The sequence below is a fragment of the Streptomyces sp. SDr-06 genome, from assembly GCF_003324565.1.
Lineage (GTDB): Bacteria > Actinomycetota > Actinomycetes > Streptomycetales > Streptomycetaceae > Streptomyces.
In genome coordinates this window covers 1-229,283 of the sequence record NZ_QOLA01000002.1, presented here as the reverse complement: position 1 = coordinate 229,283, position 229,283 = coordinate 1, and the positions used below count along the sequence as shown (strand labels likewise).

Annotated in this window: 203 protein-coding genes and 3 tRNA genes (1 of these 206 running past the window's edge); 107 read left to right on the top strand and 99 right to left on the bottom strand. The window is 72.1% G+C overall.

Features of this window, described 5'->3' with window-relative positions:
- Positions 1-30: the 5' end (the start) of a small hydrophobic protein gene (locus DT019_RS05405; RefSeq protein ID WP_114035475.1), read on the bottom strand. Its footprint begins 285 nt before the window's first position; only the first 30 of its 315 coding nucleotides appear in the window; its start codon is at positions 28-30; its stop codon lies off the left edge, out of view.
- A 174-nt stretch (positions 31-204) separates the two neighbouring features.
- A complete protein-coding gene (locus tag DT019_RS05400; RefSeq protein ID WP_114035474.1) occupies positions 205-1,803 on the bottom strand; it encodes an MFS transporter in 1,599 nt (532 codons plus the stop codon).
- Positions 1,804-1,940: 137 nt separating this feature from the next.
- On the opposite strand from DT019_RS05400, the gene DT019_RS05395 reads away from it, so the two are divergent.
- The 7 genes from DT019_RS05395 to DT019_RS05365 all read left to right on the top strand — a co-directional run bounded on the left by DT019_RS05395 (position 1,941) and on the right by DT019_RS05365 (position 9,778).
- Positions 1,941-2,573: a TetR family transcriptional regulator gene (locus DT019_RS05395; RefSeq protein WP_114036019.1), complete on the top strand. Its 633-nt coding sequence runs from the start codon at positions 1,941-1,943 to the stop codon at positions 2,571-2,573.
- Positions 2,574-2,789: 216 nt separating this feature from the next.
- Complete coding sequence (locus tag DT019_RS05390) at positions 2,790-4,001, top strand: alpha/beta hydrolase (RefSeq protein ID WP_114035473.1); 1,212 nt, start codon at positions 2,790-2,792, stop codon at positions 3,999-4,001.
- A 117-nt stretch (positions 4,002-4,118) separates the two neighbouring features.
- Complete coding sequence (locus tag DT019_RS05385) at positions 4,119-4,982, top strand: DUF4429 domain-containing protein (RefSeq protein WP_114035472.1); 864 nt, start codon at positions 4,119-4,121, stop codon at positions 4,980-4,982.
- A gap of 98 nt (positions 4,983-5,080) precedes the next feature.
- Positions 5,081-6,358, top strand: coding sequence for a sensor histidine kinase (locus DT019_RS05380; RefSeq protein WP_114035471.1), 1,278 nt, complete (start codon positions 5,081-5,083; stop codon positions 6,356-6,358).
- A gap of 9 nt (positions 6,359-6,367) precedes the next feature.
- Positions 6,368-7,051: a response regulator gene (locus tag DT019_RS05375; RefSeq protein WP_114035470.1), complete on the top strand. Its 684-nt coding sequence runs from the start codon at positions 6,368-6,370 to the stop codon at positions 7,049-7,051.
- Positions 7,052-7,526: 475 nt separating this feature from the next.
- A complete protein-coding gene (locus DT019_RS05370) occupies positions 7,527-8,579 on the top strand; it encodes an alpha/beta hydrolase (RefSeq protein WP_114035469.1) in 1,053 nt (350 codons plus the stop codon).
- Entirely contained in the window at positions 8,576-9,778 is a 1,203-nt protein-coding gene (locus tag DT019_RS05365) for an acyltransferase family protein (RefSeq protein WP_114035468.1), read from the top strand. Before DT019_RS05370 ends, DT019_RS05365 begins: the two co-directional genes overlap by 4 nt.
- 17 nt (positions 9,779-9,795) lie before the next feature.
- Here DT019_RS05365 and DT019_RS05360 read toward each other — a convergent pair whose 3' ends face one another.
- Entirely contained in the window at positions 9,796-10,824 is a 1,029-nt protein-coding gene (locus DT019_RS05360; protein ID WP_114035467.1) for an aldo/keto reductase, read from the bottom strand.
- Between the two features lie 6 nt (positions 10,825-10,830).
- A complete protein-coding gene (locus tag DT019_RS05355) occupies positions 10,831-11,325 on the bottom strand; it encodes a MerR family transcriptional regulator (RefSeq protein ID WP_114035466.1) in 495 nt (164 codons plus the stop codon).
- A gap of 190 nt (positions 11,326-11,515) precedes the next feature.
- Between DT019_RS05355 and DT019_RS05350 the strand changes: the two genes are divergently transcribed.
- The gene (locus DT019_RS05350) at positions 11,516-12,334 is read left to right on the top strand and encodes a serine hydrolase domain-containing protein (protein ID WP_114035465.1); all 819 of its coding nucleotides are present in this window, start codon (positions 11,516-11,518) and stop codon (positions 12,332-12,334) included.
- Here DT019_RS05350 and DT019_RS05345 read toward each other — a convergent pair.
- Positions 12,321-12,980 (bottom strand): pirin family protein, encoded by a 660-nt coding sequence (locus tag DT019_RS05345; RefSeq protein WP_223279314.1) that lies wholly within the window; start codon positions 12,978-12,980, stop codon positions 12,321-12,323. The genes DT019_RS05350 and DT019_RS05345 overlap by 14 nt on opposite strands.
- 219 nt (positions 12,981-13,199) lie before the next feature.
- Between DT019_RS05345 and DT019_RS05340 the strand changes: the two genes are divergently transcribed.
- The 5 genes from DT019_RS05340 to fabF all read left to right on the top strand — a co-directional run bounded on the left by DT019_RS05340 (position 13,200) and on the right by fabF (position 18,061).
- Positions 13,200-14,396: a PucR family transcriptional regulator gene (locus tag DT019_RS05340; protein WP_114035463.1), complete on the top strand. Its 1,197-nt coding sequence runs from the start codon at positions 13,200-13,202 to the stop codon at positions 14,394-14,396.
- Positions 14,397-14,485: 89 nt separating this feature from the next.
- Complete coding sequence (locus DT019_RS05335; protein ID WP_114035462.1) at positions 14,486-15,403, top strand: ACP S-malonyltransferase; 918 nt, start codon at positions 14,486-14,488, stop codon at positions 15,401-15,403.
- A gap of 13 nt (positions 15,404-15,416) precedes the next feature.
- Entirely contained in the window at positions 15,417-16,412 is a 996-nt protein-coding gene (locus tag DT019_RS05330; RefSeq protein ID WP_114035461.1) for a ketoacyl-ACP synthase III, read from the top strand.
- A gap of 59 nt (positions 16,413-16,471) precedes the next feature.
- Positions 16,472-16,720 (top strand): acyl carrier protein, encoded by a 249-nt coding sequence (locus DT019_RS05325; protein WP_053730594.1) that lies wholly within the window; start codon positions 16,472-16,474, stop codon positions 16,718-16,720.
- A 78-nt stretch (positions 16,721-16,798) separates the two neighbouring features.
- Positions 16,799-18,061: a beta-ketoacyl-ACP synthase II gene (fabF, locus tag DT019_RS05320; protein WP_114035460.1), complete on the top strand. Its 1,263-nt coding sequence runs from the start codon at positions 16,799-16,801 to the stop codon at positions 18,059-18,061.
- A gap of 76 nt (positions 18,062-18,137) precedes the next feature.
- Here fabF and DT019_RS05315 read toward each other — a convergent pair whose 3' ends face one another.
- Positions 18,138-18,632: a DUF3145 domain-containing protein gene (locus DT019_RS05315; RefSeq protein WP_053730596.1), complete on the bottom strand. Its 495-nt coding sequence runs from the start codon at positions 18,630-18,632 to the stop codon at positions 18,138-18,140.
- A gap of 335 nt (positions 18,633-18,967) precedes the next feature.
- Here DT019_RS05315 and DT019_RS05310 point away from each other — a divergent pair, with 335 nt between their 5' ends.
- Positions 18,968-19,861: an SGNH/GDSL hydrolase family protein gene (locus DT019_RS05310; RefSeq protein ID WP_114035459.1), complete on the top strand. Its 894-nt coding sequence runs from the start codon at positions 18,968-18,970 to the stop codon at positions 19,859-19,861.
- Positions 19,862-20,235: 374 nt separating this feature from the next.
- On the opposite strand, the gene DT019_RS05305 is transcribed toward DT019_RS05310, so the two are convergent.
- Positions 20,236-22,683 carry a beta-glucosidase gene (locus tag DT019_RS05305; RefSeq protein WP_223279313.1) on the bottom strand — a complete coding sequence of 816 codons (2,448 nt, stop codon included), beginning with the start codon at positions 22,681-22,683 and terminating at the stop codon, positions 20,236-20,238.
- Positions 22,684-22,830: 147 nt separating this feature from the next.
- Here DT019_RS05305 and DT019_RS05300 point away from each other — a divergent pair, with 147 nt between their 5' ends.
- Both DT019_RS05300 and DT019_RS05295 read left to right on the top strand, forming a co-directional pair.
- Positions 22,831-23,424 (top strand): TetR/AcrR family transcriptional regulator, encoded by a 594-nt coding sequence (locus tag DT019_RS05300; protein ID WP_114035458.1) that lies wholly within the window; start codon positions 22,831-22,833, stop codon positions 23,422-23,424.
- 66 nt (positions 23,425-23,490) lie between these two features.
- Positions 23,491-24,738, top strand: a complete 1,248-nt coding sequence (locus tag DT019_RS05295; RefSeq protein WP_223279312.1) for a pyroglutamyl peptidase — start codon at positions 23,491-23,493, stop codon at positions 24,736-24,738.
- A gap of 46 nt (positions 24,739-24,784) precedes the next feature.
- On the opposite strand, the gene DT019_RS05290 is transcribed toward DT019_RS05295, so the two are convergent.
- The 4 genes from DT019_RS05290 to DT019_RS05275 form a co-directional block, all read right to left on the bottom strand.
- A complete protein-coding gene (locus tag DT019_RS05290; RefSeq protein ID WP_411292686.1) occupies positions 24,785-26,215 on the bottom strand; it encodes a PepSY-associated TM helix domain-containing protein in 1,431 nt (476 codons plus the stop codon).
- A 34-nt stretch (positions 26,216-26,249) separates the two neighbouring features.
- Positions 26,250-27,056, bottom strand: a complete 807-nt coding sequence (locus DT019_RS05285; RefSeq protein WP_223279311.1) for a hypothetical protein — start codon at positions 27,054-27,056, stop codon at positions 26,250-26,252.
- An 83-nt stretch (positions 27,057-27,139) separates the two neighbouring features.
- Positions 27,140-27,478 (bottom strand): YrdB family protein, encoded by a 339-nt coding sequence (locus tag DT019_RS05280; RefSeq protein WP_114035457.1) that lies wholly within the window; start codon positions 27,476-27,478, stop codon positions 27,140-27,142.
- Between the two features lie 57 nt (positions 27,479-27,535).
- Complete coding sequence (locus DT019_RS05275) at positions 27,536-28,366, bottom strand: EI24 domain-containing protein (RefSeq protein WP_114035456.1); 831 nt, start codon at positions 28,364-28,366, stop codon at positions 27,536-27,538.
- A 129-nt stretch (positions 28,367-28,495) separates the two neighbouring features.
- On the opposite strand from DT019_RS05275, the gene DT019_RS05270 reads away from it, so the two are divergent.
- A complete protein-coding gene (locus DT019_RS05270) occupies positions 28,496-29,665 on the top strand; it encodes a serine hydrolase domain-containing protein (protein ID WP_114035455.1) in 1,170 nt (389 codons plus the stop codon).
- Here DT019_RS05270 and pip read toward each other — a convergent pair.
- From pip to DT019_RS05255, 3 genes are all read right to left on the bottom strand, one after another.
- Positions 29,641-30,621, bottom strand: a complete 981-nt coding sequence (pip, locus tag DT019_RS05265; RefSeq protein ID WP_114036014.1) for a prolyl aminopeptidase — start codon at positions 30,619-30,621, stop codon at positions 29,641-29,643. The genes DT019_RS05270 and pip overlap by 25 nt on opposite strands.
- Before the next feature lie 59 nt (positions 30,622-30,680).
- On the bottom strand, positions 30,681-31,106 hold the full coding sequence (locus DT019_RS05260; RefSeq protein ID WP_114035454.1) for an organic hydroperoxide resistance protein: 426 nt from the start codon (positions 31,104-31,106) through the stop codon (positions 30,681-30,683).
- Positions 31,107-31,261: 155 nt separating this feature from the next.
- Positions 31,262-32,290, bottom strand: a complete 1,029-nt coding sequence (locus DT019_RS05255) for an NADP-dependent oxidoreductase (RefSeq protein WP_114035453.1) — start codon at positions 32,288-32,290, stop codon at positions 31,262-31,264.
- A gap of 174 nt (positions 32,291-32,464) precedes the next feature.
- On the opposite strand from DT019_RS05255, the gene DT019_RS05250 reads away from it, so the two are divergent.
- The gene (locus DT019_RS05250; RefSeq protein ID WP_114035452.1) at positions 32,465-32,884 is read left to right on the top strand and encodes a MarR family winged helix-turn-helix transcriptional regulator; all 420 of its coding nucleotides are present in this window, start codon (positions 32,465-32,467) and stop codon (positions 32,882-32,884) included.
- A 30-nt stretch (positions 32,885-32,914) separates the two neighbouring features.
- On the opposite strand, the gene DT019_RS05245 is transcribed toward DT019_RS05250, so the two are convergent.
- Complete coding sequence (locus DT019_RS05245) at positions 32,915-33,604, bottom strand: hypothetical protein (RefSeq protein WP_147267278.1); 690 nt, start codon at positions 33,602-33,604, stop codon at positions 32,915-32,917.
- 147 nt (positions 33,605-33,751) lie between these two features.
- Between DT019_RS05245 and DT019_RS05240 the strand changes: the two genes are divergently transcribed.
- The 5 genes from DT019_RS05240 (at position 33,752) to DT019_RS05220 (ending at position 40,366) form a co-directional block, all read left to right on the top strand.
- A complete protein-coding gene (locus DT019_RS05240) occupies positions 33,752-34,318 on the top strand; it encodes a hypothetical protein (RefSeq protein WP_114036013.1) in 567 nt (188 codons plus the stop codon).
- 381 nt (positions 34,319-34,699) lie between these two features.
- Positions 34,700-35,737: a rod shape-determining protein gene (locus DT019_RS05235; protein ID WP_114035450.1), complete on the top strand. Its 1,038-nt coding sequence runs from the start codon at positions 34,700-34,702 to the stop codon at positions 35,735-35,737.
- A gap of 57 nt (positions 35,738-35,794) precedes the next feature.
- Complete coding sequence (locus DT019_RS05230; protein WP_114035449.1) at positions 35,795-37,372, top strand: GAF domain-containing protein; 1,578 nt, start codon at positions 35,795-35,797, stop codon at positions 37,370-37,372.
- 221 nt (positions 37,373-37,593) lie between these two features.
- Complete coding sequence (locus tag DT019_RS05225; RefSeq protein ID WP_114035448.1) at positions 37,594-39,006, top strand: acyl-CoA synthetase; 1,413 nt, start codon at positions 37,594-37,596, stop codon at positions 39,004-39,006.
- Positions 38,999-40,366 (top strand): carboxyl transferase domain-containing protein, encoded by a 1,368-nt coding sequence (locus DT019_RS05220; protein ID WP_223279310.1) that lies wholly within the window; start codon positions 38,999-39,001, stop codon positions 40,364-40,366. Before DT019_RS05225 ends, DT019_RS05220 begins: the two co-directional genes overlap by 8 nt.
- Before the next feature lie 64 nt (positions 40,367-40,430).
- Here the strand turns inward: DT019_RS05220 and DT019_RS05215 are convergent, their stop codons facing one another.
- Together DT019_RS05215 and DT019_RS05210 are read right to left on the bottom strand one after the other, a co-directional pair.
- Positions 40,431-40,637 carry a DUF397 domain-containing protein gene (locus tag DT019_RS05215; RefSeq protein ID WP_114035447.1) on the bottom strand — a complete coding sequence of 69 codons (207 nt, stop codon included), beginning with the start codon at positions 40,635-40,637 and terminating at the stop codon, positions 40,431-40,433.
- Complete coding sequence (locus DT019_RS05210; protein WP_114035446.1) at positions 40,634-41,470, bottom strand: helix-turn-helix domain-containing protein; 837 nt, start codon at positions 41,468-41,470, stop codon at positions 40,634-40,636. The genes DT019_RS05215 and DT019_RS05210 overlap by 4 nt, the downstream gene beginning before the upstream one ends.
- Before the next feature lie 299 nt (positions 41,471-41,769).
- Between DT019_RS05210 and DT019_RS05205 the strand changes: the two genes are divergently transcribed.
- Together DT019_RS05205 and DT019_RS05200 are read left to right on the top strand one after the other, a co-directional pair.
- Positions 41,770-42,252: a hypothetical protein gene (locus tag DT019_RS05205; RefSeq protein WP_147267277.1), complete on the top strand. Its 483-nt coding sequence runs from the start codon at positions 41,770-41,772 to the stop codon at positions 42,250-42,252.
- 3 nt (positions 42,253-42,255) lie between these two features.
- Positions 42,256-43,443 (top strand): methyltransferase domain-containing protein, encoded by a 1,188-nt coding sequence (locus DT019_RS05200; protein WP_114035444.1) that lies wholly within the window; start codon positions 42,256-42,258, stop codon positions 43,441-43,443.
- Positions 43,444-43,495: 52 nt separating this feature from the next.
- Here the strand turns inward: DT019_RS05200 and DT019_RS05195 are convergent, their stop codons facing one another.
- Together DT019_RS05195 and DT019_RS39410 are read right to left on the bottom strand one after the other, a co-directional pair.
- On the bottom strand, positions 43,496-44,734 hold the full coding sequence (locus tag DT019_RS05195) for an MFS transporter (RefSeq protein WP_114036011.1): 1,239 nt from the start codon (positions 44,732-44,734) through the stop codon (positions 43,496-43,498).
- Positions 44,735-44,883: 149 nt separating this feature from the next.
- Complete coding sequence (locus DT019_RS39410; protein ID WP_189389189.1) at positions 44,884-45,021, bottom strand: hypothetical protein; 138 nt, start codon at positions 45,019-45,021, stop codon at positions 44,884-44,886.
- 252 nt (positions 45,022-45,273) lie between these two features.
- Here DT019_RS39410 and DT019_RS05190 point away from each other — a divergent pair, with 252 nt between their 5' ends.
- The 4 genes from DT019_RS05190 (at position 45,274) to DT019_RS05175 (ending at position 49,847) form a co-directional block, all read left to right on the top strand.
- Entirely contained in the window at positions 45,274-45,453 is a 180-nt protein-coding gene (locus DT019_RS05190; protein ID WP_114035443.1) for a hypothetical protein, read from the top strand.
- A 530-nt stretch (positions 45,454-45,983) separates the two neighbouring features.
- Positions 45,984-46,415: a hypothetical protein gene (locus DT019_RS05185; protein WP_223279309.1), complete on the top strand. Its 432-nt coding sequence runs from the start codon at positions 45,984-45,986 to the stop codon at positions 46,413-46,415.
- A 59-nt stretch (positions 46,416-46,474) separates the two neighbouring features.
- Positions 46,475-48,703, top strand: coding sequence for a hypothetical protein (locus DT019_RS05180; RefSeq protein WP_147267276.1), 2,229 nt, complete (start codon positions 46,475-46,477; stop codon positions 48,701-48,703).
- Between the two features lie 34 nt (positions 48,704-48,737).
- On the top strand, positions 48,738-49,847 hold the full coding sequence (locus tag DT019_RS05175) for a hypothetical protein (protein ID WP_147267275.1): 1,110 nt from the start codon (positions 48,738-48,740) through the stop codon (positions 49,845-49,847).
- Between the two features lie 210 nt (positions 49,848-50,057).
- On the opposite strand, the gene DT019_RS05170 is transcribed toward DT019_RS05175, so the two are convergent.
- The 3 genes from DT019_RS05170 to DT019_RS05160 form a co-directional block, all read right to left on the bottom strand.
- A tRNA-Ile gene (locus tag DT019_RS05170) sits at positions 50,058-50,134 on the bottom strand.
- 165 nt (positions 50,135-50,299) lie between these two features.
- A tRNA-Asn gene (locus DT019_RS05165) sits at positions 50,300-50,372 on the bottom strand.
- Positions 50,373-50,377: 5 nt separating this feature from the next.
- A tRNA-Asn gene (locus tag DT019_RS05160) sits at positions 50,378-50,450 on the bottom strand.
- A gap of 171 nt (positions 50,451-50,621) precedes the next feature.
- Here DT019_RS05160 and DT019_RS05155 point away from each other — a divergent pair.
- The 4 genes from DT019_RS05155 (at position 50,622) to DT019_RS05140 (ending at position 56,243) form a co-directional block, all read left to right on the top strand.
- Positions 50,622-50,921, top strand: a complete 300-nt coding sequence (locus DT019_RS05155) for a YtxH domain-containing protein (protein WP_114036009.1) — start codon at positions 50,622-50,624, stop codon at positions 50,919-50,921.
- 88 nt (positions 50,922-51,009) lie between these two features.
- A complete protein-coding gene (locus DT019_RS05150; RefSeq protein WP_114035440.1) occupies positions 51,010-52,455 on the top strand; it encodes an FGGY family carbohydrate kinase in 1,446 nt (481 codons plus the stop codon).
- Between the two features lie 129 nt (positions 52,456-52,584).
- Positions 52,585-54,318, top strand: coding sequence for an ABC transporter ATP-binding protein (locus DT019_RS05145; RefSeq protein WP_114035439.1), 1,734 nt, complete (start codon positions 52,585-52,587; stop codon positions 54,316-54,318).
- On the top strand, positions 54,315-56,243 hold the full coding sequence (locus DT019_RS05140; protein ID WP_114035438.1) for an ABC transporter ATP-binding protein: 1,929 nt from the start codon (positions 54,315-54,317) through the stop codon (positions 56,241-56,243). The genes DT019_RS05145 and DT019_RS05140 overlap by 4 nt, the downstream gene beginning before the upstream one ends.
- Before the next feature lie 60 nt (positions 56,244-56,303).
- On the opposite strand, the gene DT019_RS05135 is transcribed toward DT019_RS05140, so the two are convergent.
- The 5 genes from DT019_RS05135 to DT019_RS05115 all read right to left on the bottom strand — a co-directional run bounded on the left by DT019_RS05135 (position 56,304) and on the right by DT019_RS05115 (position 63,508).
- On the bottom strand, positions 56,304-57,554 hold the full coding sequence (locus DT019_RS05135; RefSeq protein ID WP_114035437.1) for an RNA polymerase sigma factor: 1,251 nt from the start codon (positions 57,552-57,554) through the stop codon (positions 56,304-56,306).
- A 280-nt stretch (positions 57,555-57,834) separates the two neighbouring features.
- Complete coding sequence (gene dnaG, locus DT019_RS05130; protein WP_114035436.1) at positions 57,835-59,730, bottom strand: DNA primase; 1,896 nt, start codon at positions 59,728-59,730, stop codon at positions 57,835-57,837.
- Between the two features lie 29 nt (positions 59,731-59,759).
- Positions 59,760-61,022 carry an NAD(P)/FAD-dependent oxidoreductase gene (locus DT019_RS05125; protein WP_114035435.1) on the bottom strand — a complete coding sequence of 421 codons (1,263 nt, stop codon included), beginning with the start codon at positions 61,020-61,022 and terminating at the stop codon, positions 59,760-59,762.
- A gap of 109 nt (positions 61,023-61,131) precedes the next feature.
- Positions 61,132-62,451 carry a deoxyguanosinetriphosphate triphosphohydrolase gene (locus DT019_RS05120; protein WP_114035434.1) on the bottom strand — a complete coding sequence of 440 codons (1,320 nt, stop codon included), beginning with the start codon at positions 62,449-62,451 and terminating at the stop codon, positions 61,132-61,134.
- A 100-nt stretch (positions 62,452-62,551) separates the two neighbouring features.
- Positions 62,552-63,508 (bottom strand): sirohydrochlorin chelatase, encoded by a 957-nt coding sequence (locus tag DT019_RS05115; RefSeq protein WP_114035433.1) that lies wholly within the window; start codon positions 63,506-63,508, stop codon positions 62,552-62,554.
- Between the two features lie 221 nt (positions 63,509-63,729).
- Here DT019_RS05115 and DT019_RS05110 point away from each other — a divergent pair, with 221 nt between their 5' ends.
- Together DT019_RS05110 and DT019_RS05105 are read left to right on the top strand one after the other, a co-directional pair.
- Positions 63,730-64,455, top strand: coding sequence for a vancomycin high temperature exclusion protein (locus DT019_RS05110; protein WP_114035432.1), 726 nt, complete (start codon positions 63,730-63,732; stop codon positions 64,453-64,455).
- Positions 64,456-64,523: 68 nt separating this feature from the next.
- Positions 64,524-66,629: a molybdopterin oxidoreductase family protein gene (locus tag DT019_RS05105; protein ID WP_114035431.1), complete on the top strand. Its 2,106-nt coding sequence runs from the start codon at positions 64,524-64,526 to the stop codon at positions 66,627-66,629.
- Here the strand turns inward: DT019_RS05105 and DT019_RS05100 are convergent.
- Positions 66,583-67,038: a gamma-glutamylcyclotransferase family protein gene (locus DT019_RS05100; RefSeq protein WP_114035430.1), complete on the bottom strand. Its 456-nt coding sequence runs from the start codon at positions 67,036-67,038 to the stop codon at positions 66,583-66,585. The genes DT019_RS05105 and DT019_RS05100 overlap by 47 nt on opposite strands.
- Positions 67,035-67,364 carry a divalent-cation tolerance protein CutA gene (gene cutA, locus DT019_RS05095; RefSeq protein ID WP_114035429.1) on the bottom strand — a complete coding sequence of 110 codons (330 nt, stop codon included), beginning with the start codon at positions 67,362-67,364 and terminating at the stop codon, positions 67,035-67,037. The genes DT019_RS05100 and cutA overlap by 4 nt, the downstream gene beginning before the upstream one ends.
- 200 nt (positions 67,365-67,564) lie before the next feature.
- Here cutA and DT019_RS05090 point away from each other — a divergent pair, with 200 nt between their 5' ends.
- Together DT019_RS05090 and DT019_RS05085 are read left to right on the top strand one after the other, a co-directional pair.
- The gene (locus DT019_RS05090) at positions 67,565-68,302 is read left to right on the top strand and encodes a hypothetical protein (protein WP_114035428.1); all 738 of its coding nucleotides are present in this window, start codon (positions 67,565-67,567) and stop codon (positions 68,300-68,302) included.
- Positions 68,299-69,609 carry a sensor histidine kinase gene (locus tag DT019_RS05085; RefSeq protein WP_114035427.1) on the top strand — a complete coding sequence of 437 codons (1,311 nt, stop codon included), beginning with the start codon at positions 68,299-68,301 and terminating at the stop codon, positions 69,607-69,609. Before DT019_RS05090 ends, DT019_RS05085 begins: the two co-directional genes overlap by 4 nt.
- Before the next feature lie 20 nt (positions 69,610-69,629).
- Here the strand turns inward: DT019_RS05085 and DT019_RS05080 are convergent, their stop codons facing one another.
- Positions 69,630-70,229: an NADPH-dependent FMN reductase gene (locus DT019_RS05080; protein WP_114035426.1), complete on the bottom strand. Its 600-nt coding sequence runs from the start codon at positions 70,227-70,229 to the stop codon at positions 69,630-69,632.
- 63 nt (positions 70,230-70,292) lie between these two features.
- Here DT019_RS05080 and DT019_RS05075 point away from each other — a divergent pair, with 63 nt between their 5' ends.
- From DT019_RS05075 to DT019_RS05065, 3 genes are all read left to right on the top strand, one after another.
- Positions 70,293-71,087, top strand: coding sequence for an aminotransferase class IV (locus DT019_RS05075; RefSeq protein WP_114035425.1), 795 nt, complete (start codon positions 70,293-70,295; stop codon positions 71,085-71,087).
- 115 nt (positions 71,088-71,202) lie between these two features.
- Positions 71,203-71,901, top strand: a complete 699-nt coding sequence (locus DT019_RS05070) for a hypothetical protein (protein ID WP_114035424.1) — start codon at positions 71,203-71,205, stop codon at positions 71,899-71,901.
- Between the two features lie 45 nt (positions 71,902-71,946).
- Positions 71,947-72,627 (top strand): class F sortase, encoded by a 681-nt coding sequence (locus DT019_RS05065; RefSeq protein ID WP_114036008.1) that lies wholly within the window; start codon positions 71,947-71,949, stop codon positions 72,625-72,627.
- Positions 72,628-72,721: 94 nt separating this feature from the next.
- On the opposite strand, the gene DT019_RS05060 is transcribed toward DT019_RS05065, so the two are convergent.
- The 6 genes from DT019_RS05060 to DT019_RS05040 all read right to left on the bottom strand — a co-directional run bounded on the left by DT019_RS05060 (position 72,722) and on the right by DT019_RS05040 (position 78,251).
- The gene (locus tag DT019_RS05060) at positions 72,722-73,501 is read right to left on the bottom strand and encodes a sulfite exporter TauE/SafE family protein (protein ID WP_114035423.1); all 780 of its coding nucleotides are present in this window, start codon (positions 73,499-73,501) and stop codon (positions 72,722-72,724) included.
- A 37-nt stretch (positions 73,502-73,538) separates the two neighbouring features.
- Complete coding sequence (locus DT019_RS39085) at positions 73,539-73,733, bottom strand: hypothetical protein (RefSeq protein ID WP_147267274.1); 195 nt, start codon at positions 73,731-73,733, stop codon at positions 73,539-73,541.
- 102 nt (positions 73,734-73,835) lie between these two features.
- The gene (locus DT019_RS05055; protein WP_223279308.1) at positions 73,836-75,311 is read right to left on the bottom strand and encodes a ferric reductase-like transmembrane domain-containing protein; all 1,476 of its coding nucleotides are present in this window, start codon (positions 75,309-75,311) and stop codon (positions 73,836-73,838) included.
- Positions 75,312-75,536: 225 nt separating this feature from the next.
- Complete coding sequence (locus DT019_RS05050; RefSeq protein WP_114035421.1) at positions 75,537-76,190, bottom strand: response regulator; 654 nt, start codon at positions 76,188-76,190, stop codon at positions 75,537-75,539.
- A gap of 177 nt (positions 76,191-76,367) precedes the next feature.
- Positions 76,368-77,666, bottom strand: coding sequence for a sensor histidine kinase (locus DT019_RS05045; RefSeq protein WP_114036007.1), 1,299 nt, complete (start codon positions 77,664-77,666; stop codon positions 76,368-76,370).
- 24 nt (positions 77,667-77,690) lie between these two features.
- Positions 77,691-78,251, bottom strand: coding sequence for a hypothetical protein (locus DT019_RS05040; RefSeq protein ID WP_114035420.1), 561 nt, complete (start codon positions 78,249-78,251; stop codon positions 77,691-77,693).
- Between the two features lie 384 nt (positions 78,252-78,635).
- On the opposite strand from DT019_RS05040, the gene DT019_RS05035 reads away from it, so the two are divergent.
- The 6 genes from DT019_RS05035 (at position 78,636) to DT019_RS05010 (ending at position 85,105) form a co-directional block, all read left to right on the top strand.
- The gene (locus DT019_RS05035; RefSeq protein ID WP_114035419.1) at positions 78,636-79,808 is read left to right on the top strand and encodes an NAD(P)/FAD-dependent oxidoreductase; all 1,173 of its coding nucleotides are present in this window, start codon (positions 78,636-78,638) and stop codon (positions 79,806-79,808) included.
- Positions 79,809-79,854: 46 nt separating this feature from the next.
- Positions 79,855-82,323: a nitrite reductase large subunit NirB gene (gene nirB, locus DT019_RS05030; protein WP_262985315.1), complete on the top strand. Its 2,469-nt coding sequence runs from the start codon at positions 79,855-79,857 to the stop codon at positions 82,321-82,323.
- A 2-nt stretch (positions 82,324-82,325) separates the two neighbouring features.
- On the top strand, positions 82,326-82,652 hold the full coding sequence (gene nirD / locus DT019_RS05025) for a nitrite reductase small subunit NirD (RefSeq protein WP_114036006.1): 327 nt from the start codon (positions 82,326-82,328) through the stop codon (positions 82,650-82,652).
- A 15-nt stretch (positions 82,653-82,667) separates the two neighbouring features.
- Complete coding sequence (locus DT019_RS05020) at positions 82,668-83,252, top strand: TetR/AcrR family transcriptional regulator (RefSeq protein ID WP_114035417.1); 585 nt, start codon at positions 82,668-82,670, stop codon at positions 83,250-83,252.
- 107 nt (positions 83,253-83,359) lie between these two features.
- Entirely contained in the window at positions 83,360-84,124 is a 765-nt protein-coding gene (locus tag DT019_RS05015; protein ID WP_114035416.1) for an SDR family NAD(P)-dependent oxidoreductase, read from the top strand.
- Positions 84,125-84,181: 57 nt separating this feature from the next.
- Positions 84,182-85,105: an oxidoreductase gene (locus tag DT019_RS05010; protein ID WP_114035415.1), complete on the top strand. Its 924-nt coding sequence runs from the start codon at positions 84,182-84,184 to the stop codon at positions 85,103-85,105.
- A 19-nt stretch (positions 85,106-85,124) separates the two neighbouring features.
- Here DT019_RS05010 and DT019_RS05005 read toward each other — a convergent pair whose 3' ends face one another.
- Positions 85,125-85,529 (bottom strand): VOC family protein, encoded by a 405-nt coding sequence (locus DT019_RS05005; protein WP_114035414.1) that lies wholly within the window; start codon positions 85,527-85,529, stop codon positions 85,125-85,127.
- 133 nt (positions 85,530-85,662) lie between these two features.
- A complete protein-coding gene (locus tag DT019_RS40125; protein ID WP_223279307.1) occupies positions 85,663-86,502 on the bottom strand; it encodes a group III truncated hemoglobin in 840 nt (279 codons plus the stop codon).
- 201 nt (positions 86,503-86,703) lie between these two features.
- Between DT019_RS40125 and DT019_RS04995 the strand changes: the two genes are divergently transcribed.
- From DT019_RS04995 to DT019_RS04980, 4 genes are all read left to right on the top strand, one after another.
- Entirely contained in the window at positions 86,704-88,569 is a 1,866-nt protein-coding gene (locus tag DT019_RS04995; protein ID WP_189389186.1) for an APC family permease, read from the top strand.
- Between the two features lie 147 nt (positions 88,570-88,716).
- A complete protein-coding gene (locus tag DT019_RS04990; protein WP_189389183.1) occupies positions 88,717-89,970 on the top strand; it encodes an ABC transporter substrate-binding protein in 1,254 nt (417 codons plus the stop codon).
- Between the two features lie 5 nt (positions 89,971-89,975).
- Positions 89,976-90,884: a carbohydrate ABC transporter permease gene (locus DT019_RS04985; protein ID WP_114035412.1), complete on the top strand. Its 909-nt coding sequence runs from the start codon at positions 89,976-89,978 to the stop codon at positions 90,882-90,884.
- A complete protein-coding gene (locus tag DT019_RS04980) occupies positions 90,884-91,777 on the top strand; it encodes a carbohydrate ABC transporter permease (protein WP_114035411.1) in 894 nt (297 codons plus the stop codon). Before DT019_RS04985 ends, DT019_RS04980 begins: the two co-directional genes overlap by 1 nt.
- Here the strand turns inward: DT019_RS04980 and DT019_RS04975 are convergent.
- The 3 genes from DT019_RS04975 to dusB all read right to left on the bottom strand — a co-directional run bounded on the left by DT019_RS04975 (position 91,735) and on the right by dusB (position 97,628).
- The gene (locus DT019_RS04975; RefSeq protein ID WP_114035410.1) at positions 91,735-92,766 is read right to left on the bottom strand and encodes an ArsR/SmtB family transcription factor; all 1,032 of its coding nucleotides are present in this window, start codon (positions 92,764-92,766) and stop codon (positions 91,735-91,737) included. The two genes, DT019_RS04980 and DT019_RS04975, sit on opposite strands and share 43 nt — an antisense overlap.
- A gap of 555 nt (positions 92,767-93,321) precedes the next feature.
- Positions 93,322-96,072 carry a pyruvate, phosphate dikinase gene (ppdK, locus tag DT019_RS04970; protein ID WP_114036003.1) on the bottom strand — a complete coding sequence of 917 codons (2,751 nt, stop codon included), beginning with the start codon at positions 96,070-96,072 and terminating at the stop codon, positions 93,322-93,324.
- A gap of 410 nt (positions 96,073-96,482) precedes the next feature.
- On the bottom strand, positions 96,483-97,628 hold the full coding sequence (gene dusB, locus DT019_RS04965) for a tRNA dihydrouridine synthase DusB (RefSeq protein WP_114035409.1): 1,146 nt from the start codon (positions 97,626-97,628) through the stop codon (positions 96,483-96,485).
- 123 nt (positions 97,629-97,751) lie between these two features.
- Between dusB and DT019_RS04960 the strand changes: the two genes are divergently transcribed.
- On the top strand, positions 97,752-99,212 hold the full coding sequence (locus DT019_RS04960; RefSeq protein WP_114035408.1) for an MFS transporter: 1,461 nt from the start codon (positions 97,752-97,754) through the stop codon (positions 99,210-99,212).
- Here the strand turns inward: DT019_RS04960 and DT019_RS04955 are convergent.
- A complete protein-coding gene (locus tag DT019_RS04955; protein WP_114035407.1) occupies positions 99,185-100,060 on the bottom strand; it encodes a helix-turn-helix domain-containing protein in 876 nt (291 codons plus the stop codon). The two genes, DT019_RS04960 and DT019_RS04955, sit on opposite strands and share 28 nt — an antisense overlap.
- 111 nt (positions 100,061-100,171) lie before the next feature.
- On the opposite strand from DT019_RS04955, the gene DT019_RS04950 reads away from it, so the two are divergent.
- From DT019_RS04950 to DT019_RS04940, 3 genes are all read left to right on the top strand, one after another.
- On the top strand, positions 100,172-101,626 hold the full coding sequence (locus DT019_RS04950; RefSeq protein WP_189389179.1) for an MFS transporter: 1,455 nt from the start codon (positions 100,172-100,174) through the stop codon (positions 101,624-101,626).
- A gap of 127 nt (positions 101,627-101,753) precedes the next feature.
- On the top strand, positions 101,754-102,770 hold the full coding sequence (locus DT019_RS04945; RefSeq protein ID WP_114035406.1) for an aldo/keto reductase: 1,017 nt from the start codon (positions 101,754-101,756) through the stop codon (positions 102,768-102,770).
- 113 nt (positions 102,771-102,883) lie between these two features.
- Complete coding sequence (locus DT019_RS04940; RefSeq protein WP_114035405.1) at positions 102,884-103,480, top strand: TetR/AcrR family transcriptional regulator; 597 nt, start codon at positions 102,884-102,886, stop codon at positions 103,478-103,480.
- 189 nt (positions 103,481-103,669) lie between these two features.
- Here the strand turns inward: DT019_RS04940 and DT019_RS04935 are convergent, their stop codons facing one another.
- The 3 genes from DT019_RS04935 to DT019_RS04925 are packed head-to-tail and all read right to left on the bottom strand — an operon-like array spanning position 103,670 to position 106,412.
- On the bottom strand, positions 103,670-104,524 hold the full coding sequence (locus DT019_RS04935; protein ID WP_114035404.1) for a DUF4097 family beta strand repeat-containing protein: 855 nt from the start codon (positions 104,522-104,524) through the stop codon (positions 103,670-103,672).
- Positions 104,521-105,177, bottom strand: coding sequence for a response regulator (locus DT019_RS04930; RefSeq protein ID WP_114035403.1), 657 nt, complete (start codon positions 105,175-105,177; stop codon positions 104,521-104,523). Before DT019_RS04930 ends, DT019_RS04935 begins: the two co-directional genes overlap by 4 nt.
- Positions 105,165-106,412: a sensor histidine kinase gene (locus DT019_RS04925; RefSeq protein WP_114036001.1), complete on the bottom strand. Its 1,248-nt coding sequence runs from the start codon at positions 106,410-106,412 to the stop codon at positions 105,165-105,167. The genes DT019_RS04930 and DT019_RS04925 overlap by 13 nt, the downstream gene beginning before the upstream one ends.
- Positions 106,413-106,589: 177 nt before the next feature.
- Between DT019_RS04925 and DT019_RS04920 the strand changes: the two genes are divergently transcribed.
- Positions 106,590-107,021, top strand: coding sequence for a hypothetical protein (locus tag DT019_RS04920; RefSeq protein ID WP_223279306.1), 432 nt, complete (start codon positions 106,590-106,592; stop codon positions 107,019-107,021).
- A gap of 120 nt (positions 107,022-107,141) precedes the next feature.
- Here DT019_RS04920 and DT019_RS04915 read toward each other — a convergent pair whose 3' ends face one another.
- Positions 107,142-108,524 (bottom strand): glycine--tRNA ligase, encoded by a 1,383-nt coding sequence (locus DT019_RS04915; protein WP_114035402.1) that lies wholly within the window; start codon positions 108,522-108,524, stop codon positions 107,142-107,144.
- Between the two features lie 167 nt (positions 108,525-108,691).
- Between DT019_RS04915 and DT019_RS04910 the strand changes: the two genes are divergently transcribed.
- The 4 genes from DT019_RS04910 to DT019_RS04895 are packed head-to-tail and all read left to right on the top strand — an operon-like array spanning position 108,692 to position 111,886.
- A complete protein-coding gene (locus DT019_RS04910; RefSeq protein WP_114035401.1) occupies positions 108,692-109,690 on the top strand; it encodes a metal ABC transporter substrate-binding protein in 999 nt (332 codons plus the stop codon).
- Between the two features lie 32 nt (positions 109,691-109,722).
- Entirely contained in the window at positions 109,723-110,481 is a 759-nt protein-coding gene (locus DT019_RS04905; protein WP_114035400.1) for a metal ABC transporter ATP-binding protein, read from the top strand.
- Positions 110,482-110,486: 5 nt separating this feature from the next.
- Positions 110,487-111,389, top strand: a complete 903-nt coding sequence (locus tag DT019_RS04900; protein ID WP_114035999.1) for a metal ABC transporter permease — start codon at positions 110,487-110,489, stop codon at positions 111,387-111,389.
- 59 nt (positions 111,390-111,448) lie between these two features.
- The gene (locus DT019_RS04895; RefSeq protein ID WP_114035399.1) at positions 111,449-111,886 is read left to right on the top strand and encodes a Fur family transcriptional regulator; all 438 of its coding nucleotides are present in this window, start codon (positions 111,449-111,451) and stop codon (positions 111,884-111,886) included.
- A 93-nt stretch (positions 111,887-111,979) separates the two neighbouring features.
- Here DT019_RS04895 and DT019_RS04890 read toward each other — a convergent pair whose 3' ends face one another.
- The 3 genes from DT019_RS04890 to DT019_RS41010 are packed head-to-tail and all read right to left on the bottom strand — an operon-like array spanning position 111,980 to position 113,728.
- Positions 111,980-112,828, bottom strand: coding sequence for an isoprenyl transferase (locus tag DT019_RS04890; protein WP_114035398.1), 849 nt, complete (start codon positions 112,826-112,828; stop codon positions 111,980-111,982).
- Between the two features lie 22 nt (positions 112,829-112,850).
- On the bottom strand, positions 112,851-113,600 hold the full coding sequence (gene recO, locus DT019_RS04885) for a DNA repair protein RecO (protein WP_114035397.1): 750 nt from the start codon (positions 113,598-113,600) through the stop codon (positions 112,851-112,853).
- Positions 113,597-113,728, bottom strand: a complete 132-nt coding sequence (locus tag DT019_RS41010; RefSeq protein WP_388978110.1) for a hypothetical protein — start codon at positions 113,726-113,728, stop codon at positions 113,597-113,599. The genes recO and DT019_RS41010 overlap by 4 nt, the downstream gene beginning before the upstream one ends.
- 242 nt (positions 113,729-113,970) lie before the next feature.
- Here DT019_RS41010 and DT019_RS04875 point away from each other — a divergent pair, with 242 nt between their 5' ends.
- Positions 113,971-114,678, top strand: coding sequence for a hypothetical protein (locus DT019_RS04875; protein ID WP_114035396.1), 708 nt, complete (start codon positions 113,971-113,973; stop codon positions 114,676-114,678).
- Positions 114,679-114,690: 12 nt separating this feature from the next.
- On the opposite strand, the gene DT019_RS04870 is transcribed toward DT019_RS04875, so the two are convergent.
- The 4 genes from DT019_RS04870 to DT019_RS04855 all read right to left on the bottom strand — a co-directional run bounded on the left by DT019_RS04870 (position 114,691) and on the right by DT019_RS04855 (position 119,169).
- Positions 114,691-115,386, bottom strand: coding sequence for a response regulator (locus tag DT019_RS04870; protein ID WP_114035395.1), 696 nt, complete (start codon positions 115,384-115,386; stop codon positions 114,691-114,693).
- Entirely contained in the window at positions 115,383-116,570 is a 1,188-nt protein-coding gene (locus tag DT019_RS04865) for a sensor histidine kinase (RefSeq protein WP_411292685.1), read from the bottom strand. Before DT019_RS04865 ends, DT019_RS04870 begins: the two co-directional genes overlap by 4 nt.
- Before the next feature lie 16 nt (positions 116,571-116,586).
- Entirely contained in the window at positions 116,587-118,764 is a 2,178-nt protein-coding gene (locus DT019_RS04860; RefSeq protein ID WP_114035393.1) for an MMPL family transporter, read from the bottom strand.
- Positions 118,765-118,947: 183 nt separating this feature from the next.
- Positions 118,948-119,169 (bottom strand): hypothetical protein, encoded by a 222-nt coding sequence (locus DT019_RS04855; RefSeq protein ID WP_114035392.1) that lies wholly within the window; start codon positions 119,167-119,169, stop codon positions 118,948-118,950.
- Positions 119,170-119,755: 586 nt separating this feature from the next.
- Here DT019_RS04855 and DT019_RS04850 point away from each other — a divergent pair.
- Positions 119,756-120,211 (top strand): hypothetical protein, encoded by a 456-nt coding sequence (locus DT019_RS04850; protein ID WP_114035391.1) that lies wholly within the window; start codon positions 119,756-119,758, stop codon positions 120,209-120,211.
- Positions 120,212-120,227: 16 nt separating this feature from the next.
- Here DT019_RS04850 and DT019_RS04845 read toward each other — a convergent pair whose 3' ends face one another.
- Positions 120,228-120,965 carry a TerB family tellurite resistance protein gene (locus tag DT019_RS04845; RefSeq protein ID WP_114035390.1) on the bottom strand — a complete coding sequence of 246 codons (738 nt, stop codon included), beginning with the start codon at positions 120,963-120,965 and terminating at the stop codon, positions 120,228-120,230.
- A 576-nt stretch (positions 120,966-121,541) separates the two neighbouring features.
- Entirely contained in the window at positions 121,542-123,299 is a 1,758-nt protein-coding gene (gene leuA / locus DT019_RS04840; RefSeq protein ID WP_114035389.1) for a 2-isopropylmalate synthase, read from the bottom strand.
- A gap of 365 nt (positions 123,300-123,664) precedes the next feature.
- On the opposite strand from leuA, the gene DT019_RS04835 reads away from it, so the two are divergent.
- Genes DT019_RS04835 through DT019_RS04825 form a run of 3 tightly spaced genes read left to right on the top strand, consistent with a single transcriptional unit; the run spans position 123,665 to position 125,913 of the window.
- Positions 123,665-124,729, top strand: a complete 1,065-nt coding sequence (locus tag DT019_RS04835) for a M4 family metallopeptidase (RefSeq protein WP_114035388.1) — start codon at positions 123,665-123,667, stop codon at positions 124,727-124,729.
- A 45-nt stretch (positions 124,730-124,774) separates the two neighbouring features.
- Positions 124,775-125,041, top strand: a complete 267-nt coding sequence (locus tag DT019_RS04830) for a protealysin inhibitor emfourin (protein WP_114035387.1) — start codon at positions 124,775-124,777, stop codon at positions 125,039-125,041.
- Positions 125,042-125,094: 53 nt separating this feature from the next.
- Positions 125,095-125,913: a GNAT family N-acetyltransferase gene (locus DT019_RS04825; RefSeq protein WP_114035998.1), complete on the top strand. Its 819-nt coding sequence runs from the start codon at positions 125,095-125,097 to the stop codon at positions 125,911-125,913.
- 48 nt (positions 125,914-125,961) lie between these two features.
- Here DT019_RS04825 and era read toward each other — a convergent pair whose 3' ends face one another.
- The 8 genes from era to DT019_RS04785 all read right to left on the bottom strand — a co-directional run bounded on the left by era (position 125,962) and on the right by DT019_RS04785 (position 133,506).
- Complete coding sequence (gene era, locus DT019_RS04820) at positions 125,962-126,915, bottom strand: GTPase Era (RefSeq protein ID WP_114035386.1); 954 nt, start codon at positions 126,913-126,915, stop codon at positions 125,962-125,964.
- A 97-nt stretch (positions 126,916-127,012) separates the two neighbouring features.
- Positions 127,013-127,798 carry a hypothetical protein gene (locus tag DT019_RS04815; protein WP_114035385.1) on the bottom strand — a complete coding sequence of 262 codons (786 nt, stop codon included), beginning with the start codon at positions 127,796-127,798 and terminating at the stop codon, positions 127,013-127,015.
- 28 nt (positions 127,799-127,826) lie between these two features.
- Positions 127,827-128,774, bottom strand: a complete 948-nt coding sequence (locus DT019_RS04810; RefSeq protein WP_114035384.1) for a WxL protein peptidoglycan domain-containing protein — start codon at positions 128,772-128,774, stop codon at positions 127,827-127,829.
- Between the two features lie 62 nt (positions 128,775-128,836).
- Positions 128,837-130,156, bottom strand: coding sequence for a beta-xylosidase (locus DT019_RS04805; protein ID WP_114035383.1), 1,320 nt, complete (start codon positions 130,154-130,156; stop codon positions 128,837-128,839).
- Positions 130,157-130,448: 292 nt separating this feature from the next.
- Positions 130,449-130,934 carry a hypothetical protein gene (locus DT019_RS04800; protein WP_114035382.1) on the bottom strand — a complete coding sequence of 162 codons (486 nt, stop codon included), beginning with the start codon at positions 130,932-130,934 and terminating at the stop codon, positions 130,449-130,451.
- Between the two features lie 575 nt (positions 130,935-131,509).
- Positions 131,510-131,854: a cytidine deaminase gene (locus tag DT019_RS04795; RefSeq protein WP_114035381.1), complete on the bottom strand. Its 345-nt coding sequence runs from the start codon at positions 131,852-131,854 to the stop codon at positions 131,510-131,512.
- 42 nt (positions 131,855-131,896) lie between these two features.
- Positions 131,897-132,607, bottom strand: a complete 711-nt coding sequence (locus DT019_RS04790) for a hypothetical protein (RefSeq protein ID WP_114035380.1) — start codon at positions 132,605-132,607, stop codon at positions 131,897-131,899.
- A 77-nt stretch (positions 132,608-132,684) separates the two neighbouring features.
- Positions 132,685-133,506 (bottom strand): helix-turn-helix transcriptional regulator, encoded by an 822-nt coding sequence (locus DT019_RS04785; protein WP_223279348.1) that lies wholly within the window; start codon positions 133,504-133,506, stop codon positions 132,685-132,687.
- Between the two features lie 138 nt (positions 133,507-133,644).
- Between DT019_RS04785 and DT019_RS04780 the strand changes: the two genes are divergently transcribed.
- On the top strand, positions 133,645-135,066 hold the full coding sequence (locus DT019_RS04780) for an MFS transporter (RefSeq protein ID WP_114035378.1): 1,422 nt from the start codon (positions 133,645-133,647) through the stop codon (positions 135,064-135,066).
- 4 nt (positions 135,067-135,070) lie between these two features.
- On the opposite strand, the gene DT019_RS04775 is transcribed toward DT019_RS04780, so the two are convergent.
- The 6 genes from DT019_RS04775 to DT019_RS04750 form a co-directional block, all read right to left on the bottom strand.
- Positions 135,071-135,424: an MmcQ/YjbR family DNA-binding protein gene (locus DT019_RS04775; RefSeq protein ID WP_114035377.1), complete on the bottom strand. Its 354-nt coding sequence runs from the start codon at positions 135,422-135,424 to the stop codon at positions 135,071-135,073.
- A complete protein-coding gene (locus DT019_RS04770; protein ID WP_114035376.1) occupies positions 135,421-136,719 on the bottom strand; it encodes a hemolysin family protein in 1,299 nt (432 codons plus the stop codon). The genes DT019_RS04775 and DT019_RS04770 overlap by 4 nt, the downstream gene beginning before the upstream one ends.
- Entirely contained in the window at positions 136,716-137,213 is a 498-nt protein-coding gene (gene ybeY, locus DT019_RS04765) for an rRNA maturation RNase YbeY (protein WP_114035375.1), read from the bottom strand. Before ybeY ends, DT019_RS04770 begins: the two co-directional genes overlap by 4 nt.
- 13 nt (positions 137,214-137,226) lie before the next feature.
- Positions 137,227-138,276, bottom strand: coding sequence for a PhoH family protein (locus DT019_RS04760; RefSeq protein WP_114035374.1), 1,050 nt, complete (start codon positions 138,274-138,276; stop codon positions 137,227-137,229).
- Positions 138,277-138,574: 298 nt separating this feature from the next.
- Positions 138,575-139,690, bottom strand: a complete 1,116-nt coding sequence (locus DT019_RS04755; protein ID WP_114035997.1) for a PfkB family carbohydrate kinase — start codon at positions 139,688-139,690, stop codon at positions 138,575-138,577.
- A 216-nt stretch (positions 139,691-139,906) separates the two neighbouring features.
- Positions 139,907-141,202 carry an enolase C-terminal domain-like protein gene (locus DT019_RS04750; RefSeq protein ID WP_223279303.1) on the bottom strand — a complete coding sequence of 432 codons (1,296 nt, stop codon included), beginning with the start codon at positions 141,200-141,202 and terminating at the stop codon, positions 139,907-139,909.
- A gap of 352 nt (positions 141,203-141,554) precedes the next feature.
- On the opposite strand from DT019_RS04750, the gene DT019_RS04745 reads away from it, so the two are divergent.
- Positions 141,555-142,862 carry an MFS transporter gene (locus DT019_RS04745; protein WP_114035373.1) on the top strand — a complete coding sequence of 436 codons (1,308 nt, stop codon included), beginning with the start codon at positions 141,555-141,557 and terminating at the stop codon, positions 142,860-142,862.
- 450 nt (positions 142,863-143,312) lie between these two features.
- Here the strand turns inward: DT019_RS04745 and DT019_RS04740 are convergent, their stop codons facing one another.
- The 8 genes from DT019_RS04740 to hrcA form a co-directional block, all read right to left on the bottom strand.
- Positions 143,313-144,326: an adenosine deaminase gene (locus DT019_RS04740; RefSeq protein ID WP_114035372.1), complete on the bottom strand. Its 1,014-nt coding sequence runs from the start codon at positions 144,324-144,326 to the stop codon at positions 143,313-143,315.
- Between the two features lie 23 nt (positions 144,327-144,349).
- The gene (locus tag DT019_RS04735; protein WP_114035371.1) at positions 144,350-145,261 is read right to left on the bottom strand and encodes a ribonuclease Z; all 912 of its coding nucleotides are present in this window, start codon (positions 145,259-145,261) and stop codon (positions 144,350-144,352) included.
- Between the two features lie 24 nt (positions 145,262-145,285).
- Complete coding sequence (locus DT019_RS04730; RefSeq protein WP_114035370.1) at positions 145,286-145,645, bottom strand: histidine triad nucleotide-binding protein; 360 nt, start codon at positions 145,643-145,645, stop codon at positions 145,286-145,288.
- Positions 145,646-145,748: 103 nt separating this feature from the next.
- Positions 145,749-146,288 (bottom strand): hypothetical protein, encoded by a 540-nt coding sequence (locus DT019_RS04725; RefSeq protein WP_223279302.1) that lies wholly within the window; start codon positions 146,286-146,288, stop codon positions 145,749-145,751.
- Positions 146,289-146,363: 75 nt separating this feature from the next.
- Entirely contained in the window at positions 146,364-147,107 is a 744-nt protein-coding gene (locus DT019_RS04720; protein ID WP_114035369.1) for a 16S rRNA (uracil(1498)-N(3))-methyltransferase, read from the bottom strand.
- A complete protein-coding gene (locus tag DT019_RS04715; RefSeq protein WP_114035368.1) occupies positions 147,104-148,195 on the bottom strand; it encodes a nitronate monooxygenase in 1,092 nt (363 codons plus the stop codon). Before DT019_RS04715 ends, DT019_RS04720 begins: the two co-directional genes overlap by 4 nt.
- Positions 148,196-148,428: 233 nt before the next feature.
- Positions 148,429-149,565, bottom strand: a complete 1,137-nt coding sequence (gene dnaJ / locus DT019_RS04710) for a molecular chaperone DnaJ (RefSeq protein ID WP_114035367.1) — start codon at positions 149,563-149,565, stop codon at positions 148,429-148,431.
- Positions 149,566-150,585, bottom strand: a complete 1,020-nt coding sequence (gene hrcA, locus DT019_RS04705; RefSeq protein WP_114035366.1) for a heat-inducible transcriptional repressor HrcA — start codon at positions 150,583-150,585, stop codon at positions 149,566-149,568.
- Between the two features lie 155 nt (positions 150,586-150,740).
- On the opposite strand from hrcA, the gene DT019_RS04700 reads away from it, so the two are divergent.
- The gene (locus DT019_RS04700) at positions 150,741-151,463 is read left to right on the top strand and encodes an MBL fold metallo-hydrolase (RefSeq protein ID WP_114035365.1); all 723 of its coding nucleotides are present in this window, start codon (positions 150,741-150,743) and stop codon (positions 151,461-151,463) included.
- Between the two features lie 151 nt (positions 151,464-151,614).
- Positions 151,615-152,433: a DUF3097 domain-containing protein gene (locus tag DT019_RS04695; protein WP_114035364.1), complete on the top strand. Its 819-nt coding sequence runs from the start codon at positions 151,615-151,617 to the stop codon at positions 152,431-152,433.
- A gap of 564 nt (positions 152,434-152,997) precedes the next feature.
- Here DT019_RS04695 and hemW read toward each other — a convergent pair.
- Entirely contained in the window at positions 152,998-154,230 is a 1,233-nt protein-coding gene (gene hemW / locus DT019_RS04690; RefSeq protein WP_114035363.1) for a radical SAM family heme chaperone HemW, read from the bottom strand.
- A gap of 52 nt (positions 154,231-154,282) precedes the next feature.
- Positions 154,283-156,241: an ATP-binding SpoIIE family protein phosphatase gene (locus DT019_RS04685; protein ID WP_114035362.1), complete on the bottom strand. Its 1,959-nt coding sequence runs from the start codon at positions 156,239-156,241 to the stop codon at positions 154,283-154,285.
- A gap of 210 nt (positions 156,242-156,451) precedes the next feature.
- Between DT019_RS04685 and DT019_RS04680 the strand changes: the two genes are divergently transcribed.
- Together DT019_RS04680 and DT019_RS04675 are read left to right on the top strand one after the other, a co-directional pair.
- Positions 156,452-160,534, top strand: a complete 4,083-nt coding sequence (locus DT019_RS04680) for a HAMP domain-containing protein (protein ID WP_223279347.1) — start codon at positions 156,452-156,454, stop codon at positions 160,532-160,534.
- A gap of 11 nt (positions 160,535-160,545) precedes the next feature.
- Positions 160,546-161,133, top strand: a complete 588-nt coding sequence (locus DT019_RS04675) for a two-component system response regulator (RefSeq protein WP_114035361.1) — start codon at positions 160,546-160,548, stop codon at positions 161,131-161,133.
- 7 nt (positions 161,134-161,140) lie between these two features.
- Here DT019_RS04675 and DT019_RS04670 read toward each other — a convergent pair whose 3' ends face one another.
- Complete coding sequence (locus DT019_RS04670; RefSeq protein ID WP_189389176.1) at positions 161,141-163,024, bottom strand: AMP-dependent synthetase/ligase; 1,884 nt, start codon at positions 163,022-163,024, stop codon at positions 161,141-161,143.
- 236 nt (positions 163,025-163,260) lie between these two features.
- The gene (gene lepA / locus DT019_RS04665) at positions 163,261-165,126 is read right to left on the bottom strand and encodes a translation elongation factor 4 (RefSeq protein ID WP_114035359.1); all 1,866 of its coding nucleotides are present in this window, start codon (positions 165,124-165,126) and stop codon (positions 163,261-163,263) included.
- A gap of 226 nt (positions 165,127-165,352) precedes the next feature.
- On the opposite strand from lepA, the gene rpsT reads away from it, so the two are divergent.
- Positions 165,353-165,619 (top strand): 30S ribosomal protein S20, encoded by a 267-nt coding sequence (rpsT, locus tag DT019_RS04660; protein WP_114035358.1) that lies wholly within the window; start codon positions 165,353-165,355, stop codon positions 165,617-165,619.
- Between the two features lie 191 nt (positions 165,620-165,810).
- Here rpsT and DT019_RS04655 read toward each other — a convergent pair whose 3' ends face one another.
- From DT019_RS04655 to DT019_RS04640, 4 genes are all read right to left on the bottom strand, one after another.
- A complete protein-coding gene (locus tag DT019_RS04655; protein WP_114035357.1) occupies positions 165,811-166,647 on the bottom strand; it encodes a 4'-phosphopantetheinyl transferase family protein in 837 nt (278 codons plus the stop codon).
- Positions 166,644-168,377: an acyl-CoA dehydrogenase gene (locus DT019_RS04650; RefSeq protein WP_114035356.1), complete on the bottom strand. Its 1,734-nt coding sequence runs from the start codon at positions 168,375-168,377 to the stop codon at positions 166,644-166,646. The genes DT019_RS04655 and DT019_RS04650 overlap by 4 nt, the downstream gene beginning before the upstream one ends.
- A 4-nt stretch (positions 168,378-168,381) precedes the next feature.
- Complete coding sequence (locus DT019_RS04645; RefSeq protein WP_114035355.1) at positions 168,382-170,097, bottom strand: AMP-binding protein; 1,716 nt, start codon at positions 170,095-170,097, stop codon at positions 168,382-168,384.
- 101 nt (positions 170,098-170,198) lie between these two features.
- Positions 170,199-170,537, bottom strand: a complete 339-nt coding sequence (locus DT019_RS04640) for a DUF6059 family protein (RefSeq protein ID WP_114035354.1) — start codon at positions 170,535-170,537, stop codon at positions 170,199-170,201.
- A gap of 351 nt (positions 170,538-170,888) precedes the next feature.
- Here DT019_RS04640 and DT019_RS04635 point away from each other — a divergent pair, with 351 nt between their 5' ends.
- Positions 170,889-171,503 (top strand): DNA-binding response regulator, encoded by a 615-nt coding sequence (locus DT019_RS04635; RefSeq protein WP_114035353.1) that lies wholly within the window; start codon positions 170,889-170,891, stop codon positions 171,501-171,503.
- On the opposite strand, the gene DT019_RS04630 is transcribed toward DT019_RS04635, so the two are convergent.
- From DT019_RS04630 to DT019_RS39405, 5 genes are all read right to left on the bottom strand, one after another.
- A complete protein-coding gene (locus DT019_RS04630; RefSeq protein WP_114035352.1) occupies positions 171,436-173,919 on the bottom strand; it encodes a sensor histidine kinase in 2,484 nt (827 codons plus the stop codon). The two genes, DT019_RS04635 and DT019_RS04630, sit on opposite strands and share 68 nt — an antisense overlap.
- Before the next feature lie 83 nt (positions 173,920-174,002).
- Complete coding sequence (locus DT019_RS04625) at positions 174,003-176,249, bottom strand: sensor histidine kinase (protein ID WP_147267273.1); 2,247 nt, start codon at positions 176,247-176,249, stop codon at positions 174,003-174,005.
- 209 nt (positions 176,250-176,458) lie between these two features.
- Positions 176,459-177,103: a hypothetical protein gene (locus DT019_RS04620; RefSeq protein WP_114035350.1), complete on the bottom strand. Its 645-nt coding sequence runs from the start codon at positions 177,101-177,103 to the stop codon at positions 176,459-176,461.
- Positions 177,104-177,162: 59 nt separating this feature from the next.
- The gene (locus DT019_RS04615; protein WP_114035349.1) at positions 177,163-179,445 is read right to left on the bottom strand and encodes a TOMM precursor leader peptide-binding protein; all 2,283 of its coding nucleotides are present in this window, start codon (positions 179,443-179,445) and stop codon (positions 177,163-177,165) included.
- Complete coding sequence (locus DT019_RS39405; RefSeq protein WP_189389173.1) at positions 179,445-179,609, bottom strand: hypothetical protein; 165 nt, start codon at positions 179,607-179,609, stop codon at positions 179,445-179,447. Before DT019_RS39405 ends, DT019_RS04615 begins: the two co-directional genes overlap by 1 nt.
- A gap of 297 nt (positions 179,610-179,906) precedes the next feature.
- Here DT019_RS39405 and DT019_RS04610 point away from each other — a divergent pair, with 297 nt between their 5' ends.
- The 6 genes from DT019_RS04610 to DT019_RS04585 all read left to right on the top strand — a co-directional run bounded on the left by DT019_RS04610 (position 179,907) and on the right by DT019_RS04585 (position 185,375).
- Complete coding sequence (locus DT019_RS04610; protein ID WP_114035348.1) at positions 179,907-180,725, top strand: AfsR/SARP family transcriptional regulator; 819 nt, start codon at positions 179,907-179,909, stop codon at positions 180,723-180,725.
- A 160-nt stretch (positions 180,726-180,885) separates the two neighbouring features.
- The gene (locus DT019_RS04605) at positions 180,886-181,656 is read left to right on the top strand and encodes a cyclase family protein (protein WP_114035347.1); all 771 of its coding nucleotides are present in this window, start codon (positions 180,886-180,888) and stop codon (positions 181,654-181,656) included.
- On the top strand, positions 181,653-182,501 hold the full coding sequence (locus tag DT019_RS04600) for a thioesterase II family protein (protein ID WP_114035346.1): 849 nt from the start codon (positions 181,653-181,655) through the stop codon (positions 182,499-182,501). The genes DT019_RS04605 and DT019_RS04600 overlap by 4 nt, the downstream gene beginning before the upstream one ends.
- A gap of 60 nt (positions 182,502-182,561) precedes the next feature.
- A complete protein-coding gene (locus DT019_RS04595) occupies positions 182,562-183,833 on the top strand; it encodes a beta-ketoacyl-[acyl-carrier-protein] synthase family protein (protein WP_114035345.1) in 1,272 nt (423 codons plus the stop codon).
- A complete protein-coding gene (locus tag DT019_RS04590) occupies positions 183,830-185,077 on the top strand; it encodes a ketosynthase chain-length factor (protein ID WP_114035344.1) in 1,248 nt (415 codons plus the stop codon). The genes DT019_RS04595 and DT019_RS04590 overlap by 4 nt, the downstream gene beginning before the upstream one ends.
- A 40-nt stretch (positions 185,078-185,117) precedes the next feature.
- A complete protein-coding gene (locus DT019_RS04585) occupies positions 185,118-185,375 on the top strand; it encodes an acyl carrier protein (RefSeq protein WP_114035343.1) in 258 nt (85 codons plus the stop codon).
- A 406-nt stretch (positions 185,376-185,781) separates the two neighbouring features.
- Here the strand turns inward: DT019_RS04585 and DT019_RS04580 are convergent, their stop codons facing one another.
- Positions 185,782-186,225, bottom strand: coding sequence for a nuclear transport factor 2 family protein (locus DT019_RS04580; RefSeq protein ID WP_114035342.1), 444 nt, complete (start codon positions 186,223-186,225; stop codon positions 185,782-185,784).
- A 166-nt stretch (positions 186,226-186,391) separates the two neighbouring features.
- On the opposite strand from DT019_RS04580, the gene fabG reads away from it, so the two are divergent.
- The 7 genes from fabG to DT019_RS04545 all read left to right on the top strand — a co-directional run bounded on the left by fabG (position 186,392) and on the right by DT019_RS04545 (position 193,545).
- Positions 186,392-187,189, top strand: coding sequence for a 3-oxoacyl-ACP reductase FabG (fabG, locus tag DT019_RS04575; protein WP_114035341.1), 798 nt, complete (start codon positions 186,392-186,394; stop codon positions 187,187-187,189).
- A 75-nt stretch (positions 187,190-187,264) separates the two neighbouring features.
- Entirely contained in the window at positions 187,265-188,215 is a 951-nt protein-coding gene (locus DT019_RS04570; RefSeq protein WP_114035340.1) for an aromatase/cyclase, read from the top strand.
- The gene (locus DT019_RS04565) at positions 188,208-189,731 is read left to right on the top strand and encodes a class I adenylate-forming enzyme family protein (RefSeq protein ID WP_223279300.1); all 1,524 of its coding nucleotides are present in this window, start codon (positions 188,208-188,210) and stop codon (positions 189,729-189,731) included. The genes DT019_RS04570 and DT019_RS04565 overlap by 8 nt, the downstream gene beginning before the upstream one ends.
- A 16-nt stretch (positions 189,732-189,747) precedes the next feature.
- A complete protein-coding gene (locus DT019_RS04560) occupies positions 189,748-190,365 on the top strand; it encodes an antibiotic biosynthesis monooxygenase family protein (protein ID WP_114035339.1) in 618 nt (205 codons plus the stop codon).
- A 44-nt stretch (positions 190,366-190,409) separates the two neighbouring features.
- Entirely contained in the window at positions 190,410-191,441 is a 1,032-nt protein-coding gene (locus DT019_RS04555) for an aldo/keto reductase (protein ID WP_114035338.1), read from the top strand.
- 11 nt (positions 191,442-191,452) lie between these two features.
- Positions 191,453-192,283 carry an aromatase/cyclase gene (locus tag DT019_RS04550; protein WP_189389170.1) on the top strand — a complete coding sequence of 277 codons (831 nt, stop codon included), beginning with the start codon at positions 191,453-191,455 and terminating at the stop codon, positions 192,281-192,283.
- Entirely contained in the window at positions 192,280-193,545 is a 1,266-nt protein-coding gene (locus DT019_RS04545) for an FAD-dependent oxidoreductase (RefSeq protein WP_114035337.1), read from the top strand. The genes DT019_RS04550 and DT019_RS04545 overlap by 4 nt, the downstream gene beginning before the upstream one ends.
- Positions 193,546-193,607: 62 nt before the next feature.
- On the opposite strand, the gene DT019_RS04540 is transcribed toward DT019_RS04545, so the two are convergent.
- From DT019_RS04540 to DT019_RS04530, 3 genes are read right to left on the bottom strand one after another with little or no spacing between them, the layout of a single operon-like run.
- On the bottom strand, positions 193,608-194,276 hold the full coding sequence (locus DT019_RS04540) for an antibiotic biosynthesis monooxygenase family protein (RefSeq protein WP_114035336.1): 669 nt from the start codon (positions 194,274-194,276) through the stop codon (positions 193,608-193,610).
- Positions 194,277-194,309: 33 nt separating this feature from the next.
- On the bottom strand, positions 194,310-195,071 hold the full coding sequence (locus tag DT019_RS04535) for an NAD-dependent epimerase/dehydratase family protein (protein WP_114035335.1): 762 nt from the start codon (positions 195,069-195,071) through the stop codon (positions 194,310-194,312).
- Positions 195,072-195,105: 34 nt separating this feature from the next.
- The gene (locus DT019_RS04530; RefSeq protein ID WP_114035334.1) at positions 195,106-196,173 is read right to left on the bottom strand and encodes a ketoacyl-ACP synthase III family protein; all 1,068 of its coding nucleotides are present in this window, start codon (positions 196,171-196,173) and stop codon (positions 195,106-195,108) included.
- Between the two features lie 216 nt (positions 196,174-196,389).
- On the opposite strand from DT019_RS04530, the gene DT019_RS04525 reads away from it, so the two are divergent.
- The 10 genes from DT019_RS04525 (at position 196,390) to DT019_RS04480 (ending at position 210,054) form a co-directional block, all read left to right on the top strand.
- Positions 196,390-197,592: a glycosyltransferase gene (locus tag DT019_RS04525; protein ID WP_114035333.1), complete on the top strand. Its 1,203-nt coding sequence runs from the start codon at positions 196,390-196,392 to the stop codon at positions 197,590-197,592.
- Positions 197,577-198,743 carry a nucleotide disphospho-sugar-binding domain-containing protein gene (locus DT019_RS04520; RefSeq protein ID WP_114035332.1) on the top strand — a complete coding sequence of 389 codons (1,167 nt, stop codon included), beginning with the start codon at positions 197,577-197,579 and terminating at the stop codon, positions 198,741-198,743. The genes DT019_RS04525 and DT019_RS04520 overlap by 16 nt, the downstream gene beginning before the upstream one ends.
- 43 nt (positions 198,744-198,786) lie before the next feature.
- Complete coding sequence (locus DT019_RS04515) at positions 198,787-199,713, top strand: ABC transporter ATP-binding protein (RefSeq protein WP_114035331.1); 927 nt, start codon at positions 198,787-198,789, stop codon at positions 199,711-199,713.
- Entirely contained in the window at positions 199,713-200,426 is a 714-nt protein-coding gene (locus DT019_RS04510; protein WP_114035330.1) for an ABC transporter permease, read from the top strand. The genes DT019_RS04515 and DT019_RS04510 overlap by 1 nt, the downstream gene beginning before the upstream one ends.
- A 136-nt stretch (positions 200,427-200,562) precedes the next feature.
- Positions 200,563-201,765 (top strand): nucleotide disphospho-sugar-binding domain-containing protein, encoded by a 1,203-nt coding sequence (locus tag DT019_RS04505; protein ID WP_114035329.1) that lies wholly within the window; start codon positions 200,563-200,565, stop codon positions 201,763-201,765.
- Positions 201,762-204,920, top strand: coding sequence for a non-ribosomal peptide synthetase (locus DT019_RS04500; protein ID WP_114035328.1), 3,159 nt, complete (start codon positions 201,762-201,764; stop codon positions 204,918-204,920). Before DT019_RS04505 ends, DT019_RS04500 begins: the two co-directional genes overlap by 4 nt.
- A complete protein-coding gene (locus DT019_RS04495; RefSeq protein ID WP_114035327.1) occupies positions 204,908-206,074 on the top strand; it encodes a nucleotide disphospho-sugar-binding domain-containing protein in 1,167 nt (388 codons plus the stop codon). Before DT019_RS04500 ends, DT019_RS04495 begins: the two co-directional genes overlap by 13 nt.
- A complete protein-coding gene (locus DT019_RS04490) occupies positions 206,062-207,231 on the top strand; it encodes a nucleotide disphospho-sugar-binding domain-containing protein (RefSeq protein WP_114035326.1) in 1,170 nt (389 codons plus the stop codon). The genes DT019_RS04495 and DT019_RS04490 overlap by 13 nt, the downstream gene beginning before the upstream one ends.
- Positions 207,228-209,000, top strand: a complete 1,773-nt coding sequence (locus DT019_RS04485) for an MFS transporter (RefSeq protein ID WP_114035325.1) — start codon at positions 207,228-207,230, stop codon at positions 208,998-209,000. Before DT019_RS04490 ends, DT019_RS04485 begins: the two co-directional genes overlap by 4 nt.
- A complete protein-coding gene (locus DT019_RS04480) occupies positions 208,888-210,054 on the top strand; it encodes a nucleotide disphospho-sugar-binding domain-containing protein (RefSeq protein ID WP_114035324.1) in 1,167 nt (388 codons plus the stop codon). The genes DT019_RS04485 and DT019_RS04480 overlap by 113 nt, the downstream gene beginning before the upstream one ends.
- A gap of 725 nt (positions 210,055-210,779) precedes the next feature.
- Here DT019_RS04480 and DT019_RS04475 read toward each other — a convergent pair.
- Positions 210,780-211,037, bottom strand: coding sequence for a phosphopantetheine-binding protein (locus DT019_RS04475; RefSeq protein WP_114035323.1), 258 nt, complete (start codon positions 211,035-211,037; stop codon positions 210,780-210,782).
- Between the two features lie 40 nt (positions 211,038-211,077).
- A complete protein-coding gene (locus tag DT019_RS04470) occupies positions 211,078-212,601 on the bottom strand; it encodes a class I adenylate-forming enzyme family protein (RefSeq protein WP_114035322.1) in 1,524 nt (507 codons plus the stop codon).
- 402 nt (positions 212,602-213,003) lie between these two features.
- Here DT019_RS04470 and DT019_RS04465 point away from each other — a divergent pair, with 402 nt between their 5' ends.
- From DT019_RS04465 to DT019_RS04445, 5 genes are all read left to right on the top strand, one after another.
- A complete protein-coding gene (locus tag DT019_RS04465) occupies positions 213,004-214,146 on the top strand; it encodes a MupA/Atu3671 family FMN-dependent luciferase-like monooxygenase (protein ID WP_114035321.1) in 1,143 nt (380 codons plus the stop codon).
- Between the two features lie 78 nt (positions 214,147-214,224).
- Positions 214,225-214,800, top strand: coding sequence for an NADPH-dependent FMN reductase (gene ssuE / locus DT019_RS04460; protein ID WP_114035320.1), 576 nt, complete (start codon positions 214,225-214,227; stop codon positions 214,798-214,800).
- A gap of 81 nt (positions 214,801-214,881) precedes the next feature.
- Positions 214,882-215,949, top strand: coding sequence for a glucose-1-phosphate thymidylyltransferase (locus DT019_RS04455; protein ID WP_114035319.1), 1,068 nt, complete (start codon positions 214,882-214,884; stop codon positions 215,947-215,949).
- Positions 215,946-216,962, top strand: coding sequence for a dTDP-glucose 4,6-dehydratase (gene rfbB, locus DT019_RS04450; protein ID WP_223279299.1), 1,017 nt, complete (start codon positions 215,946-215,948; stop codon positions 216,960-216,962). Before DT019_RS04455 ends, rfbB begins: the two co-directional genes overlap by 4 nt.
- Positions 216,959-218,563, top strand: a complete 1,605-nt coding sequence (locus DT019_RS04445) for an FAD-dependent oxidoreductase (RefSeq protein WP_223279298.1) — start codon at positions 216,959-216,961, stop codon at positions 218,561-218,563. Before rfbB ends, DT019_RS04445 begins: the two co-directional genes overlap by 4 nt.
- A gap of 352 nt (positions 218,564-218,915) precedes the next feature.
- Here DT019_RS04445 and DT019_RS04440 read toward each other — a convergent pair whose 3' ends face one another.
- Complete coding sequence (locus DT019_RS04440; RefSeq protein WP_114035318.1) at positions 218,916-219,539, bottom strand: dTDP-4-dehydrorhamnose 3,5-epimerase family protein; 624 nt, start codon at positions 219,537-219,539, stop codon at positions 218,916-218,918.
- Positions 219,540-219,661: 122 nt separating this feature from the next.
- Here DT019_RS04440 and DT019_RS04435 point away from each other — a divergent pair, with 122 nt between their 5' ends.
- Genes DT019_RS04435 through DT019_RS04410 form a run of 6 tightly spaced genes read left to right on the top strand, consistent with a single transcriptional unit; the run spans position 219,662 to position 226,343 of the window.
- Entirely contained in the window at positions 219,662-220,687 is a 1,026-nt protein-coding gene (locus tag DT019_RS04435) for an NAD-dependent epimerase/dehydratase family protein (RefSeq protein ID WP_223279297.1), read from the top strand.
- A 39-nt stretch (positions 220,688-220,726) separates the two neighbouring features.
- Positions 220,727-222,028 carry a lipopolysaccharide biosynthesis protein RfbH gene (gene rfbH, locus DT019_RS04430; RefSeq protein WP_114035317.1) on the top strand — a complete coding sequence of 434 codons (1,302 nt, stop codon included), beginning with the start codon at positions 220,727-220,729 and terminating at the stop codon, positions 222,026-222,028.
- Positions 222,029-222,078: 50 nt separating this feature from the next.
- Positions 222,079-223,536 carry an NDP-hexose 2,3-dehydratase family protein gene (locus tag DT019_RS04425; protein ID WP_114035316.1) on the top strand — a complete coding sequence of 486 codons (1,458 nt, stop codon included), beginning with the start codon at positions 222,079-222,081 and terminating at the stop codon, positions 223,534-223,536.
- Entirely contained in the window at positions 223,529-224,581 is a 1,053-nt protein-coding gene (locus DT019_RS04420) for a Gfo/Idh/MocA family protein (protein ID WP_114035315.1), read from the top strand. Before DT019_RS04425 ends, DT019_RS04420 begins: the two co-directional genes overlap by 8 nt.
- Complete coding sequence (locus DT019_RS04415) at positions 224,574-226,148, top strand: acyl-CoA carboxylase subunit beta (RefSeq protein ID WP_411292691.1); 1,575 nt, start codon at positions 224,574-224,576, stop codon at positions 226,146-226,148. The genes DT019_RS04420 and DT019_RS04415 overlap by 8 nt, the downstream gene beginning before the upstream one ends.
- 9 nt (positions 226,149-226,157) lie before the next feature.
- A complete protein-coding gene (locus tag DT019_RS04410; RefSeq protein WP_114035313.1) occupies positions 226,158-226,343 on the top strand; it encodes an acyl-CoA carboxylase subunit epsilon in 186 nt (61 codons plus the stop codon).
- A gap of 167 nt (positions 226,344-226,510) precedes the next feature.
- Here the strand turns inward: DT019_RS04410 and holA are convergent, their stop codons facing one another.
- Positions 226,511-227,497 carry a DNA polymerase III subunit delta gene (gene holA / locus DT019_RS04405; protein WP_114035312.1) on the bottom strand — a complete coding sequence of 329 codons (987 nt, stop codon included), beginning with the start codon at positions 227,495-227,497 and terminating at the stop codon, positions 226,511-226,513.
- A gap of 79 nt (positions 227,498-227,576) precedes the next feature.
- On the opposite strand from holA, the gene DT019_RS04400 reads away from it, so the two are divergent.
- Entirely contained in the window at positions 227,577-227,825 is a 249-nt protein-coding gene (locus DT019_RS04400; protein ID WP_114035311.1) for a hypothetical protein, read from the top strand.
- Between the two features lie 188 nt (positions 227,826-228,013).
- On the opposite strand, the gene DT019_RS04395 is transcribed toward DT019_RS04400, so the two are convergent.
- Entirely contained in the window at positions 228,014-228,901 is an 888-nt protein-coding gene (locus DT019_RS04395; protein WP_114035310.1) for a YceI family protein, read from the bottom strand.
- Positions 228,902-229,283: the final 382 nt, after the last annotated feature.

The following is a 229,283-nucleotide window of genomic DNA, read 5'->3' as shown; positions in this document are numbered from 1 at the left end:
ACGCGTGCTGTGTCCGAAGCCCGCCATCATCACTCCCTGGGGTTGGTCGGCTCGGCCTCAAGAAGTCGGGTACCACGCATTCGCTCCTCCACACCCTGAACGTCCCTGCCCCCCGCGGAACTTGGGGCGAGCGGCGTCGCCCGGGGTACGCGAAAGCCCTGCCGGTGGGCCCGACAGGGCTGTCGCGTACGGGAGTTGGCGGGATCAGATGTGGCCCGCGCCCGCGCCCGCCGGTGCGTTCTCGCCGCGCTTGGTGAACAGGGCGACCGCGGCGGCCAGCACCGCGACGATCCCGGCGACGGTGAAGGCGGTGCTCATGCCCGAGACGAACGTGTCGTGGGCGACCGAGGCGACCTTGGCCGCGATCTCCGGCGGCGTGCCCGGCTGGACCGGACCCATGCCGACCTCGACCGCCTTGGACAGCCCCGAGGACTGCTCGGGCGACAGCGGCGGCAGCTTGGCGGCGGCCCAGTTGTCCGGGAGCTCGGAGGTGACCCGCGAGGACATCACGGCGCCGAGCACCGCGGTGCCGAGCGAGCCGCCGACCTGCATGCCCGCCTGCTGGAGCCCGCCCGCGACACCGGACAGCTCGATGGGGGCGTTGCCCACGATGACCTCGGTGGCGCCGACCATGACCGGCGCGAGACCCAGGCCGAGGAGGGCGAACCAGATCGACATCGTCAGCGTGCCGGTGCCGATGGTCAGCCGGGACATGCCGAACATGGCGACGGCCGTGCAGACCATGCCGCCGACCAGCGGGACCCGCGGGCCGAGCTTGGTGATCAGTACGCCCGCGAGCGGCGAGGCCACGATCATCATGCCGGTGAGCGGCAGCAGGTGCAGGCCGCTGTCGACGGCCGACATGCCGTGCACGTTCTGCAGGTAGAAGGTGACGAAGAAGAGCCCGCCCATGAAGGCGAACGCCATCAGGATCATGAGGATCGTGCCCGCCGACAGCGGTACGGAGCGGAACAGGTTGAGCGGGATGAGCGGTTCCCTGACCTTCGTCTCCCAGAAGGCGAAGAGGACGAAGCCGATCACCGCGGCCGCGATGAACCCGAGGGTCCTGCCGCTGCCCCAGCCGTACTCCGAGCCCTTGATCAGCGCCCAGATCATGCAGAACATCGCGCCCGACAGCAGCACGATGCCGAGGATGTCGAACGACCTCGGCGCGTTCTCCGCGCGGTGGTCGAGCAGGATCAGCAGGCCGAGGACGAGCGCGATGGCACCGACCGGCACGTTGATGAAGAAGACGGACTGCCAGCTGACGTGCTCGACGAGCACACCGCCCAGGATCGGGCCGCCCGCGGTGGAGGCGCCGATGACCATGCCCCAGATGCCGATCGCCATGTTCAGCTTCTCGGCCGGGAAGGTGGCGCGCAGCAGGCCGAGCGCGGCCGGCATCAGCAGCGCGCCGAACAGACCCTGCAGCACACGGAAGGCGATGACGAAGGTGACGCTGTGGGAGAGGCCGATGGCCCCCGAGGCGGCGCCGAAGCCGACGACGCCGATGAGGAAGGTCTGGCGGTGCCCGAACCGGTCACCGAGCTTGCCCGCGGTGATCAGGGAGACCGCCAGGGCCAGCATGTAACCGTTGGTGATCCATTGGACGTCCTGGAGCGAGGCTCCGAGGTCCTTCTGGATGGCGGGGTTGGCGATCGCCACGATGGTGCCGTCGAGCGCCACCATCATGACGCCGATGGCCACGGCGAAGAGCGTCAGCCAGGGGTGGCCGCGCAGCCCCCTGGCCGGCGGCGGTATCTCGTCCTGTGGCGCCTTCTCGACGGTGGTCTGACTAGTCATGCCATCGAGGCTAATGTCAGCCGCTGACAGTTGACAAACCATTTCACAAGTCGGCGGCTGTCACGTCGCTCACAGCTAAGCTGAACACGCCAGATTGACTGAAAGAGGACCTTGAAGTGACGGTGGAGCAGCACCCGATGGCGCCGGTCGGCGGACTGCGCGAGCGGAAGAAACAGCGCACCCGCGACGCGCTGCTGCGGGTGGCCCTGGAGCTGTTCACCACCAAGGGGTACGAGCGGACGACCGTGGACGAGATCGCGGACGCGGTCGACGTCTCGCAGCGCACCTTCTTCCGCTATTTCGCCAACAAGGAGGCCGTGGTCTTCGCGGCCCAGGACACGATCGAGTCGCACTTCGTGAACGCGCTGCGCGAACGGCCGCCCGCCGAGGGCCCGTTCACCGCCATGCGCCGGGCCGCGCTGTCGGCCTGGGACACCATCGAGGAGCTCCTGTCCCCCGTGGTGCCGGTCGCCCTCTACATGCGGACGTACCAGGTGATCGAGTCGACTCCGGCGCTGCTCGCCGTCCACCTGCGCCGCTCGGCGGAGCTGGAGGAGCAGGTCGCGCGGCTCATCGCCGAGCGCGAGGGCCTCGACGTGGACGCCGACCCGCGCCCCCGGGTGGCCGTGGCCGCCTTCACCGGCGTGATGCGGGTGGCGGGCGGCCAGTGGGGGCAGCGCAAGGACCCGAGCGTGGCCGCGATCCGCGACCTGACCGCGAACTACCTGGACCACCTCGTCCCCGCCCTGGCCGACGACTGGCGCGACTGAGCCACGCCGAGGACGCGGGGCCCCGGCGAGGCCGCGCCGGGCGAAGGACGCACACCGGAACCTCCTCCGGATGCGTGTCCGAGCCGCGCCCGAACGTGGCCGAGCCGTACGGAGCGTGCGCCCGCGCGCGCTCTTCGTGAGACCACTCCCCGCTCAAACGTGATCTGAGTCACTGTCAGCCCAGTGGACCTCCAGGGTCTCCTACTGTGGTCCGCAGTGACTTCCTTCGACTCCTCCCCCACGCTCAACGTCTGGCGCGCGCTGCTCGCGCTCGCCGTCGTGTTCGTCATGCTCGCGACCTCCGGCTGGACGGCGATCCGCGGCCACGCGGCCGACTCCGAGCCGCGCGCGACCTCCCTGGCCGCCTGGGCCCGGGGCACCATAGACGGCCACAAGCTGCCCAAGGCGGACTCCACCGCCCAGCAGCTCGCGCACTTCTTCGGCTCGCTCACCGCCACCGAGCGGGGAGAACTCGCCGACCGCTACCCGCTGGTCGTGGGCAACATGAACGGCGCCCCCGTGCCCCTGCGCTACCGGGCCAACCGGGTGGCGCTCGGCGAGGCCCGCGCGGTCGAGCAGAAACGCATGGTCGACACCCGGCTCACCGCCGACGGCCGCCTGGACGCGAGCCGCCGGATGCACCGGTTCGAGTCCCTGCTCGACGACGGCCGCCAGATCCTCGCCTTCGACCCCTCCGACACCGGCCGGGTCGCGGAGGTCTTCGGTGACCTGGACCACGCCCAGCGGGTGTCGGTGATCGTGCCCGGAGTCGACACCGACGTCCTGACCTTCGAGAAGTCCAACCGCAGGAACACCGCCCCGGTCGGCATGGCCGAGTCGCTGTACGCGGCCGAGCGGGCAGCCGCCCCGGACACCCGGACCGCCGTCATCGCCTGGGCCGACTACACCGCGCCCGCCGGACTCGGCATGGATGCGGCCATCGGCAAACTGGCCGAGGACGGTGCCGTACGGCTGTCCGCGATGGTGCGCGCGCTGCCCGGCAGTTCCTCGGTCGAGCTGTTCTGCCACAGCTATGGCTCGGTGGTGTGCGGGGTCTCCACACGCGGACTGCCGCCCCGGGTCAGCGACATCGCGGTGGCCGGCAGCCCGGGCATGCGGGTGCGCAACGCCGCCCAGCTGGACACCTCGGCGCGGGTCTGGGCCATGCGCGACAAGGACGACTGGATCCAGGACGTGCCGTACCTCGACGTCGCGGGCCTCGGCCACGGCGCCGACCCGGTCTCGGCGGCCTTCGGCGCCCGGGTCCTCTCGGCGGCCGGAGCCATCGGCCACACCGGTTATTTCGAGCCGGGCACCAAGAGCCTCGCCAACTTCGCGGCCATCGGAGTTGGCGCATACCAGACGGTCGGCTGTGCCGACGGCGGCGCCGTGTGCGGCAGCGGGATTTCCGACCGGTCGGCGGCTTGACGGAGGCTCCGGCGGGCTGACACGCGTAGACACCGTGTGATCGCCGGAGCACCCGCTCCCGGACGGGGTTTTCTCCGAGGGGGGACGCGCGGGCGCGCGCCGCCTACGATGAGGCGCATGGGTGATGTGCTGGCCGGAATTCATGCCACCTGGGAGTTCGAGTCCGACTCCGTGCTCATCCGCTTCGAACGGGGGATCCGCGCGCCGAAGCTGTTCCAGGCGCTGCGCGAACGACGCATCCCCTACGAGGCGTTGGAGTCGGTGACGCTGTCCCAGGGCAAACGCGGCACGGTGGTGCTGCACGCGGTGCCGAGACCGGGCGCCGATCCACTGATGGACGCCGCGGCGGGTCAGCTGAAGGAGTCCTGCGATCCCTACCGCCTGGTGCTTCCGGCCGAGCGCGAGACGCTCGCCGAGTACTACGCGGACGAACTGCGCGACGCTCTGGTGCCGCTCGCCTCGCAACCCGCCGACCGCCATCTGGTGGCGGCCCCCGAGGCCCCGCTGAACTTCAAGGCGTACGACGCCAAGGCCGCCTTCGACGGGCACCAGGTCACCTTCCGCTGGTTCTGGACGGGCGCGTCCTCGGAGAAGTGGAAGGCCGGCGACCAGACCTTTCCGCTGGCCGCGCTGAGCGGCGTCGAGTGGCGCTCCCCCGAGGTCTTCGACGGCTACCTGCGGCTGCTGCGCCGCGAGGGCGACGACGCCGCCCCGGCCGACCTCGACCCGGCGGCCGTGGTCTTCGGCCTCGGTTACGGCCCGGTGCACGAGTCGCTGCCGTTCGCGGCGGCGGTCCTCGCGGCGGTACGGAACGGGGGCGGCGTCTCCATCCCGCACCAGCCGGTCCCGGTCGCGGCGGGGCGGCGCGATCCCGCCGACATCGCGGAAAGGATCCGCCACCTCGGCGACCTGCACCAGGCGGGACTGGTCACCGACGACGAGTTCAGCGCCAAGAAGGCGGAGCTGCTTGCCGAGCTGTAGCGGGTGCGGCGCCGCCCGGCGTGATACCCGGGTGCGAGACCCGGGTGGCACCCCGGTATGACGCGTGGCGGGCCGATCCTGCCTACGCTGGCCGGGCCATGAAGATCGCACCCGCCTCCCGAAGAGCCCTCGCCCTGCTGCGGCCCCCCGCCGAAGCCACCCGGCCCCTGTTCTGGCAGGCGCCCAGGCGCTGGCAGCGGTGGAGTCCGTACGTCGTCGCCGGTGTCTTCGTGCTGGTGCTGCTGCCGGTCACCATCACCGTGCTCGCCAACGACTACCGGCTGGACGGCGGCTGGGCCGGGGCGCTCGGCGTGGCCCAGACCGTGCCGCTGCTGCTCGCCGTGACCCGGCCGCTTCCGGCCTGGCTGATCGTCTTCGGCGCCGACGTGCTCGGCGCGCTGGTGCTCCTCCACGGCGAGACGGCGGGGCGCTCCTGGCCGTGGACGCCGACGGTGATCATCGGCTACCTGGTCCTCATGGTCTGTCTCGGACTGCGCGAGACGACCCGCACCCTCGTCGTGCTGTGGCTGGTGACGGGTGCGGCCAGTGTGGCGCTGGGCGCCTTCGCGCCCCGCGGCTCCAGCAGCACCTACGTCCTGCTGTTCGTGCTCTCGGGCGTGGTGCTGGCCTTCGCGGGCGCGGTACGCACCCGCGCGGAGGCCGAACGGCGGGTCGCCGAGCAGGAGACCATCAGCGAGGCCGAACGCGCCCAGCGCACCCTCCTGGAGGAACGCGCCCGGATCGCGCGCGAGCTGCACGACGTGGTGGCCCACCACATGTCGGTGATCACCGTGCAGGCCGACTCGGCGCCCTACCGGCTGGCCGGGCTCGACGAGGCGGCCCGCGGGGAGTTCGAGTCCATCGCGTCCAGCGCCCGGGAGTCGCTCGGCGAGATGCGCCGGCTGCTCGCGGTGCTGCGCAGCGACGGCAGCGGCGGGGGCGGCGGCGAGCGCGCGCCCCAGCCCGGCGTGGACCGCCTCCAGCAGCTCGTCGAGGCGACCGTACGCGCGGGACTGCCGGTCGGGCTCTCGCTCTCCGGTGAGCTGCCCGCGCTGCCGCCCGCGGTCGACCTGTCGGCGTACCGGATCGTGCAAGAGGCGCTCGCCAACGTCGTACGGCACGCGCCGGGCGCCACGACCCGCGTCTCCGTCACGGCCGACGGCCGGCATCTGACGGTGGTCGTCGTCAACGGCCCGGCGGCCGACCGCACTTCGCCGCTGGAGGGCTCCGGTACCGGCCACGGCCTCGTCGGCATGCGCGAACGCGTACGGTTGACCGGCGGGTCGCTGGACACCGGGCCGCTGCCGGACGGCGGCTTCCGGGTGGCGGCGCGGCTGCCCCTCGACCCCACCTCCGCACCCGAACTCCCCCTCTAAGGACGCCAGTTGACCATCCGCGTGATCATCGTCGACGACCAGGCCATGGTGCGGGCGGGGTTCGCAGCGCTGCTCTCGGCGCAGGCCGACATCGACGTGGTGGGCGAGGCGCCCGACGGCCGCGAGGGAGTGCGGGTGGCCCGCTCGACCCATCCGGACGTGGTCCTCATGGACGTCCGCATCCCCGAGATGGACGGGCTCGCCGCGGCCCGCGAGATCCTGGACCCGCCGACGGGCGTCGTGCACCGCCCGAAGGTGCTCATGCTGACCACCTTCGACGTCGACGACTACGTGTACGAGGCGCTGCGCGCCGGGGCGTCCGGGTTCCTGCTCAAGGACGCGCCCCCGGCCGACCTCATCGGGGCGGTGCGGGTCGTCGCGGCGGGTGAGGCGCTGCTCGCCCCCTCCGTGACGCGCCGCCTCATCGCGGACTTCGCCGCGCAGCGGCCGGCTCCGCGGCGGGGGGCGGAGGCGCTGCGTCTGCAGGGGCTCACGCCCCGGGAGACGGAGGTGCTCGAACTCATCGCGCGGGGGTTGTCGAACCAGGAGATCGCGGGGCGGCTCGTGCTGGCCGAGCAGACGGTGAAGACGCATATCGGGCGGGTGCTGGCGAAGCTCGGGCTTCGGGACCGGGCCCAGGCGGTGATCTTCGCCTACGAATCCGGCGTGGTCCGCCCGGGCGACCCCGGCTAGCCCCAGGGCCCTGGGCGACCGCCTCCTGGGGCTCCGCCCCAGACCCCGGAGGCCCCCACCCCACCCCTTCCCGAAACCCTCCGGGGGTGAAAGTGCCCCTGGGGCTCCGCCCCAGACCCCGTTCGCGCCTTAAGGGCGCTCGTCCTCAAACGCCGGACGGGCTGAGGATGCCAGCGTGACCCAGCACCCGTACCGCCAAGGGGCGCGGGGAACTGCGCGAGAAGCGAGCACGGTCCGCAGATCGAAGGGGGTTCAAGGGGCGCGGGGAACTGCGCGATCAGCCACGCACGGTCCGCGGGTGAAAGCGGGGCCGGGGCCCGAGCACCAAACAGCGGTAAGCGACCCGCCGCCCCCGGGTCACCCACCCCCTACCCAGGTAGCACTCCCCACCTGGCCCCCCAGGGTGACGCCCCGCGCCCCACCTCCTCCCTACCTTCCCCCTCGTCGAGGGACACGGACGAGGAGAGGGAATCGCATGCGCCGGTTCGGAAGGGCGTTGATCGCTTCCGCGTTGACCGTCACGGTCGTCGCGGGAACGGCGGGCTGGGCGACGGCCGGCGCGCAGCAGGCCGTCACGGGGCCGCCGCCCGGCTCCGCGGCATGGCGGGCGGACACCGTGCTCGGGCGCCCCCTGCCCGACCCGGCGAGCGCGGCACCCCGCGAAGTCGCCCTGTTCTTCGCGGGGTTGAGCGAGCAGGAGCAGCGGACCCTGGCCCGCCGCCACCCCGAGGTCGTCGGGAACCTGGACGGCGCCCCCGTACACCTGCGGTACGAGGCCAACCGGCGCGCCGTGACGGACAGCCACGACCCCCGGTTCGCGCGGCTCGCCGGGCCCGGCCGTCAGATCCTCGCCTTCGATCCGCGCGGGCGGGGTCAAGTGGCCCAGGTCTACGGGGAGTTGGACGGGGCCGCTCATGTGGCCGTCGTCGTGCCCGGGTCCGACATCGACGCCGACACCTTCGACCGCCCGACCGACCCGTACGGCACCCCCGCCGGCATGGCCTCGGCGCTGCGGGGCGCGACCCGCGGCGCGACCGCCGTGATCGCGTGGGCCGGGTACACCACGCCGGTCGGTGTCGGCCTCGACGCCGCCACCGGGAAGCTCGCCGAGGCCGGGGCCGAGCGGCTGACCCGGCTCACCGAGGGGCTCGACGCGGTCGGCGCGCCCGACCCGGTGCTGTTCTGCCACAGCTACGGATCGGTCGTGTGCGGGCTCGCGGCCGAGGACACCGACGCCTCGGACATCGTGGCGCTCGGCTCCCCCGGCATGCGCGCCGACACCGTGGCCGATCTGCGCACCGAGGCCCGCGTGTGGGCCGCGAAGGACCCCTCCGACTGGATCGACGACGTGCCGCACGTCGAGTTCGCGGGGCTCGGCCACGGCGCCGATCCCACCGACCCGTCCTTCGGCGCCCGGCGGGTGCCCGCCGGGGACGCGCGGGGCCACACCGGCTACTTCGCTCCCGGCACCCAGTCCCTCGCGGCGTTCGCCGCCATCGCCACCGGAGAGACCGGAGAGGTCCGATGAGCGCGCTCACCCGGGCCGTCGCGGACATCGAGCGACGCACCCCCGCCCACCGCGACCGCGCGATCGACGGGCTGCGCGCCCTCGCGCTGCTCGCCGTGCCGACCGGGCACTGGCTGCTCGGCGGCTTCACCCGTGACGACGCGGGCGCGCTGCACAACGCGAGCCCGCTGTCCTCCTTCGCCGCGTTCGCCCCGGCCGGCTGGGTCCTGCAGATGCTCGGGATCTTCTTCCTGGTCGGCGGCTATGCCTCGGTGCTGTCCTTCCACCGCAGGACGGGGTCGACCGTCCAGTGGCTGAAGGGGCGGATCGCCCGGCTCGGGCGGCCCGTGCTCGGCGTCACCGCCGTATGGGCCGCGATGGTCCCTGTCCTGTACGCCCTCGGTGTCCCGCACGACACGCTGCGCACCGGGTCGACACTGGTGATCCAGCCCCTGTGGTTCGTCGGTGTGTACGTCGCCGTCACCGCGCTCACGCCGTACTGCGTGCGGACGGCGCGGCGGCTCGGCGGGTGGGCCGCGGCGCCCCTGCTCGGTGTCGTCGCCCTCGTGGACTTCCTGCGCTACGGGCCGTACGCCGACGCCATGCCGTCCTGGCTCGCGCTGGTCAACATCCTGCCGGGCTGGATGTTCGCGTACCAACTCGGCGTCTCCTGGGGCGAGAAGAGGATCGGCCGCAAGGGCGCGTGGCTGCTGTTCGGCGGCGGGACGCTGCTGTTCGCCGCGCTGCTCGTCCTGTTCCACTACCCGGCGTCCATGGTCGGCGTGCCCGGAGAGGCGCGGACGAACTCGCATCCGCCGTCGCTGCTGGTGCTCGCGCTGGCCGCGGCGCAGTCCGGCGTCGCGATCCTGCTGCGGGACAGGATCGCGGGCTGGCTGAGGCGGCCCGCGCTGTGGGCGCCGGTCGTGGTCGTCAACCTGTCCGCGATGACCATCCTGTGCTGGCACCAGACGGCGATGCTGGCGGCCGCCGTGCCGGCCTCCTTCGCGGGGCGGGTGCCGGGCCTGACCACCGCGCCCGACACCCTGGCCTGGATCGGTGAACGGCTCGCCTGGATGCCGGTGTTCGCGGTGCTGCTCGTGGCGATCGCCCGCTACGCGCGCGGCTTCGAGGCCCCCTGGGCCGGGGCGACGAAGGCCCGCCGGGCAGCTGCGGGGCTGCTCGCGGCGGGCTTCGCGGTGTTCGCCCTGGGGCTCGCGTGACGTACCGCTCGCGCGGCCTACTGCTCGCGGGCCGCCGAGGTGGACGACATGTCGGGGTAGCGGTCGCCCGCGACCTGCCCGGCGATGGGCTCCAGGAGCGCCAGCTCCTCGGCGCTCAGCGTGATGCGCGTCGCCCCGGTGTTCTCCAGGAGGCGGCTGCGCTTGCGGGTGCCCGGGATCGGGACGACGGTCAGCCCGTGCACCTGGGCCCGCTGCTGGACCCAGGCGAGCGCGATCTGCGCGGTCGTCGCGCCGTGCGCCGCGGCGATCTTGTGCAGGGGCTCCAGGAGGGCCGCGTTGGTCACGGCGTTGTCCCCGGTGAAGCGGGGCTGGAACCGGCGGAAGTCGCCGCCGGACAGGTCCTTGCCCGCGTCCGCGAACGCCCCGGTGAGGAAACCGCGGCCGAGCGGCGAGTACGGCACGAAGGTCACACCGAGCTCGGCCGCGGCCGGCACGGCGCTGCGCTCGACGTCACGGCTGAAGACCGACCACTCCGACTGGAGGGCGGCGATCGGGTGCACGGCGTGTGCCTCGCGCAGCTCGGCGCCGGTGACCTCGCTCAGGCCCAGGTACCTGACCTTGCCCTCGCGGACCAGCTCGGCCATCGCCCCGACCGACTCGGCCAGCGGCACCTGCGGGTCGCGGCGGTGCATGTAGTACAGGTCGATGACGTCGATGCCCAGGCGGCGCAGGCTCGCCTCGACGGACTTCCTGATGTAGGCGGGGCTGTTGTTGATGCCCCGGTAGTGCGGGTCGTCCGCACGGCGCTCGATGGCGAACTTGGTGGCCAGGGTCACCTCGTCGCGGTGCGCGGCGAGGAACGGGGCGAGGAACTCCTCGTTGGCGCCGGAGCCGTACACGTCGGCGGTGTCGATGAGCGTGACACCCGCCTCGACGGTGGCCTCCAGGGTGTCGCGGGCGGCACTCTCGTCGGTGTCGCCGTAGAACTCGCTGATGCCCATGGCGCCGAAGCCCTGGACGCCGATCTCCGGCCCATCGGTGCCGAGCCGTACGGTGCTGATCTTCTCAAGGGGGCTGTTGCTCATGGGGGTTCAGGCCCTTTCCGACGCTAGGGAGGCGTCCACTCCGGACACCCTGCGGGCGTCCGCGTAAAAGTCGATCTTGTAGTCGAGTACGGCGAGCGTGTCCTGGAGCTCCGCCATGCGCGCGATCACGTCGCGCCGGGTCTGCTCCAGAAGCTCCTGGCGCGCCTCGAAGGTGTGCTCCCCCTCGCGGACGAGTTCGGCGTAGCGGACCATGTCGGCGACCGGCATGCCGGTCAGCCGGAGCTTGCCGACGAAGGCGAGCCAGTCCAGGTCCCTGTTGCTGAACCGGCGCTGCCCGGTGTGCGAGCGGTCGACGTGCGGCATGAGACCGATCCGCTCGTACCAGCGCAGGGTGTGCGCGGTGAGTCCGGTGTACGCCACGACCTCGCTGATCGTGTAGTGGTCCTGACCGTCGGGGCGCGGGTGGGGCGGCTCCTGCGCGCAGAGGCCCCGCCGGACCCGCGCCGCCGCCATCACCGCCGTGCTGTCGATCACCGTCATGACCTCCACGCTAGAACCTTGGAGTGCACTCCAAGCAAGCGAATTGTGTGACGTGTTTCCTGCCGCGCCCGGGGCGGCCCCTCGGCGCGTGGCGGGTCCGGTCCCACCGGACACCGTCCGGGCGCTCCCGGCAACCCGGCGGGTACGGCCGGGGTCTTCACCCCGCGGGGCGCCGACTAGGCTCGTACGCATGGAGAGCCTGCGGATCATCGAGACCTGGCCCGTACCGACCGCCGCGGCGGCCGTGGTGCGCGCCGACGGAACGCTTGCCGGCACCCACGGGCCGGTGTCCCACCGGTTCCCGCTGGCCTCCGTCACCAAGCCGCTGGCGGCCTACGCGGCCCTCGTCGCGTACGAGGAGGGGGCGATCGAGCTCGACGAGCCGGCCGGGCCCACCGGCGCGACCGTGCGGCACCTGCTCGCGCACACCTCGGGGCTCGCCTTCGACGAGCACCGGGTGATGGCGCCGCCCGGCGAGCGCAGGCTGTACTCCAACGCCGGGTTCGAGGTGCTCGGCGACCACATCGCGAAGCAGTCGGGCATCCCCTTCGCCGACTATGTGCACCAGGCCGTGTTCGAGCCGCTCGGGATGGCGTCCACCACCCTCGACGGATCGCCCGCCAAGGACGGCGTCTCCAGCGTGGAGGACCTGGTGCGGTTCGCGGCTGAGGTGCAGGCCCCGCAGTTGCTCCACCCGGCCACGGTCGCCGAGGCGATGCAGGTGCAGTACCCGGGCCTCAAGGGCGTGCTGCCCGGCTACGGCCACCAGAAACCCAACGACTGGGGCCTCGGTTTCGAGATCCGCGGCGCCAAGTCCCCGCACTGGACGGGCAGTTCGTCCTCGCCGCGCACGTTCGGCCACTTCGGCCAGTCCGGTACGTTCCTGTGGATCGACCCGGACGCGGGCCTGGCCTGCGTCGCCCTGACGGACCGCGCGTTCGGCCCGTGGGCGGCCGAGGTGTGGCCGGCCTTCACGGACGCGGTGCTGGCCGAGTTCACACGGAGCTGAGCTCCCAGAACAGCACCTCGGCTTCCTCGTCGGCCGTCAGCTCGAGTCCCAGCGCCCCGGTGACCCGCGCCGAGTCGCCCGGCCCGAGCCGCTCCCCGGCGAGCCGCACCCGGCCGCGGACGACGTGCGCGTACACCCCCGGCGCGTCCGGGACGGCGGTGCGCTCGCCGGCCGCGAGGCGGCGGACGTGGAGCATGGCGCCCGCGGGGAGCACCGCGTAGGGCGTGGCGTCCGCGATGCCGCGCACGATGTCGTACGCGGGCTCACCGCCCGGCTTGTTCGGGGCGAGCCACATCTGGAGGAAGACCAGCGGGGACCGCCCCTCGTTGCGCTCCTCGTGCCGCACGCCGCCCGCCGAGCTCAGGCACTGCACGTCGCCGGGGCGCACCACGGTGGTGTGGCCCGCCGAGTCCCGGTGGGTGAGCTCGCCCTCGATGACCCAGGTGAGGATCTCGGTGTGGCTGTGCGGGTGCTCGTCGAAGCCCGCGCCGGGCGCGAGCCGCTCCTCGTTGCACGCGAGCACCGGCCCGAAGCGGAGGTTGTCCGGATCGTAGAACCGGCCGAAGGAGAAGGCGTGCAGGGACTCGATACCGGCACCCGGGTCCCCGCCTCGGTAGCGCTCGTCACCGCGCCTGACAGAAATCACGCCCACCACCGTAGACCTAGCGGCAGATGGGGGGTGGAAGAAGGAGCGGGGCTGGGGTGCGTGCATCGCGAGGCGGAGGAGGGAGTCGACGCGGAGCGTCGGTGAGTGACGAGAACGCGGCGAGGTGCGTGCCCCAGCCCCGCGACGCCGCCCCCCATTTGTCGCTAGGTCTCACCCCGGCCCGGCGGGGAGCGATCCCGATAAGGCAGTCTTGTCCCCGTGCCAGCACCCGATCCCGTACACCCCGCGAAGAATGCCCATCCGCATGCCGCGACCCTGAAGCGTCTTGAGCAGTCCTCGGGGCGGCTCGCAGCGAACGCCATCGCCCGCATGGACGCGACGCTGCCGTGGTACCGGGCGATGCCGCCGGAGAACCGGTCGTGGATCGGTCTGGTCGCCCAGGCCGGCATCGCGGCCTTCACCGAGTGGTTCCGGCACCCCGAGACGCCCCAGGCGATCTCGACCGACGTCTTCGGCACGGCCCCGCGCGAACTGACGCGGGCCATCACGCTGCGCCAGACCGTCGAGATGGTGCGCACCACCATCGAGGTCATGGAGACCGCGATCGAGGAGGTCGCGGCGCCGGGCGACGAGTCCATCCTGCGCGAGGCGCTGCTCGTGTACGCCCGGGAGATCGCCTTCGCGACGGCCCAGGTGTACGCGCAGGCCGCCGAGGCGCGCGGCGCCTGGGACGCGCGGCTGGAATCCCTGGTCGTCAACGCGGTGCTCTCCGGCGAGGCCGACGAGGGTGCCGTGTCCCGGGCCGCGGCGCTGGGCTGGAACTCGCCGGAGCACGTCTGCGTGGTCCTCGGTACGGCGCCGGACGGCGACAGCGAGCTCACCGTGGAGGCGATCCGGCGGGCCGCCCGGCACGCCAAGCTCCAGGTGCTCACCGGGGTGCTCGGCGACCGCCTGGTCGTCATCGCGGGCGGCAGCGACAACCCGCTCCACGTGGCGAAGGGCCTGATCGGGCCCTATGCCGCGGGCCCCGTCGTCGCGGGCCCCATCGTCCCCGACCTGCTGGCCGCGACCCGGTCCGCGCAGGCCGCGGCGGCCGGACTGAAGGCGTGCTCGGCCTGGCAGGACGCCCCGCGCCCGGTGCTCGCGGACGATCTGCTGCCGGAGCGTGCGATCGCATCCGATCCTGCCGCGCGCGAGCAGTTGGTGGAGGAGATCTACAGACCGCTGGAGGAGGCGGGCTCCGCGCTCCTGGAAACCTTGAGCGTTTATCTGGAGCAGGCGAGCAGCCTGGAGGGCGCGGCCCGGATGCTCTTCGTCCACCCCAATACCGTTCGCTACCGGCTCCGACGTGTGACGGACGTCACCGGGTGGTCACCGTCCGATGTGCGCTCCGCGTTCACGCTGCGGATCGCGCTGATCCTGGGGCGTCTGGCCGACGGAGATTCACAGTCCTAGACTTTTGTCGGACACCCACAATTCCCCCGACGGTTCTTCGTCCCTGTCCCCACGGGCGTGCGGAGCCGTCCACAAGAGAGAGTGTGAGAGTGCTCGTACTCGTCGCTCCCGGCCAAGGCGCTCAGACGCCCGGCTTCCTGACCCCCTGGCTCGACCTCCCCGGCGCTGCCGACCGGCTCGCCGCGTGGTCGGACGCCATCGGTCTTGACCTCGTCCACTACGGCACGCAGGCGGACGCCGACGCGATCCGCGACACCGCCGTGGCCCAGCCCCTGCTGGTCGCCGCGGGTCTGCTGTCGGCCGGTGCCCTGGGTGACGTCGCCCCGGGCGCCGTCGCCGGGCACAGCGTCGGCGAGATCACCGCCACCGCGTTCGCGGGCGTCCTGTCCGAGGAGGACGCGCTCGGCTTCGTACGCAAGCGGGGCCTGGGCATGGCCGAGGCCGCGGCCGTCACGCCGACCGGCATGGCCGCGCTGCTCGGCGGCGAGCCCGAGGACGTGCTGCCGCACCTGGAGAAGCTGGGCCTGACCCCGGCGAACGTGAACGGCGCGGGCCAGATCGTGGCCGCCGGCACCGCCGAGCAGCTCGCCGCCCTGGAGGTGGACAAGCCCGAGGGCGTGCGCCGCGTGGTGGCCCTCAAGGTCGCCGGAGCCTTCCACACCGAGCACATGGCCCCGGCCGTGGCGGCGCTGGAGGAGGCGGCCACGTCCCTGACCGTCGCCGACCCGAGGTTCACCTACGTCTCGAACGCCGACGGCAAGACCGTCGCGTCGGGCCAGGACGTCGTGTCCCGCCTGGTCAACCAGGTCTCCAACCCGGTCCGCTGGGACCTGTGCATGGAGACGTTCAAGGAGCTGGGCGCGACGGCGCTGATCGAGCTGTGCCCGGGCGGCACCCTGACCGGCCTCGCCAAGCGTGCGATGCCCGGCGTCAAGACCCTCGCCCTGAAGACCCCCGCCGACCTCGACGCGGCTCGTGAGCTCATCGCCGAGCATGCATCCGCCTAAGGAGCCGAGAGCCATGTCGAAGATCCGGCCCAGCAAGGGCGCCCCGTACGCGCGCATCATGGGCGTGGGCGGCTACCGTCCCGTGCGCGTGGTGCCCAACGAGGTGATCCTGGAGACGATCGACTCCTCCGACGAGTGGATCCGCTCGCGTTCCGGCATCGCCACCCGCCACTGGGCCTCCCCCGAGGAGACCGTGGCCGCGATGTCCATCGAGGCCTCGGGCAAGGCGATCGCCGACGCCGGGATCTCCGCCGACCAGATCGGCGGCGTGATCGTCTCGACCGTCTCGCACTTCAAGCAGACCCCGGCCGTGGCGACCGAGATCGCCGACAAGCTGGGCACCGGCAAGGCCGCCGCCTTCGACATCTCGGCCGGCTGCGCGGGCTTCGGCTACGGCCTGACCCTGGCCAAGGGCATGATCGTCGAAGGGTCGGCCCAGTACGTCCTGGTCATCGGCGTGGAGCGGCTCAGCGATCTGACCGACCTCCAGGACCGCGCGACGGCGTTCCTGTTCGGCGACGGCGCGGGCGCGGTCGTGGTGGGCCCCTCCGAGGAGCCGGCCATCGGCCCCACCGTCTGGGGTTCCGAGGGCGACAAGTCGGAGACCATCAAGCAGACCGTGCCGTGGACCGAGTACGACAGCTCGGGCAAGTTCCCCGCGATCACGCAGGAGGGCCAGGCGGTCTTCCGCTGGGCCGTGTTCGAGATGGCGAAGGTCGCCCAGCAGGCGCTGGACGCGGCCGGAATCAGCCCGGACGACCTGGACGTCTTCATTCCGCACCAGGCCAACATGCGGATCATCGACTCGATGGTGAAGACTCTCAAGCTGCCGGACCACGTCACGGTCGCCCGCGACGTGGAAACCACCGGCAACACCTCGGCCGCCTCGATCCCGCTCGCAATGGAGCGGCTCCTGGCGACCGGACAGGCGAAGAGCGGCGACACCGCGCTCGTCATCGGCTTCGGGGCGGGTCTCGTGTACGCCGCGACGGTCGTTACCCTCCCCTAGGCACTCCGGATCTTCCGGAAGCCCGTAATTCGAAGCATTAACACCGAAGGAGCGCCAACATGGCCGCCACGCAGGAAGAGATCGTCGAGGGTCTCGCCGAGATCGTCAACGAGATCGCTGGTATCCCGGTCGAGGACGTCCAGCTGGACAAGTCCTTCACCGACGACCTGGACGTCGACTCGCTGTCCATGGTCGAGGTCGTCGTCGCCGCCGAAGAGCGCTTCGACGTCAAGATCCCGGACGAGGACGTCAAGAACCTCAAGACCGTTGGCGACGCCGCCAGCTACATCCTGAAGCACCAGGCCTGATTCAGGACCTGAATTCGGGCTGCCACCCAGCGGTGGCGCCGCTGATTCACGTCCCTTACACACGTGGAGAAACTTCCTGTGAGCTCGACCAATCGCACCGTGGTCGTCACCGGTATCGGCGCAACCACACCGCTGGGTGGCGACACCGCCTCGACCTGGGAAGGTCTGCTGGCGGGACGCTCCGGTGTCCGTCCCCTGGAGGGTGAGCGCTTCGCCGAACTGCCGGTCCGGATCGCGGCCCCCGCCGCGGTGGACCCCAGTGAGGTGCTGCCCCGGCCGCTGGCCCGCAAGCTGGACCGCTCGGCGCAGTTCGCGCTGATCGCGGCCAAGGAGGCGTGGGCCGACGCGGGCTTCACCGCCCCGGCGGGCGACGAGGCCGGTGTCGCTCCGGAGCGGCTCGGCACGGTCATCGCGTCGGGCATCGGCGGTGTCACCACGCTGCTCGACCAGTACGACGTGCTGAAGGAGAAGGGCGTACGCCGCGTCTCCCCGCACACCGTTCCCATGCTCATGCCGAACGGCCCCTCGGCCAACGTCGGCCTGGAGGTGAACGCCCGCGCCGGCGTCCACACCCCCGTCTCCGCGTGCGCCTCGGGCGCCGAGGCCATCGGGTACGCCGTCGAGATGATCCGCACCGGCCGCGCCGACATCGTGGTCGCGGGCGGTACCGAGGCGGCCATCCACCCGCTGCCCATCGCGGCGTTCGCCAACATGATGGCGATGTCCAAGAACAACGACCACCCCGAGCAGGCCTCGCGCCCCTACGACAAGGCCCGTGACGGCTTCGTCCTGGGCGAGGGCGCCGGCGTGGTGGTCCTGGAGTCCGCCGAGCACGCCAAGAAGCGCGGCGCCCGGGTCTACTGCGAGGTGCTCGGCCAGGGCCTCTCCGCCGACAGCCACCACATCGCGCAGCCCGAGCCGACCGGCCGGGGCGTCGCCGCCGCGGTGCAGAACCTGCTCGACTCGACGGACCTGAAGCCGTCCGAGGTGGTCCACCTCAACGCGCACGCCACCTCGACCCCGCAGGGCGACATCGCCGAGATCAAGGCGCTGCGCAAGGTCCTCGGCGACGACCTGGACCACGTGGCGATCTCCGCGACGAAGTCGATGACCGGCCACCTCCTCGGCGGTGCGGGCGGCATCGAGACCGTCGCCACGGTCCTCGCCCTGTACCACCGCACGGCCCCGCCGACCATCAACGTCGACGAGCTCGACGAAGAGGTCGACCCGGGCCTGGTGAGCAGCGAGCCGCGCAAGCTCCCCGAGGGTTCGATCTCCGCGATCAACAACTCGTTCGGCTTCGGCGGCCACAACGTGGTGCTGGCGTTCCGCTCGGTCTGAGCGCGCCCCGTACGCAGCTGAGAAGGCCCCGCCGTCTGCCGGTGGGGCCTTTCGCGTACGCGGTGCGGGGCTCGGTTCAAACGACCTGGTGCAGCCAGCGGACGGGGGCGCCCTCTCCGGCGTAGCGGAAGGGCTCCAGCTCGTCGTCCCAGGGCTTGCCGAGCAGCTTGGCGATCTCGGCCTCCAGGTCGGTCTCGCCCTGGACGGAACGGGCGAGAGCGGCGCGCAGCCGGTCTTCCGGGATCATGATGTCGCCGTGGATGCCGATCACGGCGTGGAAGATGCCGAGGTCGGGCGTGGCGCTGTAGCGCTCGCCCTCGGCGGTGGCGCAGGGCTCGGCCGTGACCTCGAAGCGCAGCAGGTGCCAGCCGCGCAGCGCGGAGGCGAGCTTGGAGGCGGTGCCGGGTTCGCCCCGCCAGGAGAACTCGGCTCTCCAGGTGCCGGGCGACGCGGGCTGGCGGATCCAGTCGAGCTGGACGCGCACCCCCAGGACGCCGGCCACAGCCCATTCGACGTGCGGGCAGAGCGCGCGCGGGGCGGAGTGGACGTAGAGAACTCCACGTGTCGTCACCGGGACCTCCAGTGCGGTTCGAGGTTCGCCTTCCCCAGCGGCCTCGCGCCCCTGCCGTTCCCGGTCAGGACAGCACCTGACATTCTGCCCCTGGGTTCAACAGTAAACAGCATCGGGAGCTAATCTCCTGAAAAGGGACAGTATGTGACGTGATGTAATTTACCGGAGCCGTCTGGCGTGGTTCCTCTGGCTGGACGGGCCAAAGCTACCGCGCGGAGCTGTGCCCAGGGTGTCGTAATGTCGGTCGGAGCGCCTTCGAACACCAAGCTTTCACTCGCGAGGACGCCGCGAAAGCCGCGAAAGACCGTTGCCCGCCGCACGGAGGAGGACCCGGGATGCCGGACAGCCGCCGGAGCCGCCGCGTCCGCGCCACCGCCGCCCTGCTCGCGGCGACGGCCCTCACCCTGACCGCCAGCTGCGAGTCCGGGGGCGGCCACTCCGCGGCGGGCTCGTCCGCCACCAAGAAGCCCTCGCCGAGCCCGTCCCCCGCCTGGGACCGCAACCCCCGGTCGCTCGCCGCGATCGGCGACTCCATCACCCGTGGCTTCGACGCCTGTACCGTCCTCGCGGACTGCCCGGAGGTCTCCTGGGCGACCGGCAGCGACGCGCAGGTCGACTCGCTCGCGGCCCGTCTGCTCGGCCCCGAGGCGCCCGCCAAGAGCTGGAACTACGCGAAGACCGGCGCCAGGATGTCCGACCTCCCGGCCCAGATGGGTCTGGCCGCGGCCCAGCACCCCGGCCTGGTCACGGTGATGGCCGGGGCGAACGACGCCTGCCGCGACGACGTCTCGGACATGACGCCGGTGAGCACCTTCCGCGCGGAGTTCCAGGCGTCCCTGCGGCAGTTGCGGACGGTGTCCCCGAAGTCCCAGGTGTACGTGTCGAGCGTGCCCGATCTGAAGCGGTTGTGGTCGACCGGGCGGGGCAGCCCGCTGGGCAAGCAGATCTGGAAGCTGGGCATCTGCCGGTCGATGCTGGCCGACGCCGACGACCTGGGCGCGGCGGCGACGGAGCGGCGCGCGGAGGTGTACCGGCGGGTGGTCGCGTACAACGAGGTCCTCAGGGACGTGTGCGCGAAGGACCGCGCCTGTCGCTACGACGGCGGCGCGGTCTTCGACTACCGCTTCGACGGCGACCAGCTGAGTCCCTGGGACTGGTTCCACCCCAGCAAGAACGGCCAGGCCCACCTGGCGGAAATCGCCTACCGCGCGGTGACGGCCCGCCGCTAGCCCCGGGGCCCCCGCCAAAGCCCCTGCGGCTCCGCCCCGGACCCCGGGAGCCCCCACCCCGCCCCTTCCCGCAACCCTCCGGGGGTGAAAGCGCCCCTGGGGCTCCGCCCCAGACCCCGTTCGCGCCCGAAAGGCACTCGTCCTCAAACGCCGGACAGGCTGAAGACGCCCACGCAGGCCAGCACCAGCACTGCCAGGGGCGCGGGGAACTGCGCGACCAGCCGTCCACGGTCCGAGGCCGAAAGAGGGGTTGGGCGCAGGGAATCACCCTGCTCAGCCTCACGCCGAGCCGAGCCCAACACCCCATGGGGGCGCAGGGAATCACCCGGCGAAACGCCACGGCGAGCCGAGACCCACACCCCCGCGGAGCCCCCTCATACCTCCAGCGTCACAGAAAGGCACACGTCCGCCAAGGAACGGCAGGCCCGCACCTCGTACTGCCCCGGTACGAAGACCCACTCCCCCGCCTCCTCGTCCCAGATCTCGAACGCCCGCCCCCGCAGCGGGATCTCGACCTCCACCGCCTCGCCAGGACCGGCCTCCACGGAGGCGAACCCGGCCAGCCAGCGCCGCGGTCGCTCCACCGTGTCGGCGACCGGCACGAGATAGATCTGGACGGTCTCGCGGCCGGTGCGCGCACCCGTGTTGCGGACGCGGACCTTGGCCTGGGTGGGGGTCACCTCCAGGGACTCGTACTCCCAGCTGGTGTAGCCGAGCCCGTGCCCGAAGGGGTAGGCGGGCCGCGTACCCGCCCGGTCGTAGGCGCGGTAGCCGATGAACAGCCCTTCCTCGTAAGGGAGTTGCCCTCCCGTCGGGCGGACCTCGGTGACGGGGGCGTCGGCGAGCGCGGCCGGCCAGGTGGTGGGGAGGCGGCCGCCCGGTTCGGCGTGGCCGAGCAGGACGTCGGCGAGGGCGGCGCCGCCCTCCTGGCCGGGGAACCAGCTGAGGAGCACCGCGGCGACGTCATCGCGCCACGGGAGCTCCACCGGTGAGCCGGAGTTGACGATCACCACGGTGTGCGGGTTGGCGGCGGCGACGGCGCGGACGAGGTCGTCCTGGCGGCCGGGCAGCCGGAGGTCGCGGCGGTCGAAGCCCTCGGACTCGACGCGGTCGGTGGTGGCGACCACCACCACGGCGACCTCGGCCGAGCGCGCGGCCTCGACCGCCTCGGCGATCAGCTCGTCGGGGTCGCGCCGCGGTCCGAGGTGGGTGAGCGAGAACATCACGGCCGTGAGCGGGACATCGGCGCCGCGGTGCACGGTGTGCCGCAGGGACACCTCGACGGGGACGCCTTCGCTGAGGTGGGCGCGGCCGCGTTCGGCGGGGGCGCCGAAGAACGCCTCGAAGGGGTCGGACGCGTCGCCCATCGGCTGCGTCCCCTCCCACAGGGTGTGGCCGTCGACGCGAAGGGCGAAGGCGCCGATGCCCCGGGTGCCGAAGGCGTGCTCGCCGCTCTCGCGCGGGGTGAAGGTGCCGGTGACCTCGACGGAGTGCAGCGCCTCGTGGGTCACCCCGGCGGGCAGGTCGTCGCCGATCCACTGGACCTGGCCGGTGGGCAGCGAGCCCGTACCGAGCACGTTGCCCGCCGCGTCGCGGCACACGGCGCGGAGCTCGAACCCCTGGTCGGCGGGGGCGGGTTCGTCGCTCGGGTCGGCGCCGACGGTGTAGGTGAGCGCGCCCTCGGGCAGCGCCGCGGTGAGCCCGTCGAGCGGGGAGACGACCCGCTCGGGGAAGACGGTGGCCGAGCCGCCGCCGAGCACCCGCGCGTCGCGGGCGGCGGCGCCGCTGAGCGCCACGGTGCGCACGCGCGCCGGGTCGATGGGCAGGGCGTCGTGCTCGTTGCGGACGAGGACGAAGGCGCGGCGGGCGATCTCGCGGGCCAGCGCCGGGCCGTCGACGGCGGCGGGGAGCTCGGTGACGGCGGCGTCGACACCGTCGAGGATGCCGACGCGGGCGGCGAGCCGCAGCACGTTGCGCGCCGCGTCGTCGACGACCGACTCGTCGACGTGGCCCTCGCGGACGGCGGCGGCGAGGGCGTCGCCGTAGACGGTCCTGGGGCCCGGCATCGCGACGTCGAGCCCGCCGAGGATCGCCCCCACGGTAGAGCGGGCGGCCATCCAGTCGGAGACGATGAACCCGTCGAAGCCCCACGCGCCGCGCAGCACCTCGTTCTGGAGGTGGCGGTGCTCGGTCATCGTCGTGCCGTTGACCTGGTTGTAGGCGGCCATGATGCCCCAGGGGCGGGCGTTTTCGACGATGGCCTCGAAGGGGGCGAGGTAGAGCTCGCGCAGCGGGCGCGGGGCGACGATGTTGTCGACGGTGAAGCGGTCGGTCTCGGCGTCGTTGGCGACGAAGTGCTTGACGGTGGTGCCGACGCCCCCGCCCTGGACGCCCTTGACGTAGCCGGAGGCGATCTCGCCGGTGAGGCAGGGGTCCTCGGAGTAGCACTCGAAGTGCCGGCCGCCGAGCGGTGAGCGGTGCAGGTTCACGGTCGGCGCGAGCAGCACGTGGACGCCCTTGCGGCGGGCCTCCTGGGCGAGCAGGGTGCCGGCCCGGCGCGCGAGCTCCGGGTCCCAGGTGGCGGCGAGCGCGGTGGGCGAGGGCAGGGCGACGGACGGGTCGTCGGCGCTCCAGCGGACGCCGCGCACCCCGATCGGCCCGTCGGACATCACCAGGGAGGCGAGCCCGATCTGCGGCAGCGCGGGCAGCGACCACATGTCCTGCCCGGCGAGCAGCCGGGCCTTGGCCTCCAGATCGAGTTTGCCGAGCGCCGTCTCCACGGCCTCGCTGTAGTCGGGGGTGGAAACAGGTGCGTCTGCCACGGCCGTACCTCCTCGTCGAAGTCCGCTGCTGGGTCCATGGTGACCCGGCTACCTGTAGAACGGTAGGGTTAGTTATCCGTCCGTGACAATCGAATGCCGTACGGTCCTCTCGGAACACCGACGGACCGGCACGAAGCGGGGGCAGGCATGGCGAGGACCAGGAGCGCCAGAAGCGAGGAACGGCGCGCGGACATCCTGCGGGCCACCCTGGAGGTCATCGCGGAGCGCGGCTACCGGGGCGCCTCCCTCGGCGCGGTCGCCGAGCGGGTCGGCCTGACCCAGCAGGGCCTGCTCCACTACTTCCCCACGAAGGAGGCCCTGCTCGTCGCCGTCCTGGAGGAGCGGGACCAGTGGGACACCGGCGGGCGGCGCGCCTCGGCCGAGGGCTGGCGGCTGGAACTGCTCGCGTCGCTGGTCGAGTACAACGCGATGCGGCCCGGCGTCGTCCAGACGTTCTCCGCGCTGCTCGGCGAATCGGTGACCGACGAGCACCCGGCCCGCCCCTTCTTCACGCGCCGCTACGCGCAGGTGCGTGAGGAGATGACCGCGGTGCTGCGCGCCGAGTACGGCGACCGGCTCCCCGGCGGGCTCACCCCCCAGCGGGCGGCCCCGCTGCTCGTCGCGGTGATGGACGGCCTCCAGTACCAGTGGCTGCTCGACCCCGAATCGGTGGACATGGCGGCCGCCTTCCAGGACTTCGTGGCCCTGCTGGGGACCACCGGCGCCACCGACGGCTCATAAGTCCCTCTATCCACACGGGACTTCCGTGCGAATACTGGGCGCCACCGGACTTCGACGGAAGGATCTGTGGTGCGACGACGTGTACGGGTGGCGCGGCTCGGGTGGGCGCTCGCGGCGATGACGTTCTGTACGCTGCTCGGCCCGGCCCCCGCGCAGGCGGCGACCGCGCCCCGGCAGGCCAGTGTCGAGGAGCAGCGCCTCGACGGTCCCGTGCCCAAGGAGATCCTGGCGCGCAGCGGATTCGCGGACGTGGCCCCGGAGTTCACCCGCACCCTGGAGACCGCCCGGTCCTACGGCGCGGCCCGGCGGCTCGTCGAGCGCGAGGGGACGCGGCTGTGGCGGCGGGCGGTGGACCGGGTGCAGGGCCGGGGCCCCGCGGGCGGCGACCTGAGTCGCGACGACGACCGCCCGCTGTACTGGGCCCGGCTCGGCCTGACCCGTGAACTGCGGCTCTGGCAGCCGGAGTTCGGCCTGTCCGACGCGGACCGAGCAGCCCTCCTGGACCGGCTGGAGCAGACCTCGCGCGGGCAGAGCACCGTCGACTATCCGCGGGGCAAGGGCTTCAAGAAGATCCTGCTGACCGGCTTCGACCCGTTCACCCTGGACCGGGACATCCGGATCAGCAACCCGTCGGGGGCGACCGCGCTCGCCCTGGACGGCACCTGGATCCGCACCGCCGACGGGCAGCTCGCCCGGATCGAGACGGTGACCTTCCCGGTGCGCTGGCAGGACTTCGCCGACGGCGTGGTCGAGCGGGCGCTGGCGCCGGTGCTGCCGAAGGTGGACGTCTTCACCACCGTGAGCCAGGGCCGCGTCGGCCGCGTCGACGTCGAGCGGTTCAACGGGGCCTGGCGGGGTGGCTTCTGGGACAACGACAACGCGTCGAGCACCGGCCTGGTCCCGGTGAGCGACCCGGCGACCCAGCCGCAGTGGACCCGGACGACGCTGCCGTACCAGGACATCGTGGCCGCGCCCACCGGCCGCTTCCCGGTGTACGACCACACCGGGGTGACCGAGATCCCGGCCGGGGCTACGGAGCCGGTGGACCGGCCCGACGGGCCGACGCCGGGCTCGACCGCACGGGCCGGGGGCGGCGGCGACTACCTCTCCAACGAGATCGCCTACCGGGCCACCCTGCTCCGCGACCGGCTGGGCCTGAGCATCCCGGGCGGCCATGTGCACACGCCGGTGCTGCAGTTCGGGCCGGGGAACACCGACCCGGCGACGGGCACGGTGACGGACCCCGGGTTCGTCCGGAACCGGCTGGACATCGTGGCCCAGATGAGGGCGATCCTCCGGGTCGCCGCGGCGTAGCCCCGCGGGGCCCGCACGCGTCAACCGCGTGCGGGCCCGGCCGGGTTCAGGACGTACGTGCGGCCCGTGTGCGGGCGCGCAGGCCGAGCAGGGCGTCCACGGCGAGGAACGCCAGCAGGCTGATCCCGAGGAGCGGGACGAACCAGCCGACCACCGCCGTCGCCGCCCCGAGCGCGAGCAGCACCGCGAGCGGCACCTTGCGCCAGGCGCCGCGCGGCTGCGGGCGGCCGACTCCGAGGGCGCGTTCCCTGGTGGGCCTGCGCTGCCACCACATGCGGTAGCCCCAGCCGATGAGCGCGATCAGCGCCACGGCGAGCGCCGCGAGGGCGAGCTGGTTGGGCAGGCCGAGGAAGACACCCATGTGCGCGTCGATGCCGAAGCGGGTCAGCTGGGCCAGGAGCGGATAGTCGGAGAACCGCAGCACGTCCAGAACCTTGCCGTCGGCGGGGTCGATGGCCACCGAGTCGAGGTGCACGGGGAACTCGGTGTCGCGCTCGCGCACCACGAAGCCCTTGCCCGCGCCGGGCAGGCTGATCTGGATGCTCGCCCGCACGCCCTGGGCGCGCGCGGTCTCGGCCACCTGGTCGAGGGTGAGCGCGGTGGGCGCGGCGGGCGGCATCACCATGCCCTCGTGGTGCTCGTGGCCGCCCGCGCCCATGCCGCCCGCGGTGGCCGCCGCGACGGTGGGGGTGGCGCCGCCGAGCCGGTCCTTCAGCTCGGCGATGTTCTCGCCCGCGTACCGCGACCAGGTGAGTCCGGTGGCGGAGAGCAGCACCAGGCCGACCACCGCCCACAGGCCGACCGACCCGTGCCAGGACAGGGTGCGGCGGCGGCCGGTGGCGCCGCGCTCGGGGCGCAGCAGCCGGGACCGCCGACGCCGGCCGATCCACAGCAGGGCGCCGCCGAGAGCGACGACCCAGAGCCAACTGGCCGTCAGTTCACTGTAGTTGCGGCCCGCCTCGCCGAGCTTGAGGTCGGCGTGGAAGGACGAGAGCCAGCTGCGCAGCGGCAGCGCGCCCGAGCTTCCGGTGCTGGGGAGCGCGCCGCGCACCTCGGTGGTGTACGGGTTCACGAACACGGCCAGGGACTCGTCCTCGGCGAGACCCGGAGCCTTCATGAGGACACGGGTGGTGGCGCCTTCCTCGGGCGCGGGCCAGACGGCGGTCACCTCGCCCTCGGGGTGGGCCGCCTTCGCGGCGGCGACCTGGGCGGTGAGCGGCTGCACCGCCTCGCCGACGGGGACCCGCAGTTCGTGCCGGTACAGCACGTTCTCGGCCTGGAAGGACAGCGCGTAGAGCAGGCCGGTGACGGCGGCCAGGAACAGCAGCGGGGCGATCAGCACTCCGGCGTAGAAGTGCAGCCGCAGTGCGAGCGGGCGGAGTGCGGCCCAGGTCGAGGGCCGCGCGGTGGAGGGTGGCGCGGTTTCCCGCGATGGGGTGTCGACGGACATGAGGATCCTGACGATCGGCGTGGGCATGGGTGAAGGGACCCCTGGCCACGCCTGTGCCGGATCAGGCGAAGGCGGGTCGGCCGGGGGCCGTGGCTCGGGTGCGTCCCCGGGCCGGCGGTCCCCGCCGGATGACGGCATGGCTGTGTACCGCCCCACGCAGCCTCGGGCGCGGGCGGTGGTGCGGCCGCGGTCGGCGTGCGGGCCGCGACGGCGCGGGCACGCAGGTCCGTACGAGGGCGAGGGCGCGCCGCAGCGGTCGCGCGGCGAGCGCTCCGAGCGCGCCGACGGCCCGGGCCAGCCGGAAGGCGGCGGTCTCACCACGCCACAGCCACAGCCCGCAGACCAGGGCGGCGAGAAGGTGGGCGGCGAGCATGCCGCCGGACATGGTGTGCGCGGCGGCGTCCATGACCAGGGCGTGTGCCTGGTCGGCGGCCCCGGTCATGGAGTCCCCCGCCATGGACGCCATCCCCGGCATGTCCTGCATGGCATGGCCGTCGGGCGGGTCGGGCATGAGGTGGGCGTACCGCGCCCCGCACGTCATCGTGGGCATGGACATCGGGTCCGGCGCGTGCGCCGCCCCGGACGCTGGGGTCATGCCGGTCATCCCGGTCATCGGCTGGGTCTTGGCGAACAGCACGTGCAGGGCGCCCTGGGCCGCGACCTGGCCGCCCGCGATGGCGGCGGCCCCGCGCTGCCGTCCGGCCGCACACCAGGCCACGAACCCCGTGGCGGCGAAGGCGGCGAGCAGGACGGGCAGGGGGATGTCATGCCCGGACATGGACGAATGCCCCACCGCGGCCAAAGCCACGCACAACGCCGCGAACATCGCGGCCCGCAGGGTGCGCAGCGGCGACCGGGCATTCGTCATGACGGCCAGATCATGCCATTCGCGGACACCGCCCCCACGGTCGGGGTCCCCCGAAGCCCGAGGTCACGCGCCCGCGCGGGCGGCTACTGCCGCCAGAGGACGGCGAGCGCCTTGCTCACCACGGCGACCACCGCGAACACCAGCGCCGCCCCGGTCCACCCCACCGCGGCCAGGGCGGCCGCCCCGCTGCCGAACCAGGCGACCTCGAAGAGGACCCGCACCGCGCCGCGCGTCTTGTACCGGGCGTCGGGCGCCCCGCACAGCCCCCACACGACGGCGAGCGCGGCCGGGGCGCCGACGCCGAGCAGGATGCGCACAAGCCACCTCGCGTCCCGGGCGAAGCCCCAGGAGCAGGCGGCGGCGAGGACGGCGAGTTCGAGCAGGAAGATCAGCAGCAGGTTGAGCGGCTTGAGGGTCTTCATCCGGCCACACCGGCGCGTTCGGTCATGCGGCGATGCTGACCGCGACCGGCCCCGGGATCAAGAGGTGTGCGGCATGCGGTCCGGGCCGGGGGCCGCCCCCGCGCCGGACTCCGGTCCGTCCTCCGCCTCCGGTTCGGGATCCGGGGCCGACTCGCCCAGCAGGTCCCGCACCATCAGGGTCGCGCCCGCCACCGCGCCCGGCATCAGGAAGACGGCGACCAGCGGGATCACGAAGGCGAGCGCGAGGGGCACGCCGAAACCCAGGGCCATCAGGCGGCGCGAGCGCAACAGGGCGAGCCGGGAGGGCAGTTCCATGCCGCGCCGCTGGAGGGCGACCGCGGTGAGCTCCTCGGTGAGGAAGAAGCCGGTGACGCCGAAGCCGATCGCCGGGATCACACTCTGGCCGACGACCGGGATGAAGCCGAGGACGAAGAGCAGGAGGCCGTAGCAGGCGACCCTGACCAGGATGCGCACGGAGTCGCGGGCCGAGACCCACAGTTCGCGGCCGAGCGAGAGGCCGGACTCGGGGGCCGCGCCGCCGCTCTCGGCCCGGTCCACGTCGCCGGACAGCTTCTCGTAGAAGGGCTGCCCGACGAGCAGGGTCACGGCGGTGAAGGAGATCACGGCGAGGAACAGGCCAAGGGCGAAGACCAGCGCGGTCAGAAAGCCGCGGAACAGGCCGAGCCAGGGCGAGGACCAGCCGTCGGCGAAGGGGGTCGCCCAGCCCACGAAGTCGTCGGCGCCCCAGGCGAGTCCGACCAGCGCGCCCACGTACAGGACGAGCGTGACGAGACCGGGCAGCAGCCCGACGCCCAGCGAGCGGCCGTGCCCGGCGGCCCACCGCTGTCCCTTGACCAGATATCCGAAGCCCACCCCGAGATCACGCATGGCACCGACCCTATCCGGCCGCCACCCAGCGGGTTCCGGCCACCTTGAGAAAGATTGACGCTGTGGGAATGGAGGGCGCTAACCCATGGGTTGTGCACGTCACCAGCAGCGACCCGGGGAGTACGCCAGATGTCGAGCAACACCATCACCACGACGGCCATCACCGTGCAGGGCACCGTCGCCGACGGATACGAGCGTGTGCGCGAGGAGTTCGCGGCGTTCGTCGCCGCCGAGGAGCACGACCCAGCGGCCCAGCTCGCCGCGTACAAGGACGGCCGCCTGGTCGTGGACCTGTGGGCCGGGGACGTCGCCGGGGACTCGCTGTCCGGCGTCTTCTCCACCACCAAGGGCGCGGCCTACCTCGTGGTGGCCCTCCTCGTCCAGGACGGCGTACTCGACCTGGACCGCCAAGTCGCTTACTACTGGCCCGAGTTCGCCGCCCAGGGCAAGGGCGAGGTGACACTGCGTCAGCTGCTGACGCACCGCTCCGGCGCCATCGGCGCGGACGACGGGTTCACCGCCGAGGAGCTCGCCGACGACCGCGTGATCGCCGAACGGCTCGCGGGCAGGCGGCCGTTCTGGAAGCCGGGCGTGGGCCACGGCTACCACGCGCTCACGATCGGCGCGCTCACCGGCGAAGTGGTGCTGCGGGCCACCGGCCGCACCGTCCAGGAGATCTTCGAGGAGCGCGTGCGGGCACCGTACGGCCTGGACTTCTTCCTCGGACTGCCCGAGGCCGAGCGGTCCCGCTACCGCGACGTCCTGCCGATGCTGCCGACGCCCGAGCAGGAGGCACTCCTCGCGGCGGGCGCGGCCGGCCGCTACAACCGGCTCCCGATCGCGTTCAACACGAGCGCCGACCCGTCCTTCGACCTGGTGGACTTCGCCAACTCGCCCGCCTCGCTGGCCAAGGGCCCGGCCTCGGTGGGCGGTGCGGGCAACGCGCGCGGCATCGCCGGGATGTACGCGGCCGCCATCGGCGCGTTCAACGGACGGGGCCCGCTCCTGACGCCGGAGACCGTCGCCGAGTTCACCCTCGTCCACTCGACCGGGCCCGACCTGGTGCTCGGCGAGCCGAGCGACTTCGCCCTCGGGTTCCAGGCGCTCGGCCTCACCTACCCCTGGCTGGGCGCGAACACCTTCGGCCACAGCGGCGCCGCGGGCTCGCTCGCCTTCGGTGACCCGCGCTCGGGCCTGGCCTACGGCTACACGCGGCGCCGGTTCGCCTTCCCGGGCGGCGCCGCCCCGGAGAACGAGCGGCTGGCGCGTGCCGTCTACGAGGTGGCGATCGGCCAGTAACGCGCGAACCGGTCCAGCGCGGCCTGGACCGCCCCGCTCATGCCGGGGTGGCCCAGGCCGTGCCGGGCCTCGTCGATGACCTGGAGTTCGCACCCCGGCCACCGCGCGGCGAGCGCCCGCGCGGGATCGGGCGGCGAGCTGAGGTCCTGTCCCCCGGTGACGAGAACACCGGGGACACCGGCCAACTCGCCCGCGCCCTCGATCAGTTGACCCTCGTCCAGCCAGGCGGCGTGGCGCCAGTAGTGCGTGACGATGCGGGCGAAGGCCATCCGGAAGGCGGGGTCGGCGTACCGCGACGCGCCGAACTCCTCGACCAGCGGCGTGCCCCCCGCCCGTACGTGCGTGTCCTCCCAGCGGCACCACATCCGGGCCGCCTCCTCGCGCACGGCCGGGTCGGGGTCGGCGAGCAGCCGGGCGTACGCGTCGACCAGCCGCTCGCCCTCGGCGGGCCGCGCGGCGGCGCGGAAGTCGGCCCATGCCTCGGGGAAGTGGACCCGCACGCCCTCGGTGATCCACTCCACTTCGGCCCGGCCGGTCGTCACGACCGAGAAGAGGACGGCCTCGCTGACCCGCTCGGGGTACGTCTGCGCGTACGCGAGGCCGAGCGTGGCGCCCCAGGAGCCGCCGAACACCAGCCACTTGGCGATGCCGAGGTGTTCGCGCAGCCGCTCCATGTCCGCGACGAGATGGTGCGTGGTGTTGGCGGCCAGGCTGGTGGCCGCGTCACTGGCGGGCGGCGTGGAGCGGCCGCAGCCGCGCTGGTCGAAGAGGACGACGCGGTAGCGGGCCGGGTCGAAAAAACGCCGCCAGGACGGCCCGGCGCCGGAACCGGGTCCGCCGTGCACCACGACCGCGGGCTTTCCCCGCGGATTTCCGCAGACTTCCCAGTGGACGCGCTGTCCGTCTCCGGTGTCGAGCATGCCGTGGTCGTACGGGGCCGTCTCGGGAAAGGTCATGCGGGCCAGCATGACAAAGGACCGCGCCCGTCGGGGCGCGGTCCTTCGCGGGGCACCGGTTACGCGACCGCGAGGTTCACCGTGATGTTGCCGCGGGTCGCCTTGGAGTACGGGCAGACCTGGTGGGCCTTCTCGATGAGGTCCTGAGCCGTGGCGCGGTCCACGTTCGGGATGGACGCGGTGATCTCGACGTGGATGCCGAAGCCGTCGTCGTTCTTGCCGATGCCGACGTGCGCGGTGACGGTCGAGCCGGAGATGTCGGCCTTCTCGCTGCGGGCGACGACGCCGAGGGCGCCCTGGAAGCAGGCGCTGTAGCCGGCGGCGAAGAGCTGCTCGGGGTTGGTGCCCGCGCCGCTGCCGCCCATCTCCTTCGGCGGGTTGACGACGACGTCCAGCCGGCCGTCGTCGGTGGAGACGCGGCCGTCGCGGCCGTTCTCGGCGGTGGCGACGGCGGTGTAGAGGACCTCGGACTTCTGTATGGACATGCTGGGCTGCTCCTCCTGGGTTCGCGGCCGCTCGCGCCCACGGCCGCCGGGATGTGGAAAAACCTTATCGGATCGCGGAAACCGTGAGGCGGAGTGTGCGATGGGTCACTCCCCGCCACACACTCCGCGCCGCCCGGGGCGTGCCCGGCCGGGGACTACGCGCCGAGCGAGACGACCATCTTTCCGGTGTTCTCGCCGCGCAGCATGCCGAGGAAGGCCTCGACGCCGTTCTCGATGCCGTCGACGACGGTCTCGTTGTACTTGAGCTCACCGGAGGCCAGCCAGCCCGCGACCTCACCGACGAACTGCTGCTGCAGGCCGTAGTGGTCGCCGACCAGCACGCCCTGGAGCCGGAGCCGCTTGCCGATGATCATGGCCATGTTGCGCGGGCCGGGGGTGGGCTCGGTGTCGTTGTAGCCCGCGATCATTCCGCAGATCGTGGCGCGGCCGTGCACGTTGAGCGCCGAGATGGCGGCTTCGAGGTGCTCGCCGCCGACGTTGTCGAAGTAGACGTCGATGCCGGCCGGGGCGGCCGCGCGCAGCTGCTCCAGGACCGGGCCCTTCTTGTAGTTGAAGGCCGCGTCGAAGCCGAGCTCGTCCACGAGCCACTTGACCTTCTCGTCGGAGCCCGCCGAGCCGATGACCCGCGAGGCGCCCTTGAGCCGGGCGATCTGGCCGACCTGGCTGCCCACCGCTCCGGCCGCGCCGGAGACGAACACCGCGTCGCCCTCCTTGAAGGAGGCGACCTCCAGGAGACCGGCGTACGCGGTCAGGCCCGTCATGCCCAGCACGCCGAGGTAGGCGGAGAGCGGGGCGATCCGCCCGTCGACCTTGGTGGCCTGCTGGGCGTCGAGGTCGGCGTACTCGCGCCAGCCCAGGCCGTGCAGGACGTGGTCGCCGACGGCGAACCGCTCGTCGTTCGAGGCGATGACCTCGCCGACCGCGCCGCCGTCCATCGGCCGCTCCAGCTGGAACGGCGGGATGTACGACTTGACGTCGTTCATGCGGCCGCGCATGTACGGGTCGACCGACATGAAGAGGTTGCGCACCAGGATGCGGCCCGCCGCGGGCTCGGTGACGGGGACCTCCCGGAGTGCGAAGTCGGACGGCACGGGCCAGCCGTTCGGGCGGGCGACGAGGTGCCATTCACGGCTGGTGGCGGGGAGTGCGGACGAGGTGGCCATGGGGGTGCGTCCTCCTGCGAGCAATGCTGATCGGTACGTCGGGTACGTCAGTACGTATCGGCACGCCGTCGCCGCACCGGTACACCGATGGGCCGAGTGCCGAATACTTCAGGTACTGAAAGAACAATGCGCCTGGATATTTGAGATTGTCAAGTAACTCGGTAGGCTGGGGGCATGCCCTCCCGCATGGATCCCCTGAGCCTCGAAGTCGTCGAGCTGATCGGCACGGTCGTCGGCCGCTACTACGAGGAGTACGACCGGGCCGCGGCCGAGCACGCCCTCACCGGCGCGCAGGCCCGCGTCCTCGGGCTGCTCGCCCTGGAACCGATGCCGATGCGGCAGATCGCCCAGAAGCTGAAGTGCGAACCCTCGAACATCACGGGCATCGTCGACCGCCTCGAAGTCCGGGGCCTGGTGGAACGCCGCCCGGACCCGGACGACCGCCGCGTCAAACTGGCCGCCCCCACCCCCGAGGGCCTCGCGACCGCCACCCATCTGCGCGACTCCCTGAACTTCGCCCGGGAGCCCCTGGCCGAGCTCACGACCGAGGAGCGCACCGTGCTGCGGGACCTGCTCCGCCGCATGCTGGGCTGACAGCCGTCCTGGTGCGCCCGTGCCCGCGGGTCAGATGCACCAGAAGAGGAAGGGCTTGCAGGTCTTGGGCGGCGCGGGGGGCGAGGAAGGCGGCGCCGACGGCGCGGTTCCGCCCGGAGCGCCGGGCCCGCCCTGCGGGGGCGAACCGGGCGCCCCGGGCGTGGGAGTGGTCGCGGGCCGGGACGAGGAGGGGCCCGGGTCGGGCGTGTCCGGGGTGGAGACCCTGGGCGAGGGGCCGCCGCTCCTGTGCGGCTCGGCCTCGCCCGTGCCGCGGCCCGGCTCCCCGGTCGCCGGGCCCGGTCCCCGACCGTGCCCGCGCGAGGACACCGGCTTGACCGTCGGTCTGACGGGCACGGCGGCCTCGCTGCCCGACGGCAGCGGCTGGGGATCGGAGATCGTCTGGTCCTCGTGCACGGTGGAGGCCCGGTCGTCGACCGGCGCCTCCAGGGCCAGCTGCACGAACCCGAACGCCCCGGCCACCAGGACAAGACCCGCCGAGCCGAAGAGGATCGCCTTCCCGCGCTTGCGCCGCCCACGCCGCCCCCCGCGGGCGCGGCGGTGACCGGACGGCCCCAGCACCTCCGCGACGCCGCGCGGGGCACCGGCGTACACCAGGAGCTCGTCCTCGGGCGCGGGCGCGAGCTCCTCGGCGGGTGTCCCGCAACCGGCGCAGGCCAGTGCGCCGTTGAGGTGCCGTCGGCAGGAGTGGCAGTAATCCATGGCCCAGGGAGGCTATGCGGCGGCCGGGCAACAAAAGGGGCCGGAGATGTGTGGATCTTGTGCGGAAGAGCCGGTTCCAGGGCGTGGCCGCGTGACGAATCGCCATGGACCGGGGCGTTGTCAGTGCGGCCGGGCAGGATGGACGTCATGACGGAAACCGTGACGCGCCCGCTGGGCCCGCTGGACTTCCAACTGGTGCTGCTGCGGCGGATGGCCGACCACCAGCCGGGCCTCGTCGAGGACGCGCGGCACCAGCTGGGCGCCTCGGTGGCGGACATGCGCGAGGCCAACAAGCGCTGGCAGGCGATGACCCGGTCGTCCCGCTCCCGCGGCGCGCTGTCGCGCTACCGGTCGGTGCTCGGGGAGCCCGAAGCGGTGGTGCCCCGCCGGATCGGGGATCTGGACTGCGAGGCGCGGCTGTGGCCGGTGCCGCTCTGGCCGCATCTGCGCTTCGAGGTGCTGTCCGGGCCCGGCGGCGCGGTGTGGAACGAATGGCTGGTCAGGGCCCCCGGCACACCGGGCCCCGAACTGCACGCGGAGGAGGACCTGCGGCCCTGGTCGTGCACGGTGGACGAGGTGGCCCGGGCCTTCGCCCCGGCCCGCCCGATGGAGGGCTCGGCGCCGACGCGCTGGCAGCTCGCGATCACCCTGCCCGGCGGCGGGACCCGCGTCGCGGAGTTCACCTGGGGCCTGCTCCAGCGCCTGCTGCCCTGAACCCCGGCGCCCCCGGCTCGCCCCACCGCCGCCCGCGCGCCCATCCCGCCCGGCTGCCCCGGCTCGCCCTTCCCGTTCCCTCGGTCACGAGCATCCCGACCGACCGAGGCCCGGCCACCCCGACACCACCCTCCCGCACACGCACATCCCCGTCGCCCGAGCCCCGCGCACCCCGACACCACACCCCGACCAACTGACGGTCCGGCAGGCGGCACCCTGGACGGCTGTCGGCCAAGGCCTGCGAGACGGGGTCGACCTGCGGGGCGTCCCCTTTCTGGCCGACCGTCAGGTCGTCGCTCCCCGACCGGCGCATCCCAGCGCGCGCGGGCCCCCGCGCGGTCGCAAGATGCGAACTAAGTACCGCTCTCGGGAGGATCTGCCGTGACCGTCAGTCTTGAGCAGTTGCGCCGTTGCCATGTAGCCGTCGACCTCGGGGCCGCGAGAACACGGGTCTACGTCAAGGGAGCCGGGCTCGTCGTCGACGAGCCGAGCGTGGCCGCCGTCAACACCCGTACCGGCGCGCTCATCGCCGTCGGCGCCTTCGCCGAACAGATGACGGGCCGCACGCCCGACTACATCCGGGTGGCCCGCCCGGTGTCCGGCGGCACCGTCGTCGACATCGAGATGGCCCAGCGCATGCTGCGCCATCTGCTGGGCGAGAAGCTGCGCCGGCAGTTGCGCCGCAAGCCGCGGCTGCGCGCCGCCGCCTGCACCCCGCACGACAGCGACCCGCTCGCCCAGCGCGCCGCGATGGAGACCCTGGTGGGCCTCGGCGCCCGCCGGGTCGAGCTCGTCGACACCCTGATCGCGGCCGCCGTGGGCTGCGGGCTCCCGGTGGAGCAGCCCACCGCCACCATGATCATGGTGTGCGGGGCCGCCACCACGCAGATCGCGGTGCTCTCGCTCGGCGCCATCGTGACGGCCGTCCGCATCCCGGTCGGCGGCGAGGCCATCGACCACGCGGTCATCCAGCACCTGCGCCACCAGCACGAACTGATGCTGCCCAGCCAGTCCGTGCGCCCCCTGCAACTCGCCCTGAGGGGCAACGGCCTCACCCCGCAGGGCCCCGCGTCCACCGAGATCCACGGCCGCGACGTCGCCACCGGCCTCGCCCGCTCGGTCCTGGTCGACACGGCCGCCGTACGCGACGCCATCCACACCCCGCTCACCGCGGTGCTCGACGGCATCGGCAAGGTGCTCCGGGAGTGCCCGCCCGACCTGGTCGCCGACCTGGCCGAGCGCGGCATCATGATGGTCGGCGGCAGCGCGCTGCTGCCCGGTCTCGACCAGATGCTGCGCGACTCCACGGGCATGCCGGTGCACATCGCGGAACGGCCCGACGTGTGCGCGATCCTCGGCCTCGGCGCGATGCTGGAGGGCCAGATCCACCCGATGGTGCTCGACCCGCTGGCCGAGTGAGCGGCGCGACAGTCGCCCCTGCCGGGGCGGTCGGCCACGGTGGGAGATCCTCGAAGGATGAGTGAAGCGGAGAATCCGGACAGCGCGGCGCCCCGGCTGCCGATGCTCCTGGAGGCGGTGCTCGGCGTCGGTACCGACCTCGAACTGCGCACCACGCTCCAGCACATCGTGGACACGGCGACCGAGCTCGCCGATGCCCGGTACGGGGCGCTCGGGGTGGTCGACCCCGAGCGCGGCCGGCTCACCGAGCTGTACACCACCGGGCTCACCGACGCCGAACGCGAACGCATCGGCCCGCTGCCCGACGGCCGCACCGGTCTGCTCGGCGCCCTCGTCGAGGACCCGCGCCCGCTGCGCCTGGACGACCGCAGCACCGATCCCCGCTCGACGGAACTGCCGCCCGGCCACCCGCCGATGCGGTCCTTCCTGGGCGTCCCGATCCGCGTCCACAACCAGGTGTTCGGCAACCTCTACCTCACCGAGAAGCGCGGCGGCCCCTTCACCGAGGAGGACCTGGCGCTGCTGCGGGTCCTGGCCGCGCAGGCCGGCATCGCCATCGGCAACGCCCGGCTCTACGAGACCGTGCGGCTGCGGGAGCGCTGGATCGAGGGCGCGGCGGCCGTCACGACCTCGCTGCTGACCGGCGAGACGGCGGCGGACGCCCTGATGACGGTGGCCGAGCGGGCCCGGCTGCTCGCGGACGCGGCGGCCGGGGTGGTGCTCCAGCCCACCCCGGCGGGCGGCATGGAGATCGTCGCCGCGTCCGCGCCGGACGACCCCGACGACATCATCGGCACCACGATCGAGCCAGGCTCGCCGGTCCTGGTCCAACTCCTGGGCGGGGAGCCGGTGTTCCTGGAGGACTCGGCGACCGACCCCCGGATGACCACCCATGTACGCACCCGGTTCGGGCCAAGCATGATGCTGCCGCTGCAGAGCGGAGGCAAGCTCATCGGCACGCTGGCGCTGCCCCGCAGGCGCGGCGACCGGCCGTACACGGCGGTGGACCGGCTGCTCGCCGCCCAGTTCGCCTCGCAGGCGGCCCTCGCGCTCGTCCTGGCCGACGCCCAGCACAACCGCGAACAGCTCGCCGTGTACGAGGACCGCGACCGGATCGCCCGTGACCTCCACGACCTGGTCGTGCAGCGGCTCTTCGCCACCGAGATGATGCTGGAGTCCACCCGGCGCCGGGCCGAGAAGGCCGCCGCCGACGACACCGACGAGCTGCTCACCCGGGCCGTCGACGAGCTCGACTCCACCATCCAGGAGGTACGCACCGCGATCTTCGCCCTCCAGCAGCCGCCCGCCGACGCCCCGACCACCCTGCGCGGCCGGGTCCTGCGCGAGACGGCGGGCGCGGGCGCCCTGCTCGGCTTCCGGCCCTCCGTACGGTTCGAGGGCCCGGTCGACGCCCTGGTCGGCGAGCCGGTGGACACCCAGCTGATCGCGGCTCTGCGCGGCGCGCTGGCCGCCGCGCACCGCCGGGCCGGAGTGTCCTCGGTACGCGTGGTCGTGGACGCGGGCGCCGAACTCCCCGACGGGCGGGCCGCGGTGCGCCTCACCGTCGTCGACAACGGCATGCGCGACGACGGCATCCGCGGCACGACCCTGACCTGGCAGGCCCCGCTCCAGTAGCCCCGGCACCTCGGTGCCGCGTCGGCGGAAAGAGCGGAAAGAGCGGAAAGAGGTGAGCCGGACCACGGCCGCTCCCCCGCCGCAGGCCGCTCCAGCGGAACGCGGGGAGGCGTACGGCAGGATGCGGATCATGCGTCCGGACGGCGCCGCGTAGGGTCGACGATCTGGGCCCGGCACGGTTCGGGCCCGCCCGCGCCGTCGATCTCCGAGGAGTCCCGTACGTGTCCCCTCTCTTCCCCTCCCTGTACGCCGCCGAGCCCCGGGAGGCGATCCGCTTCGGCGATCTGTCCCTGACCCACGCCGAGCTGGCGGGTGCGGCAGGCTCCCTGGCCGGACGGCTCGCGGGCGCCGGGCGGGTCGCGGTCTGGGCGACGCCGACCCCGCGGACGGTGGTCGGCGTGGTGGCGGCCCTCGTCGCCGGGGTGCCCGTGGTGCCGCTGAACCCGAAGACCGGCGAACGCGAGCTGGCCCACATCGTCCGGGACAGCGAGCCGACGGTGGTGCTGGCCTCCCCAGGGGACCAACTGCCGCCCCTGCTGGGCGGGTTGACGCGCATCGACGTACCGCTGGCCGGGACGGTGACGGAGCTGCCTGCCGAGCCCGCCGACGAGACGCCCGCGCTGATCGTGTACACCTCCGGGACGACCGGCCCGCCGAAGGGGGCCGTGCTGCCGCGCCGGGCGATCGCGGCGACGCTCGACGCGCTCCAGGGCGCCTGGGGCTGGACGGCCGACGACGTCCTGGTGCACGGACTTCCGCTGTTCCACGTCCACGGTCTGATCCTGGGCGTCCTCGGCCCGCTGCGCCGCGGCGGCTCCGTGCGCCACCTCGGGCGGTTCTCGGTGGAGGGGGTGACGCGGGAGCTGTCGGCGGGCGCGACGATGCTGTTCGGGGTGCCGACGATGTACCACCGCCTCGCCGAAGCGGTCGACGAGGACCGGGAGTTGGCGCGGGCGCTGGCGGGTGCGCGGCTGCTGGTGTCCGGCTCCGCGGCGCTGACCGCGCCCGACCACCGCCGCATCGCGCGGGCGACCGGCCGGGCGGTGATCGAACGGTACGGCATGACCGAGACGCTGATGCTGTGCGCGGCCACGGCGGACGGCGAGGCGCGCCCGGGCACGGTCGGCGGACCGCTGCCCGGCGTCGACCTGCGCCTCGCCGACGAGTCCGACGGCATCGGAGAGATCCAGGTGCGCGGCCCGAACCTGTTCAGCGGCTATCTGAACCGGCCGGACGCGACGGCCGCCGCGTTCACCGAGGACGGCTGGTTCCGCACCGGCGACCTGGCGAGCGTGGACGAGGACGGCCAGGTAAGGATCGTCGGCCGCAAGGCCACCGACCTCATCAAGAGCGGTGGCTACAAGATCGGCGCGGGCGAGATCGAGAACGCGCTGCTCGACCACCCGGGAGTCCGCGAGGCCGCCGTGACGGGCGAGCCGGACCCGGACCTCGGCGAACGGATCGTGGCGTGGGTGGTGCCGGCGGACCGTCAATCACCGCCTGCCGAGGCCGACTTGATCCAGCACGTGGCTTCCCAGCTCTCCCCGCACAAGCGTCCGCGCGTGGTGCACTACCTGCCCGAACTGCCCCGCAACGACATGGGCAAGATCATGAAGCGAGCCCTGCATGTCTGAGCGGATGCCGCGAGACGCGTCCGACGGCCCGTCCGGACGCATGTCCGCGCGGGCGGCGATCGCGACGGCGGCCACGGAGTTCACCGAACTGCCGTCCCCCGCCCGGGACTTCCCCGAGGACGGCCCCCTCGCCTGGTCGGACTACGGGGCTTCACGGGCCCGGGCGACGGAGCGTACCGGCGAGCGGGAGTCGGTGGTCCACGGCCTGGCGAGCGTGGAGGGGCGGCCGTGTGTGCTGATCTCCTTCGAGTTCGGCTTCCTCGGTGGGTCGCTGGGTCAGAGGACGGGTGACCGCCTTGAGGCCGCGTACGAGACGGCGCGTGAGCGGCGCCTTCCGCTGGTCTCGCTGATCGCCACGGGCGGGAGCCGCATGCAGGAGGGCATGCTGGCGCTGACCCAACTCCAGCGCGTCGCACGGCAGTCGGCGCTGCTGCGAGAGGCGGGGCTGCCGCAGATCGCGGTGCTGCGGGACCCGACGACGGGCGGCGGCTGGGCCACGCTCGGCGCGGGCGCCGATGTGATCCTGGCCCTGCCGGGCGCCCAGATCGGCTTCGCGGGCTCCCGGGTGCGCCCCGCGGACGCGGACCCGGCCGCCTACGGAGCGCAGGGGCAGCTCGCGGCGGGCCAGATCGACGCGATCGTGGCGAGCGAGGACCTGCGGGGCACCCTGGCGCAGTGGCTCACCCTGCTGACCGGCCCCCGCTCCGCCGAACCGGCCCCGGTCCCGGGCCCCTTCGGGGCACACGCGCTCCCGGCCGACGGCTGGGAAGCGGTGCGCCGCGCCCGCTCGGCGGCACGCCCGCGCGCACGGGCCTACCTGGACGCGTACTTCTCGCACCGCCGGGAACTGGTGGGCGACCGCTGCGGGGGTGTGGACCCGGGGATGCTGTGCGGCTTCGGCCTGCACGAGGGGGTGAGTTACGCGTACGCGGCGCAGACCGGCACCGCGACCCGCCCGGCGGGCTACCGCACCGCGGCCCGCCTCATCCGTCTCGCCGACCGCCTGGGCATCCCGGTCCTGACCCTGGTGGACACCCCGGGCGCGGCGAACGACGCGGCGGCGGAACGGTCCGGTCAGGGAGCGGCGATCGCGGAGGCCTTCGCGGCGGTGGCCTCCGCGCGCGTCCCGGTGACGACTCTGGTCATCGGAGAGGGCGGCTCGGGCGGGGCCCTGGCCCTGACGTCCCCCGACCGTACGTGGGTGACGGCGGACAGCTACTTCTCGGTGATCGCCCCCGAGCTCGCGGCGGCGATCCTGAAGCGGGGCGAGGCGGAGGTGCGCCGAACGGCGTCCCAACTCCGGCTGCGCCCGCAGGATTTGGTGGAGCTGGGCGTAGCAAGGGGCGTGGTGGGGGCGTAGCGCGAGAAGCCCCGCCGCTTCAGCTGGGGCGAAGTGGCGGGGCTTCCCGGTGGTGCTTGTGCGGTCAGGAGCCGAACTCTCCGGTCTTGAGGCTTCCCACGAAGGAAGAGAACGCGTCCACACGGAAGGCCAGGGCCGGACCGTTCGGCACCTTGGAGTCACGGACGGGGACGATACCGCTCGTGACGACAAGGTTGGCGGCGACCTCTATGCAGTCGCCACCGTTGTTGCTGTACGAAGACTTGAACCAGCGAGGAGATTCGGTCGTCACGATTTGCCCTTTCGTACCTGCTCGATCATGGCCACCGATGCCGCCTGCGACAGCGATTCGGCCTGTAGTTGATGGTAGGCCGTCAACATGGGCTCCACCGATGCACTCTCGCGGTCGAGATTGCCCTGGGCCTGGGACTCCGCGTAGCAGACCACGGAGCGGTCCGCCAGGGTGAGGAGGTTGACGGGCAGGTCAAACGTGCGACGCTCGCCGATGTCGTACGGCACCACCTGGAGCAGGGTGTTGGGCAGCTCGGCGAACTCGACCAGACGAGCCAGCTGGGCATCCATGACGGATGCGCCACCGACGGGACGACGGATACAGCTTTCGTCCATGGCCACGAAGACCATGGGAGGGCGGGGCCGCAGCAAGACGGCTTGACGCTCCGCGAGGAACGCGACGCGATCGTCCGCCTGTTCAGGCGTGATGGCACCGCGACGGACGGCGCTGTCGGCCAGTACCCGCGCGTACTCCGGCGTCTGCAACAGGCCAGGAATGATCCCGATGTTGTACAGCCGAAGCTCGACGGCCCGAGCCTCGTACTTGACGTACTCCGGGAACCCCTCCAGCAGGGAGCCTTGACGCACCTGCCGGTACTCGCGCTCGAACGCGTCCGCGGAGCCCTCAAGGCCGAACGCCCGGTCCGCGCTACGCGAAAACCGGAGAGTCGGAGGCTTCCGACCAGTTTCCACCGCCGAGATGTGCACGCTGGAGTAATCCATGCGCTCACCGAGCTCGTCCTGCGTCCAGTCGCGCGCCTCCCGCAAGCTGCGCAGACGCGCCCCATACGCTGCCTGTGGCGAGGCATCCGGCCTCAATTCCTTGCGGTTCAAGGGCGGTTCACCGACCTTTCGTTCTCTTTCAACAAGTTGAATGGTCCCCACGCGTGGGCCACGCTGAAACCCTCAGTAGCGAACGAACTACGGAGAGGAGTGGCCGTGACTGGTGAGGATAGGCCTCTCGGGAGCACGTCGGCGACGCCCCGTCACGTGTGCCGACTTGCCTGTGCACCAAGGGAGTTGCGGGCAGGGGCCACCGCTCCGGCGAGCCCGAGGACACCCCGATGAGCCTGTGCCGCGCCCCCTTGTTTCTCTCCGCACAGCTCGCATCCGCCGCCGTGGAGCTTGTCGGCATGGGAGCCGCCACTCACGACGTGCTGGAGTTCCAGCACTGCGAGTTGGAGCGGCACGAGGAGGGTGAGCACGCGGCGCACGTGCTGTTCATCGAGGACAGGAGCGGCCGCGCGGTGTGGGTGTTCTGGCACCCGGCGGAAACCCGCGTCCAGGTCAGAGAGCCGTGCACGGGGCGCAATGACGCCCAGAACATCTGCCTGCTGTACGCGCGCCACACGGGCGGCCACCTCTGGCCCGAAGACGCCGCGTGCCTGGTGGACGTCCCCCGACATCCGCTCTCGTCCATAGGGACGGGGGGCGGCTGGAGCCCGCTTCGTACGAACGGAACGGGTACGACTGTGGAATGGCAAAGGAGAGCACCCATGAGCAGCACACTGGCCCACGGCGGCGACAAACTTCCGGGCGACCCCTACCCCGGACCGCATCAGCCGCCCACCCCTGATGGCGGTCCGAGCGTGCCCAACCCGCCGAAGGCCGACTAGGCCGTGTCCGCCAACGCACACCAGGAACGCCCCGGCCGTGAGGAGCTGGGGCGTGTCCTCATGTCCGCGGGCGCGCTCACACCGGACTGGGCACCCTCATTCGCCGCCGTTCCGCGCGGCAGCTTCCTCCCCGACCTCATCTGGCCGTGGGACATGCGGACGGGGCGGAGCGTTCCCGTGTCACGCGGCGACGACCCGGAAGCGTGGTACGGGTACGCGGACGCGGACGTGCCCGTCGTGACGCAATGGGACGACGGCGGGCACACCGGCACGGAGCCCGGCAACGTGTCCACGTCGTCGGCGTCCATGCCGTCCGTGGTCTTCCGGATGCTCGCCGATCTCGACGTGCGGCCCGGCCACCGCGTCCTGGAAATCGGCACCGGCACCGGTTGGAACGCGGCGCTGCTCGCTCACCGGCTGGGGGCCGAGAACATCGTCAGCGTCGAGCTGGACGCCACTGTCGCGGCAGCCGCCCGCACGGCACTCAACCTGTTCGGTCTTCCCGTACGCGTGGTGACGCGCGATGGGCTGCGGGGCCATGAGGAGGGGGCGCCGTACGACCGGATCATCGCGACCTGCGGGCTGCGGTCCATCCCTCACGCATGGGTGGAGCAGTCCCGGCCCGGCGCAGTCATCGTGTCCCCGTGGGGGACCCACTACAGCCACGGGGACGCCGTGGCCCGGTTGGTCGTCGCCGGCGACGGCGGGAGCGCGTCGGGGCTGTTCACCGGGCCGGTGGAGTTCATGAAGGCCCGCACCCAACGCCAACCCCTCGTGCCCCACGCCGCGTACGTGACGGGCAGCGTTGCCGATGGGGAGGAGTCTTCGAGCACCGTCACCGCGGAACAACTCCTGGGCGGCCGGTTCAGCGCCCAGGACTTCGTGATCGGCCTGTGCGTGCGGGACTGCGTTCGCGTCGTCGCCGACCGGGACGAAGGCGCGCGCGCCGTCTGGTTCTACGGCCTGACGGACCGCTCCTGGGCCTGCGCGCAGTTCCGCGACCACACGAGCACCCGCGTGTGGCAGTCGGGGCCTCGCCGACTGTGGGACGAGGTGGAAGCCGCACTCGACTGGTGGACCACACGAGGACGCCCCGGCATCAACCGCTTCGGCCTGACGGCGACCCCCACGGGCGAACGAACCTGGCTGGACGATCCGAACACCCCCGTCCCGGGAGGCGCGATGCCGTAGGAACCACCCCCCTGACCGGGGGGTCTGGGGCGCAGCCCCAGAAGCCAGCCCCCTACGCGACGGGCCGCCGCGCATCGTAACGGGCAAACCCCCGCCGGCTCAGCCCCAGCACCGTCACAGCCAGTACGCACGCCACCCCACCCCCCACCACCATCACCGCGGGCGACGTGAGGTCGGCGACCGTACCCGCGAGGAAGTCCCCGAGCCGGGGCCCGCCCGCGACCACCACGATGAACACGCCCTGGAGCCGCCCCCGCATGTCGTCCGGCGCCGCGACCTGCATCATCGTGTTGCGGAACACCATGGAGACGGTGTCCGAGAACCCCGCGACCGCGAGCATGAACAGGCCGAGCCACAGCTGCCGGGTCAGCCCGAACGCCGCGACGGCGGCCCCCCACCCGCCGACCGAGATCAGCACCGCGAGCCCGTGCCGGTGGATGCGTCCCTGCCAGCCGGAGAACACTCCGCCGAGCAGCGCGCCGACGGCGGGCGCCGCGACGAGGAGGCCGGTGGTGCGCGCGTCACCGCCGTACCAGAGGACGGCGACGGCCGGGAACAGGGCGCGGGGATGGGCCAGGATCATCGCGCAGAAGTCGCTGAAGAACGTCATCCGCAGGTTGGGCCGGGTGGCGAGGAACCGCAGCCCGTCCAGGACGGAGGCCCGCTTGGCCCCGGTCCGCTCGGGCAGCATCGCGGGCAGCCGCCACATCGCGTACAGCGAGGCCGCGAAGGTGATCGCGTCGATGAGGTACGCGGTCCTGTACCCGGCGAAGCCGACCACGAGCCCGCCCAGCATCGGCCCGACGAGCGTGCCGGTCGTCATGATCATGGAGTTGAGGGCGTTGGCGGCGGGCAGCTGCTCGGGCGGCAGCAGCTTCGGGATCATCGCGGAGCGGGCCGGGGCGTTCAGGGCCTGGCAGACCGACTGGAGCGCGATGACGGCGTACAGGAACCACACGTTCGCGACCCCGGCGAACGTCCCGGCCGCGAGCGCCCCCGAGAGCGCGGCGGATCCGAGCGCGCTGTACAGCCCGAGCTTGCGCCGGTCGACGGTGTCGGCGATGGCCCCGCCGTACAGCCCGAACACGACCAGCGGTACGAGGGTGAAGATGCCGACCAGACCGACGTGGAAGCTGGAGCCGGTGAGGTCGTAGACCTGGAGGGAGATCGCGAGCGCGGTCATGCCGCTGCCGACCCAGGACACCATGTTGCCGAACCAGAGCCTGCGGTAGTCCGGCGATACCCGGAAGGGCGTGAGGTCGGCGAATATGCGGCGCCGCGCCGCGCGTATCTCCCCGGTGCCGGAGCCGTCGGCCGTCGGGGAGGCGGTTCCGGGTGCGGTGGCGGCGTTGGGCGAGGCTGGCGTCTCGGTGGGCTGCTCGGCTTGTTCGGTCACGCGGGATGCTAACCCCGCCCACCAGCACCGAGGTAGGGGCGACCTCACAGCCGTACGCCCCGGGCGGCCAGGGGTTCGGCCCCGCCGGCGACCCCGTACCGCCGACCGGAGGCCGCCTCGTACAGCCGCTCAGCCGCCGCCCGCTCGAAGGCGCCCGGGGCGTCGTACCCCGGCCGGGTCAATGCACCGGAATCGGGTTTCCCGGCCAATCCCGGTCCCCGCGAACACGGTGGAGCCACCCCCTCCGGTCCATCGCCTCAGGTAGGGGGCGCGGCGGCCCCGTCCGGCCGCGCGCACCATCCTTACGCCACGCCAGGAAGCGCGCGCCGCAGCCCCCGGGCGCCGCTACGCTTCCCCCGATCAGTACGCATCGTCGTCGCCGCCCCCGCCGTCATCAGGCGGGGGCGGCGACGCATCTCGCCGGAAGGCCAACCATGAACACCCTGATCTCCGCCGCCGCCCGCCGCCCCGCCACCCCGCAGACCGCCCGGCGCACGCCGCTCACCGCGCGGGCGGCGGCACAGCACGCCGGCCGCGTCCCGGTCGCCCTCGACCGCGTCACCACGACCGCCGCCAACGTGCCGAGCGCCTCGGCCTTCCAGTCCGCTCTCTGAAAGATTCGTCAGCCACGAGCCCTGCCCGAGAGACCCCCGGCCACCGCACACCCCGTGCGCACCACCGGGGGCCTCCACTGCCGTCCGGCCCGTCGTCCACGGGCCGCAGGCGCTCAGCACACGGGCGGCCCTCGCGCGGCGGATGCGCCCCCCGCCACCACCAGAAACGCACGCCACACCGTGTGAAAGATTCGTAAGCCACGGACCCGACCCCCGAGACCCCGGGCCACCGCACACCCCGTGCGCACCACCGGGAGCCTCCGCTGTTTCCGTCTGCGCGAAACCCACACAACCTGGGACGACTCCGCCCGCGGGCCCCGAGAGACCGCCTGCCGCGCGCCGGTCTCCTTAGGATCAAGAGCCTGTCAGTCAGGAGGCGGCCCCGGGGCCCAGGGCGCGTTCCCTCAGGAAGCCCTCAAACCTCACGCGCCCCGGTGGAGCAGAACTGAGGATGGCAGTCCGGGCGTCCCCGGAAACGTCGAGTACATGACCACCACACCGCAGGACCACAGGACTCAGGAGAGCGTCGCATGTCCACGGATACGACCACTGAGCACGGCGGCCCGTCCCGCATGAGCCTGGACCACCAACCGCCGCCGGGGCCACCGCTGTTCACCAACCCCGGGCAGTCGGGCCTCGTGTCGACCCCCGAGGCGAAGCGGTCCGCCGCCAACACCATCGAGACCCGCCTCGAACCGGACACGAAGAAGTCGGGCACACACGCCGACGAGTCAACTGCCGCCGCCATCAAGGAATTCGGCCCGCACGACGGGCACGGCTGGGTGACGTCCGGCGCGCTGAAGAAGGCGCATCACACCTGGGGCGAGCAGGTGCAGGGCCTCATGAACCGCCTCGCGGGCGAGAAGTCCGCCCTGCGCGGCGCCAACTCCCTGTTCCAGAAGACCGACTTCGGAGTCCACCAGGACATCGGCCGCCCCGATTCCCCCCTCGACCACTACTGATTCCCCTCCTTTTCCTCCTCCCCTTTCTCCGGCTTCGCAGACATACAGGACGACCTCATATGCCCACGTACCAAGAGATATTGGCGACCGACCTGTCCACGTTGGCCACGGCGGCGACGAAGTGGGAGGAAATGGCTGGGCAGTTCAAGGAACGCGAGACGCTGTACCACGACCAGGTGCACACCATCACGCTGCCCACGCAGTGGGTGGGCGAGAGTTCGCAGGCCGCGAACGCCACCTTCGGCATCACCCTGAACGAGTACAAGTACGCCCAGACCGAGGCCAAGGCGATGGCCTCGCTCCTCAGGGAGGCGCACACCCAGTTCGTCGACCTGCGAAAGAAGGTGGAATCGGAACGGGACGCCGCCATCAAGGACGGCATGGCCGTCTCGGCCACCGGCAACGTCACGTTCGACGTCGCCCGACTCGACAAGGGCGAACTGAGCGCCTACCACCACGACCCGGACTACCAGCAGTCCGCCCGGGAGAAGGCGTCCGGCTGGCAGAGCCGCATCGACAACGCGGTGAAGAGCGTGTGCGACGCGGACCAGGGGTTCGAGGTCGCCCTCACCCAGGTGGTCCAGGACTCCGACCGCCTGGACGGAACCACCAACGGATTCAACGGGAAGGCCAAGGGAGACATCGAGCAGTACGAGGCGGACGAGGGCAAGGACCTCGCGCTGCGCATCGACTCGGGCAAGGCCACTCCCCAGGACTACGCGGAGTTGCAGCGCCTCTTCCGTGACCACGCCGGCGACAAGGTGTTCAGCCAGACCCTCCTCGACGAACTCGGCGCCGAGGGCACCGTGAAACTCTCCAACTCCCTCGACAGCCTCGCCTATTACAAGGACAAGAAGGACAGCGCCCAGTACCTGGACCTCCAGAAGGGCCTCGCCACGACCCTGGCCACGGCGACCCGTGATACCGACTCCGCGTTCTACAAGAATTTCCGCGAGCAGCTCCGGAAGGCCGGGACCGAGGAATTCAAGCTGGACGGCCTCAGCAAGATCCCGGACGAGAAGGTCCGGGGCTACCAGAGCCTGGTCACGCTCATGCAGCACGGTGACGGCTATTCCGGGCAGTTCCTCAAGGACACCGCGGACGACATCCGCCACGCCGAGACGTCCTACACGGCCAAGGGAAACCTCGATTCCGTCTGGTCGCTGCGGGACAGGTTCAGCGACGGCGACCGGGGCTGGTTCGCCAACGACCCGCTCGACGGCGTCCTCGGCATCATGTCCCACGACCCGGCGACCAGCACCGCGTACCTGGACCCGGCGCACAGCGACAACCTCAACTACCTGCTGCACGGCCGGGACTGGAACACCGTGGTGGACCACTACGCGACCCCGCCCGGCGGCACCACCCTGGGCATGCCGGTCACGGTGGAGGACGGCGACGCCCGCAAGGGCTTCGGCGCGGCCCTGGAAGCCGCGACCACGGGCAACACCCCGGGCACGTACCACCCCATCGCGCACCACACGACGGCCCAGGCGAGCATTTTGCAGCAGACGGTGGACACGCTGAACGCGGACCAGCACGCCCAGGCCCTGCCGAAGAACCTCACCGAGCCGCTGGCGCACATCATGACGTCGTACACGGCGGACACGCACCAGACGTTCGCCAAGTCCGATACGCACTACGACATTCCCGTCAACCAGCCAGGGGTGGTCTGGGAGGACAAGGACGGCGCCCACCTGGCCCTGGCACCGGACCACTTGACCAAGCTCATGCGCGGAATCGCCGACGACCCGGATGCTTTCGGGCACCTTTACGGCGCGGAACAGAAGTACTCGCACGACGTCCTGGCCGCTCTCCCGCAGGGCGCCGGTGAGAAGACCATCCACGATCGCATCGTCGAGTCCTCGCGCGCCATGGGCTCCTACGACGGCGTCCGGGCGGACATCATCTTCGACGAGCGTTTCAAGAAGACGCAGTGGGCCGCCGACTTCAACCACGGAATCGGCACGTCGCTGAGCACGGCCCTCATGTTCAACCCGGTGTCCGATCTCAGCCCCGTCGGAGACCTCGCCACCAAGAGCGTCGACATCTGGACGTACGAGTCCAACAAGGAACACACGGCCGAGGCGAATCTGGAGGCGACCGAAGCGAACGCGAAGACGTACGACGCCGGCCAGCGCGACGTCGATCACATGGTCAGGATGTGGGCGCAGAGCCGCGGGCACGACCTCGACAGCGACTACACCAAGTACTTCCTCCACGTCGGCCAGGACGAGTACGGCACCAGCCGCAACGACTCCATGCGCTTCCTCCGGCCCGACCGCTGACGCCCCCGGAACGGCCCTCGACAGAATGAGCACCATGCAGAAGAACTCCAGGATCCGACGCATCCACCCCGGCTGGTACGCGGGGGCGTTCGTCGCCGTCCTGGCCATAGCGGCCCAAACCCTCTACAGCACCGGCATGTACGACTCCTGGCGCGACAGTCGGTCGCTGGACCAGGCCTGTGGCGGGAATGTGGCGCAGGGCGAACTCGCCGCGGCGCTGGAGTCCTCAGAGCTGCGGGCGAGATCCCTTGAGCTCGATGACGGCTATCTGGCCCATTGCCTGGTGCTGAGGGCGGACTCCGCGCGCAACGGCTCGCTGGAGATGTCCCTGCGCTGGAGCGGCACCGAGCCCGCCCCCTTGGAGGCGTTCCCCTCCGACATCTCCAACGGCTTCAAGGGGCAGGCGTCGCCTCTCGGCAAGGGCTGGCCGGGCATCGTACGGAACAGGGACGGCACGGCGGTCCGGGTCGCGCTGGACTGCCACAACGAACCGGGCAAGTCGCTCGTCGCCTACGGAAGTTTCGCCCCGCCGGGTTTCGCCCCGTCGAGCAGCACGGCCGCGCTCGCCGGTCTCGGCCGGGTGACTGCCGAGAGCGCCCGGAAGGCGGCGGCGAAGTACGGCTGCCAGACGGACGGCGGTGGAACGCTGACCGATGTGTCAGCGCCCCCCGTCGGCGCCCGGCCCCGCCCGGCCAAGCCGCTGGAGCAGTCGCAGGGGTCCTGCGCCGCACTGCGCGATCTTGCCCCGACGGCCGCGCGCAGCGGCACCCCGCGGGCCGTGGAGTTCCCTGCGGACGCCCGGGCCCCCCAGGTGAACTGCTATCTCGCCACGGAGGCCCAGAAGCCCGGCTACGGCTTGTTCGGCTTCTACGGCACGACGGCAAAGGAGTTCCGGGCGAGCAGGGCGGCGGCCTCCCTCAAGCACCTGGAGGGGGCGGGCGACTCCGCCTGGGCGACTGCCACGTGCCCCGGGTCCACCGAGGCGGCCGCCTTCCTCTTCACCCGCCTCTACGACCCCGACACCAGCGGCTACCCCGTCCCCCACTACTCCCCCGACTTCGCGCACACCGCCCTGAAGGCGTTCGCGGAGGGGGAGGCGAAGCAACGGGGGTGCACCGACGTGCGGATGACGGCCGGGTCCTAGGCCCGTCGAGGGCGGCGGGCGGGGCGCCGGGCGGGGGCGCGACACTCGCTCGGCGGCGTTGGTGGGCCGTGCGGGTGATCACTCGAAGGAGATCGTCCGGCGGCCCCGATCCGCTCCGCACACAGCCGTCCGCCGCGCCCCCGCAGACGCCGCACAAGACTCCGGAAACGCCAAAGGCGCAGGCCAGATCGTTTCTGCACCTGCGCCTCCTGGTGGGGCGGGTGGGACTCGAACCCACGGCCGACGGATTATGAGTCCGCTGCTCTAACCGGCTGAGCTACCGCCCCTAACGGCGCGTCGCGCACATTTGTGCGCGCCGTCTGCCGCAGCATAGCCGCTCATACGATCTCCTGCCTCGGATGGTCGGCATCGCACGCCCATGAGGACTGCGCGGGGATCCCAGCGGTTCCCCGGGATACGAAAAAGGACCCCGAAGGGTCCGATTCCGCTTGCTCTCCCGACTGGACTCGAACCAGTAACCTGCCGGTTAACAGCCGGCTGCTCTGCCAATTGAGCTACAGGAGATCGAGCTCCCCCGACTGGACTCGAACCAGTAACCTGCCGGTTAACAGCCGGCTGCTCTGCCAATTGAGCTACAGGGGAATGCCTCGTTGCATCGAACGTACCTACCTGGGGTGATCCCGGGCGGCGTGCGTTCGCTGCGACACATACATTAGCGCAAGCAGGGGGGTGCTCCGCCAATCGGTTCCGCCCTGGGTGATCACGGGGCTGCGCGGGTAGGCGCGGCACACACGCTAGGGAAGGGTGACCGCCATGCGATACCGGCTCACGTTCGCCGCCGGACTGGCTCTCGGATACGTGCTCGGAACCCGGGCCGGACGCGAGCGTTACGAGCAGTTGAAGAAGTCCGCACGTCAGATGGCGCAGAACCCCGCGGTGCGGAACACCGCCGAATCCGCCGCGCAGACCTCGCGCCAGGTCGCGGGCAAGGCATTCCAGGCCGTGAGCGAGAAGGTCGGCGACAAGATTCCCGCCTCCGTCACCGACCGGGTGCGCTCCCTGCGCGAGCGCGGTCCGGGGGCCGAGGACGACTGGGGCACCAGCAACACCTGACCGGTCGTCGCGCCCGGCGCGCGGCCCGACAGCGTTGTCCCGGCCACCGCCGTCCCAGGAGTCCCTCGCGTGCGGCAGAATCTCAGGCATGGGGATAGTCGCCGGTCTTGACAGCTCTTCCGCCTTCACTCGCATCGTCGTCTGCGACACGGACACGGGTGCCGTGCTGCGACAGGGGTACGCCCCGCATCCCGTCGAACCGAAGGCGACCGAGGTCGATCCGCAGGCCTGGCTGCTCTCGCTCGGCGAGGCCGCGACCGGCGGGCTCCTGGAAGGCGTCCAGGCCATCGGGGTCGCGGCCCAGCAGCACGGCCTCGTCCCGCTGGACGGCCAGGGCAACCTCGTACGGGCCGCACTGACCGGGAACGACAAGCGGGCCCAGGTCTCGGCCGCCGATCTCATCGACGCGCTGGGCAGCCGGGAGGCCTGGGCGAAGGCCGTCGGGTGCGTGCCGCAGGCCGCGCAGGCGGTGGCCAAGCTGCGCTGGCTGGCGCGCAACGAGCCGGAGGCGGCCCAGCGCACCGCGGGCATCCTGCAGGCGCACGACTGGCTGGTGTGGCAGTTGCTCGGCCGGCCCGCGCGCCGCACCACCGACCGCGGCGCCGCGTCCGGCACCGGCTACTGGTCGGCCGCCACCGGCTTCTACCGCCCCGATCTGATCGAGCTGGCGCTCGGCCACCAGGTGGCGCTGCCCGAGGTGCTCGGCCCCTCCGACGCGGCCGGCACCACCCCCGAGGGCCTGCTGATCTCCGCCGGTACGGGCGAGACGATGGCGGCCGCGTTCGGGCTCGGCGTCGGCGCGGGCGACGCGGTGGTCTCGCTCGGCGCCTCGGGCTCCGTCATGGCCGTGCATCACGAGGCGCTGGCCGACCCGAGCGGGATGATTACGTCCTTCGCCGACGCGACCGGGATGCATCTACCGGTCGTGCATACGAGCAATGCCGTCCGGGCCCTGCGCGGCACGGCGGAGATGCTCGGCGTCGAGGATCTCGCCGAACTCAGCGCGCTGGCCCTCAAGTCCACCCCCGGCGCCTGCGGTCTCGTACTGCTGCCCTACCTCGAGGGCGAGCGCACGCCCCGGCTTCCGCACGCCGCGGGCACGCTGACCGGCCTGCGGCGCGAGTCGATGAGGCCGGAGCACCTGGCGCGGGCCGCCTTCGAGGGCATGCTCTGCTCGCTGGCCGACGCCCTGGACGTGCTGCGGGGGCGCGGGGTCGAGGTCCGGCGGGTCTTCCTGCTCGGTGCCGCGGCGGAACTGCCCGCCGTGCAGGCGGCGGCGCCCGCGATCTTCGGTACGCAGGTGGTCGTGCCGCAGCCCGCCGAGTACGCGGCGCTCGGCGCGGCCCGGCAGGCGGCCTGGGCGCTCGGCGTCTCGCAGGGCACGCTCGCCGCGCACACCCCGCCGGCCTGGCAGGGGGCGGCGGCGCAGGTCTTCGAGCCCGGTGAGGAACTGGCCGTGGGGCAGGCGGTGCGTCAGCAGTACATGGCGACGCGTGACGAGATCCACCCGGGCGCCTTCGGCCAGGGTTCTTGACGCGGACGGGGCCTACGCTCTTTGCTATTCCTTTTGACTTCACCCCGATAATCGCTTGAGCTTCCCGGGGTGGAGTGTCGCAAGATGGGGGGTCGAACCCCCGATCTTGCCGACCCGGAGAGCCTGCGCGTGCTCATACGACTCCTGCGGTCCCATCTAGGGCCGTACAAGAAACCGATCGTCCTGCTGGTCCTGCTGCAACTGCTGCAGACCAGCGCGACCCTTTATCTGCCCACCCTCAACGCGAACATCATTGACAACGGTGTCGTGAACGGGGACACGGGCTACATCCTGAGCCACGGCGGCATCATGATCGCCGTCAGCCTCGTCCAGGTGTTCTGCAACATCGGGGCCGTCTTCTTCGGGGCCCGGACCGCGGCCGCCCTCGGCCGGGACGTGCGGGCCGCCGTCTTCGCGCGAGTGCAGTCCTTCTCGGCCCGCGAGGTCGGCCACTTCGGGGCGCCGTCCCTGATCACCCGCACCACCAATGACGTCCAGCAGGTCCAGATGCTGGTCCTGATGGCGTTCACGCTGATGGTGTCCGCGCCGATCATGTGTGTCGGCGGCATCATCATGGCCCTCGGCCAGGACGTGCCGCTCTCGGCCGTGCTGCTCGCGGTCGTCCCCGTCCTCGGTGTCGCCGTCTCGCTGATCGTGCGCAAGATGCGGCCGCTGTTCCGCACCATGCAGACCCGGCTCGACACCGTGAACCGGGTGCTGCGCGAGCAGATCACCGGCAACCGCGTGATCCGGGCCTTCGTGCGGGACGAGTACGAGCAGGGCCGCTTCAAGGGCGCCAACACCGAGCTCACCGACGTGTCGCTGGCCACCGGGCGCCTGATGGCGCTCATGTTCCCGACCGTCATGACCGTCGTGAACGTCTCGTCGGTCGCGGTGGTCTGGTTCGGTGCCCAGCGCATCGACAGCGGCCACATGCAGATCGGCCAGCTCACCGCGTTCCTCGCGTACCTCATGCAGATCGTGATGGCCGTCATGATGGCCACCTTCATGTTCATGATGGTGCCGCGGGCCGAGGTCTGTGCCGAGCGCATCGAGGAGGTCCTGGGGACCGACACGAGCGTGGTGCCGCCCAAGAGCCCGGTGCGCGCGCTGCGCCGGCACGGCCATCTGGAAGTGCGGGGCGCCGACTTCAAGTACCCGGGCGCGGAGGCCTCCGTGCTGCGGGGCGTGGATCTGGTGGCCCGGCCCGGCGAGACCACCGCGATCATCGGGTCGACGGGCAGCGGCAAGTCGACCCTGCTCGGGCTCGTGCCGCGGCTGTTCGACGTGACCGACGGCCAGGTGCTGGTCGACGGCGAGGACGTGCGCACGCTGGACCCCGTCCTGCTCGCCAAGACGGTCTCGCTGGTGCCGCAGAAGCCGTACCTGTTCTCGGGGACGGTCGCCACCAACCTGCGGTACGGCAATCCCGACGCGACCGACGAGGAGCTCTGGCACGCCCTGGAGGTCGCGCAGGCCAAGGAGTTCGTCGGCAGGCTGGAGGGCGGCCTGGACGCGCCGATCGCGCAGGGCGGCACGAACGTGTCCGGCGGTCAGCGCCAGCGGCTCGCCATCGCGAGAACCCTGGTGCAGCGCCCGGAGATCTACCTCTTCGACGACTCCTTCTCGGCGCTCGACTACGCCACCGACGCGGCGCTGCGCTCCGCGCTCGGCCGCGAGACCGCCGAGGCCACGGTCGTGATCGTCGCCCAGCGGGTCTCCACGATCCGGGACGCCGACCGCATCATCGTCCTCGACGAGGGACAGGTCGTCGGGACCGGCCGCCATCACGAGTTGATGGCCGACAACGAGACGTACCGGGAGATCGTGCTCTCCCAGCTGACGGAGGCTGAGGCGGCATGAGCGGGCCCGGTGGACGCATGATGATGGGCGGCGGCCCGGATCAGCGGTCGATGAACTTCAAGGAGTCCGGGAAACGGCTGGTCAAACAGCTGGCTCCGGAGAAGGCCACGCTGAGCGTGATGCTGTTCGCGGTGGTGTGCAGCGTCGGCCTCTCGGTGGTCGGGCCGAAGATCCTCGGCAAGGCGACCGACCTCGTCTTCGCGGGGGTCATCGGCTGGAACCTGCGCGACGTGCCCACCAAGGCGCAGGCGATCGAGGGGCTGCGCCACCGCGGCGAGGGCGGCCTCGCCGACATGCTCTCGGGCGTGGACTTCACCCCCGGGCAGAAGATCGACTTCGGCGCGGTCGGCAGCGTCCTGCTCGCCGCGCTCGCGGTGTACGTGGGCGCGGGGCTCATGATGCTGGTGGCGACCCGGCTCTCCAACCGGGCCATCAACCGCACCGTGTTCCGGATGCGCGAGGACATCCAGACGAAGCTGTCGCGGCTGCCCCTGTCGTACTTCGACAAGGCCAAGCGCGGCGAGGTGCTCAGCCGCGCGACCAACGACATCGACAACATCTCGCAGACGATGCAGCAGACGATGGGCCAGCTCATCAACTCGCTGCTGACCATCGTCGGCGTGCTGGTGATGATGTTCTGGATCTCGCCGCTGCTCGCGCTCGTGGCGCTGGTCACGGTGCCGCTGTCGGTGTTCGTGGCGGCGAAGGTCGGCAAGCGGTCGCAGCCGCAGTTCGTCCAGCAGTGGAAGTCGACCGGCAAGCTGAACGCGCACATCGAGGAGATGTACACCGGGCACGCCCTGGTGAAGGTGTTCGGGCGCCAGCAGGAGTCGGCCGACGCCTTCGCCGAGCAGAACGACGCGCTGTACGAGGCGTCGTTCAAGGCGCAGTTCAACAGTGGCGTCATGCAGCCGCTGATGATGTTCGTCTCGAACCTGAACTACGTCCTGGTGGCCGTCGTCGGCGGTCTGCGGGTCGCCACCGGCGCCCTGTCCATCGGTGACGTGCAGGCGTTCATCCAGTACTCCCGCCAGTTCTCGATGCCGCTGACCCAGGTCGCCTCGATGGCGAACCTGGTGCAGTCCGGCGTCGCCTCGGCCGAGCGGATCTTCGAGCTGCTCGACGCCGAGGAGCAGGCGCCCGAGACGGCCTCGCCCGAGCGCCCCGAGGTGCTGCGCGGCGCGGTCTCGCTGGAGAAGGTGTCCTTCCGGTACGACCCGGAGAAGCCGCTCATCGAGGACCTCTCACTGACGGTGGAGCCCGGGCACACGGTCGCGATCGTCGGTCCGACGGGCGCGGGCAAGACGACCCTGGTGAACCTGCTGATGCGGTTCTACGAGGTCACCGGCGGCCGGATCACCCTGGACGGCGTCGACGCGGCGCGGATGACCCGCGAGGAGCTGCGCTCCGGGATCGGCATGGTGCTCCAGGACACCTGGCTGTTCGGCGGCACCATCGCGGACAACATCGCGTACGGCGCGGCCGAGGGCGTCACCCGCGAGGAGATCGAGGAGGCGGCGAAGGCCGCGCACGCGGACCGGTTCATCCGCACCCTGCCCGAGGGCTACGACACCGTCATCGACGACGAGGGCACCGGGGTGAGCGCGGGCGAGAAGCAGCTCATCACCATCGCGCGGGCCTTCCTGTCCGACCCGGTGATCCTGGTCCTGGACGAGGCGACGAGTTCGGTCGACACCCGTACCGAGGTGCTGATCCAGAAGGCGATGGCACGGCTCGCCCACGGGCGCACGTCGTTCGTCATCGCCCACCGCCTCTCCACCATCCGGGACGCGGACGTCATCCTGGTGATGGAGAACGGCGCGATCGTCGAACAGGGCACGCACGACGAGCTGTTGGCGGCGCAGGGCGCGTACGCGCGCCTGTACGCGGCCCAGTTCGCCCAGGCGGTGGCCGAGGTCGACTGACCTCCTGTCCCGGTGCCGGGTGAGGTGCCCCAGGGGGCCCGCCCCGGCGCCGGGGACCGCCTAGTCCAGGTAGCCGCGCAGCTGGTCCGCGAACGCGTGGTCGCGGAGCTTGTTCAGCGTCTTCGACTCGATCTGGCGGATCCGTTCGCGGGTCACGCCGAAGATGCGGCCTATCTCCTCCAGGGTGCGGGGCCGGCCGTCGGCGAGGCCGTAGCGCAGCTGGACGACCTTGCGTTCGCGCTCGCCGAGCGTGGAGAGCACGGCCTCCAGGTGTTCGCGCAGCAGCAGGAACGCGGCGGACTCGACGGGGGACGCGGCGTCGCCGTCCTCGATGAGGTCGCCGAGCGCGACGTCGTCCTCCTCGCCCACCGGCGCGTGCAGCGACACCGGCTCCTGGGCCAGGCGCAGCACTTCACCGACCCGCTCGGGCGTCAGGTCGAGATGGGCGGCGACCTCCTCGGCGGTCGGCTCGTAGCCGCGTTCCTGAAGCATCCGGCGCTGGACGCGCACCACGCGGTTGATGAGCTCGACCACGTGGACGGGCACGCGGATGGTGCGGGCCTGGTCGGCGAGCGCCCGCGACATGGCCTGGCGGATCCACCAGGTCGCGTACGTCGAGAACTTGTAGCCGCGTGCGTAGTCGAACTTCTCGACCGCCCTGATCAGTCCGAGGTTTCCCTCCTGGACCAGGTCGAGCATGGTGAGCCCGCGGCCCACGTACCGCTTGGCGACGGAGACCACCAGGCGCAGGTTGGCTTCGATGAGGCGGCGCTTGGCCATCCGGCCCATAACGACCAACTTGTCCAGATCCACGGCGAGTTGGGAGTCCGGGTCGGGGGTGTTGCGCAACTTCTCCTCGGCGAAGAGGCCCGCCTCGACGCGCCGGGCGAGCTCGACCTCCTCGGCCGCGGTGAGCAGCGGTATGCGGCCGATCTCGCGCAGGTACTGGCGGAAGAGATCGGAGGACGGTCCGCCGGTATCCACCCGGCCGGGCTGCGGTTCGGGGGGTTCGGGGGCCTCGTCCTCGGTGACCGGCTCGGGGGCGGGTCCGGCGGCCGGGCCGGACGACTCGGCCTCCGGGTGGTGTACGGCCCGCGACTGCGGCGGTACGGCCGTGACGACGTCGTTGTCGGTCAGGGTCTGGGTCTGCACGGGGGCGACCTCCAGGGTGATCGCTGCCGGATCGGGGGCGTGCGGCAGCGGGACGGGGGCGGCCGGGCCGCTTTCCGTCCCGTACACGATGAGCGGATCCGCGGGGGTGAGGTGCCCACCCCCGAGGGTGGGCCGGCCGCGCTCCGAGGACTCAGGCACCGCACCCCAGTGTGGGGTACGACACATGGTCGCCGCGACGGGCGTGCGGTGACTTTTTGAAGCCGGTGCGTGACCGGGCGGTTACCCGGATGGATATGCCACCGCGGGTGCGCCCACGCGCCGTCGGTCCGTGAACGCCCGGCCGGGTGCCGGTAGTTGTGACGAAGGCCTTCCACAGGACGGCTACCCCGTAGGGCCGCCGCTCAAGGGTGCCCGAGGGTGGAATGCCCCCGAAGGAGCGACGGATCGCGCGGCCGGCCCCCATCGGCCCCGTGGAGCGTCAGAGCGCTGCCGCGCCCTTGTTGCGCAGGGCCTGGCCGTACTGCTGGAGGACCCACAACTCGTTCTGGACGGCGGCCAGCTGGGCCGGGTCGCCGTTCTGCCCGAGGCGGGCCAGGGTGCCCTGGATGTCCAGGAGGCGGCGGTCGACGGCCCGGCGGCGGACGGCCACCAGCTGCTCGCCCGCGTACGCCTCGTCGACCGTGCGGGCGTGGATCGCCTCCACGGCGAGCTCGGTGACCAGGGCCCGGACCACGTCGTTGGGCGCGCAGTCCATGACGGCCGGGAGGTAGTCGGAGGGGGCGTCGGTGGCGCCGCCCGCTTCCTGGATGCACTGGCGGACCGCCGCGTAGGGCGGGGCGGTGAACTCGTCCACGCCGTACGCGTCGAACGCCGGGGAGACCAGGTGCGGGTGCTGCAACGCCAGCTTGAGCAGCTCCCGTTCGGTGCGGTGGGCGGGGCTGCGCAGGTTGAGCGCGGGGCCCGGGGCGACGGCGGGGCCGGGGGCCGCGGTCTCGTACTGCCGGCGGCGGTGCTGCGTGGGCGCGGGGCCCTTGCCGCCGCGGTCGCGGGCCCAGCGGGCGAGCTGGGCGACGCGCTTGACCACGAACTGGGTGTCCAGGATGCCGAGGATCCCGGCGAGCTGGACGGCGACCTCGTGCTGGGAGGCGACGTTCTTGATCCGGGCGACGATGGGGGCCGCCTCGTCGAGGGCCGCGGCCCGGCCCGCGGGGGTCTCCAGGTCGTAGCGTCCGACGATCTGGCGGATCGCGAACTCGAAGAGCGGGGTGCGGGGTTGGACCAGGTCCACGACCGCCTCGTCGCCCTTGGCCAGGCGCAGGTCGCAGGGGTCCATGTTGTCGGGGGCGATCGCGATGTACGTCTCGGCGGCGAACTTCTGATCGTCCTCGAAGGCGCGCAGGGCCGCCTTCTGGCCGGCCGCGTCGCCGTCGAAGGTGAAGATCACCCGGGCCGAGCCGTTGTCCATCAGGAGGCGGCGCAGGATCTTGATGTGGTCGCCGCCGAACGCCGTGCCGCAGGTCGCGATGGCTGTGGTGACCCCGGCCAGGTGGCACGCCATGACGTCGGTGTAGCCCTCGACGACCACCGCGCGGCTGGACTTGGCGATGTCCTTCTTCGCCAGGTCGATGCCGTACAGGACCTGCGACTTCTTGTAGATCGGCGTCTCGGGGGTGTTCAGGTACTTCGGGCCGTTGTCGTCGTCGCGCAGCTTGCGGGCGCCGAAGCCGACCACCTCTCCGGACACGTCGCGGATCGGCCACATCAGGCGGCCGCGGAAGCGGTCGATGGGGTTGCGGCGGCTCTCCTGGGCGAGGCCCGACGTGAGGAGCTCCTTGTCGCTGAAGCCCTTGCCGCGCAGGAAGCGGGTCAGGTGGTCCCAGCCCGCCGGGCTGTAGCCCACGCCGAAGTGGGCGGCGGCGGCCTGGTCGAAGCCGCGCTCGGCGAGGAACGCGCGGCCGATCTCGGCCTCGGGGCTGCCGAGCTGCTCGGCGTAGAACTGCGCGGCCGCCTTGTGCGCCTCGACCAGCCGGATGCGCTCGCCGCGCTGGTGCGAGGGGTTGTAGCCGCCCTCCTCGTAGCGCAGCGTGATGCCCGCGGTGGCGGCGAGGCGCTCGACCGCCTCGGAGAACGACAGGTGGTCGATCTTCCGGATGAAGGCGATCGTGTCGCCGCCTTCCTGGCAGCCGAAGCAGTGGAAGAGGCCCTTGCTCGGGCTGACCTGGAAGGACGGGGACTTCTCGTCATGGAAGGGGCAGAGGCCCTTGAGGTTGCCTCCTCCGGCGTTGCGCAGCTGGAGGTACTCGGACACGACGGCGTCGATCGGGACCGCGTCCCGTACCGCCTTCACGTCGTCATCGTTGATCCTGCCTGCCACGTGTGAAGTCTACGGGGACGCCGCGGCACTCAGGGTGCGAGGGAGCCGAGTGCGACGGCCGGATCGGCCAGCGCCTCGGTGTCCACCTGGGCCCCGCCCCGGATGAGGGCCTGGATGGGCTCTGTGACATCCCACACGTTCACGTTCATCCCGGCGAGCACCCGGCGGTCCTTGAGCCAGAACGCGATGAACTCGCGCTTGCCCGCGTCCCCCCGGATCACCACCTGGTCGTAGGAGCCCGGGGGCGCCCAGCCCGAGTATTCGAGGCCGAGGTCGTACTGGTCGGAGAAGAAGTAGGGGACCCGGTCGTAGGAGACCTCCTGGTCCAGCATCGAGCGGGCGGCGGCCGGGCCGCCGTTGAGGGCGTTGGCCCAGTGCTCGACGCGCAGCCGGGTGCCGAGCAGCGGGTGGTGGACGGCGGCCACGTCGCCCGCCGCGAAGATGTCGGGGTCCGAGGTGCGCAGCGAGGCGTCCACGGCGATGCCCCCGCCGTGCGCCCGGTCGACCATGGCCAGGCCCGCCGTCTCGGCGAGCGAGGTGCGCGGGGCGGCGCCGATCGCGGCGAGCACGTCGTGCGCCGGGTGCTCCTCGCCGTCGTCGGTGCGGGCGGCGAGCACCATGCCGTCCTGGCCGACGATCTCGGTGAGGCGGGCGCCGAAGTGGAAGCGCACCCCGTGCTCGGCGTGCAGGTCGGCGAAGAGCTGGCCGAGCTCGGGGCCGATGACGTTGTGCAGCGGGGTGGCCTCCGGCTCCACGACGGTGACCTCGGCGCCGTATCCCCGGGCCGCGGCCGCGACCTCCAGGCCGATCCAGCCGGCCCCCGAGATCACGAGGTGGCCGTTGTCGCGGCCGAGCGCCTTCAGGACGTGCCGCAGCCGCTCGGCGTGGGCGAGGCGGCGCAGGTGGTGGACGCCCGCCAGCCCGGTGCCGGGGATGTCCAGGCGGCGCGGCTCGGCGCCGGTGGCCAGCAGCAGCCGGTCGTACTGGATCAGAGTGCCGTCGCCGAGCCGGACCGTCCTGGCCCCGCGGTCGATCGCGGTGACGGTCTGGCCGAGGTGGAGCTCGATGTCCTTGCTCGCGTACCAGGCGGGCTCGTGCACGAAGACGCTGTCCCGGTCTTCCTTGCCGGCCAGGAACCCCTTGGACAGGGGCGGCCGTTCGTAAGGGTGCTCGCGCTCGTCACCGATGAGGATCACCCGCCCGTTGAACCCTTCGGCGCGGAGGGTCTCGGCGGCTTTCGCCCCCGCGAGACCGCCTCCGACAATGACGAATGTCCGATCTGCGTCGACCACTTGATGCCTCCTCGGTGCTTGCTGCGCGGCGCCGCCACCTGCGAGCGTCCCGCACGGAGCGTGATGGGGGAAGAGGGCTTGCTCCGTTGGGACGCCGGGGCGGCTGGGATTACCGGTGGTGCACGGTAAGTCTGGAGTGGAGCGAGCGGGCGGCCGCGTCGGTGAGCGAGGCGATCTGGTCGACGATCACCCGCTTCCTCGTGCGGTCGTCGTCCGCCTCGTCGTACAGCGCGCGGAACTGCGGGTCGAGTCCTTCGAAGGGGGCCCGGGCGGTCAGCGCGTCGGCGAGCTCGGCCAGCACGACGCGCTGGTCGGCCCGGAGCCGCTCCTGCTCGTCGCGCTGCATGACATAGCGGTCGGCCACCGCCTTCAGCACGGCGCATTCGTTGCGGGCGGCGCGCGGCACGACGAGCTCCGCGCCGTACCGGGTGAGGTGGCCGGTGCCGAAGGCCGCGCGGGTGGCGCCCTCGGCGGCCAGGCAGAACCGGCCGATGAGCTGGCTGGTGGCGTCCTTGAGCCGGGCCTGGGAGACCGCCGAGCCGTCGTAGCCGTGCGGCCACCAGTCCTGCTCGATGAGCCGCTCCAGCGCCTCGGTCAGCTCCTGCGGATCGGTGTCGGCGGGCACATACCGGCCGATGGCGACCCGCCAGATGTCGGCCCGCTCGGTTGCGGAGCGGAGCGCGCGGGGGTCGACGTGGCCGGCGTGCAGGCCGTCCTCGAAGTCGTGGACCGAGTACGCCACATCGTCCGACCAGTCCATGACCTGGGCCTCGAAGCACTTGCGGTAGGGCGCGGCGCCCTCCCTGACCCAAGCGAAGACCGGCAGGTCGTCCTCGTACACACCGAACTTCACCGAGGCCGGGTCGCTGGGGTGACCGCCGCGCGCCCAGGGGTACTTGGTGGCCGCGTCCAGGGCGGCGCGGGTGAGGTTGAGGCCGACGCTGACGGGCTCCCCGGTCACCGACGAGCGCACGAAGCGCTTCGGTTCGAGCCGGGTGAGCAGGCGCAGCGACTGGGCGTTGCCCTCGAAGCCGCCGATGTCCTTGGCGAAGTCGTTGAGCGCCTGCTCGCCGTTGTGGCCGAACGGCGGGTGGCCCATGTCGTGGGCGAGGCAGGCGGCTTCGACCAGGTCCGGGTCGCAGCCGAGGGCGGCGCCCAGCTCGCGGCCGACCTGCGCGCACTCCAGCGAATGCGTGAGCCGGGTGCGCGGGCTCGCGTCCCAGGCCTGGATCGGGGTCGCTCCCGCTCGGGTGGCGCCGAGAGCCCGGGGAAGCGAGCCCGGCGTGACGACCTGGGTCTTGCCGGAGAGGCGGCGCAGCGCCCCCGAGTGCAGCACGCGCGCGCGATCGCGCTGGAAGGCGGTGCGGCCGGGCCGCTTGTCGGGCTCGGCGGCCCAGCGTTCGGTGTCGGCCTCGGCGTAGAACTCCATGCACCGACAGTAAACGGAGTCGCCGACAACTGGGCTCAAGGGGGCGTCGAGGCCGACCGCGCGACGGCGGCCGCGCGGACCCGCGCCCCCGGGGCCGGGTTCAGGCGGAGACGAGCGCGGCGGCGGGCGCGGCGTCCGCGTCGCGCGCCGCCGTTCGCGCCAACGCCTCGTCGTAGCGGTGCAGTACGAGCCTGGCCATGGCCGGATGCGCTCCCAGGGGCGCGGCCGCGAGCCACGGCGCCGCGGCCGCGCTCTGCGTCGCGAAGCGTCCCGGGGCGGTGAAGTACGAGGCGACCGCGACCCGGTGCCTGCCGCGCGCGGCGAGCGCGCGCAGCGCCTCGGGCACGGTGGGTGAGGCGGCGGAGGCGTAGGCGGGCAGCACCGGCACCCCGCCGAGGCGCTCGCTCAGGAGCTGGGCGGTGCGGCGGGTGTCGGCGGCGGAGTCCGGGTCGCGCGATCCGGCGGCGGCCAGGACGATCCCGGCGCCGCGCACGGCACCCGCGTCGAGCTGCCAGCCCGCCTCCATCAGCCGCCCGTACAGCGCTTCGACCAGCAGCGGATGCGGGCCGAGCGGGGCCGCGACGCGGGCGCCGAGGTGGCGGCCCGCGGTGGCGAGGGCGTGCGGGACGTCGTGCTTGACGTGGTGCCCGCGGCCGAGCAGCAAAGGCACCACCACGGCCTCCCCGCGCAGGCCGTCCAGGGTGTCGGGCAGCAGCGGACGGTTCAGCTCGATGTGGCCGAGGCGGACGTCGAGGCCCGGGCGCAGTTCGCGGACCCGGTCCAGGAGCGCGGTGACCGTCCGCAGCGCGCCGGGGTCCCGGCTGCCGTGCGCGACGGCGACGAGGGCGGGGCGGTCGATGGGCGTCATGGAGGTGCGGGTTCCGTTCAGTCGCAGGTGGCCGAGCCGACTGCCCAGTTGGGCCGTGATGCGGGTGAGGAGCTCCGCGGTGGTGTCGAGCGTGAGGGCCTGGGCTCGGGGTTCGGGGCGGGGTCCGCCCTCCGCCACGGGCTGGGGCCGGGACCGCGGAAAGGGGTGGCTCGTCTCCGTCTCCGTCATGGACCGATCCTGCCGGGCACACGTTGCCGGGTCGTTGCGCGGCGGTGACAGGTGTTTTCCATGGCCTCACGGGGCCGAGGGGACGCGGGTGCGGGCGGGGCCGTGTCACAGAGCTGTACAAAGCGTTCCGACGGCGAACCGGACCTCCGCCCGCGGCGTCCCTTCCGTCGTACGCCGCCGAAGATCACGCCGTACGCCGGAGAAGATCACCAGGGGGACCCGTGCCGCGCCCGCGCATCCGACTGAAGCGACCCCGCCTGCCGCGCACCCGCGCGGGCCGCAGGCGTCTCGTGCAAGGGGTCGTCGCCGGATGCGTGCTCGCGCTCGCCCCCTCCACCTGGCTGTACACGACGACGAGCGACCGGATCGGCACGGTGGCCGACGCTCCCGCGTCCGGGGTCGCCGTGGTGTTCGGCGCCGGCCTGCGGGACGGCAGGCCCTCGCCCTACCTCGCCGACCGCCTCGACGCGGCGGTGCGGTTGTACCGGGCGGGAAAGGTGAGGGCGGTCCTGGTCACCGGCGACAACAGCAGGCCCGGCTACGACGAGCCCGACGCGATGCGCGGCTACCTCGTCCAGCACGGCGTGCCGGACAGGAGCGTGGTCGGCGACTATGCGGGGTTCGACACCTGGGATTCGTGCGTCCGGGCCAAGAAGATCTTCGGCGTGGACCGGGCCGTCCTGGTCAGCCAGGGCTTCCACATCCGGCGCGCGGTCGCGCTGTGCGAGGCCGCGGGGGTGCGGTCGTACGGCGTCGGCGTCGCCGCCGCCCACGACCTGACCTGGTACTACGGCGGCACCCGCGAGGTGTTCGCCGCGGGCAAGGCCCTCCTGGACGCGACCTTCCACCCCGATCCCACCTTCCTCGGCCCCAGGGAACCCGGGATCGCGCGGGCGCTGGAGGCCGGTGACGACCACCCCCTCACCACCGCCCCGCCGACGAAATGAGCCCGCCGCACCGGGGGCGTAACCCGCGGGCGGGGCGGGCGTAACACGGTCGGCGCAGGCTGGAGGGCATGCTCACCGACGCCGCCCCCGTGACCCCCACCCACTGCCCGTACTGCTCGCTCCAGTGCGGGATGGGGCTGCGGGCCGCGAGCGGGGCGGACGGCGGGCTCGACGTGGTGCCGCGGGACTTCCCCGTGAACCGGGGCGCGCTGTGCGGCAAGGGGAGCACCGCGCCCGCGCTCCTCTCGCGCCGCCTCCGGCTCACCGAACCGCTGGTCCGGCGCCCGGACACCGGCCGTCTCGAACCGGCCACCTGGGAGGAGGCGCTGGGCCTGGTCGCCGAGCGGCTCGGCGCCGTACGCCAGGGGTACGGGGCCGACGCGGTCGGGGTGTTCGGCGGGGGCGGGCTGACCAACGAGAAGGCGTACGCGCTGGGGAAGTTCGCGCGGGTGGTGCTCGGCACCTCGCAGATCGACTACAACGGGCGGTTCTGCATGTCGTCGGCGGCGGCCGCGCACCAGCGGGCGTTCGGCGTCGACCGGGGGCTGCCGTTCCCGCTGGCGGACGTGGCGCGGACGGGCTGCGTGATCCTGGCCGGGTCGAACCTCGCCGAGACCATGCCTCCCGCGGTGCGCCATCTGCGCGAACTGCGCGAGAACGGCGGCAGGTTGATCGTCATCGACCCCCGCCGCACGAAGACGGCCGAGCAGGCCGACCTGCATCTGGCGCCCCGCCCCGGCACCGACCTCGCCCTGGCGCTCGGCCTGCTGCACCTGGTGGTGGCGGAGGGGCGCGTGGACGAGGAGTTCCTGCGCGAGCGGACGACGGGATGGGAGGCGGCGCGGGCCGCGGTGATGGCGCACTGGCCGGAGTACGTGGAGCGGATCACGGGTGTGCCCGTGCCCCGGCTCCGCGCCGCGGTCGCGATGTTCTGCGACGCGCCGGACGGGATGGTGCTGACCGCGCGCGGCGCCGAGCAGCACGCCAAGGGCACCGACACGGTGGGCGCGTGGATCAACTTCTGTCTGGCCACCGGCCGGGCCGGCCGCCCGCTGTCCGGATACGGCTGCCTCACCGGCCAGGGCAATGGCCAGGGTGGTCGTGAACACGGGCAGAAGGCGGACCAGTTGCCCGGCTACCGCAAGCTGACCGACCCGGCGGCGCGGGCCCACGTGGCCGGCGTGTGGGGGGTGGAGGCGGACGCGCTGCCGGGCCCGGGGCGCAGCGCGTACGAACTCCTCGACGCGCTGGGCGGCGAGGTCAGGGCTTTGCTGGTCATGGGGTCCAACCCGGTCGTGTCGGCGCCGCGCGCCTCCCATGTGGAGGGCAGGCTGCGCGCGCTGGACTTCCTCGTCGTGGCGGACGTGGTGCTCTCGGAGACCGCCGCGCTCGCGGACGTCGTGCTGCCGGTGACGCAGTGGGCGGAGGAGACCGGCACGACGACCAACCTGGAGGGCCGGGTGCTGCTGCGGCGGGCGGCGCTGGCTCCCCCGGAGGGCGTACGCAGCGACCTTCAGGTGCTCAACTCCCTCGCGGAGCAGCTGGGTCGCGAGGTGACGGCGAAGGGCTTCCCGATCGACCCCGAGGAGGTGTTCGAGGAGCTGCGGCGCGCCTCGGCGGGCGGGGCGGCGGACTACTCGGGAATCAGCTATGCCCGGATCGAGGCCGAGGACGGGGTGTTCTGGCCCTGTCCCGAGGAGGCGCATCCGGGGACGCCCCGGCTGTTCCTCGACCGGTTCGCCACCGAGGACGGGCGGGCCCGGTTCGTGGAGGTCACGCACCGGGGACCGGACGAGGAGACCGACGCCGCCTATCCCGTGGTGCTCACCACGGGCCGCGTGCTCGCCCAGTACCAGTCGGGCGCGCAGACCCGGCGCGTGCCCGGGCTCAACGCCGCGGCGCCCGGCGCATACGTGGAGATGCACCCGCTGCTCGCCGGGCGGATCGGGGTGGGCGACGGCGACGCGGTGACGGTGACCTCGCGGCGCGGGCGGGCCACGGCCCCGGCCAGGGTGACGACCGCCATCCGCTCGGACACCGTGTTCATGCCGTTCCACTGGGCGGGCGAGGGCCGGGCCAACAACCTGACGAATCCGGCGCTCGACCCGGTCTCGAAGATGCCCGAGTTCAAGGTGTGCGCGGTACGGGTGGAGCGGGCCGCTCCGGCCGGCTGAGCCAGTCGCCGCCGGGGATCGGGGTGCCACCCGCGAGCAGCTCGCGGGCCGGGCCGGGCGCGGCGAGATAGGTCCACGACCGTACCGGCCGCCCTTCCACCAGCACGTCGCGCACCAGGCGGTCGTAGACGTTGCGGGGGTGGCCGGGGCCGAGGTAGTCCTCCAACGCGTCCAGCGCGGCGAGGAGTTCGGCGTGGTCGGCGGGCGCGACCTCGATGAGCGTGCCGGTGATGGTGCCGTCCCCGGCTATGGCGTACGGATAGCCGGGGCCGTCGTAGAGCAGGGCGCCGCGCAGCAGCGCCGGGCGCTCGGACACCGTACGGCCGCGCAGAAAACGCTGGTAGTAGCGCTGGCCGGGGCGGAGGGTGCCGTACACGAAGAACGGGAGGTACGGCTCGGCGGTGGTCATCGCTCGGCCGTCTCGGCCGTGATCCAGGACAGGTAGGCCGCGCTCCCGGCCACCACCGGGGTCGCGATGATCTCGGGGGTCTCGTAGTCGTGGGCGGCGAGGAGATGGCGTTCGAGCGCGGGGTAGCGGGCGGCCGTGGTCTTGAACAGGACCTGCCACTCCTGTGCCGTCTCGATGCCGCCCGCCCAGTGGTAGACGGAGGTGACGGGGCCCGCGATCTGGGCGCAGGCCGCGAGGCGGGCCTCGACCGCGCCCCGGGCGAGCGCCGCCGCCCTGTCCGCACTGTCGGTCGTGGTCTGCACGGTCAGCCGTTCGGCCGATGCCACGGCTTCCTCCCTCGGTGATGCGGCCGGGTCCGGCCGGGATGTCCAGAGTCCTCCGGCAGGGCCCTACGTCCCGAACCTGCCGGCCGGTGCGGAGCGTACGCACGGCTGTTACGTGTTGTCCCGCTTTCCGTGATGATCCCCTCCTACCGTCGACGGGCGAGCCGGCGCCCCGGCCGTCTCCCCTACCCCGGCACCCCACCATGATCCAGACCTTCCGGATGCTCCGCGCGGCCGCCCTCGCGGGCGTCGCCGCCCTCGGCGTCGCCGCGGTGGCGCTCGCCCTCTCCGGCTGCGGTTCGCGGTCCGGCCTGGTGGAGGGCGCCCGCGCCACGACGGTCGCCCTCCAGCCCAGCCCCGAGCAGCTGTGGCCCGCCTGGTACACGAACGACGCGCGGCGCGACGGCGCGATGGCGTCCGGCCAGGCGGAGCCGCCGGTGCCGCTCGCCGACGGGCCCAAGGTGCCGAAGGAGGGACTGCGGGGCCTGGACCCGATGGAGATCCTCAAGGCCGATCCGCGCGGCAGGAGCCTCGCCCGGCTCCCGATGATCGACCGCCCGGGGCGGCCGGGCATCCGCCCGCCGGTCCTGCACGACCTGACCGGCCACGACGGCTCGCCCGAACTGATCATCGCGGCCGATGTGGAGAGCCGCCGCACGGTCGTGATCGTCTACACGGCGCGGGCCGGGAGGATCGTCCCCGTCCTGTACACCTCCGGAACCCGCATGGCGGTGGAGGCCGTCGGCACCGACCTGGTGACGCGGGGCGCCGCGGACGACGGCGCCGAGCAGGCGGTCCGCTACCGCTGGGACGGGGTGCGCCTGTCCACCGTGAGCAACGTCAAGACGTACAAGAACCTGCCCAAGCAAGACCCGGACACGGCCGGCACGCCGGGTCCGGCGAGGTCGGGCGCGGCCGGGACACCGCGGGGTGCCTCATGACGGCGGTCCTGGGGCACGCGTGCCGGACGCTGCTCGTCCGCGCCCGTCGGCTGCCGCGGGGGCTGAGTCTGCGCTGGAAGATCGCGGCGCTCCTGGCGGCCGGCTGCGCCCTGGTGGCCGTCACCATCGGCCTGCTCATCCACCAGTCGCGGGCCGCCCAGGTCGCCGCGACGGCCCGCGAGTCCGCGACCGCGCAGCTCATCCGGGTGCGTCAGCTGTACGAGCTGACCGGCCAGGTGGACCACGGAGACACGGAGGCCGCGCTCGACCACCCCGCGCTGCCCGCGCCGTTGCGCGCCTCCGCCCGCGGCGGAAAGCGGAGCACCTACCTGGACCTGGACGGCCCCCACCCCGCCGTCTGGGCCGCGCGACCCGTGGGGGACCGAGTCCTCTCGGTGCGCCAACCTCTGGACGCCGCGGTGAATGAACTCCGGGAGCTGGACAGCGAGTTGGTGGCGTGGGGCGCGGTCGTGGTCGGGCTCGCGGCGCTCGGCGGGGCCGGTCTCGCCAGCAGGCTGAGCCGCGAGCTGCGCACCGCCGCGGCCACCGCGCGCCGCATCAGCCAGGGTGAACTCGACGCCAGGATCGGCCAGTCGGCGCCGACCGGGCGCCAGGACGAGGTGGGTGAACTGGCCTGCGCGGTCGACACCATGGCCGCCTCGCTCCAGCGCCGCCTGGAGGCCGAGCAGCGCTTCACCGCGGACGTGGCGCACGAGCTGCGCACCCCGCTGACCGGTCTGCACACCGCCGCCGAACTGCTGCCGCCGAGCCGCCCGACCGAGCTGGTGCGCGACCGGGTCGCGGCCCTGCGCACCCTGACCGAGGACCTGCTGGAGGTCGCCCGGCTCGACGCCAACGCCGAGGAGCCCCATCTGGAGGTGCTGCCGTTCGACCGCACCGTGGAAAGCGTCCTCCAACGGTGCGGACCGGCCGTGGAGTTGAGGCGCGCGGAGGACCCCGACCAGGGCCTTGTCGCGACGGACACGCTCGTGCGCACCGACGCGCGCCGCCTCGAACGGATCGTCGCCAACCTCATCGCCAACGCCCGGCGGCACGGCCGCGAGCCCGTCGAGGTGACGGTGGACGGCACCTCGATCAGCGTGCGCGACCACGGCCCCGGCTTCCCCGACCGCCTCCTGAAGGAGGGCCCCCAGCGCTTCGTGACCGGCGCGCGCGAACGCGGCCAGGGCACGGGCCTCGGCCTGACCATCGCCCTCGGCCAGGCCCAGGTCATCGGCGCGGAGGTGACCCTGCGCAACGCCCCGGACGGGGGCGCGCTGGCGGTGGTGGAGCTGCCCGCGGCCTGAGACGAGCCGAGAGGGAGCCCTCAACCGGCGTATGGGTGCGCCTCCTTGGCGTCGCGCAGGGCGTGGGCCCACCAGGCGACCTGGTCCAGCATCTTCTTCACGGCCGCGTCGGCCTGCGAGGGCTCGCGGTGCTCGCCGTCCTCGTCGAAGAGGCCGTGCGCCTGGTGGAAGCTGACCGTGTCCCGCACGGTGACGGCGTGCATCTCGGCGAAGACCTGCCGCAGCTGCTCGACGGCGCGCAGACCGCCGGAGATCCCGCCGTAGGAGACGAAACCGACGGGCTTCGCCTGCCACTGGACGAAGTGCCAGTCGATCAGGTTCTTCAGGGAGGCGGGGAACGAGTGGTTGTACTCGGGGGTGATCACCACGAAGGCGTCGGCGTCGGCCAGTTTCGGTGAGATGACGGAGAGTTGGGCGGCGACGGCGGGCGAGGGGTGGTGGGAGATCGTGGTCGGCAGTTCGGCCTCGGCGAGGTCGAGCACCTCGATCTCCAGGCCCTGGTGGGCGCGGGCCCGGGCGAGGAACCAGTCGGCGACGACCGGAGCGAACCGGCCCTCGCGGTTGGAGGCGACGACAACGGTGAGCTTCAGCGGAGCCTTCTCGGCTGTGGTGATGTCCATGCCGGGAAGAATTCAACCTCGAGCGGACTTGAGGTCAAGCCCGGTCAGTGGCGAACTATCTTGATGACCATGACACTTCCGTACGTCGAGATCGACGGCCGCCCCGCGGACGCCGAGAACCTCCTGGTTCCCGCGCTGACCGGTGCCTATGGCCACTTCACCGCCCTCCAGGTGCGCGACGGACGCGTCCGGGGCCTCGCCCACCACCTGAGCCGCCTGGACCGGGCCACCCGGGAGCTGTTCGGCCCGGGCCTCGACGGCGAGCGGGTCCGCTCACTGGTGGGGCAGGCCCTGGCCGCCTGCGGCCGGTCCGACGCGAGCGTACGGGTCTACGTGTACGGACCGGCCGAAGCGCCCACCCCGATGGTCGTCGTGCGGGAGCCCGCCGAGATGGCGTCCACCGCGCAGTCCCTGCTCTCCGTGCCCTACGAGCGCCCCGTCGCCCACATCAAGCACCTCGGCAGCTTCGCTCAGGGCTACTACGGCCGGCTCGCCCAGCGGCAGGGCTTCACCGAGGCCCTGCTGACCGGCCCCGGCGGCGTGATCGCGGAGGGCGCGATCACCAACATCGCGTTCTGGGACGGCAGTTCGGTGGTGTGGCCCGACCGTCCCGCCCTGCTCGGCATCACCATGGCGGTGCTCGAGCCCCGGCTCCGGGAGTACGGCCTGAAGTCGGCCCACCGCGAGGTGACCCTGGCCGGCCTCGACGCGTACAGCGCGGCCTTCGTCATGAACTCGCTCGGAATCGCGCCGGTGGGCCGGATCGACGAGCGCGAGTTCGCCGTCGACGCGGAGCTGATGAAGGTGGTGTGGCGTGCCTACGAGGAAGCGCCTTGGGATGTGATCGACGCGGGGTGACGGGTCACCCGTACGGCCCGCCCTCCGTCACCCTTTCGTCCCCCGCCGACGGGCGGAGCGGGCGGTGCGCCTCTTAGGTCGAAGGCAGAGGCCCGTCCGCGTCCCCGGAGGATCCATGCGTACTGCCCGACTCCTGACCAGTGCCCTGCTGGCATCCGCCGCCGTGCTGGGTCCGGCGGGCTCGCTCGCGTACGCCGAGAACGCGCCGGGTGGCTCGCTGGAGCTGTGGCCCTCCAGTGCCTCCCCCGGCACCACGGTGACCGCGAACACCACCGCCTGCGGGTCGGCGGCGCGTGGCACGGGCGACGCGAACGCGGTGGGCGCGGGCGACTTCCAGATGTCGGTCTCCACCCACAAGGAGGTGCTCGCGGGCCAGTTCCAGGTGGCCCCGCGCGCCCAGCCCGGCACCTTCCGCATCAGCGTGAGCTGCGAGAACGGCAAGGTCGTCGAGGCCCAGCTCACGGTCACCGCGGGCAGCGACCGCGACCGGCACACCCATGACAAGTCGTCGGAGTGGAACGACCAGCGGGGCAAGGACAAGGCGCCGGAGTGGAACGACCCACGGGGCAAGGACAAGGCCCCGGAGTGGAACGACCAGCACGCCAAGGACAAGTCCTGGGACTGGGGCGGCCAGGGGCACGACAAGTCCTGGGAGACGAACGACCCGCGAGGGCACGTGAAGACTGGGGTCGGCGGCAGCGTCGGCCCCGACACCACCGAGATCGCGGTGGGTGCGGCCGTCCTGGCCGCGGCCGCCGTGGGCGGCACCTGGCTACTGCGTCGTCGGGCGAGCGGCGCGCAGGGCCGGGGCTGACCGCCCTTGTCGGCCCCCGCCGCGCGGCGCAACGCGGCCTGGCTGATGGTGATCGCCGCGTTCAGCGGCCTGTGGCTGATCGAGCGCGGCCTGGAGTCCGTGGAACCTCCGCAGCCGTCGGCGGCCGAGGCGTTCGCGGCGGGACCCGGCTCTCACCGGGGCGCCGCGACGTCCGATCCCCCGGCCGGGCCCGCGGCGCGGACCGTGACCGAACTGCCGCCCCCGGACGGCCTGCCGCCCTCCGAACCGGTGCGCGTCAGGATCCCCTCGATCCGGGTCGACGCGCCCGTGATGGGGCTCGGCCTCGGCCCCGACCGCAGCCTGGAGGTGCCACCGCCGGGGAACACGAACATGGCGGGCTGGTACAAGGACGGCACCCCGCCGGGCACCCGGGGCACCGCCGTGATGGCGGGCCACGTGGACGACGCCCGCGGCCCCGCCGTCTTCTACGCCCTGGGCGCGCTGAAGAAGGGCGACCGGGTCGAGATCACCCGCGCGGACGGCCGGACCGCGGTGTTCGCCCTCGACGCGGTCGAGGTGTACGAGAACGACGCGTTCCCCGACGCGAAGGTGTACGGGGCCGCCGCGCGGCCGGAGTTGCGGCTGATCACCTGCGGCGGAGGGTTCTCGAAGACGACCGGCTACCGGGGCAACGTGGTCGCCTTCGCCCACCTGACGGGCGTGGTGCGGACCGCCCGGGACACCGAACCGGCCACCCGCACCTGAGCCGCCCGGGCCGGGGGCTTCCCGCGCGAGGCGGCGGGAAGGCGGAGCAGGAGGCACACCCCCGCGTGCGCGCGGCTGCTCCGTTGGAGCGCGGCTAGGCGTTCCACTGGTCGAAGGCGAGCTTCGCGACCAGGGAGAAGACCACTACCAGCAGCACACCGCGGACGAACTCGCTGCCCTTGCGCAGGGCCATACGCGCGCCGATCATGCCGCCCGCGAGGTTGAACACGGCCATGAGGGCGGCCAGTTGCCACATGACGTTGCCCTGATAGGCGAACATGGCGAGCGCGCCCGCGTTGGTGCAGACGTTCACGATCTTGGCGGTGGCGCTCGCGGTCACCAGGTCGAGATGCAGCACGGCGGTGAGGGCGAGGACCAGGAAGGTGCCGGTACCGGGGCCGAAGAGTCCGTCGTAGAGGCCGATGCCACCGCCCACCAGCACGATCGCGGTGACCGTACGGGCCCGGGTGACCGGCTGACCGCTGGGCCCGGTGCCGAACGCGGGCTTGAACATCACGAACCCGGCCACGCCGAGCAGCACCACCAGGATGACCGGCCGCAGAACGGCGCTGCTGATGCCCGCCGCGAAGAACGCGCCGACCATCGACCCCGCGAGCGCCGCGAGTCCGATCCGCACCGCCGTCCTCACCCGCACCGGCGCCCTGCGCACATAGGTGACCGCCGCGCCGGAGGTGCCCACGATGGCGACCGCCTTGTTGGTGCCGAGGACGTGCGCCGCGGGCACATGCGGCAGACCGAGCAGCAGGGCGGGCAGCATGAGCAGTCCGCCACCGCCGACCACCGCGTCGATCCAGCCGGCCGCGCCCGCGGCGAGGCAGAGCACGATCAGCATGGTCAGCGATATGTCAGGCATGATCGCGACTTTAAGGAGCAGCGGCGCGGAGCGTCCATTACTTTCCGGATGCCTGAGCTAGATCAGAGCTTCCCTTGGCCGGGGTCCGGTCGGGGGCGGGCGGCGCGGCCGGGGTGACGGTGACGGCGAGGAAGGTGGCCGCGAGCGCGCTGGCCGCGGTGAGCCCCACGGCGAGCCGACGCCTGGCACGGTCGAGCGGAACAGGGGCGGCGCACTTGCGGTGACGGGCCATGACTCTGCGATTCCTCGTTTCGGCGGGGCGGGGTGGTCGGGGGCTTGTCTCCGCGGGGGCCACGGCCCGTATCCGTCGGCGAGCCGGGCGGTCCCGCGGGATTCAGAACCCGAACTGCTCGGTGTGGATGTGCTCTTCGGGAACCCCCGCCTTGATCAGCGAGGCGGTCGCGGCCTGCGCCATGGGGCCGGGCCCGCACAGGTAGACGTCGTGCTCGGCGAGGGCGGGGACGAGGTTGCGCAGTGCCTGGGGCGCGAGCGGGTCGAAGGACGCGTCCGAGGGGCCGAGCAGGTAGTGCAACGCGGCTTGCCGCTGGGCGGCGATGGCCTCCAGCTCGTCCCGCAGCACCAACTGGGCGGCGTTGCTCGCCCGGTAGAGCAGGGTGAGGTCGCCGGGTGCGGCGGGCAGCGTCTCGAACAGGACCCGCATGGGCGTGATGCCGACGCCCCCGGCCAGGAGCAGCACCTTGCGGCGGGTGCGGCGGTGGGCGGTCATCGCCCCGAACGGCCCGGTGGCCAGGACGCGGGTGCCGGGACGCAGCCGCCGGATCCGCCGACTGTGGACACCGAGCGCCTTGACGGTGATCCGTACGGTGTCGTCCCGCACCGGCGCGGACAGCGAGAACGGCAAGGAGGTGTACCAGAGCCTGCGCCGCATGAACCGCCAGCGCAGGAACTGCCCGGGTTCGGCGCGCAGCGCGTCGAGGCCCGTGCCGCGCATGACCACCGAGACCACATCGGGGCTCTCGTCACGCACCTCGACGACATGGAGGGCGTGCCGCAGCGCCTGCCGTACGGGCACGACACCCCGGTACCAGACGATCAGCACGGCGACGGTGGCGTGCAGCATCGCCCAGGCCCACACCACCACCGGGCTGCCCGACACATCGGGACCGACCAGTTGGTGCGCGAAGGCGAGCGCGGCACCGAGATAGGTGAGGAAGTGCAGGGCCCGCCAGGTCTCCTGCGGCAACCGCGCACGGGCGGCCCGCGCCGAACTGACCCCGGCCGCCACGAGCGCGAACGTGCCGAGAGCGGCGGCCAGGACGCCCCCGTAGCCGAGCAGTTGGACGGTCGCGCTCACCAGGTCGGTACCGCTGTGCGCGGCGTACCCGCACAGCGCGAGCCCCAGGTGGGCACCGACGAGACCCAGGACGTACCGACCACCGAACGAGTGCCACCGGGCGAGGCGGTCGGCGCCGACCCCGTGCTCGATCGCGGGGACCCGTGCCATCAGCAGCAGCATCACCAGGATCCCGTAACCGGCGAGCAGCCCGGACAGATGGGCCCCGCTCCCGAACAACGCGTCCAGGCGCGCCGACGGCCTGGCCTGAACACCCCACAGCAGGCTCACCCCTCCGGCCCCGGCCACGATCCCGCCCCGCACGACCCCCGGCCTAACCCGCAACACCCGCACCCCACCGGCCCCCGGACCAGCACCGCCCGGGCCCACCTGGACATGGGACGGGGGCGGCACGTGGGAGCGGGTCGGCTGGTGCGGCTGGCTCGACTGGTGCGCCAGGTTGGCGGACAGAGCTGGATACGCGGCAAGCTGCGGGTCGGTGGCCTCGATCGTCACGCCGGGCAGCCTAGGTCGGCGCGGCCCCCGAAAGCCCCTGGTCAGAGGCGAATCCGGGATCCTTAAGGCGCCCTTGAGGATGGGCTGACCACCGATTAAGCCGACCCGACCCGAGGCGGGCCGCCTTGCCAGTACACCCGCCCGACCCGAGGCAGCCGCCCCCGGGTACGGCCGCCCGACCGAGGCAGCGCCCCCGCGCCGGTGCGCCGAACCAACCGACCTGGGTCAGCTCGCTTGCCGGTCCAGGTACCGCAGCACGGCCAGCACCCTCCGGTGGCCCGACTCCGAGGGTGGGAGGTCCAGTTTGGCGAAGATGTTCGCGATGTGTTTCTCGACCGCCCGCTCCGACACCCCGAACCCTTCCGCGATGGCGTGGTTGGTGCGGCCCTCCGCCATCAGCCCGAGCACCTCCCGCTCGCGCGGGGTGAGCGCGTCGAGCGCCGCCGCCCGTCGGCTCGCGCCGAACAGCTGGGCCACCACCTCCGGGTCGAGCGCGGTGCCGCCCGCCGCCACCCGCTCCAGCGCGTTCACGAACTCCCCGATGTCCACGACGCGTTCCTTGAGCAGATAGCCGACCCCCGCCCCACCGTCCCCGATCAACTGCGCCGCGTACTTGGTCTCCACGTACTGCGAGAAGATCAGCACCCCGGTACCCGGCGCCGTACGCCGGATCTGCACCGCGGCCCGCAGTCCCTCATCGGTCTGCGTCGGCGGCAGCCGGATGTCCACCACCGCCGCGTCCGGCCGGTGTTCGGCAACCGCCGCCAGCAGCGCCTCCGCGTCCCCGACCGCGGCCGCCACCTCCACCCCCCGCATCCCCAGAAGCTGAACGAGTCCGTCGCGCAGGATGGAGGAATCCTCGGCGATGACGACGCGCATCACATGACCCGTCCTGTTCTTCCGTAGTCAAAGGCCGGTGCAGGCCGGTGAGCATGGGCCCCTCTGCATGGGTGCGTCTGCATAGGTCCGTGTACAGGGGCCCATGTGCAGGGGCTGACGTACAGGGTCCGGTGTTCCAGGCCCAGTGTTTCAGTGTCCCTCCTGCTGGGTGCCTGCTCATCTGAAGGGCATCAGCACGCTCATCACCGTAGGCCCTCCGGGTGGGCTGTCGCAGGTCAGCGAGCCGTCGACCGTACGTACCCGGGCCCGCAGCCCGGCCAGTCCGCTGCCCGCGCCGACCACCGCTCCCCCGCGCCCGTTGTCCTGGACGGTGAGCAGCAGCATCTTCGCCGCCCCGTAGACCGTGACCGTCACCTCCGAAGCCCCGCTGTGCTTCGCCGCGTTGGCCAGCAGCTCCGCCGTGCAGAAGTAGGCGATGGATTCGACGGCCGGGCTCGGTCTGCCCTCGATTCCGCAGCTCACCCGGACGGGCAGCGCGCTGTCCGCGGCCAGGGTGGCGAGCGCCGCCTCCAGGCCCTGGTCCAGCACGGGCGGGTGGATGCCCTTCACCAGATGGCGCAGGTCGGCGACGGCCTTCTTGGCGTTGCCCTGAGCGGTCTCGACGACCTTCAGGATCCGGTCCTGCTCCGCGCCGCCCGCGACCAGCTCGCGGATCATCGTGAGGTGCATGCCCAGGCCCACCAGGCGGGCCTGGGTCCCGTCGTGGAGGTCCCGTTCGATGCGGCGCAGGGTGGCCGCCGCGTCGTCGACGGCCTGGGCGCGGGTCTCCTCCAGGGTGCGGATGCGCTGGTCCGTCCGGTCCGGCCCGAGCAGTGCGGTGAGGAGCAGCCGGTGCGGAACGAGCGCGTGGCGGACCAGCCACGGCGCGGCGTACAGGAGCAGCAGTCCGACGGTGAAGGGCAGCAGCCACCGCGGCCAGCTGTCGAGCTCCACCCCTCCCACCACCATTCCCACATGCCGTACGGAACCGTCGGGCTCCCGGATCGTGAAGTAGTTCCAGCGCTTGAGCAGCGGATACAGCGTCAGCAGCACTCCGTGCACATAGCCGATGTATACGGAGCCCAGGGCCAGCAGGGCCGTCAGCGGGGCGGCCAGGGCGCAGCCGACCGCCCGCCATCCGGGTCTGCCGCCCAGCACCGAGCGCCGCCAGTCGAACACCCCGCTCGTCTCCGTCCGTACCGGAGGGTCGATCTCGATCCCCAACAGGCGGTGGGCCAGCGCTCGTTGGAGGTCGCCGAGGAGCAGGGCCCCGCGGACGGCCGCCGCGATGAGCCACAGACCCAGCGTCGTCCACGAGAGCACCGCGCCGATCAGCAGGACCCCCACGACCAGAACCAGGCCCGTCAGGGCGAGGGGCAGCGCGATGAGCGAGTAGAGCGCGGCGCGGGCGACCGGACGGAGCCGGTCCCGCCGGTAGGGAAACTCCAAGGAGCCCGGAAGGCGCAGGCGGTGCATGACGAACAACCCTAGAGCCGCTGATCAGAGCTGGTGGATCACCGGCACGGACAGGAGCGCGCAGACCGCGGTAACCAGGAGGGCCGGCCACGTGGCCCGGAACAGCCCCGTGCGGTCGGCGCCGAGGAAACCCTTGATCAGGCGGGCCTGGAGCAGGGTGAAGCCCTTCATCACCCAGGGCGTGAGGAGCAGGAAGGTCACCCCGCCGCCTATGCCGTGCACCGCCCACGCGCCCGCCATCGTGGGGCCGCCCCACGCCTGGCTCGGGTCGCTGTCCGGCCTGAGCGGATAGGCCAGGTTCATGACCACGACCGTCCAGAAGTAGCCCGACACCGTGAGCGCCACCAGGTTGAGCGGCAGGCTGATCACCGCATGAGCCAGCGCCGACGGCCCGGTGCGGCTCGGAGGCGCCACCTCCAGGCCCAGCAACGTGCGGGCGAGCCCCCGCTGGATCCGGCCCGCCGGCCCACCGACCAGGGCTATCGGGACGCACAGGATGCCGATGGGCAGCGCCAGCAGGAGATGGGCGAGTCGCAGCCAGGTCCGAGCCCGGAACGGCTCCCGCAGGATGCCTTTCCAGCTCACGCGGGGAGGCCGACGGTGTGTGGCGTGCCGATCGGTGACGCCCGGGCCCGCGAGAGGATCGGCCGAGGCCGAGAGAGGGTGGCTGGAGTCCGCGTGCGGGCGGGACGGGCCGGAGAGTGGGCGGGCCGGGCCGGTGTGAGCGCGGGCCGACGTGGGAGCGGGGTGCCGCTGTGCGAGGTCCATGCGTCAAGGCTCCCGTCCGGGGCCCGCCGTTTCGATCGTGCCAGCACGGAACTTCATGGTTCGGTTTACCCCACCCCCTCACACCCGCCCCGTCACACCCGCGCCCCCTCACACCCCACCCCCCGCCCCGCTGAGCTCAAGGTTCCCCCGTCGAAATCGGCGGGATGCGGCCGGGTAACAGCCGCCGCGCACGCTGGGCGCATGAGTTCGGACATCGTGGTGATCGGCGGCGGCACAGCGGGTGCCCGTCTGGCCCGGCATGTCCCGGTGACCGTCATCGGCGAGGAGACCCACGCACCGTACAACCGGGTGCTCCTCGCGGAGGTGCTCGCAGGACGGTACGGGCCGGAGGTGATCTCGCTGCCCCCGGTTCCGGTGCGGCGGGGCGTGCGGGCGGTGCGGATCGACCGCGCGGCCCGGCTGGTGCACTGCGACGACGGCGCCGCCGTCCCGTACGGGCGCCTGGTGCTCGCGACCGGTTCGAACCCGGTGCTGCCGCCGCTCAGGGGCCTGCGCGGCGACCGGCTGCCCGACGGCGTGCATCCCTTCCGCACCCTTGACGACGCGCTCGCCCTGCGCGAGAGGGCCCGGGCGGGCACCCGTGCGGTGGTCATCGGCGGCGGGCTGCTCGGCGTGATGGCCGCGCGGGCGCTCGCCGAGTGCGGCGCCCAGGTCGTCCTCGCCCAGCAGGGCGAGCGCCTGATGGAGCGTCAACTCGACGCAGCCGCGTCTCAATTGGTCCGGGCCCATCTCGAATTCCTCGGGGTGGAGGTGCACACCGAGTGCCGGGTGCGCGGGCTCACCGGGCCGGCCGGCACCGACGTCGAGCTTGCCGACGGCTTCGTCTTGGGCGCCGAGCTCGTCGTCCTGGCGACCGGGGTCCGGCCCCGGACCGCTCTGGCGCTGGCCGCCGGGCTCGACGTCCGTCAGGGCGTGGTCGTCGACGACGAGCTGCGCACCTCGGACCCGTACATCCATGCCGTCGGGGACTGCGCCGAGCACCGCGGAACGGTGTACGGGCTCGCGGGCCCGGCGCTCGAACAGGCCGACGCGCTGGGCGCGTTGCTGAGCACCGGGCGCGGTTCCTACACCGGGACGCGCGGTCTGACCCGGCTCACGCTCGGCGGCCCGCGCCCTCTCGACCTCGCCGCGTTCGGCGAGCCCACGCCACGCCCCGGCGACGACGTGGCCCACCTCGCGGACGCGACCCGGGGCGCCTACCGCAAGGTCGTCGTGCGCGGCGACCGCCTGGTCGGGGGCGTGCTCCTCGGCGACCTCGGCGCGGTCGGGGCGCTCGCCCGGACCTGGGAGGGGGACGAGCCCCTGCCGGACACGCCCCTGCTTCACCTGCTCACCCACGACGGAGGTTCCTGACGTGTCCACCGAACACCTTTCCACGATCGTGGTCGTCGGCCACGGCATGGTCGGCCAGCGCTTCCTGGAGGCGCTCGCCGAGCGCGGCACCACCGCGCGCGCCCGGGTGATCGTGCTCTGCGAGGAACCGCGCGCCGCCTACGACCGGGTCCACCTCACCTCGTACTTCGAGGGAAGGACGCCCGACGAACTCTCCCTCGTACCCGACGGCTTCATGCGGCAGCACGGAATAGAGCTGTACGTGGACGATCCCGCCGACTCCGTCGACCGGGCCGCGCGCACGGTCACCGCACGCTCCGGCCGGACCTTCGCGTACGACACGCTCGTCCTGGCCACCGGGTCGTATCCGTTCGTGCCGCCGGTGCCCGGCAAGGACGTTCCCGGCTGCTTCGTCTACCGGACCATCGAGGACCTGCTGGCCATCGAGGGGTACGCCAAGACCGTGACGACGGGGGCGGTGGTCGGCGGCGGGCTGCTCGGCCTGGAGGCGGCGGGCGCGCTGCGCGGGCTCGGCCTGGACACGCACATCGTGGAGTTCGCGCCCCGGCTGATGCCCGTCCAGGTCGACGAGGGCGGAGGCGCCGCCCTCCTTCGCACGATCGAGAACATGGGACTCACCGTGCACACGGGAGTCGGCACCCAGGAGATCACCGCCGATGAGGAGGGACGCGTCCATGGAATGACACTTTCTGACGGTTCTCATCTGTCGACCGACTTGGTGGTCTTCTCGGCCGGTGTCCGTCCCCGCGACCAGCTGGCCCGCGACTGCGGTCTCGCGGTCGGCGAGCGCGGCGGCATCGTCGTCGACGAACAGTGCCGCACCAGCGACCCCTCGGTGTTCGCGATCGGCGAGTGCGCGCTCGCCTCGGACGGTCGCGTCTACGGCCTGGTCGCGCCCGGGTACGACATGGCGGAGACCGCGGCCGACGCCATCGCCGCCGGGTCGGGACGCGTCTTCACCGGGGCCGACCTGTCGACGAAGCTGAAGCTGCTCGGCGTCGATGTGGCATCGTTCGGCGACGCGCACGGCACGGCCGAGGACAGCCTGGACGTCGTCTACTCGGACTCGCGTTCCGGGATCTACAAGAAGCTGGTCGTCTCGTCCGAGGGGGTGCTGCTCGGCGGCGTCCTGGTCGGCGACGCGGACGCGTACGGCATGTTGCGCCCGCTCACCGGGCACGTGCCGCCGCTCGCCCCCGAGCAGCTGGTCCTGCCCGCCGGGCTCGGCGCGCCCGCCGCGCTCGGCCCCGAGGCGCTGCCGGACGACGCGGTCATCTGCTCCTGCCACAACGTCACCAAGGGCGCGATCGCCGCCTGCGCCACGCTGCCCGAGGTCAAGAAGTGCACCAAGGCCGGTACGGGCTGCGGCAGTTGCGTCAAGACCATCGGGATGCTGCTCCCGAAGTCGGGGGACGGCGGCCTGTGCGGCTGCTTCGCGCAGACCCGCCAGGAGCTGTACGAGATCACCCTCGCACTGCGCCTCAGCTCCTTCACCGAACTCCTCGACGGGCACGGCCGCGCGGCGGCCCGGGGCGGCGAGGGCTGCGAGATCTGCAAGCCGGCCGTCGCCTCGATCCTGGCCGGCCTGGGAAACGGGCACATCCTGGACGGGGAGCAGGCCGCCCTCCAGGACACCAACGACCACTTCCTCGCCAACCTGCAACGCAACGGTTCCTACTCGATCGTGCCGCGCATCCCGGGCGGTGAGATCACCCCGGACAAGCTCATCGTGATCGGCGAGGTGGCACGGGACTTCGGCCTCTACACGAAGATCACCGGCGGCCAGCGCATCGACCTCTTCGGCGCCCGCGTCGACCAACTCCCCGCCATCTGGACCAGGCTGGTGGACGCCGGATTCGAGTCCGGGCACGCGTACGGGAAGGCGCTGCGCACGGTCAAGTCGTGCGTGGGGCAGACCTGGTGCCGGTACGGGGTGCAGGACTCGGTGCGGATGGCGATCGGCCTGGAGCTGCGCTACCGGGGCCTGCGCGCGCCGCACAAGCTGAAGTCGGCGGTCTCCGGCTGTGCCCGCGAGTGCGCCGAGGCCCAGTCGAAGGACTTCGGGGTGATCGCCACGGCCAACGGCTGGAACCTGTACGTCGGCGGCAACGGCGGCGCCAGTCCGCGCCACGCCGATCTGCTGGCCCAGGACCTGACAGATGACGAACTTGTCCGTCTGATCGACAGGTTCCTGATGTTCTACATCCGTACCGCCGACCGCCTGGAGCGTACGTCGGTCTGGCTGGAGCGGATCGAGGGCGGTCTCGACCACATCAGGGACGTGGTGGTGAACGACTCGCTCGGCATCTGCGCCGAGCTGGAGGCCCTGATGGCGGCGCATGTGGCGGGCTACCGCGACGAGTGGGCCGAGACCCTGGACGACCCCGAGCGGCTCGCCCGCTTCGTGTCCTTCGTGAACGCGCCCGGCGCGCCCGACCCCTCGGTCCGGTTCGTCCCCGAGCGCGACCAGATCAAGCCCGAACTTCCCCTCCTCACCCTGGGAGCCACGCGGTGACGATGATCCAACTCCAGCTGGACGAAGGCTGGTTCGAGGTCTGCGAGGCCGCCCGCCTCACCCCCGGTCGTGGCGTCGCGGCCCTGCTCCCCGACGGCCGCCAGGCCGCCGTCTTCACCGACCGGCGCGGCCGTACGTACGCGATCGACAACCGCGACCCGTTCACCGGCGCCTACGTGCTCTCGCGCGGGCTGCTCGGCTCGACGCCGGACGGCCGCCCCTATGTCGCCTCCCCGCTCCTCAAGCACCGCTTCGACCTGGAGACCGGGGTCTGCCTCGACGACGAGGCGCAGACCCTTCAGACTTACTTGACCGATCGTTCCAGTTAGTTCTACTGTCCTGGTGTGGCCAGGACCAAGGAATTCGACCCGGACGCCGCGTTGCAGTCAGCCCTGGAGCTGTTCTGGCGGCGCGGCTACGAGGCGACGTCGATGGCGGACCTCGTCGAGCACCTCGGCATCGGCCGCGCCAGCATCTACGCGACGTTCGGCAACAAGCACGAGCTGTATCTGAAGGCGCTCGACCGTTACGCCGAGCACCGCGACCCCATCCTGCTCGCCGAGCTGTCACAGCCCGGCCCCGCACTGCCCGCCGTGCGCGAGGTCGTGCGCCGCTTCGCCGCCGAGTCGAGCGCGGGCGATTCCCGCCTGAGCGGCTGCTTCGTCACCAACACCGCCGCCGAACTGGCCTCGCACGACAGCGCGGCGGCCCGGAGGGTCGAGCTCAGCTGGGAGCACGTCGAGACCCTGCTGCACTCCGCGCTCGTACGGGCCCAGGCACAGGGCGAGCTGGCGGCGGACCGCGATCCGCGCGGGCTCGCCCGGATGCTGCTCGTCTTCTTCCAGGGCGTACGGGTCGTCGGCAAGGCGTCCGGCGATCCGGGCCGCGTGAGGGACGCGGCCGAGCAGATTCTGACCGTGCTCGACTGACCGCTTCTTTCGACTGTCACTCCCCACCGGCCAACCGCCTCACCGCACAACCGGGCCCCGAGGCCTGCCCTCCGTACGCTCCCATAACAGAACGATTGGTCAAGAATATGTCTGCTCGTTTCGCGCACAAGACCGTTCTCGTCACCGGTGCCGGTTCCGGGCTCGGCCGGGCCGTCGCGCTCGCCTTCGCTGCCGAGGGGGCCCGCGTCGCCGTCGCCGGGCGCACGGCGGCGACCCTGGACGAGACGGTGGCCCTGATCGCGGAGGCGGGCGGGACGGCGGCCGCCTTCACCGCCGACGTGTCCGAGTCCCCCGCCGTCCGCGCCCTGGTGGCCGACGTGGTCGAGCGCTTCGGCTCCCTGGACGTGGCGGTCAACAATGCCGGGATCTTCCGGGGCGGCGCCCCCATCGGTGAGCTGTCAGAGAGTGACTGGCAGACCCTGATATCCGTCAACATCACCGGCGTCCTCCACGCGCTCCAGGCGGAGATCGCCCAGATGCGTACCCAGGAGTCGGGTGGCGCCATCGTCAACATCGCGTCCAACCAGGGCGCCCACAGCCGCCGCCCCGGACTGACCGCGTACGCCACGACCAAGGCCGCGGTCAGCACGCTGACCAGGGGCGCGGCCCTCGACCACATCCAGGACGGGGTGCGGATCAACGCGGTGAGCCCCGGCCCCGTCGACACCACGATGTCGCTGCGCCCGGGCGAGTCCGAGGCGGACCGGGCGGCCCGCATGAAGGAGGAGCAGCCGCTCGGCCGGGTCTCCACCACGGCGGAGGTCGCGGCGGCCGTGCTGTACCTGGCCTCGGCCGATGCCGCCTCGGTCGTCGGCGCGGACCTCGTCATCGACGGCGGCGCCTCCGCCTGATCGGCGCGTCCCTCCCCTACCCGGCCCGCGGGGCATACCCACCAGTACGGTGGACGCATGACTCAGGGCTGGAGTGCTCAGGACATCCCCGATCAGAGCGGCCGTACGGCCGTCGTCACCGGGGCGAACAGCGGCATCGGTCTGGTCACGGCGCGGGAACTGGCCCGCCGTGGCGCACGGGTGGTGCTCGCCTGCCGCAGCGAAGTGCGCGGCAAGGACGCCGAGGACCGGATCAGAGGTGAAGTCCCGCACGCGCAGGTCGAGTTCCGGCAGCTCGACCTCGCCGACCTGGCGTCCGTGCGGGAATTCGCCGCCACGTTCCCCCACGAACAGCTCGATCTGCTCGTCAACAACGCGGGTGTGATGGCGCTCCCGTACGGGAAGACCGCCGACGGGTTCGAGAGGCAGTTCGGCGTCAACCACCTCGGACACTTCGCGCTCACCGGGCTGCTGCTGCCGCGGCTCCGGGCCGCCGATGCGGCGCGCGTGGTGAGCGTGTCCAGTGGGATGCACGCACTGGCCAATATTGATATCGGTGATCTGAACAGCGAGCGCCGCTACCGGCGTTGGATCGTCTACGGACGCTCCAAGTCCGCGAACCTGCTCTTCATCCACGAACTCGCGCGTCGGCTGCGGGCGGCGGGCTCGGACATCGTGGCGGCGGCCGCGCACCCCGGCTACTCCGCGACCAACCTCCAGACGCAGGCCGTCCGCATGGAGGGCCGCAAGGCGGCCGAGCGGGTCGTCGAGCTCGGCAACCGGATCATCGCTCAGCCCGCCGAGGTGGGCGCGCTGCCCACGCTCTACGCGGCGACCGCGCCCCGGGTACAGCCCGACTCGTTCACGGGGCCGTCCCTCATGATGTGGCGCGGCGCACCCGCCAAGTCCTGGCGCGCGAAGTGGACGCTGAACGACGTCGCCGGTGAACGGCTCTGGGTGGCTTCGGAGCAGCTCACCGGCGTGACGTACGACATGTCCTGACGCCTGGGGGTCGGACGCGTCAGGCGTTGATCGCGGCCGGGTCCATGTACATGACCTCCCAGTGGTGCCCGTCCGGGTCCAGGAAGGAGCGGCCGTACATGGGCCCCTGCTCCATCGTCTCCTGGGCGGGCGAGCCGCCGGAGGCGAGGGCGGTGTCGACGAGCCGGTCGACCTCCGCGCGGCTGTCCGCGCTCAGGCAGACGATGGACTCGACGGTCGTCGCGGTGTCGGCGATCTGCCGCTTGGTGAAGTTCTTGAAGAACGGCTCGGTGAGCAGCATGGCGTAGATCGTGTCGCTGATCACCAGACAGCCGGCGTTCTCGTCGGTGAACTGGGGGTTGAAGGAGTACCCCAGCTTGCCGAAGAAGTCCTTCGAGCGCTCCAGGTCCTTCACCGGCAGGTTGACGAAGATCATGGTGGCCATGTCGTGCTCCCTCGTACGTGGTGGCGTCGCTTACGAGGGGTAGACGGCGGCCCGCACGAAAACTCATCGTCGTGCCGCGTTTATTTTTTCGGCGCCGACAGGGTGCGGACCGGGGCGGCGGGCGGGCGAGCGGTCAGGCCGCGCCGCGCAGGGTCAGTGCCGCCAGGGGGATGAAGCCCGGGCCATCGCCCTGCGTGTCCGCGTCGCGGCCGTTCAGCCGGCGCAGCATCGCGAGCGCGATCCGCTCGCCCTGTGCCTTGGCGCGCTCGGCGTTGGGCCCCCGGTGGCGACCGTCCACGGTGGCGTGCCAGAGCTGCACCCACCGGCCAAAGTGCTCGGCCGTGAGAGGAGCGGCCAGGTGCAGCGCGGCATGCGGCGCGAACGCGTCGCGCCGGTAGTCGGCCGTACGGAACAGGGCGCGTTCCCAGAAGTCACCGATGCGGGGCAGGTGGACGTCGAGGTCCAGACCGTCGAAGTAGGGCCCGATGAGCGGGTCGAGGAAGGCGGCCGAGTAGAACCGCCGCAGCACGATGTCGAGGTCGTCCCGGCGGAAGATGTCACCCCGACCGGACGCCCCGCCCGCGCGGGGGAACTCGGCTCCACCGGGGAGGCCTGCTCCGCCTCGGGGATCGCCGCCACCGGGAGCGTCGGCCCGGCCGGGGAGATCGGCTCCGCCGGGGAGGCCTGCCCGGCCGAAGACGTCGCCCCGGCCGGACGCCCCGCCCGCGCCCGAGAGGTCGGCTCCGCCCCGAGTACCGGGTCGCCCGGAGGGATCGGCCCCGCCAGGCAAGTCGTAGGAGAGCCCAGCGCCGCCCAGGAGTTCGGCTCCGCCAGGCAAGTCACCGGAGTGACCAGCCCCGTCCGGGCGGTCGGCCGATGTCGTCGTGGCGTTCGGTCCGGGGGTGTCGGTCCGGCCGGGTATGCCCGGGCCGGGCTGTCCCTGGTTCCCGCCGGTCGTCTCGTCTCGCCTCATGCGTCCACGGTGCTCCCGCGACCGGCGTCCCTCCAGTGCCGAAGGTCCCGGCAGTGTCCCGGCTGGCCCGCCCGCACCCCGGCCTGCCCAAGGGCGCCTGCGCGCCTCCCCCGTCAAGAGGGCGTATGGATGCGGGCGCCCTCCGACAAGGGGGCGCCAAGGGTGCGCGGCGGGCCGGGGCGGCGGTCGCACGCTGGGCGCATGCTCACCACGTCGAAGGCCGCCGTCAGCGACGCGGCCCCCGAAGAACCCCCCGGAGCGGCCGACCGGCACCGGCTCACCGCCACCCAGGGTCTCGCCGCGCTCTCGCTCGACGCGATGGCCTCCGTGGCGTACGGCCCCGAGGCGATCGTCCTGGTGCTCGCCTCGGCCGGTGCGTACGGGCTCGGCTTCACGCTGCCCGTGACGCTGGCCATCGCCGGGCTGCTCGCGGTGCTCGTGGCCTCCTACCGGCAGGTCATCGCGGCCTTCCCCAACGGCGGCGGGTCCTACGCGGTGGCCCGCCGTCATCTGGGCCCCCGCACCGGCCTGGTCGCGGCCGCCTCGCTGATCCTCGACTACGTCCTGAACGTCGCCGTGTCCGTCACGGCGGGCGTGGCCGCGCTGACCTCGGCCTTCCCGGAGCTCTACGGCGACCGGCTGGTCATCTGCCTCGGCGTGCTCGTCCTGGTCACCGCCGTCAACCTGCGCGGCATCGTCGACTCGGCGAAGGCGTTCATCGTCCCGACCGCGGTCTTCATCGCCTCCATCCTCGCGATCGTCGTCGCCGGTCTCCTGCGCACCGCGCCCGCCTCCACGTACACCGCCGAGGGGCACGCCTCCGTCCTCGCGGGTAACGCCACGAGCGTGGGCGCGCTGCTGCTGCTCAAGGCCTTCGCGTCCGGCTGTTCCGCGCTGACCGGTGTCGAGGCCGTCGCCAACGCCGTGCCGTCCTTCCGCGCCCCGGCGGCCAAGCGCGCCCAGCGCACCGAGGTCGCGCTCGGCGCGCTGCTCGGCGTCATGCTGGTCGGCCTGTCGGTCCTCATCGGCCGCTTTCATCTCCAGCCGGTCGAGGGCGTGACCGTGCTCGCCCAGCTCGCGGACGCCTCCCTGGGCCACAACTGGGCCTTCTACGTCGTACAGTTCGCCACCGTCGTCCTGCTGGCCCTCGCCGCGAACACCTCCTTCGGAGGGCTGCCCGTCCTCATGTCGCTGCTCGCCCGCGACAACTACCTGCCGCACGTCTTCGGCCTCAAGGCCGACCGGCAGGTGCACCGGCACGGGGTGCTCGCGCTCGCCGCCGTCTCCGCGGCCCTGCTGGTCTTCTCCGGCGGCGACACCAACACCCTGGTCCCGCTCTTCGCGATCGGCGTCTTCGTCGGCTTCACCATCTGCCAGACCGGCATGGTGATCCACTGGCGCGGCGAGCGCTCCCCGGGCTGGCGGTGGAAGGCCCTCCTCAACGGTTTCGGCGCCCTGCTCACCGGAGTCTCGGCGGTCGTGGTGACCGCCACCAAGTTCGCCGAGGGCGCCTGGCTGATCGTCATCGCGCTGCCGCTGCTCGTGCTCGCCTTCGAGGCCGTGCACCGCGCCTACGGGCGGATCGCCGAGCGTCTCGGTCTCGGCCGGGTGCCCGAACCGCCGCGCCGCGACCGCTCGTTGGTGATCGTGCCGGTCTCCCACCTGTCCCGGCTGACCTGCGAGGCCCTCAACGCGGCCGTGTCCCTGGGCGACGAGGTGCGGGCCGTGACGGTCAGCCACCCCGACGAGGAGGACCGCCGCGAGACGGAGTCGCTGCGCCGCGACTGGGAACTGTGGAACCCCGGGATCGAACTGGTCGAGCTGTCCTCCCCGCACCGCAGCCTCGGCCGTCCCGTCGCGGGCTATGTGAGCCGCGTCCACGCCTACCACCCCCACACCCGGGTCACCGTCCTCATACCGGAGGTGGAGCCGGCGCACATCTGGCAGCGGGTGCTGCAGAACCAGCGGGGTGCCGTCCTCGCCCACGCCGTCCGCAAGGACACCGACGCGGTGATCTGCCGCCTGCGCTTCAGGCTCGGGCCGCCGGCCGCCCGCCTCGACGCCTGACGCCGGAGGGGAGGCCCGGCAGAGGGCACCCATCCCCGCGGACGCGTCCGGCCCGGCTGACACATCGCCGCAATAACGCTGTCGTAATCCCGCTGCATGGTTGATCGTTGAGCCGTACAGCGGGATGACGAACAGGGGGCGCACGCCATGACGATCAGCCGCCGGACACTTCTCGGCACCGGGGCCGCACTCGGCCTGCTCACCGCATGCGGCTCGAACACCGGCCGGGACAAGGGCAGTTCACCGGACGGGAGGACCACGCTCGGCCACTGGTACCACCAGTACGGAGAGGCCGGGACCGAGGCGGCCGTCCGCCGCTACGCCGCCGCGTACGACAAGGCGAAGGTGACCGTCCAGTGGCGGCCCGGCAACTACGACCAGCAGACCGCGGCCGCCCTGCTCACCGATTCCGGCCCGGACGTCTTCGAGGTCAACGGGCCGACCCTGGACCAGATCCAGGGCGGGCAGGTCGCCGACCTCACCGCCCTGCTCGACGGGGTGCAGGACGACTTCAACCCGGCCGTGCTCGCGCCCAAGACGTACGACGGGAAGATCTGGGGCATCCCGCAGGTCGTCGACACGCAGTTCCTCTACTACCGCAAGAGCCTCCTCAAGGACGCGGGCGTGCAACCGCCCGCCAGTCTCGACGAACTCGTGGACGCGGCGAAGGCGTTGACACGGAACAAGGTCAAGGGCCTCTTCCTCGGCAACGACGGCGGCGCGGGCGTCCTCGGCGGTACGCCGCTGTACGCGGCCGGGCTGAGCCTGGTCACCGCCGACGGCGGAGTGGGCTTCGACGACCCGGCCGCCGCCCGCGTCCTCGGCAAGCTCCACCAGCTGTACGCCGACAAGTCGCTGCTGCTCGGCGCGCCCAGCGACTGGTCGGACCCGTCCGCGTTCCTCCAGGGCCTCACCGCCATGCAGTGGTCGGGGCTGTGGGCGCTGCCCGCCGTGCAGAAGGCGCTCGGCGACGACTTCGGGGTGCTGCCCTTCCCCAAGGACGGCCCGAGCGGGAAGCCCTCGGTGCCGGTCGGCGCGTACGCCGCCGCCGTGTCCACCCGCTCCAGGCACCAGGCGGAGGCGAAGGCGTACGTGAAGTGGCTGTGGGTGGAACGCACCGACTTCCAGGAGGACTTCGCACTCTCCTACGGCTTCCACATCCCGGCCCGGCTCTCGCTCGCCAAGAAGGCGGCCAAGCTGCGCCAGGGCGCCGCGGCCGACGCGGTGGCGTACGCGACGCGGAACGGCTACGCGCAGCCGCTGCTGTGGACGCCGACACTCCAGAGCGCCTACCAGGACGCGCTGAACCGGATCATCAAGGACGGGGCCAGCCCTGACAGTGAGTTGAAATCTGTCATCCGAAAGACCAACGACGAACTTCAGCGGGTGAAGAAGCGCTGACACCCATGCGACGACGCATTTCGGACAACACCCTCTGGTTCTGGATCTTCGTCGGCCCCTTCGCGGCGGGGCTCGCCCTCTTCACCTACGTCCCCCTGCTGTGGAGCGTCTACCTGAGCTTCTTCGACGCCCACAACACGGTCTCCCCGACCGACTTCGTGGGCTTCGACAACTACACGGCGATGCTGCGGGACGACGCGTTCACCTCCAGCCTGGGCACGTTCGCGGTGTTCTCGCTGTTCATCGTGCCCGCGACGTACGCCCTCGCGCTCGTCCTCGCGCTGCTGGTGAACCGGACCCGCCGCTTCCAGGCCTTCTACCGCTCGGTGTTCTTCCTGCCCGCCGCCTGTTCGTACGTGGTCGCCGCGCTGATCTGGAAGATGTCGATCTTCAACGGGGTGCGGTTCGGGCTCGCCAACACCGTGCTCGGCTGGTTCGGCCTCGACCAGACCGCCTGGCTCTCGACGACGCATCCGCCCTGGTACTGGCTGGTCATCGGGACCGTACGGCTGTGGTTGCAGGCCGGGTTCTACATGATCCTCTTCCTGGCCGGGCTCCAGCGGATCAGCCCGCGCCTGTACGAGGCGGCCGCGGTCGACGGCGCCCGGCCCGGCTGGCAGGTGTTCCGCCACATCACCTTCCCCCAGCTGCGCACCACCTCGATCGCGGTGGTGCTGCTCCTGGTCATCAACGCCTTCCAGGCGTTCGACGAGTTCTACAACCTGCTCTCCGACGCCCGCGGCTATCCGCCCTACGCCCGCCCGCCGCTGGTCTACCTCTACTACACCGCCCTCGGCCAGGGGCAGAACCTCGGGATGGGCAGCGCGGGCGCGGTGATCCTCGCGCTGATCATCGCCGTGGTGACGGTGTTCCAGGCCCGCTGGTTCGGCCTGGGCCGAAAGGAGGCCGACTGATGACCGCGCCCCGCAGGACGGACACTCCCCGCAGGGCCGCCGCCCGCCGCACCGGGCCCGACGAGGCGCTCGTCCGGGCCGGGCGCGCCCTGCGCGCGGTGCTCCTGGCCGCGCTGGCCCTGCTGTTCCTGGTGCCCTTCTACCTTCTGGTCCGCAACGGGCTCGCCACCGAGCAGGAGATCACCTCGCCCGGGTGGACGTTCTTCCCGTCCACCCTGCACTGGTCGAACGTGCGCGAACTCTTCGCCGATCCGGCGGTCCCGATGGCCCGCTCGCTGCTCAACTCGGCGCTGATCGCCGTCGCCACGACGGTGGGCACCCTGCTGTTCGCCTCGCTCGCCGGGTACGGTCTCGCCCGCATCCCGTACCGCTTCGCCAACCAGGTCTTCTACGCGGTGATCGGCACCCTGATGGTTCCCGCGGCGGTCACGTTCGTACCAAGTTTCGTTCTCGTTTCCTCCCTCGGCTGGGTGTCGAGCTTGCGCGGCCTGATCGTCCCGACCCTGTTCTCCGGGTTCGCGTGCTTCGTCTTTCGCCAGTTCTTCACGGGATTTCCACGGGAGTTGGAGGACGCGGCCCGGGTCGACGGACTTGGATATTGGCGTACGTACTGGAGGATCGTCGTGCCCAATGCACGCCCGGTGTTCGCGGCCGTCGGCACCATTGTGTTCATCGGCGCCTGGAATTCCTTTCTGTGGCCGCTGGTCATCGGCCAGGACCGGGACGCCTGGACGGTCCAGGTGGCGCTCTCCACCTTCACCACGGCCCAGGTGGTCAACCTGCACGAGCTGTTCGTGGCGGCGGCCGTGTCGATCGTCCCGCTGGTCCTGGTCTTCCTGCTTCTCCAGCGCTACATCGTGGCCGGCGTGGAGCGCTCGGGGATCGACGACTGACGGGGCCGCGGCACGCGCGGGGTCCCGCCGCACAGCAGCGCGGAGCCGAGCGGCGTCAATGTATGCAGTACGGAGTTGCCGTGGCGCAGCGTGACCAGGAGGCCGGCGTCGCGCAGGACCCCGGCGTGCTGGCTGGCGGAGGCGAGCGACACGCCTGCCCTGCGGGCGAGTTCGCTGGTGGTGCAGCCGTTGCCGATGGACTGGAGCACGCTGGAGCGGGTGTGGCCGACGAGCCGGCCGAGCGAGGTGCCGCGGTCGGGGCCCGGCGGCGACTCGTACGGCGCCTGCGTGTGCGTCACCGGGTAGACGAGCACCGGCGGCAGCTGCGGGTTCTGCAGGGCGACCGGGGTGCGGCGGCAGAAGAACGAGGGCTGAAGGAGCAACCCCCGCCCGTCCAGATGGAGTTCGCGGTCCACCGGGTAGTCCGCCTCCAGGACGGGGTCGCGCCAGCGCAGCATCGGGGGCAGCGAGGCGAGGAGTTCGCCGGCGCCGCCGTCGAGCAGCGCCCGGCCGCGGGCCGCCCGGTCGGCGTCGACGCGCGTCTGTATGTGCGCCCAGTACGGGGAGACGGCGGCCCGGTGGTAGGCGGCCAACGCGTCGGCGAGGCGGCCGAGTTGGCCGGTGCAGCCGTCGGCGAGCGAGGCCGCCCAGCCGGTGGTCGGGCGGCCGCCGGGGAGCCGGGAGAGTTCGGCGTGCAGCCGCTGGGGCCCGGTCTCCCGAATGCGCTCCAAACCGGAATCGAGGGAATGCGGCCCCTGGTGCGGCGTGAGAAAGTCGGGGAAATATCCCCGACACGGAACGATCGCGGAGAGCAATCGCGTTTCTCCGCTCAAACGGCCACGAGTTTCCTGTCGCCATTCACCGAATACGGAGGCGCCCCGCCGGTCCCTTAAGCGGTGAAAGCTGAGAATCGTTTCCCACAGCGTGTCGGGACCCGGCGCCATACGGAGCCGAGCCAGATCCTCGCCGGTGAAATGAATGCGCAGCACCGAAACCCCACCTGTCCACTGTGTTGCAACCTGTTGCGTTGTGTTGCATCCGCAATTGATCCCCCGACCGACTCGACTGAGTATGCCTCCCGTCACTGCACGTGACCACGGGCCTTTCAGCCACAGTTGAAAGGCCTCGCGGAAGGGGCACCAGGGACGAAAAGCTGTACCTCGTCGGGCACGACACCGGGCCTACCGGAAAGATTCTGCGAAGACCGTGGGGGGCTTCACAGTGTCTGGCGGCGGTGGGCACAGGTGGCGGCTCCGTGCTCGGCGCGGTTGACAGAGTGCGGTTCACGGGTGGGGATCCGTGAACCGCACTCTGCATTTCCGGCCACCACGCGCTTAAATGTCCGCCATTCAACAGGAATTAAGCGCTCGCACACCTCGGTCCAGTACGGCGAACACCTCCGGCGAAGGCTTACCGGGGCGACGGGAAGAGGCAACGCAAAAGGGGCAGCCACCCCCGCACAGGGTTGCTGCCCCTTCTTGGTGGACCGGAGCCGCCGCCGGATCGGTGTTGAGGGTCGGGGACCCGGCGGCGGCTCCGGGGCTCTAGCGCGAGTCGCTGCCCTTGCCCCCCGCGGGGGACACAGCGGCCGCGCGGCCCGCTTCGAGGCGGGCGACGGGGATGCGGAACGGCGAGCAGGACACGTAGTCCAGGCCCACCTCGTGGAAGAAGTGCACCGACTCGGGGTCGCCGCCGTGCTCACCGCAGACGCCGAGCTTCAGGTCGGGGCGGGTGGCCCGGCCGGCCTCCACCGCCGAGCGCACGAGCGAGCCGACGCCGTCCTTGTCGATGGTCTCGAACGGCGAGACCCCGAAGATGCCCTTCTCCAGGTACGCGGTGAAGAAGCTGGCCTCGACGTCGTCGCGGGAGAAGCCCCAGACCGTCTGCGTGAGGTCGTTGGTGCCGAAGCTGAAGAACTGGGCGGCCTCGGCGATCTGACCCGCCGTCAGGGCGGCACGGGGCAGCTCGATCATCGTGCCGATGGTGAGCTTGAGCTCGGTGCCGGTGGCGGCCTCGACCTCGGCGATCACCGCGTCGGCCTCCTCGCGGACGATCTCCAGCTCCTGGACGGTGCCGACCAGCGGGATCATGATCTCGGCGCGGGGGTCGCCCTTGGCGTTCTTGCGCTCGGCGGCCGCCTCCGCGATCGCCCGGACCTGCATGGCGAACAGACCCGGGATGACCAGGCCGAGGCGCACGCCGCGCAGACCCAGCATCGGGTTCTGCTCGTGCAGCTTGTGCACGGCCTGGAGCAGGCGCAGGTCGTTCTCGTTCGCGTCCTTGCGGGACTCGGCGAGGGCGACACGGACCGACAACTCCGTGATGTCGGGCAGGAATTCGTGCAGCGGCGGGTCCAGCAGGCGCACGGTGACCGGGAGTCCGTCCATCGCCTCGAAGAGCTCGACGAAGTCCTTCTTCTGGAGCGGCAGCAGGGCACTGAGTGCCTCTTCGCGCTCGGCGTCCGCGTCGGCGAGGATCAGGCGCTCGACCATCTCGCGCCGCTCACCGAGGAACATGTGCTCGGTGCGGCACAGGCCGATGCCCTGGGCGCCGAAGCGGCGGGCCCGCGAGGCGTCCTCGGCGTTGTCGGCGTTGGCGCGTACCCGCAGCCGGCGTACCCGGTCGGCGTACGCCATGATCCGGTGCACGGCGGCGACCAGCTCGTCGGCGTCGTCGGCGCCGGCGTGCATGCGGCCCTCGAAGTACTCGACGACCGGCGACGGCACGACCGGGACCTCGCCGCGGTAGACCTTGCCGGTGGAGCCGTCGATGGAGACGAGGTCCCCCTCCTCGATGACGACGCCGCCGGGCGCGGTCATCCGGCGCCGCTTGGTGTCGACCTCCAGGTCCTCCGCGCCGCAGACACAGGTCTTGCCCATGCCGCGGGCGACGACGGCGGCGTGCGAGGTCTTGCCGCCGCGCGAGGTCAGGATGCCCTCGGCGGCGATCATGCCGTCGAGGTCGTCGGGGTTGGTCTCGCGGCGGATGAGGATGACCTTCTCGCCCGAGCGGGACCACTTGATCGCGGTGTAGGAGTCGAAGACGGCCTTGCCGACGGCCGCGCCCGGCGAGGCGGCGATGCCGCGCCCGAGCTGCTCGAACCCCTTCTCGCCGCCGGCCCGTCCGTCTTCGAAGCGCGGGAACATCAGCTGGGCGAGCTGGGCGCCGGTGACGCGCTGGAGCGCCTCGGCCTCGTCGATCAGACCCTGGTCCACGAGCTGCGTCGCGATCCGGAAGGCGGCACCGGCAGTGCGCTTGCCGACCCGGGTCTGGAGCATCCAGAGCTGGCCGCGCTCGATGGTGAACTCGATGTCGCAGAGATCCTTGTAGTGGGTCTCAAGGGTCTCCATGATCTGCATGAGCTGGTCGTACGACGCCTTGTCGATCGACTCGAGGTCGGCGAGCGGCACGGTGTTGCGGATGCCCGCGACGACGTCCTCGCCCTGCGCGTTCTGCAGGTAGTCGCCGTACACGCCCTGGTGACCGGAGGCCGGGTCGCGGGTGAAGGCGACACCGGTGCCCGAGTCGGGGCCGAGGTTGCCGAAGACCATGGAGCACACGTTGACCGCGGTGCCGAGGTCGCCCGGGATGCGCTCCTGGCGGCGGTACAGCTTGGCGCGGTCGCCGTTCCAGGATTCGAAGACCGCCTTGATGGCGAGGTCCATCTGCTCGCGCGGGTCCTGCGGGAAGTCGCGTCCGGCCTCGGACTTGACGATCTTCTTGAACTGCTTGACCAGCTTCTTCAGGTCGCCCGCGTCGAGGTCGGTGTCGACGGTGACCTTCTTGGCGGCCTTGGCGTCCTCGAGGGCCTCCTCGAAGAGCTCTCCGTCCACGCCGAGCACGGTCTTGCCGAACATCTGGATCAGGCGGCGGTAGGAGTCCCAGGCGAAGCGCTCGTCGCCCGCCTGGGCGGCGAGGCCGGCCACCGACTCGTCGGAGAGCCCGATGTTGAGGACGGTGTCCATCATGCCGGGCATCGAGAACTTGGCGCCCGAGCGGACGGAGACGAGCAGCGGGTCGTCGGCCTGGCCGAGCTTCTTGCCCATCGTCTTCTGGAGGGCGTCGAGGTGCGCGCTGACCTCGTCCCGCAGCTCGGCGGGCTCGTCACCGCTGTCGAGGTAGACCTTGCACGCCTCGGTGGTGATGGTGAACCCGGGAGGGACCGGGAGACCGAGGTTGGTCATCTCGGCGAGGTTCGCGCCCTTCCCGCCGAGAAGGTCCTTGAGGTCCCTGTTCCCCTCGGTGAAGTCGTAGACGAACTTCTGGGTGTGCTGGAGGTCTTTGTCTTCCGACACGGGTCTCGACTCCTCGAATCCGCGGTGGCTGCCCTGACGGCGAGGAACATACCCAGATCGAAGGTGTCTGGGTACGTCCACTTGCGCGTCACGGGGGCGTAACCACTCGTCCGCCACCAGATCGAAAGTGACTGGCGCGTAACGTTCCCCTCCGCCGTCCCTTCAATACTTGAACGGAATTGGTCAAGAAATGGTCTACATCCGCTCTTCTGAGCGGGCTCAACACCAAGTGAGTTCACTACTCGAACGCGAAAGGGGTGGCACTCAGTGCCACCCCTTTCAGAGATGCAGCCGTCCAGAATGCGCTCATCTGAGCGCAACCCCTATCAAGGGTGGCGAGAATCACGCGCTCGATCGAGCGGTAATCCACTGTGCGGACCACTCCGTGGACCCGTCCGGACCGCCCCGGATCAGCCTCCGGAGGTGTCCAGCTCGGCTTCCATGGTGATGCCGGAGCAGTCGTACGGGTCCTTCAGCCACCCGTCCGGCAGGACGACCCGGTTGTTTCCGGACGTTCTGCCCCGCGGGCCGTCGGCGCCGTCCGGCCACGGCTGGTCCAGGTCGAGCTCGCTCAACTGAGCGCCGAGCTCGTCCAGGGAGGAGGTGACGGCCAGGCGCTTGCGCATCTCCGAACCGACCGAGAACCCCTTCAGGTACCAGGCGACGTGCTTGCGGAAGTCGATCACTCCGCGCGTCTCGTCGCCGATCCACTCGCCGAGCAGCGTGGCGTGCCGCAGCATCACCTCGGAGACGGTGCGCAGGGTGGGCCGCGCGAAGGAGTCGGTCCCCTCGAACGCGGCCACCAGGTCACCGAAGAGCCAGGGCCGTCCCAGGCAGCCGCGGCCGACCACGACGCCGTCGCAGCCGGTCTCCTTGACCATGCGCAGGGCGTCCTCGGCCGACCAGATGTCGCCGTTGCCGAGCACCGGGATCTCCGGAACGTGCTCCTTGAGGCGGGCGATGGCGTCCCAGTCGGCGGTGCCGCCGTAGTGCTGGGCGGCGGTCCTGCCGTGCAGGGCGATCGCGGTGACGCCCTCCTCGACCGCGATGCGGCCCGCGTCCAGGAACGTGATGTGGTCGTCGTCGATGCCCTTGCGCATCTTCATGGTGACCGGCAGGTCACCGGCGTTGGAGACGGCCTCGTGCAGGATCGCGCGCAGCAGCGGCCGCTTGTAGGGCAGGGCCGAGCCGCCGCCCTTGCGCGTCACCTTGGGCACCGGGCAGCCGAAGTTGAGGTCGATGTGGTCGGCCAGGTCCTCGTCCACGATCATCCGGACGGCCTTGCCGACGGTGACCGGGTCCACTCCATACAGCTGGATCGAGCGCGGCGTCTCGGTCTCGTCGAAGTGGATGAGCTGCATGGTCTTCTCGTTGCGCTCGACCAGGGCCCGCGTCGTGATCATCTCGCTGACGAACAGGCCCTTGCCGCCGGAGAACTCGCGGCACAGGGTGCGGAACGGAGCGTTGGTGATGCCGGCCATGGGTGCGAGCACCACGGGCGGCTGCACCGTGTGCGGGCCGATGGAGAGCGTGGTCATCTGTTCATTGTCGCGCATGCCGGCGGTGCCCCTCCGGGGGCTGTGGACAACCCTGCCAGCGGCCGGTGGCGCGGGTACCGGGACCGCCGGTACCCGGGTCGCGTCCACCCGGAGTCATTAGTTAGGCGTACTATCGAAGCCATGCCCGAGCCGACTCACCGCCGACGGATGCTCATCCTGGCGATCTGCTGCATGAGCCTGCTGATCGTCAGCCTCGACAACACCGTCCTCAACGTCGCCCTGCCCTCCCTGCAGAAGGACTTCCACGCCGGTGTCTCCGGCCTGCAGTGGACCATCGACGCCTACACCCTCGTTCTCGCCTCGCTCCTGATGCTGTCGGGCTCGACCGCCGACCGCGTGGGCCGCCGCAAGGTCTTCAAGGTGGGCCTCGTCCTGTTCACCGTCGGCTCCGTGCTCTGCTCGCTCGCCCCCAACCTGGAATTGCTGGTGGCCTTCCGGATGGTGCAGGCGGTCGGCGGCTCGATGCTCAACCCCGTCGCGATGTCGATCATCACCAACACCTTCACGGACCCGCGCGAACGCGCCCGCGCCATCGGCGTCTGGGGTGGGGTCGTCGGCATCTCGATGGCGGCGGGCCCGATCATCGGCGGCGTCCTGGTGGAAACGGTCGGCTGGCGCTCGATCTTCTGGCTCAACCTGCCCGTCGGGCTGCTCGCCCTCTTCCTGACCTGGCGTTACGTCCCCGAGTCCCGCGCCCCCAAGCCCCGCCGACCCGACCCGGTCGGCCAGCTCCTGGTCATCGCGCTGCTCGGCTCCCTGACGTACGCGATCATCGAGGTGCCCAGCGCCGGATGGGACTCGCCGCAGATCCTGGTCTTCGTCGCGGTCGCCGTCGCCGCGCTCGCGGCCCTCCTGGTGTACGAACCCCGGCGCGCGGAGCCGCTCATCGACCTGCGCTTCTTCCGCAGCGCCCCGTTCAGCGGCGCCACCGTCATCGCGGTCTCGGCCTTCGCCGCTCTCAGCGGGTTCCTCTTCCTCAACACCCTGTTCCTGCAGAACGCCCGCGGTCTGAGCGCCTTGGACGCCGGGCTCCACATGCTGCCCATGGCCGCGCTCACCTTCGTCTGCGCCCCGCTGTCGGGACGCCTCGTCGGCAACCGGGGGCCGCGCCTGTCGCTGCTGATCGCCGGGGTCGCGATGGCCGCGAGCGGGCTGCTCTTCGCGGTCTTCGACGCCGAGCGGACCACGGCGCTGCTGTTCACCGGGTACGTCCTGTTCGGCCTCGGCTTCGGCATGGTGAACGCGCCCATCACCAACACCGCGGTCTCCGGGATGCCCCGCTCCCAGGCGGGCGTGGCCGCGGCTGTCGCCTCCACCAGCCGGCAGATCGGGCAGACCCTGGGCGTCGCCGTGATCGGCGCGGTCCTGGCGGGCGGCATGGCGGGGGTCGCGTCGGGCGCGTACGCCGACCACTTCCCCGGGGCCGCCCGGCCCGCCTGGTGGATCATCACGGGGTGCGGTCTGAGCGTGCTGTGCGTGGGGCTCGCCACCAGCGGGCGCTGGGCGCGCGAGTCGGCGCGGCGGACCGCGGAACGCCTTGAGGCGCCCGCCGTTCAGGCCCCGGCGGACGCCAACGCCTGATCGGCTTCGGCCAGCTCCTGGAGCCGTTCGAGGCGTCGGCGGGTCTCGTCGTCGGTCGGCACGTACATCACCACGCGGGGCCCCGCCGAGGGGCCGAGCCACAGATTGGTGTGCTCGACGGACAGCAGGCCCACATGGGCGTTGCGCAGGTGCTTCGTCTTTCCGCCCTGGTTGACCACCTCGTGCCGGGCCCACACCTCGCGGAACTCGGCCGACGCCCCGTCCAGCCGGGCGAGCAGCGCCTTCCAGGCCGGTTCGGCGAGGTGCTCGGCCATCGAGGCGCGGAACTTGGCGGCCATCACCCGGTTCATCTCCGCGACGTCCACCACGGAGGCCCGCCAGTCGGGGTTGGTGAAGGCCAGCCACAGGCAGTTGCGGTCCTCGGGCGGCAGCGCGTCGAGATCGCAGAGCAGCCGCCCGTAGGTGGTGTTGTACGCGAGGATGTCGTACCGGCTGTTCTGGATGCAGGCCGGGATCGGCCCCAGCTGGTCGAGCATCGCGCGCAGCGCCGGGGTCACGTTCGGGCACGCCGCGTTGGGCGCCGGGTCGAGGGCGCCGGCCAGCGAGAAGAGGTGGCTGCGCTCGCTGGCATCGAGCAGCAGCGCTCGCGCCAGCGCGTCCAGGACCTGCGGGGAGACCTGGATGTCGCGGGCCTGCTCCAGCCAGGTGTACCAGGTGACCCCGACGGCGGACAGCTGCGCGACCTCCTCGCGGCGCAGCCCCGGGGTACGACGGCGACGGCCCGGAGGCAGTCCCACCTGCTCGGGGGTGATGCGCTCGCGGCGGCTGCGCAGGAAATCGGCCAACTCGTGACGGCGGACGTCGCTCGCCGGGGCCACAGTGCTCATGGCTTCAGGGTGCCGCACCCGCGAGGCCTTGTCAGCCGGTTGCCAGGTAGTGCTTGTACCAGGATAAGGAGACTCTGGTACCAGGCTCAGGAGAGGAGGATCGTCTTCTCCGTGAGTGAAACAACGGTACGGACGACCTCCAACCCTTCCACCGACTCCCCCACCGTCCCGGTCACCCGGCACGGGGCGGTGATCGGGCCGCTCGGGCTGTTCACGGTACTGCTGGGCGCGGCCCTGCCGCTGATCGACTTCTTCATCGTCAATGTCGCCCTGCCGTCCATGGACAGCGACCTCGCCGCGGGCCCGGCCCTGCTGGAACTCGTGGTCGCCGGATACGGCGTCGCCTACGCCGTCCTGCTGGTGCTCGGCGGTCGCCTGGGTGACATGGCGGGCCGGCGCAGGCTCTTCCTGACCGGCATGGCGGCCTTCGGCCTCACCTCCCTCGCCTGCGGCCTCGCGCCCAGCGCGTGGACCCTGGTCGGCGCGCGGGTGGCACAGGGTGCCGCCGCCGCGCTGATGATGCCGCAGGTCCTGGCCACCATCCAGGCCACCACCCAGGGCCCGCGCCGCGCCAAGGCGATGAGCCTGTACGGAGCCACCGCGGGCCTGTCCATGGTGGCCGGCCAGATCCTCGGCGGCGTCCTGGTCGCGGCCGACATCGCCGGGACCGGCTGGCGCTCGGTGTTCCTGGTGAACGTGCCGGTCGCCGTCGTCGGCATCCTCCTGACCGCCCGCTCGGTGCCGGAGACCCGCTCGGACCGGCCGACCACGATCGACGTGGCGGGCACCCTGCTCCTGGCGCTCTCCCTGATCTCCCTGCTGCTGCCGCTGACCGAGGGGCGAGCGGCGGGCTGGCCGCTGTGGACCTGGCTCTCGCTCGGCGTCTTCCCGTTCGCGGCCACCGCGTTCTTCCTGGTGGAGCGGCGCGCGGACCGGCTCGGCCGGACCCCCCTCGTGCCGCCGAGCCTGCTGGAGATGGACTCGCTGCGGCGTGGTCTGGTGATGGTGGTGCCGTTCTCGATCGGCTTCAGCGGGTTCATGTTCGTGATCGCCGTGGTCCTCCAGCAGGGTCTGCGGATGGGCCCGGTCGCGGCCGGACTCGCCCTCGTCCCGATGGCGCTCGCCTTCTTCGCCGCCTCCCTCGCCGGTCCCCGGCTCATCGGCCGCTTCGGCACCCGCGTGGTCACCGCGGGCGGCGTGATCCAGACCGTGGGCATCGCCCTGGTCGTGCTGACCGTGTGGCGCGGCTGGTCGGGTCTCAGCGTCGCCGAACTCGCCCCGGGCGTCGCCGTCGCCGGACTCGGCCAGGGGCTCCAACTCCCGGTCCTCATCCGGCTGATGCTCTCCGACATACCGTCCGACCGGGCCGGTGTGGGCAGCGGCGTGGTGGTCACCACCCAGCAGTCCGCGCTCGCCCTGGGCGTCGCCACCCTGGGCAGCCTCTTCCTGGCGCTCGCCCCTTCGATGGGCATGCGCGACGCGCTCGTCGTCACCCTCCTCGCACAGCTCGGCCTGATCGTCCTGACGACCCTGCTGAGCCTGCGGCTGCCGCGCGTCATGCGGTGAGGCGGTGAGCCGCGGCGGCGAAGGGCGGGGGTGGAGAGTGACCTAGCGCATGACAGATGACAGATATTGAAATCTGTCACCTGTCATGCCATGGTGGAACCACACCCCACCACCAAGGAGCCCCCTCATGCGAACCCGCACCCTCGGCACCACCGGCCCCCGGACCTCCGCGCTCGGCCTCGGCTGCATGGGCATGTCCGCGCTGTACGGAGAGGCCGATCGCGACGAGTCCATCGCCACCATCCATGCCGCGCTCGACGCCGGCGTCACCCTGCTGGACACCGGCGACTTCTACGCCATGGGCCACAACGAGATGCTGATCGGCGAGGCGCTGCGTTCCGCCCCCGCCGCGGCCCGCGAACAGGCGCTGACCAGCGTGAAGTTCGGCGCGCTGCGCGACCCGGACGGCGGCTGGTCCGGGTACGACGGACGGCCCGCCGCGGTCCGGAACTTCGCCGCCTACTCGCTGCAGCGCCTGGGCGTCGACCACATCGACATCTACCGGATCGCCCGGGTCGACCCGGACGTACCGATCGAGGAGACGGTCGGCGCCATCGCCGAGCTGGTCGAGGCCGGGCACGTACGGCACATCGGCCTGTCCGAGGTCGGCGCGGCCACCCTGCGCCGGGCCGCCGCCGTCGCCCCCATCTCGGACCTCCAGATCGAGTACTCGCTGATCTCGCGCGGCATCGAGGCCGAGATCCTGCCGACGGCGAGCGAGCTGGGCATCGGCATCACCGCGTACGGGGTGCTCTCGCGCGGCCTGATCAGCGGGCACTTCTCGCGTGACCGGCAGCTGGCCGCGGGCGACTTCCGCGGCATGAGCCCGCGCTTCCAGGGCGCGAACCTCCAGCACAACCTCGACCTCGTCGAGGCGTTGCGCAAGATCGCCGAGCAGAAGGGCGTCTCGGTCGCGCAGACCGCCATCGCCTGGGTGCTCGCGCAGGGGCCCCGGCACGGCGCGGACATCGTGCCGCTGGTCGGCGCGCGCCGCCGGGACCGGCTGACCGAGGCGCTCGGCGCCCTGGACGTGGAGCTCACCGCGGCCGACCTCGCCGCGATCGAGGCCGCCGTCCCCGCCGGCGCGGCGGCGGGCGACCGCTACCCGGAGGCCCAGATGGCCCACCTGGACAGTGAGCACTGAGCGCTCAGCGCCGGGTCCGCGGGCTCGGCCGCGCACCCGCCCCGGCCTGTGGACAACCCCGTGACCACGTTGTCCACAGGCCCGGCGGGCCCATTCGAGCGGCAGGTAACGTCATGGCCATGAGCACGGAACCACTGACCGCCGAGCGCATCCTCGTCGCGACCGAGGAGGTGCTGCGCCGCCACGGCCCGGCGAAGGCCACGGTCGTCGATGTCGCGCGCCAGCTCGGAGTGAGCCACGGCAGTGTCTACCGCCATTTCCGTACCAAGGCCGCGTTGCGGGAGGCGGTCACCGAGCGCTGGCTGAACCGCTCGACGGATCTGCTGCGGGGCATCGCGGCCCGCCAGGACCTGGAGTCGGGCGTCGTGCTGCGGCTCTGGCTGAGCGAGCTGTTCCAGGCGAAGCTGCACAAGGCGGGCGACGACCCGGAGCTGTTCCGGACGTACGAGGTGCTGCTCCGGGAGAACAGCAGGGTCGTGGAGGAGCACATAGCGGAGCTGGTCGGCCAGCTCACCGTGATCATCCGATTCGGCGTGGACCGGGGCGAGTTCACGATTCCGTACGAGTCACCGGCCGTCTCGGCGCGAGCCGTGTTCGACGCGACGGGCCGCTTCCACGATCCGGTGTACGCGGCGGAGTGGTCCCGCCCCTCCATCGGGGACGACTTCGGCGCGGTGGTCGACCTCATTCTCCAGGGGCTGAAGCGGTAGGGCGGCACGATGCCGCCGCCTCGGTCGGCTGGGTGGTCCGCGGCCGTCCCCCTGCTCCGGGACCGAGCGGCTCCGGGGCCGAGCCGTTCCAGGACTCGGGCGCTCCCGGGCTCAGCGGCTCCGGCCGCTCAGGTGGGACGGGGCCGAGGCTGCCCGACGCACGGTGTGAGGGGGCGGGGGCGCACGGATTCAGAACTGCGGATATCCGACGGTGACCGTGCCGGAGCCGGTGGAGGCGTCGATGACCCGGTCCGATCCCGAGTCGACCAGCTCCTGCTGGATGTTCCGGGCACCCGATCCCGACCCGCCCAGTACCTGGTAGCGGGTGCCGTTCGGCACGGTCACGGAGACGGTCCCCGATCCGGCCTTCGCCTTCACCTGCCGCGGCGCGGCGATGAACTCGGCGCTGACGGTTCCGGACCCTGCCTCCAAGTCGGCCTCGGAGCAGGCCAGTTGGTCCGCCATGAGCTCGCCGGAGCCCACCTTGGCCCGGACCGTGCCCTTGAGTCCGCGCAGCTTCACGCCGCCGGAGCCGCCGGAGAGGTCGACCGGGCCCGCCACATCGCGGACCTTGACCTCGCCGGAGCCGCTCTTCACCTTCAGACGGACGTCGGCGGGGATGGCCAGGTTGAGGTCGATCTGGCAGTTCTGGACGTACTCGTCGACGAATCCGTTGCAGCTGGTGCGCACCTTGAGGGTGTCGCCGTCCCAGCTCTCCTTGATCTTGGGCCGCTTCACCGACCAGGTGAGCCTGCCGTTGATCGTGACCTTCCCGGCGGGCCCGGTCCCGACGGTGAGCCGCGCGGCTCCGGAGTCCACCTCGACGGCCGCGACCGCGTGGGGGCGGCCGTTGAGGGGGCTCGCGTACGAGGCCGACTTGCTGAGGGAGTCGGCCACGAAGGAGAGGGAGAACGGGGCCACGACACCCAGGGCGCCGATGATCGCCACGATGATCCACGCGGTGCGGTGGCGGGGGCGCCCCTCCGCCGCCCCGCTGGGGGGCGCCGCGCCCTTCGGTGCCTCGCGCTGCTCGGTGGCGGTCATGCCGGACCACCGTCCAGGAAGCGCAGGACCGCGAGGACCCGGCGGTGGTCGCCGTCGGCGACCGGCAGGTCGAGCTTGGCGAAGATGTTGTTGATGTGCTTGGCCACCGCGCTCTCACTCACGACGAGTTCAGCGGCGATGCCCGCGTTGGAGCGGCCCTCCGCCATGAGCTTGAGGACGTCGCGTTCACGCGGGGTCAGCCGCTCCAGCGGGTCGGGCCCGCCGCCGCGACGCAGGAGGAGCTGGGCGACGACCTGCGGGTCGAGCGCGGTGCCGCCCGCGGCGACCCGCTTGAGGGCGTCCACGAACTCCTCGACGTCGGCGACCCGCTGCTTGAGCAGATAGCCGATGCCGCCGGTCTGGGTGGCCAGCAGGTCGGCGGCGTACCGCTCCTCGACGTACTGCGACAGCAGCAACACGGACGTGTCCGGCCATTGTTGACGGATCATCAGGGCCGCGCGCACCCCCTCGTCGGTGAAGCCGGGCGGCATCCGGACGTCGACGAGCGCCAGCTTCGGCTGGTGTTCCTCGACGGCCTGGAGCAGGCCCTCGGCGTCTCCGGCCTCGGCGGCGACCTCGAATCCGGCCATTTCCAGGACCTTGACGAGACCTATCCGCAGCAGCACCGAATCCTCGGCGATCACAGCCCGCACGGCAACTCCACAGTGATGACGGTCGGGCCCCCGTGGGGGCTGTTGATCCTGATGCTTCCGTCGACCGACCCTACGCGCTTGCGCAGGCCGAGCAGTCCGGTGCCGCGTGCCGGGTCGGCGCCGCCCATGCCGTCGTCGACGACGGTGAGCGTCAGGAGCCGGGCGCGGCGGCGGACCTCGACGGAACAGCGCGTCGCACGGGCGTGCTTGGCGACATTGGCCAGGGTTTCGGAGACGACGAAGTAGGCGACGGCCTCGACCGTGGGCGAGGGGCGTTCGGGCAGGTCCACGGTGAGTTCGACAGGGAAGGGGGCGCGGGCCGCGATGCCGGATATCGCGGCGTCGAGGCCGCGGTCCTCCAGGACGGCCGGGTGCAGGCCCCGTACGAGATTGCTGAGTTCCTCGATGGCTTCCTTGGCCTCGCGGTGCGCCTCGTCGATGACGGCCCGGGCTTCGGGCGGCAGGTCGGTGAGGGTGGCGCGGGCGATGCCGAGGTTCATGGCGAGCGAGACGAGGCGCTGCTGGGCGCCGTCGTGCAGGTCCCGCTCGATGCGGCGGCGCTCCAGGTCGGCGGCGTCGAGGATGCCGGCCCGGCTCTCGGCGAGGTCCTCGACGCGGCGTGCCAGTTCCTTGGCCCGGTTGGGGCCGAGCAGCACGGTGGCCGCGGCGCCGTCGAGCCGGGCGACGAGGGCCGCGAACCAGGGGGTGGCGATGAGCAGCACGACGCCGAGGACGGTGAAGACGACGTAGTCCCCGGTCCAACCGGTGGGCCGGTCGTTGACGGGCAGCGCCCACACCCAGGAGAAGACGAGGGCGCACGCGACCCCCGTGGCCCAGCCCAGCACGACCAGGGCCCCGCCGACGGCGACGAGCGGGGAGACGAGCAGGTGGTAGCCGAACTGCCGCCAGGTCGATTCGGCGCCGAGACGCAGGGTGAGCCCGCGCGGCCGGTACCACGGCTGGGCCCAGTGGATCCGCGGGATGTCGAGCCCGGCCAGCGACCAGAAGCGGCTGCGCTGGAGCAGGGTGAGCAGCGGGCCCAGCAGGAGCACGAACGCGAGGGTCTTGAAGAGGTGCCCGGGGTTGGAGAACGTGTACGCGAGGGCGAGTACCGCGGGTACCGCCACGGGTACGGCGGCCGTCACGAGGGCGGTGTTGCGCCAGGCCCACGCCGACCACGGTGCGTGCGCGGCGGTCCAGAGGTATGCGCGCCGCAGCGGGCCGGGAGTTGCCATGTGCACAGCGTAGTTGGGCTGGTCGGAGGGCTGCCATCACGCTGTTGCCCGGTCGGGGGTATAGCCAGCACCACCCCCGGTTCGGACAGCCGCGTTACTGACCGGAGCCGCTCGGAACGGGAGTCTTGTCACTGTGCTCGGGCGGAGGGACCGCCGGGCCGGAAGGAGCCCGCCGCCATGACTCTCGTCGCCCCGCAGATCCGTACGAGCCGCGCGTCCCGTACCGTCGTGGGCGCTTCGGACATGCTGCGCCGCCGGCCGCGGCTCGCGACGGTCCTCACCGGGGCCGGGATGGCGCTGGTGCCGTGGATGGTGGTGCTCGCCAGGACCCTGCCGCAGACCACGGAGGTCTCCAACTGGTCGACGGCGTGGATCGGTCTGGACGCGCTGCTCGCGGCGGGCCTGACCGGCACGGGCGTCCTGCTGAAGAGGAAGGACCCGCGCGCCTCGCAGATCGCCGCGGCGACGGCGGCGCTCCTGGTGATGGACGCCTGGTTCGACGTGACGACGGCCGGCACCGGCGACCTCCCCACCGCCCTGACCCTGGCCCTGGCGGCGGAACTCCCGCTGGCGGTGGCCTGCGCGGTGGTCGCCCTGCGCAAGCCGTGACTCCCGTGCCGCCTAGGGGCGCGGGGCCGTGTCTGCGCCGCGTGGGCGGGCCCGGCCACGCACGGTCCTCAGACGCGTGCGGGGGTCAGGGGTTCAAGCGCCCCCAGAGGTGATCCCCGTTCAGCAGCCCAGCAGCCGGCTGCCGAGGTACTGCTGGATCTGGTCCAGGGACACCCGCTCCTGGGCCATCGTGTCGCGCTCGCGCACGGTCACCGCGTTGTCGTCGAGGGTGTCGAAGTCGACGGTCACACAGAACGGCGTGCCGATCTCGTCCTGGCGGCGGTAGCGGCGGCCGATCGCGCCCGCGTCGTCGAACTCGATGTTCCAGTTCTGCCGCAGGTCGGCCGCCAGGCCCTTGGCCTTCGGCGAGAGCTGGGCGTTGCGGGAGAGCGGGAGGACCGCGACCTTGACCGGCGCGAGGCGCGGGTCGAGGCGCATCACGGCGCGCTTCTCCATGACGCCCTTGGCGTTGGGCGCCTCGTCCTCGCTGTACGCGTCGAGCAGGAACGCCAGCATGGCCCGGCCGACACCGGCCGCGGGCTCGATGACGTACGGCGTCCAGCGCTCGCCGGCCTCCTGGTCGAAGTAGACCAGGTCGTGGCCGGAGGCCTTGGAGTGCGCGGTGAGGTCGTAGTCGGTGCGGTTGGCCACACCTTCCAGCTCGCCCCACTCGCTGCCGCCGAAGCTGAAGCGGTACTCGATGTCCGCGGTGCGCTTGGAGTAGTGCGAGAGCTTCTCGGCGGGGTGCTCGTACCAGCGCATGTTCTCTTCACGCAGGCCAAGGCCCGTGTACCAGTTCCAGCGCTGCTCCATCCAGTATTCCTGCCACTGCTCGTCCTCGCCGGGCTTGACGAAGAACTCCATCTCCATCTGCTCGAACTCGCGGGTGCGGAAGATGAAGTTGCCCGGCGTGATCTCGTTGCGGAAGGACTTGCCCATCTGCGCGATGCCGAACGGCGGCTTCTTGCGGGAAGTCTGCTGGACCTGGCCGAAGTTGGTGAAGATGCCCTGCGCGGTCTCGGGGCGCAGGTAGGCGACCGAGCCGGAGTCCTGGGTCGGGCCGAGGTGGGTGGAGAGCAGGCCCGAGAAGTTCTTGGGCTCGGTGAAGGTGCCCTTGTTGCCGCAGTTGGGGCAGTTGAGGTCGGCGAGGCCGTTTTCAGGAGCCTTGCCGTGCTTCTCCTCGTACGCCTCTTCGAGGTGGTCCGCGCGGAAGCGCTTGTGGCAGGAGGTGCACTCGGTGAGCGGGTCGGTGAAGGTCGCGACGTGACCGGAGGCCTCCCAGACCTCGGAGGCCAGGATCACCGACGAGTCGATGCCGACGACGTCCTCGCGCGAGGTGACCATGTAGCGCCACCACTGGCGCTTCAGGTTCTCCTTCAGCTCGACACCCAGCGGCCCGTAGTCCCAGGCGGCCTTCTGGCCTCCGTAGATCTCGCTGCACGGGTAGACGAAGCCACGGCGCTTGCTCAGGTTGACGATGGTGTCGATCTTGTCGGCGGCCACGGTGCTCTCTTCATTAACGACGACGACGAACGGGGGAACGGCGAATGCCTCAGATTAGCGGCGGCCGCACCCCCTGTATCAAATCGGTTCTCGTCCTCGCCCCCTCACACGGGGCGGTCCGTCCAGATTATTGACAACCGTTTCCATCTTTGTTGAAAATGGATGTCATGAACGTACGATGCCTCATACCCCCGGCCGCCCTCTCCTGCGCCGCCCTCCTCGGTCTCACGGCCCTCACCGCCTGTGGATCGGGCGCGGCGGCCGACGGGAAGAAGGACGGCAAGCTGGAGGTGGTGGCGTCGTTCTACCCCTTGCAGTTCCTCACCGAGCAGATAGGCGGGGACCACGTATCGGTCTCCAACCTGACCAAGCCGGGCGTGGAGCCGCACGACCTGGAGATCAGCGCGAAGCAGACCGCGAAGCTCAACGACGCCGGAGCGGTCGTCTACCTCAAGGGCCTGCAGCCCGCCGTCGACGCGGCCGTCAAGCAGGCCGACGTCAAGACCAAGGTCGACGCCTCGACGCTCACCACGATGGAGAAGCACGGAAACGAGGTGGGCGGCCACGCCGCCGAGCACGACCACACCGCGGGCGAGGAGGACCACGCCGACCACGGCCACAGCCACGCGGAGACCGGCGACGACCCGCACATCTGGCTGGACCCGGTGAAGTACGCCGAGGTCGCCAAGGGCGTCGGCGCCGCCCTTCAGAAGGCCGACCCGGCCCACGCGGCGGACTACCGGAAGAACACCGACGCCCTGGTCAAGAAGCTCGGCGACCTCGACCAGGAGTACGCGGCCGCCCTGAAGAACAACAAGGCCCTCACGTCGAAGGTCTTCATCACCACCCACGCGGCCTTCGGCTACCTCGCCGAGCGCTACGGGCTGACCGAGGAGGCCATCAACGGCCTCGACCCCGACTCCGAGCCGAGCCCGGCCCGGATCAAGGACCTCCAGAAGATGGCGAAGGCCGACGGCGTCACGACCGTCTTCTACGAGACGCTGGTCAGCGACAAGACCGCCAAGACCCTGGCGTCGGACGCCTCGCTCAAGACTGATGTACTCGACCCGCTCGAGGGCATCACCGACAAGTCCAAGGGAACCGACTACTTCTCGGTGATGCGGTCCAACCTCACCGCCCTCACGACGGCGCTCGGCGCCAAGTGACCATCCGTCCACCCGCTGGGGAGGCACCTGCCATGGAGCCCGTCATATCGCTCACCAAGGTGACGGCCGAGCTCGGCTCGCGCCCCGTGCTGCGCGGCATCGATCTGACCGTGCACCGCGGCGAGGTCGTCGCGCTGCTCGGCGCGAACGGTTCGGGCAAGTCCACCGCGATCCGGACGATCATCGGGCAGGTGCCGCTCAGCGGCGGCTCGGTGGAGATCTTCGGAACGCCCCGGCGCCGCTTCCGCGCATGGGGCCGCGTCGGCTACGTACCGCAGCGCACGACCGCCGCGGGCGGGGTGCCCGCGACGATCCGCGAGGTCGTCTCCTCGGGGCGGCTCTCGCGGACCCGCTTCGGGATCCTGCGCAAGGCCGACCGCGAGGCCGTCGACCGGGCGATCGCGGCGGTCGGCCTCGCCGACCGGGCCAAGGACTCCGTGGACGCCCTCTCCGGCGGCCAGCACCAGCGCGTGCTGATCGCGCGGGCCCTGGCGGCCGACCCGGAACTCCTGATCATGGACGAGCCCATGGCGGGCGTCGACATCGAGAGCCAGGAGATCCTCGCCGCGACCCTGCGCGAGCAGGTGGCCTCGGGCGCCTCCGTGCTGCTCGTACTGCACGAACTGGGCCCCCTGGAGCCGCTGATCGACCGGGCGGTGGTGCTGCGCGACGGCTGCGTCGTGCACGACGGGCCGCCGCCGCGGGCCGTCGGACAGCACGCCCTGCCCGGCCACGACCACGTACATCCGCACACGGCCATCGAGCCGGTACGCACGGGACTGCTGAGCTGACCATGATGGAACTCCTGAACTCCCCCTTCATGCAACGGGCGTTGATCGCGGCCGTCCTCGTCGGGATCACCGCTCCCGCCGTCGGGATCTACCTGGTCCAGCGCCGCCAGGCTCTGATGGGCGACGGCATCGGGCACGTGGCGATGACCGGCGTCGGCCTCGGCTTCCTGCTGTCCACCTCGCCGGTCTGGATGGCCACGCTGATCTCCGTACTCGGCGCGGTCACGATGGAGCTGATCCGCTGGTACGGCAAGACGCGCGGCGACATCGCGCTCGCGATGCTCTTCTACGGCGGCATGGCGGGCGGTGTCCTCTTCATCAACCTCGCGCCGGGCGGCTCCACGGCCAACCTCAACTCCTACCTCTTCGGCTCCCTGTCGACGGTCTCCCCGTCCGACGTCTGGGCGATCAGCCTCCTGGCGGCCTTCGTTCTGCTGGTGACCATCGGTCTGCGGCGCCAGCTGTTCGCGGTCAGCCAGGACGAGGAGTTCGCACGTGTGACGGGTCTGCCGGTCCGCGCCCTGAACCTCCTGACGGCGGTCACGGCCGCGGTCACCGTGACGGTGGCCATGCGCGTGGTCGGCCTGCTCCTGGTCTCCGCGCTGATGGTGGTGCCGGTCGCGGCCGCCCAGCAGCTGTCCCGCAGCTTCGCCCTGACCTTCGCGATCGCGGTGGCGATCGGCGTGACGGTGACCCTCAGCGGAACCGTCGTCACCTACTACGAGGACGTCCCGCCCGGCGCCGTCATCGTCCTCTTCACGATCGCGATCTTCATCGCCCTGACGGCGCTCGCGACCCCGCTCGCCAGGCGGCGGGCCCGGGCCGCCGCGGCCGCGCCGGCCGAGGGCGAGTGCGGACTCGACGTGCCCGCCCCGGCAAAGGCCCCGGCCGGCGAGGCCACGGCCTGAGCGGGAGCTGGCACAATGGCCCAAGGAGAGTTTGTACGGGTCAAGGCTTGGAGGCACCTGTGACGACAGCGCCACTCGGCGGGTCGAATACCGCCCCCGTACGAGGCCGGTCGACCCGGCAGCGTGCCGCGGTGGCGGCGGCGCTTGACGAGGTGGACGAGTTCCGCAGTGCGCAGGAGTTGCACGACATGCTCAAGCACCGGGGTGACTCGGTGGGCCTGACCACCGTCTACCGCACGCTCCAGTCGCTCGCGGACGCGGGCGAGGTGGACGTGCTGCGCACGAGCGACGGGGAGTCGGTGTACCGCCGCTGCTCGTCGGGCGACCACCACCATCACCTGGTGTGCCGGGTGTGCGGCAAGGCGGTCGAGGTCGAGGGGCCGGCGGTCGAGAAGTGGGCCGAGTCGATCGCGTCCCAGCACGGCTATGTGAACGTGGCGCACACCGTGGAGATCTTCGGCACCTGCGAGTCCTGCGCCGCTTCTCCGGCGTCCTAGCACCCGGCGCGGGCCCCTCTCATGGGGCCCGCCCCACCCCCTGAGGCCCGGCGCCGCGCGCACGGGCCTCTTCTCCTTGGCGGGCCCGGGGCCTCACGCGCGAGGGAGGTCCCCGGACTTGTCCAGGGCGGCCAGCGCCTCGTTCGGGATGGCGCCCCCGAAGCGGCGGTCGCGGGAGGCGAACTCCAGGCAGGCCCGCCACAGGTCACGCCGGTCGAAGTCGGGCCACAGCACGTCCTGGAAGACCATCTCGGCGTAACTGGACTGCCAGATCAGGTAGTTGGACGTACGCTGCTCGCCGCTGGGCCGCAGGAAGAGGTCGACGTCCGGCATGTCCGGGTAGTACAGATACTTCGCGAAGGTCTTCTCGTTCACCTTCGACGGGTCGAGCTTCCCGGCGGCGACATCGCGCGCGATGGCCTGCGCGGCGTCGGCGACCTCGGCGCGGCCGCCGTAGTTGACGCAGAAGTACAGCGTCATGGCGTCGTTGTCGACGGTCTGCTCCTGGGCGACCTGGAGCTCCTGGACGACGGACTTCCACATCTTGGGCATGCGGCCCACCCAGCGGATGCGGATGCCCAGCTCGTTCATCTCGTCGCGGCGGCGCCGGATGACGTCGCGGTTGAAGTTCATGAGGAAGCGGACCTCTTCGGGCGAGCGCTTCCAGTTCTCCGTCGAGAAGGCGTACAGGGAGAGGTTCTTGACGCCCATCTCCAGACAGCCCTTGAGCACGTCGAGGACGACACCCTCGCCGACCTTGTGGCCCTCGGTGCGGGGCAGGCCGCGCTCCTTGGCCCAGCGGCCGTTGCCGTCCATGACGCAGGCGACGTGGTTGGGCACCAGCTCCGCCGGGATCTTCGGCGGCACCGCGCCCGAGGGGTGCGGTTCGGGGGTCTTGTAGTCACGCCGCGACCGCCCGCCCAGGATTCCGCGTACTGCCATGTGGAGCTCTCTCCCTAGATGCTCAGTTCTTCTCTACGTACCGCAGGGAGCGCAGGCCGCGCTCCAGGTGCCAGTGCAGATAGGCCGACACGAGCCCGCTGCCCTCCCGCACATGCCTCGGCTCACTGGCGTCCGCCGTCGCCCAGTCCCCCGTGAGCAGCGCGCTGAGCAGACCGATGGCCTCCGCAGAGGGTACGACGCTGCCGGGTACGCGGCAGTCACCGCATATGACGCCGCCGCCCGCGACCGAGAAGAACCGGTTGGGGCCGTGGATGCCGCATTTCGCGCAATCCTCGAAACTCGGGGCATAGCCGTTGACGGCCAGCGAGCGCAGCAGGAACGCGTCGAGGATGAGGTGCGGGGCGTGCTCGCCCCGGGCGAGCGTGCGCAGCCCGCCCACCAGGAGCAGGTACTGCTGAACGGCGGGCTCGCCCTCGTTGTCGGTGAACCGTTCCGCCGTCTCCAGCATGGCGGTGCCCGCCGTGTACCGGGCGTAGTCCGTGACGATGCCGCCACCGTACGGAGCGATCGTCTCACTCTGCGTGCACAACGGGAGCCCGCGCCCGACGAGTTCGCTGCCGCGCGCGAAGAACTGCACGTCGACGTGCGAGAACGGTTCGAGCCGCGCCCCGAACTTGGACTTGGTCCGCCGCACCCCCCGAGCCACCGCCCGCACCCGCCCGTGATTGCGCGTGAGCAGCGTGATGATGCGGTCGGCCTCACCGAGCTTCTGGGTGCGCAGCACGACGCCGTCATCACGGAACAGACTCACCGCACGCCCCCACGGGTCTCCGGCCGGGGGTCCGGGGGTTGCCCCCCGGATGAGCACAGCATGATGCGGTCGGCCTCACCGAGCTTCTGGGTGCGCAGCACGATGCCGTCATCACGGAACAGACTCATGCGCCCATTGTCCTGCACGGACCACCCTGCCCGGCCCGAACCCCCGCCCTCGCCCCCGCGGCGACGTGGCGGGGATCAAGTTGGGGCGTCCTGCCCCGGGGGTGCCGGTGGTGCGGAGGCGGGGTGGGGGGTGGCTCCGGGGGATTGCACAGGGGGATGGGGCACCATTGCGGCAGCAGGAGCCTCTTCTCCTGTGTCAGGTCTCCGCATGCAGATGCCCTCACCCCACCTGGACGGACGGAATGCCGCTGCCCACGACCGGTCGCCGTGCCCGCACGGCGGCCTGGGTGCTCGCCGTGCTGGCCCTCGGGGGCTGCTCGGCGGGCGAGGGGGTGCGGGACGACGGGCCCGCGGCGACGCCCGCCGCGTCGGCGTCCGCGTCGCCGCTGTGGCCCGACCACACCGCCGGCGCCACGCCCACCCGGCCCGGCCAGGGCTTCCACGCGCGCGCCGCGGTGCCGGGGGTGACCGTGCCGGACGGGGATCTGGCCCGCGTCGACGGGGTGCGGCTGCTCGCGGCCGACCCGGCGACCGACCGCGCGGTGCAGAGCGGCCTCAAGGACTGCCCGAACGGCTCGTCGTGCCGGCTGCGGCCACCCGCGTACGCCGACCTCACCGGTGACGGGAGGCGTGAACTCGTGCTCGCCTACGACGACTTGGGCCGCACCATCCTGTGGGTGTACACCGCCGTCGGTGAGCAGGCGCACGCCGTGCTCGAATACGCGGGGCGTCCCGGGACGAGCGCCGCGACGCTGGGCACCGATCTCATCGTCACGGAGCCCGCGGGCGGCCGGAACCGCGAGTCCGCCACCACCCTGCGCTGGAACGGCACCGAGCTCGCCCCGCTGCCGGCCGCGTCGGATCCCGCCAAGGGCACCGCCAGGACCCGGCCCTCCGACGACTCCCTGATCAAGCCGGCCGACCCCACGGACGCGCCCGGCCAGGGCTGAGGCCCGGCGGGCTCAGGCGCCCGGCACCACGAGCCCCGACTCGTACGCCAGGATCACCAGCTGGGCCCGGTCGCGCACCCCGGACTTGCCCATGATCCGGCTCACATGGGTCTTCGCGGTGAGCGGGCTCAGCGCGAGGGCGTCGGCGATCTCGGTGTTGTTCAGGCCCCGGGCGACCAGGGTGAGCACTTGGCGTTCGCGGTCGGAGAGCGGGGCGAGGGCGTCGGGACCACCGCCCGGCACGGGCCGCGGGGCGCGCAGGACGCGGGCGATCAGGCTCGCCGTCGGCCCCGGCGAGAGCAGCGCCTCACCGGCGGCCACCGTGCGGATGGCGTCGAGGAGTTCGGCGGGGCGGGTGTCCTTGACCAGGAATCCGGAGGCCCCGGCCCGCAGCGCCTCCAGCACGTTCTCGTCGGTGTCGTACGTGGTGAGGACGAGCACCCTGACCCCGGCGAGGTCCTCGGCGGCGGCGATCAGGCGGGTCGCCTCGATGCCGTCGGTGCCCGGCATCCGCAGGTCCATGACGACGACGTCGGCCCGTGCCGAGTGGGCCAGAGCCACGGCCTCCGCGCCGGTGCCGGCCTGGCCGACGACGGCCATGTCGGGGGCCGAGTCGACGAGCATCGCGAAGGCCGAGCGCACGAGCGTCTGGTCGTCGGCGAGCAGCACCCGGATGACCCGGCCGCCCTCGTCCGGAGCGGCGGTCATGCGGTGACCTCCAGGGGGTGGTCGTCGAGGCGGGGCAAGAGCGGCAGGTGTGCGGTGACCTCGAAGCCGCCTTCGGGGCGCGGCCCGGCCTCCAGGGTGCCGCCCACGCTGCGGGCCCGCTCCCCCATCCCGACGATCCCGAAGCCGGAACCCCCGGCGGCGCCGCCCCGGCCGTCGTCGGTGACGGTGACCTCCAGCACCGCGTCCACCGCCTCGACGCGCACCCGGGTGGTGGCGTCGGGACCCGCGTGGCGCACCGCGTTGGTCAGGGACTCCTGGACGATCCGGTAGGCGGCCGCGCCCACGGCGGGCGGCACATGCGCACCGCCGGTGGCCACGGTGAGCTCCGCCTTCGCGGTACGGGCCAGCTCGGGCAGCCCGGTGAGGTCGGGCAGCGGTCCGTGCTCGTCGGCGCGCAGCACGGTCAAGGTGGTGCGCAGTTCGGCCCGGGCCTCGCGGCAGGTGTCGGCGATCGAGTCGAGGGCGGCCGCGACCGCCGCCCGGTCGAGCCGGTCGGGGGTGGCGGTCAGGACATGGGCGGCGACCGAGGTGCGCACCCCGATCAGGGTGATGCTGTGGGCCAGCAGGTCGTGCAGGTCGCGGGCGATGCGCAGGCGTTCCTCGGTGAGCTTGCGCTCGGTCTCGCGGGCTGCGATGGCCCGCTGTTCGGCCACGTAGGCGCGGGAGTTGCGCAGGGCGACGCCGAAGACGAGCGCGGCCACCAGCCAGCCGGAGGTCCGGAACACGTCGAAGGCCCGGTGGACCCCGTTGAACGACATGCCGGTGACGGCGACGCCCACGACACAGGCGCCGACGGTCGCCGCGCGGCGGACCGTGCCGGTCACGGCGACCGTGTACATCGCGGTCATCGCGATCGGCATGGGCCCCATGTGGGCGTTGTCGAGCAGTTGGTACGGGGCGATGCAGGCCACGACGACGGCGAGGACCGCCATCGGCCGGCGGCGCCGCGCCACCAGGGCGAGCGCGGCCCCGGCGAGCAGCGCCCAGCCGAGCGCGTCCGGCCGCATCGCGGTGTCCGCGTACGCGATGGCGGCGCCCAGCAGCCCGGCGCCGGCGGCGAGCGCGGCGTCGGCCCGCAGCGGGTGCGCGCTCTCCCCGGGGTCGCGGTGCAGCATCGCCGTCAGCCGCTCCCCCGGGCCCGTCGGTCCGTTCACGTGTGCCACCCTGCCATCCTCGCCCTCATCGGCGGGAGTCGACCAGCGCCGGGGGCTCGTCGGCGGCCGTCCCCGGGGCGCGGGACAGGCCGCCCGGCCACCAGACCCCGCGCCCGAGGAGCACATTGGCGCTGGTCACCAGGTAGGTGCGGACGAGGAAGGTGTCCAGGAGCACGCCGACCGCGATGATCGTGCCGAGTTCGACGAACATCACCAGCGGCAGCGAGGCCAGCACCCCGAAGGTCGCGGCGAGCACCGTGCCCGCCGAGGCGATCACCCCGCCGGTGGTGCGCAGCGCGGTGAGCGCGGCCTCGCGCGGTCCGGCTCCGCGCAGGGTCTCCTCGCGGGTGCGGTGCATCAGGAAGATGCCGTAGTCCACACCGAGGGCCACCAGGAAGACGAACGTGAGCAGCGGCAGCCCCGGGTCGAGGCCCGAGAAGCCGAGGACCGGCCCGAAGAGCAGCCCGCCGATGCCGAGGGCCGCGCCCCACACCGCGACGACGGCGGTGACGAGCAGCAGCGGCGCGACGAGGCTGCGCAGCAGCAGGGCGAGGACCAGCAGGACGGAGGCGAGGACGAGCGGGACGACCACGAGCCGGTCGTGGGAGTTGGTGTCGGCCAGGTCGAGGGCCTGGGCGCTGGGCCCGCCGACGTGCGCGCCGGTGAGCGCGGCCCGCAGCCGTCCGATGGTGGCGTTCTCGCCCGCCGACTCGGGGGCGGCCTTCGCGGTGACGGCGATCTCGGTCCAGCCCCCGCCGCTGCGGCCCCGTTCGGCGCTCGCGACGCCTTCGACGGCCCGCGCCTCGGCGAGCGTACGGTCGGCCCGGCCGGTCGGGGTCATGACCTCGATGGGCCGGCTGCCCCGGTCGGGGAAGGCGGTGGCGAGCGTGCTCATGGCCACCGTCGACTCGGGCCTGGTGGTGAAGCTGTCCTGCTGTTTGAGGGCGCCGGGCAGGTTGAACGCGCCGAGCGCGAGGGCGCCCAGGAGCACGACTCCCGTCAGCAGCACGGCGGTTGGGCGCCTGCCCGCCGAGCTTCCCATCGCGGCGAACAGGTCGCGGCCCCGCCGCCTGGGCTCGCTGCCGTACGCCGGGATCAGCGGCCAGAACACCCGCCGCCCGAGCAGGACCAGGATCGCGGGCAGCAGCGTGAGCATCGCGGCGAGGGCGCCGAGCACGCCGATCGCGCCGACCGGGCCGAGCCCCCTGACGTTGTTGAGGTCGGCGGCGAGCAGGCAGACCAGCCCGGCCACGACCGTGCCGGACGAGGCGAGCAGGGCGGGCCCACAGCCGCGCAGGGCGGCGCGCATCGCGTCGTACGGCAGGGGGGTGCGGCGCAGTTCGTCGCGGTAGCGGGCGACGAGCAGCAGCGCGTAGTCGGTGCCCGCCCCGAAGACGAGGACGGTCATGATGCCCGCGCTCTGGCTGGTGACCGTGATCTGGGACCAGGAGGCGAGGCCGTACACGGCGGCCCGTGCGCTCACCGCGCCGGCGCCGACCACGACCAGCGGCACCAGCCACAGCACGGGGCTGCGGTAGGTGAGGATCAGGAGCAGCGCGACCACCAGGCCGGTCGCCAGCATCAGCGTGCCGTCGAGGGAGCCGAAGACGCCGCGCGCGTCGACGTCGAGGGCGCCGTCCCCGCCGACCCGCACGCTCATCCCGGCCACATCGGGCGTGTGCGCCCGTACGTCGTCGACGAAGGCCTTCTTCGCGGCGTCGTTCTTGGCGGTCGCCGCCGTGGACACCGTGTACATGAGGGTGGCGCCGTCCCTGGAGGACAGGCCGGATCCGTGCTGGGTGGCGGCGAACTCCTTGGGGTCCTTGGCGTCCCCCAGCTGGGCGGGTGTAGTGGCGGGCCCGGTGCCCGGCGCGACGGTGATCGAGGCGAGCTGCTGGGCGGCGGTGGCCCGGTCGGCGGCCGTCAGACCGCCGTCGCGGTGGTAGACGAGCACCAGGCTGGTGATTTCGCCGCCGGGCAGCTTGTCCTGGAGGGCGGCGACCTGGGTGGAGTCGGCACCGGCCGGAAGGTAGTCGGTGGTCTGGTCGCGCTGGACGTCCCCCAGTCGCCCCGCGAACGACCCGGCGACGGCGAGCACGATCACCCACAGCGCGAGCACGCCCCAGGGAACGACCCGCCGCCGTGCGGCGGTTGACGCTTTCACGGGCGGCGCCCCGGGCGATGCTGACCTGGTCGACCCCATGGCGGGCCCCCTCCGGCTGGGTTCCGGAAGGCCCTCGCGGCCTGCCCGGCTGTTCCCAGCGTCCCGCCCGCGGGGGCCCGCTTCGTCGCGCCCGCGACCGAGATCGTCCGTACCTCCCCGGGGGTGCGCGGAGCCCTCGTTACTCCCTGGGGAGTAACGCGCCCGCTCCCCGGGGAGTGCGGCTCAGGGCACTTCGCCCCGGCTGCGCGCGTTCGCGTACGCCGTCGCCGCGCTGAGCCGCTCCGACGGGGTCGCGGCGCGGGCCGCCTCGGGCCGGCACTCCCACTCGCGGCCACCGCCGAACGGCCGCAGCTGGAGGTAGGGCCCCTCCCGCCCCATCACCTGGCCCAGTCTTCCGTTCCCGGTGTCGACGACGTACGAACCCACGGGCGGGACTGCGGTCATGGCTTTCCCTCCGGCAGTGTGGAACAGGACCGTCGGCAGTATCGGGTCTCCGGCGTCGTCTGTGGATCAATGACCTCAGTTTTTTCGTTCGGGTACGGAATCGGACCGAGCCCGACGACGGCCGCGTAATTCCGGACCGGGCGCGCGCGTCCCGCAATTCGCCTGCGACCGACTCTTCTCGGATTCCCCTCCGCTTGCCGCCCCCGAGCGGCGAGCGTCCTGGCCGGCCACGCCAACCCTCTTACCAGGCACTGGCGTTGAGCACCCAGCGCATCGGATGATCCCGTACATCGATATCCGAATATCAGGAGGCGGATTCGAACGGGCAATTCGCGAGGCGGGTGAGATGAATCCGCGGTGGATCGAGAGGTGAACTGTCCTAGCAAGGTTTATTCGAGCGGGTGTTCAGGGTGTGCGGATTGCGGCGGAGCTCCAACGACGGATTGCGGTACGGCGATTGAGGCTTGCCCGCGCGGGCGGTGGCCGCGCGTTCGATGGCATGATCTACGGTCTCCCACGGGACCGACACCGATCAGGTCCCCCACGGGATCCATACCGATCAGCTCAGCAACGGGGACGTACGACCATGCACAAGACAGGCACCCTGGCCCTCACCCTGCTCGCGGTGGCCGCGCTGCTCACCGGGTGCGGCAGCGAGAAGAAGGACGACGGCGGCGCGGCCAGGGCGAGCGCCCCGGCGGGCAGCGGGGCCAAGGGACTGGCGCCGGACCGGAAGGGCGTCGCGCACCAGGTGGTCTTCGAGGTGGGCGGCACGGGCGCGGCCCAGGTGATGTGGATCGGGAACACCAATCACTTCGAGCAGGTGACGCTGCCCTGGACGAAGACCGAGTCCGTGACGCTGGAGGGTGCCGAGCTGAAGGTCGGCCACACGGTGTCGGTGGTGCCGGGCTCGATCAAGCGCGCGGACGGGAGCGGGATGCTCCAGGCCGCCCCCTGCACCATCAAGGTCGACGGCAAGCAGGTCGCGGACAATCAGAACGGCAAGTCGGACAAGCTCTGCGAATACCAGCTCAAGGACTGAGCCCCGGGCGGCGGACTCAGGACGGGGTGCGGGCCGCCGCGAGCAGCCGGGCGGTGTCGTCCGCGCAGAGCGAGAGCGCCCCGCCGACCGTGCTGAGCACCTCGCGTTCGGCCGGGCTGTACGGGCCGTCCGCGAGCGCGATACGGGCCCCCTGAAGCAGGATGGACTCGCGGCCGGCGGGGGCGAGGTGCGGGGCCAGCGGTTCGAGGGCCTCGTGGAGCTCGATGGCCAGGGCCGCGCCGCAGGGGTCGGTCTCGTCGACCGGGTCGGTGAGGAACCGGCCGGTGTCGGCGGCCAGCGCCTCGATGAGGGCGACCAGCTGCTCCTCGGTGCAGTCGTCGAACCCGGCCGCCCGGACCGTGGTGACGGCGGTTGCGGTGACCGTACGCGACGAGGTGCCGCCCGCCGCGAGGACGGCGAGGGCGACGGTGTGCACGGCGTCGCGGAGCATCGCGGAGAAGCGGGTCGTGGTGGGGTGGTCCAGAACGTCCGTCCCGAAGTGGCCCTGGCAGGCGGCGCATTCGACCACCGGGCCCGCGGTGCCGCGGCGGACGAGCGGGATGCCCAGGACGGTCAGGCGCCTGCGGCCGGTGCGGCGCTGGTAGTTCCGGTCGCCGCCGCAGTCGGGGCAGAAGAACTCGCCGTCGCCGACCGTGTGCCATGCGGTGCGGACGGACCAGAGGCGGGGGCGGAGGCGGGACGCGGGCTGCGTCCCGGTGAGGTTTGTACCGTTCTGTCCCCGTGCTGGCCGCACCGCGCACCTCCGTAACGCTCCGGCAACGTTGCCGCGTTGACGTGATGTTAGCCACAGTCGTGATGTGGCGTCAGCACCCCGGAAGGAGGAGAGCCTCCCGATGGCCAAAAGGCGTCGCTGCGGGGTGGGAAGTTTTCCCCACCCCGCCCCTCCCCAAGACCCTCCGGGGGCGGGGAGCGCTGAGGAAGCCCCCTGGGGCTCCGCCCCAGACCCCGATCGCGCCTGAACGGCGCTCGTCCTCAATCTCCCCCAAGGCCTTAAGGGCCAGGGGGGACCCCCATGACGGGCAAAAGATGCCCATGCTGGGCCCCCTACAGGGGCGCGGGGAACTGCGCGAGCGACCCCGCACGGTCCGCAGGCGCCCTGGGGCTCCGCCCCAGACCCCGTATCGCGCCTAAAGGGCGCTCGTCCTCAATCGCCGGACGGGCTGAAGATGCCCATGCGGGGCCCCCTACAGGGGCGCGGGGAACTGCGCGAGAAGCGAGCACGGTCCGCAGAGGAAAGCGGGTTTCAGGGGCACGGGGAACTGCCCCCAGCTGGGCACCCCCGGGCGGGCCGGGGTGCCCCGCCGGGGGGTCAGCGGGCGGCTCGGTTGACCGCCGAGATGACCGCCTTCAGAGACGCCCGAGTCGTGTTCGCATCGATCCCGATCCCCCACAGCACAGCCCCGTCGATCGCACACTCGATGTAGGACGCGGCCTGCGAGGACGCCCCCTCGCTCATCGTGTGCTCCTGGTAGTCCAGCAGCCGCGCGTCGACCCCGGTCGCGGCCAGCGCCTCGAAGAAGGCCGAGATCGGGCCGTTGCCGGTGCCGGTCAGGACCGTGTCCTGGCCGTCGACGACCGCCTCGACGGTCAGGGTGTCGCGGCCGTCCTTGTCCGTCGTCGTCTGGCCGGAACGCAGCTGGATGCGGCCCCACGGGTTCTCGGGGTTGGGCAGGTACTCGTCCTGGAAGACCGACCAGATCGCGGCGGGAGTGACCTCGCCACCCTCGGAGTCCGTCTTCTGCTGGATGATCTTCGAGAACTCGATCTGCATCCGGCGCGGCAGGTCCAGCTTGTGGTCGTTCTTCAGGACGTAGGCGATGCCGCCCTTGCCGGACTGCGAGTTGACCCGGATCACGGCCTCGTAGGAGCGGCCGACGTCCTTCGGGTCGATGGGCAGGTACGGGACCGCCCACTCGATCTCGTCCACCGTCTTGCCCGCGGCGGCGGCGTCCGCCTCCATCGCGTCGAAGCCCTTCTTGATGGCGTCCTGGTGGGAGCCGGAGAAGGCGGTGTAGACCAGGTCGCCCGCGTACGGGTGGCGCGGGTGGATCTCCATCTGGTTGCAGTACTCGGAGGTGCGGCGGATCTCGTCGATCTGGGAGAAGTCGATCTGCGGGTCCACGCCCTGGCTGAACAGGTTCATGCCCAGGGTCACCAGGTCGACGTTGCCGGTGCGCTCGCCCTGGCCGAACAGGCAGCCCTCGATGCGGTCCGCACCGGCCATGATCGCCAGCTCGGCCGCCGCCACGGCGGTGCCGCGGTCGTTGTGGGGGTGCACGGACAGGCACACGTACTCGCGGCGCGACAGGTTGCGGCTCATCCACTCGAAGCGGTCCGCGTGCGTCGAGGGGGTCGAACGCTCCACCGTGGCGGGCAGGTTGAGGATGATCTCGCGGCCCTCCTCGGGCTGCCACACGTCGCACACCGCCTCGCAGACCTCCAGCGCGAAGTCCAGCTCGGTGTCGGTGAAGATCTCCGGCGAGTACTGGTAGCCGAAGATCGTCTCGTCGCCCAGGATCTTGTCGGCGTACTCCATGACCAGCCGGGTGCCGTCCACCGCGATCTGCTTGACCTGCTCCTTCGTGCCGCGGAAGACGACCCGGCGGAAGGTGGGGGCGGTCGCGTTGTACAGGTGCACCGTCGCGCGGTGGGCGCCGCGCAGGGACTCCACGGTGCGCTCGATCAGCTCTTCGCGGGCCTGGGTCAGGACGGAGATCGTCACGTCCTCGGGGATCGCGCCCTCTTCGATGATGGAGCGTACGAAGTTGAAGTCGGTCTCGCCGGAGGAGGGGAAGCCGACCTCGATCTCCTTGTAGCCCATGCGCACCAGCAGGTCGAACATCTCGCGCTTGCGGGCCGGGCTCATCGGGTCGATCAGCGCCTGGTTGCCGTCCCGCAGGTCGGTCGACAGCCAGCGCGGGGCCTTGGTGATCCGGCCGTTCGGCCAGGTGCGGTCGGGGATGTCCACGGCGTCGTACTGACCGTACTTGTGGATCGGCATCCCGGACGGCTTCTGCGCCTGGGTGGCGTTGGTGACGGGAGTGGGGCGACCAACGGGCTGGGACATGGCGTGCGGCTCCTCGAACGGTGAGAGAGGGACGGCCGACCGTCGAGCGCAACACCAGATCCCGCGGGGAGGGTGTCGGCCTACGACTACAGGCCCTCGCCGCGGCAGCTAAGGAGAAGCAGCCCGATACGCATGATGTCGCAGCCTAGCCGAGGGGCGACGGGAGCGGCGGTCCCGTATCAGTATGCGGGATGCCCGCATCGATTCGGACAAAAGGTGACGTACGCCTCGATTGCCACGGCCCGGCCGGGGAGGCCTCCGCCGTTCGCGGCGGAAATGGCCGGGAACGGTCGTAGGGAAAGCACGCTTCACAATCATGGTGGCGAGTAGTGACAGCCCCATCCCCCAGTGCCACATTTCCCGGCATGGACGCCACCACCAACCCGGTTTTCTGCACCATCGTCCCGCCCCACGTCTTCGACCGGCTCATCGAGGCCGAGGACCCCGCGCTCGTTCGGATCGCCCGACAGACCCTCATCGCGGACGCCGCCCAGCGCACCGGACGCCGGCTGACCACCGTCCTCGGCGCCGACCCGCTCCCACCGCCCGCGGGCGCGGCCCCCGACCAGCCGCAGCGCACCATCTACGACACCCAGCACTCCACCACGCTGCCCGGCACCAAGGTCCGCGGCGAGGGCGAGCAGCCCGTCCAGGACGCCACCGTGAACCGCGCGTATGCGGGGCTCGGCGCGACCTTCGAGCTGTACCTCACGGCGTACCAGCGCCATTCGATCGACGGCAGCGGCATGCCGCTGAACGCGACCGTGCACTTCGACCAGAGCTACGACAACGCCTTCTGGAACGGCACGCAGATGGTGTTCGGCGACGGTGACGGCCAGATCTTCCTGGACTTCACCCTGCCCGTCGACGTGATCGGCCACGAGCTCACGCACGGCGTCACCCAGCACACCGCGAACCTGACCTACTTCGGCCAGCCGGGCGCCCTGAACGAGTCCATGTCGGACGTCTTCGGCTCGCTGGTCAAGCAGTACTCCCTGGACCAGGACGCCCAGCAGGCGGACTGGCTCATCGGCGCGGGCCTGCTCGCGCCCGGCGTGCGCGGCGAGGCGCTGCGCTCGATGAAGGCACCGGGCACCGCGTACGACGACCCGCAGCTCGGCAAGGATCCGCAGCCCGCGACGATGGACCAATACGTCACCACGGGCCGCGACAACGGCGGGGTGCACATCAACTCCGGCATCCCCAACCACGCCTTCTACCTGGTCGCCGACGCGCTCGGCGGCAAGGCCTGGGAGCGGGCCGGGCAGATCTGGTACGACGTGCTGACCGGCGGGCGGCTCGGCAAGCAGGCGATGTTCAAGGACTTCGCCAAGCTCACGGTGGCCGCCGCCAAGGCGCGCTACGGCGACGGCGCCGAGTACCAGGCCGTCCTGAAAGCGTGGTCGCAGGTGGGGGTTCCGGCCTCCTGAGACGTACCCGCTGACGCGGTGGACCGGGGCTGCTAGACAGAGGCCATGCGTATCAAGGTGTGCCGCTCAGGAGGATTCGCCGGCATCGAGCGCCGGGCCGGGATCGACACCTCGGGCCGGCCCGATGCCGCCGAGTGGGAGGCGCTGGCAGCGGCCGCTCTCGCCGAGGGCTGTCCCGTGCGGTCACCAGGCGTGCCGGACGGCTTCCACTACGAGATCACCGTGGACGGCCGCACGGTGCACTGCGCGGACCCGCAGCTGACCGAGGCCCAACGAGAGCTGATCACAAGGGTGTTGAAGGAGGGCGCGTAGCCGACGGGAAAAGCCGGGTGCGGGCGGGGCGGCGTGCTGCTTGGATGCGCAGCATGACCCTTACTGCCCGTACCCAGTTGGACGATCTCGAGTGCTACTACGACGCGGCGCCCCGGAGTTCGGCCCGCGCCGAGGACTTCGGTCCGCTGACCCTGTTCGTCCGCGAGGGAGCGGGTTGGCCCTACTACGCCCGGCCCACCCTCGGTCACGCGGGGCCGGTGACGGTCGCCGACGTGGACGCGGTGCGGGCCCGCCAGCGTGCGCTCGGGGCGCCCGAGGCCTTCGAGTGGGTCGCCGAGGTGAGCCCCGGCCTGCGCGCGGCGGTCGAGGAGTCGGGCCTCGTGGTCCACGAGCACCCGCTGATGGTCCTGGACGCCGACGCGCCCGCCGCCGAGCCCCACCCGCTGGTGCGTGTCCTGGGCGCGGCCGATCCGCTGCTGCACGCGGCGCTGGTCGTGCCGCATCTGGCGTTCGCCGCGCCCGGTACCGGCATCGGCCCGGCGGGCCCGGCCGAGCTGGCCGCCGCGATCACCGCCCGCGCCGGGGACGGCCGGGCCGAGCAGGTCGCCGAGCGGATCGGCGCGGGCCGCTCGGCCCTGGCGGCGGCGTTCGAGGACGGGCTGCCGCTCTGTTCCGGGATGCACAACCCGGTCGGCCCGGTCACCGAGATCGTCGGGGTGGGCACCCTGCCCGCGGCGCGGCGCCGGGGGCTCGGGCGCGCGGTCACCGCGGCACTGGTCGCGGACGCGCGGGAGCGGGGCGTGACGACGGTGTTCCTGTCGGCGGGCGACGCCGACGTGGCCCGGATGTACGCGACCTTGGGATTCCGCCCGGCGGGCACGGCCCTGATCGCCGAACCGGCCGACGCCTGAGGGCCGGGGCGAGCGGCCCTCAGGCGTACTGGTCGCGGTGGTTCCGGGTCAGAACCCGAGCTTGCGGAGCTGCTTGGGGTCGCGCTGCCAGTCCTTGGCGACCTTCACGTGGAGGTCGAGGAAGACCGGCGTGCCAAGCAGCGCCTCGATGTGCTTGCGGGACTTCATGCCGACCTCCTTCAGGCGCTTGCCCTTGGGGCCGATGATGATGCCCTTCTGGCTGGGGCGCTCGATGTAGACGTTGGCGTGGATGTCCAGGAGCGGCTTGTCCGCGGGCCGGTCCTCGCGCGGAATCATTTCCTCCACGACGACGGCGATGGAGTGCGGCAGCTCGTCCCGTACGCCTTCGAGGGCGGCCTCGCGGATCAGCTCGGCGACCATGACCTGCTCGGGCTCGTCGGTGAGGTCGCCCTCGGGGTAGAGCGGCGGGCTGTCGGGCAGCAGCGGGATGATCAGGTCCGCGACGAGCTGGACCTGCTGGTCGCCGACCGCCGAGACCGGGACGATCTGCGCCCACTCGAAGCCGAGCTCCTTGGACAGCTGGTCGACGGCGATGAGCTGCTCGGCGAGCGTCTTGGAGTCGACCAGGTCGGTCTTGGTGATGATCGCGATCTTGGGGGTCTTCTTGATCCCGGCGAGTTCCTTGGCGATGAACTTGTCGCCGGGGCCGAGCTTCTGGTCGGCGGGCAGGCAGAAGCCGATCACGTCGACCTCGGCCCACGTGGTCCGCACCACGTCGTTGAGGCGCTCGCCGAGCAGGGTGCGCGGCTTGTGGAGGCCGGGGGTGTCCACCAGGATCAGCTGGGCGTCCGGGCGGTGCACGATGCCGCGCACGGTGTGCCGGGTGGTCTGCGGGCGGTTGGAGGTGATGGCCACCTTCTGCCCGACCAGAGCGTTCGTGAGGGTGGACTTGCCCGCGTTGGGGCGACCGACGAAGCAGGCGAAGCCGGCCCGGTGGGTGGGTTCGGCGGCGGTGTCAGCGGCAGGGGTACGAGCGCTCATGCCGCCATTCTCCCCGATCCTGGACCCCCCGCCGCCCAGCCCACCGGAAACGGCCCTCCCCGGGCGGTCACCCGCCCTCGCGGCCGGGCCCGCCGGGCTAGGGCGTGCCGCCCTGGGTCAGGGTGTGGAGGCGGGCGGCGGCCTTCGTCAGGAGGGCGGGGAGCAGCGCCGGGTCCGGCTGGGTCTGGGCCGCGAAGGTCACCATGGAGACGTTCGCCCCCTCGCGGACGGACAGGACCTCCAGGTGCAGCTCGGTGCCCGGCACCGAGGCGAGCGGCGCCGTGACGCGCATGCCGACCGACTCGTCGCCCAGCTTCGCCACGTTCTCCGGCTTGACCTCGCTCTTCTCGGGCCCGCCCCAGTTGAAGTCGAGCGAGCCCCCGTCACAGGCGGCGGGCAGCGCGCGGGAGGCGGCGACCGCCTTGGTCGCCTCCGCGACGGACGGATAGGCCACCACGCGGAAGGTCAGGTGCTCGGTGCCGGACTCCTTGGCGAGGTCACGGCTCGAACTGGCCGCGGCCTGGCCGTCCTTGGGGCCGTTCCACGTCTCCATGTACGTGTCGCACTGCGCGCTGTTGGTGCCGTCCGCACCGCCTTCGGCACCGACGTCCGAATTGTCCCCACCGCTGGCCTCAGCGGAGGGGCTGTCGCCCGGGTCCTGGTCCTCGGACCAGCCCGCGCCCACGTCCTGCGCGGTGAGCAGGGCCGCGTCGGTCTGCGCCTTGGTGAAGGGCTGCCCCCCGACGGCAGGCTTGGCGGCGCCCTGGGCGGGCGTGGCTTTCGTCGCCGCCGCGTCGTCCGGGCCGCCGCACCCGGCGACCGTGACCAGCGCCGCCAGCACCACCGCGTAGCCCGTCAGCTTTTCCCTGCGCCCCGTCCGCATGACGGTTGCCCCTCACCTGCCGTACGTGTCATGACCGGGCCACGATACGACGGCGCACGACGCGCTGGGCCACCCAGGCGAGGGCCGCGGCGAGCAGGACCGCGCCGGCGAGCCACGGCAGGGCGAGGAACGAGGCGGCCGCCGAGCCCCGCGCGTCCCTCGCGCTGGCCGTCAACTTGACGTCGCCCCAGTCGAGTTGGGGCGCGCCGTGCCATGCCTCGGTGAGCGTGACCTGCTGCCCCGGCAGCAGTTCGGAGGGCACCTTGGTCAGGCCGCGGCTGAGCAGCGTACGGCCGAAAAGTCCGGTCGCGCTCAGGTCGACCTTCGGGTTGAGCGTGACGTTGCCCCGGTTGTGCAGCGTGTACGTGATGTCGGTGCGGCTCTCGCCCAGGCCGGGCACCAGCGGCCGGTGCTGGGCGAGCGAGACGTTCTCGACGGCGAGCGCGGGGAGGGTGGGGCCGCCCACGCGCAGGTAGATCCGGGCCCCCACGGCCTGCTGGACGCCGACGGCGACCTTGCCGTTCCCGGCCGGACCGGGCGCCACGTGGTCGTCGAGCGCGACCAGGGCGCCGACGTGGTCGCCGGGCTCGGCGTCCGGCGGCACGGTGAGCGTGAAGGGCACGGTGACCGCGGACCGGGCCGGGACGGTGATCGCGCTCCGGGCCGGTTTCGCCCAGGCGCCCACGCCGGTCTGCCGCTCCTTCTCCGTGCGCACGGCGAACCCGCCGTCGCGCTCGGTGTTGTACGCGTCGGCCCCGTACAGGCGGAAGCTCAGCGGCGCCGAGGTCCTGTTGGCGACGGTCACCTGGTCGTCGAGGGTCGCGCCGGGGTCGGCGGAGAGGTAGAAGTACGGGCGCTGGGCGGCGCCCGCGGAGGCGGGGAAGACGGACCAGTCTCCGTTGTCGGCGGCGCGGGCGAGAGGCGCGGCGAGCAGGGCGAGCACGGCGGCCAGGAGGAGTGCGGACAGCTTGCGCACGGCGGTGGACCCCCGGGGACGGGTGGGCCGGCCGGGTGCGCGCCCGGCCCACGGGGTGGATGTCAGGTGAGGGTGAGGGTCAGCACGCCGCTGTAGGCGCCCGGCGCGGTGAACGCGGGCACATCGAGCGAGAGCTTCGCGTCCACGGTGAACTCGCCGCCGGTCAGCGCCGCGTTCGGGGTGGAGGCGAGGGTCGCGCCCGCGCCGCCCACGCCGCCGGCCGAGCCCGCGGCACACACGGACGGGGAGCCGGGTTTGGTGACGCAGGCGGGTGTCCAGCTGAGTCTGCCCGCGTCGATGGAGCCGCCGGGGCCGGTGAAGTCGGTGACCTTGCCGGTCAGGGACCAGCCCGCGGGGCCGCCGCGGAAGTCCTGGACCGTCACCGTCTTCAGGCTGCCGGTGGAGGCGCCGCCCTTGCCGAAGTCGACCGCGGTGAGGTCGACGCTGTCCCCGGCCTGGGACATCGCGAGGGTGCCCGCGTGCACGGCCGCGTTGAGCCTCTGGCTCGGTCCGGTGGGCGGCGGTCCGCCGTTCACCTTGTACGCCACCGGGCCCGCGCCGTTCGCCGGGTCCCAGGCCGCCCCTTCGTAGGCCACGATCCCGGTGGTGGCCGGGTCCGTGATCTTCGGCCGGGCGGTGAAGCCGCCGTTCGCGTCCGACTTGAAGGTGATCTTGTCGGCGGTGGTGGCGGTGCCGTTCCAGCCCGCGACGGTGACGTCCGCGTTCGGGGTGAACTTGGCCCCGGTCACGGTCGTACGGTCACCGGCGTTGCCGGCGGCCGGGGCCGCGCTGATCGTGCGCTGGTTGACCTGGCCGCCGCCGTCCGTGGCGTTGACCGTCTCGGAGACGGGCGCGGGCGGATTGGTGACCGTGCAGGGGGTGTCCAGCTCCATGATGTAGCTGGTGTGGATGTTGTAGTCGCCGGGCGACAGGGTGATCGCACCGGCCTTGCTGGCGGTGAAGCTGCCGCTCATGGAGAACGCCGGGAACGCGCCCTTGCCGGGCACCGGGACGTTCTTCTTCGGGCCCGCCACGTCCACGGTGCCGCTCTGGGCGCCCGCGAGGACGACCTTGCCGGTCGGGGTCATGATGTCGGCGGGCAGGGCGATGTCGACCGGGTTGCTGGCGGCGGGCTTGTTCACCGTGTAGGTGACGGTGACCTTGTCGCCGACCTTGGGTGCGGCGTTGTCGACGGTGATGGTCGCGTTCGTGGTGCCGTCGATCGGCGGGATTCCCGCGACGGCGGGCGGGACGCAGTGCGTGGCGAAGTCGACGGGCGTCGCGGCCAGTGCGCTCGCGGGTGCGGCGAGCGCGCCGGTTCCGGCGGCGAGTGCGACCGCCCCCAACACGGCGGCCAGACGCCGTCTTCGACGTTCCGACATGGGCTTGCCCCCCTTCCTGAAGTGGCACAGCGCGGCTCGGCTGCGCCGGCAGGGGCCCATTGACGGCTGGGGGCGAAAAGAAGTCAATGCCATCCCGGCGCAGCAACTGATGACCCATCAGATACTGTCAAGATCCTGGCATTTCAGGCCACTTGGGGGCACTGGTGCCACACGAAAGCCGGCGCCGCCCGGGACGGCACCGGCTTGTTCTGCGGGTGTGCGTGCTGCGTGCTGGATGGTGCGTGCTGCTTTTTGCTGGGCGTGGGCGGTTCGCTCGGCCGCCCGGTGCGCGTCAGTCGAAGACGAACGGGCCCGGCGCCTGTGAGGTCGTCGCGTCGCAGTTCACCGTGATCCCGAAGATCGTCATCTTCAAGGCGGTGCCGTCGAAGTACGAGTCGAGGCTGTCACCGGAGGCGACGGTCCCGTTCAGCGGGCCGATGGTGACCGGGTCGCCCGCGCTCAGGGCGGGGTTGGCGTTGCCACTGAACACGGTGGTGCCGCCCGCACCGCCCGCGAGGGTCAGGTTGGCGCTGATCTGGTTGGCGCCCACGGCGACCGGGGTGGTGACGGCCGAGGTCAGCGTGATGGTCGCGGCCGTGCCGCTCTGGGTCGCGGTGAGCGTGGCGCTGCCGCCGCCCCAGGTTCCACAGTCGTACGTGGCGGTCGCCGAGCCCGGCGAGACGGCGGCCGCGCTTGGCGCGAAGGCGAGGCCCGCCACGGCCACCGCCCCCACCGCGAGTGCGGCCCGAGCGACCGGTTTTCTGGTGCTCCTACGCATGGTTCCCCTTCCCGTTACAGGGAGTTGATCGTCTGCCGCGTCCTCGACACACGACCGCGTGGCACGCCCCGGCGGCCCACGTGCACGGGTGCGCGGGCGCGCGGGCATGGCTGTGCGGGGGCTGCGGTAGCTGCGCGGAGGGAGCGCGTCCGACTCCGGCCCGGGGCTGCGGCTCTGCACCCCGTGCCGGCCCGCCCGCGAATCTGACGGACCGTCGGATCGACTGTCGTCCATTGATGCGCGGGTGGCTTGGGATTGCAAGGGCCATCGCGTTGATTCTTAACGCGGGGTGCCTGCGGCGCGGGGCAGGTTTGATGTCGGCTGCGGACCGTGCTGGGTGCTCGCGCCGTTCCCCGCGCCCCTGGCAGGGTGCGTCTTCCGGCACCCCGTTGTGCGGGGGATTCGCGTGGCCCCAACCGCCCGCTGTCGGGTGCGGGCCGTTCGTGGTGCTCGCGCCGTTCCCCGCGCCCCTGGCAGGGTGCGTCTCCGGCGACCGGTTGTGCGGGGTGCCTGCGGGGACCGGGTGCTCGCGCCCCTTTTGCAGGGCGCGTCTCCCGGCGACCGAGGGTTGGGGGTCAGGTTGTTGAGCGGAGGGTGCCTGCGGGGGTGGCCAGGAGGATGGGGGTGGTGGGGCCGCCCAGGTCGCGTACCGCTGCCGTGTCCGCTGCCGTGAGGGCGGACGCCTCGGTCACCACGGCCGCCGCCTCCAGGGACTTCGCGCCGCTGGCCACCGCCATCGCGACCGCGGTCTGGAGGGCGGACAGCTTCAGGGAGGGGAGCTCGACCGTGCCGGCGACGTACGTGCGGCCCGTCTCGTCACGCACGGCAGCGCCCTCGGCCACGCCGTTGCGGGCCCGGGCGCTGCGCGCGAGCGTGATGATCTTGCGGTCCTCGGGGTCGAGTTCGGTGCTCTGTGTCATGCCCCGAGCATAAGGAGTGCCGGGGCCGGAGCCACCGGGGGCTCAGGCCTGAATCGCCTGGTCCAGCTTCTTGGCCACGGCGTCCGTGACGGGCTTGAACTCCGCCGCCGGGGCCGCGCCCGGCTGCTTGGCCTTCGCCGAGAACGTGCTCAGCGCCGCGCCCTTGCGGACCACGTAGTTGTCGAAGCCCATCTTGATCGGACCCATGTCGATGACCAGCTCGTAGCCGTGGGACTCGTCGCCCGCCTTGTCCACGGTGAGCGGCTTGACCGTGGCGGGCGCCTTCTCCCCGTCCATGTCGACGGTGAACGACGCGCAGGTGGCGACGGTCGCGTCGAAGCCCTTGAGGTACCCGGCGGCCTTGTCCGCGTCGAAGCCGAAGACCTGCTGGCCCCCGTGGTCGAAGTTGCTCGTCTGCCGGGCGGTCGCACCCAGCGCGGCGGGCTGGCCCTGCATGAGGTCCAGGAACTTCTGGCAGTCGCCCTTGTCGGCCTTGCCCACGCCGTCCCCGGCCTCCGGGTCGGCCTTCCAGCCCGCGGGAGCCTCGTTCGCGGTCAGCAGGGCCGCCTTCAGCTGGGCCTCGGTGACGGACTTCGCCGCACCGGCGGGGGCGGACGCCGAGGGCGCCGAGGACTTGGCCGACGTGTCGCTCTTGCTGTCCGATCCCCCGCACGCGGCGGCGAACAGCAGGGACGAGGCGACCAGGGTCACGGCGGCGGTGCGTCTGACGGAAGCGGACACGGACGCGGACATGTGTGATCCCCCCACGGGACGAAAGCGTGTATGCCGCCTCACCCTACGTGACGGCCCACTCCACCCCCGGGACGGGGTCAGCCCGCGATCGGGTACATCGAGCCGCGGCGGCCCTCCGGGGAGGTCAGCCACTCCAGCTTTTCGGCGGTGCCGGTGTCCGGCAGCGGAGTGTGCAGCACGATCACCAGGTCCGGGCGGGCCGGGATGCGCAGTTGGGTGGACTCGACGTGCAGCGCGCCGACCACCGGGTGCTCCAGCTCCTTGCCGAGCAGGCCGCCGGGCTGCACGTCGCGCCGCTCCCAGAGCTCCACGAACTCCGGGCTCAGCTCCTTGGCCTGCTCCACGACCGCCCGGAACCCCTCGTCGTCGGGCCGCTCCGAGCAGGCCGCCCGGAACTGTGCGACGACGGTGCAGGCGATCTCGTCCCAACGCTTGGCCCGGGCGCGGTAGATGGGGTCGGTGAAGAACGCGATCAGACAGTTCTGCACGATCTCGGGGCGCATCCCGAGCACCAGTGCCGCCGCGTCGTTGTACATGACCGTGTTCCAGTACGCGTCCATGATGTGCGCGGGGAACGGCATCCAGGCGTCGATCAGTCGCTGCAGACCGTGGCACATGTCGGCACTGGCCGGGTCGACCTCAAGGGCCGGCGGGTTGAGCCCGGCGAGCACGTAGAGGTGGCGGCGCTCGGCGCTGGTGAGCCGCAGCACCCGGCCCACCGAGTCCAGCACCTGCGGGGACACCGTGATGTCGCGGCCCTGCTCCAGCCACTGGTACCAGGAGACGCCGACCCCGGCGAGCACGGCGACCTCCTCGCGGCGCAGCCCCGGGGTGCGGCGGCGGGCCCCGCCGTCGGGCAGCCCGGCCTGCGTGGGGGTGACGCGGGCGCGCCGGCTCATCAGGAACTCGCGCAGCTCACTGCGGCGGTGCTGATCGATCGGTGTGGCCACGAACTCCCCCTCGGCTGCCTGGTGGTGCCACCAACAGGATAAGTTCTCACTCTCCACGGGCATTCCCGGGCCGCGAAGGTGGTGGCCATGGCGATCGACACCCACACGACCATCAACGGGCCGCACACGGCGGCCCCCCACGACGACCGGCTCAGCGGCCGGGCCAAGCTGGTCCTCTTCGTGCTCTGCGCCGCCCAGTTCATGGTGGCACTCGACTTCTCCGTACTGAACGTGGCGCTCCCCGCGCTCGGCAAGGACCTGGGCCTCGGCCAGTCCGCGCTCCAGTGGGCGGTCACCGCGTTCGCCCTGCCCTCGGGCGGGTTCCTGCTCCTGTTCGGCCGCATCGCCGACCTCTTCGGCCGCAAGAAGCTGTTCCTGACCGGCCTCGCGCTCTTCGGCGCGGCGTCGCTGCTCGCCACCCTCGCCTGGAACCCGGCGTCCTTCCTGACCGGGCGCGCGCTCCAGGGCCTGGGCGCGGCCGTCATCGTGCCGACCGGCATGTCCCTGCTGACCACGACGTTCGCCGAGGGCCCGCTGCGGGAGAAGGCGCTCGGCATCTCCGGCACGCTGCTGTCGCTCGGCTACACCACCGGCATGGTGCTCGGCGGCGTCATGACCGACACCCTGGGCTGGCGCTCCACGATGGGATTGCTCGTGGCCTTCGCCGTGGTCGTCCTGGCCCTGGCCCCCGGCCTGCTGCCCGAGTCCCGCACCCCCGAGCGGCCGCGACTGGACGTGCCCGGCGCCGTCACCGTCACCGGCGGTCTGCTCGCGGTGATCTACGCCCTGTCGACGGCGGCCCAGCGCGGCTTCGGCGGCGCGGACGTCCGGGGCACCCTGCTCGGGGGCCTCGTCCTGCTGGCCGCCTTCGTCGTCGTCGAGTCGAGGGCCTCGGCCCCGCTGATCTCGCTGCCGATGCTGCGGCGCCGCACGGTGGCCTGGGGCAACCTGGGCGGTCTGGTCACCTTCTCGATGATGTCCTCGGTCGTCTTCGTGCTGACCCTCTACCTCCAGGAGATCCTGGGTCTGTCGTCCTTCGAGACCGGCCTGATCTTCGGCGTCCAGGGGGTCGCCTCGGCCGTCGCCGGCGGGTACGCCGCCAGGCTCATCGGCCGCTTCGGCACCCGGCGCGTGCTGGTCGGCTCGCTGCTCGGCCAGGGCCTGTTCGTCGCCGCCCTGCTGGGCCTCGGCACCGAGTCCGGCGCGCTGCTCGCCACCGTCGCCGTCTCGCTGGCCAGCATGTGCCACCTCGGCGCGATCATCTCGTACGGCGTGACCGTGACCAGCGGGGTGCCGAACGAGGAGCAGGGTCTGGCGACGGGACTGGTCACGACCACCCAGCAGGTCGGCCTGACCGTGGGCATCCCGCTGCTCGGCGTCCTCGCCACCACGCAGGCCTCGCTGTTCGGCGGGGTGCGCACGGTCCTGGCGATCGACGCGGTGATCGTGATCGCGGCGGCCGCGCTGGTGGCCGTCGGCCTCGGGCTGCGCGACCGCGCGCGGGCTTGAGGGGTCAGGCCCGGTCGAGCCGGAGCCGCTCGGCCTTCGGCAGACCGGCGACCACCAGGTCGTAGGAGTCCTCGATGAGCTCCCGGACCAGCCGGTCCGGGAGCTCGGCCACGGTCACGGTGTTCCAGTGCCGCTTGTTCATGTGCCAGCCCGGCACGATCGCGGCGTGCTCCTCGCGCAGCCTGACCGCGTCGTCCGGGTGGCACTTGAGGTTCACGGTGAGCGGCTCCCCGTCCAGGGCGCTCAGCGCGAACACCCTCCCGAGCACCTTGAAGACGGAGGTCTCCGGGTTGAACGGGAACTCCTCCGTCACGGCGTTGAACTCCAGGCAGAACGCCCTCAGTTCCTGCGGTGTCACTCGGTGGGTCCCTTCTCGTCGTCGTCCTTCGTCGGCTCCACGAGCACGGTGACGATCTTGTTGCGGCGGCCGGCCGGGGACTCGGCGGTGAGCCGCAGCCGCCGTGCGTCGGGCAGTTCCACCACGGCCGTGGCCCCCGCGATCGGCACCCGGCCGAGCGACTTGGCGAGCAGCCCGCCGACGGTCTCCACGTCCTCGTCGTCGAACTCGTCGAAGCCGAAGAGTTCGCCCAGGTCGCCGATGTCGAGCCGGGCGGTCACCCGGAAGCAGCCGTCCGCGAGCTCGGTGACCGGCGGCAGTTCGCGGTCGTACTCGTCGGTGATCTCGCCGACGATCTCCTCCAGGATGTCCTCGATGGTGACGATGCCCGCGGTGCCGCCGTACTCGTCGATGACGACCGCGACGTGGCTGCGCTGCTGCTGCATCTCGCGCAGCAGGTCACCGGCGTTCTTGGTGTCGGGCACGAAGGCGGCGGGCCGCATGGCGGTCGAGACGAGGTCGGCCTCGGAGTCCCGGTTGATGTGCGTCTTGCGCACCAGGTCCTTCAGATAGACGATCCCGACGATGTCGTCCTCGTTCTCGCCGGTCACCGGGATCCGCGAGAAGCCGGACCGCAGGGCGAGGGTGAGCGCCTGGCGGATCGTCTTGTAGCGCTCGATGCAGACGAGGTCGGTGCGCGGCACCATGACCTCGCGCACCAGGGTGTCCCCCAGCTCGAAGACCGAGTGCACCATGCGGCGCTCGTCGTCCTCGATCAGCGACTCCTGCTCGGCGAGGTCGACCATCGCCCGCAGCTCGGCTTCCGAGGCGAACGGCCCCTTGCGGAAGCCCTTTCCGGGGGTGAGCGCGTTGCCCAGCAGGATCAGGAGCTGCGGGATCGGGCCCATGATCCTGGCCAGCGGCAGCAGCACGTACGCCGCCGCCGTGGCGGTGTTCAGGGGGTGCTGGCGGCCGATGGTGCGGGGCGAGACGCCGACGGCGACGTACGAGACGAGCACCATCACCGCGATGGCGACGAGCAGCGCGGCCCATGTCTGGGCGAACTCGTCGAGGCAGACATAGGTGACGAGGACCCCGGCGGCCATCTCGCAGGCGACCCGCACGAGCAGGGCCACGTTCAGGTAGCGCGTGGGGTCCGAGGCGATCTGGGCGAGCTTGGCGCTGCCGCGCCGCCCGGTCCGTACCGCCTCCTCCGCGCGGAAGGAGGAGGTACGGGCGATGCCGGCCTCGGCGCAGGCGGCGAGCCAGGCGACGACGACCAGGGCGACGGCACCCGCGATCAGTTGCCCGGTCATGAGACGGTCGGCGCCGGGGAGGGCCCGGTCAGGCCCTTCTCCGCACGCCAGCCGTCCACGATCGCCGCCTGGAGGCCGAACATCTCGGCCTTCTCGTCCGGCTCCTCGTGGTCGTAGCCGAGCAGGTGCAGCACCCCGTGGACGGTCAGGAGCTGGAGCTCCTCGTCCATGGAGTGCTGCGTCTCGGCGTCCTCACCCTGCTTCTTGGCGACCTCGGGGCAGAGCACGATGTCGCCGAGGAGCCCCTGCGGGGGCTCGTCGTCGTCCTTCGACGGCGGGCGCAGCTCGTCCATCGGGAAGGACATGACGTCGGTCGGGCCCGGCAGGTCCATCCACTGGATGTGCAGCTGCTCCATGGCCTCGGCGTCCACGACGATCACCGACAGCTCGGAGAGCGGGTGGATCCGCATCCGCGTGAGCGCGTAGCGGGCGATGTCGAGGATCGCCTGCTCGTCGACCTCGGTTCCGGACTCGTTGTTGACGTCGATCGACATGGTGCGCTCTGCTCTACTTCCCGTTCCGGCCGCTGTGACCGTTCTGGTCCTGGCGGCTGTCGTACTGCTCGTACGCGTCGACGATACGGCCGACGAGCTTGTGCCGTACGACATCCTGCGAGGTGAGCCGGGAGAAGTGCACGTCGTCGACGCCTTCCAGGATGTCCTGGACCTGGCGCAGACCGCTCTTCGTGCCGTTGGGGAGGTCGACCTGGGTGATGTCACCGGTGATGACGATCTTCGAGTCGAAGCCGAGCCTGGTCAGGAACATCTTCATCTGCTCGGCGCTGGTGTTCTGCGCCTCGTCGAGGATGATGAACGCGTCGTTGAGCGTGCGGCCGCGCATGTAGGCCAGCGGCGCCACCTCGATCGTCCCCGCCGCCATCAGCCGCGGGATCGAGTCCGGGTCGAGCATGTCGTGCAGCGCGTCGTACAGCGGGCGCAGATACGGGTCGATCTTCTCGTAGAGCGTGCCGGGCAGGAAGCCCAGGCGCTCTCCGGCCTCCACGGCCGGGCGGGTCAGGATGATCCGGGTGACCTGCTTGGACTGAAGGGCCTGGACCGCCTTCGCCATGGCGAGGTAGGTCTTTCCGGTGCCGGCCGGGCCGATGCCGAAGACGATCGTGTGCTTGTCGATCGCGTCGACGTACCGCTTCTGGTTCAGGGTCTTGGGCCGGATCGTGCGGCCGCGGCTGGAGAGGATGTTCTGCGTGAGCACCTCGGCGGGTGTCTCGCGGTGACCGTCCCCGTTGGCCCCGTTGCCGTTCGCGCTGCCGTTCGCTCTGAGCATGGCGATCGAGCGTTCCACTGCGTCCTCCGTCATCGGCTGTCCGGTGCGGAGCACCAGCATCATCTCGTCGAACAGTCGCTGGATGAGGGCGACTTCCGTCGCGTCCCCCACGGCGCTGATCACATTGCCCCGTACGTGGATGTCGGCCGACGGGAAGGCCTTCTCGATCACGCGCAGCAGGGAGTCGCTCGAACCCAGAATGGTCACCATGGGGTGCTTGGCCGGGATGGTGATCTGGGCGTGCGCCTGCGGGTGTGTGGGTGTCTGAGTCATGGGCCGGCTCTGTGGCCTGCGCATACCTCCCGTTGCAGGGTTCTCGCTGCTCGAGAGCCTCTGGGATACCAAGCGTACGACTTGCTGCGCGGGCGACCGAGAGGTTTTCCACCCTGCTTCCTGGCGGGGTGTCCCGCCGGCCCTCCTGGGGCTGAGCCCCCTGGCCCCCTGTCGTCCTTCTGTCGACCTTCGTCCGCGGACCGGTTCCGGGGGCTCCGCCCCCGCGCCCCCGCTCCTCAAACGCCGGAGGGGCTGGATGTGCGGGCCGGGGCTGGGTTTGCGGGCCGGGGGTGCGGGGTCAGGCCGGGTGGCGGAAGCCCAGGGTGGGGACTGCTCGGCGGAGGGGCCAGGCCCGGGCCGCGCCCGGCAGGAGGTCGGTGAGGAAGGCGTAGCGGCGCAGCGCGGAGGGGTCCTGGTTCCGCAGCGTGCGGACCTTCTCCCACCAGCCCGCGATCTCCGCCCACCCCGGCGCCGAGAGCGACCCGCCGAACTCCTGCACGGACAGCGCCGCGGTGAGCCCAGCGAAGGCGAGCCGGTCCGCGAGGGGCCAGCCGGCCAGGGTGCCGGTGACGAAGCCCGCCACGAAGACGTCACCCGCCCCGGTGGGGTCGAGGGCCTCCACCTCGATGGCGGGGACGTCCGCCGTCTCGCCCGTCGCCGCGTCCACGGCGTACGCGCCCTCGGACCCCAGCGTGACCACCGCGAGCGGCACCTTCTCGGCCAGGGCGCGGGCGGCGGCGCGCGGGCAGTCGGTGCGGGTGTAGCGCATCGCCTCGGCCGCGTTGGGCAGGAACGCCTCGCAGTGTTCGAGGTCGGCGAGGCCCGCCAGGTCCCAGCGCCCGGTGTCGTCCCAGCCGACGTCCGCGAAGATCCGTGCCCCGGCCCGCGCGGCGTCGGCGATCCACTCCTCGCGGCGGCCCGGTTCGAGGGAGGCGACCGCGGCCCGGGCGCGCGGCGGGCAGTTGGGCGCGGACAGTTCGTGGGGCGCCTCGTGGCCGTGCGAGACCATCGTGCGTTCGCCCTCGTAGGCCATGGAGACGGTGACCGGGGAGTGCCAGCCGGGCACGGTGCGCGACAGCGACAGGTCGATGCCCTCCCCCTGTTCGAGGGCGTCCCAGCAGTACTCGCCGTAGTGGTCGTCGCCGAAGGCCGCGGCCAGCGAGGTGCGCAGGCCGAGCCGGGCGAGCGCGGTGGCCATGTTGGCGACGCCGCCGGGGCTCGAACCCATGCCGCGGGCCCAGGACTCGGTGCCGCGGACCGGGGCGGAGTCGAGCCCGGTGAAGATGATGTCGAGGAAGACCGTGCCGGTGAGGAAGACGTCGCAGGCCGGGTCGCGCGGGTCGCGCAGCCCGTCGAGCGGGTCGAGCCGGGCCGCCCGGCGCGGCTCTGCGCCCGGTACGTGCTGGTGCTCGATCAGTGAGTCGTCGGGGCGGGGCCGACCGGCCGGGGCCCCGGCGCCCGCCGCGGGGTCCCGCCCGGCGGGGTCGGACACGGGGTCCGGGCCGGGCCGCTGGGGCTCGTGGCGCGTGGGGCGGGGCGGCTGCTCTCTGCTGGGTGGTGTCGTCACGGCGGGCTCTCCGTTCGCGTACAGATCAGGCAAGTCTGCCCGATGTACGCCCGCCGGGTGCCGCTACCAGCGCGGCAGCTCCGGACACGTCCAGTCGGCGTGTTCCGGTGCCCGGCGCATCGCGGCGGCGTCGTCGCGGTCGCGCAGGGTGCCGTCGTCGTCGAGCCAGCGCCGGTGCAGCCGGGCCAGTTCGGTGCGGTCGAGGGTGACGCCGAGGCCGGGGGCGTCGGACACGGTCAGGCGTCCTTCGCGAAAGACGTGCCGGGCGGTGATCACGTCCTCGGTCTGCCACGGATAGTGGCTGTCGCAGGCGTAGTCGAGGTTGGGGACGGTCGCCGCGACGTGGGTCATCGCGGCGAGGCTGATCCCCAGGTGCGTGTTGGAGTGCATGGACAGGCCCACCCCGAACGCCCGGCAGATCGCGGCCAGTTCACGGGTGCTGCGCAGCCCGCCCCAGTAGTGGTGGTCGGACAGCACCACCTGGACGGCGTCGGTCAGGAACGCCTCCCTGATCTCGGCGAAGGTCGTGACACACATGTTGGTGGCGAGCGGCACCCCCGTCCCCCGCGACACCTCGGCCATCGCGGCCGTGCCCGGTGACGGGTCCTCCAGGTATTCGAGGACGTCCGCGAGTTCGGCCGCCACCCTCAGCGAGGTCCCGGGCGTCCAGCCGCCGTTGGGGTCGAGCCGGAGCGGCCGACCGGGGAAGGCTGCGGCCAGGGCGCGGACCGCGGCGACCTCCTGCTCGGGCGGGAAGACGCCCCCCTTGAGCTTGAAGGAGCCGAAGCCGTACGCGCGCACGAAGCGGTGGGCCTGCTCGACGATGCCCGCGGGGTCGAGGGCCGCGCCCCAGCCGTCCTTCTCGCCCGCGCCGCCCGGGTGTTCGGCCCAGCGGTAGAAGAGGTACGCGCTGTACTCCACGCTGTCGCGGACCTTGCCGCCGAGCAGGCTGTGCACGGGCACGCCCCGCACCTTGCCGAGCGCGTCGAGGCAGGCCACCTCGAAGGCGGAGACGACGGACAGTCGCAGTTTGTCGGCGGTGCGGGCACCGCGCAGCCCGCCGACGTCGACCGCCTCGTCGACCCGGGAGCCATCGACCCCGATAGTGTTCACCAGTGTGAACAGCCCGTTGAGGTCGGCGATGTCGTGGCCAACCAGCGCGTCGGCGTACGGGCCGGCCAGTTCGAGGTACGCGGTGTCGCCGTACGTCTCACCGACCCCGGTCACCCCCTCGGCCGTGACGACCTCGACGATCAGGCGGGGCGTATAGGGCTGGTGCACGCCCTGGACATTGAGGAGCGGAGGGTCGCCGATGAGGACCGGGGTGAGCCGCACCTCGACGATCCGCTGTCCGCGCACTGCGGCCCCTCCCTTTTCACGCCTGCCGCCACCCATCAACGCGTCCATCAACGCGTCCGTCGAGGCGCCCCTCGAAGTGTCCGTCAATAAAAATGGAGACTAGGTATGTGAACAGGAAGGCGTCAAGGGTCCCCCACTCCGGGACGATCCCAACTCGCCTACAGTCGCGTGAAATTCGCTTTTTTACCCGACCGGCCCAGCAACAAACAGAATGTGATCCAGATCACCCTCTCTCGACTTTTCGCGCACTCGGGACGCTTGATACAAATTGGGCCCGCGTTCCCGTACAACACCGGGCGCATCCCCCCTCTTTGGCCTCCCTGCCCCACGGGCACTGTTCCTTGGAACGCCCATGTCCGCACGCCCTCGTGCCGCCTGGCCCCTGGTCGCCGTCTTCACCGCCGGTTACCTCGCCGCATACCTCCTTCCCACCGTCGTCGGCCGCCTCTCCGCGGGCCTCGGGCTCTCCCCCGCGCAGGCCGGACTGGTCGGCTCCACCCTGCTGTTGAGCTCGGCGACAGCCGGCTTCACCCTGGCGTCCCGGGTGGAGCGGCACGGCCCGCGCCGCCTCGCCGGACTCGGCCTGATCCTCGCCATCACCGGGTACGGCGGCGCCGCCCTCACCACCCTGGTCCCGCTCGTCGTGGCGGGCGCGGTGGTCGGCGGGCTCGGTTCCGGTACGGCCACCGCGGTGGCCGCGGCCGGCATCGCCGCCCAGCGCGACCCCCACCGCACCTCGACGCTGGGCCTGCTCTCGGTCTCCGCGACGGCGGGCGCGCTCTATCTGACGATCCCTCACCTCGGCGGTGGCCACGCCACCCCGCTCGCGGCGATCGCGATCGTGGCGGCGCTGGTGTGGCCCGCGACGCGGCATCTCCCGGACACGTACGGCACGAGCCGGCCGGTGGAGGCCGTCGGAGCCCCGGGTCCCCGGCTTCCCCACCGCCGCTCCGGTACGGTCCTCGCCGCGACCATGCTCTGCTGGTCGCTCGCGCAGAACGCGCTGTGGGGGGTGAGCGGGCGGATCGGTCTCACCCAGGCAGGTCTCACCGAGGTCACCGTCGGCATGGTGTTCGCCGCGGGGCTCGGCGCGGGGCTGCTCGGCGTGCTCGGCGCGGGGGCGCTCGGTGCGCGGCTGGGGCGTGCGGTGCCGATCGGGGTGGGCACGGCGGTCATCGCGTGCTGCATCGTGGCGAGTTCGTCGGCGCACGGGCTCGTGTCCTTCGCCACCGGCGAGATCCTCTGGAACGTCTTCTATCCCGTGGTCCTCTCCTATCTGATCGGCCTGTCCGCATCGCTCGACCCGCGCGGGCGCTGGGCGGTGCTCGCCGGTTCCGCCTCCTCGCTCGGGGTGGCCTGCGGGCCGCTCACCGGGAGCCTGCTCTCGGAGTACGCGGGGTACCGGGGCATGGGGTTCGTCCTGTGCGGTCTGCTGCTGCTGATCGCGGCGCCGATGAGTGCGGTGGCGCTGAGCGCGGCCGGGCGGCCGCTGGTGCCGGGCTCCATCCGGCGCCGGGGTGGGCCCGCGGCGGCGGTTGTCGCGGGGCGGGCGGGGGCGGCGTCCGGGCTGCTTCCGCAGATCGGGGTGCCGGAGCAGGAGGTTGCGGAGATTCCGATTCGCTCGCGGGCGAGGCGGCGCCGCAAGGTCCTCGCGTCCTGAGTCCTTTCCCCACCCCGCCCCTCCCCGCTGTGACACTCTGCGGCTCCGCCGCGTGGCCTCCGGGGGTGAAAGCGCCCTGGGGCTCCGCCCCAGACCCCGTTTCGCGCCTAATGGGCGCTCGTCCTCAATCGCCGGACGGGCTAAAGATGCCCATGGGCGGCCTCCCCCGAAGGGGCGCGGGGAACTGCGCGACCAACCATCCACGGTGGACGGACGCAATCGGGCTTAGGGGCGCGGGGAACTGCGCGATCAGCCACCCACGGCGGACGGACGCGATCGGCGTTAGGGGCGCGGGGAACTGCGCGAACAACCACCCACGGCGGACGGACGGCGCCCGTGCCCCGCCCCTGGCGGAACAGGGGCGGGGGCGACGCCCCCGAGGGCTCGGCCTTCTCGACGCGGGGCACGGGCGGGTGGGTGCGGCAAGCCCCCAGGGCCTGGGGCGGGGCCTCAGGGGGTTGGGGGCTCGGGGGTGTCGAAGTCGTAGGCGGCGACCTCAGCGAGGTACGCCGCCCGCCGCCCCTCCTCGTCCTCAAGGAACGCCGCCTCGAAGGAGTTCCGGGCCAGCTCCCTGAGCCGCTCACGGGAGAGCCCCAGCGCCTCGTGCACCGCGTGGAACGTGTCACCCACGTACCCCCCGAAGTACGCCGGATCGTCGGAGTTGACCGTGCACAGCAGCCCCGCGTCCATCATCGCGGGCAGCGGGTGCTCCTCCAGCGTGTCGATCGCGCGCAGGCGTACGTTCGACAGCGGGCACAGTGTGAGCGGGATGCGGTCGCGGACCAGGCGGGCCACCAGGCCGGGGTCCTCCAGGGCCCGCAGGCCGTGGTCGATCCGCTCGACGCCCAGCAGGTCGAGCGCCTCGGTGATGTACGCCGGCGGCCCCTCCTCCCCGGCGTGCGCGACCCGGCGCAGCCCGAGCGCGGCCGCCGCCTCGTACACCTCGCGGAACTTGGCCGGCGGGTGGCCGACCTCCGCCGAGTCGAGCCCGACGCCCGTGATCCGGTCCAGGTACGGCCGCGCCGCCTCAAGGGTGAGCAGCGCCGACTCCGCCGACTGGTCGCGCAGGAAGCAGAGGATGAGCCGAGTCGAGACGCCGTGGCGTTCCTCGCTCGTGGACAGGGCCCGCCACAGCCCCTCCACGACCGTGCCGATGGACACGCCGCGCGCCGTGTGCGCCTGCGGGTCGAAGAAGATCTCGGCGTGCCGCACCCCCTGGGCCGCGGCCCGGGTCAGATAGGCGTCGGCGAGCGAGGCGAAGTCGTCCTCGGTCCGCAGCACCGTCATCAGCGAGTAGTAGAGGTTGAGGAAGGACTGCAGGTCGTCGAAGAGGTACGCCTTGCGCAGCTCCTCGGTGTCGGCGTACGGCAGCTCGACGCCGTTGCGCGCGGCGAGCTCGAAGGCCAGCTCGGGTTCGAGGGTGCCTTCGATGTGGAGGTGGAGTTCGGCCTTGGGGAGGGGCATGGGGGCTTCCTAGGGGTGGTGCTTCAGGTGGTGCGTGGGGGGACCGGGACCCTGACCAGGTCGGCGGCCACCGTCAGTTCGCCCTCGAATCCGGCGGCACGGGCCTGCCGCTCGAACTCCTCCGGGTCGGAGTAGCGCTGCGAGAAGTGGGTCAGGACGAGGTGGCGCACACCCGCGTCACGCGCCACCGACGCCGCCTGACCTGCCGTCAGATGACCGTGATCCACAGCGAGTCGGACGTCCTCGTCGAGGAACGTCGACTCGATGACCAGCAGGTCGCAGCCGTCCGCGAGCGCGGTCACGCCCGGGCACAGCCGGGTGTCCATGACGAAGGCGAACCGCTGCCCGCGCCGGACCTCGCTGACCTCGTCGAGGGTGACGCCGTTCAGCTCGCCCTCGCGCTGGAGCCGCCCCACGTCGGGGCCCTTGATGCCGTGCTCGGCGAGCAGGTCGGGCCGCATCCGCCGCCCGTCCGGCTCGACGAGCCGGTAGCCGTACGACTCGACGGGGTGCGAGAGCCTGCGGGCCTCCAGGGTGTACGCGGCCGTCGTGGCGAGGACCGCGCCCTCCCCCGCGACCGGTTCCTGGCCGAGCCGGACCGACTCGTGGTAGGCGGTGGCGTACCGCAGCCGCTCGAAGAAGTGCTCGCCGCTGAGCGGGTAGTGCGCGGTGACCGGGTGCGGGACCCGGTCCAGGTTGATCCGCTGAATCACCCCGGCCAGGCCCAGCGAGTGGTCGCCGTGGAAGTGCGTGACGCAGATCCGGTTGATGTCGTGGGCGGCGACCCCGGCCCGCAGCATCTGCCGCTGGGTGCCCTCGCCGGGATCGAAGAGGATGCCCTCGCCGTCCCAGCGCAGCAGATAGCCGTTGTGGTTGCGGTGCCGGGTGGGAACCTGGCTGGCGGTGCCGAGCACCACCAATTCACGTACGGACACGGTGAGTCGGCCTGCTGTTCCGGGTTATCCGGGCGGCCACTGGAGGCCGCGGCCGCCCAGGACGTGCGCGTGGGCGTGGAAGACGGTCTGCCCGGCGCCGCTGCCGGTGTTGAAGACGACCCGGTAGCCGCTCTGGTCGATCTTCTCCTCGCGGGCGACCTCCCCGGCCTCGCGCAGCACGTCCGCGAGGATCACGGGTTCGGCGGCCGCGAGGGAGGCGGCGTCCGGGTGGTGGACCTTGGGGATGACCAGGACGTGGGTGGGCGCCTGGGGGTTGATGTCGCGGAAGGCCACGGTCGTCTCGGTCTCCCGCACGACGGTCGCCGGGACATCGCCCGAGACGATTTTGCAGAACAGGCAGTCGGCCTGCGGCTCTCCGGCCACGGTCCGGTCCTCCTTGGTCGCGTTGATCAGGTAACCGCATGCTACTCAACGCGTTCCGGCGGTACGGGAGCACGGCGGGCGGCCCCGGGGCGCCCCCGGCCCGCTACTTGCCGCGGAAGGACTCCGTGACCGTCACGGTCACCGTGACGGTGGGATTGCCGCCCGGGTGGTGCGTGGCGGGTCCGGTCGTCGGGGCGGGCCCTTCGCAGTCGCCGAGGACACTGGCGCGGAAGACGGTCCGGTCGGCGACCTTGGCCGTCAGGTCGCCCTTCACACAGCGGCCCTCGACCTCCTGGGTGACCGTCCCCTTGACCGTGATCGGCCTGCCGTCCTTGGTCTCGCCCTGGCAGTTCACGTCGGCGACCTGGCGGGTGGTGCTGCCGGCCGAAGGGGTCGCGCTGGGGCCGCCCTTGAGGTTGGCCGTGCAGGTCAGCCATTTGATGTCGACGTGCTGCTGCCGCAGCGCGGCGGTGGCCGTCTGGTCCGTGGTGACCGCGACGGCCGCGGAGTTGAGCCCGCCCACCGGGTCGCAGGCGGCCGCCCCGCCGATCGCCAGCGCGACCGCGGCCAGGGCGGGCAGCGTGCGGTACGCCCTGCGGCGGGCGGTGTGCTGTGCCGGACGGTGTGACCTCGTGGCCCCCATGGGCGCCAGCGTGCCACCGCCGCCCCCGGTGCGGTAGACCCCATGCGGCCATCCCCGGCCACGCCCGCCGAGGGCTCAGGCCCAGCGGCCCGTCCGGGACATCAGGACCGCCGCGGCCACCGTGCCCGCCGTCGACGTGCGCAGCACGCTGCTGCCCAGCCGGTACGGCTGCGCGCCCGCCTCGGCGAACGTGGCCAGCTCCTCCGGCGAGACCCCGCCCTCGGGCCCCACCACCAGGACGATCTCCCCGCGCTCGGGAAGCTCGGCCGTCGCCAGGGCGCCCGAGCCGGCGTCGCGGTCCTCGTGCAGGACCACCGCCAGGTCCGCCTCGGCGAGCAGCGCCGCGACCTGCTTCGTGGTCATCGCCTCGCGTACGTCGGGAAAGCGCACCCGGCGCGACTGCTTGCCCGCCTCGCGGGCCGTACTGCGCCATTTGGCGAGGGACTTGGCGCCGCGCTCGCCCTTCCACTGGGTGATGCAGCGCGCGGCCTGCCACGGCACGATCGCGTCGACGCCCGTCTCGGTCATCGTCTCCACCGCGACCTCGCCCCGGTCGCCCTTGGGCAGCGCCTGCACCACGGTGACGCGTACCGGCGGCTCGTCCTCGCTCGCGTGCGCGGTGATCCGTACGACCAAGCGGTCCTTGCCCTCGGCCGCCACGACCACGGCGTCCGCCCAGGTCCCGGCGCCGTCGGTGAGGGTCACCTCCTCGTCCGCGCGCAGCCGCTTCACGGAGACGGCGTGCCGGCCCTCCGGCCCGTCCAGGACGAACTCACCGCCGGCCGGCACCTTGTCGACAACGAAGACCGGGGCGGTCATGACGTGCTCCTCGTGTTTTTCAGGTTCTGCAGTTTCGCGGTCAACTCGGCTGCCGCGTCGTCCAGTTCGGCGGCCAGCACCTCGACGAGCCGCCCGGCCGGGAGTTCCCGGGCCAGCCGGTGGCCCTGGCCCGCCCAGAGCGCCATGCCCTGTGGGTCGCCCGCCTCGGCCGCGGCCTTGCGCAGGCCCGAGGTGAGCTGGTGCACCTGCGGATAGGCGGCGGGGGCGTACGGCCCGTGCTCGCGCATGAAACGGTTCACCAGGCCCCGCGCGGGCCGCCCGGAGAACGCCCGCGTCAACTCCGTACGGACGAAAAGGGGGTTGGTCAGCGCCTGCTTGTGCAGGACGTTCGCGCCCGACTCCGGGCAGACCAGGAACGCCGTGCCCAGCTGCGCCGCGTCGGCGCCCGCCGCGAGCACCGCCGCGATCTGCGCGCCGCGCATCAGCCCGCCCGTCGCGACGATCGGCAGCTGGACCGCCTCCCGGACGAGGCCGATCAGCGTGAGCAGCCCGATGCGGGCCCCGCCGACCTGCGGATCGTCCCGGTAGGTGCCCTGGTGGCCGCCCGCCTCGACGCCCTGCACACACACCGCGTCCGCCCCCGCCCACTGCGCGGCCTGCGCCTCCTGGGCCGTGGTGACCGTGACGATCGTGTACGTGCCCACTTTCGCGAACGCGTCGAGCACCGTGCGATCGGGGCAGCCGAAGGTGAACGAGACGACCGGCACCGGGTCCTCGCGCAGGATCGCCAGCTTGGCCTCGTAGTTGTCGTCGCCACCGGAGTCGGCGTCGCCCAGGGGGGTCTCGTACCAGGAGGCCTCGCCCGCCAGTTGGTGGCGGTAGACCTCGACGGCGGCGGGGTCGGTGTGCGGGTCCTGGGGCATGAACAGGTTGACTCCGAAGGGCTGGCCGGTGAGCCCCCGCACCTGCTTGATCTCCTGGTACATGCCGTCGGCGGTCTTGTACCCGGCGGCGAGGAAGCCGAGCCCCCCGGCCTCGGAGACGGCCGCGGCCAGCGCCGGACCGGAGGCGCCGCCCGCCATGGGCGCCTGCACGATCGGATACCGGCAGAGATCGGTCAAAGCCATGCCCGCATCGTGCCACGACGCAGCTCTCGCACCGAATCGCCTCTTCCGCCCGGGGTGGGTGAGTCCGGCCACCTCGCCCGCGGGCCGCACCCGCCGGACGGCCGGATTCCGCTCGGCGGCGGCGGAAAACCGCGCCGGAACGACGAAGAGGGGCCACGGGGAACGCCCCGTGGCCCCTCTTCACGGCCTACCGGCCGTTGAATTCATGGCTTACCGGCCCTTGAATTCATGGCCTACCGGCCGTTGAACGCGTCCTTCAGACGGGAGAACAGACCCTGCTGGCCGGGCTGGAACTGGCCCGTGGGGCGCTCCTCGCCGCGCAGCTTGGCCAGCTGGCGCAGCAGGTCCTCCTGCTGGGGGTCCAGCTTGCTGGGGGTGAGGACCTCCACGTGCACGATGAGGTCGCCCCGGCCGCCGCCGCGCAGGTGCGTGATGCCGCGGCCGTGCAGCGGGATGGACTGGCCGGACTGGGTGCCCGGGCGGATGTCCACCTCCTCCATGCCGTCCAGGGTCTGGAGCGGCACCTTGGTGCCGAGCGACGCCGCCGTCATCGGGATGGTGACCGTGCAGTGCAGGTCGTCGCCCCGGCGCTGGAACACGTCGTGCGGCAGCTCGTGGATCTCCACGTACAGGTCACCGGCGGGGCCGCCGCCGGGGCCGACCTCGCCCTCGCCCGCGAGCTGGATCCGGGTGCCGTTGTCGACACCGGCCGGGATCTTCACGGTGAGGGTGCGCCGCGAGCGGATGCGGCCGTCGCCCGCGCACTCCGGGCACGGGGTGGGCACCACGGTGCCGAAGCCCTGGCACTGGGGGCAGGGGCGCGAGGTCATGACCTGGCCCAGGAAGGACCGGGTGACCTGGGACACCTCGCCGCGGCCGCGGCACATGTCACAGGTCTGCGCGGAGGTGCCGGGAGCCGCGCCCTCGCCCGAACAGGTCGTGCACACCACCGCGGTGTCGACCTGGATCTCCTTGGTGGTGCCGAAGGCCGCCTCGTTGAGGTCGATCTCCAGGCGGATCATGGCGTCCTGGCCACGGCGGGTCCGCGAGCGCGGTCCGCGCTGCGACGCCGTGCCGAAGAAGGCGTCCATGATGTCCGAGAAGTTGCCGAAGCCGCCCGCGCCGAAGCCGCCGGCCCCGCCGCCGCCCGACGACGACAGCGGGTCGCCGCCGAGGTCGTAGACCTGCTTCTTCTGCGGGTCGGAGAGGACCTCGTAAGCGGCGTTGATCTCCTTGAACCGCTCCTGGGTCTTCGGGTCGGGGTTCACGTCGGGATGGAGTTCCCGCGCGAGCCTCCGGAAGGCCTTCTTGATCTCGTCCTGTGATGCGTCGCGGCGCACGCCGAGTACGGCGTAGTAGTCCGTGGCCACTTACGACTCCGCCAGGATCTGTCCGACGTAACGTGCCACTGCGCGTACCGCTCCCATCGTTCCGGGGTAATCCATGCGGGTCGGTCCGACCACGCCGAGTTTGGCGACCGCCTCGCCGCCGGAACCGTAGCCGACCGATACGACGGACGTGGAGTTCAGTCCTTCGTGGGCGTTGTTCTCGTGCCCGATGCGTACGGTCATGCCCGATTCCTTGGCCTCGCCGAGCAGCTTGAGGAGCACGACCTGCTCCTCAAGCGCCTCCAGCACCGGCCTGATGGTCAGCGGGAAGTCGTGTCCGAAGCGGGTGAGATTGGCGGTGCCGCCGATCATCAACCGCTCCTCGGTCTCTTCGACCAGGGTTTCGAGGAGGGTGGCGAGGACCGTCGAAACGGTTCCTCGGTCCTCCGGTTCAAAGGACTCCGGCAGGTCCTGCACCAGCTGCGGCACGTCCGCGAAGCGGCGCCCCACCACCCGTGCGTTGAGCCGGGCCCGCAGGTCCGCGAGCGAGGCCTCGCTGAACGGCGCCGGGCAGTCCACCATGCGCTGCTCGACGCGGCCGGTGTCCGTGATCAGCACCAGCATCAGCCGGGCCGCGGCGAGTGAGAGAAGTTCCACGTGCCGCACCGTCGAGCGGGTCAGCGACGGGTACTGAACCACCGCCACCTGCCGGGTCAGCTGCGCCAGCAGCCGCACCGTACGGGCCACGACGTCGTCCAGGTCGACCGCGCTGTCCAGGAAGTTCTGGATCGCCCGGCGCTCCGGCGACGACAGGGGCTTGACGCCCGCGAGCCGGTCGACGAAGAGCCGGTAGCCCTTGTCGGTCGGGATCCGGCCGGCGCTGGTGTGGGGCTGGGCGATGAAGCCCTCCTCCTCCAGCACCGCCATGTCGTTGCGCACGGTGGCCGGGGAGACCCCCAGCGCGTGCCGCTCCGTGAGGGCCTTGGACCCCACGGGCTCCTCGGTGCCGACGTAGTCCTGGACGATGGCGCGCAGCACCTCGAGCCTGCGTTCACTGAGCATCGCGCACACCTCCAGTAGCCGTCCTTTTGGCACTCACTGTGTTCGAGTGCCAGCAATCCCCCGGCCAGTGTACGGCCGACCGGTACGCCCCTAGCAAGGGCGGCCGACCACGCTACCGTGCGGCGACGCCGGTCGATTGCGGATAGCGTCGCGTCATGGACGTCAGTTGGGAAGAGTTCGGCTGGGAGCGGCTGGGTGACGGGATCGGGCGCAGGCGCCTGCCCATCTGGGACGCCACGGCCGCGCTGGTGGCCGGCGAGAGCTCGCTCCTCCTGTACGACACCGGCGCGACGCTCCGCGAGGGCGCCGAACTCCGGTCGCAGGCGGAGGCCCTTTTCGGCCGCCGTGTGACCCACATCGCGCTCAGCCACCCCCACTTCGACCACGTCATGGGCACGGCCGCCTTCTCCGGCGCCGAGGTGTACGGGGCGGTCGGCATCGAGCGGGCCCTGGGGGGCGACGAGCTGCGCGCGGACGCGGTGCGCCACGGGGTGCCCGCCGAGGAAGCCGCCGAGGCGGCCGACCTGCTCGTCGTGCCGCACCACGCGGTGTCCGGCGAGTGGACGCTGGACCTGGGCGGCCGTCAGGTGCTGCTCGCCAACGTCGGCCCCGGGCACAGCGGCCACGACCTCGCGCTCCTGGTCCCGGCGCGCGGCGGCTCACCGGAGATCGTCTTCTGCGGCGACCTGGTCGAGGAGTCGGGCGAGCCGCAGGCGGGCTCCGACGCGGTGGTGTCCCGCTGGCCCGCCGCGCTGGACCGGCTGCTCTCGCTCGGCGGCGAGGACGCGGTGTACGTGCCGGGGCACGGGGCGGTGGTGGACGCGGCGTTCGTCCGCGCCCAGCGGGACCAACTCGCCGCCCGCCTCAGCCAGTCGTGACCGCCACGCCCCTGGGGCCCTCACCCCCGGACCCCCGGCCGACCCCAATAATGAGCCCCATGCGCAGTTACAGCCCTGATCTCACCCCGCCCTGGCTGCATCTCCCGGGGGCCAACCCCCGGACCCCCGGCCGACCCCAATAATGAGCCGCATGCGCAGTTACAGCCCTGATCTCACCCCGCCCTGGAAGAAGAAGCAGGCGCCTGTTCCGGAGGTACCTGCCGAGACCGACCTCGTCGTCGAGGAGGTCTCCACGGGATTCTGCGGAGCCGTGATCCGCTGCGAGAAGACGGCCGAGGGACCGACCGTCACCCTGGAGGACCGCTTCGGCAAGCACCGGGTCTTCCCGCTAGCGCCGCGCGGGTTCCTCCTGGAGGGCAAGGTGGTCACCCTCGTACGCCCCTCCGCCTCCGCGCCCGTACGCCCCACCCGCACGGCCTCCGGGTCGCTCGCCGTGCCGGGTGCGCGGGCCCGGGTCGCCCGGGCGGGGCGGATCTACGTCGAGGGGCGCCACGACGCCGAGCTCGTCGAGAAGGTGTGGGGCGACGACCTGCGCATCGAGGGGGTGGTCGTCGAGTACCTGGAGGGCATCGACGACCTTCCGGCGATCGTCGCCGAGTTCTCCCCGGGGCCGGACGCGCGGCTCGGCGTCCTGGTCGACCACCTCGTCCCGGGCTCCAAGGAGTCCCGCATCGCGGCGTCCGTCACCCACCCCGACGTGCTGGTCGTCGGGCACCCCTACATCGACGTGTGGGAGGCCGTGAAACCGGCGTCCGTGGGGATTCCCGCGTGGCCGGTCGTGCCGCGGGGGCAGGACTGGAAGACGGGGGTGTGCCGGGCGCTGGGGTGGGCCGAGAACACGGGGGCGGCGTGGGCCCGCATTCTGTCCGGGGTGTCGTCGTACCGGGATCTCGACGCGTCGTTGCTGGGGTCGGTGGAGCGGTTGATCGACTTCGTGACGGTCCCGTAGCTTTCCCCACCCCGCCCCTTCCCGAAACCCTCCGGGGGTATGCGTTCCGGGCTGCCCGGGGGCTCCGCCCCGGACCCCGTTCGCGCCCGAAAGGCGCTCGTCCTCAAACGCCGGACGGGCTGAGGATGCCGACGCCGCCCCCCTCGAAGGGGCACAGGCGCTCGGCGGCTCCGGCCGCGCACGCGAGCACCGCAGTTGCCCAGGGGCGCGAGGAACTGCGCGAGCAACCACGCACGGCCCGCGGGCGAAAGCGAGCTTAGGGGCGCGGGGAACTGCGCGAGCAAGAGACTACGGCCCGCAGGTGGAAGCGGGCTTAAGGGGCGCGGGGAACTGCGCGACCAGCCACACACGGCGCGAGGCCGACGTCGGGGTTAAGGGGCGCGGGGAACTGCGCGACCAGCCACACACGGCGCGAGGCCGACGTCGGGGTTAAGGGGCGCGGGGAACTGCGCGAGCAAGAGACCACGGCCCGCAGGTGAAAGCGGGTTAAGGGGCGCGAGGGGCCACGCACGGGCCGCGGGGCGATGGGGCGTGGGGCCCCGCGGGTCGGAGGGGGGCGGGGCCTCAGTCGACCAGGGCTCGTACCACCGCGTCCGCCAGCAACCGCCCCCGCAGGGTCAGCACGGCCCGCCCGGCGGCGAAGGAGGGGGCGTCCAGGAGGCCGTCCTGCACGGCGCGGCGGGCCGCCGCGAGGCCCGCGGGGTGCAGCAGGTCCAGCGGGCAGCCCTCGCGCAGGCGGAGTTCCAGCAGGATCCGCTCCACCCGGCGGTCCTCCCCCGCCAGGACCTCGCGCCCCGCCCCGGGCGAGCGGCCGGAGGCCAGGGCCGCCGCGTAGGCGCCCGGGTGCTTCACGTTCCACCACCGCACCCCGCCGACGTGGCTGTGCGCCCCCGGCCCGGCGCCCCACCAGTCCGCCCCGCGCCAGTACAGCTCGTTGTGCAGGCAGCGCCCGGCCTCGGTGGTGGCCCAGTTCGACACCTCGTACCAGGAGTACCCGGCCGCGCCGAGCACCTCGTCCGCGATCAGGTACCGGTCCGCGTGCTCGTCGTCGTCCGTCATCGGCACCTCGCCGCGCCGGATGCGGCGGGCGAGCTGGGTGCCCTCCTCGACGATCAGGGCGTACGCGCTGATGTGGTCGGGCCCGGCTCCGACGGCCGCGTCGAGCGAGGCCCGCCAGTCGTCGTCGCTCTCGCCCGGGGTGCCGTAGATCAGGTCCAGGTTGACGTGGTCGAAGCCCGCCGCGCGCGCCTCGGCGACGCACGCCTCCGGGCGGCCCGGCGTGTGGGTGCGGTCGAGGACCTTCAGGACGTGCTGCCGGGCGCTCTGCATGCCGAAGGAGATCCGGTTGAAGCCGCCCGCCCGGAGCTCGGCGAGGTAGGCGGGGTCCACCGACTCCGGGTTGGCCTCGGTGGTGACCTCCGCGTCCTCGGCGAGCCCGAACTCGTCGCGTACCGCCGCCAGCATGCGCACCAGGTCGGCCGCGGCCAGCAGGGTCGGCGTGCCGCCGCCGACGAAGACGGTCCGCACCGGGCGGGGGTCCTCGCCGAGCACCTTGCGGGCCAGCCGGATCTCCTCGACGACCATGTCCGCGTAGTTGTCGCGGGAGGCCAGGACACCGCCCTTGCCCACCAGCTCGCTCGCCGTGTACGTGTTGAAGTCGCAGTAGCCGCAGCGCGTCGCGCAGTACGGAACGTGCAGGTAGAACCCGAGCGGCCGGTCCCCCGCGCCCTCCAGGGCGGCACGGGGCAGCGACCCGTCCTCGGGCATGGGCTCACCATCGGGCAGTACGGAAGGCATGCCCCCATTGTCCGGCACGCCAGGCGCTCCCCCTACCGGGCCCGGCCCCGCCTCAGCTCGCCCGGAGCACGAGCAGGGCGAGATCGTCGGCGGGCGGGGTGTCCCCGAAGTCGTACACCGCCTGCTTGATCCGCGCGGCCACCCCGGACGCGGTCAGGCCCACGCAGCGGGCCAGCTCCGTGGCGAGGCCGTCGGCGTCGTCGAACAGGTGCGGCCCCGAGCGCCGCTCGGTCACCCCGTCGGTCACGCACAGCAGGGTGTCGCCGGGGAGCAGGCGCAGGCTCTCGCTCTCGTAGCGCGCGCCCTCGACCACGCCGAGCAGGATCTGCGGGACGGCGGCCGCCCGGACCGAGCCGTCCGGCCGCAGGAGCAGCGGCAGCGGGTGCCCGGCGCTGGCCAGGGTGCAGCGCACCGAGCCGTCGGCGTCGTCCGGCACGAGTTCCCCGTACAGCAGGGAGAGGAAGCGGGCCTGTGCGTCGTCCGGCGCCCCGGTCGTGGTGGCCGGGTCCGCGGTGGCGAGCCGGACCGCGGCCTCGGCCGCCTCGGTGGCGTCGTCGACGAGCAGCTGGTTGAGCCGGTCCAGGACCTCGTGCACCGCGTACCCCTCGCGGGCCAGCAGCCGCAGCCAGGGCCGGGCGAGGCCGGTGACGACGGCGGCCTCGGGGCCGCTGCCCTGGACGTCGCCGAGCGCGAAGCACCAGCGCCCGTCGGCGCCGGGGAAGACGTCGTAGAAGTCGCCGCCCGCCAGCGCCTCGTTGCTCGGCTGGTAGACGAAGGCGCTGTCGATGCCGGGGATCTCGGCGACCCGGGTGGGCAGCAGCCCGCGCTGGAGCACCCTGCTGATGGTGGCCTGCCGGGTGTACTGGCGGGCCGCGCCGATCGCGAGGGCCACCCGGCGCAGGAAGTCCTCGATCAGGCCGGTGACTTCGTCGGGCAGCCGCAGGAGGCCGGCCCGGCCGAGCAGCAGGACACCCACCTCGCTGCCGCCCGCCACCAGGCGGTACGCCAGGGCCGTGCCGTCGCCGCCGAGTTCGGGTGCCCGGGGCCAGGGCATCGGCACCGGGCCGCCGCGCGCGGCGGCGGGCAGTCGGGGCGGCTCCTTCTCGACGGCGGCCCGCAGGGGCTCGATGGCGGACTCGCGCGCGTGCCAGACCCGGGCCAGCCGGGGCGCGGCCAGGGGGCCGCCCGCGTCCTCGTCGAGCCAGATCGCGCACCATTCGGCGAGCCGGGGCACCAGGAGCTGCCCGGCGAGGGCGGCGATCATGTCCTCGTCGAACTGTCCGGCGAGGAGGTCGGAGGCCTCGGCGAGGAAGGAGAGCGCGCCCCGGTTGACCCAGTCGCGGTCGTGCCGGCGCGGCGTGCGGTGCGGGGACGGCGCGAGGATCTCGGCGACGCGCAGCCCGCGTTGGAGGAGTTCGTCGCGGTGGCCGCCGGGCTGTCCGGGCGGCTCCTGCTCGTCCACGGTGAGGCGGGCCCAGACGGTCTTGAGCCCGGTGCGATAGGTGATGCCCCAGCATTCGGCGAGGGCGGCGACGACCTGGAGTCCGCGCCCGTACTCGTAGGCGGCCCCCTCGTCCCGGGCCGGTTGCGGTTCGCTGCGTACCGCACGCGAGGGATGGTGGTCGGACACCTCGATGACGAGGGCGGCGGGTTCCGGCCCCTCGCCGCTCTCCAGTCGGCACAGGACGTCGACGGTGGTGCCCGCGTGGACGACCGCGTTGGTGACCAGCTCGTTGACCAGGACGACCGCCTCGTACGCGAACTGCTCGGTGAGCTCGGGCAGTTGGGGCTCGTCGGGCGGGCCGAGCCCGGCCCAGTCGGCCAGCGCGGCCCGTATGAACCGCCGGGCGGCTCCCGGCGCGAGCGGGTTGCCCGGCAGGCTGGTACGCGCGTTCGGGCAGGCGCCGCGCGCCGCCGGGAGGTTCGCCGCGACGGGGGCGGGGGCGTCGCCCGGGGGCGCCTTCGCCGTCTCGGCCGGGTCGTGGGAAGTCGGGGGATACAGGCCGTTCATGCTCTCCCGCCGCGCTGGTGAGGGTGCCACGGTGTCGCTCCTGACCGGTTCTCGCGAATGCGCCGCTCACGACACCGACAGAGTGACAGACTGAGCGGGCCCATAAGCACCGAGTCACCGAAGTGGGCCCGCATGAACAGAGACAGTGCTATGCCGACGGACGAGGGCGGATGGGTGCGGGCGGCCGAGCTCCGGCCCCTGCTGGCCGCCATGACGGCGCTGCGCGACGGCGACTTCCGGGTCCGGCTCCAGGAGATCCACGAGGGCCTGCCGGCCGAACTCGCCGCGCTCTTCAACCAGGTGGCGGTACGCAACCAGCACTTCACCGACGAGCTGATGCGGGTGCGCCGCGAGGTGGTGCGGCACGGCCGGCTCGACGAGCGGCTCGCGGCCAGCCCCGGGCAGGGTGCCTGGACCGCCGACATCGGCCACGCCAACACCCTCCTCGACGCCCTGGTGGTGCCGGCGGCGAACGCGACGCGGGTCCTGGACGCGGTGGCGGGCGGCGATCTGACCCAGCGGGTCGATCTGCACGACGGCAACCGGCAGTTGCGCGGCGATCTGCGCCGGCTCGGGCGGGCCGTCAACAAGATGGTCGACCAGCTCTCGCTGTTCACGGGCGAGGTGACCCGGGTGGCCCGGGAGGTCGGCACCGAGGGACGGCTGGGCGGTCGGGCCAAGGTGCAGGGGCTGAGCGGCAGTTGGCGCGATGTCACCGAGGCCGTGAACACCATGGCCGCCCGGCTGACCGCCCAGGTCCGCGACATCGCGGCGGTGACCACGGCGGTGGCCCGGGGCGATCTGACCCGTACGGTCACGGTCGAGGCGACCGGTGAGCTGCTCGAACTGAAGCTGACCGTGAACACGATGGTGGATCAGCTCTCCGCGTTCGCCGACGAGGTCACGCGCGTGGCCCGCGAGGTCGGCACCGAGGGACGGCTGGGCGGGCGCGCCCAGGTGCGCGGGGTGTCCGGGGTCTGGAAGGACCTCACGGACAACGTCAACTTCATGGCCTCCAACCTGACCTCCCAGGTCCGCAACATCGCCCAGGTCACCACCGCCGTCGCCAACGGCGACCTGTCCCAGAAGATCACCGTCGACGCGCAGGGCGAGATCCTGGAGCTGAAGTCCACCATCAACACGATGGTCGACCAGCTCTCCGCGTTCGCCGACGAGGTCACCCGCGTGGCCCGCGAGGTCGGCACCGAGGGCAACCTCGGCGGGCGCGCCCAGGTGCGCGGGGTGTCCGGGGTCTGGAAGGACCTCACGGAGAACGTCAACTTCATGGCGGACAACCTGACGTCGCAGGTCCGCAACATCGCGCTGGTGTCGACGGCCGTCGCGCAGGGCGACCTCGGCAAGAAGATCACGGTGGAGGCGAAGGGCGAGATCCTGGAGCTGAAGTCGACCATCAACACGATGGTCGACCAGCTCTCCGCGTTCGCCGACGAGGTCACCCGCGTGGCCCGCGAGGTCGGCACCGAGGGCAACCTCGGCGGCCAGGCACAGGTGCGGGGCGTGTCGGGGGTGTGGATGGACCTCACGGACAACGTCAACTTCATGGCCTCCAACCTGACCTCCCAGGTCCGCAACATCGCCCAGGTCACCACCGCCGTCGCCAACGGCGACCTGTCGAAGAAGATCACGGTGGACGCCCGGGGCGAGATCCTGGAGCTGAAGGACACCGTCAACACGATGGTGGAGCAGCTGCGCGCGTTCGCCGACGAGGTCACCCGGGTGGCCCGCGAGGTCGGCACCGACGGGCGGCTCGGCGGCCGCGCCCAGGTGCTGGGCGTCTCCGGGGTGTGGAAGGACCTCACGGACAACGTCAACTACATGGCCGACAACCTGACCTCCCAGGTCCGCAACATCGCGCAGGTGGCCACGGCGGTGGCTCAGGGCGACCTGTCGAAGAAGATCGACGTGGACGCGCGCGGCGAGATCCTGGAGCTGAAGACCACCATCAACACGATGGTGGACACGCTGTCCTCGTTCTCCTCGGAGGTCACCCGCGTGGCCCGCGAGGTCGGCAGCGAGGGCCAGCTCGGCGGCCAGGCGCGGGTCGAGGGCGTGTACGGGACGTGGAAGCGCCTGACGACGAACGTCAACGAGCTCGCCCTGAACCTGACCACCCAGGTCCGCGCGATCGCCGAGGTCGCCTCGGCCGTCGCGCAGGGCGACATGTCGCGCTCGATCACCGTGGAGACCCGGGGTGAGGTCTCCGAGCTGAAGGACAACATCAACCTGATGGTGTCCAACCTGCGCGAGACGACCCGCGCCAAGGACTGGCTGGAGTCCAACCTCGCCCGGCTGGCGGGACTGATGCAGGGCCACCGGGACCTGATGGAGGTCGCCGACCTGATCCTGCGCGAGCTCACCCCGCTGGTGAACGCCCAGTACGGCGCCTTCTTCCTGGCCGATCCCGACAACGAGGGCGCGCCCTCGCGCATCACCAGCTCCGCCAAGGGCCTCGCCTTCATCGCCGGGTACGGCTCGGCGCAGGGCGCGACCGTGGACACGACCGGCATGCCGGGGCACGGGCTGGTCCGGCAGGCGGCCCTGGAGAAGAAGCGGATCCTGCTCGAAGAGGCACCGCCGGACTACATCAAGATCAACTCAGGGCTCGGCGAGGCCTCCCCCGCCAGCGTGGTCATCATCCCGATCCTCTTCGAGGACAAGCTGCTCGGCGTGATCGAGCTGGCCTCCTTCTCCCGCTTCTCCGATGTGCACCTGGCCTTCTTCGACCAGTTCGTGAACACGATCGGCGTCGCGATCAACACCATCATCGCCAACTCCCGTACGGAGTCGCTCCTGAGCGAGTCGCAGCGCCTCGCGGTCCAGCTCCAGGAACGCTCGGACGAACTCCAGCGCCAGCAGGCCGAGTTGCAGCGCTCGAACGCCGAGCTGGAGGAGAAGGCGGCCCTGTTGGCGACCAGCTCCCAGTACAAGTCGGAGTTCCTCGCGAACATGTCGCACGAGCTGCGCACCCCGCTCAACTCGCTGCTCATCCTCGCCCGGCTGCTCGCCGACAACCCCGACGCCCATCTGTCCGACCAGGAGGTGCAGTTCGCGACGACGATCCACCGCTCGGGCTCGGACCTCCTCCAGCTGATCAACGACATCCTGGACCTGTCGAAGATCGAGGCGGGCCGCATGGACGTACGCCCCAAGAAGCTGCCCCTCATCAAGCTCCTCGACTACGTCCACGCCACCTTCCGCCCCCTCACCCTCGACCGGGGGCTCGCCTTCGAGGTGGTGGTGGGCGAGGACGTGCCGCGCGAGATGTACTCCGACGAGCAGCGCATCCAGCAGATCCTGCGCAACCTCCTCTCGAACGCGATCAAGTTCACCTCGTCGGGCCGCGTCGAGTTGCGCGTCAGCCGTCTGCGGGATCCGGAGGACGGGGTGCTGCACGGCGCCGACGACCTGCTCGCCTTCGCCGTCCGGGACACCGGCATCGGGATCGCCCCCGAGAAGCTCCCGGTGATCTTCGAGGCGTTCCAGCAGGCCGACGGCACCACCAACCGCAAGTACGGCGGCACAGGTCTCGGTCTGTCCATCAGCCGCGAGATCGCCGGGCTGCTCGGCGGCCGCATCATCGCCGAGAGCGAGCCGGGCCGCGGCTCCACCTTCACGCTGTACGTGCCCGTGCTCTACCCCGGGTACCCCGGGCACCTGCCGGGCGAGAACGAGCAGCACCTCCCGGCCGCCACCCTCGACTCCTCCCACCGGTTCTCGGACGCGCACGTCCTGCTGCCCGACCAGGACGACGGCTGGCCCACCAGCACGCGGCTGGAGGAGTGGAAGCTGGGCCGGGCCGGTCAGGTCCTGCCCGGCCGGCGGGTGCTGATCGTGGACGACGACATCCGCAATGTCTTCGCCCTCACCCACGTCCTGGGCCGGGTCGGCATGCCGGTCCTGTACGCGGAGAACGGGCGGGAGGGCATCGAGACCCTGGAGCGCAATCCCGATGTCGAGCTGGTCCTGATGGACATCATGATGCCGGAGATGGACGGCTACGAGACGATCGAGGCGATCCGGCGCAGCCCGCTCTGGACCGATCTGCCGATCGTCGCCCTGACCGCGAAGGCGATGCCGGGCGACCGCGAGAAGTCGATCGCCCAGGGCGCCAACGAGTACGTGCCCAAGCCCGTCGACGTGGACCTGCTCCTCGGCGTCGTCTGCGCCCTGCTGGACCCCGAGAGCCGGCCGGAGGACACCGGCCCGGCCCCGTCCGTACCGGAGCAGTCCAGCGGCACCGGGGAGTCCGCGGCTGCACCACCGAACGTGTGAGGCGACCGGCAATGAGTTCAGAGGCACCGCCCGGAGACCGGGCGAGCATCCTTCTCGTCGACGACATGGAGGACAACCTGATGGCCCTGGAGGCCGTCCTCGGCTCCCTCAACGAGCCGCTGGTCAGGGCGCGTTCGGGCGAGGAGGCGATGAAGGCGCTGCTGCGGCAGCGGTTCGCCGTGGTGCTGCTCGACGTGCGGATGCCGGGCATGGACGGCTTCGAGACGGCGTCCAACATCAAGCGGCTCGACCAGACGAAGGACGTGCCGATCATCTTCCTGACCGGCACGGACGGCGACGACGGCTACGCGTTCCGCGGGTACGCCACGGGCGCGGCGGACTTCCTCACCAAGCCCTTCGATCCGTGGGTGCTGCGCGCCAAGGTGACCGTGTTCCTCGAACTGCACCGCAAGAACCAGCAGTTGCAGCGGATACTGGCCGCCGAGCACAAGCAGTTCGCCCTGATCGGCGAGCGGCTCGGCGCGATCGAGGTCGAGCTGGCCCGGGGCGGGCTCGCCGAGGTCGCGGAGCTGCGCGACCAGATGGGCCGCCTGGAGGAGGCGCTGCGGGCCCTGAGGCGGGCCCGCGGCATCCCTTAGCTCCCGCTCAGGCCTCGCGGGAGCCCGCGTACATCTCCTCGATCAGTTCCCGGTACTCGCGCTCGACGACCGGGCGCTTCAGCTTGAGGCTGGGCGTCAGCTCGCCGTGCTCCACGTCGAGATCGCGCGGCAGCAGCCGGAACTTCTTGATGGTCTGCCAGCGCTGGAGGCCCTCGTTGAGGCGCTTGACGTAGCCGTCGACCATCTCCACGGTCTTCGGGGACGCCACGATCTCGGCGTACGAGCCCGCGATGCCCTGTTCCTTGGCCCAGCCGAGGATGGTGGGCTCGTCGAGCGAGATCAGGGCGGTGCAGAAGTTCCGGTCGGCGCCGTGCACCAGGATGTTGGAGACGAACGGGCAGACCGCCTTGAACTGGCCCTCGACCTCGGCAGGCGCGATGTACTTGCCGCCGGAGGTCTTGATGAGGTCCTTCTTGCGGTCGGTGATCCGCAGATAGCCGTCCGCGGACAGCTCGCCGATGTCACCGGTGTGGAACCAGCCGTCGGACTCCAGGACCTCGGCGGTCTTCTCGGGCAACCGGTGGTAGCCCTGCATGATGCCGGGGCCGCGCAGCAGGATCTCGCCGTCGTCCGCGATCCGCACCTCGGTGCCGGGCAGCGGCTTGCCGACCGTGCCGGTGCGGTAGGCCTCGCCCGGGTTGACGAACGAGGCGGCCGAGGACTCGGTGAGGCCGTAGCCCTCCAGGATGTGGATGCCGGCGCCGGCGAAGAAGAAGCCGATGTCGGGCGCGAGCGCCGCCGAGCCGGAGACGCAGGCCCGAAGCCGCCCGCCGAACGCCTCGCGGATCTTGCTGAAGACCAGCGCGTCGGCGACCTTGTGCTTGGCGGCGAGCGCGAACGGCGCCCCGGGGCGGCCGGTGCGGCGGAAGTTGTCCTGGCTGACCTTGGCGTACTCGCGGGCCACCCCGGCCGCCCACTGGAAGATCTTGTACTTGGCCCCGCCGCCCTCGCGGGCCTTGCCGGCGACGCCGTTGTAGACCTTCTCGAAGATGCGGGGCACGGCGGCCATGTAGGTCGGCTGGACCACCGGCAGATTTTCGATGATCTTGTCGATCCGGCCGTCGACGGCCGTCACGTGGCCGACCTCGATCTGGCCGGAGGTCAGCACCTTGCCGAAGACGTGCGCGAGCGGCAGCCAGAGGTACTGCACGTCCTCGCTGGTGATCAGCCCGGTCGCGACGGTCGCCTTGGCCATGTACGACCAGTTGTCGTGCGGCAGCCGTACGCCCTTGGGCTTGCCCGTGGTGCCGGAGGTGTAGATGAGGGTGGCGAGCTGGTCGGCGGTGATGGCCGCGATCCGCTCCCTGACCGCCTCGGGGTTCTTCTCCAGATGGGCGGCGCCGCGTGCCTCCAGCTCCGCGAGGCTGAGCACCCAGCCCTCCGGGTCGCCCTCGGCGGGCTCGGCGCCGGCCGGGTCGATGACCACGACGTGCCTCAGGTCGGGCAGCTCGGCGCGGCGCTCGCGGGCCTTGGCCAGCTGGGCGGCGTCCTCGGCGATCAGCACGCGGCTCTCGGAGTCGGCCAGGATGAACGCCGACTCCTCGGCGTTGGTGGAGGGGTAGATCGTGGTCGTGGCGGCGCCCGCGCACATCACGCCGAGGTCGGCCAGGATCCACTCGACGCGGGTGGAGGAGGCGAGCGCGACCCGCTCCTCGGGGCGCACCCCGAGGTCGACCAGGCCCGCGGCGATCGCGTAGACCCGCTCGGCGGCCTGGGCCCAGCTCAGCGACTTCCACTCGTCCGGGGCCTGGCCCGCGGCCGGTACCGGGTAGCGGTAGGCCTCCGCGTCCGGCGTGGCGTCCACGCGCTGGACGAAGAGGGTCGCCACGGACGGCGGCCGATTCTCGATCAAGGTCTGTGTGTCGCTCACGACGTCCTCCGGGCTGGCCTGCGGCAAGGCTGCGCGACTGGCTGGTTGTCCGAGTGCTCTGGCTGTCCGACGCTTGTTTAACTGGCGAGTAACCATCGGGCCGTGATCAGAGTAGAGCGCTGCCGCCCGGCGCGTAAGGGGCAGCGGAGAGTGGTTTCATAACGAACGGACCCCCGCGCGAAGGCGTGGGGGTCCGTTGGTGTCGGTGGTGCGGAGGACCCGTGATCCTCTGCGTACTACTTCTTCTTGCCGCCCGACTCGTCGCTGGAGAGCACCGCGATGAAGGCCTCCTGGGGGACCTCGACGGAGCCCACCATCTTCATCCGCTTCTTGCCCTCCTTCTGCTTCTCGAGGAGCTTGCGCTTGCGGGAGATGTCGCCGCCGTAGCACTTGGCGAGGACGTCCTTGCGGATGGCGCGGATCGTCTCGCGGGCGATGACCCGGGAGCCGATGGCGGCCTGGACCGGCACCTCGAAGGCCTGCCGCGGGATGAGCTCGCGCAGCTTGGCGACCAGACGGACGCCGTAGGCGTAGGCCGCGTCCTTGTGGCAGACGGCGGAGAAGGCGTCGACCTTGTCGCCGTGCAGCAGGATGTCGACCTTGACCAGGCTCGCGGCCTGCTCGCCGGTGGGCTCGTAGTCGAGCGAGGCGTAGCCGCGCGTCTTGGACTTCAGCTGGTCGAAGAAGTCGAAGACGATCTCCGCGAGCGGCAGCGTGTAGCGGATCTCGACGCGGTCCTCGGAGAGGTAGTCCATGCCGAGCAGGGTGCCGCGCCGGGTCTGGCAGAGCTCCATGATCGAGCCGATGAACTCGCTGGGCGCGAGGATCGTGGCCCGCACGACCGGCTCGTACACGTCCGAGATCTTGCCCTCGGGGAACTCGCTCGGGTTGGTGACCGTGACCTCCTTGCCGTCCTCCAGGACGACCCGGTAGACCACGTTCGGCGCGGTGGCGATCAGGTCGAGGCCGAACTCGCGCTCCAGGCGCTCGCGGATCACGTCCAGGTGCAGCAGGCCGAGGAAGCCGACGCGGAAGCCGAAGCCGAGCGCCGCGGAGGTCTCCGGCTCGTACACCAGGGCGGCGTCGTTGAGCTGGAGCTTGTCGAGCGCCTCGCGCAGGTCGGGGTAGTCCGAGCCGTCCAGCGGATACAGACCGGAGAAGACCATCGGCTTCGGGTCCTTGTAGCCGCCCAGCGCCTCGGTCGCCCCGTTGTGCAGGCTGGTGATGGTGTCACCGACCTTGGACTGACGGACGTCCTTCACGCCGGTGATGATGTAGCCCACCTCGCCGACGCCGATGCCGTCGGCCGGGGTCATCTCGGGGGACGAGACGCCGATCTCGAGGAGCTCGTGGGTGGCGCCGGTCGACATCATGCGGATGCGCTCGCGCTTGTTGAGCTGGCCGTCGACCACACGGACGTAGGTGACGACGCCGCGGTAGGAGTCGTACACCGAGTCGAAGATCATCGCGCGGGCGGGCGCGTCGGCGACGCCGACCGGGGCGGGCACGTCGCGGACCACCCGGTCCAGGAGCGCGTCCACGCCGACGCCGGTCTTCGCCGAGACCTTCAGCACGTCCTCCGGCTGGCAGCCGATGAGGTTCGCGAGCTCCTCGGAGAACTTCTCGGGCTGCGCGGCCGGCAGGTCGATCTTGTTGAGGACCGGGACGATGGTGAGGTCGTTCTCCATGGCCAGGTACAGGTTGGCCAGGGTCTGCGCCTCGATGCCCTGGGCGGCGTCCACCAGCAGGACCGTGCCCTCGCAGGCGGCGAGCGAGCGGGACACCTCGTACGTGAAGTCCACGTGACCCGGGGTGTCGATCATGTTCAGGATGTGGGCCCGGCCCTGGCCGGGGCCCTCGGTGGGAGCCCACGGCAGACGGACCGCCTGGGACTTGATCGTGATGCCGCGCTCGCGCTCGATGTCCATGCGGTCGAGGTACTGAGCACGCATCTGCCGCTGCTCGACCACGCCGGTCAGCTGGAGCATCCGGTCGGCAAGGGTCGACTTGCCGTGGTCGATGTGCGCGATGATGCAGAAGTTGCGGATCAGCGCCGGGTCGGTACGGCTCGGCTCGGGCACGTTGGGAGGAGTCGCGGGCACGCAGGGTCCTGATTCTTGAGACGCGCGGTCGAATCGCGGCGCCTCGTCTCGGGTCGACGACGGTTCGATACGTAAGTAGCAGGCTCCATCGTCCCACGCCTGCGGGCCTGTGCTCGGTTTGGGCTGGTCGGGGGGCGGCTGGTACCGTGGACAGCTGTGTCTCGTCACCCTTGTGGCGGCGGGGCACGACCTAAGATCGAATCATCGAACCTGCAAAGGCTCTTTCGTGGCGAACATCAAGTCCCAGATCAAGCGGAACAAGACGAACGAGAAGGCGCGCCTGCGCAACAAGGCCGTCAAGTCCTCGCTCAAGACCGCGATCCGCAAGGCTCGCGAGGCTGTCACGGCCGGCGACCTCGAGAAGGCCACCGTGGCCGCTCGCGAGGCCTCCAAGAAGCTCGACAAGGCCGTCAGCAAGGGTGTCATCCACAAGAACGCCGCCGCCAACAAGAAGTCGGCGCTGGCGCGCAAGGTTGCCGCCCTCCAGGGCTAAGACGTAATCCGCTTCATCTGATCGACCCGCCCGACGGGACCCAGCGGCCCCTCTACCGCTCCCCGACGGCAGCTCAGTGCCGCGCGCGGACGCGTTCGCCACGCGGGCGCGGCGCTATCCAGAAGCAGCACGAAGGCCCCGTTCCGTCCTTCCCCAGGACGGAACGGGGCCTTTGTGCTGCCCGGGGCCGCTCAGTGCGGGGCGCGGCCGACCAGCTCGACGACCTCGCCGAGGAAGCCCTCGTCGAGCATGGTGGAGACCGCGGTGTCGCCCTCGTCGCGCAGCCCCGCGTCGTGGCAGGCCACCCCCACCAGATAGCCGCCGTCCAGCTCGAAGGTGGCGAACGCCCACTCGCCGTGCGAGGCGGGCTCGCCCTGCGGGGTGAGCAGGCTGGCGCCCTCCGCGTCGAAGCCGAACTGGGTGAAGCCCATCCGCATGCCCTGGCCGAGCGCCTTGGTGTACGCCTCCTTCAGCGTCCAGGTGCGCACCAGGCGGCGCTGCTGCTCGGCCTCGTCGAGTCCGCCGAGCCAGCGGCGCTCGGCGGGGGTGCACAGATGGCGCTGGACCGCGGAGTACTGGATGCGGCGGTCGGCCAGCTCGGTGTCGACGCCGACCCGGCCGCGCCGGTTGAGGCCCACCACCAGGAGGTCCCGGGTGTGGCTGAGGCTGACCTCGATCTGGTCGCAGCCGCGCAGATAGGGGCGCCCGCCCGCCTTGGAGGCCAGCTCCACGGTCTCGGGCGGGGTCTGGAGGGCCGCGCCCGCGGTGTGCTTCACCAGGAGCCGGGAGGCGGCGAAGCGGTCACGGGCCTCCGGGTCCTGGAGGTTGTTGAGCCGCTGCCAGTCCCGGGCGCCGAGCAGCGGGCGCAGCTGGGGGTCGGCGATGGCCGCCGGCAGCCAGTCCCGCCAGTTGGCGTGCACCACGACATGGCCGTGCCATGCCATGGCCTGCCGCACCCGGCTCCATGGGCTGTCGGGTCCCGGCATCAGAAGGGGTTCGGCGATGCCCGTCCTTTTGAGGGGGCTCATGGGGTACCTGCTTCCGCCAGAGGCGCGTCGTGAAGATCGAAACTGCGGCCGGCCCGGAATCGCGCCAGCAGCTCCTCCGCCACCCGGTCGACGCAGTCCGGTGGCAGCGGAGGAAGGGTGAGGCCCAGCCTGCGCCCGTAGCGGTGCAGGGCGAGCACCAGCCAGGCGGGGTCGGCGAGGAATCCGGCGCCGCGGCGGTGGTGCTCCCAGGCGGCCAGGGCCGCCCCGGCGGCCGACAGCACGGAGTGCCGGTCGGCGAGGGCGGCGGTGGCGGGGCTCGCGAGCGCGGCCCGGTCGCCGGGCTCGATCAGGAGGCAGGCCTCGCGCACGGCCAGCAGATCGGCGTGGAAGGCGGCGGCCATCGCGGCGAGCACCTCCCCGTACGGGCCCTCGGCCCCCGATCCCGCGAGGCGTCCGGCCGACGCGGTGAGGGACGCGGCCAGGAAGTCGCCGCCGCCCGCGACTTCGAGGCCGCCGATGTCGAGGTGCGGCACCGGTTCGCCGAGGTCGAACAGGGCGGCGGGCGGCTCCGCCTCCGTGCCCCAGAAGTGCCTTGCCAGCATGGGGAGTTGGGGGATGACCACGGCCTGGCAGGAGGCGGTCCCGGCGTGCCCGAGCCCGGCGGCCGGCAGGTCGCGGAGCAGCTTGCTGAGCATGCCCTGGTCGGTGTCGCGGCTGTAGCCGCCGGCCCCGAGCACGGTGGCGAGCTCCTCCAGGTCGTCCCGGAGCAGGTCCGGTACGAGGTACTTGAGCTCGGCCGCAGCCAGATGGGCGGCTCCCGGCAGCAGGGACAGGGCGCGCAGCACGGCGGTGGCCATGGCGTCGCCCGCGAGCAGATCGGCGAACACCCCGGCGAGCACCCCGCGCTGGCGCCTGCCGAGGGTGGCGCCCGCGAGCGCCGACCGTACGGCGGCGCGCAGCACGGTGTCCACGGAGGCGATGACGGCGCCGGTGATGAGGGTGCGGTTGAGCTGGAAGGTACGCAGCGAAAGGCGGACGCCCGCGCCGAGTTCGCCGACCAGTGCCGTGCCCGGCACCTCGCACTCGTCGAACTCGTACCCGGCGAAGCGGCAGCCGCGCATGCCCGTGGTGGGCGAGCGCTTGAGCAACCGCACGCCGTCCGGCGGGAGTTGGTCCGGGTCGAGCAGGAACACCGAGTGGGACGCCGGGCCCGGGGCGGGGTCGGTGCGGACGTAGGCGACGACGGCGCCCGCGCGCTCCGCGTTGATGACGACGTCCTTGCGGCCGTCCAGGACGAAGCCGCCGGAGTACTCCATGGCGGTGAGTTCGCCGCGCAGCATCGCGGTGCCGTGGGCGAGCGAGCGGTGCACGATGGCCGCGCGGCCGCCCGAGGCGAGCAGCGCGGCCACGCTCTCGCGCTGGACGGGCGACCCGGCGGCGAACACCGGGGCGGCCGCGAACAGCGAGGTGATGCCGTAGCCGAAGGCGAGCGCGACATCGCGACGGAAGACCGGGCGCAGCATGCGCATCAGCTGGTCGGCGTCGCGCAGCCGGCCGCCGAGCGCGACCGGCACCAGCTCGGCGCCGAAACCCTCCTCGTCCAGCAACGCCTCGGCGGGGGCGAGGAGTTCGCTGTCCCCGTCGGCGGCGAGCAGGGCGCGGAAGCCCAGCGCGTTGGCCGGGTCGCAGGGGTCGCCGAAGCGGAATTCGAGCCGCTCGGCGCGGTGGCGTACGTCCGGGTCTGCGGCCCGGACGGCGGCGGTGGGCATGGGCTCAGCCTCCTTCTGCGGCGTACGGCGGCGCCGAGGCGTACAGCGGGCGCAGTTCGCCGCGCAGGTAGAGCTCGCGCATGAGCGAGCGGCGGACCTTGCCGCTGGTGGTGCGGCGCACGGTGCCGGGGCGGACCAGGACCACGCCGCCGAGCGAGGCGCCGAACTCCTGGTGCAGGCAGCCGCGGACCCGCTCGGCGAGGTCGGCGAGCTGGCCGGGGCTCCAGCCGGCGCCGCGGATCTCCTGGATGGCGACGATCTCCTCGTGCTCGGCGGGCGTGGCCAGGACCACGGCCGAGCCGAACGGGGCGCCGGACTGGGCGAGTTGGCGCTCGGCCTCCTGCGGGTGCAGGGTGCGGCCGTCGACGAGGAGGGCGTCCTTGATGCGGCCGGTGAGGTAGAGCTCCCCGTCGCGCAGCGCGCCGAGGTCGCCGGTGCGCAGGAAGCCGTACTCGCCGGCGGCGGTGGCGTGGCCGAAGGCGGCGGCGGTCTCCAGGGGGCGGCGCCAGTAGCCGTCGGCGACGGCCTCGCCGCGCACCCAGATCTCGCCGACGGCCCCCTCGGGCAGCACGGCCGAGCTCTCCGGGTCGACGACGCGTACGGTGACGCCCCGCGCGGGTCCGCAGCCGGCCAGGGTGCGTACCGGGTGGCCGGGCACCGGTGGGCTCAGCTCGCCGCGCTCCAGGGCGTCGGCGGACACGGTGGCCGGCGCGGGCGGCACCCGGTCGGCGAGGCTGACCAGGAGGGTGGCCTCGGCGAGGCCGTACCCGGCGGCGAGCGCGCCCGGGCGCAGGCCCGCGGCGGCGAAGCGGTGGGCGAAGGCGGCGAGGGTGACGGCGGAGACCGGCTCGGAGGCGTTGACGGCGGTGGCGAGCGCGCTCAGGTCCAGGCCCGCGAGGTCCTCGTCGGTGGCTTCGGCCAGGCAGCGGGCGTACGCGGAGTCGGGCGCGGCGGTGACGGTGACGCGGTGCCGGGCCACCTCGCGCAGCCAGCTCAACGGGTCGGCGGCGAAGCGACGGCCGGGCATCAGGACGGCCGTGGCGCCGAGCCAGAGCGGGTGAAGCAGCTGGCCGATCAGGCCGAGGTCGTGGTGGAGCGGGAGCCAGCCGCCGATGCGGGCGTCCTGGTCGGTGCCGAGCGCGGTGCGCAGACTCTCCATCGTGGCAAGGAGGTTGGCGTGGGTGACCCGGACACCGCGCGGGGCGGCGGTGGACCCGGAGGTGTACTGGAGCAGCGCGAGGTCGGAGCCGTCGAGGGCGGGCGGCCGCCAGTCGGCGCCGTCGTCCGGCAGGCAGTCGACGGCCAGGCACACCACCGAGGAGCGTCCGGCGTCCGCGAGGCGCCGGGACAGTTCGGGGGCGTGCGCGGACTCGGTGAGCATGACGGCGGCGTCCGTCTCGGCGGCGATCGCGGCGGTGCGCTCGGCGGCGGCGCGCGAGCTGTCCGGCGGCGGCACCGGCACGGCGACGGCGCCCGCGTACAGGCAGCCCACGAGGGCGGCGACGGTGTGCGGGCCGCCGTCCATGGAGATCAGCACGGGCGCACCGGCCGCGCGGCGGCGCAGCAGCGCGGCCGCGACGGATCTGGCCCGTACGTCCAGGTCCTGGTAGGTGAGCCGGTCGGCGTCACCGTCACCGTCCAGGCGGAGCAGAGCGGTCCGTGCGGCTCGGTCGGCGAACCGCGCCGCCAGTGCCTGCGTGAAGCTCTTGGCTGGGGTCATCCTCTGCTCCCTGGTGCTCGGACGGATGGTTGGTCCTCCTACTCTCCGCTCGGCCCCTCGACCTGCACTCGAAGATCAACTGTTCTGGGCGGCGCCCCCGCTCACCTTCTGTGTCCGGGCGCCTCGTTCAGGAGGTCCTGCAGGAGCAGGAGTTCCTGGCGGGTGAGCGGGACGTCGGGGCGCAGCCGTTCGGGGTGGCCCGGGGGCGGGCCGTCCGCGTCGGTGCGCAGCATGAGGCGGAACCCGCTGTCGAGCGAGCGCAGCCGGGCCCTGTTCCCGTCGGCGGCGGTCAGATACATGTCAACACCGCCGTGGACCATGAGGGCTTCGCCCACCGGTCGCAGACAGCGGCCGATGAGGCGGCGCCATGTGCCCTTGCGGCGGCGGTCGGCGGAGCCGTCCGGGCCGTCCGGAACGTCGGGATTCTTCCGGCGGGCCATGTCAGAGAACACCTTCCGAGCTGGGGTGTCCGTTCGTGTTCACGTCACCTCTCCCTTCCCCCTGGCCACCGGACGGCGCCTGGGTGGAGGGAGGATGGGAGCGGCCACTTGAGCCGTGGTCGGGTTCTGGCTGAAAGGCGCGGGTGCGGAACCACACGTACCGGTCCTGAAACGGCATGTGCCGGATTGGTCTCGGCCCCGGGTGCCGGCCACGGCCTATTGCATAATCGCTAGGACGTGACCGGCGGATCCGATCGACCACCACGGGCAGCGTCTTGTGGCGCGTTCGGGGCAGGATCCGGCGGGCATGCCCTTGCAACCGACCCATGATCCAGCACAACGGGGGGCACCATGGTGCGCGTTCTGATTGCCGAAGACATGCATATGCTGCGCAAGGCATTGGTGTCGCTCATTGAACTGGAGTCCGATCTGGAAGTGGTCGCCGAGCTGTCGTCGGGCACGGACATCGTGCCGACCGCGATGGCGATGCGGCCGGATGTCGCCGTTCTCGACATCGACCTGCCCGGCACCGACGGCATCACCGCCGCCGCCGGGCTGCACACCTCGGTACCGGAGTGCCGCACGCTCATCCTGACCAGCCTGGGCAGACCCGGGAACCTGAGACGGGCGCTGGCCGCCCATGTCTCCGGTTTCCTCCCCAAGGACTCCGACCCCGACAGCCTCTGCGCCGCGATCCGCCAGGTGGCGGCGGGCGAGCGCGTCATCGACCCGCAACTGGCGCTGGCCACGCTGGACTCGGGCCCGTCCCCGCTCACCGATCGGGAGCAGGAGGTGCTCCAGCTGGCCTCCGAGGGCATGGAGGCCGGCCAGATCGCGTCCCGCCTCCACCTCTCGTCCGGCACCGTACGCAACTACCTGACGTCGGCCGTCAGCAAACTCAACGCGCGTAACCGGGTCGACGCGATCCGCATCGCCCGCGAGGCCGGCTGGCTGCACTCGGTCTGACGACCGGGTCCGGGGCTGCCGCATCAGCCCCGGCCGAAACGTTTCCGCAGGGCGTTCCGCCCTGACCCCGGGCCGCCCGGAGCTCGACCTCGGCCCTGAGCTCGAACCGGCCGTCGGGCCGCGGGCCCGCCGTGAGCCGCCCGTTGACCGCCTCGATCCGCGACGTCAGATTGCCGATCCCGCTGCCGCCGCCGAGCCGCGAGGCGAGAAAGGGGTCGCCCGGCCGACCCACCCCGTCGTTGACGAGGCTCAGCCGCACCGCGTCCGCCGTCCGCTCGGCGCTGATCTCGCACCACTTCGGCCTGCTGTGCCGCAGCATGTTCGTCAGACCCTCGCGCACCAGCGTGGCGAGCACGGTCTCCACATCATCGGGCAGCTCACCGCAGTCGAGCCGGACGGTGGCGTCGATGCCCACACCGCAGAGCACCGCCATGGCGTGCTCGGCCTCCGCGCTCAGGCACATCCGCCGGCTGCCGCCCGCCACCGTCCGCACATCGGCGAGCGCGTCCCGGACGATGCCGAGCACCTCGGTCAGCTCAAGCCGCGCCTGCTCCGGCCGGTCCGGCGCGAGCCGCCGTACCAGCTCGCACTTGAGCGTGATCGCGGACAGGCTGAAGCCGAGCAGATCGTGCAGGTCCCGGGCGAAGCGCAGCCGCTCGGTCGTCACCGCCAGGCGCGCGATCCGGGCGCGGGAGCGGTGGAGTTCGCAGGCCAGCTGGGCCATCCTGGTCAGCCCGAAGACGACCACGGCGCAGATCGGGGTGTACGCGGTCTCGTAGATCACGTCCTGCGCCGGGACCCCGACCGCGTACTGCGCGGCGTCGCTCGCCACGGTGACCAGGACCAGGACCGGCCAGCCCGCCACCGTCGGCAGCGCGAGCAGCGCCGACCCGGCGAGGAACCCGGGGATGCCCGCCCACGCCCTGCCGAACACCAGGAACGGCGCGAACTGGAGCAGCGCCTGCGCCCCCAGCGCCCCGTACCGCAGCCCACCCGTCCAGCGCGCCCCCCAGGCGAAGCGCCCGTGGAAGGACTCGGCGAGCTGGAGCGCGAGGCAGCCGAGCAGACAGAGTTCGACGGTGGGCAGCCCGCGCGCGTACGGCGCGTAGGACCAGCCTTCGGCCGAGTACGACAGGAAGTAGCCGACCAGGACGGCGAGGGTGATCGCGCCCGCGGCCCGGGGCATCAGGTCGGTGCTGCCGGGCCGCCCCGCCCTGCTCCGGTCGCCGGTGGCCCGGGCGCGCCGCCGCGGCCCCGCCGGCTCCGCGCTGGGCCGCAGCGGCACGACCGCCCGCAGCCGGAACCAGCCCCGGCCGTCGGCCCCATGGGTGAGGGTGCCGCCGAGTTCACGCAGACGGGAGTCGAGCGCGGCCAGCCCGGCCCCGGAGGCCGACGGTCCCGTCCGGCCGACGCCGTCGTTGCCGAGCACCAGCACGACGACACCGCCCCCGCACTCGGTGGTGATCACGCAGCGCTCGGCCCTGCTGTGCCGCAGCATGTTCGTCAGCCCCTCGCCGAGCACGGTGGCAAGGACGGTGTCCACGGAGGCGGGCAGGTCGCCGCAGCGGTGGCGCACGGTGGTGTCGATGCCCGCCGCCGAGAGCATCGCGACCGCCGCGTTCGCCTCGTCCGACAGGGACATCTGGCGGTAGCCGCGGCTGACGGAGCGCACATCGGCGAGCGCCTTGCGCGAGGTGCGCAGCGCCTCCCCCAGCTCCTCGTACGCCCTGGCGGGAGCGTCCGCGAGCAGCCGGTACGCCAGTTCGCACTTGAGGGAGACCGCCACGAGGCTGAGGCCGAGCACCTCGTGCAGGTCCCGCGCGAACCGTAACCGCTCGCCCGCGACGGCCAGCCGCGAGAGCTCCTCGCGCGAGCGGTGCAGCCGGTCGATCATGTCGGACATCCGCGAGAGCCCGACGACGACCAGCGGAATCAGCACCGCTTCGGCGCAGCCGTACACGAACTCCCCGGTGCCGAAGCCGAATCGGCAGAACAGCACGCACTGCGCCACGACCGCACAGGCGAACAGCGGCCGGCCGACCGCCGCCGGGAAGACCAGCACGCAGGAGGCGGTCAGGAACTCCGCCATCCCGCCCCACGCGGCCCCGAACACGCTGATCGGCGCGTACGCCAGCAGTCCGAGCAGCAGCCAGGTCGCGTACCGCAGGCGCCCGAGCCGCGGCAGGAATCCGGGGAAGGAGTGGGCCAGTTGGAGCCCCATGATCGCCACGAAGCCGAGCGCGGCGGCCGACCTGTGCCACACGGAGGGATGTTCGGCCCAGACGTGGCTGCCGTCGATGACGACGAAGCCGAGCAGCACCCCCGCGGTGATGGCGACCGCCGTACGCCGCGGCAGCACACCCCCGTCCCCCCACACCGGCTCCCCGTCGGTGCGGCCGCCCGCATCGGTCCCCAAGTCTCCCCCATGAGCTTGCTTGCCTCTTCGGTTGTGGCGGTGGCGCGGCGCGCGACCCGCGCGGCGCCCGGTGGCCCCCCTGCTCAGGCGGCGAGCAGTTCCACTTCCGCCGTCAGCTCGAACCAGCCGTCCGGCCGGGCCCCCGCCGCCAGCCGCCCGTTCACCGCGTTCACCCGCGTGGTCAGATTCCCGATCCCGCTGCCGCCGTCGACCTTCGAGTCGAGGCCCGGCGCGGCGCACCCGTCCACACCGTCGTTGACCAGCGTGAGCCGCACCCCGGCCGCGGTGCGCACCGCCGTGATCTCACAGTGGACGGCCTTGCTGTGCCGCAGCATGTTCGTCAGGCCCTCGCGCAGCATCGTCGCGAGCACCGTCTCGACATCCCCGGGCAGCTCACCGCAGTCCGTGTCCACGGTCGCCCGGATCCCCACCCCGGCCAGCATCGCGGTGGCGTTCTCCGCCTCCGCGGTCAGGCTCATCCGCTGCCGCCCCTCCGCCACCGTCCGCACATCGGCCAACGCCTGACGCGCGATCTGCAGCACCTCGGTCAACTCCTCCTGCGCCTGCACCGGCCTGCCCTGCGCCAACCGCCGCACCAACTCACACTTCAACGTGATCGCGGACAGGCTGAATCCGAGCAGATCGTGCAGATCCCGAGCGAACCGGAGACGCTCCGTCGTCACCGCCAGGCGGGCGATCTCCGTGCGGGACCAGTGCAGTTCGGACGCCAGCTGCGCCATGCGCGACAGGCCGAACACCACGAGGCCGCAGATGAGGGTGTAGCAGGTCGTGTAGATCAGGTCGGTGGTGGCCCCGCCCATCTGGTGAAGGGCGATGTCGCCGGCGACCGTCACCGCGACGGCCAGGGACCAGGCCGGGAACGTCGGCAGCACGAGCAGCGCCGCGCCGGCGACGAAGCCCGGCATGCCCAGCCAGGTCGGGCCGAAGAAGGCCCAGGGCACGGCCTGGAGCAGCACCAGCCCGGCGAGGGAGCCGTACCTCAGCAGGCCGGGACGGCCGGACCATCGGTTGAGCCGCCACTGGAAGGAGACCAGGAGCTGGAGGACGAGCGTGGCGAACATGCAGAGTTCCACCACCACGGCCTTGCCGAGCGGCGGCTCGTAGGACAGGGCGACCAGGGAGTACGCGAGGAAGTACCCCACCAGGACCGTGAACGCGATCGCCGAGGCGGCCCGGGGCACCAGGTCCCGGTGGCCCTGGGGCCGCGCCGCCGACGGCTCGGGCTCGTCCGCCTCCACGGCGGCCACGCGGTCCGCGCCCTGATCCGGTTCGGCCCGGTCGGGCACCGGCACGGTCGCCTGGAGACGGAACCAGCCCTGGCCGTCGCAGCCGTACTCGAGGGTGCCGCCGAGCTTCCGCACGCGGCTGTCGAGCGTCGCGAGTCCGCTGCCGGCGCCGCTCTTGGCGGGGCGCCCGCGCCCGATGCCGTCGTTGGCCAGAACCAGCATGGCGCCGGCCCCCGTCCGCTCGGCCCGGATCTCGCAGCTCTCGGCCTTGCTGTGCCGCAGCATGTTGGTCAGACCCTCGCGCAGCGCGGTGGCCAGCACGGTGTCGACCGCCGTCGGCAACGCACCGGCCTCGAATTTCAACGATGTACGGATACCGGCGGCGGACAGCATGGAGACGGCGGCATTGGCCTCGCCCGCCAGTGACATCTCGCGATATCCGCGGCTGACCGAACGCACATCGGCGAGCGCCTTGCGCGAGGTGCGCAGCACTTCGCCGAGTTCTTCCTGCGCCTTGGCGGGGGCGTCCGCGAGCAGCCGGTAGGCGAGCTCGCATTTGAGGGAGACGGCCGAGAGGCTGTATCCGAGGACGTCGTGCAGATCGCGGGCGAAGCGCAGGCGCTCTCCGGCGACGGCGAGGCGGGACAGTTCCTCACGGGAACGGTGCAGCTTGACGATCAGGTCGGACAGGCGGGAGAGCCCGATGATGATCAACGGGATCAGCGCGCCCTCGAGGACGTTGTAGGCCACCGTACTGGCGGGGTCCCCGCTGTACAGGTACCAACAGGTGAACACACCCACGCCGAAGAGCGGCCAGCCGATCGCCGCCGGGAACACCAGGACCGAGGAGGCGGTCAGGAATTCCGCCATCCCGCTCCACGCGGAGCCGAACAGATGGATCGGCACATAGGCCAGAACGGCTTGAAGGGACCAGGTCGCGTACCGGAAACGGTAGAGGTTCGGCAGGAGCTGCGGGAAGGAGTGGCACAGCTGCAAGCCCAGGATCGCGGCGAAACCGCACAGTGCGGCGACGCGTTCCCACAGGGGCGGATTCTCGGCCCAGACGAAAACGCCGTCGATCACGAAAAACCCCAGCAACGCAGCCGCGGTCACCGCTATCGCCTTACGGGGCGGAAGCTCCACGGTGCCGATGTCCGTGGATATCCTCCCGGACCTCTCGGCTACTTCTGCTTTCAACTGTCCCCCATGGTTTTCGGTGCCCGGTCAGAAGCACGTCTCCGGACCGGATCATAGGCAATCCGATGGCCGGACCTGTAGTGCTCAGCCGGTTCTCACAGTTGGGCCGCGCCCTTGAGATCGGGCGCGAAGAGCATCCCCGCGGCGACCGTGTAGGCGCGCGCCGCTCTGACGACGTTCTGCGGCAGCGGAGCGTCGAGCGATGGCCGGAAATCGCCGCTCCCTTCCCGGAGATGATCCAGCAGCCGCGACGCGTCGGGACCGTGCAGCTCGACGCGGTGGTCACAGCCCTCCCGCGCGAGCACCGGGTCGTCTCCCGGCCTGCGCAGCACCACGGCGTCGGGCACCCGGAACTCGGCCCCGGGTGCTGTGGACGGCGGGCGGAACGTGGCCCGCGGCGAAAGCGGGACGACGCTCAGGAGCGGCGAGGCACCGATCGCGAGGTGCCGCACGATCAGGTGCTGGAGGGGCTCCAGGGCATCCAGCAGCTCTCGCGACGCCTCGTTCCACTCCCGCTTCGGCACCTCGTACCCGGGGAAGCCCGGCACCACGTTGCCGAGGCTCACCGGGCCCAGCTGCATCCGGTGCAACGCCTCGCGCAGCAGCGGGCCCGGCCGCTCCAGGCGCAGTTCCCCCCAGGGCGTGCGCAGCACGGTGCTCTGGCCGAAGAGCACCATGACGTCCTCGCGCAGCGACCAGAACTCACCGAGTTCACGGGCCGCGAGGCGGTCGATACGCATGAGGGGGGTCCTTCCACCGGCAGGGTGTGGTTCGCGTGCGAGGTGCGAGGTCAACTGGTTCAGAGGAAGAGCGGGACCGGGTTGAGGTCCTCGTACCGGGTGGGCGCGACCAGTCTGCCGAGCCGCACCGGAACGTCGAAGAGGCGTCCGGGGGCGAAGCGCGCCCAGTGGGGTCTGAGTCCGGGCACCACCACCTTGACGACCGGCAGGCCGACATCGGGTCTGGTCTGGTCGAGGACGAGCAGTTCCATGCCCTTCCCGCGCAGCAGCTCCACGACCGTCTCGATGTCCTCGTACAGGTCGTCGCTGGGAGTGTAGGGGTGCGTTCCGGGCCCGGTCGGGGCGCAGTCGGCGGGGAGCAGGTAGGGGTGGCCCTCGACGGTGGCGGTGCGCAGCCACTCGCGGACGTCCGGGTCCTCGGCGGCCGCGCGGGAGACGCTGCCGTCGGGTGCCACCACGTGCGGCATCATCTGGTTCAGCTCGGTCAGGGCGCGACGGAGCGCGATCGCGGGGTCGAAGTGGGCGCCGAAGCCGAACATGATGTCTTGCCGCTGCCCAGGTTCGGCATGCGCAATCCTCGACAGTGCGGCCATGACGGGGATGCCGAGGTCGGCGGTGAGGTCGAGGACCCACACCTCACGCCCCAACGAGGCGTGCACGCGCTGGAGTTCGGCGATCCACGGGTCGTCGAAGGCGTCGAGGTCCACCGCGGGGTGGCGGGTGCGGTTGTACCACCACAGCGCCAGCGCGTCCCGCTCGACGAGTTCGAGGAAACCTTGGAGCACGGCGTCCTCCACCGTCCCCCCGGCGGCCGTGCCGTTCGAGGTGGCCAGGCAGGAGAACGCGCCGGGCGCCTGGGGCACCCCGTAGTAGAGCAGCGCGGTCGGGAGCAGCTTGTGCCGCTGCTCGGTCACCGACCACAGCGGGGTCCAGTCGGTAGGTCTCTCCTCGTCGAAGGGGTCGGCGACGTACTGGAAGGGGCCGTGCGCCTCGTTCCACTCGGCGCGGCCGGCGTACTGCCGCTCGTCGTAGAGCTGGACCATGTCGGGGTGGAGGGCGTCGGCGGCCAGTTCGCGGTAGCTGCCGCGGACCGTCGCCTCACCGCCCTCGAAGTGGCCGGAGTGGCGTTCGAGGGCCTCGGCGAGAGCGCTGACCCTGGCCTGGATCTCGGTGGCGCCCTTGCCGCCGCAGGAGGCGCGCAGGCCGCCGCGTATCGCACCCAGGCCCTGGGTTCCGGCGGCCGGGTTGAGGCCGGCCGAGAAGGAGTTGAAGAACTCGGGGCCGCATGCGTTGCGGACGATGCCGCGCACCAGGCCGGTGACCGGGTCCACCAAGTGACCGAAACGGTCGAGGAGTTGCTGGGGCGTGAGGCTGCGGTGGCCGTTCCCGCCGGTGTCCCGCTTGATGCGTGAGCGCAGCACGACCGGCGTCCGCACCTGCGCGGCGGTCATCGCGGGCTCGCCGCAGCTCGGGCACTGCGGGCGGCGCACGACGGGATGGAGCTCCCCGGCGAGGGTGAGCCCGTCGAGCGTGCGCAGCGCCTGCTGGCCCGCGTCCCGGTAACCCGCCAGCCACTTGGCGGCTTCCAGCCCCGCCAGCTGGAGGGCGGCGAGCCGGGCGGCGGGCAGCGTGCACGAAGGGCGGGGTATCGGTCCCGAGCGGCCCAGCATGCGCTGGACGTGGGCCTCCACCGGGCGGCTGCGCCACAGGCGCTCGGCCAGACAGGCCCAGCAGGGTCCGTCCTCGTCCCCGAAGAAGGGGCCGATCCACATCTCGGTGCCCTCGGTCTTCACCGGCAGCCAGCGTCGGCCCGAAGCGCGGAACTCCGCGTCGACGACGGCGAGTTCGGGGTCGAGGTAGTCGTCGCAGAGGACGAGGGTGAGGTCGGCGCGGGCCTCGCCGGTGGTGTCGAGTCCGGCGGCGGCGAGGGCCGCGGACAGCTCGCCCTCGTCCGCGCTGCCGACCGACACGACACGGACCACACCCTGCGCGAGGGTGGTCGCCGCCCGGTTGCCGTCCAGTCCCGCCGCTTCCCAGTACGCCTGCTCGGCCGCCTCCCGCGGCGACACCCGGCGCTCGCGGCCGCAGAGCAGCCCGGCGCCGGTCAGCCGCGACACCAGCCGGGCCGCCTGCCCAGAGGGCAGGGCATCCGCCGCGTCCTGGGCGATGCGCTCCAGGGGGCGGGTGCCGTCGAGGAGGGGGGCGAGGCGGGCGATCTGCTCGCCGTGCAGTGCGGTCACCCGCTGGTCGGAGATCAGGTACACCGCTTCACCGGGCACCTGCTCGACCCGCAGGTGCGGCTTGAACCCGAGGAGCGGGGCGGCGGTCCGGACGGCCCCCATCAGACGGTGCGCCGGGCGGTCTCGGCGGCGATGGAGACCGGGGTCTGGGCGACACCGGAACCCCAGGTCCCGGCGGGAGCCTGGCTGAAGGCCGCCTGCCGGCCGAACTCCTCGATCACGAGGTCATCAAGGACGGACACTGAGAGGCCGACGTTCGCGTTCATGGTTCTTCCCCCTGGCAGACAGCTGACGGAGGCTGGGGGACCTGACCCCCTAGCCGTCGGTACTCGACTCCTGGTCGGGCCGACGTCCAGAACTCTGCCGGGTCGGCCGGATCCGCCCCAGTGCCGCGGTCACGGGATGCACATGAAACTTTCATACCCCTTCCCAGGACACTCACATGCCGGGTTCAGGAGCCCGGCACTGCCCTGAACGGGGCGTGGATGACAGCTTTTGAGGGTGCTTGGAGCCGGGTCCGAAACCATCGGGTCATCCGGCAGATCCGACCCCGGAGGAATCCCATGGAGATCAAGGTTCTCGGTCCGCTCATGGCCGAGTCGGGCGGCACGTCGGTCGTCCCGAGCGCCGGCAAGCCCCGGCAGATACTGGCGCTGCTGTCGGTGTACGCGAACCAGGTCATGCCCGTTCCGACGCTGATGGAGGAGATCTGGGGGGCGGACATGCCCCGCAGCGCGCTGACCACCCTGCAGACGTACATCCTCCAGCTGCGCCGGCTGATCGCGGGTGCGCTCGGCCCGGACAGCCCGTACACCGCCCGTGAGGTGCTCGCCACCCGGCACGGCGGCTACCTCCTGGAGGTCACGCCGGGTTCGGTGGACGTGCACGAGTACGACCGCCTGGTGGCGACCGGACGCGGCGCCGCCGAGCGCGGTGACGACGAGAGCGCGGCCGCGCTCTACCGCGAGGCGCTCGGCATGTGGCGCGGTCCGGCCCTGGTGGACGTGCGGCTCGGCCCGCTCCTGGAGATCGAGCTCGTCCGCCTGGAGGAGAGCCGGCTCGGTGTTCTGGAGCAGCGGATCGACTCCGACCTGCGGCTCGGCCGGCACATGCAACTGCTGGCGGAACTCACCTCCCTGACGGCCCGTCACCCGCTGCACGAGGGCCTGCACGCCCAGTGCATGGTGGCGCTGTACCGGTCCGGCCGGCAGTGGCAGGCCCTGGACGTGTTCCAGAACCTGCGGCGGGGGCTCGCCGACGAGCTGGGGCTCGACCCCTCGGCGCGGCTCCAGCAGCTGCACCGCGCGGTCCTCGCCGGTGACCCGGCGCTGGACTCGCACCAGGCCGGGCGCCGCCCGGTGCTCGACCTCTTCGCCGCCTGAGCGGCGCACGGGCGGCCTGGACCGCCCGGCAGCAACGCGTCCGGACCCCGCCCTCTCCCCCCACAGGGCGGGGTCCGACGCGTGCGCGGCTCGATCCGCCCTCCAGTGGGCGCCCGCACAGTGCCCCCGACCGTCGCCAACGACCTTGGGGGTTTTCACCTTGCGAGTCATCGATCTGTCCTCGCCCGTGGACGCGGCCGGCTGGGAGCCGGACCCGATCATCCACAAGATCATGACGCCCGCCGAGGGCGCCGCACACATGGCGGCGGAGATGAAGGAGCACTTCGGGCTCGACTTCGATCCGGCCGACCTGCCCGGGGGCGAACTGCTCTCCCTGGACACGCTCACCCTGACCAGCCACACCGGCACCCACGTGGACGCGCCCTCGCACTACGGCTCGGTCGGCGACTACGGGCGGCCGCGGCACATCGACGAGATGCCGCTCGACTGGTTCCTGCGCCCGGCCGTCGTGCTCGACGTGAGCGACGTCGGCATCGGCGCCATCGGGGTCGAGCGCATCGAGAAGCAGATCGCCGAGATCGGGTACACCCCGCAGCCGCTCGACATCGTCATGCTGCACACCGGAGCTTCACAACACGCGGGCACCCCACGCTACTTCACCGACTTCGCCGGTCTCGACGGCGCCGCCACCGACTTCCTGCTCGACCTCGGCGTACGCGTCATCGGCACCGACGCGTGGAGCCTGGACGCCCCCTTCGGGCACATGATCCGCACCTTCCAGGAGACCGGCGACAAGTCGGTGCTCTGGCCGGCCCACTTCGCCGGCCGGCGCCGCGAGTACTGCCAGGTCGAGCGGCTCGCGCAGCTCGACACCCTGCCCACGCACGGCTTCCGGGTGTCCTGCTTCCCCGTGAAGATCGCCGGAGCGGGGGCGGGCTGGACCCGGGCCGTCGCCCTGATCGACGCATGAGATCCGGGAGCGCCACACGGGAGGACCGGGAGGACACCGTGACGCCCTGGCTGTTCTGCTTCCACCACGCGGGGGCCGGGATCTCCTCCTTCGCCAAGTGGCAGCGGATCCTCGGCGACACGGCCGAGGTGGTGCCGGTGCTGCTGCCGGGCCGGGGCCCGCGCGCCAAGGAGGCCCGGATCACCGACGCCACCGAACTCATGAATGAACTGCGGGAGTTGATCACCCCGCTGCTCGACCGCCCCTACCTCCTGTACGGGCACAGCCTCGGCGGTCTGGTCGCGCACGCGCTGACGCGGACCCTGGAGGACGACGGGCTGCTGCCGCCGGCCCGTCTGGTGATCGGCGCCGTACCGCCGCCGCACCTGCGCAACACGCTGCTGCGCGGGGCCCGGCTGCCCGACCACGAACTCATCGACCTGCTGGTCGACCTGGAGGCCGCGCCGCCCGAGGCCGCGGGCCGGGACCGCTCGCTGTGGCAGCGCCAGGTGATCCCGGCGCTCCGCGACGACCTCAGGCTGGGCGAGGCGCTCTGCCAGGTCAACGCGGACAAGGCGGTCGGCACCCCGCTGATGGCGCTGGCCGGCCGCGACGACCCCATCGCACCGCTGTGGGAGGTGGCCGAGTGGGCCGACTACTCGGTGACCCGCTTCCGGCTCCAGACCCTGCCCGGCGACCACTTCTTCGTACGCGAGCGCGGGGTGCCCGAGCTGCTGCGCGAGGTGGCCCTGGAGCTGCGGGAATCGCTCAAGGGGGAGTACGGCGGCGAGTCGAGCGGGCGTCAAGAGGGCGGGACGAGACTCCTTCCGACAGCGGATCTGACAGCGGACCTATCAGAGAGGTGACGCAGCCGTGCTGCACATTCCCGGGGCGCACCCCCACGCCAGGACCAACGAGGGGGACAGGTGAGCCGACGCGTAGTCATCACCGGAATCGGTGTGGTCGCCCCCGGGGGCGTCGGCACCAAGGAGTACTGGTCCCTGCTGACCGCGGGACGCACCGCGACCAGGGCCGTCTCGCTCTTCGACGCCTCGGCCTTCCGGTCGAGGATCGCCGCCGAGGTCGACTTCGACCCGGTCGCCCAGGGGCTGACCGAGGAACAGGCCGCACGTCTCGACAGGGCCGCCCAGTTCGCGCTGGTCGGCGCCCGTGAGGCGGTCTCCGACAGCGGCCTCGACATGACGGGCGTCGACCCGTTCCGCACCGGCGTCACCATCGGCAGCGCCGTCGGCGCGACCACCGGGCTCGACTACGAGTACGCGGCGGTCAGCAACAACGGCGCCGAGTGGCTGGTCGACCACGAGCGGGCCGTGCCGCACCTGTACGACTACTTCGTGCCCAGCTCGTTCGCGGCCGAGGTGGCCTGGGAGTTCGGCGCGCAGGGCCCCACCGCCGTGGTCTCCACCGGCTGCACCTCGGGTCTCGACTCGGTCGGCCACGCCGTCGAGCTGATCCGCGAGGGCAGCGCCGACGTCATGATCGCCGGTGCCACCGAGGCGCCCATCTCGCCGATCTCCGTCGCCTGCTTCGACGCCATCAAGGCGACGTCGAACCGCAACGACGAGCCGGAGACCGCCTCGCGGCCCTTCGACAAGTCCCGCAACGGCTTCGTGCTCGGCGAGGGCAGCGCGGTGTTCGTGCTGGAGGAGTACGAGCAGGCCGTGGCGCGCGGCGCGCACATCTACGCCGAGATCGCCGGGTTCGCCTCCCGCTCCAACGCGTACAACATGACGGGTCTGCGGGCCGACGGCGCGGAGATGGCCGAGGCGATCGGAGCCGCGCTCCAGGAGGCCGGCATCCCCGGCACCGACATCGACTACATCAACGCGCACGGCTCGGGCACGCTCCAGAACGACCGCCACGAGACGGCCGCGTTCAAGAAGAGCCTCGGCGACCACGCGTACGCGACGCCCGTCTCCTCCATCAAGTCGATGATCGGGCACTCGCTCGGCGCGATCGGCTCCCTGGAGATCGCCGCGTCCGCGCTGGCCATCGAGCACGGCATGGTGCCGCCGACCGCGAACCTGCACGAGGCCGACCCCAAGTGCGACCTCGACTACACCCCGATCCACGCCCGCGAGCGCGACATCAACACGGTGCTCAGCGTGGGCAGCGGCTTCGGCGGTTTCCAGAGCGCGATCGTGCTCACCAAGCCCGAGCGGAGGAAGACGGCATGACGAGCGAGCTGCTCGAACGTACGGCGGTGCGCTCCGCCACCGCGGTGTTCACCGGCATCGGCGTCACCGCCCCCAACGGCCTCGGTACGCGGGCCTGGTGGGAGGCGACCGTGGCGGGCGAGAGCGGCATCCGCCCGGTCTCCCGCTTCGACGCCTCCGGCTACCCGGCCACCCTCGCGGGCGAGGTGCCCGGCTTCGACGCCGAGGAGCACATCCCGAGCCGGCTGCTCCCGCAGACCGACCACATGACCCGGCTCGCCCTGACCGCGGCCAAGGAGGCCCTGGAGGACTCCGGCGCCGACCCGGCCGAGATGCCGCAGTACTCGGCCGGCGCGGTCACCGCGGCCTCCGCGGGCGGCTTCGAGTTCGGCCAGCGCGAGCTCCAGGCGCTGTGGAGCAAGGGCGGCCAGTACGTCTCCGCCTACCAGTCGTACGCCTGGTTCTACGCCGTCAACACCGGCCAGATCTCCATCCGGCACGGGCTGCGCGGACCCAGCGGCGTCCTGGTCACCGAGCAGGCGGGCGGCCTCGACGCGGTCGCCCAGGCCCGGCGCCAGCTGCGCAAGGGCAGCAAGCTCATCGTCACCGGCGGCGTGGACGGCGCGGTCTGCCCCTGGGGCTGGACCGCGCAGCTCGCCGGCGGGCGGATGAGCCCGGTCGCCGACCCGGCACGCGCGTTCCTGCCCTTCGACAGCGAGGCCAGCGGATACGTCGCCGGTGAGGGCGGCGCCATCCTCGTCCTGGAGGACGCCGAGGCGGCCCGCGAGCGCGGCGCCCGGATCTACGGACAGCTCTCGGGTTACGCGGCCACCTTCGACCCGGCGCCGGGTCGCGGCGGCGAGCCGGGCCTGCGCCGCGCCGCCGAACTCGCCCTCGCCGAGGCCGGGTTGAGCGCGTCGGACGTGGACGTCGTCTTCGCCGACGCGTCCGGGGTGCCGGAGCTCGACCGCCAGGAGGAAGCGGCCCTCACCGCGCTGTTCGGCCCCCGCGGAGTGCCCGTGACGGCCCCCAAGACCATGACGGGCCGGCTGTCGGCCGGTGGCGCCTCGCTCGACCTGGCGGCGGCGCTGCTCTCCATCCGGGACGCGGTGATCCCGCCGACCGTCAACGTCACATCGCCGGTCGCGGCCGACGCGCTCGACCTGGTCACCGAGGCCCGGCGCGGCCCGGTCCGCACCGCACTCGTACTGGCGCGCGGGACCGGCGGCTTCAACGCCGCGGCCGTCGTGACCGCGGCCCACTGAACTCCACTGTTTTCATTCGGGATTGAGAGAGGCGAGCTTCATGAATCTCAAGGAACTGACCACGCTGCTGCGCGAGTGCGCCGGTGTCGGCGAGGGCATCGACCTGGACGGTGACGTCCTGGACGTGCCGTTCGACGACCTGGGCTACGACTCCCTCGCGATCCTCCAGGTCACGGGGGTCATCGAGCGGGACTACCAGATCCAGCTGTCCGACGACACGGTGGCGGAGGCGTCCACGCCCCGCCTGCTGCTGGAGTTCATCAACGAGTGCCTGACGACCGCGACGGCCGCGGCGTAACTCTTCCGCCGCGCCCCCAGGGCCGCCGCCCCCTCCCGGGACGGCGGCCCTCGCCATACCCCCTGGGCCGACGCCCCAGCCCCTGCTCAGGGGCTCCGCCCCCGAACCCCCGATCGCGCCTCAAGGGCGCTCGTCCTCAATCGCCGGACGGGCTAAAGATGCCGTGCAGGCCAGCACCGGACCCCCAGGGGCGCGGGGAACTGCGCGACAAGCGACCACGGTCCGCAGGATCGAGAGGGTTGAGGGGCGCGGGGAACTGCGCAGAACACGCCCCCGCCGCGCATGCGAAAGTGCCCGCACGCCGGGGGATTCGCGTGCGGGCACTTGTCTCGGGGTGCCGGGGCAGGCCCAGGCAGCGGGGCCGGGGCGGGCCCAGGGAGCGGGCCGGGGTGGCCCCGGGCGAGGGTCAGATCAGGTCGTCCCGGGTGATCTGACGGTCCTCGATCTGCCAGGCACCACCCACCCGCACGATCCGGTCCTCACACAGCGTGCTCGCCTTGATCTCGGGGCGCCCGCCGCGCGGGGTCTCGATGACCAGGGCGTAGCAGCGCGCGTTGACGACGTCGCCGTCGACCGACTCGACCGAGACCATGCCCAGCCAGTGGCGGCGCTGGACGCCGGCCTTGGCGTACGCCTCGGTGGCCGCGGCCGCGGCGGCGGTGATGGCCTCGCGGCCGACCGCCGGCACGGGCTGCGCGTTGGCGGCGAACACACCGTCGGTGGTGAAGGTGTGGGCCCACTCCTCGACCTTGCCGTCGTCGAGCAGATGCATCTGCTGCGCGTAGAACTGCTGGATCTCCGTGTACAGCCCGGCGGTGGTGGCGGCCTGCGGCAGCTCGGTGACGCTCATGGGGGTCCTCTCCTCCTGGATCTTCCTGCCTCCGCAGCCTGGCGGCCCCCGCTCGAACGCCGCTGGGGGCCCGGTCGGGGCGCCGAGGTCCAGCCCCGCTCGATACCCGTTCGAGTGGCCCTGGGCACGTTGGCCCCCGTACACCCACTCATCCGAGGAGATTCGTATGACTCAGCCCCAGGACACCAGCGAGCGCCGGGTCGCGCTCATCACCGGCGGGACCAGCGGGATCGGTCTCGCGTCGGCGCGGGCGCTGGGCCGGGCCGGTCTCGCGGTGTTCGTCTGCGCGCGCGGCTCCGAGTCCGTCGAGCTCACCGTGAAGGAGCTCCGCGAGGAGGGCCTTGAGGTGTCGGGCACCACCGCCGACGTCCGCAGCGCCGACTCCGTCAAGGCGCTCGTGGCGGCCGCCGTAGCCACGTACGGCCGGGTCGACGTCGTGGTCAACAACGCCGGCCGCAGCGGCGGCGGCGTGACCGCCGACGTGTCGGACGAGGTGTGGGACGACGTCATCGACACCAACCTGAACAGCGTGTTCCGGGTCACCCGCGAGGTGCTCAACGTCGGCGGCATGCGCGAGCGCGGCTGGGGCCGGATCATCAACATCGCCTCCACCGCGGGCAAGCAGGGTGTGGTGCTCGGCGCCCCGTACTCCGCGTCCAAGCACGGCGTGGTCGGCTTCACCAAGGCGCTCGGCAACGAGCTCGCCCCGACCGGCATCACCGTGAACGCGGTCTGCCCCGGCTACGTCGAGACGCCGATGGCGCAGCGCGTGCGGCAGGGCTACGCCCAGGCGTACGACACCTCCGAGGACGCGATCATGGCCAAGTTCACCGCGAAGATCCCGCTGGGCCGCTACTCCACCCCGGAGGAGGTCGCCGGTCTCGTCGGCTACCTGGCCACCGACACGGCCGCCTCCATCACCGCGCAGGCCCTCAACGTCTGCGGCGGTCTCGGCAACTTCTGACCCCGAGGCGCCGGCCGGCGCCGACGACGAGCCCGACGGCTCCCCTCAACTCCCCGACCACCGAAGGAATTTCCCGTGTCCGTGACCGGAACGAAGCACCACACCCTCCACAGCGTCGCCGTCGCCGCCCCCGCCGAGGTCGTGTACGGGATCGTCGCCGATGTCAGCAAGTGGCCGCAGTACTTCGGCCCCAACGTGCACGTCGAGCACCTGGAGCAGGACGACCGCTCCGAGCGCATCCACATCTGGGCGACCGCCAACGGCGCCGTCAAGAACTGGATCTCGCGCCGCACCTTCGACCCGGAGCGCCTGCGGGTCGACTTCCGCCAGGAGGTCTCCACGCCGCCGGTGGCCGGCATGGGCGGCGCCTGGGTGGTCTCGCCCGTGGACGCCGACACCTCGCTGCTCGAACTCCACCACGACTTCGAGGCCGTCGACGACGCCCCCGACGCGGTGGACTGGATCAACCAGGCCGTGGACCGCAACAGCGCGGCCGAGCTCGACAACATCAAGGAACTCGCCGAGCAGCACGCCCGGTTGGGCGACCTGGTCTTCACCTTCGACGACACCGTCCACATGAAGGCGGACGCCGCGGACGTCTTCGACTTCCTGAACCGGGCCGACCTGTGGCCCGAGCGGCTGCCGCACGTGGCGCGCCTGGATCTGACCGAGGACGAGCCCGGTGTGCAGGTCATGGCGATGGACACCAGCACCGCCGACGGTTCGGTCCACACCACCGAGTCGATCCGCGTGGTCTTCGCGCCGGACCGCATCGTCTACAAGCAGACCACCGTGCCCGGTCTCATGACCGCCCACACCGGCCGCTGGACCATCGTCGAGGTCGAGGGCGGGGTCGACGTGACGTCCCGGCACACCGTCACGCTGCGGACCGACACGATCGAGAAGTACCTCGGCGAGGGCAAGACCGTCGCCGACGCCCGTGCCTACGTGCACCGCGCGCTGTCCACCAACTCCACCAACACCCTGAAGCTGGCCCGCGGTTACGCGGAGGCGCTCCGTGACTGACACCCTGCCCGAGGTGCCGGACCGGCTGGACCAGCTGCTGTCCCGGGCGGCCGCCGCGCACCCCGCGCGCCGGGCCGTGGTCACCGACGACTTCACGATGGACTACGCCGCCTTCGACGCACGGGTCACCGCCGTCGCCGCCGGGCTCCGGGCGCTCGCCCCCGAGCCCACGGTGGTGGCGGTCGGCACCGTGCTGCACCCGGACGTCGCCGTCGCGTACTACGCGGCGGTACGGGCCGGGCACACCGTGGCGGTGGTCAACCCGCTGCTGCGCGAGGACGACCTGCTGCACGTGCTCGGTCTCGGCGGGGCCTCGGTGGTCCTGCTCGACCCGGTCCTGAACGCCCGCCTGGAGAACGTCCGCGACCGGCTGCCCCGGCTGCGCGAGGTCGTGCTGATCGGCGCCGGCACGGACGGCCTGAACGTCCTCGCCTCCGACCGACCCCTCGCCGCCCACGCCAAGGGGCCCGGGGACACCGCGGCCCTCCAGTTCACCAGCGGCACCACCGGTCGCCCCAAGGCGGTCCGGCTCAGCCACCGCAACGTGACCGTCAACGCGGCGCAGATCGCGCGGGCACACCGCCTTGACGGCGACACGGTCAGCCTCAACCACCTGCCCACCTACCACCCGATGCACCTCAACTCGGCCATCGCTGCCGGTGCGACGCAGGTGCTCTGTGCCGCGCCGGAGCCGTACGCCGCGCTGATGACCGCCAACCGGCACCGGGCCACCATCCTCTACAGCCTGCCGGTGCGGCTCGCCCGGCTCGCGGCCGACCCGGACCTCGACTCCGTCTCGATGACGACGGTGCGGCGGATCGCCTCGGGCGGCTCGGGCCTGCCGGTGCCGGCCGCCCGGCGCCTGTCCAAGCGGTTCGGCGTGCCGGTCTTCCAGGGGTACGGCCTCGCCGAGACCTCGCCGCTGACGCACAGCGACGACCCCGACCACCCGGTGCACGGCTCGGTCGGCACCCCGGTCGCCGGAACCGAGTGCCGCGTGGTGGACATCGACTCGCGCGCGGTGCTCGCGCCGGGCTCCGTCGGCGAGGTGCAGCTGCGCGGCCCGCAGGTGATGCAGGGGTACGCGGGCGGGCCCGACGGCACCGGCCTGGAGCCGGACGGCTGGCTGAGCACCGGGGACGTCGGCCGGGTCGACGAGGACGGCCGGCTGTTCCTGGTGGACCGGCTCAAGGACGTCTTCAAGTGCGACAACTTCCTCGTCGCGCCCTCGGACGTGGAGCGCGTGCTGCGCCGCGACCCGCGGGTCGCCGATGTCGTCGTGGTCGAGCTCGCCGACGTCGAGCACGGCGCGGTCGCGGGCGCCCTGGTGGTGCTCGCCGGAGCCCACCCGGACGACCTCGCGGACGTCGTCGCCCGGGCCAACGACGCCCTGCCGTACTACCAGCACGTCCGGGACGCAAGGACGCTCGACGCGATCCCGCGCACGGGCAACGGAAAGATCCAACGCCGCGTATTGGCCGAGCAGTTGACCGGCCGCCAACCCGTCGCGAGCTGAACCGGAGAGGCGCCACATGTCCTTCACCGTCATCAACACGTTCACGCTGCTCGACCCGGCGGGGGCCGCGGAGTTCGAGGCGCGCTTCCTGGCCCATGTGGAGTGGATGCGCGCGCAGCCGGGCTTCTCGGCCCACCAGGCGGTCCGCTCGTCCGACCGGCCCGAGGTGTACGTCAACCTCGGCTGGTGGGAGCGGCCCGAGGACTTCCAGAAGGTCCTCGCGAGCGCCACGTTCCAGGAGCACGCCGAGGAGTTCCACACGATCGTCTCCGTGGAGGCCGATCCCTCGATGGGGGTCGTGCGCTTCGACGGCGTCGCGGGTGAGCCCGGCGACGTCCTGTTCGTGGACTTCTTCGCCGTCGAGGGCGACCAGGACGCCTTCGTGGCGGCCTACCGCGCCCACGCCCAGGCGGCCGCGGCCCTCGACGGGTTCGTCACCGCCGACCTCGCCAAGTCGCTGTTCGCCCGTCCGGGCGGCTTCACCGCGCTCACCCGCTGGCGCACCGCGGAGGCCGCGCTGGCCGCGACCGGGCTGCCCGAGTACGCGGCCCTGGCCGCGCTCGCCGAGGTGCGCACCGTGCCCGCCGCCCCCGTCGCGGGCGATCGCGCCGAACTCGCCCAGGCCGGGGCCTGACGGCTCCGGAGGCGGGCCCAGCCCAGTTACAGAAGGGATTCACCATGGAGTACCGCCGTCTCGGTGCCTCGGGGCCGGTGGTCAGCCGGGTCGCGTTCGGGAACTCGCTGACCGCGGGCAACCAGCTGGACGACCGGGCCGCCTCCGCCTGTGTGCGGGCCGCGCTCGACGCGGGCATCACCACGTTCGACACCGCCGACGCGTACGCCGAGGGCCGGGCCGAGGAACACCTCGGCCGGGCCCTCGCGGGCGTCGACCGGGACGCCGTCGTGATCTGCACCAAGGTGGGCAGGGGCGGCGGGCCGGGACCGGGCGCGCTGTCCCGCGCGAGGATCGCCGCGTCCCTGGACGCCTCGCTGCGCCGGCTCGGCACCGGGCACATCGACCTGTACCAGGCCCACCTGTACGACGACTCGACGCCGCTCGAAGAGACGATGGGCGCCTTCGCGGACGCCGTGGCCGCGGGCAAGATCCGCTACGTCGGCGTCTCGGAGTGGGCCGCCGACGAGATCGAGCGGGCCGCCGCGCTCGCCCGCGACCTCGGCATCGAGCTGGTCTCCAACCAGCCGCAGTACTCGATGCTGTGGCGGGTCATCGAGGCCGAGGTCGTCCCGGCCTGCGCGCCGCTCGGCATCGGGCAGATGGTCTGGTCGCCGCTGGCCGGCGGCGTACTCACCGGGAAGTACCAGCCGGGGCGGCAGGCGCCCGCGGGGTCCCGGGCGGTGGCCGCCAAGGGCGGCGACGTCTCGATCCAGCGCTACCGCTTCCTGTCGGACGAGGTCCTCACCGCGGTCGGCCGCGTCGCCGAGCTGGCCGCCGAGACCGGTCTGACGATGCCTCAACTCGCCCTGGCCTGGGTGCTGCGCAACGCCCAGGTCGCCACGGCCGTCATCGGCGCCTCCGCGCCGGAGCAGATCGGCCGCAACCTCGCGGCCACCGAGGCCGTGCTGGACCCGGAGCTGCTCGCCCGCGTCGACGCCGCGCTCGGATCCGTCGTCGTCACCGACCCGGGGCTGACGCTGAGCCGCATGCTCCGGGCGAAGGCCGCCGCCACCCCCTCCCCCGCCACCCTCTGAGAGGTACTGCTGTGAGCACTTCCACGACCGACAGGGAGATCCACCGGACCCGTGCCGGCATCGACATCGACGCCTCGGCGGACACCGTCTACCGGGCCCTGACCGATGTGGCCGACTGGCCGCTGCTCTACCCCTGGATCGCGCACACCGAGGTCCTGTCCCAGGTGGGGCAGGACGACGAGGTGAAGTTCTGGGCGGTGCGCCCGGGCCCCGAGGGCGGCCTGCGCATCTGGACCTCACGGCGCACCCTGGACCCGGTGGCACTGCGCATGGACTTCGCGCAGCAGGGCTCGGTGGGCCCGATCAAGGAGCTGGGCGGCACCTGGGACTTCCTGCCCCGTCCCGACGGCGGCTGCCGGGTGGTGTCCGGGCACTGGTTCACCACCGACGCCGACCCGGCGGAGACGGCCGGTGAGCTCGACCGGCACGGCGGGCTCCAGATGCGCACCCTCAAGTCCAAGACGGAGCGGCCCGGTTCGCTGACGTCCGACGTGATCCGCGTGGAGGACAGTGCGGTCCTGCCCGGTTCGGTGGCCTCCGTGCACGCCCGGCTCCTGGACGCGCTGCCCTGGCGCGACAGCGACGAGAGCGCCTGGTTCGGCACCCAGAACGACGTTCCGACGGTGCAGATCGAGCACGGCGGGCACACCCTCGTGCAGAAGCCGCTCACGCCGCCCGGCACGGCCGAGCTCTACCGGCGCCGCTGGCGGCTGGTGGAGGCACCCGGCGGGGTCCTGGTGACGGCGGACGTGCTGGCGGTGGCGTCCATCGGCCGCGACCGCGTCCTGGAGCTGGCCACCACCGATGTGCGCGCCGCCCTCGCGCTGGCCGGGCAGCGATGACCGCGGCCGCCGAGGAGGTCCGCGCGGGGGCCCGCGCCGACGAGGAGCACCGCAGCGACGTGTGCGTCGTCGGGGCGGGCCCCGCCGGTCTGACCCTCGCCCTGCTGCTCCTGAAGTCCGGCCTGCGGGTGACGGTGGTGGAGCGGTCGCGCTCGCACCAGCGGGAGTTCCGCGGCGAGATCCTCCAGCCGGGTGCGATGACGGTCCTGGACCGGCTCGGCGTGCTCGCCGGGGCCCGCGAGCGGGGCTGCCACGAACACGACCGCTTCCGGCTCGTGGAGCAGGACCGGGTGCTGCTCGACATCGACTACCGCGCGCTGCCCGCCCCGTACGACCATCTGCTGTCCATCCCCCAGTCCCATCTGCTGACCGAACTCCTGCTGCACTGCGCCCGGTTCGCCGGTTTCGAGTACGTCGACGGCTGCCGCGTCAACGCGCTGCTGCGCGACGAGCGGGGCCGGATCACGGGGGCCGCCGCCGACGGGCACGTCTTCCACAGCAAGGTCGTGGTCGGCGCCGACGGGCGGTTCTCCAAGGTGCGCCGGCTCGCCGGGATCGAGGCGGGCCGCACCGAGGCCTTCGACCAGGACGTGCTCTGGTTCAAGCTGACCCGGCACGAGCCCCAGGCGGCCCATGACGTACGGGTGTTCAGGAGCGCGGGCACCAGCCCGGTGCTGGCGTACGGGTCCTGGCCCGACCGGATCCAGGTCGGCTGGACGCTGCCGCACGGCGGGTACAAGAACGTCGTCGCCGAGGGCCTCGACCACGTCAAGGCCCAGCTGTCCAAGGCGGTCCCGGCGTACGCGGATCTGATCGCCGAGCAGATCACCTCGCTGCGCGACCTCAGTCTGCTGGACGTGTTCTCGGGGCGCGCCGAGCGCTGGGCCGCCGACGGCCTGGTCCTGATGGGCGACGCCGCGCACACCCACAGCCCGATCGGGGCCCAGGGCATCAACCTGTCGGTGCAGGACGCGGTGGTCCTGCATCCGCTGCTCGTCGAGTCGGTGGGCCGCGGGGACGCGAGCGCGGCGTTCCTGTCCCGGTTCGAGGAGCGCCGGGCGCCCGACATCGCCACGATGATGCGGCTCCAGGGCATGCAGTCCAAGGCGATGCTGTCGACCGGCACCTTCGCCACGCGGGTGCGGCCGAAGCTGGCGGCCGTCGTCAAGCACACCCCCGTCTACCGCAAGGTGCTGCGCACCATCGCGTTCGGCAACCCGTCGATCGAGGTGGCCGAGGGGCTCTTCACCACCGGCCGATAGGTGTTCGACGCGAAAGGCGGGCCGGGTCTTGCGACCCGGCCCGCCTTTCGGTGTGCGGTGGTTCAGACGGCTACCTCGGTGCGGGCCGAGTCGACGACCGCCTTGTAGAGGCCGCCCTTGACCTCGGCGTGCACGGCCATGGTCTTGGCGTCGGCGGCCATCTCCGGGCTCTGGAGGACCGGCAGGTAGGCCTGCGGGCCGCTCCACCAGCCGATGTTGACGTAGGCGCCGGTCTCGCGGTTGGAGTGCACCAGCTGGTGGCCGAGGAAGCCCTCGTGGCCCTTGACGAAGGAGAGGTGGCCGAGGAAGGAGCCCTCGAAGGCCTGCTGGTCGGCGCCCTCGCGCAGGGTGAACGTGGTCAGCGCGACGGCCGCGTCCGCGGACGGCACGGCCGACTCGCCGAGGCCGTCGGCCGCGCTCTGGCCGGCCAGGACCGGGCCGTGCACGCTGGTGATGGAGGCGAGGTAGACGAAGCGGCTGCTGACGGCGGTGAAGAACTGCCAGTCGCCGACGACGGTGCGGTGCGCGTCCGCGTCCCGCCACCAGGTGAGGATGACGAAGTTGTCGGGCTCCTTGATGCCGCGCAGCAGCGCGGTGCGCAGCAGGCCGTCCTTGGCGGCGACGGCCTCCTTGTACTTGAGGTAGGCCTTCTCGAACTCGGCGCCCTTCGCCTTGTGCTTCTCCTTGAGGACGAAGTGGGCGACCGCGACGACGGGGCTGTTCTCGCTCATGGGGTGTGACCTTCCGATACGGGGATGGATGGGTTACGCGGCGACCGGCTGGTGCGCATAGGCGTGGACGTACTTGTCGAGGACCCGGCGGTAGTAGTCGGGGCCGAAGCCGAGCCCGTACACCGGCGGCACGAGACGGCAGAGCTTGTCGATGGAGACGGGCTGGGCGCCCGAGGCCTCCACGTAGGACTTCTCGGCACGGGTGCCGAGCAGGTGCTCCATGTGCGTGACCACGTCCTCGATGTGCGGGGCGTGGCCCGAGGCGACGTTGACGACGTCCCGGGTGCGGCCGTCGACGAGCAGCGTGTGCACGATCTTGATGACGTCCTCGACGTCGATCAGGTCGCGCTGCGCGCCGCGGTGGACCTGGATGCTGCCGCTCACCAACTGCCGCACCAGGGCGGGCAGCAGCTGGTGGGCCGGCTGGTGGAACCCGACGACGTGCGACAGGCGCAGGATCAGGTACTCGACGTCCGAGGACTTGACGACCGCTTCGAGGGAGAGCTTGTGGCGGCCGTAGGGGGTCGCCGGGTAGACGGGGCCGTCCTCGCGGCCGGGTGAGGCGTCGGGCACCGAGTACATCCCGGCGGACGCCGTGGAGAAGAAGACCAGCCGTTTGCCGGTCCGCTCGCAGTGCCGCAGCACCTCGTAGAGGCGCTTGGACTCCCGGGTGTACTGCTCGGGCGGGATGTCACCTGCGGCCGATACCCCGGCGGCCAGTGCCACCACGTCGGGGTGGTGTTCGGCGATGCCTGCCAGGTGTCCGGCCAGGAAGCCCCTGCCGACTATCTCCATGGGGTGTGCCAACTCCTTGTGGTGGGCGGCCTGTTCAGGCGGCGGCGGATTCAGCGGCCCAGGCCGGGATCTCCAGGATTTCGAGCACGGCGGTGGTGATGGTGTAGCCCGCTCCGCCGCCGTAGAGCATCACGTGGTCGCCGGGCTCCAGCGCGCCGGTGAGCAGCAGGTTCTCCAGCCCCGCCGCCCAGTCACCGGCGCCGATGTGGCCACTGCGGCGGGCGAACTCCCAGGTGGTCTCCGACTCGTCGACGCCGAGCAGGTGGTGGATCTGGAAGGGGCCCTTGATCCGGCCGGTGGAGGGGATGATGACGTAGGCGATGTCGTCCATCTCCAGGCCCGCGTCGTCGAGGACGGCCTGCTTGGCCTCCTGCATCACCTTGCCGAAGCGGATGTTGGTCATGGTCTCGTCGCTGACGGCCTTCTGGGCGTCGCCGCGTGCGGTCAGGTCGATCTGCCGCTCGGCGGCGCGCGAGACCGGGCCGAACGGCTCGTCGCCGCGGGCCATCGGCTCCAGGGAGTTGTCGGCGACCGTCGCGGTGGCCACCAGGCGGGCGAAGCCGCCCGCGGTGGACAGGATCGTGGCGGTGGCGCCGTCGGCGTAGGCGTTGCCGTGCCGCAGCTGCCAGCGGTTGGCGCCGGGGCCGCCGAAGCGGTCCGCGGTGGTGAGCATGACGGCGCTCCCCCTGCCGTAGCCCGCCGTGAGGTGCGCGGCGGCCAGGTCGAGTCCGCTGATGCCGATGTTGCAGCGCTGCTGCACGTCGAGGCCGGGCACCGTGGCGCCGACGGTCCGCTTGGCGATGTAGGACGCGGCGGGCCAGATGTCCAGGCCCTGGAACCAGGTGCTGCCGTGCAGGAGCAGGGAGTACGCGGACTTGTCCAGGCCGGAGCGCTGGTGGGCGGCGCGGCCGGCGGCGACGGCCATGTCCGGCGGCGCGGTCCAGCCGTCCTCCTCGCTCTCGCGGGCGATGCGCACCGACTCGTATCCGAAGTCGTCGATCCACTCCTGGCCGCACTCCCCGGCCGCGACGGCCTCGGCCACCGGGACCGGCTCGGGCAGCCAGCTGCCGAGCGAGGCGACATAGATCTCGTTCCAACGCATCCAGCTACTCCCCTGTTCGGCGGTTCGGTCGATTCCTTCGGGCATACGGCATGCGCCCAAGGTCGCCACCGGCTCTCGAATCGGACTTGAGTGCGGCACGGGAAGGTCCGGCCGAGGGCCGCTCAAGTCCTATTCGAGTGGTGCCGGTCACGCTCCTGGACATGACCGAAGGGCGGCCCTGGAGGGCCGCCCCCGCCCCCCAATCGGAGACCCGCCGTGCGCATCCTGTTCACCGCCCATGCGGGCAAGTCGCATCTGCGCCTGCTGATCCCCCTGGCCCAGGCCGCCGTCCGGGCCGGGCACACCGTCGCCGTGGCCGACGACGAGTCCATGCGCGAGGAGAGCGTGAGCTACGGGCTCGCGTTCTTCCCGGCCGGGTTCGACTGGGCCAAGGACCCCTTCTGCATCGAGGCGATCGCGCTCCCGCTGTTCCGGGCCGACCAGGAGGCGTACGAGGAGGGTCTCGTGGAATGCGTGCTCGGGCCGCCCGCCCTGGCCGCTGCCCGCGACATCCTGGCCATCGCCGCCGAGTGGAAGCCCGACCTGATCGTCCGCGAGGGCGAGGAGATGGGCGGCCTGCTGGCCGCCGAGGCGCTCGGCATCCCGCACGTCGCGGTGGCCGGCGGCTCGACCCATCTGCTGCCGCCCGCCGTGACGCACGCGCCGCTGAACAAGCTGAGGGCCGAACTCGGCCTGCCCGCCGCCCCCGAGGACAACTCCGCCTACCGCTACGGCCTCATCAGCTGGCTGCCCGCCGAGTGCACCGGGGACGACCTGGACCCGCGCACCCTGCGCCACTACCGCCAGACCGCCCCGTACCGCAGCGACGACAAGGCACTGCCCTGGCTCGCCGACCTGCCCGACGACAAGCCGGTGGTGTACGCGTCGATCGGGACGATGGCGCCGTCCATGCCGTGGAAGTCCGACGAGGTGCTGCACGCCGTGATCGAGGCGGTCTCCGCCCTCGACTGCACGGCCCTCGTCTCGATCGGCGTGGGCCGCGACCCCGAGGAGTTCGGCGCGGTGCCGGCCCATGTGCGGCTGCTCACCGAGTGGGTCCCGCAGGACGTGCTCCTGGAGGCGGCCGACGTGTTCATCACGCACGGCGGCCACAGCAGCATCCGCGAGGGCCTGCGCAGCGGTACGCCGATGCTCGTCACGCCCATGTACGACGACCAGCCCAACTCGGCCGAGCACGTCGCCGAGGTCGGCAGCGGCATCAGCCTGCCCGCCTACTGGGCCACCGCCGAGACGGTCACCGAGGCGCTGGACCGGCTGCTCACCGAGCCGGTGTTCCGGCTCCGCGCGGCGGCCGTACGGCGCTCGGTCCTCGCCTGCCCGCCGGTGGAGCAACTGGTCACCGACCTCGAAGAACTCGTCGCCGCTACCGCCCAGGAGGAGACATGCGCGTCCTGGTGACCGCCCTGGTCCCCAGCCACATCGTGCCGATGGTGCCGCTGACGTGGGCGCTGCGGGCGGCCGGACACCAGGTCCTGGTGGCCGGTGACGCCGAGCTCGTGACGTTCGCGTCCGCCGCGGGCCTCGACACCCGGCCGGTCGGCGGCGGCGAGACCCGTCAGCGCCTCACCCGGCCCGGCGCCGTGGCGATGCCCGACCGCGCGGGCATGGACCGCCGCGCGGACTCGGAGTGGGACGCGGTCGGCGAGCGCTGGCGCACCCGGCTCGGCGGCTACATCGACGAACTGGTGGCGCTCGGCCGGGCCTGGGAGCCCGACCTGGTGATCACCGACCCGGTCGAGTTCGGCGGACTCGTCGTCGCCGCGGCGCTCGGTGTGCCCGGCGTCATCCACCGCTGGGGCCCCGACGACTTCACCAGCCCGCTGCTCCGCCAGGCCAAGGTCCAACTCCACGACCTGTGTGTCGAGTTCGGGGCGGACGGCTTCCCCGACCCGGCGCTCGTCATCGACCCGAGCCCCGCCTCGCTGCTCCCCGAGGGCGACAACACCCCCGGCCTGCTCTCGCGGTACGTCCCGTACTGCGGCACTGCCGAACTGCCCGACTGGGCGGTCCGGCGGCCCGAGCGGCCACGGGCCCTGCTCTGCCTGGGCATGTGGCACGGCCGGGTGCTGGCCGAGACCGGCGAACTGCCGCTGGGCTTCCGCCACGTCCTGGACGCCTGCACCGAGCAGGGGCTGGACGTGCTGTTCCCGATCGACGCCCAGTACCACCCGGCGCTCGCCGGGATCCCGTCCTCGGTCAAGGTCGTCGACCGCTTCCCGATCGGCCCGGTGATGCGCCACACGGCCCTCGCCGTGCACCACGGCGGCAGCGGGACCAGCATGACGTCCTTCGCCTCGGCGGTCCCGCAGCTGGTGCTGCCGGGCGACAAGCCGTTCCTCCAGACCACCGGTCGGCTCGTCCAGGAGTCCGGCTCCGGACTCAGCCTCGCCACCGAGGCCGAGCAGCACGATCCCCGGATCGTCCGGGAGGCCCTCGCCGGTCTTCTCCAGGACGAACGACACCGCAAGGCCGCGCAGGAGGTACGCGCGGAGATCGAATGCCTGCCAGGCCCCACGGAACTGGTCCACACCTTGGAAGGGCTGATCTGACATGCGCTCACTCACTCAGGAAAGGGAACAGGTGCCACCCCCCATGGCAGAACAGCACGGCCCGCCCGCGGTCGTCTTCAAGGGTGTCGTCAAGGAGTACGGCAGTGTCCGTGCCGTCGACGGGATCGATCTGACGATCGGCCGCGGTGAGACGGTCGCCCTCCTCGGCCCGAACGGTGCCGGCAAGTCCACCACCATCAACATGCTCCTCGGGCTCTTCCCGCCGGACCAGGGCACCATCGAGGTCTTCGGCAAGAAGCCCGAACTCGCCATGCGCGCAGGGCACTTGGGAGCCATGCTCCAGGAGGGGAAGATGATTCCCCGGGTGTCGGTGCGCGAGCTGGTCGACTTCGTGCGCCAGACCTACCGCAAGCCGCTGCCGCTCCAGGAGGTTCTGGAGCTCGCCGAGCTCACCAAGATCGCGGGCCGCAACGTGGACCGGCTCTCCGGCGGTCAGGCCCAGCGGGTGCGGTTCGCGCTCGCCCTGGCCGGCGACCCCGACCTGGTCGTGCTCGACGAGCCGACCGCCGCCCTCGACGTGGAGTCGCGGCGCGAGCTGTGGGCCGCGATGCAGCGGTACGCGGACCGCGGCAACACCGTGCTGTTCTCGACGCACTACCTCGAAGAGGCCGACGACAGCGCCGACCGCGTCGTCGTCATCGCGTCGGGCCGGGTGGTCGCCGACGGCACCACCTCGCAGATCAAGTCCATGATCGAGGGCCGTACGGTCAGCTTCGTGCCGCGTGGCGCGCACAGCGGCTTCGACCTGCTGCCGGGCGTGAGCTCGGTGGAGTTCCGCGGTGGCCGGATCCACCTGCGCACCAGCGACTCCGACTCGACGGTGCACGCCCTGTCGCGCGCCGACGCCTTCACCGACCTGGAGGTCTCGGGCGTGGGCCTGGAGGAGGCCTTCATCGCGCTCACCCACCAGTCCCGCCACGCGCCCGCTCCGGAAGGACGGACCAGCTGATGCTCGGTTACATCCGCCTCGAAATCCTGCGTCTCGTCCGCAACGGCGGCTACCTCATGATGAGCCTCATCATGCCGGTCGGCCTGTACGTCACCCTCGCGGGCGGCGGCCCCGACCAGGAGTCGCTGGTACGGGCCATGGTCGGCGCGGCGGCGTTCGGCGCGCTGGGTGTGGTCATCACCAACGGCACCGGTATCGCCGAGGACCGGGCGCTGGGCTGGCTGCGCCAGCTCCGCCTCACCCCGCTCTCGCCGGTGCAGGTCGTCATCGCCCGCGGCGCCGTCGCCACCTGCCTGGGCATCCTGCCGATCGTGGTCATCGGCCTCATCGGCAAGTTCTACCGGGGCGTCGATCTCTCGCCCGGCACCTGGCTGGAGATCTTCCTGCTGCTCTGGGTCGGCATCGCCCCGCTCGCGATGCTCGGCATCGGCATCGGCTACCTCTTCAAGGCGCAGATCGCGCAGATCGCCGGCACGGTCTCGTACCTGACGCTGACGCTGCTCGGCGGTCTGATGATGCCGACCGACAGCCTGCCGCAGTGGCTCCAGCCACTGTCGAAGGAGACCCCGGTCTACCGCTACGCCCAGCTGTCGTGGGACGCGGCGGCCAACTCCGCACCGAGCGGCACCGGCCTCGGTGTGCTCGCCCTGTGGACGGCGCTGCTCGCGGCCTTCGCCGCCTTCGCCTACCGCAGGGGCGGCCGGCGCGCCTGATCCGTACCGCTCACGCAGTGCCCGCGGGGACACCCCGCGGGCACTTTCGTGTTCGTACCGGACGCGAGTCGCATTCGAGCGGGTGCCCCCACCCTTGCCCTGCCACTGACCGTACGCGATGGAGTGAGGCAACTGAATGCGCGTGTTGTTCGTGGGGCACGGCCCGGCCCATGTCCCCTGGATCATCCCGCTCGCCTGGGCCTGCCGCCTTGCCGGCCACGAGGTGCGGGTGGCGGTGCGGCCGCAGTGCGTGGCCCCGGTCACCCGGGCCGGTCTGGTGGCCGTGCCCATCGGAGACGAAGCCGTGGCGGGCGCCGCCGCGGCGCGCCAACTCGGCCTGGGTCCCGGCAGGTTGAAGGCGGCCGCCGAGTCGGTCGCGGTCCTGGACGCCGATCTGAGCGAGGCCCTCGTCGAGAAGATGATCGCCGTCGCCGACACCCTCACCGACGACCTCGTCGACTTCGCCCGCTTCTGGCGCCCGGACATCGTGGTGCACGACACCGCGGCCGCCGCGGGCCTGGTGGCCGCGGCCGCGATCAAGGTTCCGGCGGTGGGCCACACCTGGGGCGTCTCGCTCGGTGTGCACTGCGAGAGCGAGGCGGAACTCCGCCCCTCCTACGCCAAGCTCTTCGAGCGCTTCGGCGCCGACCCGGTGATCGGCCCCTCGGTGTGGATCGACCCGTGCCCGCCGGGCCTGCGCCCGCCGCACGGGGTGCGCCGGGCCAACATGCGCTACGTCCCGTTCGCCGGCCCGGCCGCGCTGCCCGGGTGGCTGCGCGCCGAGCGCCCCTCGGGCCGCCCGCTGGTGTGTGTCACCGGCGGGGTGACCACCACCGCCCTGGACGAGGTCCGCGACCACGTGGTGCGCTCCCTCCTCGACCTGGACACCGACGTGGTCCTCGCGGTCACCCCCGAGCAGGCCGCGGGCACGGGCCGACTCCCGGACGGCGTACGGATGGTGGAGTCCTTCCCGCTCGACGTGTTGCTCGCGCACTGCGATGCCCTGGTGCACCACGGCGGCGTCGGCAGCGGGCTCATCGCCGTCACCCACGGCCTGCCCCAGCTGCTGCTGCCGCGCAACGCCTTCCAGGAGCACTGGTCCCATCTGGTCCGCGCGTCCGGCGCGGGCACCGCCCTGCCCGCCGACGCCGAACAGGGCGCGGTCGGCTCGGCCGTCCAGGACCTCCTGACGCGGCCCTCCTACCGGGAGCGGGCCGGTGCGCTGCGCGCCGAGATCGACACGATGCCCACCCCCGACCAGCTCGTGGGCTTCCTGGAGGAGTGCGTGAGAGCCGGTCACACGGACGTTCCCACACCTGAGGAGACAGGAAGACGATGACCGTACTCCTTGAGCCCACGACGGGCACGAACCGCTTCGTGCGGGGCGAGACGATGCACGGCCTGTTCCAGGACGCGGCCCGCCGCTTCCCCGAGGCGATCGCCCTGTCCCACCACGGGGCCCGGGTCTCCTACCGCGAACTGGACGCCGCCTCCGACGGGTACGCGGCGCTGCTCCAGGCCCGCGGCGTGCGCCGCGGCCACCTGGTGCCGGTGCTCATGGAGCGCGGCACCCCGCTCATCGCGGTCCTGCTCGCGCTGTTCAAGTGCGGGGCCGCCTACTCGGTCCTGGACACCCGGTGGCCCGTCGACCGGCTCGAAGGAGTGATGGGCCAGCTGGGCGCGCCCCTCCTGGTGAGCACCGTGGACGGCGACTGGCCGGTACCGGTGTGGACGCCCCCGGCCGAGGACCTGACGGTCACCGCGGCGCGCGGGCTCGCCCCCGCGCCGGTCGCGGTGAGCGGTACCGACGCCTGCTCGGTGTTCTTCACCTCGGGCTCCACCGGCACCCCCAAGGGCGTGGTGTCCAGCCACGAGAACGCGGTGCGCCTGTTCGACGGCGCCTTCTACGCCGACCTCGGCCCCGGCACCGTGATGCCGCAGACCGCTCCTCCGACGTGGGACGGCTTCACCCTGGACTGCTGGAGCATGCTCCTGACGGGCGGGCGGACCGTGCTGCTCGACGAGACGGTCCTGGTGCCGCGCACCCTGCGCGCGCTGATCGCCGAGGAGGGCGTGAACGCCGCGTTCATGACGACGCAGCTGTTCAACATGCTGGTCACCACCGACGTGGGCGCCTTCGCCGGGATGAAGTGGCTCTCCATAGGCGGCGAGCGGGCCGCCACCACCCGGGTGCGCGCCTTCCTCGCCGAGCACCCCGGCATCCGGCTCCTCAACGTGTACGGGCCCGTCGAGTGCGGGGCGGTGGTCACCGCCCACGAGGTGCGGCCCGAGGACTGCGACGACCCGGCGGGCATCCCGCTCGGCCGCGTCCTCGCCCACACCGACGTGTACGTCCTGGACGGCACCCGCGTGTGCGCGCCGGGCGAGACCGGCGAGCTGTGCCTGGGCGGCCCCGGACTCGCCCGCGGCTATCTCGGCGACCCCGAGCTGACCCGGGCCGCCTTCGTCGAGGCCGAGATCGACGGCACGGTCCACCGCCTGTACCGGACGGGCGACTTGGGCAACCGCTCCGCCGAGGGCGTGTTCCACTACACCGGCCGCGGCGACCGGCAGATCAAGATCCGGGGGCACCGGATCGAACCCGCCGAGGTGGAGCGGACCGTCGAGCGGGTGGCCACCGTGACCGGCGCCGCCGTCGTGCCGGTGCCCAAGCCCGACGGCTCCTACCAGGGCCTCGCGCTGTTCTACACGCGCGGCGAGGGCGGCACGGGGCCCGAGGAGCTGCGCGAGCGGCTCGCGGAGCTGCTGCCGGAGTACCTGGTGCCGCGCCGCGTCCACCTCCTGGACCGCTTCCCCCAGTTGGCGAACGGCAAGGTCGACCGGCGCGAGCTGGCCGCACGGGTCCGGCCGGAGCACGACCGGGCCGAGACGCCCGCCGAGTCGTTCGAGGGCACGGCGGCCGTGGTCGCCGAGGGCTTCCGGGCCGCGCTGCACACCGACCGCGTGCCGGGCGACATCTCGTTCTTCGAGCTCGGCGGCAGCTCGCTGGAGGCGGCCCAGCTGTGCCAGCACCTCGACGCGGCGCTCGGCGCGGCCGTCCAGCCCGCGCAGATCTTCCGCACCCCGACCGTGCGCCGGCTCGCCGACTGGCTGGACGCCACCGCGCAGTCGGCCGGAGCCGCCGAGGCGCCGGTGCCGGGCCTGGAGCCGGGCGAGATCCCGCTGCCGCCCGAGCAGTCCGGCTTCCTGTTCGCCGCCGCCCACGACAAGGACGGCCTCGGCGGGCTGTGCCGGATGACCTGGTGGATCGAGGGGACCCTCGACATCGACGCCCTCCAGGCGGCCGTCGGCGACGTCCATCTGCGCCACCAGGCCCTGCACGCGCGGTATTTGATCCGGAACAACGAGATCGGGTACGCGGTGGTGCCGGACCGGCCGGCCGGCGCCGAGCTGATCCGGCTGCCGGACGCGGCCGACGAACAGGCGGCCGCCGCGGCCTGGCTGTCGGCGGCGCTCACCCCGCTCGCCGTCCGCGACGCACAGGTGTGGCGGTGCGCGGTCGTGCGCGCCGGGGACACCGCGCGCACACTGTTCGGCCTGGTCGCCCACCACGTGGCCTTCGACGGGGCCTCCGAGACCGTGCTGGCCGCGGACCTGTCCTTCGCCTACGCCGCCCGCCTCGCCGGGCGCGCACCCGAGTTCGCCGCACCGGCCGCGACCCTCGCCGAGGTGTCCGCCGATCACCGCAGGGTGATCTCCCGGGTGGACCTGGCGGCGCAGGCGGAGTACTGGGAGGACCATCTGGAGCTCCAGGAGCCCCTGGAACTGCCGGGCCGCACGGACAACGACCTCAACGCCGGGCCCGGCTACTCCCCCGCGCTCACCGTGACCCACGCCGAGCTCGCCCGCTGGGACGAGCGGGCGCGCCGCCTCGGCACCACCCGCTTCGCGCTGCTCGCGGCCCAATTCGGCCTGGTCCTGCGCGACTTGACCGGCCAGGCCGACATCTCGGTCAAGGTGCCGGTGGCCCGCCGCGGCAGCGAGGTGCTCGCCTCCGCGGTCAGCTGCCGGGTCGACCTGCTGTTCCTGCGCTTCTGGCCGCCGCACAAGGACGACGGCTCCGGGCTCCTGGAGCAGGCGGTGACCCACGTCGACGAGGCGCTGGCCGCCCAGGAGACCGGCGGCGCCCAGCTGGCCCGCACCGTGGTGCTGACCGGCGGCGGCGAGTCACTGCGCCCGATGCCGAGCTTCCTGATGCAGGACGACCCGGACCCGAGGCTCGAACTGCCCGGCTGCACCACCCGATTGTCCCGCATCGGCGCGCCCACCATGTTCACCGAACTGGAGCTGGACGTGCGCACCACCGCCGACGGCGCCCTGATCACCGCCTCGGTCCGCACCGACCGGATCCCGGCCGAGGTCGCGGACCGGGTGGTGACCGCGTACGCCGAAGGCCTGCGCCGCGGCCCCGGCCCCCGGGCCGAGGCCCCCGCCTCCCCCATCACATCCGAGGACACCTCATGCGTGTACTGATCCTGAGCAGCCCCGAGTCCACCCACTTCACCTGCATGGTGCCGCTGGCCTGGGCGCTGCGCGGCGCCGGGCACGAGGTCCTGGTCGCCGGGCAGCCCGACATCATCCCGATGGCCCGTTCGGCCGGCCTGAACACGGTCACCGTGGGGCGGCAGTTCTTCGGCAAGGACCTGCTCAGCCCGCCGCTGCCGCCGGGCAAGCGACCCATCGAGGTCGTCGGCCCGCTCACCCCCAAGATGACCATGATCGGCTCCCGGGTGTGGGTCCTGCACACCCGCTACATGGCACCCAAGTACCTGGAGGTCGCCGAGCGGTTCAAGCCCGACCTCGTCATCTCGGAGATCTTCGACTGGGTCGCCTGCCTCATCGGCGGCGTGCACAAGATCCCGGTGGTCTCGCACCGCTGGGGCGTCGACCCGATGAGCCATCTGATGCGGGCCACCGCCGAGGACCTGCTCCAGGGGACCTGTGAGCGCCTCGGCATCGAGGGCGGCCTGCCCAAGATCGACCTGCTGCTCGACCCGGCGCCGCCGCAGCTCCTCGTGGCGGGCGCACCGGCCGGCGCGCCGATCCGGCACATTCCCTTCAACGGCACCGGCGACGTGCCGAGTTGGCTGCGCCGACGGGGCGACAAGCCCCGGGTCTGCGTGACCATGGGCCGCCAGACCATCTCGCTGGGCGGGCTCCCGATGTTCCGCGGCATCGTCCAGGCCTTCGGCGACCTGCCGGAGACCGAGGCCGTGATGACCGTGCAGGAGGAGTTCGTCGACGAGCTCGGCACCATCCCGTCCAACGTGACCATCATCGCGCCGACGCCGCTCAACGGCTTCCTCGACACCACGGACGCGGTGGTCACCCACGGCGGCGCCAACACCCTGCTCGCCGTGGCCAGTTTCGGCGTACCGCAGCTGATCATGCCGCAGCTGGTCGACCAGTTCGAGGGCGGCGACCTGCTCGCCGCCGCCGACGCGGGCCTGACCCTGCGCACGGCCGAGGCGCAGAACGACCCGGCCCAGGTGGCCGAGGCCGTGCGCACCCTGCTCGCCGAGGAGCGGATCACCAAGGGCGCCACCGTCCTCGCCGAGACCATGGCCGCCATGCCCAGCCCCGCCGCCGTCGTCCGTGACCTGGAGAACCTCCGATGCGCGTACTGATCATCAGCACCCCCGTCGACACGCACTTCCTGCCCATGCTGCCGCTGATCCGGGCGCTCACCGGCGCGGGGCACGAGGTGCTCGTCACCGGGCAGCCCGACGTCACCGGGCCCGCCGCGGCCGCGGGCCTGGAGACCGTCACGTTCGGCGAGACCTTCCACTACCAGGACCTGCGCCGGGGCCGGCGGCCCGAGGGCCTGCGCCCCCTCGAAGTGGTGGGACGTCCACCGGCCCAGCAGATCGACGGCGCCGCCCAGATGTGGCGCAACCACGCCCCCTACTTCCTGTACGACTACCTGGAACTGGCCCGCGAGTGGCGGGCCGACCTGGTGATCGGCGACCACATGGAGTTCGCCGGTCCCATCGTCGCGAAGGTGCTCGGCGTCCCGAGCGTCTGGCACCGCTGGGGCGTGGCCCCCACCAGCGAGTTCATGCTCAAGCAGACCCGGATGTGGCTCGGCCCGCTGTGCGGGCGGCTCGGCCTGGAGTCCGTGCCGGAGCCGGATCTGATCCTCGACCCGGCTCCGCCCGCGCTCGCCGCCACCGACGCGCCGCCCGCCCGCCCGATCCGCCCCGAGCCGCAATCCGGCGACGGCACGCCCTGGACGTACACGTCCGCCCCCGGACGCCGGGTCGCCGTGGCGCTCGGCGGCTACACCCTGGACCTGGACGGCGCCCCGCTGCTCCGCCGGGTCCTGGACGCGCTGGCCGCCACCGGTGGCGTGGAGGCGGTCGTCTCCGCCGCCCCGGGGCACCGCTCCGCGATCGGGACGCTGCCCGAGGGCATGACGTACACCGAGGAGACCGCGCCCGGGGCGTTGTTCCCCGGCGCCGACCTTGTGGTCCACCACGGCGGGCCCGGCTCCACGCTCGCCGCCGCCGCGCTCGGCATCCCGCAGCTGGTCCTTCCGCAGCTCGACGAGACGTTCGTCGCGGGCGACCGGGTCGCCGCCGCGGGCGCCGGAATCAGCCTGGACAGTGCCGAAGCGCAGAACAGCGACACCGAACTCGCCCTTTCCCTGCGCGCGTTGCTCACCGATCCCGCCTACCCATCGGCCGCCGGACGGCTGCGTGCCGAGATCCAGGACATGCCGGCCCCGGCCGACACCGTCACCCTGCTCGAAGAACTGACGACACGTCAGGAGGTACTGGCGTGAGCACGGACGTGACCGCCGAAACCACCGGTGGCGAGACCACCAACGGCACCGAGGGCACAGCCGGCGCCGTCAAGGAGAAGAAGCCCAACCCGTACGGCATGAGCGACATCAAGGTCCTGGTGTTCATGGTCTGCGCGATGGCGATCATGACGCTGGCCCTGCTGGACGGCTCGATCATCTCCTCGGCCGTCCTGCCCATCGTGCGCGACCTCGATCCGGCCCACGGCATCGACCGCTTCCCCTGGCTGATCACCGCGTACCTCCTGGCCGCCACAGCCGCACAGCCGCTGTACGGCAGGCTCAGCGACAGTTACGGGCCGCGCCGCGTCTACCTCGCGGCGCTCGCCACGTTCCTCGCCGGTTCCGCGCTGTGCGCGACCGCCCACTCGCTCACCCAGCTGATCGTCTTCCGGGCGGTCCAGGGGCTCGGCGGCGGCGGCCTCATGAGCATGACGCTGATCGTGATCGCCACCCTGTACCCGCCCAAGTCCCGGGCCGGGCGCTCGAACACGGGCGGCATGCTCATCGCGGCCGGCATCATCGCCGGACCCATGATCGGCGGGCCGCTCAGCGAGAACCTGTCCTGGCGCTGGATCTTCCTGTTCAACGTGCCGGTGGCCGGGCTCGCCCTGGTGGGCGTGGCCTGGGCCCTGCGGCTCCCGGGGAAGGGCACCCGGCAGAAGGTCGACATCCTCGGCTCGGCCCTGATCGCGGCCGCCACCTGCGCGCTGCTGCTCGGCGTGAAGGCGTACGGGGAGCACAAGTCGTTCTCGGGCCCGGTGCTGCCCTACTTCTACGGCGGCGTGCTGATGGCCGGTGCCTTCGTGACCCGGCAGCTGAAGGCGGCCGACCCGCTGATGCCGCTCATCCTGTTCAAGGACAAGGTGTTCCGGCCCGCCGCGATCCTCCAGTTCGTGGGCGGCTTCGCGCTGCTCTCGCTGCCGGTGTTCTTCATCAACTACCTGAACATCGTGCGGGGGGTGTCCCTCGACGCCGTCGGCCTCCACCTGATCCCGCTCGCCGTCGGTGTGGTGCTGGTGTTCCTCGGCTGGGGAAAGATCATCACCCGTACCGGGAAGTGCAAAGCGGTCCTGGTGACCACGACGGCGACGGCGGCCGCCGCGGTCGCCGGGCTCGGGTTCACCGTGACCGGCGCGCCCGTCTGGGAACTCGACGTGCTGCTCCTGCTGCTCGGCGTGGGCCTGGGCGGCGTCACCTCGATCGCGCTGTTCATGACCCAATCGGCCGCGTCGGCGGACCAGTTGGGCGTGGTCACCACCACCTCGCGGTTCGCCACGATGCTGGGCACCACGATCGGCGGCACCGTGCTCGGCGCGGTCCTGAGCCAGAGCTTCGCCTCCGCCGCGGGCGCCTCGGGCATCAAGGACCCGGACACCGCAGCAGCTCAGCTCGCCGGGCTCGACGCGGCCCGCCGCCGCCTGGTGACGGACGCCTTCGCGCACGCCACGTCCACGCTGCTCCTGGTGGCCGCCGGGCTCCTGCTGCTCGCGCTGGTGACCGCGCTGGTCATGAAGGACGTCGATGTGAACGCCCTGGCCGAGAAGGCCGAGGGCCCGGCCGCGGACCGGTCCGCCGACACCGCCACCCAAGAACCCGCCGAAGAGGCCGCCCGACAGTCCGAGGAGGACGACGAAGATGCGCGTACTGATGCTGAGCACCCCCTTCCCCACCCACTTCACCCCCATGGTGCCGCTGGCCTGGGCGCTGATGGGAGCGGGACACGAGGTGATCGTCGCCGCGCAGCCTGACGTCACCGACGCGGCCCGCGCCGCCGGGATCTCGGCCGTCGACATCGGCGACCGCTTCCACGGCCTCGACGTCCTCCAGCGTCACCTCCCCGACGGCGTACGGCCGTTGGAGCTGATGGGCCCCACGCCGCCGGAGAAGATGGCGGGCACGACCAAACTGTGGGAGACCCACGCCCGCTATCTGGTGAGCTCCTATCTGGAGTTCGCCCGCGAGTGGAAGCCCGACCTGATCGTCTCGGAGCAGATGGAGCTGGCGGGCCAGCTCGTCGCGGGCGCGCTCGGCATCCCGAGCGTGCAGCACCGCTGGGGCGTCGACCCGCTGAGCGGCCCCTCGCGCGCCTCGGCCCGCAACTTCCTGTACGGGACCGCCGAGCGGCTCGGCCTCGACGGCCTGCCCGACCCCACCCTGCTGCTCGACCCGTGCCCGCCCGCGCTGCGCCACCCGAGCGCCGCGCCGGGCGCGCCGATCGGCTACGTGCCGTTCAACGGGACCGGCACCGTGCCCGACTGGCTCCACCAGCCGGCCGCCGACGGCGTCCGCCGGGTCGTGGTGTGCCTGGGCCGTCAGACGCTGGTGCTCAACGGCACCGGCCTGTACCGCTCGATCATCGCCGCCTTCGAGGGCCTGACGGACGTCGAGGCGGTGGTGACGGCGGACGCCGCCTTCCACGCCGGATTCGGCCAACTCCCCTCCAACGTGAGGGTGGTGGAGCCGGTCCCGCTGAACCTCTTCCTGCGGGACTGTGATGCCGTCATCCACCACGGCGGCGCGAACACGACCCTCACGTCGTGCGCGTTCGGCCTGCCGCAGGTGGTGCTGCCCCAGATCGTCGACCAGTTCGCCTCTGCGGAGTTGCTGGCCGCGGCCGGCGCGGCCCGGGTCCTGGGCGAGGCGGCTCCGCAGAACGACCCCGCCCAGGTGCGCGAGGCGATCCGGGACGTGCTGGACGACTCGCGCCACCTCAAGAGTGCTCAGGAGCTGCGCGCCGACATGGACGCCATGCCGAGTCCGGCTCGCGTGGTGGAGGACCTGGAGCGGCTGGCCTCCGCCTGAGCCGCACCCCCCTCGCACGGGGCCCCCACCCATCCGGGCGGGGGCCCCTCCCGCATCCCCGGCCCCCACCGCCCCACACGAGCGCGCCCAATTCCCCGGTCATGTGCGGGACCGCGCCCGCTCCTCGCGCAGTTCCCCGCGCCCCCTATCCCCCTCGCCCCTGCGGACCTTGGCCGCTTCTCGCGCAGTTCCTCGCGCCCCCAACCCCTCCGTCACGTGCGGACCGTGCCCACTCCCCGCGCAGTTCCCCGCGCCCCCCCAACCCCCCGGTCACGTGCGGACCGTGGCCGCTTCTCGCGCAGTTCCCCGCGCCCCTAACGGCACCGTGCTGGCCAGCAGAGGCAACCTCAGCCCGTCCGGCGTTTGAGGACGAGCGCCGTTCAGGCGCGAACGGGGGCGCGGGGGCAGAGCCCCCGCAGGGGGTGCAGGGGGCGGAGCCCCCGCCGGGGTCCGAGGGGCGGAGCCCCTCAGGGGGTCTGGGGCGCAGCCCCAGAACCATCCCCCCGGGACACGCGGAAGGGGCCCGCTCGACCGGGGTGGTCGGGCGGGCCCCCTCGGGGCGCAAGGATCAGCCGCGCCGCTTCTTGAGCGCGTCACCGCCGAACTTGACGACGAGGCAGACGACGACGGTGACGGCGAGACCGATGATGAGGTGGCTCATGGTGTCCTCCAAAGGACGTTGAGGGGTGGGGGGTTGGATGGTGCGGCGGAAACTCTGGGGAGGGTCAGGCGTGACCGGCGGTGGCGGCAAGCACCGCCCACAGCGCGGCCGGAGTCGCGAAGGTCGCGCCCGTGAGCTTGTCCTCGGGGATCTCCACGTCGTACTGGTCCTCAAGACGGACCAGAAGCTCAATCGTGGCCATCGAGTCGAGGCCGACGGCCTTGAGGTCGAGCGCGGGGTCCAGCGGGCCGGTGACCCGCGGCAGGACCGAGGTCAGCAGCTGTTCGAAGCCGGCGTCCCACGAGACGTCAGTGGTGGTCATGGCTCAATCTCCTTAACGGGTTACTGGCTCGGGGAGTCGGTCACTTCTGCGCGCGGCGCAGGCGCTGCTTGTCGGTCTTGCCGTTCGGGGTGAGCGGGAGCTCGTCGAGCAGGTGGCAGACGGCCGGGACCTTGGCGGCCTCCAGGCGCTCCGTCAGCTGGGCGAGCACCTCGTCGGCCGTCAGCTCGGTGACGGCGTACAGCGTGAGGTCGTGGCCCTCGGCCGGGGCCAGGGCAGCGGCGGCCGAGACGCCCTCGATGTCCAGGGCGGCCGTCTCGATCTCCAGGGTGCCCATGCGGACCCCCTTGCGCTTGAACAGGTCGTCGCGGCGGCCCTCGAAGTAGAGGTGGCCCTCCGCGTCCAGGTGGCCGTAGTCGCCGGTGTGCAGGGTGACCTCGCCGGTCACCGGGTCGGGCCGGAACCGCAGGGCGGTCTGCTCCGGGGCCCGCCAGTAGCCGGTCATGATGTGCGGGCCGCGCACACAGATCTCGCCGACCGTGCCGGCGGGCAGGAGCCGCCCGTCGTCGTCCAGGATCAGCACCTCGGTGCCGTCCAGGGCCCGGCCGACCGAGCCGGGGCGCGCGATGTCGCCGTCCGGTTCGAGCACGGTGATGCGCTTGCACTCGGTGGTGCCGAACATCGGGGAGACCTGGGCGCGGGGGAAGGCCGCGCGCAGCTGGGCGATGACGGGGCCGGTCAGGGCCGCGCCGGTGTTGGTGAACAGCCGTACCGGGGGCGCCTCGCGGCGGTCCCGCTTGGACAGCGTGAGGAGCATCTCGCCGAGCGAGGGCACCAGCGGCACGACGGTGACGCCGTGCTCGTGGAGCGTGGAGAGCAGGCGTACGTGCCGGTCCGGCGAGGTGAGCACCACCTGGGCGCCCGCGATGACGGACAGCAGGATCTGGTAGAGCCCGTAGTCGAAGGAGACCGGCACCGCCACCAGGACGACATCGTCCTCGCGGTAGTTCAGCCGGGCCTGGATGGCGCGGGCGGCGAAGACGATCGGGGCATGGGTGCTGACCACGGCCTTGGGCGCCGAGGTGGAGCCCGAGGTGTAGATCAGCAGGCCGAGGTCGCCGGGGGCCACGGGCGCCTCGTCGGCGGCGGCGGGCGCGGCGTCGTACAGCGCCTCGGCGCCGCGCCGCACCTCGTCCAGCTCGAAGACCGGCCGGTCGGTCAACTCCCGCAGGACCGCCGCGTCTTCGGCGTCCTGCGCGATCACCAGGACCGGCTCGCAGTCCGGTACGACGGTGTTCAGGTGGAAGCGCTTCATCGCCGGGTTGACCGGGACGAAGGCGATGCCGCGGCGCAGCGCGCCGAACATCAGGGCGGTGAACTCGCGGGTGTTGCCGACGCGTACCAGAACCCGGTCCGCGTGCCCCACACCCTGGGCGGTGAGCCAGTCGGCGTACGCCCGTGACCAGGCGTCCAGTTCCGCATAGGTCCACGCGCCCGAGGCGTCGCGCACCGCGGGGGCGTCGGGCCGGGCGGCCACGGCCGCCGCGAGCAGCCCGTGGACGGTTTCGGTGCCGGTGTCCGCGGCAACCAGCGTCTGAGTCGTCATCCAGCAACCTCGTGGTCATCGGAACGGGTGGTGGTCACCTGAGCGTGGGGGGGTTGTCTTGACCCCGGGTCGAGTAGTGGTGGATGAGGCATCCTGCGGGGCGGAACCCCCATTTGCGTCCTACCGGTCGTGCGGTTTCGGCTGCGGGCCGGCCGCGCAGTCCCCCGCGCCCTCGAGGGGTCGGGGGTGCCGCGGTCGGGACTTCGAGCCTTCCTCGGGTTTCGCTCGACCCAGCACAACCCGCTCCGCTGGGGCGGCACTTGAGCGCTGCTGGAGCGGCCGGGGCCTGCCCGGGACTCAAGTCCGCTGCGAGGAGGCCGCCCCATGGTGTCGCCGGGCAGCAAGCCCCCATGGTGACGACCCCGCCGCGACGACGTCCGACGGGGAAGGAGGCAGCGCTACATGAACGCGGATTCCCGACAGACCGCCGGCCAGGGCGCGGACGGCTCGGCAGGTGAGCGGCCGCTGGACTTCGGTGTCTTCTTCTTCGCCGCGGTCGGCGACCGGGCCGAGGAGACCTACCGTTTGATGCTGGACGCGGCCCGCCGCGCCGACGAGCTCGGCTTCGGTTTCGTGTCGACGCCCGAGCGGCACTTCCACCGCTTCGGCGGCGCCTTCCCGAACCCCGCGGTGACCTCGGCGGCGATCGCCGCGGTGACCAGCCGCATCCAGATCCGGGCCGGCAGCGTCGTGACGCCGCTGCACCCGGCCGCCCGCATCGTCGAGGACTTCGCGATGGTGGACGGCATCTCGGGCGGCCGGGTCGCCATCTCGGTGGGCTCCGGCTGGAACGTCAACGACTTCGTGATCGCGCCGGAGAAGTACGAGACCCGGCGCGAGCAGATGATCAAGGATGTCGTGGACATCAGGACCGCCTGGCGCACCGGCCACTGGACCGGCCCCAACCCGCTGGGCGCCGAGACCACGCTGCCCGTCTTCCCGCGCCCCGTGCAGGACGACCTGTCGGTGTGGGTGACCGCGTCCCGCAGCGAGGGCACCTTCCGCGAGGCGGGCCGGCTCGGCTGCAACATCCTGACCCACCTGGAGAACCAGGACGTCGAGTCCCTCTCCGGCAAGATCGCCCTGTACCGGGCGGCCCGCGCCGAGGCGGGCTGGGACGGCCCCGGCAAGGTCACGGTCATGATGCACACCTACGTCGCCGACGACGCGGCCGAGGCCCGCGCGGTGGGCGGCGGCGCCCTGCGCGACTACCTGCTCTCCGCGATCGACCTGGAGGCCCTCGCGGTCGAGGCCGGCGGCCGGATGAGCGGCAACAAGCAGGGCCGCGACGTCCTGTCCGCGGTGAAGGCCCAGCGCAAGCTCGCCGAGCTCGGCCTCAACCGCTACCTGTCCGGGAACTCGCTGATCGGTTCGGTCGAGGAGTGCACCGCGACCGCCCGCCGGGTGCGCGCGGCCGGGGTCGACGAGATCGCCTGCCTGGTGGACTTCGTCGCCGACCCGGCCCTGGTGCTCGCCTCCCTGGAGCGCGTCGCCGCCGTGCGCCGCGAGGCCGCCGCCCCCGCCGAACCGGTACTGGCCGCCTGAGGCCGGGCGCATCCGCCCCGGCCCCCCTCAAGCGCCTCTCCCCACCCTTGACCAGGATCCGTTATCAGGAGGTTGTCCATGCCGACGATCCTCGCCGTCTCCGGCAGTCCTTCGCCGGTCTCCAGCACCCATCAGGTACTCACCCTCGCGGTGGACCGGCTCGCCGGCCGCGGGCACCGGGTGGAGACGCTCGCCGTGCGCACCCTGCCCGCGGCCGAGCTGCTGCGGGCCGATCTGAGCCACCCCCAACTCGCCGACGCGGCGGACCGGTTCGCGCGCGCCGATGCCGTGGTGCTGGCCACCCCGGTCTACAAGGCGGGCTACTCGGGCCTGCTCAAGTCCTTCCTCGACGTACTGCCGCAGTTCGCCCTCGAAGGCAAGGTGGTGCTGCCGCTGGCCACGGGCGGCTCGCTCGCCCATGTGCTCGCCCTCGACTACGGGCTGCGCCCGGTGCTGATGTCCATGAAGCCGCGCGCGGTCTCCGAGAGCTTCTTCGTGCACGCGGGCGGCATCCGCAAGGGACCGGGCGGCTTCGCCGGCCTGGAGCCCGACACGGACGCGCTGCTCCACGAGGCCACCGACAAGTTCGCCGACCTGGTGGAGAGCCTCGCCGACGCCACCACCCCCACCGTCCGGCTGGTACCCGCCGCCTGACCTCATCCGCTGTCCAACGTCCCCCATTCATGTGCCTGTTGATGTGTCGACCACGACGGAACCACCACAGAAGAGGACCCCATGAAGGCTCTGGTTCTGAGCGGCGGTACGGGAAGCCGACTGCGCCCGTTCAGCTACTCCATGCCCAAGCAGCTCATCCCGATCGCCAACAAGCCCGTCCTTGAGCGGGTGCTCGACAACATCCGTGACCTCGGTGTCACCGAGATCGGGATCATCGTCGGCAACCACGTCGAGGAGATAGCCGAGGCACTCGGCGACGGCTCCCGGCTCGGCGTCGAGATCACCTACATCCCGCAGGAGAGCCCGCAGGGTCTCGCCCAGTGCGTGCAGCTCGCCCAGCCGTTCCTCGGCGACGACGACTTCGTGATGTACCTCGGCGACAACATGCTCCCCGAGGGCATCACGGAGGCCGCCGCCGAGTTCCACGCGCTGCGCCCGGCCGCCCAGGTGCTGGTCGCCCAGGTCGAGGACCCGCGCGCCTTCGGCGTGGCCGAGGTCGACGCGACCGGCGTCGTCGAGCGCCTCGTCGAGAAGCCCCCGGTGCCGCGCTCCAACCTGGCGCTCATCGGCGTCTACTTCTTCACCCCGGCCATCCACCAGGCCGTCGACTCGATCGTGCCGAGCGCGCGCGGCGAGCTGGAGATCACCGACGCCATCCAGTGGCTGGTGACCAACGGCTCGACCGTCCGGGCCCAGGAGTACCGCGGGTACTGGAAGGACACCGGCCGCGTCGAGGACGTCCTGGAGTGCAACCAGATGCTCCTCGACGCCATCGAGCGCCGGGTGGAGGGCGAGGTCGACGACCAGAGCGTGCTGATCGGCGCGGTCGTCGTCGAGCCCGGCGCGAAGATCACCCGGTCCTTCGTGGAGGGCCCCGTCGTGATCGGCGCGGGCACCGTCCTGGAGGACAGCCACGTCGGACCGCACACGTCCATCGGCCGGGACTGCGTCCTGTCCGGCACCCATCTCGACTACTCGATCGCCCTGGACGGCGCGACGATCTCCTCGGTACGGGGCCTGCACGGCTCCCTGCTCGGCAGGTCCGCCGCGGTCACGGGCATCGATCTGGCAAGCCGCCACCACCGCCTGGTGGTCGGCGACCACACCCGCGTGGAGGTCGCGGCATGACGAACACCACGGAGAAGAGCGCGATGAACAAGATCCTGGTCACCGGCGGCGCGGGCTTCATCGGCTCACACTACGTCCGCACCCTCCTGGAGGGCGGCTACGAGGGGTACGAGAACGCCGAGGTCACCGTCCTCGACAAGCTCACCTACGCGGGCAACCGCGAGAACCTCCCCGCCGAGCACCCCCGCCTGACCTTCGTCCAGGGCGACATCTGCGACCTGGACCTGCTCCTCGAGCTGTTCCCGGGCCACGACGCGGTGGTCCACTTCGCGGCCGAGTCCCACGTGGACCGCTCCCTGGAGTCGGCGGCCGAATTCATCGCCACCAACGTCGGCGGCACCCAGAACGTCATGGAGGCCGCGCTGCGCGCCGGCGTCCGGCGCGTGGTGCACGTCTCCACCGACGAGGTGTACGGCTCCATCGACGAGGGCTCCTGGACCGAGGAGTGGCCGCTCCTTCCCAACTCCCCCTACGCCGCCTCCAAGGCGGGCTCGGACCTCATCACCCGCGCCTACTGGCGCACCCACAACCTGAACGTGTCCATCACGCGCTGCTCCAACAACTACGGGCCCTACCAGCACCCCGAGAAGCTGATCCCGCGCTTCGTCACCAACCTCCTGGAGGGCGAGACCGTCCCGCTGTACGGCGAGGGCGCCAACATCCGCGAGTGGCTGCACGTGGACGACCACTGCCGCGCCATCCAGCTCGTCCTCACCCAGGGCCGGGCGGGCGAGATCTACAACGTGGGCGGCGGCAACGAGCAGACCAACCGCCAGATCACCGAGCGCCTGCTCGAGCTGACCGGCAACGACTGGTCGAAGGTGGTCCGGGTCGCCGACCGCAAGGGCCACGACCTGCGCTACTCGCTGAGCGAGGCGAAGATCGCCGAGGAGCTCGGCTACGCGCCGCGCATCTCCTTCGAGGACGGCCTCGCCGAGACCGCCGCCTGGTACCGCGACAACCCGGGCTGGTGGAAGGCGGTCAAGCACGCGCCGCAGGAGGACCAGAAGTGACGCTGCTCAACGAATCGGCGCCCGCACCGCAGGTGCTGGTCGTGGGCGCCGGGCCGGTCGGGCTGAGCGCCGCCCACGAGCTGGCCCGGCACGGTGTGCGGGTCCGGCTCGTGGACGCGGCGGCCGGCCCGGCCACCACCAGCCGGGCGCTCGCCACCCACGCCCGCACCCTGGAGACGTACGACCAGATGGGCATCCTGGACGACCTGCTGCCGCGCGGCCAGCGGGTGGAGCACTTCACGCTGCACCAGAACGGCCGCCGCCTGATCCGCTTCGACACCGATTACAGCCGGCTGCCCACCCGCTTCCCGTTCACGCTGATGGTCGACCAGGTCATCACCGAGGAAGTGCTGCGCGACGCGACGGCCCGCCGGGGCGTCGAGGTCGAATGGGGCGTGCGCCTCACCAAGTTCGAGGACCTGGGCTCCGACGGCGTACGCGCCCACCTGGTCCACGCCGACGGGCGCACGGAAACCGTCACGTCCGACTGGCTGGTCGGCACGGACGGCGGCCACAGCACCATCCGCAAGCAGCTGGGCCTCAAGCTCGAGGGCGAGTCCAGCGAGACCTGGCTGATCGCGGACGCCACCGTCCACTGCGACCTGCCCAAGGACAGCATCCACTGGATGCGCACGCCCACCGGCACCGTGATGATGGTGCCGTTCCCCGAGCCCGGCAAGTGGCGCCTGCTCGACACCGCCGAGACGTCCTACGGCGGCGACGACGCGATGGTGGCCCGGCGCTTCTCGGCGAAGATCAGCACCGGCACGGGCAGCCCCGCGGTGGTCGAATCGCCGTCCTGGGTCTCGGTGTTCACCATCCAGCAGCGCATGATCGGCAAGATGCGCAACGGCCGGGTACTGCTCGCGGGCGACGCGGCCCATGTCCACAGCCCGGCCTCCGGGCAGGGCATGAACACCGGAGTCCAGGACGCGGTGAACCTGTCCTGGAAGCTCGCCACGGTCCTGCGCGGCGAGGCCCCGGATTCGCTCCTGGACAGCTACAGCGACGAGCGGGTCCCGGTGGGCGCGGAGCTGCTGCGCACCACCAAGATGGCGACGATGCTGGTCCAGCTCAAGAGCCGCCGGGCGGCGGCCGCCCTGCGCGCCGCGTTCACGGTGCTGCGCTCGCTGCCGCCGCTCAAGGGCCGCATCCAGCGCAAGATCATGGGCGGCATGTCGGCGCTGGGCCTCGGCTACACGGCGGGCCCGCTGGCCCACCCGTCGCCGCCTTCGCACGGCGTACGCCCGGGTGAGCGAGTGGCCCGTGTGACGGCGCCGGTCCTCGCCACCAGCCCCGGCTGGCAGGAGTTCATCGCCGAACTCCAGCGCCCGCAGTGGCTGTTGCTCACCTTCGGCGAGGCTCCCGAGGACCACTACGGCCCCTCCGTACGCATCCGCACGGTGAACACCCCGGGCCCGGACCCCCTGTCCGACCCGGCCGGCCACCTGTCCACCGCCCTGGGTGCCCCGGAGGGCACCTGGCTCCTGATCCGCCCCGACGGCTACCTGGCCGCACGAGGCACCGCAAAGGAGTCCCCGTCGACCGCACTGGCCTCCCTGGGAATCCACCCCGCCGAATCCCGCCAACCCACTCACTGAGAACACGACTTGGGCCCGCCCCCGGAACCATCCCCGGAGGCGGGCCCAACCCTTGCCCTGACCCCACAATCGCCGGACAGGCTGAAGATGCCGATGCTGGCCCCCCTACAGGGGCGCGGGGAACTGCGCGACCAGCCGCCCACGGTCCGCAGCCGAATGACAGCCTTTCAAGGGGCGCGGGGAACTGCGCGAAAAGCGAGCACGATCCGCAGGAACAAGAGGGGTTCAGGGGCGCGGGGAACTGCGCGACCAGCCCCGCACGGTCCGCGGCCGAATGACAGCGAATCCGGCGTTCGACAACAGCCCCTCCGGCGTTTGAGGAGCGGGGGCCCGGGGGCAGAGCCCCCGGCACCTAGGCCGCGGCCCGCCCCTCCTGCGAACCCCTCCCGTAAAGGGAAAGGCACTGCGCATACGAAGGAAGCAACCCGAGCTCCAAGGCCTCACCCACCGTAGGTGCCCCCGCGTCCTTCTCGGAAAGCACCGGCTCCCCCGTGAGCCACCGCGACCACGGCAGCCCCAACTCGGGGTCGAACGCCCGCAGATCGATCTGCGTACCCGGCACGAACTCGGTGGAGCAGAGGTAGCTGATGCACGTGTCGTCGGTCAGCGCCACGAACCCGTGCGCGAGCCCCTCCGCCACGAACATCGCCCGCCCCTCCCGCGCGTCCAGCACCGTGGTCACGTGCTCGCCGAACGTGGGCGATCCCACGCGTACGTCGACGACCACGTCGAGCAGCGCCCCGCGCACGCAGCTGACCAGCTTGGCCTGGCCCGGCGGGATGGCCACGCCGTGCAGTCCGCGCACCGTGTTGCGCGAGGAGGCCGAGTAGTTGACCTGGCGCGGCACGAACGCGTGCCCGGTCTCGGCGGCGAGCAGGTCGTAGCGGTATGACTCGTGGAAACTGCCGCGGGGGTCCGTCAGCAGCTTCGGCATGATGCGGTACGCGTCCGGTACGGCGGTCTCTTCGATCCTCATGGTCCCGGACGGTAGGCGCCGCGACTCAAGTTCCGGTAGCGCCACATGACCACCTGTCCAGCGGTCCCCGAGCGCGACCCGCCACAGTGCCGCTCAAACCGCGCATACAGGAGGTAGCAACGGTGTCCGTGAACGACCGAAGAGCAGGCGGCAGGGGCGGCGGCGGGGCCGGGTCGGTGGTGGTGCTGGGCGCCACGGGGTTCGTGGGCCGACACATCTGCGAGGTGTTCGGGGCCGCGGGCTGGACGGTGACCGGTGTCGCCCGCAGCGTCCAGGGCCCACCGGCTCCGTACGACATCGTCCCCCTCGACGTGGTCGACGCGGAGCCGGGGCGGATCGCGGCGCTGCTCGCGGAGCGCGGCGCGGGGGTGGTGGTGAACGCGGCGGGCGCGGTGTGGCAGACCACCGAGGACGACATGACCCGCGCCAACGCCGACCTGGTGAAGCAACTGGTGGCCGCGACCGCCCGGTCGGCGGGGCGGCCCCGGCTGATCCAGCTCGGCTCGGTGCACGAGTACGGACCCGTGCCGCGCACGGGGATCACCGAGGACACCCCGACCGCGCCGGTCACCCCGTACGGCCGCTCGAAACTGGCGGGCGCCCGCGCGCTCCTCGACGCGACGGAGGCGGGCGCGGCGGAGGGCCTGGTGCTGCGCGTGTCGAACGTGTCGGGGCCCGGCACGCACCGGGCGAGCCTGCTCGGCATGGTGGCGCACCACCTCGCCACCGGGTCGCCCGAACCGCTGCGGCTCGCTCCGCTGCTCGCCCACCGCGACTTCGTGGACGTACGGGACGTGGCCGACGCGGCGCTCGCCGCGGCCAACTCGCAGGCGTCCGGTCAGGTCCTCAACATCGGCGGCGGGCAGGCCACTTCGGTACGCAGCCTGGTGGCCCGGCTGACCGAGCTCGCGGGCGCCGCCGCCGAGATCGTCGAGGCGCCGAGCGCGGGCGGACGGCCGCCCGAGGCCGAGTGGCAGCGCATGGACATCGGGCGCGCGGGCGAGCTCCTCGGCTGGTCGCCGCGGCGGAGCCTGGACGATTCGCTGCGCGATCTGCTGGCCCACGCCCGCGACGCGGTCCATCGCGAGTCGTTGTCCAGTGCCCTTCAAGTCGCCCGCACAACGATGGCCGTGTCGGATCACCGCTGAGGGCTTCGTGCCGAACTGACGACCATGGAGGCAGCCAAAATGAGTGACACCAAGGCACGGATTCTCGAGCAGGTGCGGGAGTACCACCTGGAGAAGGAGCCGTCCCGCGAGTTCGTGCCGGGAGTCAGCGAGATCTGGCCGTCCGGCGCGGTCCTGGAGCCCGCGGACCGGGTGGCTCTGGTGGAGGCGGCGCTGGACATGCGGATAGCCGCCGGCACCAGCTCCCGCAAGTTCGAGTCCCGGTTCGCCCGCTACATGAAGCGGCGCAAGGCCCACCTGGTGAACTCCGGTTCCTCGGCCAACCTGCTCGCCATGTCGGCGCTCACCTCGCCGCACCTGGAGGACCGCGCCCTCAAGCCGGGCGACGAGGTCATCACGGTGGCCGCGGGCTTCCCCACCACCGTCAACCCGATCCTGCAGAACGGCCTCATCCCGGTCTTCGTGGACGTCGAGCTGAAGACGTACAACACGACCGCCGAGCGCATCAAGGCCGCCGTCGGCCCCAAGACCCGGGCCATCATGGTCGCGCACGCGCTCGGCAACCCCTTCGAGGTCGCCGAGGTCGCGCAGATCGCCGAGGAGAACGACCTCTTCCTCATCGAGGACAACTGCGACGCGGTCGGCTCCCTCTACAACGGCCAACTCACCGGCACCTTTGGTGACTTGACGACTGTCAGCTTCTACCCGGCGCACCACCTGACGATGGGCGAGGGCGGCTGCGTGCTGACCTCGAACCTGGCGCTCGCCCGCATCGTGGAGTCGCTGCGCGACTGGGGCCGCGACTGCTGGTGCGAGCCGGGCGAGAGCGACCGCTGCTTCAAGCGCTTCCAGTACCAGCTGGGCACCCTGCCGGCCGGCTACGACCACAAGTACATCTACTCGCACATCGGCTACAACCTGAAGGCCACCGACCTCCAGGCCGCGCTGGGTCTGACCCAGCTCGACAAGGTCGACGACTTCACCGCCGCCCGCCGCCACAACTGGCAGCGCCTGCGGGAGGGCCTGGAGGGCGTGCCGCACCTGATCCTGCCGGAGGCCACGCTCGGCTCCGAGCCCAGCTGGTTCGGCTTCGTCATCACCGTCGACCCCGACGCGCCGTTCCGCCGCAAGGAGTTGGTGAACTTCCTGGAGGAGCGGAAGATCGGCACCCGCAACCTGTTCGCCGGCAACCTGACCCGCCAGCCCGCCTACGTCGACGCCCCGCACCGGATCGTGGGCGACCTCACCAACTCCGACATCATCACCGAGCAGACCTTCTGGATCGGCGTCTACCCCGGTCTCACCGACGAGCACACGGACTTCATGACGGCCTCGATCCGGGACTTCGTCGCCGGCTGGTGACGGCTGCGACACCCCTCCACCCCAGCATCCTTGACGAGGAGAGAGCGTACATGTCGTCGACACTAGCGGAGCTGACTGAGCTTCAGCCGGTGGTCCAGCCCCGTGAGCCGGCGTCGGTCGCCGACCGGATCGCGGCGTCCGCGGCCGTCACCGCCGGGCTCCTGACCACCGGGGAGTTCCATCACTGGTTCACCGAGCGCGCGAAGGCGGGCCGCTTCCACATCGAGCGCATCCCGTTCTCCGAGCTGCGCGGCTGGTCCTTCGAGCCGGACACCGGGAACCTGGTGCACTCCAGCGGCCGCTTCTTCAGCGTGGAGGGGCTGCACGTCACGTCGGACGACGGCCCCCACAGGGAGTGGTACCAGCCGATCATCAAGCAGCCCGAGGTCGGCATCCTCGGCATCCTGGTGAAGGAGTTCGACGGCGTCCTGCACTTCCTGATGCAGGCCAAGATGGAGCCGGGCAACCGCAATCTGCTCCAGCTCTCCCCGACCGTGCAGGCGACCCGGAGCAACTACACCAAGGTCCACCAGGGCACGGACGTGAAGTACATCGAGTACTTCACGGGCAGTGGGCGCGGCCGGATCCTCGCCGATGTGCTCCAGTCCGAGCACGGCTCGTGGTTCTACCACAAGAGCAACCGCAACATGATCGTCGAGGTGGACGGCGACGTCCCGCTCGACGAGGACTTCTGCTGGCTGACGCTGGGTCAGATCTCCGAACTCCTGCACCAGGACAACCTGGTGAACATGGACTCGCGCACCGTCCTGGCCTGTCTGCCCGCCCATCGCACGGCCGCCGTGCGGGGGGACGGTTTCAGCCGGTCCCTGAGCCGTTCGCGCGACCCCGAGGCGGGCGCGCTGCTCACCGACGTCGACCTGCTGTCCTGGTTCACCACCGAGCGCTCGCGCTACGACGTGCAGGCCGACCGGATACCGCTGAAGGACGTGCCGGGCTGGACCCGTGACGAGACGCGCATCGGCAAGGACGACGGCCGCTGGTTCAACGTGGTCGCGGTCGAGGTGCAGGCCGGCAACCGCGAGGTGACGAGCTGGACCCAGCCCCTGATCGAGCCGTGCAGCCGGGGCGTCGCGGCCTTCCTGGCCCGTTCCTTCGACGGCGTGCTCCACGTCCTGGCCAACGCCAAGGTCGAGGGCGGCTTCCTCGACACCGTGGAACTCGCCCCCACCGTGCAGTGCTCCCCGGACAACTTCGAGGGCCTGGAGGTACGCCCGCCGTTCCTCGACCTGGTCCTGTCGGCGCCCGCAGAGCGCATCCGCTACGACGCCATCCACTCCGAGGAGGGCGGCCGGTTCCTGTACGCGGAGAACCGCTACCTGGTCGTCGAGGCCGACGAGCAGGACGCGCCCATCGAGCCACCGGCCGGATACCAGTGGGTGACGATCAGCCAGCTGACGGCGCTGATCAAGCACGGACACTATGTCAATGTGCAGGCCAGGACGCTCCTCGCCTGCCTCAACGCCATGGGACACCTGACGGATGACTGATCGACCCCTGCGCATCGCCGTCCTCGGCACCGCCGACATCGCCCGCCGCCGGGTGCTGCCCGCCATGGCGGCGGACCCGGACATCGAGCTGACCGCGGTGGCGAGCCGGGACGGCGGCCGCGCTCGGGAGGTCGCGGCCCAGTTCGGCTGCGCGGCAGTCGAGTCGTACGACGCGGTCCTCACGCGCGACGACGTGGACGCGGTCTACGTGCCCCTGCCCATCTCCCTGCACGCCGAGTGGGCGGGCCGGGCGCTGCGCGCGGGCAAGCACGTGCTGGCCGAGAAGCCGCTCACCGCCGACCGGCCGACCACCGAGGCGCTGCTCGACCTGGCGCACGCCTCGGGCCTGGTGCTGATGGAGAACGTCATGTTCATCCACCACCCCCAGCACTCGGTCGTGCGCGAGCTCGTGACGAGCGGCGCGATCGGCCAACTCCGGGCGTTCAGCGCCGCGTTCGCGATCCCGGCGCTGCCCGCCGGGAACATCAGGCACCGCCCGGAGCTCGGCGGCGGCGCCCTCCTCGACGTCGGCTACTACCCGGTGCGGGCCGCGCTGTACTTCCTCGGCGCGGGCCTGGAGATCGTCGGCGCCGCCCTGGAGAGCCCGGCCGGCGCGGCCGTGGAGACGTCGGGCGCGGTGCTCGTCCGCTCCCCCTCCGGTGTCCTCGGCCAGCTGGCCTTCGGCATGGAGCACGCCTACCGCTCGGCGTACGAACTGTGGGGCAGCGAGGGTCGCATCCGCGTCGAGCCCGCGTTCACCCCGGCCGCCGACCACAAGCCCGCGGTGTGGATCACCGACGCGCACGGGCCGCGCGAGCTGATGCTGGCACCGCACGACCAGGTCGCCGCCACCGTCCAGGCGTTCGTGCGCGCGGTGCGTTCCGGGGCACCGCGCTCGCCGGACGCGGCGCAGTGCCTGGAGCAGGCGAGCCTGCTCGACGCGGTCCGCGCGCGGGCCACGCCCACACCGCCCCGCGGCCCGCGTGCCGCTTCGACCTCGACTTCGACCGTGCGACAGGAAGGGACCGACCGTGACCGTGACTGAGCAGCCGCCGCCGCAGACCGCGGCGGTGCGCGTCGCCGAACTGCACGTCCTGCGCGAGCAGGCCAGGCTCGGCCCCAGCGAGAAGGCGACCGAGGCGCAGCGCGCCAAGGGCAAGCTGACCGCGCGCGAGCGCATCGACCTGCTCCTGGACCCGGGCACCTTCCAGGAGGTCGAGCAGCTGCGCCGGCACCGGGCGGTGGGTTTCGGTCTGGAGGCGAAGAAGCCGTACACCGACGGCGTGGTCACCGGGTGGGGCACGGTGGAGGGCCGCACGGTCTTCGTGTACGCGCACGACTTCCGGATCTTCGGGGGTGCGCTGGGTGAGGCGCACGCCACTAAGATCCACAAGATCATGGACATGGCCATCGCGGCGGGTGCCCCGCTGGTCTCGCTGAACGACGGCGCGGGCGCCCGCATCCAGGAGGGCGTCTCGGCGCTCGCCGGATACGGGGGCATCTTCCAGCGCAACACCAGGGCGTCCGGGGTGATCCCGCAGATCTCGGTGATGCTGGGCCCGTGTGCGGGCGGCGCCGCCTACAGCCCGGCGCTGACGGACTTCGTCTTCATGGTCCGCGAGACCTCCCAGATGTTCATCACCGGCCCCGACGTGGTGCAGGCGGTGACCGGCGAGGAGATCACGCAGAACGGCCTCGGCGGCGCGGACGTGCACGCCGGGGTCTCGGGCGTGGCCCACTTCGTCCACGACGACGAGGAGACCTGCCTCGCGGAGGTCCGCTACCTGATCTCCCTGCTCCCCTCCAACAACCGCGAGATGCCCCCGGCCCTGCCGTCCGGCGAGGACCCGGCGGACCGCCGCAACGACGTCCTCCTCGACCTGGTGCCCTCGGACGGCAACCGCCCCTACGACATGCGCAAGGTCCTTGAGGAGATCGTCGACCACGGCGACCTGCTGGAGGTCCACGAGCACTGGGCCCGCAACATCATCTGCGCGCTGGCCCGGATCGACGGCCGCGTGGTGGGCATCCTGGCCAACCAGCCGCAGTTCCTGGCCGGGGTCCTGGACATCGAGGCCTCGGAGAAGGCGGCCCGTTTCGTCCAGCTCTGCGACGCCTTCAACATCCCGCTGCTGACCATGGTCGACGTGCCGGGCTTCCTGCCGGGCGTCTCCCAGGAGCACGGCGGCATCATCCGGCACGGCGCGAAGCTCCTGTACGCGTACTGCAACGCGACGGTTCCTCGGATCTCGCTGATCCTGCGCAAGGCCTACGGCGGTGCCTACATCGTCATGGACTCCCAGTCCATCGGCGCCGACCTCACCTACGCCTGGCCCACCAACGAGATCGCGGTGATGGGCGCGGAGGGCGCGGCGAACGTCATCTTCCGCCGGGAGATAGCGGGTTCGGACGATCCGGAGGCGGTCCGCGCCGCGAAGATCGCGGCGTACAAGTCGGAGCTGATGCACCCGTACTACGCCGCCGAGCGGGGCCTGGTGGACGACGTGATCGACCCGGCCGAGACCCGGGCCGTCCTCGCCGCGGCCCTCGCGATGCTCCGCACGAAGCACGCAGACCTGCCGTCCCGCAAGCATGGCAACCCCCCGCAGTAAGGAGCGACCGTGTCGAACGAGCCCCTGTTCCGCGTACTGAAGGGCAGCCCCACGGAGGCCGAACTGGCCGCCGTGACGGTGGTCCTCCTCTCGATGACCACCGAACCCCCCGAAGAAGTGACCCCGATAACCCCCCTGGCCGCCTGGCGCCGCCAGCCCTACCACCCCCCAGTGAGCTGGCAACGAGCAGCGTGAGGAGGCCGAGGACCGACGATGGGGGCCGGGCGAAGCCCAGGCCCAAAAGGGGCGCGGGGAACTGCGCGACCAACCACCGACGACCCGCAGCCAACAGACGAAGGGGCTCGGGGCAAAGCCCCGGAGTACCCGGAACCCCGAGGCGGGCCGGGGCGCGGCCCAGGCGGTTACCGCCCCGCACGGGCCGCCCGGGCAATGGTGACCACCGCCTTCTCGAGGGCGTACTCGGGATCATCCCCACCCCCCTTCACCCCCGCATCCGCCTCAGCCACGGCCCGCAGGGCCAGAGAAACCCCCTCCGGCGTCCACCCCCGCATCTGCTGCCGCACCCGGTCGATCTTCCAGGGCGGCATGCCCAACTCCCGCGCGAGGTCGGCCGGACGGCCCCCCCGCGCGGAGGAGAGCTTCCCGATCGCCCGCACCCCCTGCGCGAGCGCGCTGGTGATCATGACGGGGGCGACCCCGGTGGACAGCGACCACCGCAGCGCTTCGAGCGCTTCCGCGGCCCGCCCCTCCACCGCCCGGTCGGCGACGGTGAAGCTGGAGGCCTCGGCCCGCCCCGTGTAGTACCGCCCGACGACCGCCTCGTCGATCGTCCCCTCCACGTCCGCGCAGAGCTGGGACACCGCGGAGGCCAGCTCGCGCAGGTCGCTGCCGATGGAGTCGACGAGTGCCTGGCAGGCCTCGGGGGTGGCCGAACGCCCCAGCGCCCGGAACTCCTGCCGTACGAACGTGAGCCGCTCGGCGGGCTTCGTGGTCTTGGGGCACGCGACCTCCCGCGCCCCCACCTTGCGGGCCGCGTCGAGGAGTCCCTTGCCCTTGGCGCCACCCGCGTGCAGCAGCACGAGGGTGATCTCTTCGGCGGGGGCGTCGAGGTACGCCTTCACGTCCTTGACCGTGTCCGCGGACAGGTCCTGGGCGTTGCGTACGATCACGACCTTCCGCTCGGCGAAGAGCGACGGGCTGGTCAGCTCCGCGAGCGTGCCGGGCTGCAGCTGGTCGGAGGTCAGGTCACGCACATCGGTGTCGGAGTCGGCGGCCCGGGCGGCCGCCACCACCTGCTGCACGGCGCGGTCGAGCAGCAGGTCCTCCTGGCCCACGGCGAGCGTGACGGGGGCGAGCGGATCGTCGGTGGAGTTCTTCCTGGTGGCCATCGCCGTCCAGCATCCCACGGGCCACTGACAGTCCCGGCCCGCTCCCGCCTCCGCCGCCCCCGTACCGGAGAATGGCCAGGTGAACGATGTGACCCGACACGTACTGGTGCTCCCGGACCGCGACGCCGCCGAGGACGTGGCCACCGAACTGACCGATCTCTTCGGCCTCCCCGAGGAGCCCCAGCTCGTCCGCGACGCCCTGGCCGGCGAGGACGACGCCGAAGACGCCCAGTGGCTGGTCGTCGTGGAGGACCCCGCCGCCCGCCTGGACCCCACGGCCCTGGACGCCCTGGCCGCCGAGCACGAGGGCTGGCTCGAATCCCCCTGACCCGCCCACCGGTGCGACCTGGGTGTCGGCCGACTTCCGCACGGCCCGGAAGCCGAGCTCAGCCGGCCCTCCGCCCGAGCCGGACGACCCGGACCACATGGCCGACCTGGACGACGCGGACTACGAGACGAGGCGGCTGACACAGACGCCACAGACGACGTACCCGACGCCGACCCGAACCCCGAGGGTCAGCCCGCCTTCGGCACGATCTGAATGTCGAGGTCGATCGAGATCGAGGACCCGATCGCCGCGATCCCGCGGGCCAGCATGGTCTGCCAGGTCAGTGTGAAGTCCTCGCGGTGCAGTTCGGTGCTGGCCCGGCAGGCGCCCCGGGTCTCACCGCCCAGCCCCGTTCCCAGGCCCAGGTACTGCGTGTCGAGCGTCACCGTACGGCTCACGCCGTGCAGCGTGAGCCCGCCGATGATCGCCCACCGGCCACCGCCCCGGTGCACGAAGCGGTCGCTGTAGAACTCCATCGTCGGATAGCTCCCGACGTCCAGGAAGTCGCCCGACCGCAGATGGTCGTCGCGCATGGTGACGCCGGTGTCGATGGAGGCGGTGTCGATGATGACGTGCATCGCGGACCCCTCCATGCGCTCCCCGATCCGGATGGCCCCGGCGAACGTGTTGAACCGGCCGTGGATCCGGGCCAGTCCGATGTGGCTCGCGGTGAAGCCGATCTGCGAGTGCGTCGGGTCGAGCTCCCACTCGCCCGCGTCCGGCAGCGCGGGCGGGGTGGACACCTGGAGCGTGACGTCACCGAGCGCGGCGAGCCCGCCCGCGGTGACTGTGGCGTTGCCGTGGAAGGGCGTATAGCCCTCGGCGGTGACGGCCAGCCGGTACTCACCCGCCGGAACCGTCGTGACCACGGTCCCGAACGGGTCGGTCTCCCCGCCCACGACCCTGCGGCCGGACGCGTCGCTGACGACGAACTCGGCCCGCTGAACGGGCTCGCTGACCGGATCCAGCACACGACAGCTGAGCGCGCCCGCGGTCGACGGGACGGTGAGCCCGGCCAGGGGCCCGGTACGGAGCGGAGAACCGGTCGAGCTCTTGCCGAACCAGCGGCTGAACACTGTGCACGCACCCCCGTGCGAAGAAGTATCTGCCGGGCCGCGCAGGGGGCAGACATCCTCGTCCGTCCTCGCCACAGCAGGTCTGCGGCCCCTTGACGAAGACGCATTCGATCACTGTTGTGCCGTTCGAGGCAAACGCGGCCCGTGTGTGCTGTTGCGGCACCTGTCACCAGAGGCCCGAATTGGTCATTCCGCTTGCCCCGGGCGAATCCGCTTCGTCCCGTCCCCTCCGTGCCCTGCCCTCCCTCGCGCGACCTAGACGAATGAGTCCGATGTAATCAGCGGTGGGGCGATCGCTCTACTGCGCAGGTGGGCCGAAGTCGCCCTGCCGCCAGATGACGTCAAGCGTGACCGTCTGGAACCGCCATCCAGCCGTGGTACG

Bases quoted from the DNA above. Each gene is read 5' to 3' on its own strand.
- DT019_RS05400 (WP_114035474.1), bottom strand. From the start codon at position 1,803: ATGACTAGTCAGACCACCGTCGAGAAGGCGCCACAGGACGAGATACCG.
- DT019_RS05395 (WP_114036019.1), top strand. From the start codon at position 1,941: ATGGCGCCGGTCGGCGGACTGCGCGAGCGGAAGAAACAGCGCACCCGC.
- DT019_RS05385 (WP_114035472.1), top strand. From the start codon at position 4,119: ATGGGTGATGTGCTGGCCGGAATTCATGCCACCTGGGAGTTCGAGTCC.
- DT019_RS05380 (WP_114035471.1), top strand. From the start codon at position 5,081: ATGAAGATCGCACCCGCCTCCCGAAGAGCCCTCGCCCTGCTGCGGCCC.
- DT019_RS05370 (WP_114035469.1), top strand. From the start codon at position 7,527: ATGCGCCGGTTCGGAAGGGCGTTGATCGCTTCCGCGTTGACCGTCACG.
- DT019_RS05365 (WP_114035468.1), top strand. From the start codon at position 8,576: ATGAGCGCGCTCACCCGGGCCGTCGCGGACATCGAGCGACGCACCCCC.
- DT019_RS05360 (WP_114035467.1), bottom strand. From the start codon at position 10,824: ATGAGCAACAGCCCCCTTGAGAAGATCAGCACCGTACGGCTCGGCACC.
- DT019_RS05355 (WP_114035466.1), bottom strand. From the start codon at position 11,325: ATGACGGTGATCGACAGCACGGCGGTGATGGCGGCGGCGCGGGTCCGG.
- DT019_RS05350 (WP_114035465.1), top strand. From the start codon at position 11,516: ATGGAGAGCCTGCGGATCATCGAGACCTGGCCCGTACCGACCGCCGCG.
- DT019_RS05330 (WP_114035461.1), top strand. From the start codon at position 15,417: ATGTCGAAGATCCGGCCCAGCAAGGGCGCCCCGTACGCGCGCATCATG.
- DT019_RS05325 (WP_053730594.1), top strand. From the start codon at position 16,472: ATGGCCGCCACGCAGGAAGAGATCGTCGAGGGTCTCGCCGAGATCGTC.
- DT019_RS05310 (WP_114035459.1), top strand. From the start codon at position 18,968: ATGCCGGACAGCCGCCGGAGCCGCCGCGTCCGCGCCACCGCCGCCCTG.
- DT019_RS05300 (WP_114035458.1), top strand. From the start codon at position 22,831: ATGGCGAGGACCAGGAGCGCCAGAAGCGAGGAACGGCGCGCGGACATC.
- DT019_RS05290 (WP_411292686.1), bottom strand. From the start codon at position 26,215: ATGCCCACGCCGATCGTCAGGATCCTCATGTCCGTCGACACCCCATCG.
- DT019_RS05285 (WP_223279311.1), bottom strand. From the start codon at position 27,056: ATGACGAATGCCCGGTCGCCGCTGCGCACCCTGCGGGCCGCGATGTTC.
- DT019_RS05280 (WP_114035457.1), bottom strand. From the start codon at position 27,478: ATGAAGACCCTCAAGCCGCTCAACCTGCTGCTGATCTTCCTGCTCGAA.
- DT019_RS05275 (WP_114035456.1), bottom strand. From the start codon at position 28,366: ATGCGTGATCTCGGGGTGGGCTTCGGATATCTGGTCAAGGGACAGCGG.
- DT019_RS05270 (WP_114035455.1), top strand. From the start codon at position 28,496: ATGTCGAGCAACACCATCACCACGACGGCCATCACCGTGCAGGGCACC.
- pip (WP_114036014.1), bottom strand. From the start codon at position 30,621: ATGACCTTTCCCGAGACGGCCCCGTACGACCACGGCATGCTCGACACC.
- DT019_RS05260 (WP_114035454.1), bottom strand. From the start codon at position 31,106: ATGTCCATACAGAAGTCCGAGGTCCTCTACACCGCCGTCGCCACCGCC.
- DT019_RS05255 (WP_114035453.1), bottom strand. From the start codon at position 32,290: ATGGCCACCTCGTCCGCACTCCCCGCCACCAGCCGTGAATGGCACCTC.
- DT019_RS05250 (WP_114035452.1), top strand. From the start codon at position 32,465: ATGCCCTCCCGCATGGATCCCCTGAGCCTCGAAGTCGTCGAGCTGATC.
- DT019_RS05245 (WP_147267278.1), bottom strand. From the start codon at position 33,604: ATGGATTACTGCCACTCCTGCCGACGGCACCTCAACGGCGCACTGGCC.
- DT019_RS05240 (WP_114036013.1), top strand. From the start codon at position 33,752: ATGACGGAAACCGTGACGCGCCCGCTGGGCCCGCTGGACTTCCAACTG.
- DT019_RS05230 (WP_114035449.1), top strand. From the start codon at position 35,795: ATGAGTGAAGCGGAGAATCCGGACAGCGCGGCGCCCCGGCTGCCGATG.
- DT019_RS05220 (WP_223279310.1), top strand. From the start codon at position 38,999: ATGTCTGAGCGGATGCCGCGAGACGCGTCCGACGGCCCGTCCGGACGC.
- DT019_RS05205 (WP_147267277.1), top strand. From the start codon at position 41,770: ATGGGAGCCGCCACTCACGACGTGCTGGAGTTCCAGCACTGCGAGTTG.
- DT019_RS05190 (WP_114035443.1), top strand. From the start codon at position 45,274: ATGAACACCCTGATCTCCGCCGCCGCCCGCCGCCCCGCCACCCCGCAG.
- DT019_RS05185 (WP_223279309.1), top strand. From the start codon at position 45,984: ATGTCCACGGATACGACCACTGAGCACGGCGGCCCGTCCCGCATGAGC.
- DT019_RS05180 (WP_147267276.1), top strand. From the start codon at position 46,475: ATGCCCACGTACCAAGAGATATTGGCGACCGACCTGTCCACGTTGGCC.
- DT019_RS05175 (WP_147267275.1), top strand. From the start codon at position 48,738: ATGCAGAAGAACTCCAGGATCCGACGCATCCACCCCGGCTGGTACGCG.
- DT019_RS05155 (WP_114036009.1), top strand. From the start codon at position 50,622: ATGCGATACCGGCTCACGTTCGCCGCCGGACTGGCTCTCGGATACGTG.
- DT019_RS05150 (WP_114035440.1), top strand. From the start codon at position 51,010: ATGGGGATAGTCGCCGGTCTTGACAGCTCTTCCGCCTTCACTCGCATC.
- DT019_RS05140 (WP_114035438.1), top strand. From the start codon at position 54,315: ATGAGCGGGCCCGGTGGACGCATGATGATGGGCGGCGGCCCGGATCAG.
- DT019_RS05120 (WP_114035434.1), bottom strand. From the start codon at position 62,451: ATGGAGTTCTACGCCGAGGCCGACACCGAACGCTGGGCCGCCGAGCCC.
- DT019_RS05115 (WP_114035433.1), bottom strand. From the start codon at position 63,508: ATGACGGAGACGGAGACGAGCCACCCCTTTCCGCGGTCCCGGCCCCAG.
- DT019_RS05105 (WP_114035431.1), top strand. From the start codon at position 64,524: ATGCTCACCGACGCCGCCCCCGTGACCCCCACCCACTGCCCGTACTGC.
- DT019_RS05100 (WP_114035430.1), bottom strand. From the start codon at position 67,038: ATGACCACCGCCGAGCCGTACCTCCCGTTCTTCGTGTACGGCACCCTC.
- DT019_RS05090 (WP_114035428.1), top strand. From the start codon at position 67,565: ATGATCCAGACCTTCCGGATGCTCCGCGCGGCCGCCCTCGCGGGCGTC.
- DT019_RS05085 (WP_114035427.1), top strand. From the start codon at position 68,299: ATGACGGCGGTCCTGGGGCACGCGTGCCGGACGCTGCTCGTCCGCGCC.
- DT019_RS05080 (WP_114035426.1), bottom strand. From the start codon at position 70,229: ATGGACATCACCACAGCCGAGAAGGCTCCGCTGAAGCTCACCGTTGTC.
- DT019_RS05075 (WP_114035425.1), top strand. From the start codon at position 70,293: ATGACCATGACACTTCCGTACGTCGAGATCGACGGCCGCCCCGCGGAC.
- DT019_RS05070 (WP_114035424.1), top strand. From the start codon at position 71,203: ATGCGTACTGCCCGACTCCTGACCAGTGCCCTGCTGGCATCCGCCGCC.
- DT019_RS05065 (WP_114036008.1), top strand. From the start codon at position 71,947: ATGGTGATCGCCGCGTTCAGCGGCCTGTGGCTGATCGAGCGCGGCCTG.
- DT019_RS05060 (WP_114035423.1), bottom strand. From the start codon at position 73,501: ATGCCTGACATATCGCTGACCATGCTGATCGTGCTCTGCCTCGCCGCG.
- DT019_RS39085 (WP_147267274.1), bottom strand. From the start codon at position 73,733: ATGGCCCGTCACCGCAAGTGCGCCGCCCCTGTTCCGCTCGACCGTGCC.
- DT019_RS05050 (WP_114035421.1), bottom strand. From the start codon at position 76,190: ATGCGCGTCGTCATCGCCGAGGATTCCTCCATCCTGCGCGACGGACTC.
- DT019_RS05045 (WP_114036007.1), bottom strand. From the start codon at position 77,666: ATGCACCGCCTGCGCCTTCCGGGCTCCTTGGAGTTTCCCTACCGGCGG.
- DT019_RS05035 (WP_114035419.1), top strand. From the start codon at position 78,636: ATGAGTTCGGACATCGTGGTGATCGGCGGCGGCACAGCGGGTGCCCGT.
- nirB (WP_262985315.1), top strand. From the start codon at position 79,855: ATGGTCGGCCAGCGCTTCCTGGAGGCGCTCGCCGAGCGCGGCACCACC.
- nirD (WP_114036006.1), top strand. From the start codon at position 82,326: ATGATCCAACTCCAGCTGGACGAAGGCTGGTTCGAGGTCTGCGAGGCC.
- DT019_RS05015 (WP_114035416.1), top strand. From the start codon at position 83,360: ATGTCTGCTCGTTTCGCGCACAAGACCGTTCTCGTCACCGGTGCCGGT.
- DT019_RS05010 (WP_114035415.1), top strand. From the start codon at position 84,182: ATGACTCAGGGCTGGAGTGCTCAGGACATCCCCGATCAGAGCGGCCGT.
- DT019_RS05005 (WP_114035414.1), bottom strand. From the start codon at position 85,529: ATGGCCACCATGATCTTCGTCAACCTGCCGGTGAAGGACCTGGAGCGC.
- DT019_RS40125 (WP_223279307.1), bottom strand. From the start codon at position 86,502: ATGAGGCGAGACGAGACGACCGGCGGGAACCAGGGACAGCCCGGCCCG.
- DT019_RS04995 (WP_189389186.1), top strand. From the start codon at position 86,704: ATGCTCACCACGTCGAAGGCCGCCGTCAGCGACGCGGCCCCCGAAGAA.
- DT019_RS04990 (WP_189389183.1), top strand. From the start codon at position 88,717: ATGACGATCAGCCGCCGGACACTTCTCGGCACCGGGGCCGCACTCGGC.
- DT019_RS04985 (WP_114035412.1), top strand. From the start codon at position 89,976: ATGCGACGACGCATTTCGGACAACACCCTCTGGTTCTGGATCTTCGTC.
- DT019_RS04980 (WP_114035411.1), top strand. From the start codon at position 90,884: ATGACCGCGCCCCGCAGGACGGACACTCCCCGCAGGGCCGCCGCCCGC.
- dusB (WP_114035409.1), bottom strand. From the start codon at position 97,628: ATGCGCGACAATGAACAGATGACCACGCTCTCCATCGGCCCGCACACG.
- DT019_RS04960 (WP_114035408.1), top strand. From the start codon at position 97,752: ATGCCCGAGCCGACTCACCGCCGACGGATGCTCATCCTGGCGATCTGC.
- DT019_RS04955 (WP_114035407.1), bottom strand. From the start codon at position 100,060: ATGAGCACTGTGGCCCCGGCGAGCGACGTCCGCCGTCACGAGTTGGCC.
- DT019_RS04945 (WP_114035406.1), top strand. From the start codon at position 101,754: ATGCGAACCCGCACCCTCGGCACCACCGGCCCCCGGACCTCCGCGCTC.
- DT019_RS04940 (WP_114035405.1), top strand. From the start codon at position 102,884: ATGGCCATGAGCACGGAACCACTGACCGCCGAGCGCATCCTCGTCGCG.
- DT019_RS04935 (WP_114035404.1), bottom strand. From the start codon at position 104,524: ATGACCGCCACCGAGCAGCGCGAGGCACCGAAGGGCGCGGCGCCCCCC.
- DT019_RS04925 (WP_114036001.1), bottom strand. From the start codon at position 106,412: ATGGCAACTCCCGGCCCGCTGCGGCGCGCATACCTCTGGACCGCCGCG.
- DT019_RS04920 (WP_223279306.1), top strand. From the start codon at position 106,590: ATGACTCTCGTCGCCCCGCAGATCCGTACGAGCCGCGCGTCCCGTACC.
- DT019_RS04910 (WP_114035401.1), top strand. From the start codon at position 108,692: ATGAACGTACGATGCCTCATACCCCCGGCCGCCCTCTCCTGCGCCGCC.
- DT019_RS04905 (WP_114035400.1), top strand. From the start codon at position 109,723: ATGGAGCCCGTCATATCGCTCACCAAGGTGACGGCCGAGCTCGGCTCG.
- DT019_RS04900 (WP_114035999.1), top strand. From the start codon at position 110,487: ATGGAACTCCTGAACTCCCCCTTCATGCAACGGGCGTTGATCGCGGCC.
- DT019_RS04890 (WP_114035398.1), bottom strand. From the start codon at position 112,828: ATGGCAGTACGCGGAATCCTGGGCGGGCGGTCGCGGCGTGACTACAAG.
- DT019_RS41010 (WP_388978110.1), bottom strand. From the start codon at position 113,728: ATGAGTCTGTTCCGTGATGACGGCATCGTGCTGCGCACCCAGAAGCTC.
- DT019_RS04875 (WP_114035396.1), top strand. From the start codon at position 113,971: ATGCCGCTGCCCACGACCGGTCGCCGTGCCCGCACGGCGGCCTGGGTG.
- DT019_RS04870 (WP_114035395.1), bottom strand. From the start codon at position 115,386: ATGACCGCCGCTCCGGACGAGGGCGGCCGGGTCATCCGGGTGCTGCTC.
- DT019_RS04860 (WP_114035393.1), bottom strand. From the start codon at position 118,764: ATGGGGTCGACCAGGTCAGCATCGCCCGGGGCGCCGCCCGTGAAAGCG.
- DT019_RS04855 (WP_114035392.1), bottom strand. From the start codon at position 119,169: ATGACCGCAGTCCCGCCCGTGGGTTCGTACGTCGTCGACACCGGGAAC.
- DT019_RS04850 (WP_114035391.1), top strand. From the start codon at position 119,756: ATGCACAAGACAGGCACCCTGGCCCTCACCCTGCTCGCGGTGGCCGCG.
- leuA (WP_114035389.1), bottom strand. From the start codon at position 123,299: ATGTCCCAGCCCGTTGGTCGCCCCACTCCCGTCACCAACGCCACCCAG.
- DT019_RS04835 (WP_114035388.1), top strand. From the start codon at position 123,665: ATGGACGCCACCACCAACCCGGTTTTCTGCACCATCGTCCCGCCCCAC.
- DT019_RS04830 (WP_114035387.1), top strand. From the start codon at position 124,775: ATGCGTATCAAGGTGTGCCGCTCAGGAGGATTCGCCGGCATCGAGCGC.
- DT019_RS04825 (WP_114035998.1), top strand. From the start codon at position 125,095: ATGACCCTTACTGCCCGTACCCAGTTGGACGATCTCGAGTGCTACTAC.
- era (WP_114035386.1), bottom strand. From the start codon at position 126,915: ATGAGCGCTCGTACCCCTGCCGCTGACACCGCCGCCGAACCCACCCAC.
- DT019_RS04815 (WP_114035385.1), bottom strand. From the start codon at position 127,798: ATGCGGACGGGGCGCAGGGAAAAGCTGACGGGCTACGCGGTGGTGCTG.
- DT019_RS04805 (WP_114035383.1), bottom strand. From the start codon at position 130,156: ATGTCGGAACGTCGAAGACGGCGTCTGGCCGCCGTGTTGGGGGCGGTC.
- DT019_RS04800 (WP_114035382.1), bottom strand. From the start codon at position 130,934: ATGCGTAGGAGCACCAGAAAACCGGTCGCTCGGGCCGCACTCGCGGTG.
- DT019_RS04795 (WP_114035381.1), bottom strand. From the start codon at position 131,854: ATGACACAGAGCACCGAACTCGACCCCGAGGACCGCAAGATCATCACG.
- DT019_RS04790 (WP_114035380.1), bottom strand. From the start codon at position 132,607: ATGTCCGCGTCCGTGTCCGCTTCCGTCAGACGCACCGCCGCCGTGACC.
- DT019_RS04785 (WP_223279348.1), bottom strand. From the start codon at position 133,506: ATGAGCCGGCGCGCCCGCGTCACCCCCACGCAGGCCGGGCTGCCCGAC.
- DT019_RS04780 (WP_114035378.1), top strand. From the start codon at position 133,645: ATGGCGATCGACACCCACACGACCATCAACGGGCCGCACACGGCGGCC.
- DT019_RS04770 (WP_114035376.1), bottom strand. From the start codon at position 136,719: ATGACCGGGCAACTGATCGCGGGTGCCGTCGCCCTGGTCGTCGTCGCC.
- ybeY (WP_114035375.1), bottom strand. From the start codon at position 137,213: ATGTCGATCGACGTCAACAACGAGTCCGGAACCGAGGTCGACGAGCAG.
- DT019_RS04760 (WP_114035374.1), bottom strand. From the start codon at position 138,276: ATGACTCAGACACCCACACACCCGCAGGCGCACGCCCAGATCACCATC.
- DT019_RS04745 (WP_114035373.1), top strand. From the start codon at position 141,555: ATGTCCGCACGCCCTCGTGCCGCCTGGCCCCTGGTCGCCGTCTTCACC.
- DT019_RS04740 (WP_114035372.1), bottom strand. From the start codon at position 144,326: ATGCCCCTCCCCAAGGCCGAACTCCACCTCCACATCGAAGGCACCCTC.
- DT019_RS04725 (WP_223279302.1), bottom strand. From the start codon at position 146,288: ATGGGGGCCACGAGGTCACACCGTCCGGCACAGCACACCGCCCGCCGC.
- DT019_RS04720 (WP_114035369.1), bottom strand. From the start codon at position 147,107: ATGACCGCCCCGGTCTTCGTTGTCGACAAGGTGCCGGCCGGCGGTGAG.
- DT019_RS04715 (WP_114035368.1), bottom strand. From the start codon at position 148,195: ATGGCTTTGACCGATCTCTGCCGGTATCCGATCGTGCAGGCGCCCATG.
- hrcA (WP_114035366.1), bottom strand. From the start codon at position 150,585: ATGCTCAGTGAACGCAGGCTCGAGGTGCTGCGCGCCATCGTCCAGGAC.
- DT019_RS04700 (WP_114035365.1), top strand. From the start codon at position 150,741: ATGGACGTCAGTTGGGAAGAGTTCGGCTGGGAGCGGCTGGGTGACGGG.
- DT019_RS04695 (WP_114035364.1), top strand. From the start codon at position 151,615: ATGCGCAGTTACAGCCCTGATCTCACCCCGCCCTGGAAGAAGAAGCAG.
- hemW (WP_114035363.1), bottom strand. From the start codon at position 154,230: ATGCCTTCCGTACTGCCCGATGGTGAGCCCATGCCCGAGGACGGGTCG.
- DT019_RS04685 (WP_114035362.1), bottom strand. From the start codon at position 156,241: ATGAACGGCCTGTATCCCCCGACTTCCCACGACCCGGCCGAGACGGCG.
- DT019_RS04680 (WP_223279347.1), top strand. From the start codon at position 156,452: ATGACGGCGCTGCGCGACGGCGACTTCCGGGTCCGGCTCCAGGAGATC.
- DT019_RS04675 (WP_114035361.1), top strand. From the start codon at position 160,546: ATGAGTTCAGAGGCACCGCCCGGAGACCGGGCGAGCATCCTTCTCGTC.
- DT019_RS04655 (WP_114035357.1), bottom strand. From the start codon at position 166,647: ATGAGCCCCCTCAAAAGGACGGGCATCGCCGAACCCCTTCTGATGCCG.
- DT019_RS04650 (WP_114035356.1), bottom strand. From the start codon at position 168,377: ATGCCCACCGCCGCCGTCCGGGCCGCAGACCCGGACGTACGCCACCGC.
- DT019_RS04645 (WP_114035355.1), bottom strand. From the start codon at position 170,097: ATGACCCCAGCCAAGAGCTTCACGCAGGCACTGGCGGCGCGGTTCGCC.
- DT019_RS04640 (WP_114035354.1), bottom strand. From the start codon at position 170,537: ATGGCCCGCCGGAAGAATCCCGACGTTCCGGACGGCCCGGACGGCTCC.
- DT019_RS04635 (WP_114035353.1), top strand. From the start codon at position 170,889: ATGGTGCGCGTTCTGATTGCCGAAGACATGCATATGCTGCGCAAGGCA.
- DT019_RS04620 (WP_114035350.1), bottom strand. From the start codon at position 177,103: ATGCGTATCGACCGCCTCGCGGCCCGTGAACTCGGTGAGTTCTGGTCG.
- DT019_RS04615 (WP_114035349.1), bottom strand. From the start codon at position 179,445: ATGGGGGCCGTCCGGACCGCCGCCCCGCTCCTCGGGTTCAAGCCGCAC.
- DT019_RS39405 (WP_189389173.1), bottom strand. From the start codon at position 179,609: ATGAACGCGAACGTCGGCCTCTCAGTGTCCGTCCTTGATGACCTCGTG.
- DT019_RS04610 (WP_114035348.1), top strand. From the start codon at position 179,907: ATGGAGATCAAGGTTCTCGGTCCGCTCATGGCCGAGTCGGGCGGCACG.
- DT019_RS04600 (WP_114035346.1), top strand. From the start codon at position 181,653: ATGAGATCCGGGAGCGCCACACGGGAGGACCGGGAGGACACCGTGACG.
- DT019_RS04590 (WP_114035344.1), top strand. From the start codon at position 183,830: ATGACGAGCGAGCTGCTCGAACGTACGGCGGTGCGCTCCGCCACCGCG.
- DT019_RS04585 (WP_114035343.1), top strand. From the start codon at position 185,118: ATGAATCTCAAGGAACTGACCACGCTGCTGCGCGAGTGCGCCGGTGTC.
- DT019_RS04580 (WP_114035342.1), bottom strand. From the start codon at position 186,225: ATGAGCGTCACCGAGCTGCCGCAGGCCGCCACCACCGCCGGGCTGTAC.
- fabG (WP_114035341.1), top strand. From the start codon at position 186,392: ATGACTCAGCCCCAGGACACCAGCGAGCGCCGGGTCGCGCTCATCACC.
- DT019_RS04560 (WP_114035339.1), top strand. From the start codon at position 189,748: ATGTCCTTCACCGTCATCAACACGTTCACGCTGCTCGACCCGGCGGGG.
- DT019_RS04555 (WP_114035338.1), top strand. From the start codon at position 190,410: ATGGAGTACCGCCGTCTCGGTGCCTCGGGGCCGGTGGTCAGCCGGGTC.
- DT019_RS04545 (WP_114035337.1), top strand. From the start codon at position 192,280: ATGACCGCGGCCGCCGAGGAGGTCCGCGCGGGGGCCCGCGCCGACGAG.
- DT019_RS04540 (WP_114035336.1), bottom strand. From the start codon at position 194,276: ATGAGCGAGAACAGCCCCGTCGTCGCGGTCGCCCACTTCGTCCTCAAG.
- DT019_RS04535 (WP_114035335.1), bottom strand. From the start codon at position 195,071: ATGGAGATAGTCGGCAGGGGCTTCCTGGCCGGACACCTGGCAGGCATC.
- DT019_RS04530 (WP_114035334.1), bottom strand. From the start codon at position 196,173: ATGCGTTGGAACGAGATCTATGTCGCCTCGCTCGGCAGCTGGCTGCCC.
- DT019_RS04520 (WP_114035332.1), top strand. From the start codon at position 197,577: ATGCGCGTCCTGGTGACCGCCCTGGTCCCCAGCCACATCGTGCCGATG.
- DT019_RS04515 (WP_114035331.1), top strand. From the start codon at position 198,787: ATGGCAGAACAGCACGGCCCGCCCGCGGTCGTCTTCAAGGGTGTCGTC.
- DT019_RS04510 (WP_114035330.1), top strand. From the start codon at position 199,713: ATGCTCGGTTACATCCGCCTCGAAATCCTGCGTCTCGTCCGCAACGGC.
- DT019_RS04505 (WP_114035329.1), top strand. From the start codon at position 200,563: ATGCGCGTGTTGTTCGTGGGGCACGGCCCGGCCCATGTCCCCTGGATC.
- DT019_RS04500 (WP_114035328.1), top strand. From the start codon at position 201,762: ATGACCGTACTCCTTGAGCCCACGACGGGCACGAACCGCTTCGTGCGG.
- DT019_RS04495 (WP_114035327.1), top strand. From the start codon at position 204,908: ATGCGTGTACTGATCCTGAGCAGCCCCGAGTCCACCCACTTCACCTGC.
- DT019_RS04490 (WP_114035326.1), top strand. From the start codon at position 206,062: ATGCGCGTACTGATCATCAGCACCCCCGTCGACACGCACTTCCTGCCC.
- DT019_RS04480 (WP_114035324.1), top strand. From the start codon at position 208,888: ATGCGCGTACTGATGCTGAGCACCCCCTTCCCCACCCACTTCACCCCC.
- DT019_RS04475 (WP_114035323.1), bottom strand. From the start codon at position 211,037: ATGACCACCACTGACGTCTCGTGGGACGCCGGCTTCGAACAGCTGCTG.
- DT019_RS04470 (WP_114035322.1), bottom strand. From the start codon at position 212,601: ATGACGACTCAGACGCTGGTTGCCGCGGACACCGGCACCGAAACCGTC.
- DT019_RS04465 (WP_114035321.1), top strand. From the start codon at position 213,004: ATGAACGCGGATTCCCGACAGACCGCCGGCCAGGGCGCGGACGGCTCG.
- ssuE (WP_114035320.1), top strand. From the start codon at position 214,225: ATGCCGACGATCCTCGCCGTCTCCGGCAGTCCTTCGCCGGTCTCCAGC.
- DT019_RS04455 (WP_114035319.1), top strand. From the start codon at position 214,882: ATGAAGGCTCTGGTTCTGAGCGGCGGTACGGGAAGCCGACTGCGCCCG.
- rfbB (WP_223279299.1), top strand. From the start codon at position 215,946: ATGACGAACACCACGGAGAAGAGCGCGATGAACAAGATCCTGGTCACC.
- DT019_RS04440 (WP_114035318.1), bottom strand. From the start codon at position 219,539: ATGAGGATCGAAGAGACCGCCGTACCGGACGCGTACCGCATCATGCCG.
- rfbH (WP_114035317.1), top strand. From the start codon at position 220,727: ATGAGTGACACCAAGGCACGGATTCTCGAGCAGGTGCGGGAGTACCAC.
- DT019_RS04425 (WP_114035316.1), top strand. From the start codon at position 222,079: ATGTCGTCGACACTAGCGGAGCTGACTGAGCTTCAGCCGGTGGTCCAG.
- DT019_RS04420 (WP_114035315.1), top strand. From the start codon at position 223,529: ATGACTGATCGACCCCTGCGCATCGCCGTCCTCGGCACCGCCGACATC.
- holA (WP_114035312.1), bottom strand. From the start codon at position 227,497: ATGGCCACCAGGAAGAACTCCACCGACGATCCGCTCGCCCCCGTCACG.